Source organism: Shewanella acanthi (genome assembly GCF_019457475.1).
GTDB classification, from domain to species: domain Bacteria; phylum Pseudomonadota; class Gammaproteobacteria; order Enterobacterales; family Shewanellaceae; genus Shewanella; species Shewanella acanthi.
This window is the reverse complement of record NZ_CP080413.1, coordinates 3,517,963-3,748,648: the sequence shown is the minus strand read 5'-3', so window position 1 is coordinate 3,748,648 and position 230,686 is coordinate 3,517,963. Positions and strand designations below refer to the sequence as shown.

The 230,686-nt window shown below is 47.8% G+C and carries 196 protein-coding genes, 3 tRNA genes, 7 rRNA genes and 1 pseudogene (2 of these 207 running past the window's edge); 137 read left to right on the top strand and 70 right to left on the bottom strand.

Annotated features, from left to right (window positions below; all coding sequences use genetic code 11):
• The 4 genes in view from K0H61_RS16065 to gmk are tightly spaced (at most 58 nt apart) and all read right to left on the bottom strand, a layout consistent with a single transcriptional unit that may run on beyond the window.
• On the bottom strand, positions 1-165 hold the 5' portion of the coding sequence (locus K0H61_RS16065; protein WP_220050469.1) for a RidA family protein. It extends 219 nt beyond the left edge of the window; only the first 165 of its 384 coding nucleotides appear in the window; its start codon is at positions 163-165; the stop codon falls past the left edge of the window.
• 33 nt (positions 166-198) lie between these two features.
• Complete coding sequence (gene spoT, locus K0H61_RS16060; protein WP_220050468.1) at positions 199-2,301, bottom strand: bifunctional GTP diphosphokinase/guanosine-3',5'-bis pyrophosphate 3'-pyrophosphohydrolase; 2,103 nt, start codon at positions 2,299-2,301, stop codon at positions 199-201.
• A 46-nt stretch (positions 2,302-2,347) separates the two neighbouring features.
• On the bottom strand, positions 2,348-2,626 hold the full coding sequence (gene rpoZ, locus K0H61_RS16055) for a DNA-directed RNA polymerase subunit omega (protein ID WP_011624339.1): 279 nt from the start codon (positions 2,624-2,626) through the stop codon (positions 2,348-2,350).
• A gap of 58 nt (positions 2,627-2,684) precedes the next feature.
• Entirely contained in the window at positions 2,685-3,308 is a 624-nt protein-coding gene (gmk, locus tag K0H61_RS16050; protein ID WP_220050467.1) for a guanylate kinase, read from the bottom strand.
• 376 nt (positions 3,309-3,684) lie between these two features.
• On the opposite strand from gmk, the gene K0H61_RS16045 reads away from it, so the two are divergent.
• The 4 genes from K0H61_RS16045 (at position 3,685) to K0H61_RS16030 (ending at position 8,893) form a co-directional block, all read left to right on the top strand.
• Complete coding sequence (locus K0H61_RS16045; RefSeq protein WP_220050466.1) at positions 3,685-5,241, top strand: hypothetical protein; 1,557 nt, start codon at positions 3,685-3,687, stop codon at positions 5,239-5,241.
• A 163-nt stretch (positions 5,242-5,404) separates the two neighbouring features.
• Complete coding sequence (locus K0H61_RS16040) at positions 5,405-6,274, top strand: nucleotidyltransferase family protein (RefSeq protein WP_220050465.1); 870 nt, start codon at positions 5,405-5,407, stop codon at positions 6,272-6,274.
• Positions 6,267-7,331, top strand: a complete 1,065-nt coding sequence (locus K0H61_RS16035) for an aminoglycoside phosphotransferase family protein (RefSeq protein WP_220050464.1) — start codon at positions 6,267-6,269, stop codon at positions 7,329-7,331. Before K0H61_RS16040 ends, K0H61_RS16035 begins: the two co-directional genes overlap by 8 nt.
• A gap of 137 nt (positions 7,332-7,468) precedes the next feature.
• Positions 7,469-8,893, top strand: coding sequence for an MFS transporter (locus tag K0H61_RS16030; protein ID WP_220050463.1), 1,425 nt, complete (start codon positions 7,469-7,471; stop codon positions 8,891-8,893).
• Positions 8,894-8,913: 20 nt separating this feature from the next.
• Here K0H61_RS16030 and K0H61_RS16025 read toward each other — a convergent pair whose 3' ends face one another.
• Positions 8,914-9,570 carry a sulfotransferase gene (locus K0H61_RS16025; RefSeq protein WP_258405968.1) on the bottom strand — a complete coding sequence of 219 codons (657 nt, stop codon included), beginning with the start codon at positions 9,568-9,570 and terminating at the stop codon, positions 8,914-8,916.
• A 241-nt stretch (positions 9,571-9,811) separates the two neighbouring features.
• Here K0H61_RS16025 and yjjG point away from each other — a divergent pair, with 241 nt between their 5' ends.
• Positions 9,812-10,525: a pyrimidine 5'-nucleotidase gene (gene yjjG, locus K0H61_RS16020; RefSeq protein ID WP_220050461.1), complete on the top strand. Its 714-nt coding sequence runs from the start codon at positions 9,812-9,814 to the stop codon at positions 10,523-10,525.
• 95 nt (positions 10,526-10,620) lie between these two features.
• Here the strand turns inward: yjjG and K0H61_RS16015 are convergent, their stop codons facing one another.
• A complete protein-coding gene (locus K0H61_RS16015; RefSeq protein ID WP_220050460.1) occupies positions 10,621-11,484 on the bottom strand; it encodes a YicC/YloC family endoribonuclease in 864 nt (287 codons plus the stop codon).
• 211 nt (positions 11,485-11,695) lie between these two features.
• On the opposite strand from K0H61_RS16015, the gene rph reads away from it, so the two are divergent.
• Together rph and pyrE are read left to right on the top strand one after the other, a co-directional pair.
• The gene (gene rph, locus K0H61_RS16010; protein WP_011624329.1) at positions 11,696-12,409 is read left to right on the top strand and encodes a ribonuclease PH; all 714 of its coding nucleotides are present in this window, start codon (positions 11,696-11,698) and stop codon (positions 12,407-12,409) included.
• A gap of 89 nt (positions 12,410-12,498) precedes the next feature.
• Positions 12,499-13,146 carry an orotate phosphoribosyltransferase gene (pyrE, locus tag K0H61_RS16005; RefSeq protein WP_220050459.1) on the top strand — a complete coding sequence of 216 codons (648 nt, stop codon included), beginning with the start codon at positions 12,499-12,501 and terminating at the stop codon, positions 13,144-13,146.
• Between the two features lie 131 nt (positions 13,147-13,277).
• Here the strand turns inward: pyrE and folE are convergent, their stop codons facing one another.
• From folE to coaBC, 5 genes are all read right to left on the bottom strand, one after another.
• Positions 13,278-13,928, bottom strand: coding sequence for a GTP cyclohydrolase I FolE (gene folE, locus K0H61_RS16000; RefSeq protein WP_220050458.1), 651 nt, complete (start codon positions 13,926-13,928; stop codon positions 13,278-13,280).
• A gap of 264 nt (positions 13,929-14,192) precedes the next feature.
• Positions 14,193-16,175 carry an alpha/beta hydrolase family protein gene (locus tag K0H61_RS15995; RefSeq protein WP_220050457.1) on the bottom strand — a complete coding sequence of 661 codons (1,983 nt, stop codon included), beginning with the start codon at positions 16,173-16,175 and terminating at the stop codon, positions 14,193-14,195.
• Positions 16,176-16,299: 124 nt separating this feature from the next.
• Positions 16,300-16,893 (bottom strand): nucleoid occlusion factor SlmA, encoded by a 594-nt coding sequence (gene slmA / locus K0H61_RS15990; RefSeq protein ID WP_220050456.1) that lies wholly within the window; start codon positions 16,891-16,893, stop codon positions 16,300-16,302.
• Positions 16,894-16,924: 31 nt separating this feature from the next.
• On the bottom strand, positions 16,925-17,383 hold the full coding sequence (gene dut, locus K0H61_RS15985; RefSeq protein ID WP_220050455.1) for a dUTP diphosphatase: 459 nt from the start codon (positions 17,381-17,383) through the stop codon (positions 16,925-16,927).
• The gene (coaBC, locus tag K0H61_RS15980) at positions 17,384-18,598 is read right to left on the bottom strand and encodes a bifunctional phosphopantothenoylcysteine decarboxylase/phosphopantothenate--cysteine ligase CoaBC (protein WP_220050454.1); all 1,215 of its coding nucleotides are present in this window, start codon (positions 18,596-18,598) and stop codon (positions 17,384-17,386) included.
• A 122-nt stretch (positions 18,599-18,720) separates the two neighbouring features.
• Here coaBC and radC point away from each other — a divergent pair, with 122 nt between their 5' ends.
• The 5 genes from radC to K0H61_RS15955 all read left to right on the top strand — a co-directional run bounded on the left by radC (position 18,721) and on the right by K0H61_RS15955 (position 22,208).
• Positions 18,721-19,398, top strand: coding sequence for a RadC family protein (radC, locus tag K0H61_RS15975; protein WP_220050453.1), 678 nt, complete (start codon positions 18,721-18,723; stop codon positions 19,396-19,398).
• Positions 19,399-19,520: 122 nt separating this feature from the next.
• Positions 19,521-19,757, top strand: coding sequence for a 50S ribosomal protein L28 (gene rpmB, locus K0H61_RS15970; RefSeq protein WP_006079870.1), 237 nt, complete (start codon positions 19,521-19,523; stop codon positions 19,755-19,757).
• A 6-nt stretch (positions 19,758-19,763) separates the two neighbouring features.
• Positions 19,764-19,937: a 50S ribosomal protein L33 gene (gene rpmG / locus K0H61_RS15965; RefSeq protein ID WP_006079871.1), complete on the top strand. Its 174-nt coding sequence runs from the start codon at positions 19,764-19,766 to the stop codon at positions 19,935-19,937.
• Between the two features lie 325 nt (positions 19,938-20,262).
• Complete coding sequence (argA, locus tag K0H61_RS15960; RefSeq protein ID WP_220050452.1) at positions 20,263-21,582, top strand: amino-acid N-acetyltransferase; 1,320 nt, start codon at positions 20,263-20,265, stop codon at positions 21,580-21,582.
• 107 nt (positions 21,583-21,689) lie between these two features.
• A complete protein-coding gene (locus K0H61_RS15955; protein WP_220050451.1) occupies positions 21,690-22,208 on the top strand; it encodes a PH domain-containing protein in 519 nt (172 codons plus the stop codon).
• Between the two features lie 53 nt (positions 22,209-22,261).
• Here the strand turns inward: K0H61_RS15955 and rarD are convergent, their stop codons facing one another.
• Positions 22,262-23,146, bottom strand: coding sequence for an EamA family transporter RarD (gene rarD, locus K0H61_RS15950; protein ID WP_220050450.1), 885 nt, complete (start codon positions 23,144-23,146; stop codon positions 22,262-22,264).
• Positions 23,147-23,320: 174 nt separating this feature from the next.
• Entirely contained in the window at positions 23,321-23,785 is a 465-nt protein-coding gene (locus K0H61_RS15945) for a thioesterase family protein (RefSeq protein ID WP_220050449.1), read from the bottom strand.
• Between the two features lie 230 nt (positions 23,786-24,015).
• Here K0H61_RS15945 and recQ point away from each other — a divergent pair, with 230 nt between their 5' ends.
• Positions 24,016-25,839 (top strand): DNA helicase RecQ, encoded by a 1,824-nt coding sequence (recQ, locus tag K0H61_RS15940; RefSeq protein ID WP_220050448.1) that lies wholly within the window; start codon positions 24,016-24,018, stop codon positions 25,837-25,839.
• Here recQ and K0H61_RS15935 read toward each other — a convergent pair.
• Positions 25,821-27,599, bottom strand: a complete 1,779-nt coding sequence (locus tag K0H61_RS15935) for a diguanylate cyclase domain-containing protein (protein WP_220050447.1) — start codon at positions 27,597-27,599, stop codon at positions 25,821-25,823. The two genes, recQ and K0H61_RS15935, sit on opposite strands and share 19 nt — an antisense overlap.
• 500 nt (positions 27,600-28,099) lie before the next feature.
• Here K0H61_RS15935 and leuA point away from each other — a divergent pair, with 500 nt between their 5' ends.
• The 6 genes from leuA (at position 28,100) to glpK (ending at position 36,447) form a co-directional block, all read left to right on the top strand.
• Entirely contained in the window at positions 28,100-29,668 is a 1,569-nt protein-coding gene (gene leuA / locus K0H61_RS15930; RefSeq protein ID WP_220050446.1) for a 2-isopropylmalate synthase, read from the top strand.
• A gap of 62 nt (positions 29,669-29,730) precedes the next feature.
• A complete protein-coding gene (leuB, locus tag K0H61_RS15925; protein ID WP_220050445.1) occupies positions 29,731-30,825 on the top strand; it encodes a 3-isopropylmalate dehydrogenase in 1,095 nt (364 codons plus the stop codon).
• A gap of 20 nt (positions 30,826-30,845) precedes the next feature.
• Complete coding sequence (leuC, locus tag K0H61_RS15920) at positions 30,846-32,246, top strand: 3-isopropylmalate dehydratase large subunit (RefSeq protein WP_220052769.1); 1,401 nt, start codon at positions 30,846-30,848, stop codon at positions 32,244-32,246.
• Between the two features lie 23 nt (positions 32,247-32,269).
• On the top strand, positions 32,270-32,875 hold the full coding sequence (gene leuD, locus K0H61_RS15915) for a 3-isopropylmalate dehydratase small subunit (protein ID WP_220050444.1): 606 nt from the start codon (positions 32,270-32,272) through the stop codon (positions 32,873-32,875).
• A 524-nt stretch (positions 32,876-33,399) separates the two neighbouring features.
• A complete protein-coding gene (locus tag K0H61_RS15910) occupies positions 33,400-34,746 on the top strand; it encodes an outer membrane protein transport protein (RefSeq protein ID WP_220050443.1) in 1,347 nt (448 codons plus the stop codon).
• A gap of 207 nt (positions 34,747-34,953) precedes the next feature.
• The gene (glpK, locus tag K0H61_RS15905; protein ID WP_220050442.1) at positions 34,954-36,447 is read left to right on the top strand and encodes a glycerol kinase GlpK; all 1,494 of its coding nucleotides are present in this window, start codon (positions 34,954-34,956) and stop codon (positions 36,445-36,447) included.
• Between the two features lie 104 nt (positions 36,448-36,551).
• Here the strand turns inward: glpK and K0H61_RS15900 are convergent, their stop codons facing one another.
• The 3 genes from K0H61_RS15900 to K0H61_RS15890 all read right to left on the bottom strand — a co-directional run bounded on the left by K0H61_RS15900 (position 36,552) and on the right by K0H61_RS15890 (position 38,747).
• On the bottom strand, positions 36,552-36,872 hold the full coding sequence (locus tag K0H61_RS15900) for a hypothetical protein (protein WP_220050441.1): 321 nt from the start codon (positions 36,870-36,872) through the stop codon (positions 36,552-36,554).
• 92 nt (positions 36,873-36,964) lie between these two features.
• Positions 36,965-38,038 (bottom strand): PepSY domain-containing protein, encoded by a 1,074-nt coding sequence (locus K0H61_RS15895; RefSeq protein WP_220050440.1) that lies wholly within the window; start codon positions 38,036-38,038, stop codon positions 36,965-36,967.
• Complete coding sequence (locus K0H61_RS15890; protein WP_220050439.1) at positions 38,031-38,747, bottom strand: peptidase; 717 nt, start codon at positions 38,745-38,747, stop codon at positions 38,031-38,033. The genes K0H61_RS15895 and K0H61_RS15890 overlap by 8 nt, the downstream gene beginning before the upstream one ends.
• 507 nt (positions 38,748-39,254) lie before the next feature.
• Here K0H61_RS15890 and mraZ point away from each other — a divergent pair.
• The 15 genes from mraZ (at position 39,255) to lpxC (ending at position 56,245) form a co-directional block, all read left to right on the top strand.
• Positions 39,255-39,713 (top strand): division/cell wall cluster transcriptional repressor MraZ, encoded by a 459-nt coding sequence (gene mraZ, locus K0H61_RS15885; RefSeq protein WP_220050438.1) that lies wholly within the window; start codon positions 39,255-39,257, stop codon positions 39,711-39,713.
• A 31-nt stretch (positions 39,714-39,744) separates the two neighbouring features.
• Positions 39,745-40,686, top strand: coding sequence for a 16S rRNA (cytosine(1402)-N(4))-methyltransferase RsmH (gene rsmH, locus K0H61_RS15880; protein ID WP_220050437.1), 942 nt, complete (start codon positions 39,745-39,747; stop codon positions 40,684-40,686).
• Between the two features lie 11 nt (positions 40,687-40,697).
• Positions 40,698-41,012, top strand: a complete 315-nt coding sequence (ftsL, locus tag K0H61_RS15875; RefSeq protein WP_220050436.1) for a cell division protein FtsL — start codon at positions 40,698-40,700, stop codon at positions 41,010-41,012.
• 13 nt (positions 41,013-41,025) lie between these two features.
• On the top strand, positions 41,026-42,777 hold the full coding sequence (locus K0H61_RS15870) for a penicillin-binding transpeptidase domain-containing protein (RefSeq protein ID WP_220050435.1): 1,752 nt from the start codon (positions 41,026-41,028) through the stop codon (positions 42,775-42,777).
• Positions 42,774-44,267 carry a UDP-N-acetylmuramoyl-L-alanyl-D-glutamate--2,6-diaminopimelate ligase gene (murE, locus tag K0H61_RS15865; protein ID WP_220050434.1) on the top strand — a complete coding sequence of 498 codons (1,494 nt, stop codon included), beginning with the start codon at positions 42,774-42,776 and terminating at the stop codon, positions 44,265-44,267. Before K0H61_RS15870 ends, murE begins: the two co-directional genes overlap by 4 nt.
• On the top strand, positions 44,264-45,646 hold the full coding sequence (locus K0H61_RS15860; protein WP_220050433.1) for a UDP-N-acetylmuramoyl-tripeptide--D-alanyl-D-alanine ligase: 1,383 nt from the start codon (positions 44,264-44,266) through the stop codon (positions 45,644-45,646). The genes murE and K0H61_RS15860 overlap by 4 nt, the downstream gene beginning before the upstream one ends.
• Positions 45,647-46,729, top strand: coding sequence for a phospho-N-acetylmuramoyl-pentapeptide-transferase (mraY, locus tag K0H61_RS15855; protein WP_220050432.1), 1,083 nt, complete (start codon positions 45,647-45,649; stop codon positions 46,727-46,729).
• Between the two features lie 6 nt (positions 46,730-46,735).
• Positions 46,736-48,055 (top strand): UDP-N-acetylmuramoyl-L-alanine--D-glutamate ligase, encoded by a 1,320-nt coding sequence (murD, locus tag K0H61_RS15850; RefSeq protein WP_220050431.1) that lies wholly within the window; start codon positions 46,736-46,738, stop codon positions 48,053-48,055.
• On the top strand, positions 48,045-49,256 hold the full coding sequence (ftsW, locus tag K0H61_RS15845; RefSeq protein WP_220050430.1) for a cell division protein FtsW: 1,212 nt from the start codon (positions 48,045-48,047) through the stop codon (positions 49,254-49,256). The genes murD and ftsW overlap by 11 nt, the downstream gene beginning before the upstream one ends.
• Positions 49,256-50,344: an undecaprenyldiphospho-muramoylpentapeptide beta-N-acetylglucosaminyltransferase gene (gene murG / locus K0H61_RS15840; RefSeq protein WP_220050429.1), complete on the top strand. Its 1,089-nt coding sequence runs from the start codon at positions 49,256-49,258 to the stop codon at positions 50,342-50,344. Before ftsW ends, murG begins: the two co-directional genes overlap by 1 nt.
• A 2-nt stretch (positions 50,345-50,346) precedes the next feature.
• Positions 50,347-51,813 carry a UDP-N-acetylmuramate--L-alanine ligase gene (gene murC / locus K0H61_RS15835; protein ID WP_220050428.1) on the top strand — a complete coding sequence of 489 codons (1,467 nt, stop codon included), beginning with the start codon at positions 50,347-50,349 and terminating at the stop codon, positions 51,811-51,813.
• Positions 51,814-51,924: 111 nt separating this feature from the next.
• Positions 51,925-52,713 carry a cell division protein FtsQ/DivIB gene (locus K0H61_RS15830; RefSeq protein ID WP_220052768.1) on the top strand — a complete coding sequence of 263 codons (789 nt, stop codon included), beginning with the start codon at positions 51,925-51,927 and terminating at the stop codon, positions 52,711-52,713.
• Entirely contained in the window at positions 52,694-53,929 is a 1,236-nt protein-coding gene (gene ftsA / locus K0H61_RS15825) for a cell division protein FtsA (RefSeq protein WP_011718494.1), read from the top strand. The genes K0H61_RS15830 and ftsA overlap by 20 nt, the downstream gene beginning before the upstream one ends.
• Positions 53,930-53,956: 27 nt before the next feature.
• Positions 53,957-55,144 carry a cell division protein FtsZ gene (gene ftsZ, locus K0H61_RS15820; protein ID WP_220050427.1) on the top strand — a complete coding sequence of 396 codons (1,188 nt, stop codon included), beginning with the start codon at positions 53,957-53,959 and terminating at the stop codon, positions 55,142-55,144.
• 180 nt (positions 55,145-55,324) lie between these two features.
• A complete protein-coding gene (gene lpxC, locus K0H61_RS15815; protein ID WP_220050426.1) occupies positions 55,325-56,245 on the top strand; it encodes a UDP-3-O-acyl-N-acetylglucosamine deacetylase in 921 nt (306 codons plus the stop codon).
• 24 nt (positions 56,246-56,269) lie between these two features.
• On the opposite strand, the gene K0H61_RS15810 is transcribed toward lpxC, so the two are convergent.
• Positions 56,270-56,716, bottom strand: coding sequence for a DUF721 domain-containing protein (locus K0H61_RS15810; RefSeq protein WP_220050425.1), 447 nt, complete (start codon positions 56,714-56,716; stop codon positions 56,270-56,272).
• Positions 56,717-56,743: 27 nt separating this feature from the next.
• Here K0H61_RS15810 and K0H61_RS15805 point away from each other — a divergent pair, with 27 nt between their 5' ends.
• The 13 genes from K0H61_RS15805 (at position 56,744) to rrf (K0H61_RS15745) (ending at position 72,752) form a co-directional block, all read left to right on the top strand.
• Positions 56,744-57,643 (top strand): M23 family metallopeptidase, encoded by a 900-nt coding sequence (locus tag K0H61_RS15805; RefSeq protein WP_220050424.1) that lies wholly within the window; start codon positions 56,744-56,746, stop codon positions 57,641-57,643.
• Positions 57,644-57,702: 59 nt separating this feature from the next.
• The gene (gene secA / locus K0H61_RS15800; protein WP_220050423.1) at positions 57,703-60,429 is read left to right on the top strand and encodes a preprotein translocase subunit SecA; all 2,727 of its coding nucleotides are present in this window, start codon (positions 57,703-57,705) and stop codon (positions 60,427-60,429) included.
• A 703-nt stretch (positions 60,430-61,132) separates the two neighbouring features.
• Positions 61,133-62,675: ribosomal RNA gene (locus tag K0H61_RS15795) — 16S ribosomal RNA — on the top strand.
• A gap of 70 nt (positions 62,676-62,745) precedes the next feature.
• Positions 62,746-62,822 (top strand) — tRNA-Ile (locus K0H61_RS15790).
• Between the two features lie 43 nt (positions 62,823-62,865).
• Positions 62,866-62,941: transfer RNA gene (locus K0H61_RS15785), tRNA-Ala, on the top strand.
• Positions 62,942-63,213: 272 nt separating this feature from the next.
• Positions 63,214-66,106: ribosomal RNA gene (locus tag K0H61_RS15780) — 23S ribosomal RNA — on the top strand.
• Between the two features lie 173 nt (positions 66,107-66,279).
• Positions 66,280-66,395: ribosomal RNA gene (gene rrf / locus K0H61_RS15775) — 5S ribosomal RNA — on the top strand.
• A 33-nt stretch (positions 66,396-66,428) separates the two neighbouring features.
• Positions 66,429-66,504, top strand: a tRNA-Thr gene (locus K0H61_RS15770).
• Positions 66,505-66,539: 35 nt separating this feature from the next.
• Positions 66,540-66,655: ribosomal RNA gene (gene rrf, locus K0H61_RS15765) — 5S ribosomal RNA — on the top strand.
• A gap of 772 nt (positions 66,656-67,427) precedes the next feature.
• Positions 67,428-67,601 carry a hypothetical protein gene (locus K0H61_RS15760; protein ID WP_220050422.1) on the top strand — a complete coding sequence of 58 codons (174 nt, stop codon included), beginning with the start codon at positions 67,428-67,430 and terminating at the stop codon, positions 67,599-67,601.
• A gap of 118 nt (positions 67,602-67,719) precedes the next feature.
• Positions 67,720-69,262, top strand: a 16S ribosomal RNA gene (locus K0H61_RS15755).
• A 308-nt stretch (positions 69,263-69,570) separates the two neighbouring features.
• A 23S ribosomal RNA gene (locus K0H61_RS15750) occupies positions 69,571-72,463 on the top strand.
• A gap of 173 nt (positions 72,464-72,636) precedes the next feature.
• A 5S ribosomal RNA gene (gene rrf, locus K0H61_RS15745) occupies positions 72,637-72,752 on the top strand.
• Together the 16S, 23S and 5S rRNA genes with 3 tRNA genes alongside form the textbook arrangement of a ribosomal RNA operon.
• Positions 72,753-72,979: 227 nt before the next feature.
• Here the strand turns inward: rrf (K0H61_RS15745) and hemB are convergent.
• From hemB to rraA, 12 genes are all read right to left on the bottom strand, one after another.
• Positions 72,980-73,990, bottom strand: coding sequence for a porphobilinogen synthase (hemB, locus tag K0H61_RS15740; RefSeq protein WP_220050421.1), 1,011 nt, complete (start codon positions 73,988-73,990; stop codon positions 72,980-72,982).
• A gap of 9 nt (positions 73,991-73,999) precedes the next feature.
• Positions 74,000-75,877: a sensor domain-containing diguanylate cyclase gene (locus tag K0H61_RS15735; RefSeq protein WP_220050420.1), complete on the bottom strand. Its 1,878-nt coding sequence runs from the start codon at positions 75,875-75,877 to the stop codon at positions 74,000-74,002.
• The gene (locus tag K0H61_RS15730; RefSeq protein ID WP_220050419.1) at positions 75,870-76,679 is read right to left on the bottom strand and encodes a TatD family hydrolase; all 810 of its coding nucleotides are present in this window, start codon (positions 76,677-76,679) and stop codon (positions 75,870-75,872) included. The genes K0H61_RS15735 and K0H61_RS15730 overlap by 8 nt, the downstream gene beginning before the upstream one ends.
• On the bottom strand, positions 76,679-77,233 hold the full coding sequence (locus K0H61_RS15725; protein WP_220050418.1) for a hypothetical protein: 555 nt from the start codon (positions 77,231-77,233) through the stop codon (positions 76,679-76,681). The genes K0H61_RS15730 and K0H61_RS15725 overlap by 1 nt, the downstream gene beginning before the upstream one ends.
• A gap of 39 nt (positions 77,234-77,272) precedes the next feature.
• Positions 77,273-78,028, bottom strand: coding sequence for a twin-arginine translocase subunit TatC (gene tatC, locus K0H61_RS15720; RefSeq protein ID WP_220050417.1), 756 nt, complete (start codon positions 78,026-78,028; stop codon positions 77,273-77,275).
• A 3-nt stretch (positions 78,029-78,031) separates the two neighbouring features.
• A complete protein-coding gene (tatB, locus tag K0H61_RS15715) occupies positions 78,032-78,442 on the bottom strand; it encodes a Sec-independent protein translocase protein TatB (protein ID WP_220050416.1) in 411 nt (136 codons plus the stop codon).
• Between the two features lie 5 nt (positions 78,443-78,447).
• The gene (tatA, locus tag K0H61_RS15710) at positions 78,448-78,696 is read right to left on the bottom strand and encodes a Sec-independent protein translocase subunit TatA (protein WP_220050415.1); all 249 of its coding nucleotides are present in this window, start codon (positions 78,694-78,696) and stop codon (positions 78,448-78,450) included.
• A gap of 59 nt (positions 78,697-78,755) precedes the next feature.
• A complete protein-coding gene (gene ubiB, locus K0H61_RS15705; protein ID WP_220050414.1) occupies positions 78,756-80,405 on the bottom strand; it encodes a ubiquinone biosynthesis regulatory protein kinase UbiB in 1,650 nt (549 codons plus the stop codon).
• On the bottom strand, positions 80,402-81,022 hold the full coding sequence (locus K0H61_RS15700; protein WP_220050413.1) for a ubiquinone biosynthesis accessory factor UbiJ: 621 nt from the start codon (positions 81,020-81,022) through the stop codon (positions 80,402-80,404). Before K0H61_RS15700 ends, ubiB begins: the two co-directional genes overlap by 4 nt.
• Positions 81,022-81,777, bottom strand: coding sequence for a bifunctional demethylmenaquinone methyltransferase/2-methoxy-6-polyprenyl-1,4-benzoquinol methylase UbiE (ubiE, locus tag K0H61_RS15695; protein ID WP_220050412.1), 756 nt, complete (start codon positions 81,775-81,777; stop codon positions 81,022-81,024). The genes K0H61_RS15700 and ubiE overlap by 1 nt, the downstream gene beginning before the upstream one ends.
• Before the next feature lie 258 nt (positions 81,778-82,035).
• Complete coding sequence (locus tag K0H61_RS15690; protein WP_220050411.1) at positions 82,036-83,076, bottom strand: formimidoylglutamase; 1,041 nt, start codon at positions 83,074-83,076, stop codon at positions 82,036-82,038.
• 132 nt (positions 83,077-83,208) lie between these two features.
• On the bottom strand, positions 83,209-83,694 hold the full coding sequence (gene rraA, locus K0H61_RS15685; protein ID WP_220050410.1) for a ribonuclease E activity regulator RraA: 486 nt from the start codon (positions 83,692-83,694) through the stop codon (positions 83,209-83,211).
• A gap of 322 nt (positions 83,695-84,016) precedes the next feature.
• Between rraA and K0H61_RS15680 the strand changes: the two genes are divergently transcribed.
• The 4 genes from K0H61_RS15680 to K0H61_RS15665 all read left to right on the top strand — a co-directional run bounded on the left by K0H61_RS15680 (position 84,017) and on the right by K0H61_RS15665 (position 87,783).
• On the top strand, positions 84,017-84,265 hold the full coding sequence (locus K0H61_RS15680; protein WP_220050409.1) for a uroporphyrinogen decarboxylase: 249 nt from the start codon (positions 84,017-84,019) through the stop codon (positions 84,263-84,265).
• Positions 84,266-84,586: 321 nt separating this feature from the next.
• Positions 84,587-85,099 (top strand): phosphatase PAP2 family protein, encoded by a 513-nt coding sequence (locus K0H61_RS15675; protein WP_220050408.1) that lies wholly within the window; start codon positions 84,587-84,589, stop codon positions 85,097-85,099.
• A gap of 66 nt (positions 85,100-85,165) precedes the next feature.
• A complete protein-coding gene (locus K0H61_RS15670) occupies positions 85,166-86,206 on the top strand; it encodes an MJ1255/VC2487 family glycosyltransferase (RefSeq protein WP_220050407.1) in 1,041 nt (346 codons plus the stop codon).
• 140 nt (positions 86,207-86,346) lie between these two features.
• Positions 86,347-87,783, top strand: a complete 1,437-nt coding sequence (locus K0H61_RS15665) for a thioesterase (RefSeq protein ID WP_258405967.1) — start codon at positions 86,347-86,349, stop codon at positions 87,781-87,783.
• 134 nt (positions 87,784-87,917) lie between these two features.
• Here K0H61_RS15665 and K0H61_RS17875 read toward each other — a convergent pair.
• The 5 genes and pseudogenes from K0H61_RS17875 to K0H61_RS15645 all read right to left on the bottom strand — a co-directional run.
• A pseudogene (locus K0H61_RS17875) lies at positions 87,918-88,154 on the bottom strand (energy transducer TonB); the annotation flags it as partial.
• Between the two features lie 15 nt (positions 88,155-88,169).
• A complete protein-coding gene (locus K0H61_RS17870; RefSeq protein WP_258405966.1) occupies positions 88,170-88,361 on the bottom strand; it encodes a hypothetical protein in 192 nt (63 codons plus the stop codon).
• Between the two features lie 105 nt (positions 88,362-88,466).
• Entirely contained in the window at positions 88,467-89,075 is a 609-nt protein-coding gene (locus tag K0H61_RS15655) for a DedA family protein (protein WP_220050406.1), read from the bottom strand.
• 249 nt (positions 89,076-89,324) lie between these two features.
• Complete coding sequence (locus tag K0H61_RS15650; protein WP_220050405.1) at positions 89,325-90,245, bottom strand: manganese-dependent inorganic pyrophosphatase; 921 nt, start codon at positions 90,243-90,245, stop codon at positions 89,325-89,327.
• Positions 90,246-90,415: 170 nt separating this feature from the next.
• Positions 90,416-90,883, bottom strand: coding sequence for a NanQ anomerase/TabA/YiaL family protein (locus tag K0H61_RS15645; protein ID WP_220050404.1), 468 nt, complete (start codon positions 90,881-90,883; stop codon positions 90,416-90,418).
• A gap of 180 nt (positions 90,884-91,063) precedes the next feature.
• On the opposite strand from K0H61_RS15645, the gene K0H61_RS15640 reads away from it, so the two are divergent.
• From K0H61_RS15640 to K0H61_RS15620, 5 genes are all read left to right on the top strand, one after another.
• The gene (locus tag K0H61_RS15640) at positions 91,064-92,119 is read left to right on the top strand and encodes a patatin-like phospholipase domain-containing protein (RefSeq protein ID WP_220050403.1); all 1,056 of its coding nucleotides are present in this window, start codon (positions 91,064-91,066) and stop codon (positions 92,117-92,119) included.
• Positions 92,120-92,262: 143 nt separating this feature from the next.
• A complete protein-coding gene (locus K0H61_RS15635; RefSeq protein WP_220050402.1) occupies positions 92,263-92,838 on the top strand; it encodes an LON peptidase substrate-binding domain-containing protein in 576 nt (191 codons plus the stop codon).
• A gap of 84 nt (positions 92,839-92,922) precedes the next feature.
• Positions 92,923-93,858 (top strand): pseudouridine synthase, encoded by a 936-nt coding sequence (locus tag K0H61_RS15630; protein ID WP_220050401.1) that lies wholly within the window; start codon positions 92,923-92,925, stop codon positions 93,856-93,858.
• An 88-nt stretch (positions 93,859-93,946) separates the two neighbouring features.
• Positions 93,947-95,233 carry a sensor histidine kinase gene (locus K0H61_RS15625; protein ID WP_220050400.1) on the top strand — a complete coding sequence of 429 codons (1,287 nt, stop codon included), beginning with the start codon at positions 93,947-93,949 and terminating at the stop codon, positions 95,231-95,233.
• Positions 95,230-95,778 (top strand): response regulator transcription factor, encoded by a 549-nt coding sequence (locus K0H61_RS15620; protein WP_220050399.1) that lies wholly within the window; start codon positions 95,230-95,232, stop codon positions 95,776-95,778. Before K0H61_RS15625 ends, K0H61_RS15620 begins: the two co-directional genes overlap by 4 nt.
• Positions 95,779-95,901: 123 nt before the next feature.
• Here K0H61_RS15620 and K0H61_RS15615 read toward each other — a convergent pair whose 3' ends face one another.
• The 8 genes from K0H61_RS15615 to K0H61_RS15580 form a co-directional block, all read right to left on the bottom strand.
• Positions 95,902-96,288, bottom strand: a complete 387-nt coding sequence (locus tag K0H61_RS15615; RefSeq protein WP_220050398.1) for a gamma-butyrobetaine hydroxylase family protein — start codon at positions 96,286-96,288, stop codon at positions 95,902-95,904.
• Positions 96,289-96,465: 177 nt separating this feature from the next.
• Positions 96,466-97,794 (bottom strand): ATP-dependent protease ATPase subunit HslU, encoded by a 1,329-nt coding sequence (hslU, locus tag K0H61_RS15610; RefSeq protein WP_220050397.1) that lies wholly within the window; start codon positions 97,792-97,794, stop codon positions 96,466-96,468.
• A gap of 18 nt (positions 97,795-97,812) precedes the next feature.
• Entirely contained in the window at positions 97,813-98,337 is a 525-nt protein-coding gene (hslV, locus tag K0H61_RS15605) for an ATP-dependent protease subunit HslV (protein ID WP_220050396.1), read from the bottom strand.
• Positions 98,338-98,583: 246 nt separating this feature from the next.
• The gene (locus K0H61_RS15600; RefSeq protein WP_220050395.1) at positions 98,584-99,750 is read right to left on the bottom strand and encodes a putative sulfate/molybdate transporter; all 1,167 of its coding nucleotides are present in this window, start codon (positions 99,748-99,750) and stop codon (positions 98,584-98,586) included.
• A 262-nt stretch (positions 99,751-100,012) separates the two neighbouring features.
• Positions 100,013-101,401, bottom strand: a complete 1,389-nt coding sequence (locus tag K0H61_RS15595; protein WP_220050394.1) for a tetrathionate reductase family octaheme c-type cytochrome — start codon at positions 101,399-101,401, stop codon at positions 100,013-100,015.
• A gap of 53 nt (positions 101,402-101,454) precedes the next feature.
• Positions 101,455-103,176 (bottom strand): DUF3373 domain-containing protein, encoded by a 1,722-nt coding sequence (locus tag K0H61_RS15590; protein WP_220050393.1) that lies wholly within the window; start codon positions 103,174-103,176, stop codon positions 101,455-101,457.
• A gap of 174 nt (positions 103,177-103,350) precedes the next feature.
• A complete protein-coding gene (locus K0H61_RS15585; protein WP_220050392.1) occupies positions 103,351-103,680 on the bottom strand; it encodes a c-type cytochrome in 330 nt (109 codons plus the stop codon).
• Between the two features lie 538 nt (positions 103,681-104,218).
• A complete protein-coding gene (locus K0H61_RS15580) occupies positions 104,219-105,052 on the bottom strand; it encodes a mechanosensitive ion channel family protein (protein ID WP_220050391.1) in 834 nt (277 codons plus the stop codon).
• A 165-nt stretch (positions 105,053-105,217) separates the two neighbouring features.
• Between K0H61_RS15580 and K0H61_RS15575 the strand changes: the two genes are divergently transcribed.
• Complete coding sequence (locus tag K0H61_RS15575) at positions 105,218-105,697, top strand: hypothetical protein (protein WP_220050390.1); 480 nt, start codon at positions 105,218-105,220, stop codon at positions 105,695-105,697.
• A gap of 367 nt (positions 105,698-106,064) precedes the next feature.
• The gene (locus K0H61_RS15570; RefSeq protein WP_220050389.1) at positions 106,065-107,240 is read left to right on the top strand and encodes a type III PLP-dependent enzyme; all 1,176 of its coding nucleotides are present in this window, start codon (positions 106,065-106,067) and stop codon (positions 107,238-107,240) included.
• A gap of 57 nt (positions 107,241-107,297) precedes the next feature.
• Here K0H61_RS15570 and K0H61_RS15565 read toward each other — a convergent pair whose 3' ends face one another.
• Complete coding sequence (locus tag K0H61_RS15565; protein WP_220050388.1) at positions 107,298-107,510, bottom strand: HP1242/YdcH family protein; 213 nt, start codon at positions 107,508-107,510, stop codon at positions 107,298-107,300.
• Positions 107,511-107,917: 407 nt separating this feature from the next.
• Here K0H61_RS15565 and udp point away from each other — a divergent pair, with 407 nt between their 5' ends.
• A complete protein-coding gene (udp, locus tag K0H61_RS15560; protein ID WP_220050387.1) occupies positions 107,918-108,676 on the top strand; it encodes a uridine phosphorylase in 759 nt (252 codons plus the stop codon).
• A gap of 78 nt (positions 108,677-108,754) precedes the next feature.
• On the opposite strand, the gene K0H61_RS15555 is transcribed toward udp, so the two are convergent.
• Positions 108,755-109,510 carry an outer membrane protein OmpK gene (locus tag K0H61_RS15555; protein ID WP_220050386.1) on the bottom strand — a complete coding sequence of 252 codons (756 nt, stop codon included), beginning with the start codon at positions 109,508-109,510 and terminating at the stop codon, positions 108,755-108,757.
• A gap of 477 nt (positions 109,511-109,987) precedes the next feature.
• On the opposite strand from K0H61_RS15555, the gene K0H61_RS15550 reads away from it, so the two are divergent.
• From K0H61_RS15550 to K0H61_RS15540, 3 genes are read left to right on the top strand one after another with little or no spacing between them, the layout of a single operon-like run.
• Positions 109,988-110,458, top strand: a complete 471-nt coding sequence (locus K0H61_RS15550) for an NfeD family protein (RefSeq protein WP_220050385.1) — start codon at positions 109,988-109,990, stop codon at positions 110,456-110,458.
• 11 nt (positions 110,459-110,469) lie between these two features.
• A complete protein-coding gene (locus K0H61_RS15545; protein ID WP_220050384.1) occupies positions 110,470-111,405 on the top strand; it encodes an SPFH domain-containing protein in 936 nt (311 codons plus the stop codon).
• On the top strand, positions 111,405-112,337 hold the full coding sequence (locus K0H61_RS15540) for an SPFH domain-containing protein (RefSeq protein WP_220050383.1): 933 nt from the start codon (positions 111,405-111,407) through the stop codon (positions 112,335-112,337). The genes K0H61_RS15545 and K0H61_RS15540 overlap by 1 nt, the downstream gene beginning before the upstream one ends.
• A 183-nt stretch (positions 112,338-112,520) precedes the next feature.
• Here K0H61_RS15540 and K0H61_RS15535 read toward each other — a convergent pair whose 3' ends face one another.
• From K0H61_RS15535 to priA, 4 genes are all read right to left on the bottom strand, one after another.
• Positions 112,521-112,745 carry a hypothetical protein gene (locus tag K0H61_RS15535; RefSeq protein WP_220050382.1) on the bottom strand — a complete coding sequence of 75 codons (225 nt, stop codon included), beginning with the start codon at positions 112,743-112,745 and terminating at the stop codon, positions 112,521-112,523.
• A 309-nt stretch (positions 112,746-113,054) separates the two neighbouring features.
• Positions 113,055-113,765 carry an SPOR domain-containing protein gene (locus tag K0H61_RS15530; protein ID WP_220050381.1) on the bottom strand — a complete coding sequence of 237 codons (711 nt, stop codon included), beginning with the start codon at positions 113,763-113,765 and terminating at the stop codon, positions 113,055-113,057.
• A gap of 3 nt (positions 113,766-113,768) precedes the next feature.
• A complete protein-coding gene (gene argS / locus K0H61_RS15525; RefSeq protein WP_220050380.1) occupies positions 113,769-115,514 on the bottom strand; it encodes an arginine--tRNA ligase in 1,746 nt (581 codons plus the stop codon).
• A gap of 112 nt (positions 115,515-115,626) precedes the next feature.
• A complete protein-coding gene (gene priA, locus K0H61_RS15520) occupies positions 115,627-117,834 on the bottom strand; it encodes a primosomal protein N' (RefSeq protein WP_220050379.1) in 2,208 nt (735 codons plus the stop codon).
• Between the two features lie 104 nt (positions 117,835-117,938).
• On the opposite strand from priA, the gene K0H61_RS15515 reads away from it, so the two are divergent.
• From K0H61_RS15515 to K0H61_RS15350, 34 genes are all read left to right on the top strand, one after another.
• Complete coding sequence (locus K0H61_RS15515) at positions 117,939-118,835, top strand: FimV/HubP family polar landmark protein (RefSeq protein ID WP_220050378.1); 897 nt, start codon at positions 117,939-117,941, stop codon at positions 118,833-118,835.
• A gap of 166 nt (positions 118,836-119,001) precedes the next feature.
• A complete protein-coding gene (gene rpmE, locus K0H61_RS15510) occupies positions 119,002-119,214 on the top strand; it encodes a 50S ribosomal protein L31 (protein WP_220050377.1) in 213 nt (70 codons plus the stop codon).
• A gap of 510 nt (positions 119,215-119,724) precedes the next feature.
• Positions 119,725-120,969 (top strand): malic enzyme-like NAD(P)-binding protein, encoded by a 1,245-nt coding sequence (locus K0H61_RS15505; protein WP_220050376.1) that lies wholly within the window; start codon positions 119,725-119,727, stop codon positions 120,967-120,969.
• 201 nt (positions 120,970-121,170) lie between these two features.
• Entirely contained in the window at positions 121,171-123,081 is a 1,911-nt protein-coding gene (gene csrD / locus K0H61_RS15500) for an RNase E specificity factor CsrD (RefSeq protein ID WP_220050375.1), read from the top strand.
• Between the two features lie 223 nt (positions 123,082-123,304).
• Positions 123,305-124,183 (top strand): type IV pilus biogenesis protein PilM, encoded by an 879-nt coding sequence (locus K0H61_RS15495; RefSeq protein ID WP_220050374.1) that lies wholly within the window; start codon positions 123,305-123,307, stop codon positions 124,181-124,183.
• Complete coding sequence (locus tag K0H61_RS15490; RefSeq protein WP_220050373.1) at positions 124,180-124,788, top strand: PilN domain-containing protein; 609 nt, start codon at positions 124,180-124,182, stop codon at positions 124,786-124,788. Before K0H61_RS15495 ends, K0H61_RS15490 begins: the two co-directional genes overlap by 4 nt.
• On the top strand, positions 124,785-125,435 hold the full coding sequence (locus K0H61_RS15485) for an MSHA biogenesis protein MshJ (protein ID WP_220050372.1): 651 nt from the start codon (positions 124,785-124,787) through the stop codon (positions 125,433-125,435). Before K0H61_RS15490 ends, K0H61_RS15485 begins: the two co-directional genes overlap by 4 nt.
• Positions 125,422-125,736: an MSHA biogenesis protein MshK gene (locus tag K0H61_RS15480; RefSeq protein WP_220050371.1), complete on the top strand. Its 315-nt coding sequence runs from the start codon at positions 125,422-125,424 to the stop codon at positions 125,734-125,736. The genes K0H61_RS15485 and K0H61_RS15480 overlap by 14 nt, the downstream gene beginning before the upstream one ends.
• Positions 125,737-125,753: 17 nt before the next feature.
• Entirely contained in the window at positions 125,754-127,436 is a 1,683-nt protein-coding gene (gene mshL / locus K0H61_RS15475; protein WP_220050370.1) for a pilus (MSHA type) biogenesis protein MshL, read from the top strand.
• A 6-nt stretch (positions 127,437-127,442) separates the two neighbouring features.
• Entirely contained in the window at positions 127,443-128,375 is a 933-nt protein-coding gene (locus K0H61_RS15470; RefSeq protein ID WP_220050369.1) for an ExeA family protein, read from the top strand.
• Complete coding sequence (locus tag K0H61_RS15465) at positions 128,372-129,619, top strand: tetratricopeptide repeat protein (protein ID WP_220050368.1); 1,248 nt, start codon at positions 128,372-128,374, stop codon at positions 129,617-129,619. The genes K0H61_RS15470 and K0H61_RS15465 overlap by 4 nt, the downstream gene beginning before the upstream one ends.
• Entirely contained in the window at positions 129,616-131,376 is a 1,761-nt protein-coding gene (locus K0H61_RS15460; RefSeq protein WP_220050367.1) for a GspE/PulE family protein, read from the top strand. Before K0H61_RS15465 ends, K0H61_RS15460 begins: the two co-directional genes overlap by 4 nt.
• Before the next feature lie 2 nt (positions 131,377-131,378).
• Entirely contained in the window at positions 131,379-132,599 is a 1,221-nt protein-coding gene (locus tag K0H61_RS15455; RefSeq protein ID WP_220050366.1) for a type II secretion system F family protein, read from the top strand.
• 45 nt (positions 132,600-132,644) lie between these two features.
• Complete coding sequence (locus tag K0H61_RS15450; protein ID WP_220050365.1) at positions 132,645-133,151, top strand: MSHA biogenesis protein MshF; 507 nt, start codon at positions 132,645-132,647, stop codon at positions 133,149-133,151.
• Positions 133,152-133,210: 59 nt separating this feature from the next.
• Positions 133,211-133,828 carry a pilus assembly FimT family protein gene (locus tag K0H61_RS15445; protein WP_220050364.1) on the top strand — a complete coding sequence of 206 codons (618 nt, stop codon included), beginning with the start codon at positions 133,211-133,213 and terminating at the stop codon, positions 133,826-133,828.
• A gap of 92 nt (positions 133,829-133,920) precedes the next feature.
• Complete coding sequence (locus K0H61_RS15440) at positions 133,921-134,436, top strand: type II secretion system protein (RefSeq protein ID WP_220050363.1); 516 nt, start codon at positions 133,921-133,923, stop codon at positions 134,434-134,436.
• Between the two features lie 308 nt (positions 134,437-134,744).
• Positions 134,745-135,224: a pilus assembly FimT family protein gene (locus K0H61_RS15435; RefSeq protein ID WP_220050362.1), complete on the top strand. Its 480-nt coding sequence runs from the start codon at positions 134,745-134,747 to the stop codon at positions 135,222-135,224.
• The gene (locus K0H61_RS15430; RefSeq protein WP_220050361.1) at positions 135,214-135,750 is read left to right on the top strand and encodes a type II secretion system protein; all 537 of its coding nucleotides are present in this window, start codon (positions 135,214-135,216) and stop codon (positions 135,748-135,750) included. Before K0H61_RS15435 ends, K0H61_RS15430 begins: the two co-directional genes overlap by 11 nt.
• Positions 135,750-136,589 carry a PilW family protein gene (locus tag K0H61_RS15425; RefSeq protein ID WP_220050360.1) on the top strand — a complete coding sequence of 280 codons (840 nt, stop codon included), beginning with the start codon at positions 135,750-135,752 and terminating at the stop codon, positions 136,587-136,589. Before K0H61_RS15430 ends, K0H61_RS15425 begins: the two co-directional genes overlap by 1 nt.
• Positions 136,579-137,049 carry an MSHA biogenesis protein MshP gene (locus K0H61_RS15420; RefSeq protein ID WP_258405964.1) on the top strand — a complete coding sequence of 157 codons (471 nt, stop codon included), beginning with the start codon at positions 136,579-136,581 and terminating at the stop codon, positions 137,047-137,049. The genes K0H61_RS15425 and K0H61_RS15420 overlap by 11 nt, the downstream gene beginning before the upstream one ends.
• Position 137,050: 1 nt before the next feature.
• Positions 137,051-140,011: a DUF6701 domain-containing protein gene (locus K0H61_RS15415; RefSeq protein ID WP_258405963.1), complete on the top strand. Its 2,961-nt coding sequence runs from the start codon at positions 137,051-137,053 to the stop codon at positions 140,009-140,011.
• Between the two features lie 342 nt (positions 140,012-140,353).
• Positions 140,354-141,403 carry a rod shape-determining protein gene (locus K0H61_RS15410; protein WP_220050358.1) on the top strand — a complete coding sequence of 350 codons (1,050 nt, stop codon included), beginning with the start codon at positions 140,354-140,356 and terminating at the stop codon, positions 141,401-141,403.
• Between the two features lie 44 nt (positions 141,404-141,447).
• Positions 141,448-142,578, top strand: coding sequence for a rod shape-determining protein MreC (gene mreC, locus K0H61_RS15405; protein WP_434086593.1), 1,131 nt, complete (start codon positions 141,448-141,450; stop codon positions 142,576-142,578).
• The gene (gene mreD, locus K0H61_RS15400) at positions 142,575-143,063 is read left to right on the top strand and encodes a rod shape-determining protein MreD (RefSeq protein ID WP_220050357.1); all 489 of its coding nucleotides are present in this window, start codon (positions 142,575-142,577) and stop codon (positions 143,061-143,063) included. Before mreC ends, mreD begins: the two co-directional genes overlap by 4 nt.
• Positions 143,064-143,065: 2 nt before the next feature.
• Entirely contained in the window at positions 143,066-143,650 is a 585-nt protein-coding gene (locus tag K0H61_RS15395) for a Maf family protein (RefSeq protein WP_286670283.1), read from the top strand.
• A 128-nt stretch (positions 143,651-143,778) separates the two neighbouring features.
• A complete protein-coding gene (gene rng / locus K0H61_RS15390) occupies positions 143,779-145,245 on the top strand; it encodes a ribonuclease G (protein ID WP_220052762.1) in 1,467 nt (488 codons plus the stop codon).
• The gene (locus K0H61_RS15385) at positions 145,245-149,888 is read left to right on the top strand and encodes a YhdP family protein (RefSeq protein ID WP_220050356.1); all 4,644 of its coding nucleotides are present in this window, start codon (positions 145,245-145,247) and stop codon (positions 149,886-149,888) included. The genes rng and K0H61_RS15385 overlap by 1 nt, the downstream gene beginning before the upstream one ends.
• Positions 149,812-150,669: a carbon-nitrogen hydrolase family protein gene (locus K0H61_RS15380; protein ID WP_220050355.1), complete on the top strand. Its 858-nt coding sequence runs from the start codon at positions 149,812-149,814 to the stop codon at positions 150,667-150,669. Before K0H61_RS15385 ends, K0H61_RS15380 begins: the two co-directional genes overlap by 77 nt.
• Before the next feature lie 84 nt (positions 150,670-150,753).
• Positions 150,754-152,202 carry a metalloprotease TldD gene (gene tldD / locus K0H61_RS15375; protein ID WP_220050354.1) on the top strand — a complete coding sequence of 483 codons (1,449 nt, stop codon included), beginning with the start codon at positions 150,754-150,756 and terminating at the stop codon, positions 152,200-152,202.
• Between the two features lie 305 nt (positions 152,203-152,507).
• Positions 152,508-153,929 (top strand): TolC family protein, encoded by a 1,422-nt coding sequence (locus K0H61_RS15370; protein WP_220050353.1) that lies wholly within the window; start codon positions 152,508-152,510, stop codon positions 153,927-153,929.
• Entirely contained in the window at positions 153,919-154,893 is a 975-nt protein-coding gene (locus K0H61_RS15365) for an HlyD family secretion protein (protein ID WP_220050352.1), read from the top strand. The genes K0H61_RS15370 and K0H61_RS15365 overlap by 11 nt, the downstream gene beginning before the upstream one ends.
• A gap of 3 nt (positions 154,894-154,896) precedes the next feature.
• A complete protein-coding gene (locus K0H61_RS15360; RefSeq protein WP_220050351.1) occupies positions 154,897-156,138 on the top strand; it encodes an ABC transporter permease in 1,242 nt (413 codons plus the stop codon).
• Position 156,139: 1 nt separating this feature from the next.
• Entirely contained in the window at positions 156,140-157,372 is a 1,233-nt protein-coding gene (locus tag K0H61_RS15355) for an ABC transporter permease (RefSeq protein ID WP_220050350.1), read from the top strand.
• Positions 157,373-157,781: 409 nt separating this feature from the next.
• Complete coding sequence (locus K0H61_RS15350; protein WP_220050349.1) at positions 157,782-159,119, top strand: APC family permease; 1,338 nt, start codon at positions 157,782-157,784, stop codon at positions 159,117-159,119.
• A 119-nt stretch (positions 159,120-159,238) separates the two neighbouring features.
• Here K0H61_RS15350 and yjgA read toward each other — a convergent pair whose 3' ends face one another.
• Positions 159,239-159,772 carry a ribosome biogenesis factor YjgA gene (gene yjgA / locus K0H61_RS15345; protein WP_220050348.1) on the bottom strand — a complete coding sequence of 178 codons (534 nt, stop codon included), beginning with the start codon at positions 159,770-159,772 and terminating at the stop codon, positions 159,239-159,241.
• A gap of 214 nt (positions 159,773-159,986) precedes the next feature.
• On the opposite strand from yjgA, the gene pmbA reads away from it, so the two are divergent.
• Both pmbA and K0H61_RS15335 read left to right on the top strand, forming a co-directional pair.
• On the top strand, positions 159,987-161,330 hold the full coding sequence (gene pmbA, locus K0H61_RS15340) for a metalloprotease PmbA (protein WP_220050347.1): 1,344 nt from the start codon (positions 159,987-159,989) through the stop codon (positions 161,328-161,330).
• Between the two features lie 241 nt (positions 161,331-161,571).
• Complete coding sequence (locus tag K0H61_RS15335) at positions 161,572-161,862, top strand: ribosome alternative rescue factor ArfA (protein ID WP_220050346.1); 291 nt, start codon at positions 161,572-161,574, stop codon at positions 161,860-161,862.
• 293 nt (positions 161,863-162,155) lie between these two features.
• On the opposite strand, the gene rimO is transcribed toward K0H61_RS15335, so the two are convergent.
• A complete protein-coding gene (gene rimO, locus K0H61_RS15330; protein ID WP_220050345.1) occupies positions 162,156-163,586 on the bottom strand; it encodes a 30S ribosomal protein S12 methylthiotransferase RimO in 1,431 nt (476 codons plus the stop codon).
• A gap of 340 nt (positions 163,587-163,926) precedes the next feature.
• Here rimO and K0H61_RS15325 point away from each other — a divergent pair, with 340 nt between their 5' ends.
• Both K0H61_RS15325 and K0H61_RS15320 read left to right on the top strand, forming a co-directional pair.
• Positions 163,927-164,622 carry an oxidative stress defense protein gene (locus tag K0H61_RS15325; RefSeq protein WP_434086622.1) on the top strand — a complete coding sequence of 232 codons (696 nt, stop codon included), beginning with the start codon at positions 163,927-163,929 and terminating at the stop codon, positions 164,620-164,622.
• Between the two features lie 592 nt (positions 164,623-165,214).
• A complete protein-coding gene (locus K0H61_RS15320; RefSeq protein ID WP_220050343.1) occupies positions 165,215-165,994 on the top strand; it encodes a class I SAM-dependent DNA methyltransferase in 780 nt (259 codons plus the stop codon).
• A gap of 427 nt (positions 165,995-166,421) precedes the next feature.
• On the opposite strand, the gene K0H61_RS15315 is transcribed toward K0H61_RS15320, so the two are convergent.
• Both K0H61_RS15315 and K0H61_RS15310 read right to left on the bottom strand, forming a co-directional pair.
• A complete protein-coding gene (locus K0H61_RS15315; RefSeq protein ID WP_220050342.1) occupies positions 166,422-167,504 on the bottom strand; it encodes a hypothetical protein in 1,083 nt (360 codons plus the stop codon).
• Between the two features lie 733 nt (positions 167,505-168,237).
• A complete protein-coding gene (locus tag K0H61_RS15310) occupies positions 168,238-169,341 on the bottom strand; it encodes a phosphoribosylaminoimidazolesuccinocarboxamide synthase (protein WP_220050341.1) in 1,104 nt (367 codons plus the stop codon).
• 74 nt (positions 169,342-169,415) lie between these two features.
• Between K0H61_RS15310 and K0H61_RS15305 the strand changes: the two genes are divergently transcribed.
• On the top strand, positions 169,416-169,595 hold the full coding sequence (locus K0H61_RS15305) for a hypothetical protein (RefSeq protein ID WP_220050340.1): 180 nt from the start codon (positions 169,416-169,418) through the stop codon (positions 169,593-169,595).
• Positions 169,596-169,973: 378 nt separating this feature from the next.
• A complete protein-coding gene (locus K0H61_RS15300) occupies positions 169,974-170,588 on the top strand; it encodes a pentapeptide repeat-containing protein (protein WP_220052761.1) in 615 nt (204 codons plus the stop codon).
• A gap of 27 nt (positions 170,589-170,615) precedes the next feature.
• On the opposite strand, the gene K0H61_RS15295 is transcribed toward K0H61_RS15300, so the two are convergent.
• Both K0H61_RS15295 and metJ read right to left on the bottom strand, forming a co-directional pair.
• Positions 170,616-171,353 (bottom strand): sulfite exporter TauE/SafE family protein, encoded by a 738-nt coding sequence (locus K0H61_RS15295; RefSeq protein ID WP_220050339.1) that lies wholly within the window; start codon positions 171,351-171,353, stop codon positions 170,616-170,618.
• 150 nt (positions 171,354-171,503) lie between these two features.
• Positions 171,504-171,818, bottom strand: coding sequence for a met regulon transcriptional regulator MetJ (gene metJ / locus K0H61_RS15290; protein ID WP_011718393.1), 315 nt, complete (start codon positions 171,816-171,818; stop codon positions 171,504-171,506).
• Between the two features lie 202 nt (positions 171,819-172,020).
• On the opposite strand from metJ, the gene metB reads away from it, so the two are divergent.
• The 9 genes from metB (at position 172,021) to K0H61_RS15245 (ending at position 181,993) form a co-directional block, all read left to right on the top strand.
• On the top strand, positions 172,021-173,181 hold the full coding sequence (gene metB / locus K0H61_RS15285) for a cystathionine gamma-synthase (RefSeq protein ID WP_220050338.1): 1,161 nt from the start codon (positions 172,021-172,023) through the stop codon (positions 173,179-173,181).
• A 14-nt stretch (positions 173,182-173,195) separates the two neighbouring features.
• A complete protein-coding gene (locus tag K0H61_RS15280) occupies positions 173,196-175,595 on the top strand; it encodes a bifunctional aspartate kinase/homoserine dehydrogenase II (protein WP_220050337.1) in 2,400 nt (799 codons plus the stop codon).
• Positions 175,596-175,885: 290 nt separating this feature from the next.
• Positions 175,886-176,773, top strand: a complete 888-nt coding sequence (gene metF, locus K0H61_RS15275; RefSeq protein ID WP_220050336.1) for a methylenetetrahydrofolate reductase — start codon at positions 175,886-175,888, stop codon at positions 176,771-176,773.
• Positions 176,774-177,009: 236 nt separating this feature from the next.
• On the top strand, positions 177,010-177,483 hold the full coding sequence (gene slyA / locus K0H61_RS15270; protein WP_220050335.1) for a transcriptional regulator SlyA: 474 nt from the start codon (positions 177,010-177,012) through the stop codon (positions 177,481-177,483).
• Between the two features lie 7 nt (positions 177,484-177,490).
• Positions 177,491-178,549 (top strand): HlyD family secretion protein, encoded by a 1,059-nt coding sequence (locus K0H61_RS15265; protein WP_220050334.1) that lies wholly within the window; start codon positions 177,491-177,493, stop codon positions 178,547-178,549.
• A gap of 51 nt (positions 178,550-178,600) precedes the next feature.
• Entirely contained in the window at positions 178,601-179,629 is a 1,029-nt protein-coding gene (locus tag K0H61_RS15260; RefSeq protein ID WP_220050333.1) for a DUF2955 domain-containing protein, read from the top strand.
• A 157-nt stretch (positions 179,630-179,786) separates the two neighbouring features.
• Complete coding sequence (locus K0H61_RS15255) at positions 179,787-180,410, top strand: c-type cytochrome (protein WP_220050332.1); 624 nt, start codon at positions 179,787-179,789, stop codon at positions 180,408-180,410.
• A gap of 10 nt (positions 180,411-180,420) precedes the next feature.
• A complete protein-coding gene (locus K0H61_RS15250; protein ID WP_220050331.1) occupies positions 180,421-181,494 on the top strand; it encodes a c-type cytochrome in 1,074 nt (357 codons plus the stop codon).
• Between the two features lie 175 nt (positions 181,495-181,669).
• Positions 181,670-181,993: a cysteine-rich CWC family protein gene (locus K0H61_RS15245; protein WP_220050330.1), complete on the top strand. Its 324-nt coding sequence runs from the start codon at positions 181,670-181,672 to the stop codon at positions 181,991-181,993.
• 11 nt (positions 181,994-182,004) lie between these two features.
• Here K0H61_RS15245 and K0H61_RS15240 read toward each other — a convergent pair whose 3' ends face one another.
• Entirely contained in the window at positions 182,005-182,820 is an 816-nt protein-coding gene (locus K0H61_RS15240; RefSeq protein ID WP_220050329.1) for a hydratase, read from the bottom strand.
• A gap of 274 nt (positions 182,821-183,094) precedes the next feature.
• Here K0H61_RS15240 and K0H61_RS15235 point away from each other — a divergent pair, with 274 nt between their 5' ends.
• Positions 183,095-184,015 (top strand): DMT family transporter, encoded by a 921-nt coding sequence (locus K0H61_RS15235; RefSeq protein ID WP_220052760.1) that lies wholly within the window; start codon positions 183,095-183,097, stop codon positions 184,013-184,015.
• A gap of 26 nt (positions 184,016-184,041) precedes the next feature.
• A complete protein-coding gene (locus tag K0H61_RS15230) occupies positions 184,042-184,656 on the top strand; it encodes an HAD family hydrolase (RefSeq protein ID WP_220050328.1) in 615 nt (204 codons plus the stop codon).
• Positions 184,657-184,682: 26 nt separating this feature from the next.
• Here K0H61_RS15230 and K0H61_RS15225 read toward each other — a convergent pair whose 3' ends face one another.
• The 4 genes from K0H61_RS15225 to uvrA form a co-directional block, all read right to left on the bottom strand.
• On the bottom strand, positions 184,683-185,042 hold the full coding sequence (locus K0H61_RS15225) for a hypothetical protein (RefSeq protein WP_220050327.1): 360 nt from the start codon (positions 185,040-185,042) through the stop codon (positions 184,683-184,685).
• Positions 185,043-185,255: 213 nt separating this feature from the next.
• The gene (locus K0H61_RS15220) at positions 185,256-187,112 is read right to left on the bottom strand and encodes a DEAD/DEAH box helicase (RefSeq protein WP_220050326.1); all 1,857 of its coding nucleotides are present in this window, start codon (positions 187,110-187,112) and stop codon (positions 185,256-185,258) included.
• Between the two features lie 196 nt (positions 187,113-187,308).
• Entirely contained in the window at positions 187,309-188,361 is a 1,053-nt protein-coding gene (locus K0H61_RS15215) for a M28 family peptidase (protein WP_434086592.1), read from the bottom strand.
• Between the two features lie 230 nt (positions 188,362-188,591).
• Positions 188,592-191,444: an excinuclease ABC subunit UvrA gene (gene uvrA, locus K0H61_RS15210; RefSeq protein WP_220050325.1), complete on the bottom strand. Its 2,853-nt coding sequence runs from the start codon at positions 191,442-191,444 to the stop codon at positions 188,592-188,594.
• A gap of 419 nt (positions 191,445-191,863) precedes the next feature.
• Between uvrA and K0H61_RS15205 the strand changes: the two genes are divergently transcribed.
• Together K0H61_RS15205 and ssb are read left to right on the top strand one after the other, a co-directional pair.
• The gene (locus K0H61_RS15205) at positions 191,864-193,231 is read left to right on the top strand and encodes an MFS transporter (RefSeq protein ID WP_220050324.1); all 1,368 of its coding nucleotides are present in this window, start codon (positions 191,864-191,866) and stop codon (positions 193,229-193,231) included.
• 107 nt (positions 193,232-193,338) lie between these two features.
• Positions 193,339-194,043: a single-stranded DNA-binding protein gene (ssb, locus tag K0H61_RS15200; RefSeq protein ID WP_220050323.1), complete on the top strand. Its 705-nt coding sequence runs from the start codon at positions 193,339-193,341 to the stop codon at positions 194,041-194,043.
• Between the two features lie 211 nt (positions 194,044-194,254).
• Here ssb and K0H61_RS15195 read toward each other — a convergent pair whose 3' ends face one another.
• Entirely contained in the window at positions 194,255-195,676 is a 1,422-nt protein-coding gene (locus K0H61_RS15195; RefSeq protein WP_220050322.1) for a LysM peptidoglycan-binding domain-containing protein, read from the bottom strand.
• A gap of 167 nt (positions 195,677-195,843) precedes the next feature.
• Between K0H61_RS15195 and K0H61_RS15190 the strand changes: the two genes are divergently transcribed.
• The 3 genes from K0H61_RS15190 (at position 195,844) to K0H61_RS15180 (ending at position 198,944) form a co-directional block, all read left to right on the top strand.
• Positions 195,844-197,214, top strand: coding sequence for a leucine-rich repeat-containing protein kinase family protein (locus tag K0H61_RS15190; RefSeq protein WP_220050321.1), 1,371 nt, complete (start codon positions 195,844-195,846; stop codon positions 197,212-197,214).
• A gap of 9 nt (positions 197,215-197,223) precedes the next feature.
• Positions 197,224-198,222: an NAD(P)H-quinone oxidoreductase gene (locus K0H61_RS15185; protein WP_220050320.1), complete on the top strand. Its 999-nt coding sequence runs from the start codon at positions 197,224-197,226 to the stop codon at positions 198,220-198,222.
• Positions 198,223-198,539: 317 nt separating this feature from the next.
• Positions 198,540-198,944, top strand: a complete 405-nt coding sequence (locus tag K0H61_RS15180; protein ID WP_220050319.1) for a hypothetical protein — start codon at positions 198,540-198,542, stop codon at positions 198,942-198,944.
• Positions 198,945-199,067: 123 nt separating this feature from the next.
• On the opposite strand, the gene K0H61_RS15175 is transcribed toward K0H61_RS15180, so the two are convergent.
• From K0H61_RS15175 to cutA, 5 genes are all read right to left on the bottom strand, one after another.
• Positions 199,068-200,102, bottom strand: a complete 1,035-nt coding sequence (locus tag K0H61_RS15175; protein ID WP_220050318.1) for an aldose epimerase family protein — start codon at positions 200,100-200,102, stop codon at positions 199,068-199,070.
• Positions 200,103-200,251: 149 nt separating this feature from the next.
• The gene (galK, locus tag K0H61_RS15170) at positions 200,252-201,397 is read right to left on the bottom strand and encodes a galactokinase (RefSeq protein ID WP_220050317.1); all 1,146 of its coding nucleotides are present in this window, start codon (positions 201,395-201,397) and stop codon (positions 200,252-200,254) included.
• Positions 201,398-201,738: 341 nt separating this feature from the next.
• Positions 201,739-203,370 (bottom strand): cation:proton antiporter family protein, encoded by a 1,632-nt coding sequence (locus K0H61_RS15165; protein WP_220050316.1) that lies wholly within the window; start codon positions 203,368-203,370, stop codon positions 201,739-201,741.
• 151 nt (positions 203,371-203,521) lie between these two features.
• Positions 203,522-205,393 carry a protein-disulfide reductase DsbD gene (locus tag K0H61_RS15160; protein ID WP_220050315.1) on the bottom strand — a complete coding sequence of 624 codons (1,872 nt, stop codon included), beginning with the start codon at positions 205,391-205,393 and terminating at the stop codon, positions 203,522-203,524.
• Positions 205,390-205,713, bottom strand: a complete 324-nt coding sequence (cutA, locus tag K0H61_RS15155; protein ID WP_220050314.1) for a divalent-cation tolerance protein CutA — start codon at positions 205,711-205,713, stop codon at positions 205,390-205,392. Before cutA ends, K0H61_RS15160 begins: the two co-directional genes overlap by 4 nt.
• A 222-nt stretch (positions 205,714-205,935) precedes the next feature.
• Between cutA and K0H61_RS15150 the strand changes: the two genes are divergently transcribed.
• The 3 genes from K0H61_RS15150 to K0H61_RS15140 all read left to right on the top strand — a co-directional run bounded on the left by K0H61_RS15150 (position 205,936) and on the right by K0H61_RS15140 (position 208,405).
• Positions 205,936-206,547 carry an FxsA family protein gene (locus K0H61_RS15150; RefSeq protein WP_220050313.1) on the top strand — a complete coding sequence of 204 codons (612 nt, stop codon included), beginning with the start codon at positions 205,936-205,938 and terminating at the stop codon, positions 206,545-206,547.
• Positions 206,548-206,702: 155 nt separating this feature from the next.
• Complete coding sequence (locus tag K0H61_RS15145; protein WP_220050312.1) at positions 206,703-207,062, top strand: hypothetical protein; 360 nt, start codon at positions 206,703-206,705, stop codon at positions 207,060-207,062.
• Positions 207,063-207,433: 371 nt separating this feature from the next.
• A complete protein-coding gene (locus K0H61_RS15140; protein ID WP_220050311.1) occupies positions 207,434-208,405 on the top strand; it encodes a LysR family transcriptional regulator in 972 nt (323 codons plus the stop codon).
• Positions 208,406-208,501: 96 nt separating this feature from the next.
• Here the strand turns inward: K0H61_RS15140 and K0H61_RS15135 are convergent, their stop codons facing one another.
• Positions 208,502-209,860, bottom strand: coding sequence for an MATE family efflux transporter (locus K0H61_RS15135; protein WP_220050310.1), 1,359 nt, complete (start codon positions 209,858-209,860; stop codon positions 208,502-208,504).
• 224 nt (positions 209,861-210,084) lie between these two features.
• Here K0H61_RS15135 and K0H61_RS15130 point away from each other — a divergent pair, with 224 nt between their 5' ends.
• The 5 genes from K0H61_RS15130 (at position 210,085) to K0H61_RS15110 (ending at position 215,827) form a co-directional block, all read left to right on the top strand.
• The gene (locus K0H61_RS15130; RefSeq protein WP_220050309.1) at positions 210,085-210,375 is read left to right on the top strand and encodes a co-chaperone GroES; all 291 of its coding nucleotides are present in this window, start codon (positions 210,085-210,087) and stop codon (positions 210,373-210,375) included.
• A 47-nt stretch (positions 210,376-210,422) separates the two neighbouring features.
• The gene (gene groL / locus K0H61_RS15125; RefSeq protein ID WP_220050308.1) at positions 210,423-212,060 is read left to right on the top strand and encodes a chaperonin GroEL; all 1,638 of its coding nucleotides are present in this window, start codon (positions 210,423-210,425) and stop codon (positions 212,058-212,060) included.
• Positions 212,061-212,712: 652 nt separating this feature from the next.
• Positions 212,713-213,681, top strand: coding sequence for a nuclease-related domain-containing protein (locus K0H61_RS15120; RefSeq protein ID WP_220050307.1), 969 nt, complete (start codon positions 212,713-212,715; stop codon positions 213,679-213,681).
• A 604-nt stretch (positions 213,682-214,285) separates the two neighbouring features.
• A complete protein-coding gene (locus K0H61_RS15115) occupies positions 214,286-214,522 on the top strand; it encodes a helix-turn-helix transcriptional regulator (protein WP_220050306.1) in 237 nt (78 codons plus the stop codon).
• Between the two features lie 3 nt (positions 214,523-214,525).
• On the top strand, positions 214,526-215,827 hold the full coding sequence (locus tag K0H61_RS15110; RefSeq protein WP_258405961.1) for a HipA domain-containing protein: 1,302 nt from the start codon (positions 214,526-214,528) through the stop codon (positions 215,825-215,827).
• A 115-nt stretch (positions 215,828-215,942) separates the two neighbouring features.
• Here the strand turns inward: K0H61_RS15110 and K0H61_RS15105 are convergent, their stop codons facing one another.
• Entirely contained in the window at positions 215,943-216,791 is an 849-nt protein-coding gene (locus tag K0H61_RS15105) for a LysR family transcriptional regulator (RefSeq protein WP_220050305.1), read from the bottom strand.
• Between the two features lie 142 nt (positions 216,792-216,933).
• On the opposite strand from K0H61_RS15105, the gene K0H61_RS15100 reads away from it, so the two are divergent.
• The 10 genes from K0H61_RS15100 (at position 216,934) to K0H61_RS15055 (ending at position 228,536) form a co-directional block, all read left to right on the top strand.
• A complete protein-coding gene (locus tag K0H61_RS15100; protein ID WP_220050304.1) occupies positions 216,934-218,451 on the top strand; it encodes an arylsulfatase in 1,518 nt (505 codons plus the stop codon).
• Positions 218,452-218,723: 272 nt separating this feature from the next.
• Positions 218,724-220,241, top strand: coding sequence for an arylsulfatase (locus K0H61_RS15095; RefSeq protein WP_220050303.1), 1,518 nt, complete (start codon positions 218,724-218,726; stop codon positions 220,239-220,241).
• A 59-nt stretch (positions 220,242-220,300) separates the two neighbouring features.
• Positions 220,301-221,611, top strand: a complete 1,311-nt coding sequence (locus K0H61_RS15090; protein WP_220050302.1) for an anaerobic sulfatase maturase — start codon at positions 220,301-220,303, stop codon at positions 221,609-221,611.
• Positions 221,595-222,596 (top strand): AAA family ATPase, encoded by a 1,002-nt coding sequence (locus K0H61_RS15085; protein WP_220050301.1) that lies wholly within the window; start codon positions 221,595-221,597, stop codon positions 222,594-222,596. The genes K0H61_RS15090 and K0H61_RS15085 overlap by 17 nt, the downstream gene beginning before the upstream one ends.
• Before the next feature lie 5 nt (positions 222,597-222,601).
• Positions 222,602-223,552 (top strand): DUF58 domain-containing protein, encoded by a 951-nt coding sequence (locus tag K0H61_RS15080; RefSeq protein WP_220050300.1) that lies wholly within the window; start codon positions 222,602-222,604, stop codon positions 223,550-223,552.
• Positions 223,549-224,043, top strand: coding sequence for a DUF4381 domain-containing protein (locus K0H61_RS15075; RefSeq protein ID WP_220050299.1), 495 nt, complete (start codon positions 223,549-223,551; stop codon positions 224,041-224,043). The genes K0H61_RS15080 and K0H61_RS15075 overlap by 4 nt, the downstream gene beginning before the upstream one ends.
• Positions 224,030-225,052, top strand: coding sequence for a VWA domain-containing protein (locus K0H61_RS15070; protein WP_220050298.1), 1,023 nt, complete (start codon positions 224,030-224,032; stop codon positions 225,050-225,052). Before K0H61_RS15075 ends, K0H61_RS15070 begins: the two co-directional genes overlap by 14 nt.
• Positions 225,045-226,748 (top strand): vWA domain-containing protein, encoded by a 1,704-nt coding sequence (locus K0H61_RS15065; protein WP_220050297.1) that lies wholly within the window; start codon positions 225,045-225,047, stop codon positions 226,746-226,748. The genes K0H61_RS15070 and K0H61_RS15065 overlap by 8 nt, the downstream gene beginning before the upstream one ends.
• A 35-nt stretch (positions 226,749-226,783) precedes the next feature.
• Positions 226,784-228,040 (top strand): BatD family protein, encoded by a 1,257-nt coding sequence (locus tag K0H61_RS15060; protein WP_220050296.1) that lies wholly within the window; start codon positions 226,784-226,786, stop codon positions 228,038-228,040.
• 106 nt (positions 228,041-228,146) lie between these two features.
• Positions 228,147-228,536, top strand: coding sequence for a carboxymuconolactone decarboxylase family protein (locus K0H61_RS15055; protein ID WP_220050295.1), 390 nt, complete (start codon positions 228,147-228,149; stop codon positions 228,534-228,536).
• 163 nt (positions 228,537-228,699) lie between these two features.
• On the opposite strand, the gene K0H61_RS15050 is transcribed toward K0H61_RS15055, so the two are convergent.
• Both K0H61_RS15050 and K0H61_RS15045 read right to left on the bottom strand, forming a co-directional pair.
• On the bottom strand, positions 228,700-229,209 hold the full coding sequence (locus K0H61_RS15050; RefSeq protein WP_220050294.1) for a hypothetical protein: 510 nt from the start codon (positions 229,207-229,209) through the stop codon (positions 228,700-228,702).
• A gap of 214 nt (positions 229,210-229,423) precedes the next feature.
• Complete coding sequence (locus tag K0H61_RS15045; RefSeq protein WP_220050293.1) at positions 229,424-229,675, bottom strand: DUF2999 family protein; 252 nt, start codon at positions 229,673-229,675, stop codon at positions 229,424-229,426.
• 466 nt (positions 229,676-230,141) lie between these two features.
• On the opposite strand from K0H61_RS15045, the gene katG reads away from it, so the two are divergent.
• Positions 230,142-230,686, top strand: partial view of a catalase/peroxidase HPI gene (gene katG / locus K0H61_RS15040; protein ID WP_220052755.1) — the beginning only. It continues 1,678 nt past the right edge of the window; 545 of the gene's 2,223 nt are visible here — the first part of the coding sequence; its start codon is at positions 230,142-230,144; its stop codon lies beyond the right edge, outside the window.

Sequence of the window (230,686 nt, the reverse complement as noted above, 5' to 3'; positions counted from 1 at the left end):
TTGCACCACTTGGGCTTCAAAATCATCGCTAACGATTTGCATTGTGCTTGGCACTAGCGGAATTTGACCCGATAAATACACAGTATTACCCACTTTTACAGCCTGTGAGTAAGTGCCAATTGCCGCAGGGGCCTTTTCCGTCGCGATAATGATTTTTTCTGCCATGAAACTCTCTCTACTGAATACGTTATTAATAAATTAACGGTTACGGGATGTGCGTAACACTTCGGGCAGTACCCTAATGCGCCGCATCACGTTAGCTAAATGGATCCTGTCCTTCACCGAAATACGCAGGTTGATTAGGTAAACCCTGCCATCGCGTTCCTCGGTGCTGAGGTTATGAATGTTTGAGCCTTCGGCGGCAATGATCGAGGTAATCTTAGCGAGTGCGCCCTGATGGTTAACAATCTCAACCCGTAAATTAGCTTGATACTCGACGCCTTCAACATTGTCCCACTGTACGGGAATATACTTGTCCGGCTCGCCTTGATAGCCACGGATGTTAGCACAGTTTTCCATGTGCACCACAAGGCCCTTGCCTTGGCTCACGTGGGCTATCACCGCATCGCCAGGGATGGGACGACAGCAGTTAGCGAAGGTCACTAGCATACCTTCGGCGCCACGGATTGGCATAAGGTGAGAATCACGGCTCTCTTGGTTTTCGATATTATCGCCGATTAAACGCTGGGCGATAACGATGCTCATGGCATTACCAAGGCCAATATCCGTGAGCAGCGAGTTAAAGGTCGTATGTTTGGTATCGCGCACAACCTTATCGATTTGTTCCTGCGCAATACTATCGAGTTTGGTCTTGCCTAATGCATGGTTAAGTAGGCGGCGACCTAGTGCAATGGCATCGTCTGCCTTTAAGCTCTTGAGTACTTGGCGGATTTTGGAGCGCGCCTTACCTGTTACTACAAAGTTGAGCCAAGCCGCATTGGGGCGTGCGCCTTTTGCGGTAATAATTTCAACGGTTTGGCCCGAAATTAATGGCTGACTTAAGGGGTAAGCTTGGCGGTTAACGCGGGCACCGACACAGGTATTGCCGACGTCGGTATGCACTTCGTAGGCAAAGTCGACTGCGGTGGCGTTAACCGGTAATTCTAAAATGCGGCCTTCGGGGGTGAATACATAAATCTCCTCTGGGAAGAGTTCTGTCTTCACGTTTTCCACGAATTCGAAGGAGGTGCTGGCGCTTTGTTGTAGCTCCAATAGGCTTTGCATCCACTTGCGGGCACGGACTTGCGTTGTTGTGCCTTGACCATCGGCGCCGCCTTTGTATGCCCAGTGGGCTGCAACCCCTTTGTCGGCCATTTGATCCATATCTTCAGTACGAATTTGGATCTCAACGGGAACGCCGTGGGGGCCGAATAGCGAAGTATGTAGCGACTGATAGCCGTTGGCCTTGGGGATAGCAATGTAATCTTTGAAGCGGCCAGGGCGCGGTTTATATAAACCATGCATAGCGCCGAGTACGCGGTAGCAAGTGTCGATGGAGTCAACGATGACGCGAAAGGCGTAGATATCCATTACCTCTTGGAACTGAAGTTCCTTACTCTGCATCTTGTTGTAAATGGAGTAGAGGTTTTTCTCGCGGCCTTTGACCTTCCCCTTAATGCCTGCATCGTTTAAGCGGGTGAGGACTGCCCCCTCAATGCCCTGGATGAGTTCCTTACGATTACCTCGTGCAGCTTTTACGACTTCCTTTAACACGCGATAACGCATCGGATAATAGGCTTGAAAGCCTAAATCCTCTAATTCAGTCTTGATGTTATGAATACCAAGACGGTTAGCAATTGGAGCGTAAATATCGAGAGTTTCACGGGCAATGCGGCGACGTTTGTCGGGGCGTAATGCACCTAAGGTGCGCATGTTGTGGGTACGATCGGCAAGCTTGATGAGAATAACGCGGATATCCTGCGTCATCGCCATCATCATTTTACGGAAGTTTTCTGCTTGGGCTTCTTTCTTATCGCGAAATTTGAGCTTGTCGAGCTTAGACACACCTTCGACCAACTCTGCCACGGATTCGCCAAATTGCTCGGCCAAATCTTCTTTGGTGACATAGGTATCTTCGATGGTGTCGTGCAACAGCGCCGCCATCAGCGTCTCATGGTCGAGACGCATCTCGGCGAGGATGCGGGCAACCGCAACCGGATGGGTAATATAAGGTTCGCCGCTGGTGCGCATTTGCCCTTCGTGGGCATCACGCGCAACGAGGTAAGCCTGCTTGAGCAATTCTACCTGTTCAGGCTCTAAATAACCGGAAGCAGACTCCTTTAGACCTTCAAACAGATACAAGTGGCTGCTCTCCTTAGTTACCCGAACTGGTGTGACTCAATATGACTTAGAGTGAACGGCCTTCAGCAATGGCTGCAACCGCTGCGATTTCAGCAGCTTCGCGCTCACGTACTGATTGACGCTCGTCGGCATCTAGCGTGTGAGCGTTGACTAAACCCAGTTCGATTTCACGCAGAGCGATAACCGTTGGCTTATCGTTCATCTCTTCAACCATTGGGTCTTTACCTTGGACGGCGATTTGGCGAGCACGACGCGCTGCAACCAGGATCATATCAAAACGGTTGCCGATTTGTTCTACGGCGTCTTCTACAGTTACGCGAGCCATGTGTTAAAACTCCAGTTTATCTAGGGAAAAAATGACGCAAAATTGTACACTAAGGCAGTTATCCTGCCAACAGATCGTTAAGCATATCATTTTGCGCGTGGATCTGACTAGCACCCGTTAAGCGTTGGCTGCGAATGATCGCGCGCAGATCGCTAAGTGCCTTTTCAAAATCGTCATTGACGATAATAAAATCATATTCTTTATAGTGTGACATTTCTGACACCGCCTGTGCCATACGGCTGGCGATCACATCAACACTGTCTTGACCTCGGCCGGTGAGACGGCGCTCTAACTCTTCTTTTGAAGGCGGCAGAATAAACACGCCTACGGCTTCAGGCATCACAGCTTTGACTTGCTGGGCTCCTTGCCAGTCGATATCCAGAAATACATCGATACCTTGGGTTAATGTATGCTCAATCACATGGCGCGAAGTGCCATAGTAGTTACCGAACACTTCGGCCCATTCGAAAAAGGCATTTTGCTCGATCAGCGCTTTAAATTCTTCAACATTAACAAAATGGTAGTGCTGACCATTCACTTCGCCAGGGCGAGGCGCACGGGTAGTGTGCGACACTGAAACCTGCATATCGGCAGGTTTGTCTTTTAGCAGCGCCGAAATGAGTGATGATTTACCAGCACCACTTGGGGCTGAAACGATAAATAAATTTCCGCGTGCGGTCATGAGCTAGATATCCAGATTGTTAACGCAAGAAGGGCCCAGAAAGCCGTGCATTATACAGATTTTGACCTTAAAAACGCTAGGGATAGTTGTTTGGCAATTGTAGCTTATTTATTTTTTGTTGAAGTCGAATGTCCTTAATCGAATATTTCTGGTTTGAGTACTGGGCTCGTGGTTTATTGAAGTTCGAACAACGAGTCATTTCATCACCACGACACAAGATTTAAGCCTGATTTAGTTTTCAATGAATATTATCGGCATTTTTATTTGTCTGATGCCTTACGGCACTGACAATTGCGCTCAAATTCGTTACGCTCGTCTGCAGACGACATAGAGAGTCGTCATTGCGCTAAGATTACTCAACTATAAAGGAAGGGTCGTGCTGTTAAAATCTCTTTTCTGCCTTCATGGGCGTGATTCCCGTTCCCGTTTTATCGCCATCAGTGTTGGCGTGTATCTGTCCATTGGCCTAGCTGCAGCTGCATTCGGGGCTAATTTCTTGCTGTTTTTATGCGCCTTGTTAGGTGCGCCCTTGCTCACGTTATCGGCATTGCGCCGTCTCAGCGATGCTAATAAACCTAAAGTCTTGGTTGCAGCTCTCGTGTTGCCATTGGTATTGATACTTGCCTTGCTTGTGGTGGGTGCGCCGCCAATTATTTCAGCTCTTGGATTTATTCTTGCAATGGGAGCGACCTTTTGGGGCTGGCGCTTTGCCTCGCCAACGCTCGTAGATTATCAGTTTGGTTACTATGGCCCAGCACTAAATGCACCAGTGTCGCAGACGGTTCCTCGCCGTCGTGTTGAACCCGTAATTGCTTCTAAAATGGCTGCAAAGGATGATGCAAGCACTGTGGTTGCCGTACCTAGCCAAGATGCCGAAGTTCTTCCTGTAATGGGTTCCTTTGAGCCAGAAAAGGCAGCAGAACTTACGGCTGAATTAAGCCCTGCTGACAAAAAGAATGAGGCTCGTGCTGAGCCGGTATTTGCTTCAGCCAATGACGCAAAATTAGCTGCGCTGCGTGAAGATGAATTACGGTTCGATGAACTGACACGTCTTACCCAAAATCCAGCCGCTTTTGTGGTCGAGGATGCTTTACTTGAGCCCCAAGCCGATTTTCGTCAGGCGCACATAAGTCGTGTCGAAGAGACTCGGATTGAAATTGCCGAAGTAGATCTGGATAAGGTCGACCTCGAAGCTGCCAATTTCAGACGTGCACCTTTAGACCCCGCCGAACAGAGTGACGAGCCCGTTTGGCGTATCGATGCCGAAGTAGAGCCGAGCGAATTTACTGCTGGTGAGCAAGCTGAAGATATGCGTCGCCGCCGTGAAGTGGCCAAGGAATCGGGTTCAATGACTGAACTTTTCCGTGGTCTATTGGAGTTTATCGCACCTTACCGTCGTTACTTCAAATTGCCCAAAATCCCTGCATTACCCAAGCGTCTGTGGCGCCCTGTTAGTGCGGCTTTTGGCGCGATGCTGGTTGTGGTTTTGGTATGGGGGCTATGGCCTGAAGGCAGTGACGATGTTGCGCCAACCATTGCGGCTGTGCCTGTAGCACCAGAGAGCAGTGGTAACCGCGTTACCATAGAGATGCCTGATGGTTTCTCGGTGGCGCTAGAGCAGGATGTCTTAATCCTGCGTTGGTTAGGAGAGCGCGGTAAGGTAAAAAATCTTTGGTCTATTGCTACCGCAAAGGGTGATAGCAGCTGTGGCGCCTTAGTCTTTAATAATGGAACAACATATCGCACTGTTACTGTGGATTTACACTCGGATTCTGCAACTGAGGCGCGTTTTTCGCCGTTGGATACTGCCGATATTATCACCGACCTTGCCCGCCGTGGCAGCATAGGTTTGTGTGGCTACAAATTCAGTCTCAAGGGCAGTCAGGCAGTGTTGGAGCCTAATCGTGCCTTTGGTCGTTACTTGGCGCGTTAGTTGATGCTAAGTAATGTAAGTTAAAGTAACTAGGCTAATTAAAGTAACTACGCTAGTCAGGTTAAGAGGAGTAGATTACACTTTTGCTCCTCTTTTTTATTACCGAATGCCGACTTATTTTTGCATTCGTTGTGGAAGACAACCGTCACAACATAAACCCCAGATGAATACAGATTTGACTTTAGTCATCATGGCAGCAGGCCTAGGTCGTCGTTTCGGTGGCGATAAGCAACTTGCACCGCTTGGCCCTGCGGGTGAGCCTATGTTGGTGTTATCCATTCGCTCTGCTATCGCCTGTGGCTTTACGCGGACGGTTATTGTCATTCGTCCCGAATTAGAGATGCAGTTCTCAGTTGTATTAGCGTATTTTATCCCAAATGCGAAGGTGCACTTTTGCTATCAGTCGATGATGGATGTACCAGAAGGTTGCGGTGGCTTGGTTGGCTTACAACGCACTAAACCTTGGGGAACGGCCCACGCCCTATGGAGTGCAAGGCACTTAGTGTCGGGGCCTATGGCGGTGATCAATGCCGATGATTTTTATGGAGAAGGGGCTTTTGCACGTTTAGCTGCTGGACTTAAGACAAGCCCGAATGAGTGGATGATGGTTGCCTACCCAATAGCTTTAACTTTGAGTGAGCATGGTGGGGTGAATCGCGGAGTCTGCCAAGTTGCCGATAATCGTCTGCAGTCCGTACAAGAGTGGCTAAATATCCATTGGCGAAATAATGAATTAGTGGGTGAAGGACCGAAGGAAATGACGCGACTCGATGCGCACTCTTTGGTGTCTATGACCTGTTGGGGCTTCTCCCCAAGCATATTTGATGTTATTAAACGTGAATTAGCGGCATTTATCGGACAACAGGGGCCGCAATCCCAAGCCGAATGTTATTTACCTGCAGTGGTGCAGGCGGCAATAGAGCAGGGCGAGCCCGTATCTGTTAGTGTGGCCAGCGAGCCTTGGCTCGGTGTGACCTATCCAAAGGATACTGTCTGGGTAAAACAGCAATTATTGGAGTTATTGGGTGATTAACCTCATCAGGCAGTCGGTGTTGCCGCACTTTGGAATTGAGGCTGAGGAGGCAAAAATCTCCGCCTTAGGTAATGGACATATCAATGACACCCTTTTGGTGCGTTGGCCCGCGGGTGAGCTGGTATTACAGCGTATTAACACCCAAGTGTTTAAGACTCCGCAGGCATTGGTCAGTAATGCCGACAAAATCAGTCATCACCTTTGCACCAAGGCGCTGGCGCAACAATATGGTTTGCAGGTGATAAGCCCATGCCTAACCCAAGAGGGTGAGCTGGCAATCGATTTAGGTGACAAAGGATTTTGGAGGGCGATTAGTTACTTGCCCCATAGTCTGAGTATCGAGGTTGTAAAATCTGAAGCCGAGGCCGAAATGGCTGCCAAGGCGTTTGGGCATTTCGCCTGCGCCTTAAGTGATTTTGATGCGACTCAGCTTGAGGATGTAATCCCTCAGTTCCATCATCTTCCAGGTCGTATGGCCATGTTAAAGGAGGCTGTTGCTAAGGACCGTGCCAATCGCCTCGCGAGTTGTCGTGAGTGGGTTGATTTTGCGTTTTCCCAGCAAAGTCTGCTCGATGAGCTGGCCGAAGTATCGCCCCAGTTACCACTACGCATTTGCCATAACGACACTAAAATCAATAATATGCTTTTCGATAAGCGGGATATGTCTAGCATGGCGGTGATCGACCTCGATACCTGCATGAAGGGTCATTTAATGTATGACTTTGGCGATATGGTCAGAACTTTCTGCTCGCCAGAGGCTGAAGACTCAACTGCGCTGGATAACGTGAAGGTGCGCCAGTCCATCTTTGCGGCCATTTGCCGCGGTTATTTGAGTGAATTAGGTGACACTCTAACGGCGATTGAAAAGGACAGTTTGTGGTTAGGTGCACGGGTGATTTGCCTGATGATTGGAGTGCGTTTTTTAACGGATTACCTTAACGGCGATGTGTATTTCCATGTTCATCGTGAAGGCCATAATCTGGACCGCGCAGCCAATCAATTTACCCTATATCAGAGCCTGCTCGATCAGCAAGTACAGCTTAAAGCCTGTTTTTAATTTATCGCACTTAACTTGCTTGGTTAATGCCTTCGATTTAATGCCCCAACTCAGTTTGGGGCGTTTTGTTTTTAGCAAATTTCCACCATAATCAGTGCCTCAATCACCCCGAAACCTAATATGGAATTGTGTTTGGCATGGGCTCCCTTGTTGTACCTACGGACTTAACTTATTCGCGTCGCAGCGCGCGTAATCTATGGCTAAGATGCACGCTTCGCCGTTCGCAGCAGGAAGCGGTTGCCTCATCAATGATGACGGCGACCAGCGATAACTTCTTCAATGCCTATGCTATTTTCCTCGGCGCGAGTCTCGCGCAAATGGGCTTTGTGACTGGATTACCACAACTTTTCGGCGCATTTTCGCAGTTAATCTCCGTCTGGTTAGCCAGCCATTTTGCCCGCCGCACTTTTATCGTGCTCTGCGCCGCCCTGCAGGCGGTGGTAGTACTCGCCATGGGGGCATTAGCCGCCTTTAAACCCGAACAAGTCGTCTGGTACTTTATTGCCTTAGCCGTCGGTTACCATGGATTTTTGAATCTGATCCAACCCCATTGGCGGGCTTGGATGGGCTCGATTGTCCCTGAGCGCCGCCGCGGTGCTTTTTTTGCTGCGCGTACCCGACTGACAATGGGCGCATCGCTTAGCGTGTTCTTTATCGGCGGCGGTATTCTGACCTATACCGACTCGCTACAAATGGCTTGGCTGGGTTTTACCTTGCTCTTTTCAATTGCGGCCATGGGGCGGTTTGTCTCAGCATGGCTATTACTGCAAATGCACGACCCCGATCCAAGGGAGCCGAAACAGCGGGGTGTTTTTGTTCAATCCATCAGTCACTTTCGCGAAGCATGGAAGGATAAAACCTTTCGCCAGTACAGCTTATTCGTCGCCGGTATGCAGGCCATGGTGGCGATTTCGGCGCCGTTTTTTGCAGTGTATATGTTGGAAGATTTAAAATTTACTTACATCGAATTTGTCGTGGCGAGTGTCGCATCGATTGCGACTCAGTTTGTTACCCTGAGATTCTGGGGGCGCTTTAGCGATCAATTCGGTAATCGCTTAGTCATGATCATTACCAGTTGTATGATCCCAAGCTTGCCGCTGCTGTGGCTGTTTTCGGATAACTATCTGTATATATTGCTGATCCAAGCTTTTTCAGGCCTTGCGTGGAGTGGCTTTACCCTAAGCACGGCTAACTATTTATACGATATTCGTCCTTTTCGCAGTGACTTTGCGACCTATGCGGCACTGCAGGCGGCGTTGAGCGCGGGATTGGTGTTTTGTGGTGCTATGTTGGGTGGCGCTATTGCCTCCCATGCGGCGGCGTTTTTGCTATGGTCAGGTTGGAATACTTGGTTAAGCAGCCCGATTTTTGTGGTGTTTTTGGTATCGACCTTTCTGCGGGCCTTGGTCACCCTGTGGTTTATTCCACGTTCGGTCGAACCCAAAGTGCGCCCTAGGCCGCAGCTACTGCAGCTTATCTTCCGTATTCGCGGATTTAATGCGATATCAGGTGTGAGCCTCGATTGGTTAACTGTGGTGAAGCGTCGAAATAACCCTGATTAGCTTTACTATCCGTTAGGCTTTTAAAGCTTATAATCGAAGAACTTACGTTTATCTATGCCTGCGACATTCGCACTGATTTTGTTGGGATGTTTATATTCATCCCAACTTGCTACGTTACGGCCAATATTTAGATGCGGAAAATCATCACGTTGCTTAGCTGGCGCCAACCCCATAAAGCTTAATAACTCACCGAGTGCGCCAGGTTTGCTCACATCGATACTTAAAAAGTTAGTTTGTCCAGCAAAGAACGCAAACACCTCGGTTTTATGGCGCTGATAGCACTCGATTAAATGCATCTCCTCCTGCACATGCTCCATTTTTCCAACGCCGAAGGTATGGCGAAAACTGCGCTTCATAATCGGATGAAAGCGACCGTTTTTTTCATCGAGGTGTGGCAGCATACGACTCAGTAACATCTGCATCGATGGTACCCAAGTGGTTAATTCGCGGTCCAAGTATACAAATTGCGCGGTTGGGAAGATATTGGCTAATTGCCGATAATCACTAAAGCAGGGCGCATCGGATATCGCATCCGCAAGGTAAAACGCTTCCTTGGTAAAGGCCATGTGCGCCACTTTTAAGCCTTGCTCTAATAACGCAACGCTCACGCTTGTGGTACCCGTACGAGGCAGGCCTATGATGATGACTTTAGTCTGGTTGTTTTGGGGGGATGACATAGGGATGCAAAACCTAAATGAAGTCGAGCGTGAGCCAAGCCCGATGATATATGAAGATAAATACCCGCGCAGTATATCGCACAGTGCCTTGGGTTTCTCTATCATCTTAAAGTGCAGAGTAAAATTCGCGCTCTATCTCCATTTGGCTTAGTATCTCACCCTTGATTATTTATTTTCGTACATTCAGGTTGCTTGGCTTACTAACTTTAGCGCAAAGAAAGTCGGTCTTTTGGGGATAATTATGTCGTACTCAAATCAAACACAGCCATCAGCTACACCTTATGCGTGGGTGTTATTTGATGCTGATGAAACCCTGTTTCACTTTGATGCCTTTGCAGGTCTTAAGTTAATGTTCGAGGGCTTTGGTATCGATTTTACCCAAGCGGATTTCGACGAGTTTCAACTGGTGAATAAACCCCTGTGGGTCGATTACCAAGACGGCAAAATTACTGCTGCAGAGTTACAGACCATTCGATTTACCGCTTGGTCTGTAAAGTTAGGTGTGACGCCACAATCGCTAAATAGCGCTTATTTAGCTGCGATGGCACAGATTTGTGTGCCGCTACCTGGCGTGCCTGATCTGCTAGCCGCACTTCAAGGTAAGGCCAAATTAGGCATTATCACCAATGGCTTTACTGAATTACAGCAAGTGCGATTAGAGCGAACTGGCCTCAAGCATCATTTTGATATCTTAGTGATTTCGGAATTAGTTGGCGTAGCTAAACCCGATGTGGGGATCTTTGAACATGCCCTTGAGCTAATGGGAAATCCCTCGAGGGAGAAAGTGTTAATGGTCGGCGATAACCTACACTCAGATATCCAAGGTGGACTCAATGCGGGATTCCACACCTGTTGGTACAATGTGCAAGGCCACGCTGCCCCTGTCGGTATTCGCCCACACTTTCAAGTTGGCTCCCATCAAGAGTTACAACAGAAATTGTTTTCTATGCTGTAGTCTCGTTGTTGGAATCGCTCTGTTGAATTAGCTGGATAGGCATATATAGCGAATAGAAAATAGCCCTTTTAACAAGGGCTATTTTGTTGAGAAGATTACTCTACGTTTTGGATCTGTTCACGCATCTGCTCGATTAACACCTTAAGCTCTACTGCGGCGGCGGTAATTTCGGTGCTAATAGATTTAGAGGCGAGGGTGTTAGATTCGCGGTTAAATTCCTGCATCATAAAGTCGAGACGGCGACCTTCGCTGCCCCCTTTTTTGAGGATGCGACGGGCTTCGGCCACATGGGCTTCGAGTCTGTCCATCTCTTCGGCAACATCTTGTTTTTGTGCCAGTAACACCATCTCTTGCTCGATACGGGCTGGGTCGAGTTCACCTTGGATTTCGGCAAGACGTGAGGTGAGTTTCTCGCGCTGATACTCCATTACCTTAGGCATGTGCTCACGGACGATGGCAATTTGCTCACCCACGCCATCTAGGCGGCTTTGTAGCATGTCTTTGATTGCAGCGCCTTCGCGGCCGCGGGCCTCGATAAATTGGTCTACAGCGGCATCAAAAGCGGCCATCAATTCGGCGCCAATAGCATCCATATCCTGCTCTGAGCTTGCGAGCACACCTGGCCAACGAAGAATGTCGGTGAGGTTCACTTCGCCCTGTCCGACTTCCTGTTTGAGCCAGCTGGCGGCGTCGAGCAGTTGCTTGGCAAGATTCTGATTTAATTTTAGTTCGCTGTTGCTGTTGTCGGCTAATTCGTAACGCAGGTTAACTTCAACCTTGCCGCGACTGAGACGTTTACGCAGGCGGTCACGTAGAACGGGTTCGAAGCTACGAAATTGCTCGGGTAGACGTAGGTAGGTTTCGAGGTAACGCTGGTTAACTGAGCGAATTTCCCAAGAGGCAGTGCCCCATTGTGCTTTGTGCTCGATACGAGCGTAGGCTGTCATGCTTTGGATCATGGGTTGTCCTAATGGATTAATCGTCATAATAAGAAGCGATTATAGAGTCAATAGCTTAAGGATTAAAGGCATACGGTATCGCCTTGCCCGTTTTGGTCAGTTTGTTTGCGCTTATTAACCTGAGAATGACCCTAGGCATGGCATCCGCAGGCACAAATCCCTATAATATGTGGCTAAAATAGCTCAATGACTCAGAATACAGGAATCTCGCATGCGTCCAAGTAACAGAACGCCAGCACAAACCCGTCCAATCACTATTACCCGCCAGTTTACTGCTCATGCCGAAGGCTCTGTATTGGTTGAATTTGGCGAAACCAAAGTGCTTTGTACCGCCAGTTTTACTGAAGGTGTGCCGCGTTTCCTCAAAGGTCAAGGTCAGGGCTGGGTAACGGCAGAATACGGTATGTTACCGCGTTCAACCCACAGCCGTATGGACAGGGAGGCAGCCCGTGGTAAGCAATCTGGCCGTACCCAAGAAATTCAACGTCTTATCGGCCGTGCGCTCCGTGCTTGCGTTGATATGAAGGCGTTAGGTGAGAACACTATCGTTATCGATTGTGATGTCATCCAAGCCGATGGCGGTACGCGTACCGCGTCTATCACTGGTGCTTGTGTAGCATTAGTGGATGCGCTGAATTGGGCGCGTGGCAAGGGCATTATCAAGTCTAACCCACTGAAATTCCTCATCGCTGCTGTCAGCGTGGGTATCTACAACGGTGAGGCTATCAGCGACTTAGAATATGTTGAAGACAGTGCTGCTGAAACCGACATGAACGTGGTCATGACTGAAACCGGTAAGATTATCGAGATCCAAGGCACTGCTGAAGGTGAGCCTTTCAGCCACGAAGAATTAATTGAGCTACTTGGTTTAGCCAAGAACAGCATTCGTGAAATCGTCGATGTACAGAAAGCTGCATTGAATTAATTTTCTTTAAAAGCCCCGTAATGGGGCTTTTTATTGCTATCTAATTACCCTGTATAAAAAAGAAAACGTTAAAGTCGTAAGGAGAGATTGTGAAAGCCTATCAACGTGAGTTTATTGAATTTGCCCTAGAGCGTCAGGTATTGCGATTCGGCGAGTTTACCCTTAAATCGGGCCGTATCAGTCCTTATTTCTTCAATGCGGGTCTCTTCAATACGGGTCGTGATTTAGCACGTTTAGGTCGTTTTTATGCTGCTGCGTTAGTGGACTCAGGCATCGAGTATGACCTGTTATTTGGCCCAGCCTACAAAGGTATTCCAATTGCAACTACCACTGCTGTAGCACTGTGCGAGCACCACGATATTGATATTCCATACTGTTTTAACCGTAAAGAGAAAAAAGATCACGGTGAAGGCGGCAGTTTAGTGGGTAGTGAGCTTAAAGGCCGCGTGATGCTGGTGGACGATGTGATCACCGCAGGGACCGCCATTCGTGAATCGATGGAAATCATCGAAGCGAACAATGCCCAACTAGCAGGCGTGTTAATCGCGCTGGATAGACAGGAAAAGGGCAAGGGTGAACTGTCTGCGATTCAAGAAGTTGAGCGCGATTTTGGTTGTGGCATAGCCGCGATTATCAAACTTGCTGATTTGATCAGCTACTTATCAGAAAAGCCTGGTATGGAAGTGCAATTGGCGGCCGTTAGCCAGTATCGCGAGCAATATGGTATTGAGGCTTAATCGCCTCACTTTACTGTAGAGTTGCCAAGTCAACTAATTAATGTTTGATTTAATTAGATAAACGCTGCGATTCATCAGAATGGCAGCGTTTTTTTATGCTTGACTGAAATCTCAGAACAAAAGCTCAAATTTTATTTGGACTGGTGTAAAAACTCGGCGCGGGTAGCTGGGTTGGATTTGAAAACTCCGCCTAATGCCGTTGTAGTGGTGGAGCTAGTGGAGTCCATCACGCCGCGGGATTTCACGCAGTAATGCACCGCATCCATTTTAACGGCCACGTCTTTGGTTTCGAGCAGGGTTTGCAGCGCAACCAATACTTGCTGAGTTAACCGTTCCTGCACCTGCGGGCGCTGGGCAAAGAATCGCACGATACGATTAATCTTCGACAGGCCGATGATTTTGGTGCGAGGCAAATAGGCGATAGTTGCGGTGCCATCGATAGTGACGAGGTGATGCTCACAGGTGCTCGTCAGGCTGATATCTTGGACACGCACCATTTCATCGAAGCCCATTTTATTATCGATAACGGTGATTTTAGGGAAGTTTTCGTAGTCTAAGCCTGAGAAAATCTCATCAACATACATTTTGGCGATGCGGCGCGGCGTGTCGACAAGACTGTCGTCCGAAAGATCCAATGACATTAACGTCAGAATTTCTTTCATATGGTGCTCAATCTTGACCTTGCGTTCCTCTGGGGTATACACGCTAGGTAGCATTGGGGTTTCCAGTCCGCGCTCTAAAAGGGCGGCTTGTACTTTTACTGCTGCTTCACTTAATGCCATCTTTATCCTCCACTACTCGAGTAGCGGTTATCACCGAAACCTAGCACCTAAAACCAAGGAAAGCCAGGGTATACCTCATGCCATTTCTGCCTAGGACAGGCCAAGGCAAGAATAAGGTCGGGGAGGATAGCGCGAATTGCGGATAATTCATACCAAAAATCGCTTGTTAACCCGATGAAAAAGCCGATAGTCCTTATCGGATATCGGCTTAATGAAATTAAAAAATAGCGTTATCTCTAATGGATAACGCTATCTAAGTTGAAACTAAAGTTTGAGATTCGTTTTTAAGAAACTTAGCATTTGATCGTAATACTCTGCTCTATGGTTATCGTTGTAGAAACCATGACCCTCGTTATCCATCACCATTTTTTGATAAGGGTAGTTATGGGCTTTTAGGGCTTTTTCGAGTGATTCGAGTTGTGAAATAGGAACGCGTTTATCATCTCCTCCATGAATTAACAATAATTTTGCCTTGAGTTTACTCACATTGTAACTAGGTGACATTGATTTGAGTAAATCTAGATTATTGCTTAAAGCATCAGTTTGATAGTGTCGCCCTGAGAAAGATTCTGATACATCACTGTCTTTTTTCCAAAGTGGCAAATCATAGACACCTGCAGTGCCTATCGCGCACTTGAATAAGTCTGGCGCAAGTATTGAACTTTGTAGTGCGCTGTAGCCGCCAAAACTACCGCCAGAGATACAAATACGGTCTTTATCGACAAAACCTTGCTCAATGACATATTTGGTTGCATCAATAATGTCATATTGAATGTCTGAGCCCCATTTTTGATAACCTAATTCTTTAAAGTTATCTCCATAGCCTCCAGAGCCTCGGAAGTTAACTTGTAAAACTGCGATACCATGTTGAGCGAGTAATTGATTTTCTGGGTCAAACCCCCACCAATCTCGAACGCCGTGCGGTCCACCATGGGGATTAACGACTAATGGTAGATTTTTTGCCTCTTTACCGTTGGGAAGTGTTAAATAGCCATAAATAGTCTGGCCATCACGATTGGTAAAGCTTATCGGTTTTACTTCAGCCATTTTTTCAGGGTCCAACCAAGCTCGGGTAGATGCAAGGTATGCAAGTTTTAGCTTCTTTGTATCAAAGGTGTAGTAATCGCCTGGATTACGGTCATTGAATGCAACAACTACAAAGGTACTACCATCGCGTGTTTCGCTTACAATTCGAACTTGGTGACCGGGGAGAGCTGCAATAAGGCTTTTTAGCAATTTAGCATGTGAGTCATCATTATCGACAAAGGCATAACTCGGGTGGCCATTTTCAAACTCAACCGCATAGAGTTGCTTATTCGTACCATTAAACCAAAAGCCACTTGGATCGACTACCTTGTCTTGGATAATTTTAGTTTTTTCACCTGTTTCGAGATTTAAACGATAGACAGCTGAGAGAGCAGTACCTTCTCGTCCCTGGGCGAAGATAATGTTTTTGTTATCTGTAAAGGAAATTGGTGTTAGGTCGCTCAAACCGAAATTGAGTTTATCGGTATTAACCCAGTCGCTTCCTTGTCGGTAAAAAAGCTTAGAATTGTTTTTTATATCAGTGCCAGACACAAAGCGAACTTCACCTTCGTGATCAGTCATGAATTGTGCTTGGCCAATCGGTGCAGTTGTAATTCGCTTACGAGTGCCTTTAAAAAGGTCGACGCGATATACATCCTGAAGCAAATCATGATCTAGTTTAGTAGATTCGCTCCAAGGTAAAGCATTAACTAAGATATATTGCTCATCATCAGGTAAGGGATCGAGAATAAATGCAGTAGCTCTTATCGCGGTATTTTTCTTGATGTTTGATCCTGTTTGCTGCCCGGAACTGTCATAACCGAAAAGATAGGTCTGACGCGACCCATCGGCATTCACTGCCATCAACTCACCATAGTATTGAGGAACATCAGTCCAACCTTCAAGGTACACTTTTTCAAAGACCAAGCGCTCGCTACTTGCCCACTGATAATCTCCAACTTGCTCGTTGCCTGCAAAGTAAACGGTATTGATGAGTTTTTTGTTCTGAGCGTTTAACACTACAAGTACATCTTTGCCATCAGCACTTGTAATAGCACTTAAATATTTGCCTGTCGGTGATATTTTAACATTTGAGTATTCACTACCTCGACTAAATAATTGTGCTAGCGACTGATCTTCTGTTGGTGTATTAGCTGCTAATGTAGTTGTAGTAAAAGGTAAGCAAAGCAGAGCTAAAGCAGTCAGTGGAAAACGCTTCATCTGACATCCTTGTATAATTATTGTTAATAAAATGGCGCGAATGTTAATTCAAACAAATCATCTATACAAGATGCAAGCACAATAAAAAAGGACGGTAATTACCGTCCTTTTTTATTAAAAATCATTAGCTTTGCAAAAGCTGGATTTGGATAAAGCGCCACTGCTCATCGAAGTGTTGTGTTGGCTTGAGTTTAAACTCGCTGCGAACAAACTGGGCGATGCGGCCTTCGGCAAAGGCGAGCAGTAGGTTGGCGAGAATCGCTTCTTCGAGGTTGAAGCCTTTGCCCTCGCGCAGGGTTTTTTCCCGCAGAATTTGCTTTAACTGGGTTTCAATTTTGGCAAATAGGGTGCTGATACGACTGCGTAGACGCTCGTTTTCACCTAATAGGGCATCACCGTTTAAGACGCGGGAAATGCCGGGGTTGCGCTCGGCGAAAATCAGCAGCAGTTGCAGCACGAGCTGGCAACGCTTCATAGTGTCTTTTTCATCATCCATGATGATGTTAATGCGTGAGAGTAAAGACTCTTCGATAAATTCGATCAAACCTTCAAACATCCGCGCCTTACTTGGAAAGTGACGATAAAGTGCCGCTTCCGACACGCCAACTTCTGAGGCAAGTTTAGCTGTGGTGATGCGTTGTCCTGGGCTGGTTTCTAGCATTTGCGCGAGGCATTGCAGAATGTGTTCACGACGATTAATTTTTGGGCTTACAGCCATTACAGTATCCTTCGCTCAATAGGGATGGGGCTTATTTGGTACCAGAATGGCCAAATCCACCTTCACCACGGTCTGAGCTGTCGAACTCATCAACGAGTTTGAATTGCGCTTGAATTACAGGAACAAACACCAGTTGTGCCAGACGATCGCCAATTTCTAAGGTAAATGGCGTGTCACCACGGTTCCAACACGACACCATCAATGGGCCTTGATAATCAGAATCAATCAGCCCAACGAGATTACCGAGTACGATGCCATGTTTATGGCCGAGTCCCGAGCGTGGCAGAATAACGGCTGCTAAGCCTGAGTCTGCAACATGGATAGCGATACCCGTTGGGATAAGTTGGGTTTCGCCCGGGGCAATCGTCATGGTGGTATCTATCATGGCACGAAGATCCATACCCGCGCTGCCAGGTGTGGCGTAGGTGGGCAATGGGAACTCGGAGCCGATGCGAGAATCGAGGATCTTTAATTCAATGGGTGTTTTCATCTAGTTATATTTTTCTTTCACTATCAACGAAAGTAGCTGCTGCGCGAGCGTGAGTTTATCGGTTGCAGGGAAGTCTTGATTGCCCTGTGGCCAAAATACCCGTAACGCATTGGCATCGGCGTTAAAGCCAAGGCCGGCAACGGAGACATCGTTTGCGGCGATCATATCCAAATTTTTACGTTTGAGCTTATCGCGGGCATAGGTTTCAACATCATTGGTTTCGGCTGCAAATCCAACCACAAATGGGCGATTCGGCAGGCTCGCAACCGTGGCTAAGATATCAGGATTCCGTACTAGCGCAAGTTGCATTTCTTCACTGGATTTTTTGATCTTACTGCTGGCAACATCGCTAACACGATAATCGGCTACAGCGGCGCAGCCAATAAAAATATCTTTTTTATCAATGATATCCATAACAGCGTTAAGCATGTCTTGGGCGGATTCTACATCGATTCGGTTTACACCCTCTGGGGTGGCTAAATTTACTGGACCTGAGACCAAGGTCACGTCAGCCCCCATATCGGCGGCGGCTTTCGCCAGCGCAAAGCCCATTTTGCCTGAGCTGTGATTAGAGATATAACGCACAGGATCGATAGGTTCGCGGGTCGGGCCTGCAGTAATCAGTACCGACTGGCCTGCTAACGGTTGTATTTCTGTGTCTTTTGCAAAAAATTGAACGGCAAGATCAGCAATATCCAGTGGTTCTAACATACGACCTAGGCCGACTTCACCGCAGGCCTGACTGCCACTGGCTGGCCCCCAAATGGTGTAATCACGGCTAGCAAGGCTAGCTAAATTGGCCTGCGTCGCCACGTTGCGGTACATCTGTTGGTTCATTGCTGGGCAAAGCGCAATCGGTGCTTCGGTGGCAAGGCAAGTCGTGGTAATGAGTTCATCAGCCATTCCCGCATTGATGCGGGCAAGCAAATTCGCCGTGGCAGGGGCGATAATGACTAAGTCTGCCCAGCGTGCGAGCTCAATATGGCCCATGGCGGCTTCTGCGGCTGGGTCGAGCAAGCTTGACGCTACTGGATGGCCAGAGAGGGCTTGCAGGGTCAATGGGGTGATAAATTCCATCGCACTTTGGCTCATGACCACGCGCACATCGAAGCCGCGATCCTTAAGGCGACGCACTAAATCCGCACTTTTATAGGCCGCAATACCGCCACCAATGCCTAATAGGATGTTTTTGGTTATCAGACTCACAGACTTCATCCGAAATTGAATAATTGCTGACTACAATACCATAAAGCCGTAAAAATTCGTGATTATCCCAGTTCAAAAATCTCGACCATACTCTGTAAAGCCAAAATTCAACATACTGACAGGGAGGTGGTATGGCGATTAAGGATTGGCCCGACGGCGAAGGGCCTAGGGATAAGCTATTGCTAAAGGGTGCTGCCCAGCTCACCGATGCTGAATTATTAGCCGTTTTACTCCGTAATGGTCTTTCTGGGCTCAATGCAGTGGATTTAGCTCGCTCGTTAATCCTTGAATTTGGTGGTTTAAGGGGCTTACTTTGCGCATCAAAGCATCAGGTGTGTCGACTTCCGGGCGTTGGACCTGTAAAATACGCGCAGCTTCAGGCCGCGGCTGAATTAGCGAGGCGTGTGGCACAGGAAAACCTGCAGAGAGGTCAGGTTTTGACTAATCCTGATTTAACTCGGGATTATTTAATGAGACAATTAGCTGACCGCTCCTATGAAGTGTTCGCAATTTTGCTGCTGGATAGCCAGCATAGAGTGATTCAATTCGTCGAATTATTCCGCGGAACAATAGATTCAGCCTCAGTGTATCCACGCGAAGTGGTGAGCTTAGTGTTGGAGAAAAAAGCAGCAGCCGTCATAGTGTGTCACAATCATCCGTCTGGTATCGCCGAGCCCAGTCAGGCTGACAGACGAATCACTGAGCGATTAAAAAATGCGTTAGCAACCATAGACGTATCCCTATTGGACCATATGGTTGTTGGTGATCGAGAGATAGTTTCCTTTGCGGAACGAGGCTGGATTAATTAATCTAACGCTTGATCTTACCTCTATGATCGTGTATAAAATGCGCCCTCTTTGTGCCTCGGGCGACGGCCATACGAGGTACATTAATGCTCGAGCGTTAAAATTGTTTTTTGGAGAAGACTGACATGTCAAGAGTATGCCAAGTTACTGGCAAGAAGCCGATGGTTGGTAACAACCGTTCGCACGCAAAAAACGCGACCCGTCGTCGTTTTTTACCTAACCTGCAAAACCACCGTTTCTGGTTAGAAGAAGAAAAACGTTTCGTACAGTTACGTGTATCTACTAAAGGTATCCGTCTGATCGATAAAAAAGGTATCGAAGTTGTTGTTGCTGAACTTCGTGCCCGTGGCGAGAAGGTGTAATAGATCATGGCTAAAGCTAAAGGTAATCGTGAGAAGATCAAATTAGTTTCTACAGCTAAAACTGGTCACTTCTACACAACTGAAAAAAACAAGCGTAACATGCCTGAGAAAATGGAAATCAAAAAATTTGATCCAGTAATTCGTCAGCACGTTATCTACAAAGAAGCTAAAATCAAGTAATTCTTGTTTTCAAGTTTCGAGAAAAGCCCCTTCTAAAGGGGCTTTTTTTTGGCCTTTTTTTAGGTTTTTGATCTTCGTCATCGAGCTGAGATAAATCTGCGCTAACCTCAAATTATCTTCACGCTGCTCTACCGCTAAAAATCTCTGTCATTCCACCTATGAATATTTTGCAAAAATACGCAATTTTAGAGAATAAAACCGCATTTTATTGAGAATAAATTCTTTTAACGTGAATTAAAATGCAATACTATACGCGAGTTTTCGATAATCATTCTTGGCATGCCATTGTGGTATAGCCAACTTAAATATGAGGTGTAAACAACGCGTGCGTACCACTGAACTGGTTGATGGATTTCGCCACTCTGCGCCCTATGTAAACGCCCACAGGGGAAAAACCTTTGTGGTGATGTTGGGTGGAGAGGCTTTAGCTCAAAATCAATTCCGCAGCATTTTGAATGATGTTGCCCTGTTGCACAGTTTAGGCATTAAGGTGGTGTTAGTTTACGGCGCAAGGCCGCAGATAGATGCCGCGTTGGCCGCCAACGGTATTGAACCCGCCTACCACGAAGGTGTACGTATCACGGATGAAGACTCGCTTAAGGTGATTAAGCAGGTCGCTGGCGCATTGCAGTTTGATATTACCGCGCGTTTATCTATGAGTTTAAGCAATACCCCAATGCAGGGCGCGCAAATCAACTTAGTCAGTGGCAACTTTGTGATTGCTCAGCCACTCGGGGTAGATAATGGCGTCGATTTTTGTCTCAGTGGTAGAGTGCGTCGTATCGATGTGCAGGGGTTAAAACGTCAGCTCGATAATCATTGTATTGTGTTGATGGGGCCGATTGCGGCTTCGGTAACGGGTGAGAGCTTTAACCTTACCGCGGAAGAGATTGCGACCCAAGTTGCGATAAAGCTTAAGGCCGATAAGATGATCGGTTTTAGTTCGCAGAACGGAATTCTTGACCGTAATGGCGATGCGATTGCCGAGTTAATGCCAAATGACGCACAATGCATTTTAAATAAGCTCGCCGAGCAGGGGTCAGCCTGCATTGGGACCATGGCGTTTCTTAAGGCCAGTATTGATGCATGCCGTAACGGAGTACCCCGTTGCCATTTGGTTAGTTATTTAGACGATGGTGCGCTGCTACAGGAACTCTTCTCCCGTGAAGGTATTGGTACCCAAATCGTTACCGAAAGCGCTGAGCGTTTGCGCCGCGCATCGATCAGCGATATTGGCGGTATTCTCAATCTTATCCGTCCACTCGAGGAACAAGGCATTCTCGTTCGTCGTAGCCGCGAACAATTGGAGATTGAAATCGAGCAGTTTATGCTAATTGAACGTGACGGCTTGGTGATAGGTTGTGCGGCCTTGTATCCCTTCGAGGAGGATAATGCCGGTGAGTTTGCTTGCCTTGTAGTGCATCCCGATTATCGTGATGCTGACCGTGGTAGCTTACTGCTAAAAAACATCATTGGTCAGGCGCGTAGTCGTGGTTATTCGCGCTTATTTGCGCTGACGACTCGCAGCATTCACTGGTTCCTTGAGCATGGTTTTGTGATTGAAGATGTTGAGGCGCTGCCACAGAAGAAAAAGCAGCTGTATAACTATCAGCGCCGCTCTAAGATCCTCGCCCTCGATCTTTAATTTATTGTTTTAATATTTCTGAATGCCAGCACTTAGCTGGCATTTTTGTTGACATAATATGTCTTTGTTGGCAAATTTATTCTACGCCTCACAAAAGACAGCCAACCATGGTGACTCAATTTTTCGCTCTTGCGCCACTTACGCAAACCTCAATCCTCAGTTTTGTTGTTTTACTCTTAGGCTTAGTCGGCATTCTTTGGATGGTGTGGGCAAAACCTATGCCTAAGGTCGCAAAATCGGCCAGTCTGGGGATTTTGTTGGTGATGCTTTCTGGTTTTGCTTGGGTGTTTTACCAATCCAGCCGCGCTGAAATAGAACTTACTGAAAACGAACTAAAGCTCGATATTCCCTTTTACAAAGTGCAACTAGCACGAACTGATTTGCTTATTGATCAGGCTCGAATTGTTGATTTGAAACAGGATGCTGGGCTAAAACCAAGCTTTAAGACTAACGGTATTGGTATGCCGGGATTTAAATTAGGTTGGTTTAATTTGCACAATAAGGGCAAAGCATTTGTGGCATTGACGGATAGAGCAGAATTGGTGCTGTTGCCAACCACTAAGGGGTATAGCTTGTTGTTATCGGTACCAGAGGGAAAGCGTTTTATTGAGCAACTCCAAAAGTAGTGCCAGAGGCACTGACCTTTGGAGTCACAATTCCAACGGAAACGTCACTCGGCTCAAGCCGATTTACGTTTGTAAGCCATATCAAAGGTGAACACCAGTAGCGCACACCAGATAAAGCCGAAGGTGATGCTTTTCTCGATATCGAAGGGCTCATTAAAGAGTGTAATAGCGAGGATAAACATAATACTTGGGCCGATATATTGGAAAAACCCCAGTATCGACAGCGGAATACGCACCGCAGCTCCGGCGAAACACAACAATGGAATCGTGGTCACAATCCCTGCGGCAATTAACATTAGGTTTAACTGCCAATCGTTGGTCGCCATATTGGCACTCGCGGTATCTAAGGTGCTCAGTAGATAAATTAATGCTACTGGCATAAGGATCGCCGTTTCGATTAATAGCCCCGATTTGGCATCCACATTGACCTTTTTGCGCATTAACGCATAGGCCCCAAAAGTGCCGGCTAGCGCGAGAGAAACGATTGGGATTGAGCCAAACGAAATTAATTGGATCACAACGCCAGCACTTGCCAGCGCGACTGCAAACCATTGCAGCTTACGCAATCTTTCCCCTAAAAACACCATCCCAAGTAATACGTTTAATAATGGATTGATAAAGTAACCAAGACTAGCATCGAGCAGATGATCGTTATTCACTGCCCAGATAAAAATCAACCAGTTAGCGGCGATGATGATGGACGTTAGGCATAACACTAGCAGTTGTTTTGGTTGCTTTAATACTTGGCGAACTTTTTCGAATCCTCCAATAAACAGCATGATGATCACCATAAACACGAATGACCAAATCACGCGGTGCAGTAGTATTTCGGTGGGGGAAACTTGATGGATCAGTTTGAAATATAAGGGTGCGACTCCCCACATACAGTAGGCACTGATGGCGAGGAGTATTCCCTTACGGTATTCATTCTCTGGCATGGGCTTCTTCAAAGGACAACAAAACGGCGATTGTAGGTGTGTCCGATGGTTGACTCAAGCGTTGAACTAATGAGATTTCGTTACAGGATATCTCAGAGTGTGATTGATAGGGTTAGTCTCTTGCTAACATGCTCATTACCCATGTGTTTTATCTTTATGGATTAAACAAAGAATTTAACCGACCATGTAAGTGCCCGTGCCGAAGGCGATGTGTGTTCCCTGCTCGTTATGTAATTCCATCCGGCAAACTGAAACTCGGTTACCGGCACGGATGACGCTTCCTGTCCCCGTAAATACTAAACCGCGACCAGGGCGAAGATAATCGACCCGCATATCGATAGTGCCTAGGGTCTGTAGTCGTTGTTGTAACTCTTCTGTCGTCCAGTCTTCGCGACTGGCCACCAATCCAGCAAAGGCGGTGAGGCCGCCGACCACATCGAGCACTGTTGCTGTGACACCACCATGGAGGATCTGCTGATGTATATTGCCAATGAGTTCAGGTTTCATTTCGACCACCACTTCCACACCGTCGATGTCATAGCGTTTAATGCGTAATCCCATTAAGTTATGGAAGGGAACGTGTTGGTCAAAGATTTCGGCGACACGTTGGATTACGTCGGTTTGAATGCTTGTGGTCATGTTCATCTTCTCTGTTTTTATTATTTTGGACTGCGCGTTAAATAAGGTCTATCGGCGCCTGTAGAGTATTTAATCTACAGTGAAGCGAAGTGCGAATGCAACCAAAGGCATTTGTTCACATTTCGGATGCAACATTAGAGGGATGACATTTTGGCGCAAGACAGGAGCTGCTTAGTCCTTTAGAATAAGCCGCTCACGATAGGCGCCTTCACTTTTTGAATAGAAGATCCATGGACTCCCAGGTACCCGACATATACGATGATCCACTCGCCCAATGCCTTGCACAGGTATTTGGCTACCGTGAATTTAGAGACGGTCAGCGTGAGGTGATTGAGCGTGTTTGTCAGGGGCAGGATTGTCTCGTGATCATGCCAACGGGTGGTGGTAAGAGTCTGTGTTATCAATTGCCTGCGCTGCTGATGAATGGCGTGACTATTGTCGTGTCGCCATTGATTTCATTGATGAAAGATCAGGTCGACAGTCTACTGCAAACCGGTGTCGCTGCGGCCTATCTCAATTCTTCTTTGCCCCGCGAGCAGAGCCTAGAAGTACTAAGGCAACTCCATCGCGGCGAGCTTAAATTGCTCTACGTTTCGCCTGAGCGATTGTTAACCCCAGATTTTATCGAGCGGATGCGCTCGTTGCCCTTAGCGATGTTTGCCATCGATGAAGCCCACTGTATCAGTCAATGGGGCCATGATTTTCGCCCTGAATATGCCGCCCTTGGTCAATTAAAACAACTGTTTCCCCATGTGCCTATGATGGCGCTTACGGCAACTGCAGATCAGGCAACGAGACAGAATATTTGCGAGCGTTTGCAGATTGAACCCTATCGGCTGTTATCGAGTTTTGATAGGCCTAACATTCGCTATACGGTTGCCGAAAAACTCAATGCAGCGAATCAATTACGCCAGTTTTTACTGCAGCAGAAGGGCAGTAGTGGGGTGATTTATTGCAGTAGTCGCCGCCGTGTCGATGAGGTGGCTGAGCGTTTAACCCTGCAAGGATTTTATGCCAAGGCCTATCATGCAGGTATGACGCCAGAAGAGCGCGGCGACGTGCAGGATAGTTTTCTTAAGGATCAAATCGATATTGTGGTCGCTACCGTTGCCTTTGGCATGGGGATCAACAAATCTAACGTTCGCTTTGTGGTGCATTACGATATTCCTAAGAGTATTGAAGCTTACTATCAAGAAACGGGGCGTGCAGGGCGTGATGGACTCGATGCCGAAGCCTTTATGTTGTTTGACCCCGCCGATATCGGCAGGGTGCGACATCTAATTGAACAATCTGAACCTGGGCCACAACAGCAAGTGGAATTCCATAAGCTCAATACCATGGCGGCCTTTGCAGAGGCGCAAACTTGTCGCCGTCAGGTTTTACTGCATTATTTTGATGAAAGTGCGCTTGAGCCCTGTGGTAACTGTGATATCTGCCTCGACCCACCAAAGCGTTATAACGGTACTGAGGATGCGCAAAAGGTGCTGTCCTGTATTTATCGTTTGGGGCAACGATTTGGTATTAATCATTTGATTGAAGTGCTTAGGGGGTCAAAGGCGGCATCCGTCGTTGACCGAGGCCACGATAAACTCAGTACTTGGGGCATAGGTAAAGAAAAAAGTCACGAGCATTGGCTGAGTGTGATTCGCCAACTGATCCATTTGGGGCTAGCGAGTCAGGATGTGACACGGGGCTCATCGATAGTCTTGAATCCGTCCGCACGTCCTATTTTAAAGGGCGAGGTTGCACTCATGCTGGCCGAACCGCGGATCCAATTGACTGAAATTAAGCGTAAGCCTACCACGGCAAGGGCGCCGCTAAATTACGACCGTAAGTTGTTTGCCCGCTTAAAAACATTGAGACGCACTATTGCTGAGGAGCAGGACGTTCCACCCTATTTGGTGTTTAACGATGCGACATTAGCCGAAATGGCGGCCATGATGCCTACCAGTGCTGGGGAGATGCTCGCCGTTAACGGCGTCGGCGAGCGTAAGCTGAGTCGTTTTGGTAATGATTTTCTGGATGAGATCGAGGCCTATTTGGCAGGTGAATAGTGATTATGTGGTTCACTGTCCTTAAGCTTGGCTAACTGATTAACGCTGGCTCGCTTGATTAAGGATTCCAAAGTATCAAACTGCTGCATGACCGCGATGCCAAAACTGACCTTATCCCCACTTTGCCACGCTTTAACAATAGGACTTAGTTGTTCGACAACTTTTTGCGCTCCTTGGCCTGAAGTGTATGGCAGCACAATCACAATTTCATCCATGGAATAACGCAGTAATCTATCCTGTTCTCGTAACTTGTGTTGTAAGTCATCGAGCAACGGTGACACATCCACTTGCCGTACTTGCGCGGCATTTAATAGTAAAATGGCCAGCGGATAAAACCCCTGTTTGGCGCTATGCAGGGTGAGTTCTAACTGTTGCAACGGTGGTAAAGATTGTACGTTAAGATCATCAGTACTTGTCCGGTAATTCTGTCTATCAATAAAGTACCAAATCGCACCACCAAGTAAGAATAAGCCAACTAAAAACAAGCTGCTGTAAGCCCAGTCAAAGCCAAATTCTTTGCGCTCAGTATTGTGTGGCGCCATATTTTCATTCGTTGTTTGCTGTATTCCCTGTTGATGTAGACGAGCCTTAAATTGTAACAGCCTTGTATTATTAATGGCCTCATTGGCCAGCTCTGTTGCATGGTAGCGTTTGTCTAAAAATGTATAGGCTTGCTTAAAGTCATCATGAGTCACGTAATAATCACTCATAATCTTATAAAACCATTTCAAATCAGTGTATTGTTTAAGGTCTTCCCCTTGCTCAATAGCCGAGTTCATTAGACTTAAGGCTTCTTGGTCTCTGTGCTGTGCGAAACGAATTTGTGCAAGCAACCGTGTCGAACGCATCATCGCCGCTCTTTGATTTTGCATTTTAAAGGTATTGATACTTATAGAGATATACTCCTCTGCTGTATCAATATTACCTTTATCTAATGCGATTGAGGCAAGAATGGCATAGCTATAGGCAAGTTCTAAAGGAGAGCCAATTTCAGGCAATAATTCTTTCGATTTTTTCTCGAGTTGGTCGCTGTATTCTCGCTCATTATTGTCAAATGCTATTCGAGCGGCGTTACGTAACAATACATGCATTACTTTACCCTTGGCATCCGGAGCGCGTAGGGCCAGATTGGTGTAATACATGGCTTGGGGCATGTCATTGGTCGCATAGAGTAAATTACCCATGGCGGCATAAATATAGGCCTGAGAAGGGGCAAACCAGTTTTGTGTTTGGTTTTTAATTTCAGGATACAGATCGATGGCAATGCGCAAATCTTCGATTGAAGAAGAGAAGTTTTCGGTATCGGTATCGAGTTGACCACGCAGTCTGAGCGCGTCAATTAACGCCTGTGGTTGTTGATATCTTCTGGAGAGATTTATCGCTGAATCGAGCAGGGGCAATGCGTTTCGAATGTTATCATAATTGATATTAGCATCGGCCTGACAATTTAAAAAATAGGGTCTAGCCTGATCCAGTTTAAGCTGTTTGGCGCTAGCGTCACCTAATTGAGCTAGGTTAATGGCGGCTTCATTTTCACCGAGCTGCAGCAGGTTTTGACACTTTAAAATTTTAAGGCGTAATTTATCAATATCACTCGTATTTTCAGATTGTTGCTGCTTTTCTAAAAGTGCAATCTGTTCCTGAGCTTTGCTGGGATATTGGTAGATGAGTTCGGATAGGGCATCTAATCGATCATTAGCACTCGCCACTGCGGGGATAAGCCACAACATCAGACTCAGCGCCAAGACGCGAAGATCCATTTCTTACTCCATATATGACTAATATAAATCCATAAAAGCGGGCAAGGATTATAACTTGTCCAAATCCATTTTGCATAAATCACGACTCATTTCTTAATAACTTATCTTAGTTCATGTCGTGCAGATCACAGTAACAATTGCGGACAATTGATGAACTTATCATCGGCTGTACGATTTTAAGGCGAAATATTCCGTCATTTTGCTAGGTGATATCGCTGATCATGAAAAAAATTTGGGTTGACAGTCTGAGTTAATCAAGTTAATTATTGAACATCACATTACCGATGCATTGAATAAATATTTACTAGAAATGAATATGAATGGCCGCAAACTCGACCTCCTTCTCCTCACTCTCGCGCCAAAAACGCGGAGGTCTTAGTGTTGCACGCTCGGTAAACCAGCAAAACACTCATAAACCCCGCACCAATGTTGCGGGGTTTTTTGTATCTGAATACGGCAAAAGTTACTAAATGAACGGCGACGTTCCACGGAGATGCGAAATGTCAAACAGAGTCATTATATTTGATACCACCTTACGCGATGGCGAGCAGGCCTTAGCGGCCAGTTTGTCGGTCAAAGAAAAGTTACAAATTGCCATGGCGCTGGAACGTCTGGGCGTGGATGTGATGGAGGTGGGTTTCCCGGTATCGTCACCTGGCGATTTCGAGTCAGTGCAGACCATCGCCCGCACTATCAAAAATAGCCGTGTCTGCGCCCTGTCCCGCGCACTAGAAAAGGACATCGATGCTGCCGCACAGGCATTGTCGGTCGCCGAACAGTTCCGTATTCACACTTTTATTTCGACTTCGACCATTCACGTCGAAAGCAAGTTAAAACGCTCCTTCGATCAAGTGTTGGAGATGGCGGTTGGTGCTGTGAAGTATGCTCGTCGCTTTACCGATGATGTTGAATTCTCCTGCGAAGATGCGGGTCGCACACCGATTGATAACCTGTGCCGCATGGTTGAGGCTGCGATTAAGGCAGGTGCCCGTACCATTAATATCCCTGACACTGTGGGTTACACAGTACCAAGCGAATTTGGCGGCATTATTCAAACCCTGTTTAACCGTGTTCCCAATATCGACCAAGCCATTATCTCGGTTCACTGCCATGATGACTTGGGTCTGTCGGTCGCCAACTCCATTACTGCTTTGCAACATGGAGCCCGTCAAATCGAATGTACTATGAACGGTATCGGCGAGCGTGCTGGTAACTGTTCATTAGAAGAGATCGCCATGATTTTAGCGACTCGCAAAAACATGTTGGGTCTGGAAACAGGCATCAACGCTAAGGAAATCCATCGCACTTCTAATCTGGTTAGCCAGTTATGCAATATGCCAATTCAGTCGAATAAGGCGATTGTGGGCGCGAATGCCTTTACCCATTCATCGGGCATCCATCAGGATGGCATGTTAAAGGCGCAAAACACCTACGAAATCATGACCCCGGAAAGCATTGGCTTGAATCGTAATAATCTGAATATGACCTCCCGTTCTGGCCGCCATGTGATTAAGCACCGCATGGAAGAAATGGGCTACAGCGAGCAAAATTACAACTTAGATGCCCTGTATGAGCAGTTTTTAAAACTGGCCGATAAAAAAGGTCAAGTATTCGACTATGACCTAGAAGCCTTAGCTTTTATGGAAGCACAGGCGGCGGAAGATAACTTCTATCAATTACAGCAGTTAGTCGTGCAGTCCGATTCGACCGAAGGTGTCGCGACGGCAACTGTGCGCATCGATGTGGGCGGTGTCATTAAAACCGAAGCAGCGACTGGTAATGGTCCCGTAGATGCCGCCTATAACGCGATTGCCCGAGCAACTGACCGTCGAATCGACATCATCAGCTACAAGTTAGGTGCCAAAGGTGTGGGTCAAGACGCATTAGGTCAAGTGGATATTACCGCAGTATACCACGACACAAATTTTCATGGTGTTGGCCTCGCCACCGACGTGGTCGAGGCATCGGCCCGTGCATTAGTGCACGTGATGAACTTAACCTGCCGCGCTGACAAGGTGGCAGATTACAAACAGAGCATGCAAAAGAGTAAAGAACTTGGCGGCGTTTAGTCCAAGGACGAGCAAACACAACAGAATCGAGCAGGGTATTCATTAAAGGAGTTAGCTGTCGTATGAGTTATCAAATTGCAGTATTAGCAGGGGATGGTATTGGGCCAGAGGTGATGGCTGAGGCGCGTAAGGTATTGCGTGCAGTTGAGACCCGTTTTGGGTTGAGTATTGAATACACTGAATACGATGTGGGTGGTATCGCCATCGATAATCACGGTTGTCCTTTACCTGAAGCAACCCTCAAGGGTTGTGAAGCGGCCGATGCGATTCTCTTTGGCTCTGTTGGCGGCCCTAAATGGGAAAAGCTGCCGCCAAATGAGCAGCCAGAGCGTGGTGCCTTACTGCCATTGCGTGGGCACTTCGAACTGTTCTGTAACCTACGCCCTGCTAAATTGCATGATGGTTTAGAGCATATGTCGCCACTGCGTAGCGATATTTCTGCTCGCGGTTTCGATGTGCTATGTGTCCGTGAGTTAACCGGCGGTATTTACTTTGGTAAGCCAAAGGGGCGCCAAGGCGAAGGCGAAAATGAAGAAGCCTTCGATACCATGCGCTATAGCCGTCGTGAAATTGCCCGCATCGCTCGCATCGCCTTTGAAGCCGCTCGTGGTCGCCGTAAAAAAGTCACCTCAGTCGATAAGGCAAACGTGTTGGCCTGTTCAGTTCTGTGGCGTCAAGTCGTCGAAGAAGTGGCGGTTGATTTCCCCGATGTTGAGCTGGAGCATATCTATATCGACAACGCAACCATGCAGTTACTGCGTCGCCCCGATGAATTCGACGTGATGCTGTGCTCTAACCTGTTTGGAGACATCATCTCCGATGAACTTGCCATGTTAACGGGTTCTATGGGCCTATTGTCTTCTGCAAGTATGAATAGCACGGGGTTTGGTTTGTTTGAACCCGCTGGCGGCAGTGCGCCGGATATTGCGGGTAAAGGGATTGCCAACCCAGTTGCACAAATTTTGTCAGCGGCACTGATGTTGCGCTATAGCCTAAAGCAAGAAGACGCGGCGAGTGCAATAGAGCGAGCTGTCAGTAAGGCGCTTACTTCGGGCTATTTAACTGGTGAGCTATTAAGTAGCGATCAGCGCCATTTAGCGAAAACGACAGCTCAAATGGGCGACTTTATCGCCGACGCAGTTAAGGCAGGTGTGTAATGACTTCTTCAAAAACGAATATCCCTAGAACCCTGTATCAAAAAGTGTGGGATGCCCATGTGGTCGCCGTACCCGATGGTGAAGCGCCAATCATTTATGTTGATAGACACTTAGTCCATGAGGTGACATCGCCTCAAGCCTTTAGTGGCTTAAAGGTGGCCGGCCGTCAATTACGCGCGCCGGAAAAAACATTTGCCACTATGGATCACAACACCTCGACCCGCAGCGCCAGTTTAGATGCCCTAAGCCCAATGGCACGAACGCAAGTCGAAACGCTTGCGCAAAATTGCAAAGACTTTGGTATACGTTTATATGACATTCATCATCCTAATCAAGGGATTGTGCATGTTATGGGGCCCGAACTTGGCATTACTCTGCCCGGTACTGTTATTGTTTGTGGTGACTCACACACGGCGACACATGGGGCTTTTGGTGCTCTGGCCTTTGGTATTGGCACCTCAGAAGTTGAGCATGTGCTGGCGACCCAAACCCTGCGCCAATTAAAAGCTAAAACCATGAAAATTGAAGTGCGTGGCCATGTCACCGATGGCGTAACCGCCAAAGATATCGTATTAGCGATTATCGGTAAGATTGGGATGGATGGTGGTACGGGGTATGTCGTTGAATTTGCCGGTGAAGCGATTGAAGCGCTGTCGATGGAAGGTCGAATGACCGTCTGCAACATGGCGATTGAAATGGGCGCTAAGGCGGGCATGGTGGCTCCAGATCAAACTACCTTCGATTATTTAGAAGGGCGTGAATTTGCACCTAAGGGAGCGGATTGGGCAGAAGCCGTCGACGCTTGGAAGGCTCTGAAAACTGACGATGGCGCTGAGTTTGATGCGGTTGTGGTGTTAGATGCTGCCGATATTGCGCCGCAGCTGACTTGGGGCACTAACCCTGGACAAGTAGTGGCTATCGATGCCCCTGTGCCAAACCCCGCCGACGAAACCAATCCAACGGTGCGCGCCAGTATGGAAAAGGCATTGGAATATATTGGCTTAAATGCAGGCACGCCGATGACCGATGTATCTATTAACAAAGTCTTTATCGGCTCTTGCACTAACTCGCGTATTGAAGATTTACGCAGCGCCGCGAAACAGGCAAAAGGTCGCAAGGTGGCTTCGGGCGTCACGGCTATCGTTGTGCCAGGTTCTGGCTTGGTGAAGGCGCAGGCTGAGGCAGAAGGTTTAGATAAAATCTTTATCGATGCGGGATTTGAGTGGCGTTTACCTGGCTGTTCTATGTGTTTGGCGATGAACGATGACAGATTAGAAGCTGGCGATCGCTGTGCCTCGACCAGTAACCGTAACTTCGAAGGTCGCCAAGGGCGCGGTAGTCGCACTCACTTGGTGAGTCCTGCGATGGCCGCAGCAGCGGCAATTGCCGGTCATTTTGTCGATATCCGTAAACCTTACTAACCGTTATCCCAGGAGAAAAGTTAATGCAACCTTTTACTAGCCATACCGGGCTTGCGGTCATGATCGACAGCGCCAACATCGATACCGATCAAATTATTCCAAAGCAGTTTTTATCTAAGGTCACCCGCGATGGATTTGGCGTGCACCTATTCCACGACTGGCGTTATTTAGATGAAGCAGGTGACGTGCCAAACCCTGAGTTTACACTAAATAAACCTCGCTTTAGTGGTGCTACCATTCTGCTGGCACAGGAAAATTTTGGTTGCGGATCGAGCCGTGAGCACGCCCCTTGGGCGCTGGCAGATTTTGGTCTGCGTGCCATCATTGCCCCAAGCTTTGCGGATATTTTTTACGGTAACTCAATTAATAACGGCCTTTTACCTGTAAAGCTTAAAGCCCATGAGGTACGTCAGTTAATTAATGAAGTTGAGGTGCAGGAAGGGGCGCGGATTACCGTCGATTTAACCGCTTGCAAGGTGACGTCCCCAACGGGCGCCGAGTTCAGTTTTACACTGGCTGAATCGGCACGCCATAAGCTGCTTAACGGCTTAGATGCGATTGGATTGACCCTGTCGCACGATGCCAAGATAAGCGCTTACGAGTCGCAGATCCCGAGTTGGCGCAGTTAAACATTCAGCGAACAGTTGTACCTAAACTTTAATTAATCTTTAACGCCTAGTGTAAAAAGCTAGGCTTTTTTGTTATTAAATAATGTTTGAGTATGTATAAGTTTCTGTATTTACTCAATATTGTTTTTGTGCTCCGAGGAAATCACTGCATCTTGAAATGTAATAGTGATTTATGCTGCACTTTTTATTCTTTTATAGCTTACGGTTGTTTTTAGAGTAAACAATCTATAATGACTTGTATTTTCAATGGTTTTACTGTGTTTGCATGGTTTGTAAAATGCGAATTAGTCACAGCAAATTCGAATTTTTTGCTAATAAGGCATGGTTATCAACCTTCTTAATTAATTTAAATGTAAGTATTTTTGCTATTTTTAGTGTTTTATTCTGTTTTTTGTCGTGCTGTTGCAAACCTCTATTGTCTGAGTAAACTGCGCCGCTGGTTAATTGGGTAATACCCAAGTTACTGGCTACCCTAGTATTTGGGCAGGGTGGACGAAATAACAACAAAATATTTGAGAATAACAATGCAAAAACGTCTTCTGACTTTAGCCGTATCGGCTGCTTTACTCGCAACAACGACTCAGGTTCAAGCTGCAGGCTTTCAATTAGCCGAATACTCGGCGACAGGGCTTGGTCGTGCCTTTGCCGGTGAAGCGGCTATCGCCGACAATGCGTCGGCACAGGGGCGTAATCCTGCTATGTTGACGTATCTCGAAGGGCGCCAAATTTCTACAGGCGGTATTTATATTATGCCAAATGTGAATGTTGAAGGTGATGTAGGTATCAGCTCTGCATTACTCGGTGCCGAACCTGTCACTATCAATGGTGATGGTCTCGATATGGCAGGTGACGCTTTAGTCCCTAACTTCTATTATTCGAATCAGTTAAATGATTTCTGGACATGGGGTCTGGCGCTCAATTCAAACTATGGTTTAGCAACCGATCTACCGAGCACCCATCCAGCAGCCATTTTTGGTAATAAAACTTCAGTCACCACGGTGGAGCTTAATCCAAGTATTGCTTATCGTGTGAATGACCAGATTAGTGTTGGCGGTGGTTTCCGTTTTGTTTATGGCGAGGGTGAGGTTGCTGCCTCATTACCGGGTTGGATTGAAGCCGTGCGCCCTGGTCTGCCTGCACAGGTTGCGGGTATTTTACCGCCTGCGGGTACAGAGCTGAAAAGCATGGAAGGTGATGATTTTGGTTATGGCTGGCAGTTTGGTACTAGCTGGCAAATCAACCCTAGTCACCGTCTCGGTTTTGCCTACCACAGTAGCGTAAAACTGGAATTGGATGGTCATGTATCGGGTGTGGTTTACGATGGCGGCGCAGATACCCACATTAAAGGTTACATCCCGCTAGAATTACCTGCCTTTGCTGAATTAGCTTCGCATCATCAACTGACCGACAACTGGTCTATGCACGCAAGTGTTAACTGGACCGATTGGAGTGTATTTGACCAATTGGTGGCTTACTTCCCTGGCGATGTTAAACCTACCGGAGACATTGAGTCGGATCTGGTTAAAGAAGAACACTTTAAGGATAACTGGCGTTTTGCCTTAGGCACGACTTATCAGTTAAATAACGCACTGAGCATGCGGGCAGGTGTTGCCTTAGATAAAACGGCCGCGACAGATGAGTGGCGCTCGACGACTATTCCTGATTCAGACCGTCTGTGGTTATCAATTGGGGCGGGTTATCAAGCCTCTGAAAACTTAACTATTGATCTCGCTTTGACCTATATTAGAGCAACTGGTGATGCGCCAATCAATGAAAAGCAAAATCTGTTGAATCTAGCGACCATCAGCTTCGATGGTGAAGCGACAGGCGATGTATGGATGACAGGTCTGCAGCTAAGCTACAAAATGTAATTTGCATTTAGGCCTCTTCTTTGTCGATAAAAAAGCCCTGTATCCTCAGGGCTTTTTATTGTCTTTCAGTCAGTGTTTTTGATCTGCTACAGACCTCAATTTTACCATTTGCTATTTTGCGTAATGGGCATTTACTAATATATTCAAAGCATAATCAGGGTTGTATTAGCTAAAAAACTAAGTGACTCCAGCGGTGAGGGAAAAGATGTGCAGACAAAATACGTTGTTGCCTTAGATCAAGGCACCACTAGCTCAAGGGCAATCGTGTTCGACCATGATGCCAATATCGTCAGTGTATCCCAACGCGAATTTCGCCAAATCTATCCTAATCCTGGCTGGGTTGAACACGATCCTATGGAGATTTGGGCTAGCCAAAGTTCGGTATTGATTGAGTCTTTAGCTAGAGCGGGGATCCGCAGTGATGAGGTGGCAGCTATTGGCATTACCAATCAGCGTGAAACGACCATCATTTGGGAGAAAACCACCGGAAGACCCATTTACAATGCCATCGTTTGGCAGTGTCGTCGCAGCGCCGAAATATGCGAGCAGTTAAAAGCGCAGGGACTAGAGGATTACGTGCGCGACAATACTGGGCTGTTACTCGACCCTTATTTTTCAGGCACTAAGATTAAATGGATTTTGGATAATGTGCCTAATGCGCGCGTGCAAGCTGAACGTGGAGAACTGCTGTTTGGCACGGTAGATACTTGGCTATTATGGAAGCTTACCGAAGGTAAAGTGCACGTCACCGACCCCACCAATGCGGCTCGCACACTGCTGTTTAATATTCACAGCTTGAATTGGGATAAACATCTGCTTAAGGCTCTTGGCATTCCCGAGGTTATGCTGCCTGAGGTCAAGCCTTCTTGCAGTATCTACGGTACTACACGGATTGCGGGTGAGGGCAGCGAGATTAACGTCGCGGGGATTGCTGGCGATCAACAGGCAGCATTATTTGGTCAGCTCTGTGTCGAGCCCGGCATGGCTAAAAACACCTATGGCACTGGCTGCTTCCTGTTAATGAACACAGGTGACAAAGCTGTCCGTTCCTCCAATGGTTTATTGACGACAATCGCAGTTGGCCCGAAGGGGGAAGTCAATTACGCCCTCGAGGGCGCGGTGTTTATGGGTGGAGCAACCATTCAGTGGTTAAGGGACGAATTAGGCCTTATTCGCGATGCCAGCGATACAGAATACTTTGCTGCGAAGGTGGCCGATACCAATGGCGTGTATTTAGTCCCTGCCTTTGTTGGATTAGGGGCTCCCTATTGGGATCCCAATGCCAGAGGGGCAATCTTTGGTTTAACTCGCGGCGCCAATCGTAACCATATTATTCGCGCGGCTTTAGAATCCATTGCCTATCAAAGCAAAGATTTACTCGATGCGATGATCCAAGATAGTAGAGTGAGTCTTAAACGCTTAAAGGTGGATGGCGGCGCTGTTGCCAATGATTTTTTAATGCAATTTCAGGCCGATATTACCGATGTCGAAGTGCTTCGTCCCAATGTATGCGAAACCACGGCCTTAGGAGCCGCATTTTTGGCTGGGCTTGCCGTGGGATTTTGGACCTCGGTAACTGACCTTGAGCATAGGGCAAGTATTGATAAGCATTTTATGCCAAACATTGATGCTAAGAGGCGAGAGCACCTCTATAGCGGTTGGCTGGATGCTGTGTCCCGCTCGCGTTCAAGGGAGTCATGACGCTAACATTCATCCAAGGCGAATTGTTCAAATATCAGGCTTGAATTGGTTTAATCGTTCAACTGCGTAGGACGACTCGCTTCAATTGAAGCCGCAGCCTAATCTTAAACTTCAATATCGATAATTTGACCTTTCGCAGGCTTGCCAAATTGTGCGCTGTCGTCAGTGACGTCTAATGCCGTATTGGATTTTTTAGCGTTTTTTCTATCGCTGGCACGACGGCGTCTATTACGACTGGCATCCTGCGTTTTACGTCTTTCTCTGACTTTACCATCGAGTTTAGGGGGAAGTTGTGACTGAGGAGTTTCGTGGCTGTCCGAGCCATTAGACGTCGTACCGCTGACCTGGTCAACGATGCGTTTAGGTTGGAACACAGCCCTTGCAGGCTGAGCAATCATTGCATAATAACTATCAAGTCCACTCATAAGCCCCCCTGTGCATTTATATCCCTAACGCTATATCGGCAGAGGTTGGTTAATATTTAGACTATACCCTGAATTTTTTACTGGGGCGACCCCTAGATATTGTGGTTACGTTGCCAATAGCGTTGCTGTGCGGCCGAAATCAGCATGACTTCGCAGGCAGTGCTTGGATGTTGGCAACTGAGACGAATGCCTAAATCAAGCTCTTGTTGGCTAAGTTTATCGAGATCATAGTCGTTGGGTGCGGGAGGATTATCCTTAAAACGTAATTTACACAAACCGCAGCGACCACCCCCTCCACAATGACTCATCACCCAAGGCTTATCGTCATTAATGGCCTCTAAAAGGGAGGTGTTTCCAACGGGAAATTGCCCTATTAGTAGTTTGGATTCAAGCGCATACACTTTGATTATTCCTCCGTGTTTACGGGTAAATAACGAGCGTATTGAGAGCTGGCCTTGACGATATTTATGCCACAGACTAAGGCTGCCACTCATCCCCAATAGCAAGGCTATAATGGCGACAAGCTGAACTAGCAGATGGTTAAATGTGATGCCGTTGCTGGGCCTATAATCCATAAAATGAAGCATAAACAGAAAGTCGCTGACATCGGAAAAGTTATTTTTATGTCCAAGCACCTTGCCCGACGTGGGATCGATGTAAATGCGAGTTCTTATTTCATCATCCGTAGCGATGACTGCAATGTTTCCCTCAACCTCAAATGCGCTGCCATCATTGAGTATTTGAACCTGACCAAGATGGCCATGGCCTGAATAACTCTGCTTTGCAATGGTCGCTATCTGTTCTAGCCCTAAGCTAAAGGGCTCAAGGGTATCGGCCCAATATCGATGAATTTGTTGATTCATAATTGAGAGTTCATACACGGGGCGGCCGAGAACGGAGGTCAGTCTTAACTGCTGCACATTCTTACCAAATGTGCCCTCCAATAATGGCTCGAGGGACGCAAGGGGCGTTGTTATCACCTCAGGTACGGATTTGATGCGGTAATGATTTGCATCAAGATACCGCCCATCAATTGAATTAAAGGCAAGACCTGTGGCGAGCCAAATCAGCAGTTGTAGTCCGACAAGTAACCCAAGCCACTTGTGTAGGCTCTGGATCCTTTGCCAAAGGTTTTTGTTATTAGCCGCCCCTTCACTGTTAGTCATCTTGTTTATCCAAGCGGCGTCTAAAGCTGATATAGGTAAGTGCAATGCCAAACATTGCCGTTAATAGCGAAAGACTGCTCACAAGCCCGAGTAAATTGTTATTCACATCCTCGCGTTCTTCATAATCCATGATGTGCAGCATCCACAGGAAATCGAATGCTCGCCAGTAATTGTGTCGGGTACTAACCAGCTGCCCCGTTACAGCTGAAATATAGAGGGTGGGCGTCATTGGCGATGCAAACTCAACCGCCCAAACTGGGAGGAACCGAGCGGAGATCTCCCTTGGCGGGTGTTGCTGATAGAGCACAGTGTTATTGACCTTAGTGTCGCCTCGATAAAGTTGACTCGCGATTTCAATGGCTTGTTGCTCAGACAATATGGGGAGTAAATGCCCCGTTGTTGCATCTAAGCGCTGAAGCTTTCCAGCCATTCTGGCGCTGTAAACGGCATTGCCACCTAAGGTATAGAGGTTGATTTCGGTTGCATCGGGATAGTCCTTAAGTAGGTCATTAAAGGAATATTCGTACAGATTTGCCTGTAGAGGTTTTGATGTTGGTGTGTTGGTGAGTGTCTTACCGCGAATAAACTCTATGTCCATTAACACCATATAGGCGCCTGAACCAAGCCAAATCAAAAGCTGAAGACCTGTGATAAGTGCGAGCCATTTGTGGCTCTTGCGGATCCAGAAAGCGGTGAAAATGTTATGCATTATCGAGTCCTGAATGCGAGATTTGATCTTCTTCGCATTCGTGAAATAAATATTTCGCCACTGCCTTAGAACAAATTTGTTGTTAGATGCGAAAAAATGGTTATTTATTTGGTGTTATTACGGTACACGTAGTAACAAGGTGGTGAGTTTCCAGTTTTTATTGTTGCAATCGATGAGTCTAACGTGAATTAATGCCTGATTAAATCCCACATTTAGGCAATTATTTGAGTCAATTTTATGACGCAACTGACTGAAACCTAAGGGTTGATGTTTTTTTGCTCATTTTGTATTCCAGAATCCTTCAAAAATTCGTCTAACTCAGACAATTCATTTTGTTAAATCCCACTACAGCGCGTATTGCGTAAACATGCTGCTAACCCGCTTGCCAACTGGATTTATAAAAGGATTCCATCCCTTGACAATGTTTATCTACTGTCCCTAAACTTAGCAATTGTGGGAAATAGTGGATATTTGTGGATCAAAGACCAAAGGATAGGATGAATTAGCGTGTTTCGTGGGGCGAGTGCCATAAACTTGGATACGAAGGGACGGATCGCGATACCAGTGCGATACCGCGAACCTTTGCAGCTCGAACACGAGGGACGAATCGTCATTACAGTTGATATCCAATCCGCCTGTTTACTCTTGTATCCAATCCACGAGTGGGAACTGATCGAAGCTAAGTTACTTAAGCTGTCGGACACAGATAATACCCAAAGATCCTTGAAGCGTCTGTTGTTAGGCTATGCCCACGAAGTGGAGTTGGATAACAATGGTCGTATTTTACTGCCACCACCGCTGAGGCAATATGCCAACTTGGATAAGCGTATTATGTTGGTTGGGCAGTTGAACAAGTTTGAGCTGTGGGATGAACAAGCTTGGCTACAGCAAATAGATGAGTGTCAGTCGACAATCCGAAGTGAAGAACTTGCGAGAAACGAGCGTCTGGCGGATTTTTCACTCTAACGAGTCGCATCAATTAAATAAGAAGAGAGCAATGAGTCAAGAATTTGCCCATTTATCCGTTCTACTTGAAGAGACGGTTGGCGGTTTAAATATTAAGGACGATGGCATCTATATCGATGGCACGTTTGGCCGCGGTGGTCATTCAAGACAAGTGTTACAACGCTTAGGCGCAAATGGTCGCCTTATTGCCATCGACCGCGATCCTCAAGCCATTGAAGCCTCGAAGCAATTTGCCGATGATCCTCGTTTTCAAATCGTTCACGGTGGTTTTGGTCAACTCGCCGATTACGTTGAAGATTTAGGCCTTGTTGGCAAAATCGACGGCGTGCTGTTAGACCTTGGCGTATCATCACCCCAGCTTGATGATGCCGAGCGCGGCTTTAGCTTTTTGCGCGATGGCCCACTCGATATGCGTATGGACAACAGTCAAGGCGAAACCGCTGCCCAGTGGTTAGCCCGCGCCGAAATTGAAGATATGGCTTGGGTATTTAAAACCTATGGCGAAGAGAAAAACGCCCGCCATATTGCTCGCTGCATTGCCGCGGATCGCGATAAAACGCCATTTTTACGTACCAAGGATCTGGCTGATCTCATCGCGCGCATCACCAAAAACAAAGAGCGCAACAAGCATCCGGCCACCCGCGTGTTCCAAGCCATTCGTATCTATATCAACAGCGAATTAGAGCAAATCGATCAGGCGCTTGAAGGCGCATTAAAGGTATTGGCTCCGCAAGGTCGCCTGTCGATCATCAGCTTCCATTCGCTAGAGGATCGCATCGTAAAACGCTTTATCCGTCGTCACAGTCAAGGTGAAAGCGTGCCACATGGTTTGCCTATCACCGAAGATCAGATTAATAAATCGCGCACACTGCGTGCTATCGGTAAGGCGATTATGCCCTCCGATGAAGAGATTGAACGCAATGCTAGAGCCCGTAGCTCAGTGTTACGCATTGCCGAGCGGTTAGATTACTAGAGGGCGCTGGCGTGAGTAAGCCCTCATTAGATTTGCCACGAATTGTATTAAACGACCTCTGGCAACATAAATGGATTTTGTTACTTGCATTGTTGGTACTCAGTAATGCAGTGGCGGTGGTTTACACCAGCCACGTGAGCCGTAAGCTCACCACCGAATGGGATCAACTACTGCAGGAGCGCGACAGATTAGATATCGAGTGGCGCAATTTATTATTGGAAGAGCAATCGCAGACCGAGCATAGCCGTATTACGCGGATTGCATCAAAGGATCTCAACATGAGTCGCCCCTTACCCAGCGAAGAAGTTGTGGTAAAGGTGCAGTGAGCATAGGGAAGATATGATTAGGCAAGTTAAAGCCAAGCAGGCAAGAAAATCGCAAAAACCACAGCTGATACATTGGCGTTTATACGTCGTGGTCGGTTTTGTGTTTTTGATGTTTTCAAGTTTGGTTGGCCGCGCTGCTTATATTCAAATTATCGAGCCCGATAAACTGCGCCACGAGAGCGATATGCGCACCCTTCGTACCACCAGTCGCGAGGTGCAAAGAGGGCTGATTACCGACCGTAATGGCGACATGCTGGCGGTGAGTGTGCCCGTACGCGCAGTCTGGGCCGATCCTAAGCAAGTGAACGATAGCAATGCGTTTTCTGATATGCGTCGTTGGCAGGCTCTGGCCGATGTGCTCCATGAGCCCATTGAAGACGTACTCGACCGTGTACGCAGTAATCCGACTAAACGTTTTACTTACCTTAAGCGTCAAGTGACGCCTGCAGTTGCCGAATACATCACCCAGCTGAAAATCCCTGGGGTGTTTTTAAAATCCGAATCCCGCCGTTATTACCCTGGTGGCGAAATTACCGCGCAGTTAATTGGTATCACTAATATCGACGATGTGGGTATTGAAGGCGTCGAGAGTGCTTATAACAGCTGGCTCACAGGTACGCCATCTAAGCAAAAAGTACGTAAGTCCCGCGATGGCCATGTGGTTGAGCGCCTTGATATCGTTCAGGAAGGCGAAAGCCCCAATGATTTAGTCTTAAGTATCGATCATCGTATTCAACAGCTCGCATATCGGGAGCTGAAGCGCACGACTGAAATGAACCAGGCAACCTCTGGCTCGATTGTGGTATTGGATATTCATACAGGCGAAGTGTTGGCTATGGCTAACACACCATCCTACAACCCTAATTCCCGCGATAATCTGCAGACCTTTAAGATGCGTAACCGCGCGATGACCGACACCTTCGAGCCGGGGTCGACGATAAAACCTTTCGTGGTGGCGGCAGCACTTGAGGCGGGTACGGTAAAGTACACCGACATTATTCCAACCTCACCTGGCTGGATGCGCTTAGGTGGCCGTCAGGTTCGTGATGCAAACAATTACGGCGATATGTCTCTGGCAAAAATTCTTGCCAAGTCCAGTAACGTCGGTATCAGTAAATTAGCGCTCTCGATTCCAGTGCAGCAATTACTCGGCACTTACCAATCGATGGGATTAGGCAGTTTTTCGGGGATTAACTTAGCAGGTGAAAGCGCGGGCGTGATTCAGGACAGACACCGTTGGTCTGACTTTGAGCGCGCGACGCTGTCATTTGGTTACGGTTTAACAGCGACCACGCTGCAGCTCGCGCGTATGTACGCGACCCTAGGTAACGGCGGCGTTATCCACCCAGTATCGATTTTAAAGCTGAAGCAACCACCTGAAGGTGAGCGGGTGATTTCAGAGGATGTGGCGAAGAATGTACTGCAGATGATGGTCAGTGTGACCGAAAAAGGCGGTACAGGTACGCTAGCGCATATCGATGGTTATCCGGTTGCCGGTAAATCGGGTACCAGCCGAAAGGCGGTTGCTGGTGGTTATGGTGATGATTACGTTGCGTTATTTGCGGGTGTTGCCCCTGTAAATAATCCAAAGCTGGCGGTGGTGGTCGTAGTTAACGAGCCTAAGGGCGATCTCTACTATGGGGGCTCAGTTGCGGGGCCGGCATTCGCGAAAGTAATGTCTGGCGCACTGCAAATGCTGAATGTGGAGCCCATTTCCGATAAAGAACAGGTGCAATTGGCGGGACTCGCCGGGAGAACAGAATGATGTTGTTAAAGGAGCTACTGGCCCCTTGGTTCCCCTATGCGGGCGAACAGTGTTTCTCAGATTTAACCTTAGATAGCCGCGCAGTGAGTCGCGGCGATGTGTTTTTAGCCCTACCAGGTCACAAAGTTGATGGTCGACAATTTATTGAAAAAGCCTTCGCCCAAGGTGCGGTAGCGGTATTAGTACACACGGATAATGCCGATGAACAGGGTGAGGTCGTCGCATCCGGTAACTGCGATGCAGTACAGATTTATTTTTATAGACTTAGCCAACAGGTTTCAAAACTGGCTGCAGTTCGCTATCCCGTGGTTAAGGCCGCAGAGCAAGCTATGGGTATCATCGGCATTACTGGCACCAACGGTAAAACCTCGACCAGTCAGCTTTGCGCTCAGCTTGTGACCTTGCTGTCGGGCAAAGCTGCCGTGATGGGCACCCTAGGCAATGGTCTTTGGGGGGAGCTGGTGGATAGCGGTAATACTACGGCCGATGCCATCACCCTGATGCACCAGTTACACGATTTTGCCGCAAAGGGTGTGACTAGCTGTGCGATGGAGGTCTCTAGCCACGGTTTAGTGCAAGGACGTGTCGAGGCTGTTCCCTTCGATGTGGCGGTATTTACTAATTTGACGCGCGATCATTTGGATTACCATGGCGATATGCAAAGCTACGCCGCGGCAAAACAAAGGTTGTTTCGCTTCGAAGCACTGCGCCATGGGCTGTTAAATCTTGATGATCCGGTAGGAGCTGCTTGGGTTTGCGAGCTTAACGATGTTGCTGCGAAAATGTGGGGCTTTAGCATCGAAGGTCATCCAAATGCGGCCTTTTACACTAAAGATGCCAAGTTTAACGACCAAGGCGTGCAGGCGACATTAGTATGGCCTGAGGGCGAAGTCGAGATTCGCTCACCCCTACTCGGTGCCTTTAACCTGTCGAATTTGCTTGCGGCCTTATCCGCCCTCTATTTACAGGGTTTGGATATGCATGCTCTCGCAGCAGAGGTGCCGAAGCTGGTTCCTGTCGCGGGCCGCATGGAGCGCTTTACCACTGCAAATAATATTACCCTCGTGGTCGATTATGCCCATACCCCAGATGCGATTGAGCAGGCGCTCAATGCATTGCGCCGCCACTGCGCTGGTGAATTGTGGTGTGTATTTGGCTGCGGTGGCGATCGTGATAGGGGAAAACGTCCATTAATGGGACAGGCGGCTGAGCAATTTGCCGACCGTATTATGGTCACTAGCGATAACAGTCGCAGTGAAGATCCAAATCAAATTATTGCCGATATTATCCACGGACTGAGCCATCCATCCCAAGCGCTAAGCGAAGTTGACCGCGTCAGCGCTATTAAGCAGGTAGTGTCAGTTGCCAAACCTGGGGATGTGATTTTACTCGCCGGTAAAGGCCATGAAACCTATCAAGAAGCTGCGGGAGTGCGTCATGACTATGACGAGCGCGCACTGGCACGCCAATTAGCGGAGCAAACACTATGATCCCTATTTCCCTCGAAACGCTTTGCCAACATTTAGGTGCTCGCCTCGTCGGTAAGGATGTTGTTATCGAAGCCTTAAGCAGTGATAGCCGCAAAATGGGACCGGATACGCTATTTGTTGCCCTGAAGGGTGAACGATTCGACGGCCATGATTTTGCCGAGACTGCGCTTGAAAATGGCGCTGTTGCATTAATGGTAGAGCGTGAGCTGAATTTCGATATCCCTCAACTAATTGTTGATAATTGCCAAAAAGCCATGGGGATGATTGGTGCCTATGTGCGCGACCAAGTTAATCCTATCTGCGTGGCATTAACAGGCTCAAACGGTAAAACCAGCGTAAAGGAAATGATCGCCACTATCCTGTCGGCAAAGTATCAAGTCCTCTACACCGCGGGTAACTTCAATAACGAAATTGGTGTGCCGTTAACCCTGCTGCGTTTAACGCCAGAGGATGAATACGGCGTATTCGAGCTTGGCGCTAACCACAAGGGTGAAATCGATTACACCTCAGGTTTAGTGCGCCCAAATGTGGCACTGGTGAATAACGTTGGCAGCGCGCATTTAGAAGGTTTTGGCTCGCAAGCGGGTGTCGCTCAAGCGAAGTCTGAAATCTTCAATCATCTGCAACAAGGTGGCACCGCAATCATCAATGCTGATGATGCCTTTGCCGATGTGATGCGTGTTAAGGCAAAACAATACAAGCAGCTCAGCTTCTCTCAACAGGAAGGCGCAGCTAAACGACATATCGATGTGATTGCCACAGGCCATAAGGCGGATAGCGATGGTTGCTACCGTTTTATGCTCAATTATGCAGGGCAGAGCTGTGAGGTATCACTGCCGTTAGCGGGACGTCACCAAGTGAGTAATGCGCTAGCTGCTGCAAGTGTTTGTATCGCAATGGGATTAAGCCTTGAAGATATCGCTAAAGGTTTGCAAAAACTCATTCCTGTTAAGGGGCGGATGCAGCCAAGCCAATTAGGACGAATTCGCTTAATCGATGACAGCTATAACGCCAATCCAGTGTCCGTTGGGGCGGCGATCGCATGGTTAAAGGAAATTTCTGAAAATCGCTGTTTGGTACTGGGAGATTTGGGCGAATTAGGCGACAATGCGCCCCTTTTACATGCTGAACTTGGGCAACTGGCGAAGCAACAGGGCATCGATGCGCTGTTCTGCACGGGTCCTTTGAGTCAGCACGCGAGTCAAGCTTTCGGATCTGAACATTACGACAGCGTGGATGCGTTAGTAGAAAAATTAATAAAACACATTAACCAGTTGCCGGGACAGGTGACGGTTTTAGTAAAAGGTTCACGAAGCGCCGCAATGGAGCGGGTCGTGGACGGCCTAACAGTAGCCTTCGGGCGTGGGGAGTTAGTGTAGATGCTGGTGTATCTGGCCGAGTATTTAACCCGTTTTCATACCGGGTTTAACGTATTTTCCTATGTAACGTTTCGAGCCATCTTAGGCTTGTTAACCGCATTAATTTTTAGCCTGTGGTGGGGTCCAAAACTGATTGAGCGTTTGCAACTAATGCAAATCGGTCAAGTGGTGCGTAACGATGGTCCTGAATCCCATTTCAGCAAGCGTGGTACGCCAACCATGGGTGGCTTGATGATCCTAGGCGCCATCTTTATCAGCGTATTGCTGTGGAGCGACTTAGGTAGCCGCTATGTGTGGGTCATGCTGTTTGTACTAGGCAGTTATGGCTTGATTGGCTTTATTGACGATTACCGTAAAGTGGTGCGCAAGGATACCAAGGGCTTGATTGCCCGTTGGAAATATATCCTGCAATCCCTAGCGGCGCTGCTGATTGCCTTTTTCCTATATGCTACGGCATCAACGCCGGGCGAAACCCAACTCGTGGTGCCCTTCTTTAAGGATGTGATGCCACAACTAGGTGCTGTTTTCATCCTACTTGCGTATTTCACTATAGTCGGGTCGAGCAACGCGGTGAACTTAACCGACGGCCTCGATGGTCTGGCGATTATGCCAACCGTGATGGTTGCAGCGGCATTCGCGCTGATTGCTTATCTTTCAGGTCATGCGCAATTTGCGAACTACCTGCATATTCCACATCTGCCGGGTTCGGCCGAGCTGGTGATTGTGTGTACCGCCATCGTGGGTGCGGGTTTAGGCTTCCTGTGGTTTAACACCTACCCAGCGCAAGTGTTTATGGGGGATGTGGGCTCGCTGTCTTTAGGTGCCGCCTTAGGTGCCATCGCCGTATTGGTTCGTCAGGAAATCCTGCTAGTGATCATGGGCGGCGTGTTTGTGATGGAAACTGTGTCTGTGATCCTGCAGGTAGGTTCCTACAAGTTACGTGGTCAGCGCATTTTCCGCATGGCGCCAATTCACCACCACTACGAATTAAAGGGTTGGCCTGAACCTCGAGTGATCGTTCGCTTTTGGATTATCTCGATTTTCCTCGTGCTCCTCGGCTTAGCCACATTGAAGTTAAGGTAACAGCTCATGCAAAGTCAGTATTCACACATAGTGTTAGGTTTGGGCGCCACAGGGCTCTCCGTCGTACGCTATTTGTGTGGAAAGGGCATTACGCCACTAGTCATGGATAGCCGCAGACAAGCACCGGGCGCCGATAAATTGGCTGCGCAGTTTCCTGATGTGCCTTTGATTGCTGGCGGGTTTGATTGCCGCTACTTAGTGCAGGCGACGCAAATCATTATTAGCCCAGGCATTGCGATGGACACCCCTGAGGTGCGCGCGGCGCTTGATATGGGCATCGAAGTGATTGGTGATGTTGAGCTGTTTGCCCGCGAAATTAGCGATCGCAAGCCCTGCGTTATCGGCATTACCGGTTCTAACGGCAAAACGACGGTCACGACAGTGGTCGGGGAAATGCTCCGTGAAGCGGGTATCGCGGTTGCCGTTGGCGGCAATATTGGTGTTCCTGCACTCGATTTACTGACAGAAAAAGCAGACATCTATGTTCTAGAGCTTTCAAGCTTTCAGTTAGAAACCACCCATAGCCTGAACTGTATCATTTCAACCTGCTTGAACGTGACTGAAGATCATATGGACAGATACAGCGATATGGATGCTTACCGTAAAGCCAAACTGCGTCTGTACGATCAAAGCCGCGCGATTGTCTACAACCGTGATGATGCTCTGACCATTCCAACCGAACCTATGAACCAAAACAGCTTTGGTTTAGCGCCGCCCGAGGGTGATGAGTGGGGACTGTGTGATGGCAAGCTTTACCACGGTGATACCGAAATTATGCCTATCAGCGATGTAGCCCTAATTGGCAGCCATAACCATGCTAACTTACTGGCCTCTATGGCGCTGGTTTATGCCGTTGGGGTGGATAAACAGGTGATGGCAAAAGTAGCCAATACCTTCCATGGTTTGTCGCATCGCTGTGAACTGGTTGGGGTAAAAAACGGCGTTAGCTATGTCAACGACTCTAAGGCAACCAACGTAGGCGCAACGGTTGCGGCGCTGCAGGGCTTAAGTGAACACCTAGGCGATATCATTCTGATTGCCGGTGGTGACGGCAAAGGCGCTGATTTTGAGCCACTGAAAGAGCCGTTAGAAAAGGTGACACATTTAATCACCTTAGGTCGTGATGGTAATAAGATTGCGGCCTTAAAAGAGGGCGCAATCAAGGTTGATTCTATGGCGGCGGCTGTGGCTAAGGCGGCTGAGATCGCGACATCGGGGGATATCGTGTTGTTATCCCCAGCCTGTGCGAGCCTCGATATGTACAGCAACTTTATGGCCCGTGGTGACGATTTTAGAAACCAAGTGGAGCAGCTCGATGGCGAGTGATGCAAAGCAACTTAGCTTCTTTGGCCGCATGTTAGGTGCGCTGCCAAATTGGCAAAGCGATAACGAAGTACCGGGTTCACAACTCTACGACCGGGCTTTGCTTACTGCTGTGTTGTCTTTGATTGCCTTTGGCTTTGTGATGGTGATGTCAGCATCCATGCCAGAAGCGCAAACGCTGACGGGAAACCCGTTCCACTTTATGACCCGCCATGTGGGTTATTTACTGGGTTGTTTAGCGATTGCAGCCATTGTATTACGCATTGATATGCAAACCTGGCAGCGCATCAGTCCCATCATGTTATTGGTTGTGTTCTTAATGTTGCTAGCGGTCTTGTTGGTGGGCACCACAGTCAATGGTGCAACCCGCTGGTTATCTGTAGGTCCAATCCGTATTCAGGTCGCAGAGCTTGCGAAGTTTGCGTTTTCTGTATACATGGCGGGTTACTTGGTGCGTCGTCATCAAGAGGTGCGTGAAAATGCCAAGGGCTTCTATAAGCCGATTGCGGTGTTTGCTATATATGCGCTGTTAATTCTATGTCAGCCAGATTTAGGGACAGTAGTGGTACTGTTCGTTGGGACTGTAGGTTTGTTATTCCTAGCAGGTGCGCGGTTATTCGACTTCTTTGCGCTGATTTTTGCGGGCCTATTAGCGTTTGTGGCACTGGTGTTACTCGAACCTTACCGTATGCGCCGAGTGACTTCTTTTATGGACCCTTGGCAAGATCCGTTTGGAAGTGGTTACCAGTTAACCCAGTCATTGATGGCCTATGGCCGCGGTGATTGGTTAGGCCAGGGTCTGGGCAACAGTATTCAAAAGCTTGAGTATTTACCCGAGGCGCACACCGACTTTATTTTCGCCGTGATTGGTGAGGAGCTTGGCTTTATCGGCATCATTGCGGTGTTAAGCGTGCTGCTTTTTGTGACCCTAAGGGCAATTCGTTTAGGTAATCTGTGTTTGGCGATGGATAAATCCTTCGAGGGTTACTTAGCCTACGCCATCGGGATTTGGATTTGTTTTCAGACCGTCGTTAATGTCGGAGCAAGTATTGGTATGTTACCTACTAAAGGGTTAACGCTGCCCTTTGTGAGTTACGGCGGTAGTAGTCTGTGGGTCATGACGGCGGCGGCAATGACGTTGCTCCGTATCGATTATGAGCGGCGCATGAGTTTAGTTCAGGCCGTGCAGAGGAGTGTTAGGTAATGGCCCAAGCGGGTAAACGTATTTTAGTCATGGCGGGTGGTACAGGTGGACATGTGTTCCCCGCATTAGCCGTGGCCAAATATTTAGCACAGCAGGGTTGGCAGGTGCGTTGGTTAGGTACTGCCGATCGAATGGAGGCGCGTTTAGTGCCCCAATACGGTTTTGATATCGACTTTATCGATATCAAAGGCGTACGTGGTAATGGTTTGGTTCGTAAGCTGGCTGCGCCATTTAAGGTGATTCGCTCGATTTTACAGGCTAAATCCGTCATCAGTGAGTTTAAACCCGATGTGGTGTTAGGCATGGGGGGATTTGCCAGTGGTCCGGGTGGCGTTGCCGCTAGATTGGCGGGTGTGCCCTTAGTGCTACACGAGCAAAATGCGATTCCAGGCATGACCAATAAGTTACTGTCGCGCATTGCGAGCCAAGTGTTATGTGCCTTTAACAATACTTTCACTCAGGTTAAAGCCAACGTGGTTGGGAATCCGATTCGTCGTGAGTTAATCGCGTTGGGCGAACAGCAAAAGACAAACAGTGACGATGCCCTCAAGGTGTTGGTCGTGGGTGGCAGTTTAGGCGCCAAGATATTTAACGATTTAATGCCAGAAGTGGTGGCTGCCTTAAGTAAGCAGCAGTCGATCACAGTATGGCATCAGGTGGGTAAGGATAATCTCGCTGGCGTAAAAGCTGCCTATCAGCAGCAGGGCCAGGATGGCGGCGTAAACGTTGCCGAGTTTATCGATGATATGGAAGCCGCATACCGCTGGGCCGATGTGGTGCTCTGCCGCTCGGGCGCGTTGACGGTATCTGAGCTTGCCGCTGTGGGCTTGCCAAGTATTCTGGTGCCCTATCCCCATGCGGTAGATGACCATCAAACCCGTAATGCCCAGGTATTGGTCGAGGCGGGCGCAGCCTTTTTATTGCCGCAGACCATTCTGGATGTGAACAAGCTGGTGAGCAAATTACAACTGCTTGCCAATGATAGAGCCGAATTAGCCCAAATGGGCCAAAGGGCGAGGGAAGTTGCCGTACTGGATGCGACCGAACAGGTTGCCCAAGTGTGTATAACTCTCGCCAATAAAGGATAAGTATGACTAAGACAGAAAGATACTTACAGTTAAGAACTATGATCCCCGAGATGCGCCGCATTAAGCGTATCCACTTCGTCGGTATTGGCGGCGCGGGCATGGGCGGTATCGCTGAAGTATTAGTAAACGAAGGTTATGTGGTTAGTGGTTCGGACATCGCCCAAAACGCGGTAACCGACAGACTGTGTTTGCTGGGGGCCAAAATTCATATCGGCCACGTTGCCGACAACGTGCAGCAGGCTGACGTAGTGGTGGTATCGACTGCGATCAATCCACTGAACCCCGAAATTATTGCCGCCAAGGAATTACGTATTCCGATTGTGCGCCGCGCCGAGATGTTGGCCGAACTGATGCGTTACCGCCACGGTGTGGCGATTGCGGGTACCCATGGTAAAACCACGACAACCAGTTTAATTGCCAGTGTTTATGGTCAAGCTGAGCGCGACCCGACCTTCGTGATCGGTGGCCTGCTAAACAGCGCTGGCACGAATGCTCGACTTGGCACTAGCCGTTACCTGATCGCCGAAGCAGATGAGAGTGATGCGAGCTTCCTGCATCTGCAGCCTATGGTCAGTGTGGTGACTAACATTGAAGCCGATCATATGGACACCTACGGCGGTGACTTTGAAAAGCTGAAATCGACCTTCGTTGACTTCCTGCATAATTTGCCGTTTTACGGTGTGGCTGTGGTGTGTATCGATGATGCTGTCGTGCGTGAAATCATGCCGCGCATCGGTCGCCATATGATCACCTATGGCTTTAGTGATGATGCCGACGTGCAGGCGCTGAACTTCAGTCAGCAAGGGCATCAATGCCGTTTCACCGTAAGACGTAAAGGTAAGCAAGATTTAGATCTGCTGCTGAACCTACCGGGTCAACACAATGTGCTTAACGCTTTAGCGGCGATTGCCGTTGCCACTGAAGATGACATTGAAGACAGCGCAATTATCCAGGCTCTGGCGGAGTTCCAAGGTATTGGTCGCCGCTTCCAACACTTAGGCAAATTTGCGACCAGCAAAGGCGAAGTGATGCTAGTGGACGATTACGGTCATCACCCAAGTGAAGTGGCGGCGACCATTAAAGCGGCTCGTGCGGGGTGGCCTGATAAACGTTTAGTCATGGCATACCAGCCACACCGTTATACCCGTACTCGCGACCTCTATGAGGATTTCGTAGAAGTACTATCTCAGGTCGATTGTCTGTTGCTGCTCGACGTTTACAGTGCGGGTGAAACCCCAATACCTGGCGCCGATGGCCGTGCTTTATGTCGTTCAATTCGCCTGCGTGGTCAGTTAGATCCGATTTTCGTCGCAAGTCCCGATCATTTGGTTGAAGTTTTACCGGATGTCCTACAGGAAGGGGATTTATTGTTGACACAAGGAGCAGGTAATATAGGCGCCCTTTCACGTCAATTAGCAGCCACTGAATTGGGCTTTGCTATTGCGGCAGTCGAAGAGGGTAAATGTTAATCTATGGCGCTGAATTTTTAGGCAAAACTAAATTTTGACCAAAGAATTTACTGCTATATACTGGCCCATTTTCTGTGGTTTTAGGTAGTGTCGTTGAAAGGTAAAAAAAACGTGTCTTGGAGTGATAAGAGGCGGCACTTGCAAACAAGGACATCAGGGGTCAATTGGTACCTGTGGAGTGGGATTGGCTTCTTAGGTTTAGTAATAGGCAGCTTTGTTTTTGGTGGCTACCAATTACATAAAATTTTAAATGATGCCAGTACCTTACCTATTGAGGCAGTGGCCATCAAAGGTGAGCGAACTTACACCACGGATAAAGATATACAAGTTGCACTGCAGGATCTGATGCAGCGGAGTTTTTTTAGCGCTGATATCGGTTTAGTGCAGCAGGCTCTAGAAGCCTTGCCTTGGGTATACCGAGCCTCGGTAAGACGCGAGTGGCCCGCGAAACTTAGGGTGTACTTACAGGAGCAGCAGGTCGCTGCCCATTGGAATGGTACAGCGTGGCTGAATGTGCATGGTGAAGTGTTTGAAGCACCAACGCATCCAGAACTTGATCATCTGCCGTACCTGTCTGGGCCAGACGACATGGGAACCGAGGTCTTGACTGCCTATGCGCAGGTGAGTTCCCTGCTAAAGATTAATGGTTTTAATTTAGCCAGTTTAAGTTTGACGCCACGTCATGCGTGGCATGCGACCCTAGATAACGGCATAGTGCTGGATCTAGGTCGAGAAGATAAAATGGCAAGGATACAAAGGTTTATCACTGTTTACCCGCTGTTAGCGAAACAGGATAAATCAATTGCCAGAGTGGATTTGCGCTACGACACAGGGTTGGCCGTAGGCTGGGGCGATGCACAAACAAGAGAGCCGATAATTAATGACGAAAAACCAAGATAGAAATCTGATCGTCGGATTGGACATAGGAACCTCTAAAGTCGCAGTGATCATAGGCGAAGTTCTGCCCGATGGCGAAATCAGCATAGTCGGCCTTGGTAATCATCCTTCTCGGGGGATGGATAAAGGTGGCGTTAACGATTTGGACTCCATCGTACGCAGTGTGCAACGCGCGCTTGATCAAGCGGAATTAATGGCGGATTGCCAAGTGTCGTCTGTTTACCTGAGCATTTCGGGTAAGCATATTGCCTGCCAAAACGAAAATGGCATGGTGTCGATTAACGATGAAGAAGTGACACAGGAAGATGTGGATAATGTGATCCACACGGCGCGCTCGGTGAAGATCCCGACAGAACGTCGTATTTTGCATGTGCTGCCACAGGAATATGCCATTGACGTGCAAGACGGTATCCGGAGTCCAATCGGCATGTCAGGTATGCGTATGGAAGCCAAGGTGCATATAGTGACCTGCGCTAACGATATGGCCAAGAACATCACTAAGAGTGTTGAGCGCTGTGGCTTGAAGGTGGATGACTTAGTGTTCTCTGGTATTGCTTCTGCCGATGCGGTGCTGACCTTCGATGAAAAAGACTTAGGCGTATGTATCGTCGATATCGGCGGGGGGACTACGGATATCGCTGTGTATACCAACGGTGCACTGCGTCATTGTGCAGTCGTGCCAGTAGCAGGTAACCAAGTGACGAATGACATTGCGAAGATTTTCCGCACACCTTCGTCACACGCAGAGCAAATTAAAGTGCAGTTCGCCTGTGCACGTAGCTCCATGGTGAGCCGCGAAGACAGTATCGAAGTGCCTTCGGTGGGTGGTCGCCCATCGCGCAGCATGTCGCGTCATACACTGGCCGAAGTAGTAGAGCCAAGATACCAAGAGTTGTTTGAGTTAGTACTCAAGGAACTCAAAGACAGCGGTCTAGAAGATCAAATCGCCGCAGGGATTGTACTCACTGGGGGTACAGCGTCGATTCAAGGCGTGGTGGATATTGCGGAGGCAACCTTTGGTATGCCAGTTCGCGTAGCCTCTCCATTGCCAATCAAGGGATTATACGAATACGTGGATCAGTCTATTTACTCCACCGGAGTTGGGCTGCTTCATTACGGTGCAAGACGGGTACTTGAGCGTCAGTTCGAGCGTCCTGAGCGTCAAGGGGTTACCAGTGCATGGAATCGGGTCCAGAGCTGGTTTAAGGGTGAATTTTAATAACGCAGGCAACACGGAGATCAGACAATGTTTGAGATCATGGACACTCATTCAGACGAAGCGGTGATTAAAGTCATCGGCGTTGGTGGCGGCGGCGGTAACGCTGTTGAACATATGGTCAAGCACAACATCGAAGGTGTTGAGTTTGTTGTAACAAACACGGACGCCCAGGCGTTACGTAAATCAGGCGCTGGCTCAACAATTCAGTTAGGCCGCGACGTAACTAAAGGTCTAGGAGCAGGTGCAAACCCAGAAGTGGGTCGCGCCGCTGCTGAAGAAGACCGCGAAAACATCCGTTCAGCGCTAAGAGGCTCTGACATGATCTTTATCGCCGCCGGTATGGGTGGTGGTACTGGTACTGGTGCGGCTCCTGTGGTTGCGCAAATTGCTCGCGAAGAAGGTATCTTAACCGTTGCGGTTGTGACTAAGCCTTTCCCATTCGAAGGCAAAAAGCGTATGGCTTATGCTGAGCAAGGTATCGCCGAGCTTGCTAAGCACGTGGATTCGTTAATCACGATTCCAAACGAAAAATTATTAAAAGTATTGGGCCGTGGCACCACTTTACTCGATGCGTTTGCCGCAGCGAATAACGTATTATTAGGCGCGGTACAAGGTATTGCCGAGCTTATCACTCGTCCAGGTCTGATTAACGTCGACTTCGCGGACGTGAAGACTGTGATGTCAGAAATGGGTAATGCCATGATGGGTACGGGTGTTGCTCGTGGTGACGACCGTGCTGAAGAAGCGGCAGAAGCTGCCATCGCCAGCCCATTATTAGAAGACATCGATTTAGCCGGTGCCCGTGGTGTGTTAGTTAACATTACCGCAGGTATGGACATGAGTATCGAAGAATTCGAAACCGTGGGTAACCACGTTAAGGCTTATGCTTCTGACAACGCGACCGTGGTTGTGGGTGCGGTAATCGACCCAGAAATGAGCGACGAGCTGCGTGTTACGGTTGTTGCAACCGGTATCGGTGGTGAGAAGCGCCCTGACATCCAATTGGTGTCTAAGCCTGCGCCTCGTCCAGAGCCAGTTGTTGTTGAACCAAAGGTTGAAGCCTATGTCGAAGAAGCTGCTCATGTAAGCTATGCCGCGCCAAAGGGTAACGTAGTCCCTGCTGCCGCACAGCCTGCTCCAGCGCCAGCGCCTTCAACAAAGCATGAATTGGACTACTTAGATATTCCAGCGTTTTTGCGTAAGCAAGCTGACTAACCTTTCAAAGTAGAGTCCAGCGTTTCGGGTAGGTGTTGCCCCTTGTGGGTAATACCACCGAATGACTGCATTTGTGTGACATAGTGAAATTATGTTACTATGGGGCACTTATCTGGTCGTTTTGTCGCCGCTGCATGGGCAAATTACAGACTTAATTTAGAGATTTTTACGGGTAACTGAATGATTTTTCAAAGAACTGTTCAAAAAATGGTGAAGGCTACTGGAGTCGGTTTGCACTCTGGCAATAAGGTCACCTTGAGCATCATGCCCGCACCAGTCAATACAGGGATCGTACTCGTGCGTACCGACTTGAATCCTGCCGTCACTATTCCGGCGAAGGCAGATCAAGTTCGTGAAACCACTATGTGCACGGCTCTCGTCAATGACGAAGGTATTCGAATTTCGACAATTGAGCATCTGTTTGCTGCATTAGCGGGCTTAGGCATCGATAACGCTGTGATCGAAGTGGACGCGCCTGAAATCCCAATTATGGATGGCAGTGCGAGCCCATTCGTCTTCTTATTGCAGTCTGCAGGTATTAAAGAACAGGCGGCACCTAAGAAGTACTTAAAGGTTAAACGCACCATTCGTGTTGAAGATGGCGATAAATGGGCTGAGTTAAAGCCATTTAAGGGTTTTAGAGTGAATTTCAAAATTGATTTCGCTCACCCAGAGATCGCTCGCAGTCAGCAACACGTGGTGATGGACTTTTCTACATCGGCTTTCGTAAAAGAAATCAGCCGTGCTCGTACTTTCGGTTTTATGCGTGATATTGAGTATCTGCGTGCAAACAACCTAGCATTAGGTGGCAGCATGGAAAACGCAGTTGTACTTGACGAATATCGCGTCCTCAACCCCGATGGCCTGCGTTATGAGGATGAGTTCGTTAAGCACAAAATTTTAGATGCGTTTGGTGATCTCTATGTAGCAGGACATGCCATTCTTGGTGAGTTCACTGCCTACAAAACCGGTCATGCACTGAATAACCAATTAGTGCGCGCGTTATTGGCACAGCAAGATGCGTGGGAATTAGTGAGCTTCGAGAAAGAAGCCGACGTTCCCGTCAGCTTTACCGTGCCAGGTGGTGCTGTTTTCGCTTAATGCTCGATTGAGTTCTGTTTAAGCTTATTTATTACGGCTGGCCAATGAGGCCAGCCGTTTTAGTTTTTCACCCAGTGACCCACTGACATTATCTGCAAGTGCAGCAATATGTTCTGCCGCTGCTGGACTCAGTTCTTTACTGGTCTGTTTTGGCTTTGCATCATACATTGCTAATCTCGGGTTGACTTTAACTTCAATTGCGGTAAGGATTGGGAGCGTTTCTGCTTGAAGCTGGGATAACAGTTTCTGCTTCTGGAAATTGATTCGCGCAGCCCAGGCTGCCGAAGTGGTTTCAACCACAAGAACACCCTGACGGAAATTAGCGACTTTCAGCTGCTCCGCAACAGGACCTGCAATAATCTGCTTCACGTGCTGATCCAGATATAAAAGTAGTTCCGCTTTCTCAGCAATATCGGGAAGCTTTCCCGATTGATGTAATAACTGGCTGAGATCTTGAGGGGGCTTTTTCATATGATAATAAGATGGCTGAATTAGGCTATGAGTGTAACAGTATTTATTCAAGGTCGGAACGGCGTCACACGCTGGCAACCCAGCAAGCGCTGGTTGCTCCTTCCCATGCTGTTGTTAGCGACGGGTACCGGTATTTATCAACACAACTCTGCTAAATTCGAAAATCAGCAAGCCAGTGTCGATAACGATCGCATCCAACGTGAACAACAAAAGAAGCAAGTCTTAGAACTTAAAAGTGCAACCGAGTCACAGCTAGCCATGCTGGCGACCCATGTTGCGCGCATGCAAGCCAAGATCACTCGTCTCGAGGCGCTAGGCCAACAAGTCGCAAAACAAAATAAATTGGATGAGGATTTTGATTTCTCGTCCGAAGTTGGCGTGGGTGGTATGAGCGAACTCGGCAGCAGTGTTGAGCTTGGTCAATTGATCGATGATATGAATAAGCTGGCGTCACGAATTGACAACAATCATGTTCAATTATCGCTACTTGAAACCGTGTCATCTAATCACCATATAGATGCAGAGCGCTTTGTATCAGGGGTTCCACTCGATAAAGGTTGGTTGTCTTCACCCTACGGATTACGCAATGACCCTTTTAATGGCCGTAGAACGATGCATAAAGGTATCGATTTTACGGGTCGTGAAGGGGCCAAAGTTGTCTCCACCGCCGCAGGCGTGGTGACTTGGGCTGGAAATATGTTCGGTTATGGTGAGTTGGTCGAAATCGACCATGGTAACGGGTTACGTACTCGCTATGGCCATAATAAAGCTTTGTCAGTGGCTGTAGGTGATGTGGTCGCTAAGGGCGAGGTTATCGCCACAATGGGAAGCACAGGGCGCTCTACCGGAGCTCATGTGCATTATGAAGTGTTGCGTGGCGGACAGCAGATAGATCCACAGAAGTTTGTCTACCGCAAAGCTGGTTAATTGAAACATTGGCTTCTAGTTTCCACAAGGACTTGGCCTACAGAGAATAAGTGATTCAGATGTTTGGTAAATTACTGACAAAAGTATTTGGTAGTCGTAACGACCGTACCCTTAAAGGTTTACAAAAAGTAGTTAATAAGATTAATGCGCTTGAAGCCGATTATGAAAAATTAACCGACGAACAACTCAAAGCTAAAACCGCGGAATTTAGAAGCCGTATCGAAGCGGGCGAAACCCTAGACGCCATCATGGCCGAAGCATTCGCAACCGTGCGCGAAGCCTCAAAGCGTGTTTTTGAAATGCGTCACTTCGACGTCCAGTTACTCGGTGGTATGGTGCTTGATAGTAATCGTATTGCCGAAATGCGTACCGGTGAAGGTAAAACCTTAACTGCAACTTTGCCAGCATATCTAAATGCCTTAACGGGTAAAGGTGTTCACGTGATTACCGTGAACGACTACTTAGCCCGTCGTGACGCTGAAAATAACCGCCCACTGTTTGAATTCTTAGGTTTGTCCGTCGGTATCAACGTAGCAGGTCTGGGCCAACAGGCGAAGAAAGACGCCTACAACGCAGATATCACCTACGGTACCAACAACGAATTTGGCTTTGATTACCTACGTGACAACATGGCGTTCTCGCCACAGGAACGGGTTCAGCGTCCATTGCACTATGCGCTGATTGACGAAGTGGACTCAATCCTGATTGACGAAGCCCGTACTCCGCTGATTATTTCAGGTGCAGCTGAAGATAGCTCTGAGCTCTACATCAAGATTAATACCCTGATCCCAAGTCTTATCCGTCAGGATAAAGAAGACTCCGAAGAATTTGTGGGTGAAGGTGACTACAGCATCGATGAAAAAGCCAAACAAGTGCATTTCACCGAGCGTGGTCAGGAGAAGGTTGAAAACCTGCTGATTGAGCGCGGCATGTTAGCCGAAGGCGATTCACTCTACTCCGCGGCGAATATTTCGCTGCTGCATCACGTTAACGCTGCCTTACGCGCGCACACTCTATTCGAGCGTGACGTTGACTACATCGTTCAAGACGGTGAAGTGATCATCGTTGACGAGCACACAGGTCGTACTATGCCAGGCCGTCGTTGGTCTGAAGGTTTACACCAAGCCGTAGAAGCCAAAGAAGGCGTTCACATTCAGAACGAGAACCAAACACTGGCATCGATCACCTTCCAAAACTATTTCCGTCAATACGAAAAACTGGCAGGTATGACGGGTACTGCGGATACCGAAGCATTCGAATTCCAACACATCTATGGTTTAGATACTGTTGTGGTGCCAACTAACCGTCCAATGGTACGTAAAGATTTAGCAGACTTAGTTTACCTGACTGCCAATGAAAAATACCAAGCCATCATCAACGACATCAAAGATTGTCGTGAGCGTGGTCAGCCAGTATTAGTGGGTACAGTATCTATCGAACAATCAGAACTGTTAGCGCGCCTAATGGTAAAAGAGAAGATCCCACACCAAGTACTTAACGCCAAATTCCACGAGAAAGAAGCGGAAATCGTTGCTCAAGCGGGTCGCTCTGGCGCGGTGACTATCGCGACTAACATGGCCGGTCGTGGTACCGACATCGTGTTAGGTGGTAACTGGAATATGGAGCTCGATGCCATCGAGAATCCAACCGCTGAACAAAAGGCAAAAATCAAAGCCGATTGGCAAGTACGCCATGATGCCGTGATTGCAGCCGGTGGCCTACATATTTTAGGTACTGAGCGTCACGAGTCTCGCCGTATCGATAACCAGCTGCGTGGTCGTGCGGGTCGTCAAGGTGACGCGGGTTCTTCACGCTTTTATCTGTCGATGGAAGACAGCTTGATGCGCATTTTCGCATCAGAGCGAGTTGCCGGCATGATGAAAAAGTTAGGCATGGAAGAAGGTGAAGCGATTGAGCATCCTTGGGTATCCCGTGCTATCGAAAACGCGCAACGTAAAGTAGAAGCCCGTAACTTCGATATCCGTAAGCAATTGCTCGAGTTCGACGATGTGGCTAACGACCAACGCCAAGTGGTTTACGCCCAACGTAACGAGTTGATGGATGCGCAAAGTATTGAAGATACCATCAAGAACATCCAAGATGATGTTATCGCTGCGGTGATTGACCAATACATTCCACCACAATCGGTTGAAGAGTTATGGGATGTACCAGGTCTTGAGCAACGTCTACAGCAAGAGTTCATGCTGAAGCTGCCAGTTCAAGAATGGTTAGATAAAGAAGACGACTTACACGAAGAAACGTTACGTGAGCGTATCATCACCTCTTGGTCTGATGCTTATAAAGCAAAAGAAGAAATGGTTGGTGCGCCAGTACTGCGTCAATTCGAAAAAGCAGTCATGCTGCAAACGTTAGACGGTCTGTGGAAAGAGCACTTAGCGGCAATGGATCATTTGCGCCAAGGTATCCACCTGCGTGGTTATGCACAAAAGAATCCTAAGCAAGAATATAAGCGTGAATCATTCGAGCTATTCCAGCAATTACTCGAAACCTTAAAGCATGATGTGATAAGTGTACTGTCTAAGGTTCAAGTACAAGCGCAATCGGATGTTGAAGAAATGGAAGCGCGTCGTCGTGAAGAAGATGCCAAGATCCAACGCGACTATCAACATGCAGCGGCTGAAGCCTTAGTTGGTGGTGATGATGGTGCCGATGAGTTGATGGCTCATACCCCAATGATCCGTGATGGCGAAAAGGTTGGTCGAAACGATCCATGTCCTTGTGGTTCTGGCCGCAAATATAAGCAGTGCCACGGCAAACTGAGTTAATAGTGTTGAGTTAATGTCTGTAGATAAGCAAATAGGCTTATTTATATAGATGAGCGAAAAGGCGACTTAATATAGTCGCCTTTTTTGTACCTGTTCGATGTCAATGATAAAGCAGCAAATCCGTACTTATATATAAAGAATCAATTCGACTCTCTGATATTCCTAATCCAACAAATAATCCTTCGTTCAAAAATGGACCAGCAAAAGGGCTATTTGTGGATAACTTTGGGGGTAATTGGTGGGTACTTTGTGACTAACTGAAACCATTGAAAAAAGATCGAAAAAACGCAAAAAAGCCCTTGCACAAAAAGTTCAGCTCCCTATAATGCGCATCCACTGACACGGCAGACAGCGATACGCAGTTTCAAGTGCCAGTTCATCAAGCAGTTCACTGATTGATGAGCGTAAGAAAGTTGAAAAAACTGCTTGACGCAAAAACGGGAATGCGTAAAATACGCAGCCCTGACCAGATGAACAAAAGGTTCGCTGAGTCAACGCTCTTTAACAATTTATCAAGTAAATCTGTGTGGACACTCACAGGTGTTGAGTTAATCGAAATTACTCTGCCGTTTGGCGAGTAATCAAAGAATTAAATCAATGAATGAGTGTTCATAGCAATATGTACAGTTTGTTTTGACTTTCGAGTCGAAGCAGCAAATCAGAAATCATTGAGTCGTTTAACGCGAGTTAAACAAAAAACTTTTAATTGAAGAGTTTGATCATGGCTCAGATTGAACGCTGGCGGCAGGCCTAACACATGCAAGTCGAGCGGCAGCACAAGGGAACTTGTTCCTGAGGTGGCGAGCGGCGGACGGGTGAGTAATGCCTAGGGATCTGCCCAGTCGTGGGGGATAACAGTTGGAAACGACTGCTAATACCGCATACGCCCTACGGGGGAAAGGAGGGGACCTTCGGGCCTTCCGCGATTGGATGAACCTAGGTGGGATTAGCTAGTTGGTGAGGTAATGGCTCACCAAGGCGACGATCCCTAGCTGTTCTGAGAGGATGATCAGCCACACTGGGACTGAGACACGGCCCAGACTCCTACGGGAGGCAGCAGTGGGGAATATTGCACAATGGGGGAAACCCTGATGCAGCCATGCCGCGTGTGTGAAGAAGGCCTTCGGGTTGTAAAGCACTTTCAGTAGGGAGGAAAGGTTGTAAGTTAATACCTTGCAGCTGTGACGTTACCTACAGAAGAAGGACCGGCTAACTCCGTGCCAGCAGCCGCGGTAATACGGAGGGTCCAAGCGTTAATCGGAATTACTGGGCGTAAAGCGTGCGCAGGCGGTTGATTAAGCGAGATGTGAAAGCCCCGGGCTCAACCTGGGAATTGCATTTCGAACTGGTCGACTAGAGTCTTGTAGAGGGGGGTAGAATTCCAGGTGTAGCGGTGAAATGCGTAGAGATCTGGAGGAATACCGGTGGCGAAGGCGGCCCCCTGGACAAAGACTGACGCTCAGGCACGAAAGCGTGGGGAGCAAACAGGATTAGATACCCTGGTAGTCCACGCCGTAAACGATGTCTACTCGGAGTTTGGTGTCTTGAACACTGGGCTCTCAAGCTAACGCATTAAGTAGACCGCCTGGGGAGTACGGCCGCAAGGTTAAAACTCAAATGAATTGACGGGGGCCCGCACAAGCGGTGGAGCATGTGGTTTAATTCGATGCAACGCGAAGAACCTTACCTACTCTTGACATCCAGAGAATTCGCTAGAGATAGCTTAGTGCCTTCGGGAACTCTGAGACAGGTGCTGCATGGCTGTCGTCAGCTCGTGTTGTGAAATGTTGGGTTAAGTCCCGCAACGAGCGCAACCCCTATCCTTATTTGCCAGCGCGTAATGGCGGGAACTCTAGGGAGACTGCCGGTGATAAACCGGAGGAAGGTGGGGACGACGTCAAGTCATCATGGCCCTTACGAGTAGGGCTACACACGTGCTACAATGGCGAGTACAGAGGGTTGCAAAGCCGCGAGGTGGAGCTAATCTCACAAAGCTCGTCGTAGTCCGGATTGGAGTCTGCAACTCGACTCCATGAAGTCGGAATCGCTAGTAATCGTGAATCAGAATGTCACGGTGAATACGTTCCCGGGCCTTGTACACACCGCCCGTCACACCATGGGAGTGGGCTGCAAAAGAAGTGGGTAGCTTAACCTTCGGGAGGGCGCTCACCACTTTGTGGTTCATGACTGGGGTGAAGTCGTAACAAGGTAGCCCTAGGGGAACCTGGGGCTGGATCACCTCCTTACCTATACGACTAACTCGATGTTTGTTGAGTGTTCACACAGATTTACTTGATAGAAGATAGAGTAAACGATGGGTCTGTAGCTCAGCTGGTTAGAGCGCACCCCTGATAAGGGTGAGGTCGGTGGTTCAAGTCCACTCTGACCCACCAATCCTTAAGGGTTGGACATCTGATACTCGCACTGCATGTAAATGGGGCTATAGCTCAGCTGGGAGAGCGCCTGCCTTGCACGCAGGAGGTCTGCGGTTCGATCCCGCATAGCTCCACCATTTACTGCAATCTGGTTAGAGATGCCAAAGATAAACTGAAAAATTATCTTTGGCTTTTTTAAGCCCGCTCTTTAACAATTTGGAAAGCTGATAGTAATTAATACAATGATGTCTGTCGTTGTGTTAATACGAAAAAATTGAGTTCTTAAAACACTTTTTAAGTGTCTTGAATATTCAAGTCTAAGGCGAGTCCATCTTCTTGGTCGAAGATGAGACAAGTAAAACCAGCTGGTCGCAACGACCTAGGTGAGTGAAACTCATTTGGGTTGTATGGTTAAGCGACTAAGCGTATACGGTGGATGCCTTGGCAGTCAGAGGCGATGAAGGACGTAGTAACTTGCGAAAAGCGTTGGCGAGCTAGTAACAAGCATTTGAGCTAACGATGTCCGAATGGGGGAACCCAGCAGCATAAGCTGTTATCACTACATGAATACATAGTGTAGTGAGGCGAACGAGGGGAACTGAAACATCTAAGTACCCTTAGGAAAAGAAATCAACCGAGATTCCCCTAGTAGCGGCGAGCGAACGGGGATTAGCCCTTAAGTCAGAGGGGTGTTAGTGGAATGGTCTGGAAAGTCCAGCGGCACAGGGTGATAGCCCCGTACACGAAAACTAACCTTTGATGAAATCGAGTAAGGCGGGACACGTGATATCCTGTTTGAATATGGGGGGACCATCCTCCAAGGCTAAATACTCCTGACTGACCGATAGTGAACCAGTACCGTGAGGGAAAGGCGAAAAGAACCCCTGTGAGGGGAGTGAAATAGAACCTGAAACCGTATACGTACAAGCAGTGGGAGCGGTTCTTGAGACCGTGACTGCGTACCTTTTGTATAATGGGTCAGCGACTTACGTTTTGTAGCGAGGTTAAGCGAATAGCGGAGCCGTAGGGAAACCGAGTGTTAACTGCGCGTTTAGTTGCAAGGCGTAGACCCGAAACCCGGTGATCTAGCCATGGGCAGGTTGAAGGTTGAGTAACATCAACTGGAGGACCGAACCGACTAATGTTGAAAAATTAGCGGATGACTTGTGGCTGGGGGTGAAAGGCCAATCAAACCGGGAGATATCTGGTTCTCCTCGAAAGCTATTTAGGTAGCGCCTCGGACGAACACCTTTGGGGGTAGAGCACTGTTAAGGCTAGGGGGTCATCCCGACTTACCAACCCTTTGCAAACTCCGAATACCAAAGAGTGCTATCCGGGAGACAGACGGCGGGTGCTAACGTCCGTCGTCAAAAGGGAAACAACCCAGACCGTCAGCTAAGGTCCCAAAGTGTATGTTAAGTGGGAAACGATGTGGGAAGGCTTAGACAGCTAGGATGTTGGCTTAGAAGCAGCCATCATTTAAAGAAAGCGTAATAGCTCACTAGTCGAGTCGGCCTGCGCGGAAGATGTAACGGGGCTAAACATACCACCGAAGCTACGGGTGCAATCCATTAGGGTTGCGCGGTAGAGGAGCGTTCTGTAAGCCGTTGAAGGTGAAGGGGTAACCCACGCTGGAGGTATCAGAAGTGCGAATGCTGACATGAGTAACGATAAAGGGGGTGAAAAACCCCCTCGCCGAAAGACCAAGGGTTCCTGTCCAACGTTAATCGGGGCAGGGTGAGTCGACCCCTAAGGCGAGGCCGAAAGGCGTAGTCGATGGGAAACAGATTAATATTTCTGTACTTCCGCTAACTGCGATGGAGAGACGGAGAAGGCTAGGCTAGCGCGGCGTTGGTAGTCCGCGTTTAAGGTGGTAGGTGGGTGACTTAGGCAAATCCGGGTCACTATACACTGAGAGCTGATGACGAGGTCCTACGGGACTGAAGTAGTTGATGCCATGCTTCCAGGAAAATCTTCTAAGCTTCAGGTTAGCGGGAATCGTACCCCAAACCGACACAGGTGGTCGGGTAGAGAATACCAAGGCGCTTGAGAGAACTCGGCTGAAGGAACTAGGCAAAATGGTACCGTAACTTCGGGAGAAGGTACGCTGCTGTTGGTGATGGGACTTGCTCCCTAAGCTGACGGCAGTCGCAGATACCAGGTGGCTGCAACTGTTTATCAAAAACACAGCACTGTGCAAAATCGCAAGATGACGTATACGGTGTGACGCCTGCCCGGTGCCGGAAGGTTAATTGATTGGGTTATCGCAAGAGAAGCTCATGATCGAAGCCCCGGTAAACGGCGGCCGTAACTATAACGGTCCTAAGGTAGCGAAATTCCTTGTCGGGTAAGTTCCGACCTGCACGAATGGCGTAATGATGGCCACGCTGTCTCCAGCCGAGACTCAGTGAAGTTGAAATTGCGGTGAAGATGCCGTATACCCGCGGCTAGACGGAAAGACCCCGTGAACCTTTACTATAGCTTGGCACTGAACATTGACCCTACATGTGTAGGATAGGTGGGAGACTTTGAAGCGGGAACGCTAGTTCTCGTGGAGTCGTCCTTGAAATACCACCCTTGTAGTGTTGATGTTCTAACTCTGGCCCCTTATCGGGGTTGAGGACAGTGCCTGGTGGGTAGTTTGACTGGGGCGGTCTCCTCCCAAAGAGTAACGGAGGAGCACGAAGGTTGGCTAAGTACGGTCGGACATCGTACGGTTAGTGCAATGGCATAAGCCAGCTTAACTGCGAGACAGACACGTCGAGCAGGTACGAAAGTAGGTCATAGTGATCCGGTGGTTCTGAATGGAAGGGCCATCGCTCAACGGATAAAAGGTACTCCGGGGATAACAGGCTGATACCGCCCAAGAGTTCATATCGACGGCGGTGTTTGGCACCTCGATGTCGGCTCATCACATCCTGGGGCTGAAGTCGGTCCCAAGGGTATGGCTGTTCGCCATTTAAAGTGGTACGCGAGCTGGGTTCAGAACGTCGTGAGACAGTTCGGTCCCTATCTGCCGTGGGCGTTGGATGATTGAGGGGAGTTGCTCCTAGTACGAGAGGACCGGAGTGAACGAACCGCTGGTGTTCGGGTTGTCATGCCAATGGCATTGCCCGGTAGCTATGTTCGGAATCGATAACCGCTGAAAGCATCTAAGCGGGAAGCGAGCCCCAAGATGAGTCATCCCTTGGACTTTAAGTCCACTAAAGAGCCGTTCGAGACTAGGACGTTGATAGGTCAGGTGTGTAAGCGTTGTGAGGCGTTGAGCTAACTGATACTAATGACTCGAGAGGCTTAACCATACAACCCAGATGGGTTTTACTAAGCGTGCTTAGATAGAATACAAACACTTAAGAAGTGACTCAAAACAGCTTTCCGAATTTAACTGGAATAAAAATTTATCAACTACATCCATGTAGTTGACCCTAACGGGCCGCGCTAAAGCGCGTTAAAAATTGTTCCAGACAATTTTTTGCTTGGTGACAATAGCATTGTGGTCCCACCTGATCCCATCCCGAACTCAGAAGTGAAACGCAATCGCGCCGATGGTAGTGTGGGGTCTCCCCATGTGAGAGTAGGTCATCGCCAAGCGCCTAATTTAATCATCATTGATGATAAAGAATTGCTGATATGGCTCAGTCGGTAGAGCGCATCCTTGGTAAGGATGAGGTCCCCAGTTCGATTCTGGGTATCAGCACCATATAATCTAGTGTTTCGTCCTAGAGTAAAAATTTGTTTGGTGACAATAGCATTGTGGTCCCACCTGATCCCATCCCGAACTCAGAAGTGAAACGCAATCGCGCCGATGGTAGTGTGGGGTCTCCCCATGTGAGAGTAGGTCATTGCCAAACATCAAATTGATGAAAAGGCCACCTGAATAGGTGGCCTTTTTACTTTTCATTCGTTTTATCTCTCACAACTCCCTCAAACTCTTTCCTTTAGATTTGTTTGAATTACTAGACTTCTAGTAATGCAAAGCGACTAATAAAGCTTTACTCTTTCCTTTGCTTATTGAACCTATGAATTATGACTTCCCCTAATAACGCCTTGGAGAAGTTTCATAAATGAGCAGAAATTTGAATAGTGCTAAATCTGATTACAAATTCGTAGTCTTACTAATTTAATTTGAGCAACCAATCGCGCATATCGTTTATGTAGGGCTGCCATTTATCATTATTCAGCGTGCCTATTAAGAGTTCTTTATAGATTTCTATTTAATTATTTTGGATTTACATTGAATCAATGGAATGAACTTGCTTCATTTCTGTGAATCTCTTCCAGGAAATAGCATTTACAACGCGCTTAATATGAATCCATTGGTAATACAGAGCAGCCTTCTCGCATTAACAAAATAGGCAATATGTGGATAACTTTGGGGGTAACTCGTGGGTAGCTTGTGCCTACTCTGGGTGTAAAAAGGTAATTGAAAAATAATCCAAAAAACTTCAAAAAAGCGCTTGCACAAAAGTTTTCGCTGCCTATAATGCGCATCCACTGACACGGCAGAGCGCGAAAGCAGATGCTGATAGTAAATAAATCCTGAGGTTAACTTAGGTAATAAAATTCACTCAGTCAGTTTGAGTTGTTTAATTATTAATCAAGCGATTCAAGTGCGAAAAGAAGTTGAAAAAACTCCTTGACGCGAAATGGGAAATGCGTAGAATACGCAGCCCTGACCCGATGAGCGGTAACGCGAAAGCTGAAGGTCAAATGCTCTTTAACAATCTAAACAAGAAATCTGTGTGGACACTCACAGGTGTTGAGTTAATCGAAACTACTCTGCCGTTTGGCGAGTAATCAAAGAATTAAATCAATGAATGAGTGTTCATAGCAATATGTACAGTTTGTTTTGACTTTAGAGTCGAAGCAGCAAATCAGAATTCATTGAGTCGAACCTTCGGGTTCAAAAAACTTTTAATTGAAGAGTTTGATCATGGCTCAGATTGAACGCTGGCGGCAGGCCTAACACATGCAAGTCGAGCGGCAGCACAAGGGAACTTGTTCCTGAGGTGGCGAGCGGCGGACGGGTGAGTAATGCCTAGGGATCTGCCCAGTCGTGGGGGATAACAGTTGGAAACGACTGCTAATACCGCATACGCCCTATGGGGGAAAGGAGGGGACCTTCGGGCCTTCCGCGATTGGATGAACCTAGGTGGGATTAGCTAGTTGGTGAGGTAATGGCTCACCAAGGCGACGATCCCTAGCTGTTCTGAGAGGATGATCAGCCACACTGGGACTGAGACACGGCCCAGACTCCTACGGGAGGCAGCAGTGGGGAATATTGCACAATGGGGGAAACCCTGATGCAGCCATGCCGCGTGTGTGAAGAAGGCCTTCGGGTTGTAAAGCACTTTCAGTAGGGAGGAAAGGTTGTAAGTTAATACCTTGCAGCTGTGACGTTACCTACAGAAGAAGGACCGGCTAACTCCGTGCCAGCAGCCGCGGTAATACGGAGGGTCCAAGCGTTAATCGGAATTACTGGGCGTAAAGCGTGCGCAGGCGGTTGATTAAGCGAGATGTGAAAGCCCCGGGCTCAACCTGGGAATTGCATTTCGAACTGGTCGACTAGAGTCTTGTAGAGGGGGGTAGAATTCCAGGTGTAGCGGTGAAATGCGTAGAGATCTGGAGGAATACCGGTGGCGAAGGCGGCCCCCTGGACAAAGACTGACGCTCAGGCACGAAAGCGTGGGGAGCAAACAGGATTAGATACCCTGGTAGTCCACGCCGTAAACGATGTCTACTCGGAGTTTGGTGTCTTGAACACTGGGCTCTCAAGCTAACGCATTAAGTAGACCGCCTGGGGAGTACGGCCGCAAGGTTAAAACTCAAATGAATTGACGGGGGCCCGCACAAGCGGTGGAGCATGTGGTTTAATTCGATGCAACGCGAAGAACCTTACCTACTCTTGACATCCAGAGAATTCGCTAGAGATAGCTTAGTGCCTTCGGGAACTCTGAGACAGGTGCTGCATGGCTGTCGTCAGCTCGTGTTGTGAAATGTTGGGTTAAGTCCCGCAACGAGCGCAACCCCTATCCTTATTTGCCAGCGCGTAATGGCGGGAACTCTAGGGAGACTGCCGGTGATAAACCGGAGGAAGGTGGGGACGACGTCAAGTCATCATGGCCCTTACGAGTAGGGCTACACACGTGCTACAATGGCGAGTACAGAGGGTTGCAAAGCCGCGAGGTGGAGCTAATCTCACAAAGCTCGTCGTAGTCCGGATTGGAGTCTGCAACTCGACTCCATGAAGTCGGAATCGCTAGTAATCGTGAATCAGAATGTCACGGTGAATACGTTCCCGGGCCTTGTACACACCGCCCGTCACACCATGGGAGTGGGCTGCAAAAGAAGTGGGTAGCTTAACCTTCGGGAGGGCGCTCACCACTTTGTGGTTCATGACTGGGGTGAAGTCGTAACAAGGTAGCCCTAGGGGAACCTGGGGCTGGATCACCTCCTTACCTATACGACTAACTCGATGTTTGTTGAGTGTTCACACAGATGGCTTGTTGAACTTCTCGAAAGAGAAGGGAGAGCGAAATGCACCGCGAGCCGGTAAGCATTGTTCTTTAACAATTTGGAAAGCTGATAGTAATTAATGCAGCAAAGTCTGTTGCTGTGTTAATACAAAAAATTGAGTTCTTAAAACACTTTTTAAGTGTCTTGAATATTCAAGTCTAAGGCGAGTCCATCTTCTTGGTCGAAGATGAGACAAGTAAAACCAGCTGGTCGCAACGACCTAGGTGAGTGAAACTCATTTGGGTTGTATGGTTAAGCGACTAAGCGTATACGGTGGATGCCTTGGCAGTCAGAGGCGATGAAGGACGTAGTAACTTGCGAAAAGCGTTGGCGAGCTAGTAACAAGCATTTGAGCTAACGATGTCCGAATGGGGGAACCCAGCAGCATAAGCTGTTATCACTACATGAATACATAGTGTAGTGAGGCGAACGAGGGGAACTGAAACATCTAAGTACCCTTAGGAAAAGAAATCAACCGAGATTCCCCTAGTAGCGGCGAGCGAACGGGGATTAGCCCTTAAGTCAGAGGGGTGTTAGTGGAATGGTCTGGAAAGTCCAGCGGCACAGGGTGATAGCCCCGTACACGAAAACTAACCTTTGATGAAATCGAGTAAGGCGGGACACGTGATATCCTGTTTGAATATGGGGGGACCATCCTCCAAGGCTAAATACTCCTGACTGACCGATAGTGAACCAGTACCGTGAGGGAAAGGCGAAAAGAACCCCTGTGAGGGGAGTGAAATAGAACCTGAAACCGTATACGTACAAGCAGTGGGAGCGGTTCTTGAGACCGTGACTGCGTACCTTTTGTATAATGGGTCAGCGACTTACGTTTTGTAGCGAGGTTAAGCGAATAGCGGAGCCGTAGGGAAACCGAGTGTTAACTGCGCGTTTAGTTGCAAGGCGTAGACCCGAAACCCGGTGATCTAGCCATGGGCAGGTTGAAGGTTGAGTAACATCAACTGGAGGACCGAACCGACTAATGTTGAAAAATTAGCGGATGACTTGTGGCTGGGGGTGAAAGGCCAATCAAACCGGGAGATATCTGGTTCTCCTCGAAAGCTATTTAGGTAGCGCCTCGGACGAACACCTTTGGGGGTAGAGCACTGTTAAGGCTAGGGGGTCATCCCGACTTACCAACCCTTTGCAAACTCCGAATACCAAAGAGTGCTATCCGGGAGACAGACGGCGGGTGCTAACGTCCGTCGTCAAAAGGGAAACAACCCAGACCGTCAGCTAAGGTCCCAAAGTGTATGTTAAGTGGGAAACGATGTGGGAAGGCTTAGACAGCTAGGATGTTGGCTTAGAAGCAGCCATCATTTAAAGAAAGCGTAATAGCTCACTAGTCGAGTCGGCCTGCGCGGAAGATGTAACGGGGCTAAACATACCACCGAAGCTACGGGTGCAATCCATTAGGGTTGCGCGGTAGAGGAGCGTTCTGTAAGCCGTTGAAGGTGAAGGGGTAACCCACGCTGGAGGTATCAGAAGTGCGAATGCTGACATGAGTAACGATAAAGGGGGTGAAAAACCCCCTCGCCGAAAGACCAAGGGTTCCTGTCCAACGTTAATCGGGGCAGGGTGAGTCGACCCCTAAGGCGAGGCCGAAAGGCGTAGTCGATGGGAAACAGATTAATATTTCTGTACTTCCGCTAACTGCGATGGAGAGACGGAGAAGGCTAGGCTAGCGCGGCGTTGGTAGTCCGCGTTTAAGGTGGTAGGTGGGTGACTTAGGCAAATCCGGGTCACTATACACTGAGAGCTGATGACGAGGTCCTACGGGACTGAAGTAGTTGATGCCATGCTTCCAGGAAAATCTTCTAAGCTTCAGGTTAGCGGGAATCGTACCCCAAACCGACACAGGTGGTCGGGTAGAGAATACCAAGGCGCTTGAGAGAACTCGGCTGAAGGAACTAGGCAAAATGGTACCGTAACTTCGGGAGAAGGTACGCTGCTGTTGGTGATGGGACTTGCTCCCTAAGCTGACGGCAGTCGCAGATACCAGGTGGCTGCAACTGTTTATCAAAAACACAGCACTGTGCAAAATCGCAAGATGACGTATACGGTGTGACGCCTGCCCGGTGCCGGAAGGTTAATTGATTGGGTTATCGCAAGAGAAGCTCATGATCGAAGCCCCGGTAAACGGCGGCCGTAACTATAACGGTCCTAAGGTAGCGAAATTCCTTGTCGGGTAAGTTCCGACCTGCACGAATGGCGTAATGATGGCCACGCTGTCTCCAGCCGAGACTCAGTGAAGTTGAAATTGCGGTGAAGATGCCGTATACCCGCGGCTAGACGGAAAGACCCCGTGAACCTTTACTATAGCTTGGCACTGAACATTGACCCTACATGTGTAGGATAGGTGGGAGACTTTGAAGCGGGAACGCTAGTTCTCGTGGAGTCGTCCTTGAAATACCACCCTTGTAGTGTTGATGTTCTAACTCTGGCCCCTTATCGGGGTTGAGGACAGTGCCTGGTGGGTAGTTTGACTGGGGCGGTCTCCTCCCAAAGAGTAACGGAGGAGCACGAAGGTTGGCTAAGTACGGTCGGACATCGTACGGTTAGTGCAATGGCATAAGCCAGCTTAACTGCGAGACAGACACGTCGAGCAGGTACGAAAGTAGGTCATAGTGATCCGGTGGTTCTGAATGGAAGGGCCATCGCTCAACGGATAAAAGGTACTCCGGGGATAACAGGCTGATACCGCCCAAGAGTTCATATCGACGGCGGTGTTTGGCACCTCGATGTCGGCTCATCACATCCTGGGGCTGAAGTCGGTCCCAAGGGTATGGCTGTTCGCCATTTAAAGTGGTACGCGAGCTGGGTTCAGAACGTCGTGAGACAGTTCGGTCCCTATCTGCCGTGGGCGTTGGATGATTGAGGGGAGTTGCTCCTAGTACGAGAGGACCGGAGTGAACGAACCGCTGGTGTTCGGGTTGTCATGCCAATGGCATTGCCCGGTAGCTATGTTCGGAATCGATAACCGCTGAAAGCATCTAAGCGGGAAGCGAGCCCCAAGATGAGTCATCCCTTGGACTTTAAGTCCACTAAAGAGCCGTTCGAGACTAGGACGTTGATAGGTCAGGTGTGTAAGCGTTGTGAGGCGTTGAGCTAACTGATACTAATGACTCGAGAGGCTTAACCATACAACCCAGATGGGTTTTACTAAGCGTGCTTAGATAGAATACAAACACTTAAGAAGTGACTCAAAACAGCTTTCCGAATTTAACTGGAATAAAAATTTATCAACTACATCCATGTAGTTGACCCTAACGGGCCGCGCTAAAGCGCGTTAAAAATTGTTCCAGACAATTTTTTGCTTGGTGACAATAGCATTGTGGTCCCACCTGATCCCATCCCGAACTCAGAAGTGAAACGCAATCGCGCCGATGGTAGTGTGGGGTCTCCCCATGTGAGAGTAGGTCATCGCCAAGCGCCTAATTATCTCTATGAGATGTAACGAAGCCAGCTGAATAAGCTGGCTTTTTTGCATTTGTGTTTTAGTAAATTATTCCTATTTATTTCCCCTTTATTTCCACTTTCTATCTCTATTTCAGTCTTATCGGAGCTTGAAAATTTCTGTGTGTTGACTATGAATCTAGGCCAAAAAAAGAGCAACCTAGGCTGCTCTTAAATGTTCTTTTACGATTTGATAAAGTGGGTTATTTCGCTTCTTTAAGCCACTGAGCTGCACGTTTAGCGAAGTAGGTAAGGATGCCATCGGCACCAGCGCGTTTAAAGCACAGCAGAGATTCCATCACGATGGCCTTTTCGGCTAACCAATCGTTTTGAATGGCTGCCATATGCATGGCGTATTCGCCACTGACTTGGTAGGCGAAGGTGGGGACGGCTAATTCGGTTTTAACGCGGTGCACGATGTCCAGATACGGCATACCCGGTTTTACCATCACCATATCGGCGCCTTCTTGGATATCTAACGCGACTTCATGCAGTGCCTCATCACTGTTGGCAGGATCCATTTGATAGCTGTGCTTGTTGCCCCCTTTTAGGTTGCCTGCAGAGCCAACCGCATCGCGAAACGGTCCATAGTAATTAGATGAGTATTTGGCTGAATAGGCCATGATCTGCGTGTTTACATGACCAGCGGCTTCTAGCGCTTCACGAATTGCACCGATGCGGCCATCCATCATATCTGATGGTGCGACAATGTCTGCGCCCGCTTCGGCGTGGGACAGTGCTTGTTTGACCAAAATCTCGGTAGTGATGTCATTGAGGATATAGCCAGTATCATCGATGATGCCGTCTTGACCATGGGTGGTGAAAGGATCTAAGGCAACGTCGGTCATCACGCCTAGTTGTGGGAAGGCTTTTTTGAGTTCACGTACTGCGCGTTGCACTAATGCGTCTGGGTTATAGGCTTCTTCGGCCATCAGGGTTTTCTTTTCCGCGGGTGTTACTGGGAATAGTGCAATCAGAGGAATGCCTAATTCGACTAATTCCGCGGCTTCTTTTAGCAGTAGATCGATTGAGTAGCGTTCGATACCTGGCATTGAGGCGACTTTTTCAGTGCGGTTAGTGCCTTCTAACACAAACATGGGGTAGATAAGGTCATTTACCGTGAGGGCATTTTCGGCCATCAGGCGACGGCTGAAATCATGTTTACGCATGCGGCGCATTCTACGCTGAGGAAAAGCACTGGTAATGATATTCACATTAGACTCCTAAGTAGGTTCTGTTTGTGCTGGCGCATACCCTTTGACTTGGTTGCGTCCGCTATTTTTGGCCTGATAGAGCGCCTTATCAGCTTGCTCTAATAATTCGATACAGTGTTGGTCATCACGCATAACGTCGGCGCTGACCCCGACACTCACTGTGAGCGGGATAGTATTACCTTCCCATTCTAGTGCTATTTCAGTTACTGCAACTCTTATGCTTTCAGCAACTTGGATAGCACCATCCGTAGTGGTATTAGGGAGAATAATAGCAAACTCTTCACCACCAAAACGTGATACTAGATCGGTTGGCCGCTTTAAATGTTGCTGTAATGTATTGGCGATGGTGGTTAATGCGAGGTCGCCTGCCAAGTGACCAAAACGATCGTTGATCGATTTGAAGAGATCGATGTCTAGCATCAGTATCGCCATTGGAGTGTCTTGGCGACGACTGATTCGGCTCTCGGCTAATAAGCGTTTATTAAAGGTGCTGCGGTTTTTAACGCCGGTAAGACCGTCGATGGTACTTTGCTCGGTGAGTTTTTGGTTTACGTCATTTAGTTCTCTTAAGGTGATCTCAAGTTCTAAGGTGCGTTCCTGCACCATGCGCTCAAGTCTTTCATTAGTTTGAGCTTCTATCCTGAGTGCTTCTTCACGGGCGCTACGAATTTTTTGAGCTTGCTTAAGTGCCTCCTGCTGGATGCGTTGTTTAGCTTTGCGTTCATCGTTATAGCGGATGGCAAGCACTAAGGACATAAAGAGGATTTCGAAGGTTAAGCCAAACATGACAGGGGTTTGGGCTCTGATGTTGAGGTCAAGGACTCCTAGGTAGAGTGCGCAACTTAAGCAAGCACCAATAAGCATGCTTACCCAACCAACGGTATAGAGTTTTGCTAATTTTTGTCCTTTAAATGCTTGAATAGTAGCAAACAGCATCAGCAGGATGCTTATGACCATGCCAGAGATGATTTCGATATAGAGTGCCATACCATAGTTTAGGAAATTGGCGACAATTCCCATCAGAAGCATATATGCGGCCATGTAGCGACAAAGGACTAACATGCGGCGATTGTAATGTTTGAGTTGTAATATTTTTTCTGTAAACATCACCGCAAATATTGTGGTTAAGGGTAAGAGTAGTGGCACCATCAACTGCTGTAATGCTGGCCAATCTGGCCAGATAAATCGGAAGGCAAAACCATTAATGGTTGCTACCAGAAATGTCATACTGAGAACGTATCCCGAGTAATAGCTATAACTAAAGGAGCCAGATGCCAACGCTATAAACAGGCTGCATATCCCAATCGCTGCTAACACCCCAAGCTGAAAACCATTACTCACGGCGAAAGATTCCGTCATTGGCGATAAGTCATTAGCCGACCATAAATTTAATGATACGGCTGCGCTACCTTCGGTTTGAATGTGCAGAAAGAAATTGTGCTGCTCGTTAGCATTAATCTTAAATGGATATAAAAAGATGGTGCTGAGCAATGGGCGAGCGTTAAAGGGCAGCTTATCTCCTATAGTGATGGTTTCAATCAGTGTGTCATCAATAAAGTGGTAAATGGTAACGCTATCGAGCAGTGGATTATCTAAGGCAAGAATGCGGGAGAGGTTATGGCCATTGCTGGTTAAACTGAAATTTAACCAAAAGTCGTGTCGCTTTAGGTTTTGAATATCGTCATTGGTTAATTTATGCCACTGTTCTTTTGGCACTTTGAGAATATCGTTTATATGGCGTTTGTCATCTTGATGGGTAACGACTAACCAAGGTGTGAGGTTAAGTGGCGTTGGCGTACCGTCATCAATACTCATCATGCCTGCGGTCGCTGAGCCCGAGGCTAATATCAGTATCCAACTGAACAACAAACCGAGGAGTTTAGCCATGGTGTTGGCTCAAGTTGAAAAAGGCTAAGCTATTTTGGTAACACTGAGCCGCAAACTCGTCGGGGGCTTCACCCCGTAAATTGGCAATGTATTGTGCGATATAGGGCAAGTATTCAGGTTTATTTTTACTGGACTTGGGCTTAGGCCTCATACTCCTTGGTAGAAGATAGGGGCTATCGGTTTCTATCAATAGTCTCTCTTTAGGAATAAAAGGGACTAATTCGGCAAGTTCTTGACCGCGCCGCTCATCACACACCCAGCCTGTAATGCCCAAATGTAGCCCCAAATCGATGTAGGCTTCCATTTGTACTTTGCTACCCGTAAAGCAATGTAAAAGAGCGCCCGTTAACTCGGAGCGATATTCACTTAGTATTGCTAAGAAGTCGTCATGGGCATCACGCTCATGCATGAGTACTGGCATCTGAAGCGCAATCGCCAGCTCGAGTTGTTCCCTAAAGGCTTGGCGCTGGATTGGGCGAGGGGAAAAGTCGCGATTATAGTCGAGACCACATTCTCCCACTGCAACTACTTGTGGCATTTTACAAAGCTCGGCTTGAATCGTCACCGAGCCTGAATGCCACTCACTGGCATGGTGCGGGTGAACGCCTGCGGTGCAATAAAGCTTATCTGGGTATTGCTTGCATACGTCAATCGCGTTTGCGCTCTCGACCAAATTACTGCCAATGACAATGAGCGGCGAGACCCCGTGGGTTGCTGCTGCTTGAACGATTTCTTCGATATCAGGTTCGAGGGCGCTGCCGAGTAAGTTAACCGCTATATCTATATAGGTATAGGCTGACATTATTTTAGGCGCGTTACTCTAATCTTGGCGTTGCGGGACTCTGTACCTAAGTAGAATGAGCCTAATACGCCACGTTCAATGTAGACTTTTTCACCAGCTTTTAGGCTGTACTTACGACTTTCGGTTTGTTTCCAAATTTGGCCATTAGTGAAGGTTATCTTGAGCGCGCCATAGGCATCAGCTTTCACGCTTTGCACATCGAGAAAAATCTTATCGGTGAGCTCTTCACGAACCTGCTTGGCTTCCATACCAAAGCTTGCTTCAGCTTGTGCAGTCGAAGGCGCCGGCACAGGTGTTCCCGCTACAGGCAATGTGGCTGGAGCTACCGATGACACGGGGGCTGCTGGTGCAATAGGGGCAATTGGTGCAACAGGAGTAATAGGTTGGGTTGGCGTTACTGCGTTAATCGAATGAATATTCGCTGCCAAAGTGTCGTAACAGGCTAAACGCTGTGGTTCTTTAGTAATTGCCGAACACTGAATGACTTGCTGCTCAATGCTGGCATTCGCCTGCAGTGACACTAGCATCACTGCAGCAATAAGGTGTAAACGCATTCGAATTTTCCTTTTTATTATTATCCGCGAACGCTTAGGTTAGTCGTTCGTTTGTTCCGTATCGTTTTCAGCGTCACTTTCGTCGGGTTTACTGTAAAAACGTGCCGCAAAAAGACCACCTTCAAACAATAACAGCATAGGCACGGCTAGCATAGTCTGAGAAATCACATCGGGTGGTGTGAGTAGCATGCCCACTACAAAGGCGCCAACCACGATATAAGGACGCTTTTTTCTCAAATCTTCTGGGGTGGTAACGCCAGCCCAGCAGAGTAGTACTACCGCTACAGGAATTTCGAAGGATAAGCCAAAGGCAAAAAACAGTTTAAGGATGAAATTCAGATAGCTGCTTATGTCCGTCGCAACTAATACGCCTTCGGGTGCGGTATTGGCAAAAAATCCAAATACGACAGGGAAAACCACGAAGTAAGCAAAAGCGATCCCTAAATAAAACAACATGGTACTGCTAATCAGTAATGGGACAACTAAACGTTTTTCATGCTTGTATAACCCTGGCGCCACAAATGACCAAATTTGATAAAGTACATAGGGCACTGCCACAAAAAAAGACAGAACTAGGGTCAATTTGAATGGTGCGAAGAAAGGCGCTGCAACGTCCGTCGCAATCATACTGCCACCCATAGGCAATGACTGCATCAAGGGTATTGCCATGTAGTGGTAAATGTCATTTGCCCAATAAACACTGCAAATAAATACAAGTAAAACGCTGGCAATGGCTTTGAGCAGCTTGGACCTGAGTTCAAGCAAATGGCTTATAAGTGGCTGCTGTTGCGACATGAATTATCCGTTAGCTTTTGAATTTGAACGGGTGTCCTCACCCTGAGGTGTCACTTCGGTAATAGGTTCTTGAGATGTGTTTGTCGATGAAGCGTCCTTGACTGAAGGTATATCTTCAACCTGATAGGGTCTATTTACAGAATCTGCTGCTTGCTTCAATTGATCGATGGATTGTTGCAGCTCAGGCGACAGATTTTTTAAGCCTTGGCTTTCAGCTTTTTTGAGGTCGGCATGTAGCTGCTCAATCTTAAGCTCTTGCTCAAGCTCTTCTTTTACTGAGTTGGCCATGCGTTTCATTGCGCGGATCCAACCCGATATTGAACGTACTGCAACCGGTAGACGTTCGGGGCCAAGAACCACTAGCCCCAGAACACCGATCAGCAGCAGCTCCATAAAGCCGATACCGTCAAACATAAAAATTACGCCTGTTCTTTTTGAGACTCAGGTTTCTTTTCAGTCGCCTGCTGGGTTGTTTGTGCGGTTTTGTTTACTTCTGTTGTATCTTCTATAGCTTTTTTAGTCTCGTCGGATTCAGAAGACATAGCGTTTTTGAAGCCTTTGACTGCACCACCTAAGTCACCGCCCAATGAGCGCAATTTCTTAGTGCCAAACAATAAGATCACGATTAACGCTATGATAAGAAGTTGCCAAATACTAATGCCACCCATGAAGGTATCCTCTTAATTGATATCGGTTCTATTATGAACCTCTGATTAATTAGTGCTAGCTAAAATTTACGATTCTTTGGCCTAGATCGCCATCCGACAATCCATAACACTGCGCCCGAAATCAGGCAAACGTAAGGGCTCCACAGTGTATCGTTTTGGTTAAACAATAACGTGCCACAGATCAATAAAATGGCAGCGGTAATCAGTAAGTAATTACTTTTATGCGCCTGTTGTTGATATTTAAGGTACATGTCCAGCATTTGTTGCTGGGAACTCAACAGTTTTCTGCCTAATTTGAGATTGTCGTAAATCAGCTCTGGGAATTCGGGTAGCTTATCAGACCAATAGGGAAGTTTGGTAGATACCTTTTTTAACAATGCCTTAGGGCCGACTTGCTCCGCCATCCATTGCTCTAAAAACGGTTTGGCCGTTTGCCATAAATCGAGCTGTGGATACAGTTGGCGTCCTAGACCTTCGATATACAGCAGGGTTTTTTCGAGTAGAACCAGTTGTGGCTGCACCACAATATCGAAGTGTCGCGCGGTGCGGAACAGTTCTAGCAGTACATGGCCGAAGGAGATTTCATCGAGCGGTTTATTAAACATCGGCTCGCAGACCATTTTAATCGCTTGCTCAAAAGCCTGCAGATCGGTTTTCTCCGATACCCAGCCCGATTCGACGTATAGCTGGGCGATGCGGTGATAGTCTCGATTGAAAAACGCGAGGAAGTTTTCCGCCAGATAACGTTTATCCACTTCGCTCAGGGTGCCCATAATGCCGCAGTCTAGGCCAATGTAGTAAGGGTTTTCGGGATGGTCGCGGGAGATAAAAATATTGCCGGGATGCATATCGGCATGGAAAAAGTTATCCCGAAAAACTTGGGTGAAAAATAGCTCAACACCGCGCTCCGCCAATAACTTAAAGTTAGTACCCTGCGCCTTAAGGGCCTCGATATCCGCAACCGGAATACCGTAAATACGCTCCATCACCATCAGACGAGGGTAGCAAAGCTCTTCATACACATAGGGCACGTAGAGTGCATCCGAGTCGATAAAGTTGTTACGTAGCTTCACCGCATTGAGGGTCTCAAGCTTAAGATTGAGTTCACCCAGAATCGTCACTCGATAATCTTCAATCACCTCAGCGGGTCGTAGACGATTGCCATCTCCCAACAGATAATCGATAAGCTTTGCGGTTTGCGACATCAACAGCAGATCGGCTTTGATTTTGACTTCCACATTGGGGCGCAGCACCTTTAGCACGACTTCTTTACCATTGGATTTGAGGGTGGCGGTATGCACTTGGGAAATTGATGCTGAGGCTAATGGGGTTTCATTGAAATTGTCGAACAGCGACTCAATGGGAGCCTTGAGTTCAGCCTCTATCGCTTGGCGCGCCAAGGCGCCATCAAAGGGCGGCACTTTATCCTGCAACATGGCGAGCTCATTCGCCCATTCATCGCTTAACAGGTCACGACGGGTCGATAACATTTGCCCAAGTTTAATATAAACCGGACCGAGCTCCTGCATTGCCAGTTTTAAACGCTCGCCACCGGGTTTGCCTTTGTGCTTATTGCGGATCCAAAACAGGCTATTGCGGGCAAGTTTAAAATACCAAGGGGTCATCTTTGGCGGTAAAACGTCATCTAACCCGTATTGCAACAGGGTTTTGATTACATGGTAGCCGCGGCGGATACTGGCAATGGTCATGGGGCAATTTGGTCTCTTAATTTGGCAATCCGTTGTTCAAGCTTGCAGGTGTCGGCAATTAGCTCGTCTATTTGATCGCGAAAATGCAGAATTTCGATGGGGTGTGGCGCGAGGCGATATTCTTCAACGGCCAATTGGCCTAAGTGGGAGCGCGTCTTACGCAGTACCTCTAAGGCAAAATTTTTCGCCTCAAGTCCACCACTGATGAGTTTATGGGTTGGTCCATCACCGAGATAACGTGATAGCGGCTCGGCAAAATCGAACTCAATGCCACGCAGGTACTGACTAAAGCTTTGCAGTAGATTGAGGTCACCTTCGAGGATCAACTTATCTTGCTTTATCAGTTCGGTGAGGTTGGCGCCTTCGGTCACGCGGTAAAGGGTAGTCGCATCGGCATGCAGGCTGACATCGACATCGCCTTCATAGCGACTCATCACTTGGATTTCTTTAGCGAATATGAGGTAAATTGGCCAGCTCAATTGGGATAATTGAATTTTAAACACTTTACCGTGCAATTGGCGCGCTCGAGCATATTCGTCGCCAGCCTGGGCCTGAAGTTTTTTCAGACCCATTTCAATGGCAGCACAGATGAGTAATACCACTTCTTGGGGCATCATTAGAATTTATAACCGCGATGCAGGGCAACAATACCATCGGTCATGTTGGTGTAATCGACCTGTTCAAAGCCTGCGTCCACCATCATTTGCTTGAGGGTGTCTTGATCTGGGTGCATACGGATAGATTCTGCTAGATACTCGTAGCTGCCCGCATCCTGAGTGATGATGTCACCCATCTTAGGCAGTACTTTAAAGCTATATAAATCATAAACTTTACGCATGATTTCGTGTTGAGGTTTAGAAAATTCTAACACTAATAGCTTACCGCCTGGCTTGAGTACACGTTGCATTGAACGCAGCGCTGCATCTTTGTCGGTCACATTACGCAGACCAAAGGCGATGGTTATGATATCGAAATAGTTGTCTGGGAAGGGCAGTGCTTCGGCGTTGGCCTGTACATAATTGACATTATTCACAATGCCACGATCACGCAGTTTAGTGCGGCCCACTTTTAACATCGAATCGTTAATATCAGCTAATACGACTTCACCCTTATCGCCTACTAAGTGTGAGAATTTAGCAGTTAAGTCACCGGTACCGCCCGCAAGATCGAGTACCTTCATGCCTGGACGAGCGCCAGAGACTTCAATGGTGTAACGTTTCCAATAACGGTGAATACCGAAGGACATAACGTCATTCATGATATCGTATTTGGCCGCGACCGAATGAAATACATCGGCGACTAAATCCGCTTTTTTCTCGGCTTCTACGGTTTTGTAACCAAAGTGGGTATTTTTAGAATCGCCCTCAGACATCAATGTATTCCTATTGTTTTGCAAAGTATTGGTTGCGAGTGTAAGCCATCGCCTACATTTGCTGAATCTTTGATCTATCACTCTGTGATCGAGCTCTGCGATTGAGTGCGCAATTGCTTATCAATCTTTATGCTGCTCTGCACGCTTTAAGTCTTTGAGTTGCTGCCAGACGACCACATAAAACGGACTGGCATTAGACCACAATATCAGGTTTTGGTGAATAGCCTTGCGCCCAGCATGGGCGCAAGCTTCAATCAATTATCCTAAATACTGACGACGACCCTGCACATAGGCGTAGATCAGCTCGCTGATACTCTGGCCTACTTCTTTAAGACCAGCCTCCATTCCCACCTCATGACAGCTTGGTGCTGCTTCGGCTAAGTGTAAATAGGCGCATGGGCAGTTGCGAGCTATGTAACTAACATAATGGGCTGCATCAAGAAGTGGAATCCCTGCCGCAGTCGATGCGCTACTAGGCATTTTGGCAATGGCATCAACATCGAGTTCTAGCCCCACTGGCAAGCTGGTGCTATTCAACTTATCGGCAATCTCATGCAGCGCTTGGGTTAAGGTCATTTCACGGCGAACCCAAATTTGTTGCAGACTATGCCAAGTGCCACCAAATTCGGTCAGCTGCTGCAGATTCGCTTCACTGTTTTTTAATTCGTGAAGACCTAATACATGGTAGCTACCTAATGCGCCGTGGCTGGCGGCATAACTGAATCCATTGCCGCTGTGGCGACCTTCGAGCAGGCGAAAATCGCTGTGGGGATCAAGGTTTACCGCTGCCACTTGGCGCTGGTAATGGGCGTAAGTTGCCATGAGTAAGCCATAGGCATTGTTATGGCCGCCACCAATGAGGATGGGCTCGAGTCCTGCCGCCATAATGGCCGTGACTATCCTGATCACGCGCTCATCTAAACGCTCGACCGCTTGGCGCAGGCTTTCAACACTGGCCTCAGTACTTTGCAGTTGTAAATCCTCCGTGTGGACTTGGCCTAAAATCAGACATTCAGCCCCCGACAGAAATCGATTCGATTGCAAATTGAGCCATTGGCGCATGCTAGTGGTGAAGGCATCGGTTGCACCTCCACGACCAAGGTTTGCCCGTGGGCCTATGTCCTCGCCAACGCCCAAAATGGCAAACTGAGCCCCATGTGCTTTAGCGATAGCAAGAATGGTATCAAGAGAGTGTTCGTGATTAGCTAAATGTACACACTGGCCAATTTTAGTTTCGCCTGCTCTAGGGCTAACGAGACTGGTCACATCGGCTTGAGTAAAGGGGATAAATTCGAGCATGGGTGAGAGATTTCTTATCGGGCCAAAGACAGCTCATTGTGGCGCAGCCAAGGGCCAATATTCAATGGTGCTAAGCTAAAAATAGGCAATAAAAAAGCCAGCTTAGCTGGCTTTCTTGTCGACAAATTTGTGTTACTCGATATCGAGTGGCTCAGGTGAAAGAATAATGCCAGTGTTATCGGCATAGATATGATCACCAGGTAGGAAGGTCACGCCACCGAAGTTAACGGGAATTTCCACTTCGCCAACTGAGTTACCATCGGCACCAACAGGAATAGAAGCTAGGGCTTGGATACCAATATCAAGTTCCTCAAGGGCATCCACATCACGCACAGAACCGTAAACGATAATACCTTCCCAGTTATTGCTAACGGCAATTTCAGCGATAGCTGCATCGATAAGTGCTCGGCGCAGTGAACCACCACCATCGACCAGTAAGACTTTACCTTGGCCATCTTCTTGTAAGACTTCGGCGATTAAGCCGTTATCTTCAAAACACTTGATTGTGCTGATGGAACCACCGAAAGAGCTACAACCACCATAATTACTGAACATGGGCTCAACAACATCGACGACATCTAAGTACATGTCACATAGTTCTGAGGTGTTGTATTCCATATTTACACTCCTATTGATCTGCTTTGCGTACAGTTTAGCGAGTTTACGTCAGTATAAAAGGGATTGATGAAAAGAAAAGTGTTATCAATCACGGTATTGATGCACTTTTGAACTTAGCACCCCTGTAGTAAAATTTCTATATCTGGCGATTTATTATCCTTTGAGCTTGATTTAAGTCATCTAATAACGGTTTTTTATTACAACTCTTATTCTGGATTTGTTATTATATACGAACACTGAGTTTTATTATTTAACTAAATTGCTTTGGGGCACGGATCCCCCGTTATGCCTATGGACGGTATAGGGTCTTTGAGAGGTGCCTGTGGAAGCTTTAAACACTGTTGAAATTATTGGTTATATGGCTTCTGTCATGGTTGCGATTTCGCTCATGATGAAGAACATCGTTTGGTTGAGATGGTTAAACTTCGTTGGTTGTTCGCTGTTTGTCATCTATGGCGTATTTATTTCAGCTTGGCCAGTAGCTGGTATGAACGCTTTTGTAGCTTGTATTAACATCTACCACCTGACTAAAATTTACCGTGCAAAAGGTGTCGAAGCGGCTACCGCTTAAGCCCTAATAAACAGTCCGATAGGTGTCGCCTTTATAGAGCGTTAGGGCGACACGCTGTTTTAACCCCATTGTTTACCTTCTTTCTTGATTTTCCCGCCACACATTTATTTTATTGGCTGTCATAAAACTTTAGGTTCTATGTCACTTGCCTGTCATCGGCGCTTTTTAGTCTCTATTTATCTCTCGTTTTTGGCCGTCGACGGCACCATTCTATCGTGGACTGCGTTGGTAAAATTTGCCTGAGTGCTGAGCGCTGTCGAAAGAATGTATCGATAAACATCACAGTAATACTCGCAGGGAAACCTGCAAGGAGTCTGTTTTATGTTGAGCTACATTAATGATTTAGATAAGAGGCTGTTTTTTCTTGTAGTCGATTTGAGTCAAAAACACCGTTGTAACAATCTCGCTAAACGTATTTCTGCCACAGGAGACGGCCCACTTTACTTGTATTTCTCGGTGGGATTGTTATTAACCCATGGACAGGGACAGGCCTTTTTTAACTTGATGTTGGCCAGTTTTTTAATCGAGTTACCGCTGTATTTACTCCTCAAAAATAGTATTCGCCGCATGCGTCCATGCTATGCCTTGGCTGGGGTTGAGGTTGGCTTTAAACCTTCTGATCGCTTTAGTCTTCCTTCTGGACATACGGCCGCTGCTTTTGTGACGGCGACTTGTATGCTCCAGGTTTACCCAGTTGCAGCGCCTTTGGCTTACCTATGGGCACTTTGTATTGGTGGTTCACGTATCGCCCTTGGGGTGCATTATCCCTTGGACATAGTGGCGGGTGCAGTATTGGGAATGGGCGCGGTGTGGTTAGTAAACCCAGTGATATAGTCGCAATAAAAATGGATGAGCACTCTTTACTGGTGGCATTGATGCTAATGAATTAAAGGACAATTAATGCGAATTCTTTATGGGGTGCAAGGCACTGGCAATGGTCATTTGAGCCGAGCAAGAGTCATGGCTAAGGCGCTGCTTAAGCAAAACATCCATGTGGATTTTTTATTTTCAGGGCGAAGGCCAGAGCAATTTTTCGATATGGACTGTTTTGGCGAATATCGGGTGCAGCAGGGAATGACCTTTGCGACTCAATCGGGCAGGATAAATCTTTCGCAAACCGTTAAACAAAATTTGTCGTTATCACTGTTAAGGGATATTCAAGCTCTTGATTTGCATTGCTACGATCTCGTACTGAATGACTTTGAGCCTGTCTCAGCCTGGGCGGCTAAAAACCAAGGAATACCGTCAATCGGTATTAGTCATCAAGCTGCTTTGACTCACCCAGTGCCTAAGCTTGGCAGTTCTTGGTTTAATGAATTGTTACTTAATTACTTCGCGCCAGTGGATGTGGCTTTGGGTTGTCATTGGCATCATTTTGGTTTCCCTATTTTGCCGCCATTTGTTGAAGTCGAATCCTGTAGCATCGAGCACAGTCATCAGATTTTGGTGTATTTACCCTTCGAAGATCCTGATGTCATCGCCGAATTTTTTCAATCCTTCAGCAATTATCAATTTCTGGTTTATCACGCCGAGCTGCCCACAAAAGCGCTTGCCGACAATATTCAGTGGTACGGTTTTAGCCGTGATGGTTTTAAGCTCCACCTTGCTGGTTGCGGCGGTGTTATTGCCAATGCAGGATTTGAATTGTCGAGTGAAGCCTTAACCCTAGGGAAAAAACTCTTAGTTAAGCCCTTGATTGGTCAGTTCGAGCAGTTATCGAATGTGGCGGCATTGCAGTTACTTGGAGCGGGAGACAGTATGATGAGTTTAGATAGCGCTACCGTGAAACGTTGGCTCAAGGCCGCATCTCCCGAGCCTATTGCTTACCCGCAGGTGGGGCATGCGTTAGTGAACTGGATTAAAGGTGGTCAGTGGCAAAATGTTCAACCTTTGTGTCAGGAACTTTGGAGTCAGGTTAAACTGCCTGACACTTGGCGTTAAGCATGATAAATCAGAACCTGAAAAGCGCCTGAGACACTAGCTGGGCGTATGGGCTTAGCGTATAATTTCGCCAACTTTGCTGTTAGCCCTTTCAGCACACCTTTGTAGGCCTAGCCTGGCCGTTGATTATGTTGTTATAAATGAGCCTGAAGAAGTTTACTCAGTACAAGCTACTGTTCTTAATGTTATTGGCCCTCGGCATTTTACTTCCATTTATTCCCGATAGACCCTACCACTTACCTGGGGCGGACATTGCTACTCAGAATATGCATGTCATTGAATTTAATGATCATGGAAAACCCCATATCGAAGCACAATGGCAGGGTTTACAGGCGCGTATTGAGCAACCAAACAATGGTGTTGCACCTGAACTACTGATTTTTGTCCATGGCTGGCACCATAGCGCTAATCCTAAGGATGATAATTTCATTGCTTTTGAGCAGTTTTATCAACAAATGGCGGCTATGGACTCGCAGCGTAATTTGCTTGGTCTTTATGTTGGCTGGCGTGGGGACAAATTGGATCCTTTTTGGCTCGATGGTTCCGATGACCCGACGAGTTGGATTGAACCCTTAGATTTTCCAACCATTTTGCAACGTAAAGCGGTGGCAAAACACATAGGCCAAACTGGCTTATCCGAACTGTTAGATAGACTTGATGGACTGGTGAAAGAACAGAAATTATCTCGTTACACTGTGATTGGTCATAGCCTGGGTGGCTTAATGGTGCTGCATGCTAGCAAAGACAGAATTAAGCACGCCATCGATACTGAACAGGATAATCCTAATCTATTCTTGCTGTTAAATCCTGCCGCTCCCGCGAAGGATTTTAAACCGCTCGATACCTTATCAAGTGTCGATAGGCAAAAACCGAGTATGGTGGTACTGCAATCTAAGGGCGACTTTGCGGTCAAAGAGGCGTTTAATTACATCAAAGATGGCGAGCGTGCACTCGGCAATTCCTGGGCAATAACCCATGATATCGATAGATGTTCGGGCGGGAATTGTAATAAGACCATCAAAATCCCCACTGCATTGCAGGCCCACGACAACATGCCTGGTTGTATGATGACTTTGCCCAATACAGGTTGGAAAATTCGTGCTCGTCTGCAAGCACGCCGTAGCGTGCAAACATGCCAAGATGCCAATATGCAGGCCGTGTGGGTGCTGGCCGTGTCCGATGAAATTGTCTCCGGCCACAATGGAATCCTCACTCCAGATCACGCTAAAGCGCTATCTGAAGTGATGGAGATGATCGATTTATATCGCAACGAACTACCGCAGCATGCTGTTGAGGCTAGTGAAGATGCAGTTGATATAATGCAGCCATCAGACATGAATGAAATAGATGCAGAAACGGTTACCGCCACCGAGCTAGATAAGGCATCAGAGACTCCCTTACTTGAAGGTGCGTCTCTTATGGGGGTTAACGACACTGGTACAGACCGAAAGCTGTCAACTCCAGAAGATATTAAGTTTCATAACATTGATATACCGGCAACGGATGAGCAAAAACACGCTCAAGAAGCCCCTCAAGCTGACCAAACGTTGTCTGATGCAAAAAACTCACAAGAGTAAGGTGATCAGATAAAGTAATTCAGTTATTCAAATAAATGAGTCTCAACTAAAAAAGTTGAGACTCATTAAGATATCGAAATGGCCATAGACCAATAGCGGCAGGGTTGTAAGAGATCTTAAAAAACACAAAGAGTTTATTCGCCGCAGATTGCTTGTGTCTGCTGTTGACATTGTTGCTCAGTATCTTCTTCCGAATTCGCTCCTAAACAAAAATCGAGTCTCAGCGTCCTTTTTTCCGCAGCTTGGTTTGTCGAAGATCTCGGTGTCCATTTCCATTCTTTCACCATTTTTTTGGCATACTTTCCTAGATCTCTGTGGGGAATAGAGTTGATGACTTCGACATTTTCAGTGTGTCCAGACTCAGAAATATCGAAAGATAGTACAGTTTAACCTCTGATTTTCGCCTTCGCTAATTCTATAGGGTATAAAGGGGTCTCTTTATTCGAACGTTCCCAGATGAATGCCTCTGTTGGTTTAACATTAGTTACTTGAACATCCCCGAAGATTTTGAGAGTTTTTGCTGAAACGGTGCTTGTGGCCGTTAAAAAGGTAAGAGCAATAAAAGCTAAATATTTCATCAAACACTCCTTGTGATTCTAGTCAATATCCATTTTGCATAAGTAAGTGCTTAGCAAGCATGTTGTTATAACTTATCAGATATTAAGAGTTTTTTTGATATGTTTTTATCGATTTTTTCGTCGCATGTGCAAGCAGTATAGAAGCAGCAAAGAGAGCTGTAGACTGACAATCATCCAAGTTGAATATTCATGTTGATGGTAAAAGGCGAGTGCTGGGGCGATTTCATTGCGAATCAATACAGGTCCTAAACCAAACAAGCAGACCCAGAGGCTGGTGGCGAGGATATTGCCGATGATAAAGGGTTTTAATGGCATCTCGGCTAGGCCGCAGCCAATAAACATAAATTGCTTGAGTCCTTCGATAAAGCGGCTAATAACTAGAGCGGTAATGCCATAGCGGTCGATGCTGTTATGAAGCTTTGCTTCAAGATTAGGTTTTATCCAACCCTTATCACGTAATAGATGGCCAAAACGCCTACCCAAAAAGTATCCCACGCTGTTTCCCGTGAGTGCGGCTAAGGCGGCAACGGTTATTACTAAGGCTAGTGACATATCTCCCGTTGTAGAGTTAAGGCTGGCGACAATTAACAGCGATTGGCCTGGCGCTGGAATACCAAAACCCTCTACCGCGATGGCAATAAATAGCAGCAGATAACCGTACTGGCTTAGCCAAGGGGTCATTTCATTGATGATATGTTGTAGGGCTTCAGGCATTAAGCTGTGTGGTAGCGATTGTCAGATTTGGACTTAGCTTAGCCGTGTTTTGAGATGGAGGACGAGTTTTTACATAAGGATTCATCTGCAGTTTAATCTGGCTTTAGCTCGCGATGAAACTCGAACATAGGAAGAATGGTGGCTTAGATAAGACGTGTAGCATGCAGTACGATTCTAGTTAAGCGATAGGCAATAAAAAGCCGAACTGTGTTCGGCTTTTTATCAGACAGTTAGCTAAGCGCTTTTTGATTAAGCGAATGCAGCTTGTAGTTGTGGCACAACTTGTTTCTTACGGCTTAATACGCCATCTAACCATACTTTGCCATCGACAGGTGTTTTTCCGTAGGCGCGGTTAACCAGATCGGCATCGTCAGAAATCACTAACAGTTCAGAGCCTTCTTTCATGATGTCGGTCAGCAGTAACAATACGCTGTGACGGTTGCCCTCAGCCTTCAGTGCTTTGATATCGGCTTCAAGTTCAGCTTTGATGCTGTCAAATACAGACAGATCAATCACTTCTAACTGACCGATACCCACTAAGTTACCGTTCATGTTGAAGTCTTTAAAATCGCGCATCACGAGGTCACGGGCTGGAGTGCCTTCAACGGCAGACTTCACTTTGAACATTTCCATGCCCAGCGCTTTGAAGTCTTCAACGCCCGCGATTTCGGCTAAGGCTTCAACGCAGCGGATATCAGCAGTGGTGCAGGTAGGTGATTTGAAGATCACTGTGTCGCTCAGGATGGCGCACATCATGATGCCAGCGATGTTTTTAGGGATGGCAACTTGATGGAAGTCGTACATCATTTTGATCACAGTGTTGCTGCAACCTACTGGGCGGATCCAGCATTCTAACGGTGTATCTGTCGTTAGATCGCCTAATTTGTGGTGATCAACGATACCAACGATAGTCGCTTGAGCGATATCGTCCGGCGCTTGAGTCAGTTCAGAGTGGTCAACAATGTAAACTTGCTCGCCAGCATAGCTGGTTTTGTATTCTGGGGCTTCGAAGCCAAAACGCTCCAGAATAAAGGCGGTTTCTGGTGATAATTCACCTAAACGTGCGGCAACGGCTTCTTCACCGATTTGGTTTTTTAAATAAGCTAACGCGATAGCACCGCAGATTGAATCAGAATCGGGAATTTTGTGACCGACAACGTACATAGGCATTTGGGGAACTCTCCTTTAAATTTGTGGCAATTTTAACAATATTTCGCCAGATTCGGAAATAGCCAAAGCGCATATGGGGCGGCTTTGACAAGCTATTGTGCTCAAAATGTGTGCTTAAAATGCCCTGTCACTTTCGCAAATGGGCGAGGTCACTTAAACAAGTGCAGGTTTTAGTCTTCAACCTTTACCTTGATCACGACTTTACGCACCTGTGTGGCATTGTCGCCAGCGCCCGGCATATGGATATCGCCAGGGAAGAATAGCGCGAACATACCCGCTTTGAGTTTTACAAAAGAAGCGTCGGCTTGGTTCGAGTCATAATCGAAGTTGGCGTAGTCGTGTTTATCAAAATAAGGCTTAGATGGTATTTGATCGGCTAATGGCAGATAACCGAATTCTTCTTCACCGCTGTAAACGTATTGCACATCGATATATTTTCTATGAACTTCAAATGGTTGTGTTTCTTTTGGCTTAGTTTGATAGTCATTGACGATAACAAAGATATTGTCACCATCAAGGGGATAGTTACCCACGGGAAGCTGACTGAAATCGGTCGCAGCTAAGTGCTCTAACGCCATGGTAATACGTGGATTTAACGACTGATAAATCTGGCGATTTGCTAAGGTATCGACAATCATGGGGTACTCGATATTAATAAGCGGAAACAGTTGCCGCGATTATAAACTCTTCACACCCCATAAGGCATCCAATATCAGTTTTTTCGATTTAGCGTCTTGCGGGATTTATCGGTCAGTTGTTTATTGCAGACCGCATGCATGCTTTAATTTGGCTATCAAAGGCTAATTTAGGGTGTGCACTTGTCTGCTTTACGTTTTCTCGCGGGTTCCAGCGCTTTTAACATTTTGACTGAGCAGGGGCTTAAGGCCGAACATTTTAGCCAATTACTGGCCGCATCCGGCGGGCCTAAATGGCTGGGGATTGCAGGTCTCGATAAATACCTTTTCAGTGAGTTTTTTAAGGATAGAAAAACGCCCTTATACACCCTAGGAGCATCATCGGGCGCTTGGCGTTTGGCCTGTCTTGCGCAAAATGATCCACTCAAAGCCTATGCTCGGTTAGAGGCGTTTTATATTGGCCAGCGTTATGAAACCCTCCCGACGCCTGCAGAGGTCAGTGAGCAGGTATCAGGCATTGTTGAAAATATTTTAGGTGATAGTGGTGCAGCCGAAATTGCGAATAATCCGCATATTCACAGCCACTTAGTGGTTTGCCGCGCTAAGCATTTAAACAAGTTCAAACATAAATTGCCCTTAGTGGCGGGGCTGGCAATCACAGCTGCAACGAATCTTTTGAGTCGTAAAACCCTTAACTGGCATTTTGAGCGACTTATTTTTAGTCAGCAGCAGAGTGCTTCGCCCTTTATGCAGCTAACTGATCTTAAAAGTCAGCAGGCAAAACTTACCGAAAGTAATATGAAATCAGTGATGTTAGCGACGGGCTCGATTCCCTTAGTGCTGGCACCTGTCGAGCGCATTGAAGGCGTTGAAGATAGTAAATACTATGATGGCGGGATCACCGACTATCATTTCGACTTTCCGCTTTCGCATGCACCGGGTTTAACCCTGTATCCGCATTTTTATCCCCATATCAGTCCCGGCTGGTTCGATAAATCCTTATCTTGGCGCCGTACCCACCGCAATTATCATAATGCGCTCGTGCTGGCACCATCTGCCGAGTTTGTGGCTTCATTGCCCTATGGGAAAATCCCCGATCGTGAAGATTTTAAAAAGCTCGATACGACCGCAAGGATGAAATACTGGCGCGCTTCGGTGGCCCTAAGCGAGCGCCTTGCCGATGAGTTCGCCGAGGTAGTTGCTAAGGGGAATGTGGCTTCGATACTTGAGCGTTTCTAAGCAATACATTGCCTAAAGATTAAAGATCTTTTTTGCACTCAGCAGCTTTAGGAAGGAAATTATTTCACCTGCTACACTCTAACGTATTAAGGAATTCGGATGTTTTTTGACCGTTTCCTTCTAAGAGTGGGCAGGAGGTTGCTATGCAAACACGAGAAATGGCGTTAATCATACGCGATGCCTTGTTGCTGCCACAGGGAAGGATTGAGGTACGCATCATTGAGCCTGGACAACTTCGTATGGTCGCAGATGTGCTTAAAGGTAAATATGAATTGGCCTTTGCCGCGATGAAACCGAGCGGCACGCCGCCCTGTTATTCCCATGCGACCCAATGTGAAATTATCGATTTTAATCAGCTGGATGACGATACCCTGAGCATAGTGCTCGAAGGCAAGCAACGGGTGAGCATTCTGTCTGCGGCGCAGACCAAGGATAAACTTTGGATGTCGCGCACCTTGCCCTGCCAGAACTGGCAGGAAGAACCCATAAGGGGCGAGTTTGAACTGATTAGCGCCGCACTCGAGCAGTTCTATGAGGTCAACCCCGAACTGCTGGAGCTCTATACCCAAGTGCACCTTGAAGATGCCGCTTGGGTAAGTCAGCGCTGGCTCGAAGTGCTGCCCATGTACAATCGCGACAAGTTGGTACTGGTCAATCAGCCTGATTGTCACAAAACCATGGACTTTGTGCTGCAGCTGATTAAGTCCCATGTGGACTGAAAAAGCGCACAAAGGATAAAATAGCGGCTCATCATACTTGCTACTATTTTAGTGGCCATTATATTAGTAGCCGTTATTTTTGATATGACACAATCTGCCCGCGCCGCCCAACCTTCATTCGTCGTGCTTCCACTGGACGTCGTCGACAAGCCTACTGTCTTTTCCTACCTGATAAGCCACTATGATCACATAGGTGAGGCGGTATGGCGCCAACGAATTCTCGATGGCAAAGTGCATTGGCAGGACGGCAGTCTTATCGATTTAGAGACGCCCTATCGCCCAACCGCGAGGGCATATTATTACCGTGAAGTGCCGATTGAGGCCAAAATTCCCTTTAGCGAGAAAATTCTCTACCAAGATGACAATATCATCTTGGCCTATAAGCCTCATTTTTTGCCTGTGACTCCAAGCGGCGATTTTGTGAATGAATGCCTTATCCATAGATTAAGGCTCAGTACGGGCATTGATACTATCGCTCCTGCCCATAGGTTAGATAGAGAAACCGCAGGGGTTATCCTGCTAACCACTCGCCCAGAGACTCGCCACGTATATCATCAGTTATTTATCGATGATGCGATTCGTAAACACTATCAAGCGATTGCTAAGCTGACGCCCGAATTAATAGCGCAGCTTCAGCGCGGTGACTTAACCCTGCCGCTTCATTGGACGGTTAAAAATCGCATGCAGCGCAGTGAGCCGAGTTTTACCATGAAGGTGGTCGATGGCGAAGCCAATACCCATTCGGAAATCAGTCTGGTTGAGCTTAACGGGGAGATGGGGCTATTTCATTTAAGCCCGATTACCGGTAAGACCCATCAATTGAGAGTGCATATGCAAAGCTTAGGCATGCCACTGCTAAATGACAGGTTTTATCCTCTGCTATTACCCAAGGGGCCAGATAATTTTGCCGAGCCGCTAAAACTGTTAGCTAAGCGGCTACGTTTCACCGATCCATTATCGGGAATTGAGCACGATATGCAGTGCGACGGTTTTAGCTTCAAACAATCACAAGTGAAGTAAGGGTTAAGTCGCCTTATGTTTAATGCGAATCTAAATATGCAAAACGAGTCTTTGGGTTGAAACCCAATCAAGGCTGTGGGGATAAGTGATGGTCAAAATATTAGGGACAAGCCTGCAGGCGCCAAATCAAGTGGCGCTGCTGAGGATCCTTGGGCTTATGTTGCAAATAGGTTTAACCCTCTTCGCCGCCGACACCTTTGGCCTGAGTCTGCAGATGCAGCCGCTAATGTGGGTTTTTGTGCTTGAGTCGCTGTTTTTAGCACTCACACTCGTTTGGCGTCACTCTTTGTTTGCCAATGAAAGCGGCCTGTTTGTTGCCCTGACTATCGATAGTCTACTTTGGATTTCTTGGCTGTATTTTTCAGGTGGCGCGACTAATGCCTTTATCTCTCTGCTTTTAGTGCCAATAGCACTTAGTGCATTAACGCTGCCAGCTTGGGCGCCATGGCTATTAACCGTCATTTCGACCAGTGCTTATACGGGGATGATAGTGCAGGTGGTGCAAGCGCATATACACCACCAAGGGATGGAGATGAGTTCCCATTATTTTGGGATGTGGTTTAACTTTGTGATTTCATCGTTAGTGCTTACTACCAGTGTGTCATTGATTAATAAAAAGATCCGTAAGCGCGATACCCAAATCGCTTTTATGCGTGAAGGGCAATTAAGGCAGGAGCAACTTTTAGCCTTAGGCACTGTCTCGGCGCAGATGGCGCACCAGTTGGCTACACCACTCTCTACTCTTCGATTATTGCTCGACGAGCTAAAAGAAGAGCAAAATCAAGCCGTAATCACCTTAGATGAAATGGACGTCGCACTTGGCCGATGTGAGCACACACTCACGGAATTGCGCTTAGCGACAGAATCCATTCGAGACCGCCGCCAGCATCCGATAAGGTTGAATGAGCTGGTGGACGGCTTAAAGCTTAAGACGCAACTTTTGATGCCGCAGGCAGAGCTTCATTGGCAGCAAGTTCATCATGAGTTACTTAAGCAACACGTGGTGATGGCGGATATGAGTTTGATGCCTGCGATTATGGCCTTAATTGAAAATGCGGCCCGTGCAAGTTCAGAATCCATAGGTACAGCGAAGGTTGACTTAAATTTTGAGATAGTGGCAAATGAAAGCCACTGTTATCTGCAAGTGCGTGATTATGGCGTGGGCATAGCACCTGAATTATTACCCCAGCTCGGGTCGCTATTGATTGAAAACCCAAAGGGATTGGGAATGGCATTGTTGTTAAGTCATTCCAGCTTTGAGCGCCTAGGGGTGGAGTTAATCCTTGCTAATCATCCACAGGGTGGAACGCTGGCGCAGATCCGCTTTTCACTGCTCTCGACTGAGGCGATTAATCACGACGGTGAGACAGCATGAAACGCCTATTAATCATCGAAGACGACCAAGCCCTAGCGGCCATTTTAGCAAGACGGCTCACTCGCCATGGATTTGAATGTCGCCTTTGCCACGATGCTAGCCAAGCCGTCGCTCAGGCAGAGGTATTTTCCCCAAGCCATATTCTGCTGGATATGAAACTTGCGCAGGCCAATGGTTTAAGCCTAATCGCGCCGCTGCGTAAATTATTACCCAAGGTGGTGATGGTGCTGCTCACGGGCTTTGCCAGTATTGCGACTGCGGTAGAGGCCATTCGCCTTGGCGCCGATAATTATCTTGCAAAGCCTGTGGATACTCAGACCCTGCTCAATGCGCTGGAGATGGAAATTCAATCTAGCGTGTCAGAGGATGAAATCGATGATTCGCCACTGAATCCTAAACGCTTAGAGTGGGAGCATATTCAGCAGGTATTGAACGCCAATCAGGGCAATGTGTCGGCTACAGCAAGGCAGCTTGGCATGCACCGCCGAACCTTACAACGCAAGCTGCTTAAGAAACCCGTGGGTGAAACGGGTGGAACTAAGTAGGTGCAATTAAATAGCTACTGTTAGATAAGCACTATTAAATCGAAAGTCAGAAATAAACAGACGCTAGAAAGAATGAAGCACTGGCTAGCCAGTGCTTAGTTTATATGATGAGTCGAACTTCAGTTAGTTGTACTTAATGTTCATCGAAATCAATGGCTCACGCGAGGCTTTTTCGGCGCGTAGGCGTGCTAAATATTTTTCCCAAAGGTCAACCTGATGGGTGGCGAGATCGTAAAGCACCTTCCACGAAAACAGTCCGGTATCGTGGCCATCGTCGAAGACAATCTTCACCGCGTAATTCCCTACCTGCTCAATCGCATTGATATTGACGTCTTTCTTATGGGTCACCAGTTTTGGGTTGCCATGACCGTGCACTTCCGCCGATGGCGAGTACACCCGTAACATTTCACAGCTGAGTTGATGCTGCTCACCGTTATCGAAGGTGATTTCGAGAATACGCGATTTACGTTTGAGCTTAAGATCGATGACGTTAGGAGTCGAAGTTGTCATAGCGGGTCGCCTGAAATGCTAGAACTATAAATACTAAAACTGAAAAACTCAGTGTTGTCGCTAACTAATATAACAGTCAATAATGAAAAGCGGCTAGGGATACTGAGTATTCTCCCTAGCCGCAGTCACATTTTGGCAATCGAGTCGGTATTTAAGATACTGAATCTATCGCTTCAGTTAGAGGATGAAGCGGCTTAAATCTTCGTCCTGTACCAAGATATCTAAGTGAGCACTCACATAGTCGGCATCAATCACGAATGAGCTGCCAGACTTGTCAGAAGCGTCATAGGAGATATCTTCCATGAGCTTTTCCATCACAGTGTGCAGGCGGCGTGCGCCAATATTTTCGGTGCGCTCGTTGACCTGCCATGCTGCTTTTGCAATGCTTTCAATGCCCGACTCGGTAAACTCAACGGTCACGCCTTCGGTCGCCATCAGCGCCACATATTGCTCGGTGAGTGAAGCGTGTGGCTCGGTTAATATGCGTTTGAAGTCATCGGCTGACAGTGCATCTAACTCAACACGAATTGGCAGACGGCCCTGTAGCTCTGGGATCAAGTCCGAGGGTTTTGCCATCTGGAATGCGCCAGAGGCGATAAACAGAATATGGTCGGTTTTCACCATGCCGTGTTTCGTGCTTACAGTACAGCCTTCAACTAAAGGCAGTAAGTCGCGCTGCACGCCTTCACGGGATACGTCGGGGCCTGAGGTTTCGCCGCGCTTACAGATTTTGTCGATTTCATCGAGGAACACAATGCCGTGTTGCTCAACTAATTCAATGGCTTGCTCTTTTAAGTCTTCCTGATTAACTAGCTTTGCCGCTTCTTCTTCGATCAATTGCTTAAAGGCTTCTTTGATCTTCATCTTGCGACGTTTTGCAGGTGCTTGTCCCATGTTTTGGAACAGACTTTGGAGCTGATTGGTCATCTCTTCCATGCCGGGAGGCGACATAATTTCGATACCGACCTGCGGCTGAGCCACTTCGATTTCGATTTCTTTATCGTCTAATTGGCCTTCACGCAGTTTTTTACGGAAGATTTGACGGGTGTTTGAATTAGAGTCGTTCTCAGAGCTGTCCCACTCGTTTTTCGGTTTTGGCAGCAGGGCATCGAGAATGCGCTCTTCGGCGTGCTCTTCGGCGCGCTGACGGCATTTGCTCATTTGCTGTTCGCGAGTAAGTTTGATGGCGATATCGGTTAAATCACGGATGATTTGCTCGACTTCCTTACCCACATAACCCACTTCGGTAAACTTGGTGGCTTCAACTTTGATAAAAGGCGCGTTAGCAAGCTTTGCTAAACGGCGGGCAATTTCAGTTTTACCAACACCGGTTGGGCCAATCATCAGAATGTTTTTTGGGGTGACTTCCTGACGGAAATCCGCATCTAGCTGCATGCGACGCCAGCGGTTACGCAGGGCAACGGCAACGGAGCGTTTCGCCTTTTTCTGGCCAATAATGTGTGCATCCAGCTCGTGGACAATCTCACGTGGGGTCATTTCAGACATAATCTTCCTCGCGCCCTGTTAGTAATTAAGTTCTTCAATGGTTTTGAATTGGTTGGTAAATACGCAAATATCACCTGCGATAGTCAGTGACTTTTCCGCGATTTCCAGGGCAGATAATTCGGTATTTTGCAGCAGGGCTAGTGCGGCTGCCTGGGCATAGTTACCGCCCGAGCCAATCGCAACTAAGTCATGTTCTGGCTGAACCACATCACCGTTACCTGTGATGATAAGTGATGCTTCAGCATCGGCAACCACCAACATAGCTTCAAGCTTGCGTAGCATACGATCGGTACGCCAATCTTTAGCCAGTTCTACCGCCGAACGTAACAGGTGGCCTTGGTGCATCTCAAGTTTGGCCTCGAAACGCTCGAATAAGGTAAAGGCATCAGCGGTGCCGCCTGCAAAACCGGCCAACACTTTGTTGTGATATAAGCGACGCACTTTTTTGGCGTTACCTTTCATCACGGTATTGCCTAGGGAGACTTGGCCATCGCCGGCGATGACAACTTGATTATTACGGCGTACAGAAACGATAGTGGTCACAATGAATCCTCTTCTCTTGCCCGCGCTGACTTAAGCGAGCGCTGGATGATGCATTAAATATGGGGATGGAAGTTAGGAATTCAAGGCATTTGCCTAAACAAGCGTAGGAGTGGATAGGCAATTGATTGCTTTATTAGCAGAGCAATCAAATCGATACACATAGTAAATATTCAATAGAGCAGCATTGGTTAATTCCAAGACTGCGCTACGGCATCCGCTAGCGGTAGGGTGTCACAGAAAGCGTTATCAGCTGCGCATGGCGAGCATAGCCCAAGCGCGGCGGCCTTGTTCTAGCACTAGTCCAGCGGCGAGTCCTGCGGCGGCATTGATGGCGATGCTTGTAATCGCGGTGACTAGGATGACGGCAATACAGAAGGGTTTGCCATCGACTAGGCGTTTAGACCAAGCTAATTGCATGCCGCCAATGGTGAGTAAACTCCCCAGAATCGCCAATGGAATGAGGCTTAATAGCCAGGCAATTTGATTATTCCAGAGGAGCGATAATAAAAGGCAACCGCTGCCAAAAATAAGCGGCGCGATATACGTGCGGGCACCAAAGTGATATTGCACCGCGAGGCCGCCAGCCCCATGGCACATGGCCGTCGCGCCAAAGGGGGAAAGCAGCAAATTGGCAAGACCTGAGGTGATCGCAAAGTTTTTTGGGGTGAGCTTGGCGTTATCCTCGGGGAATTTTTCCCGCGCCATTACGGAAGTGGCAATCACGGCATTCGTGAGGGTCAACGCGAGTTGCGGTAACACTAAAAGTAACGCCGCAGCACTCCACTCCTCCGTTGTCGGCCAACTGAAATGTAAAGGTGCGCTGATGGCTTGTATTTCGAAACTGGCCACTCCTGCATGTTCACCTGTAGTGGCCTGCCATATCATGCCTGCGGCAATAACCAGCGGCATAGCAAGGTAGCGCAGCGGCAGGAATTTACTGAAAAACAGTACTGCAAAAGCGCTGAGGCCCAAGGGCCAAAATTCCCCCATCATCTTGGCGCCCATCCACATCAGTTGCAGACCTATCGCTAATTGAATTCCCACACTGACGGCTTGGGAGAGTTGCCTCGCAAGCCAGGCAATCGCGCCACTAAAAGCTAAGACGAGTAAGATAATCCCCATCAGCATGGCGCTGGCCTGAAGCATTCCCGGCGTTAAGCCTTGGGCAATCACTATAGCCGCAATCACTTTCATCGGCTGAACGGGTATGGGGCGGCGATAAAACAAGGCGCTAAGAATGGCAAATAGACCAAAACCTAGGAATATTCCTTGGGGAGAAAACTGGTTAAGGGCAATTAACCCCAGCACTAGGGGGAGAAAGGTGCCTAGATCGGCGAAGGCGCCGCTGGTTTCACCAAGAATACGATTAATAGGTTGTGAAAGGCTGTTATTGGAGGTTTTGCCCGAATTCATAAAGGTTGCCGCAATTTTACTTAACAGGCATAACGCAAAATAAATGCCATGAAAAATAGCTTATTTTTCGGGTAAACCGAGTCAAACTACCGAATTCTAAAATGGTGTTGGACAAATTGGGGCGTTTACCCAATGAGGGATGGGCGATTTGTCTTTATTTTTTGAGATAAAAAAAGAGAGCTTAGTTTTAAGCTAAGCTCTTAATGTTTGCAGGGGGCGATGCTCGTCTATTGATGGGATAGTCGAGTGCTAGTTGTTATTGTTATTGTTGTTTGTGTTTTGGGCCTTGCTTGTTTTTCATCGGATCGCCTTGATATCCCAAGGCTTGCCAATCGAGGCGAGTGCCCTTGTTATGGCAGTCATTACAGTTAAGCGCCTGCTCCTTGGGTGATACCATATGGTTTATCCGCCACCACATTTCAGTGGCTGCAAAGCCATACTCGCCGCTGTACTTGAGTCCTTTTTCGAGCATGGTAGAGTTGGCTTCCATTCCTAACTTAGCCGCGAGATCCCAGTCAAAATCACTCCAATATCCGCCCTTGCCATAGGTTTTAGCGGTAATAAACACCTTAAGATTCTTATCGTAAATCTGTTTACCGGTATGAACCTTAAAGGGATAGATTTTGGCTTTAGGATCCTCAATATCGCCCATCGGATAAGTCAGCTTTGTGACGGCATTGGGATCCATCTTATCACCTGCCATGTAAGCATTAGCGGTGCCGTTGTACCAGGCGTACTGGGGCTTAACCATTTTTTCCCAGACAAAGTTCCCTTTTTTCTTCTGGTAGGTATGTTTGCCATATTGGTCAACCGACTCGGGCTTATCTTCACCCGCAGTAGACCAGTCCCAGTGCATTTTGGTGGGCTCGTTTTTGGCGAAGAATGGAATATGACAGGTTTGGCAGGCAATGGTCGCTGTGTGGGTATTTAGCTTTTTGTTGCTATGCGGCTCGCTGTCATGGCAGTTCTCACAGCCGATATGATCAATTCCGCCGGGGGAAACTCCCATGGCATTACCGGAAATTTGATGTTTTTCCGTGGTATGGCAGTTTTGGCATTGGAAGTTATTGCCATCGCTATCCATGTGCACATCGGTTGCTCTATCGGGGTAGGCCATGGAGGAGTCGAGATCCCCATGTTTTACGGCATCACCACCGCCGCCATAGAAATGGCAACTACCGCAATTATCCCGCACAGGTTCACCTACATTTTGGGCGATTTTAGCCAAATTAAGTTTGGCCATAGGTTCACCCGCACCCGCGGGATCTTTGACATAGGTGCCTGTGGTGTCGTGGCAGACTAAACAATCGACCTTGGTTTTGTCTGTAAAATCGAAGTTATTGTCCTTCCAGCCGAAGCCCGCATGGCAACTGGTGCAGCGTGGCTCGTTGCCCGATATGGAGGTACAGAAGTTATTGATGCTGTTTTTCTTGCCCCGAACGACGGCCCTATCGGGCAGCTTTTGCTCTAGCTCCCAGGTCCAGTGGGAGGTTTTCATCATGTCTGTGGCTTGTTCCTCATGGCATTTCAAGCACTCGATCGTGACTTGGGTGCCCGTAGTGAAGGGGCCTTGCAGCGCCTCTTTATGGGGATTGGCGGCCTGAGCCTGTAATGCCATGCCCACTAAGGCAAATAATATGAGTTGTTTCATGTTTATCTCCCGCCCTCGGTTAGGCCGAGGGCTGAATCGCATTAACACTGGGGTTAGAAGTTAACTGTGAGTGACGCATTGAGGTCGAATGCGGTATCGACCACTGGCAGCATTGAGTAGACGCTGCCCGCTAGCACATCATCAATTTTTTGCGGCGCACCAACGGGAGTGCCACTGCCTGTGTACTCGTAGTCGTAGTAAAGCCCCGCGAGTTTGATAAACATTTTTGGATTGATATCAAAGATGTAATACGCCTCTGCAACATGGCCACGGGTAGCGAGTTTGCTGCCTATTGGGTCATCCTGAGCTTGGGTGAAGGGCGTCCAGTATTTCGAACCATAGTTATATTCAAGGCCAAATTTACCTAAGGGGGCGGGCATTTGCATGCCGACATAAATACCGTAGCCATCCTTAGTGTCGGTATCATCACTGGTTTTAGGCACCATAATGATTTCTGTCCCTGTGTTATTTAACTCTGCTTCAAATACGGCATCGGATAACATGCCGCCGAACATGCCTGCGTTGTTATTCGGTTCGGCACGAGTCCAGCCGAGCGATGCAAACCATTTAAAATCGCTTTCTTCTTCCCGAGCAAAGCCAATTCCACCTAGGTACATATCACCAATCACGCCGCTAGGTTGCACCCGAGTGACAAAGTTAAAGTTGTCGAACTTTTGCATATCTTGGTACATGGTGGGGGCGAAGATCCCTGCCAACTGGGTTGGGAAGGCCATAGTGCCCTTAAAGCCATCGTTGATGTCTTTGGCGCCAAAGAGGGTAAATTGCAGGAAATTGGTTCCGTCATTAATGGCGTCGATATTGAAACCGCCAAGGTGGGTATCCTTAGTGATGATATCGCCAAACATCTCGCCATTGCCCCATTGGGATTCAAACCCTTGGCCATAGCAAAAACGCACGACTTGACCATCGACACCAGTGATTTCACCCAAGTTGTAACCTAGGGTTGCGCCGTCGAAGTTAAAGTTAACTAAATGGCCCGATGGAGTGCCGCCGCGAAGCTCGTTTTCACGGTAGTGACTTGGTGGGCCATAGGTTGAGGGGCGACGGCCTATGGAGAGGTAAAGTTCTGAACCGTTGATCTTTTTCCAGTCGAAGTAGGCGCGTTCGACCCTCAGCCAATCGCCGCTAGTATTACCGCTACTGGTGCCGTCCATTGTGAAGGAGCGCCACGAATCGAAGACTTGCACCCCAGTCGAGTCGCCCCAGTTTTTATACATGCTCAGGCGACCTGCAAAGCCGACGTTATCCCAAACCTTTGCCTTGAGGTTTAAGCGTAGTCGAGTGGTATAAAAAATATCGTTATCAATATCTTGAATGGTTTTTTGCGCGAGAACATAAGGCATTACGCCTTGGAGCATGCCGCTTTGGAAGGCGCCCGCAAGCTCGGGATTCGCCAGCATCATTTGCCCGAGTGGTGAGCTAGGATCGTTTGGCATCCCAAAGGCGCCTGACATGGCTTTTGCTGCAAAGTCATCGAAGTTGACTTTGATTGCGGGATTCCAGACCACATCTTGGTAATGCAGGGAGTGAGCTTTGGTTCTAAAGTCGCCTGTGATTTCGAGGCGGTCTAGTGAGGTGTGGCGCTCTGTTTTATCGACCCGGCTATTCAGTTCGTCGAGCTGCTCGGTGATATCGGCAAGCTGTTGTTTAAGCTCGGTGATTTTTTGAGTTTCAGTTTGGTCATTATTGGCAGCATAGGCTTGCGCTGACATTAACAGGGCATTGGCTACCAGTATCGAAATTAGTGTTCGCATAGGATCTCTCCTTGAGTGTTCCCTTGGCACCCGCGTGGCGTAGTGCCAAATTTACCCAATAGCAGTCCCTGAGGTGTGATCCCCATTTTCTTCGATTGGGCTTTATTATTTAGATCAGTTGGTTAGCGTAAGTATGTGTGCTGCTAGCCTTTGACCTTGGTTTGAGCTTGGGAATTAACCGCAGGTTTGCGGTTGCTCCGAGTCGGCAGCGTGGTCATACAGAAATTGCTGTATGTCTTTGATGTCTTGTTCGGAAAGGTTGTTGAACACCTCGGGCTTGAATTTGTGTTTGTCTTTGTCGAAAAAGCGATCCCATTGGGACATGGTTTTGCTCATTGGGGTGAGTTCGCCGCCTTCACTCCCTTGGCTATGGCAGGCTTTACATTCTTTTTTGTAGAGGTGTTTTCCCTTTTTGGGATTACCGCCCTCTGCGGCGTAGCAGTTGATGCCTAGGCTACCAATCAATGCGACGGCAATAGCCATCTTAGTTGCAGTTTTCATCATCTCATTCCTTAGCTTTATGGTTTTTCACTCGCCTTGTTGATGGAATGTTTTCAATGCATCCATCTTGTAAATAACCTTAATAAAGATATGGAAATGTTTATTTGAGGTGTGTCACTTTCATTAAAAAAATCTAATTGATAAAAAATTCATTGATAAAAATCTAATGAATTGCTTTATAAGTAAAAGCTAAAAGGTTTTAATTATTTAAAAACAATAGATTAAAAAAATAGTATCAGCTCGTTTTGGCCGTTAAGGGGTTACAAAGAGCAAAAATGGAAAAAATGAGGCCAAAATGAGGGGTGATTTAGCTCACGATTCTGTAATTTTTGAATGACTAAAGTAGCTGCTTTGAAAGTGATTTGGTGGGGTAGGTCGCTTTATTAAGACAGCCACAAGTTTACAGGGACGACTTGAATAGTCGTCCTAGCCGTCTACTGGTGGAGGGGTAAACCAGTGGGCATTGTGCAGTAATTGCGCAGTAGTCGAACCCATAAAAATAAGATAGCGACTACTGCAGTGAGATAGGGTTGAGGCAGCATTATTGCTGTACGTGGATTTCCCTTACCGGACAGGCCATTTCGATACCCGCCGCTTTTAGGGCGTTATAAATCGAGAGATTGATTTTGTATTTATGCTGGTAGTAGCTCTGGGTCGGTACCCAGTAACGCACGCCAATTTCGATTCCCATGGTATTAAAGCCATTGATACCGATATTGGGGGCTGTGCCCTGTTGGACATCGGGATTTTGGCTGAGTAATTCACTGATAATATTGATTGCTGCTTCTGGGTTAGTGTCGTAACTCAGGTTAAATTGGGTCTCGACCAGTTTATTGGCAAAGGAATTATGCAGAATTTCCCCAACGATATGTTTATTGGGAATACTGATTTGCTCGCCTTCTTCGTTTGTCAGTATGGTCATACCTAAGTGAATGCGGCTAACGACCCCACTTTCGCCTTTGATTTCGATGGTATTTCCGACCACAAAGGGGCGGGTAACTATAATAGTCACACCCGCGGCATAGTTAGAAAGCATTCCTTGAAGTGCAAGCCCAGCGCCTAGGGAAGCGGCACCAATAGCGGCCACCATTGGTGTTACGCTAATGCCTATCTTGCCAAGGGCAATGATACCAACCATGGCAATAATCGTGAGGCGAATCAAGTTACTGACAAAATTGCTGAGGGTGATATCGATATTGTGTTTTTCGAATTGCTTTGCGACGATCCGTGAAACTTTGCTGGCAACCCAAAGACCTAATAGGAAGATCAGCATCGCACCTACTAACTGAAAACTATAATTCACTAAAAATTCAGCAATAAGTTGGTAGACGTTCTGGATCTGCTGTAATTCCTGATCGAGTCCAGGTGTTATCATGATGATATCCTTTATTATGAGTGTTCAAACGACTATAACCCTCAATGGGTTAATCTTGTTTACGCCATGCATGTGAACCCTATCATGTAATCCTCCACGATTTAATGAGTAATCTTGGGGAGTCAGGTATGCTGGCGAAGAGTTCCAAAATGGAGTTGAGTACCGATGAAAAAGCTGTTTTTGTGTTTGTCTTTAGTGTTTATGCCCATCTTTGCTATGGCGGCCAGTTATGTGGCGGGGGATCAGATTAGCCCGATTTCTTTGCTCGATCAGAACGATAAACCATTGAATGTGACCGATGATACTAAAGTAGTGCTTTTTAGTCGAAGTATGAAGGGTGGGGAGATTATCAAAGAAACACTTGCGCCGTTAACTCCCGAGCAGTTCCCAAAAAACTTAGTCTATATTGCCGATATTAGTGACATGCCTTCGTTAATCGCTAAGTTTGTGGCGATTCCAAAGATGAAGGAATTCTCGTTTGCGATTGGATTAGATAGGGAAGGGGATATTAGCCGTCTGCTACCCGATACTAAAGATATGGCGACAATGATTGTGCTTAAACAGCTTAGTATTCAAGATATTGCCTATTTCGATTCGAGTGAAGCCTTAGCCCAAGCCTTGGCCAAATTACCGCAATCGGAATAGTGAATTTGCCTCTGGGATAATTGTTAAGACATAACAGTTATCCCAGTTATTCTCTCTAAGCTCCCGCGTCAATTTTATCTTCAGTTAGCTTTACCACGACTCTGGTGTAGCTAGCAGCAAAGCTTGCAATATTCCCCAAAATAAACATGCTTTTTAGTATGAATAATCATTGCTAAAATCGTGCATAATTATCTGTTTTTTCAATGCTTTTTCAACTGTTGCATATTTTTGACATTTTAAAGCATAAAAAGTTAGTTATTCAGCATAAAAATTCGTTGCGTTGAAATAAAAAATAGCGTTTACTTCGCACGTTTTTAATCCACCAACACAATTTTTATCAATTTGACCCCAAGGAGATCCTGGCCCAATGAGCCAATTCCAATCTATTGATGTTGCTGATTATTATGATGCAGAAACCTTCAAACGAATTGAAGAGTTTGCCAAAGATAAAGCGACCCCTTTCGTTGTGATCGACACGAGTATCATTTCGAAGCAATACGATGACATGGTTAATAGTTTCCCTTACGCCAATGTATATTATGCAGTTAAGGCAAACCCCGCGGCCGAGATCCTGACCCTATTAAAAGATAAAGGGTCAAATTTCGATATCGCTTCTATTTATGAATTAGATATGGTGATGAATGTTGGTGTAACGGCGGACCGCGTCAGCTACGGCAACACCATTAAAAAGCGTCAAGATGTGCGAGCTTTTTATGAGCGTGGTGTGCGTATGTATGCATCAGACTCTGAAGCTGATTTACGCATGATTGCGGAAGAAGCGCCAGGATCGCGTATTTATGTTCGTATTTTGACTGAAGGTACTGACACGGCAGACTGGCCGCTGTCACGCAAGTTTGGTTGCCAAAACGAAATGGCCTATGAGTTGTTAGTTTTAGCTAAAGAACTTGGTTTAGAACCCTACGGTATTTCATTCCACGTAGGTTCTCAGCAACGTGACATCGGTGCTTGGGATTCTGCTATCGGTAAAGTGAAATTCATTTTCGATCGTTTGCGTGATGAGCATGATATTTGTCTAAAAATGATCAACATGGGCGGTGGCTTCCCTGCCAACTATATCGATAAAACCAACCAACTTGGCGTGTATGCAGAGCAAATCACCCACTTCTTGAAGGAAGATTTTGGTGATGATTTACCGCAAATCATTCTCGAGCCTGGTCGTTCGTTAATTTCTAACGCGGGTATCTTAGTCTCTGAAGTGGTGCTTATCAGCAAGAAGTCGCACACGGCCCTAGAGCGCTGGGTATTTACCGATGTGGGTAAATTCTCAGGTCTCATCGAAACCATGGATGAAGCGATTAAATTCCCCATCTTTACCCATAAGCAGGGCGAACTGGATAAATGTGTGATTGCAGGCCCAACTTGCGATAGCGCGGATATTATGTATGAACACTACAGCTATGGTCTGCCAAATGATTTAGCAATCGGCGACCGTATGTTCTGGTTAACCGCTGGTGCTTACACTACGACATATTCTGCGGTGTGCTTTAACGGTTTCCCACCGCTTAAGGATTACTACCTGTAATCTTTTAACGCAATACAAAAGGGCGCCTCGGCGCCCTTTGTTTTTCAGCAACTCCAGTTAGCCGTGGGATTTTAAGATCTGATAAATTTCTTCTTTAAGGTGAAGTTTACGGCTCTTGAGTTCTTTAACTGCGGGATTGAAATCGCTGCCGACGCGTTTCTCCATTTGTTTTATATCTTCATCTAATTGATTGTGTTCAATACATTTTCTTTCAAAATCGGCATCTTGGGCTTTTAAACTGGAAATAAGGTCGCTGTATTCTGGAAACATGGGTGTTCTCCTTGTCATCATTTACTACAGGTGTACCGCAGTTTTAATCCCTCTACGGCACAATGCTAAAACATGAGTTAGCTTTTTCTTTATCCTTATTCAGATTAATACCAAAGCTCGATTTCAGCAAATTTTAATTAAATCAATTATTTAAATATTTGCTCTTAGCTTTGTTGCCCATGGGGTAATTCGAGACCACAATTTGAGTTACGCTGAGATCGGCTCCTTTTTAGGCATAGAAGAGTATGCTTTGTGAACAGCGGGTAATCACTTTGGTAATTTGATTACGGAGGTTGAATTACTTCTTGCCGATTATTCTGTGATCAAGTTAACCTTCGTCGCTTCGATACTAGGTTAAAGTCGATCTTATAAGAATTTTATTATCAAAAATGAAAGGGGTTTTCACAATGGCTGATGTATTTCATTTAGGTTTGACCAAAGCAATGCTCGATGGTGCGACGCTGGCAATTGTACCGGGCGATCCAGAGCGTGTTAAACGTATTGCAGAATTGATGGATAACCCGACCTTTTTAGCGAGTCATCGTGAATACACGAGTTATTTAGCTTACGCAGATGGCAAACCTGTCGTCATTTGCTCTACGGGTATTGGCGGTCCATCAACTTCGATTGCGGTTGAAGAATTAGCTCAGCTAGGCGTAAGCACCTTCCTACGTGTAGGTACTACTGGCGCTATTCAGCCACATGTTAACGTGGGTGATGTGATTGTTACTCAAGCTTCTGTGCGTTTAGACGGCGCAAGCCTGCATTTTGCCCCGATGGAGTTCCCTGCTGTGGCCAACTTTGAGTGTACCACGGCTATGGTTGCTGCTTGCCGTGATGCGGGTGTTGAGCCCCATATTGGTGTTACGGCATCTTCTGATACCTTCTACCCAGGCCAAGAGCGTTACGATACCGTGACTGGCCGCGTGACGCGTCGTTTTGCTGGCTCGATGAAAGAGTGGCAGGAAATGGGCGTACTGAACTACGAGATGGAATCGGCAACTCTATTTACTATGTGTGCGACCCAAGGTTGGCGTGCGGCCTGTGTGGCCGGTGTGATTGTAAACCGTACCCAGCAAGAAATTCCTGATGAAGCGACTATGAAGAAAACCGAAGTTAGCGCGGTGTCGATTGTCGTTGCTGCTGCGAAGAAGTTATTGGCTTAAGTCCGTCGCTTATCGAGTTTGAACAGAAAAAAAGGTGCCTAGGGCACCTTTTTTATGGCTAATTCGCTACCGCTGCGATTAGAAGTGGTACTGGGCGATCACTGAGTAAGTATCTTGATCTACGCCTTTAACACCGTATTTGTTGGTCCACAGATCGTACTCGATACCCACAAGTAATTTGTTTGCTTGGTGGTCACCGAATAAGGTTTTACCCAAATCGTATTTGATTTGCGGATTGAAGTGGAAGTTCTCTTGATAGCCGTCTTGATTCTTATCTGTTGCGAATACCCAGTCAATAAAGCCATCGAATACGATATTAGCGTTACCTACAGGGATGTCGATGCGGTAAACCGGAGTGAACTGCCAACCGTCAGTCTCGGTACCATAGCTAGTACCATTACGGCGGTAGGTGTTGAAGTTCAGGTAAGTAAAATAAGGCACAGCGACGTCAACGCCAACACCGTATAGGAAGCTCTTAATTGGGCCTTCACCTTTTTCGTAGGTCAGGGCTAATGAAACGTCGGTAACTGGACCGAAAGCAATTTTTTCACCGAGAATTTTACTCGCGCTGAAGCGAGGTGAGAGTTCGCCGTAGGCAGTGCTATCCTTGCCAGTGTGGTTGCCCTTGAAGTAGATAAAATCTTGGAAGGCAAACCAATCACCGTATTTCCATGCACCAGCGGTTTCGAGTGTGACCGTGGCTTGTGTACCTGGATCTAAGTCGTAGTCTTCGCCGTAAAGAGTCGTTGCACTGAAATCCCACCACTGTACTAAGTCACCAGCAAATGCTTGAGGAGTAAGCATTAATGCTAGACATAGGCATGATTTTTTCATTGTTTTTTCCTGTTGTAGGGTAAAAGCTTCATCGTTTTTATCTCTATGATTACCCCAATCTGAGCCCAAAATGCGGGCAGTGCCGCGGGCTAAGTTAGACGTTTGTCTTGGGGTAAGCAAAAAGTGCGGGCAATATATGCAAAATCTCACATTTATTCAAAGTTTTTATCTAGTGTTGCTGTGAAAATCACATAAACCCTAAAACTTGCTAACATTTTTAATTTGTTGATTTGTAGTAAGTTATATCGATATTGACGATGTACTTCTCTCTATCCTAGTTAAGATATTGAATTGTCGTTGGTTAATTTTTCATCTATGACGAAAATGCTGGCTTCAGCTCTGCAAATATTGTTGCCGCTGTCATTGGCTGGAGGATAGGCCAAAAATCACCACGGTTTTATTTTGACATATTATGTCGCATCTAATTTAGACTGCTGCTATAGTGCTGTACAAGATACGTTCATTTCAGGGGGAAATATGACGTTTTCGAATCCAATCTTTGTCTGGTCAGTCATAGGGATAATCTTAATGCTGGCCGAGCTGGTGGTGCCCGGTGGCATCGTTGTGCTCCTCGGGGCTGCTTGCATGATTGTCGCCGCTGCACTCGGCATTGGGCTAGTCGAAGGCATAGTACAAAGCCTCACGCTGTGGTTTATCTCGGCCATAGTGCTTTTACTCACATTCCGCCAAGTCACCCAGCGTTTGGTCGGTGGCGACTCCCATGTCGATAATACTGACGAAGAGCTTGACCTCTACAATCAAATTGCCCGTGTTAAACAAACTATAGGTCCTGGCCAAACGGCGGGAAGGGTCGAATTTCAGGGCAGTGAATGGCCTGCGTTAGGAGACGGCAGCATTATTGCCGCGGGCAGTGTCGTTAGAATTATTTGCCGTGAAAACATTGCCCTAGTGGTAGAACCTATCACAGAGGCGCAAGCCCACAACTAAAGGATGAGTCTATGTTTGTATTTACCTTAGCCATTTTGGCGCTGCTATTTCTTCTTTATAAGCTGATGCTGATTGTGCCGATGCGAGAGGTTCATGTGATTGAACGCCTTGGCAAATTTCGCGCAGTGTTGCAACCTGGATTCCATTTTTTGGTGCCTTTTATCGATAGGGTTGCCTACCGTCATGATACTCGTGAACAAGTGCTCGATGTGCCGCCCCAGAGCTGTATTTCTAAAGACAATACTCAGCTCGAGGTCGACGGCTTGGTCTACTTAAAGGTGATGGATGGCAAGCTCGCAAGTTATGGTATTGAAAACTATCGTAAAGCAGCTGTGAATCTAGCCCAGACGACCATGCGCTCTGAAATTGGTAAGCTCACTTTGAGTGAAACCTTTTCTGAGCGTGACAGGCTGAACGAGTCCATCGTGCGCGAGATAGATAAGGCTTCAGAACCTTGGGGCATTAAGGTATTGCGTTATGAAATACGTAACATTACCCCATCGCGTCATGTGATCCACACGCTCGAGAAGCAGATGGAAGCCGAGCGTCGTAAAAGGGCTGAAATTACGCTCGCCAATGCCGAAAAGGCGGCGATGATTAACTTGTCCGAAGGGGAGCGCCAGGAGGCGATTAATATCTCTGAAGGTCAAAAACAGAAGCGGATCAACGAAGCTAAAGGTACGGGCCAAGAGATTGCCATTATCGCTAAGGCAAAATCCGAGGGGATGGCGATGATCTCCCAAGCTTTAGCCGTAAATGGCGGCAACGATGCCATGAATATGCTGCTAAAAGAGCAGTTTATTGCCCAAGTTGGTAAAATTTTAGCGGATGCGCAGGTTTCAGTCGTGCCGGCGGAAATGGCAAAACTAGAAGGTTTCTTTGAGGGAATGGAGCAAGTCACCCACAGCGTGAGTGGCCATTCGTCAGTGACTAAGGGAGCAAAATAATGAGTATTGCATTAGATACCGACGTGGCGGTGATGCTGATTTGGGGCATTATCTTCGCGGTCTTTGTGATTAAGTTATTCCAATCCATCCGCCTAGTACCCACAAAATCGGCTTATATAGTGGAGCGCTTAGGTAAGTACCACAGTACCTTAGATGCAGGTTTCCATGCGCTGATACCTTTCTTCGATAGAGTGGCCTATATTCACGATTTAAAAGAAGAAACAATCGATGTGCCGCCACAGGAATGTTTTTCTAGCGATGAGGTCAATGTCGAAGTTGATGGCGTGATTTATATCTCGGTTATCGACCCGGTCAAGGCCAGTTATGGGATCACCGATTATCGCTATGCAGCGATTCAATTAGCACAAACCACGACCCGATCTGTGATTGGTACCTTAGATCTTGACCGCACCTTCGAGGAGCGGGATGTGATTTCTGCCAAAGTCGTTGAAGTGTTAGATCAAGCTGGCGCGACTTGGGGGATTCGAGTCCATCGATATGAGATTAAAAACATTACCCCGCCAGAAACAGTAAAAAATGCGATGGAAATGCAGGTGAATGCTGAGCGTGAACGCCGCGCTCTGCTCGCTAAGAGTGAGGGTGATAAGCAGAGTAAAATTAACCGCTCTGAGGGGATTAAGGCCGAAACGGTTAACCGCTCTGAGGGCGAGATGCAGCGCCGTATTAACGAAGCTGAAGGTAAGGCGGAGGAGATCCTCACCTTATCCCGCGCAACTGCGGAATCCATCGAGCGTTTAGCTTCTGTAATTGCTGCGCCGGGGGGACATAATGCACTGCGAATGCAACTCGGTGAGCAGTATTTTAAGCAGCTTGATGGCTTAAGTCAGAAGAATAGTAAAGTGGTACTGCCAGGCAATATGGTTAACTTTGACTATTGGATGGATAGCATCGGCCTGCAGGAAAAGTCATAACCCAAGTTAAGCTTATGTTCGTTGCGATAAGAGGATTATAAATGAGGGCCAGATACTGCGTATTTGGCCTTATTTTATGGCTCATTTACGTGTTTTGCTTTTGGTATATTAAATCAAAAATCGTGGCTGATATTCCGCTGTTACTGTTAGAAAGATGTCTTGAAAGCAAGCTTAATAACTCAGTTAGTAGGCTAATCGTTCGGAAATCTCGGAGTGTGAGTGTGTTTCAATTAAGCGAGCAATCGTTTCTTGTTCAAGCTTAGTTAATGCTGATATCTCATCAATAATCTTATCTTGCACGTCTAATGGCATGTGCACATGCTCCATAAACATCCGAATTTTGAGTGCGTCTCCGCGTTTGAATAATTGACTGAATTCCGTGGCTTCTATTTCAATTAATGCATTCATAATATTTCGCCCTAGGTTTGTTTTGAGGAATCAGCAACAGGATTTGCTGTTAATTAAGAGATACGCCTAAGTTTGATCTAGGTCAATTAAACAGCATATTAATCTTAGTTAATAAAGAATTTTGTCATTAATAAACATTGACTTAGACGTTTTTTGGGGGTGGTGTATTTAATCTTCCTCTGTTTGAAACGCAGCTTTTAGTCGTAGAAATCAAGCATAAAAAAGTGGCAGGCGATTACTCACCTGCCACTTTAAAAATTTGCTTTAGATAATTGAGCGGGCAGTAAACACCGCTAAATGACACCTAATTTACTTGGTAATAGGTAAAATTTGGCAGCCGTTGATCCCTGCGTTTTGCAGCGTATGGCGCTTACGCTCGGCATCACGTTTGCGCTCGTAGGGACCAAGGATGACTTTATACCAAGTGCCTGAAGAGCCCTCAATTTGCCTTACTTGGGCTTCTAAACCCTGAAAGGCAATAACCGCTTTCATTTGATTGGCTTGGGACTCCTGGCGGAAAGAGGCGCATTGCATCTGATATTGCTGCGGTGCACGCGTCGCTACAACCTCTGGCAAGTCCACCTCAACATGCTTGTTTTCAAGCTCGTCGAGATAGGTCCATTCTTCTTTTGGTTTGGGCGGCAAGGCGTTCGGGTCTTTCTTAGGCTCAGGCGCCTCTTCGACCACCACTTTCTCTTCCACTGGCGCTTCTACTGGCGTTGTTACCGCTTGTCGCTGAACTTCCTTTACCTTCGGTATCAGCGTTGCAGCGGGTTCCTTAGGCTTAGTGCGAGTTTCGGATGTTGCCTCGACGACAGGCTCTTGTTTCGCGGTGTCCTTAATGCTCCACAGAAAATACACGAAACAACCTACAGCAAAGATGACAAAGAGTATCAAAGCGATGGGTTGTTTTTGGCTTGGGGCTGGCTTTTTCTGCGCCGGACGGCGGGTCGCACGAACAGGGCGCTGTTTAGCGCCCGCCTGCGGTCTGCTGCGGTTAGCGTAGTCGCGATTGCTCATGGCTTACATCCGTTCTAGGGTGTCGATACCTAGTAAATTCAAGCCTTTTTGCAACGTATTAGCAGTCAATTGTGACAGCAGTAAACGGCTAGTCTTCTGCTCATCGGTATCGGCGGCTAATACTGGGCAGGCCTCATAGAAGCTTGAGAAAGCGCCCGCTAATTCATAGAGGTAGCCACACAGTACGTGTGGTTGGCCTTTGTCGATAACGCGGCTTAAGATTTCACCGAATTGCGCCAGTTTGTTACCTAGGTCTTTCTCTTTCTCGTGGTCGAGCACGATTTTAGCTTGGCTTAAATCAATATCGCTCGCGCGTTTGAAGATACCAGCGACGCGGGTGTAGGCGTAAAGCAAGTATGGCGCTGTGTTACCTTCAAAGCTCAGCATTTGCTCGAAGCTGAAGATGTAATCGCTAGTACGGTTTTTAGAAAGGTCGGCGTATTTCACCGCGCTGATCCCCACTACGCGGGCGATTTCAGCCAGTGTTGCTTCATCCATATCTGGGTTCTTGCTGCGCACCAGTTCGAGTGCACGGGTATTGGCTTCGTCGAGCAGGTCTACCAGCTTAACCACGCCGCCACTACGGGTTTTAAACGGGCGGCCATCTTCACCGTTCATGGTGCCAAAGCCTAAGTGTTCTAGCGACATATCTTCACGAACAAATTTCGCCAGTTTCGCCAGGCTAAATACCTGTTGGAAGTGCAGTGCTTGGCGTAGGTCTACAAAGTACAGTACGCGGTCAGCGTTCAGTACATTAGAGCGGTAACGCATTGCGGCTAAGTCGGTAGTGGCATAGAGATATCCGCCATCGGCTTTTTGGATAATCACTGGCAGCGCTTCGCCTTCTTTATTGCGGAATTCTTCTTGGAACACCACTTTGGCGCCATTGCTTTCGGTCAGTAAACCTTGGGCATCTAGATCTTTTACGACTTGAGCAAGGTCTGCGTTGTAGGCACTTTCGCCGTAAACATCGGCGCGGGTTAAACTCACGCCTAAACGTTCGTAAACTTCATGGCAGTGGCTTAAGGAAATATCGTTAAATTCGCGCCACAGTTTATTGCAGTATTCATCGCCAGATTGCAGTTCAACCACTAATTGACGGGCACGGGTAGCGAACTCGGCAGACTCATCAAAACGCAGTTTTGCCGCGCGGTAGAAGGTTTCGAGATCCGATAATTCTAATTGTGCTTGTTCGCCGTTGGCTGCGCGCAGTTCTTCCATATAGGCCAGCAGCATACCAAATTGCGTGCCCCAGTCGCCTACGTGGTTTTGACGGATTACCTTATGGCCTAAAAACTCGAGGGTGCGTACTACGCTGTCACCGATGATGGTGGAGCGCAGGTGACCCACGTGCATTTCTTTGGCGAGGTTAGGTGATGAGTAGTCAACAACAATGGTTTGTGGCTCAGGTAATTTAACCCCTAGGTGTGCATCGTTAATTGCCGCCTGTAATTGGTTTGCTAAGGCGTTGTCATCGATAAAGAAGTTGATAAAGCCAGGCCCTGCAATTTCGACTTTAGCGACGTAGTTAGAGGTTGGCAGGTTGTCGATGATGAGCTGTGCCAGTTCGCGTGGATTTTTGCCTGCCGCTTTGGTCAGCATCATAGCTAGGTTGGTTGCTAAGTCGCCATGACTCTTATCCTTGGTTCGGTCTACTTGAATGCGAGCCTCAAAATCAGCAGGCAAAATACCTTGTTGTTTAAAGGATTCGATAGTTTGTTCAAGCAATGATTGGATATGTGATTTCATGGGTTATTTAGCTACTAACTTTAAGAATGAATACAGGGAATAACCGCGTATTTTAGCCGTTTGTGTTGGGAAATTGCTATCATTGGCGGCGATTTTTTATCAATTAATTGACTTATAACAGATCCTGCGGATCCCTGTCTAAACTCCAGCGGCAGCGTTTGGCCTCGGGGAGTTGTTCGACTAAGGGATAAATACGTTCAAATTCCTGTTGCAGTCGATTTCGGTGCTTGGCCTGAAACATTAATTGGCGCCTAAACTTTCCTGCTTTTCTATCGAGCGGCGCAGGCATGGGGCCAATGACTTCAAATTCTTTATCTTGGGGTAAAAGCGCAGCAAAGGCATTTAAGAAGTTATCTGCATCGAGCGCCGAATGCGCCTCCGCGCGAACCAAGACCATATGCCAAGCGGGGGGCAAGAGCGCCATTTGTCGCTCCTGCAATTGGCTGCGGGCGAATTCACCGTAACCGCGGTGGAGCAAATCCCGCAAAATAGGATTATCACTTTGGTGAGTCTGCAGTAGCACAGTCCCCGGCTTGTTAGCACGGCCGGCTCGACCCGCAACTTGGGTATAGAGCTGACCGAAGCGTTCGGGCGCACGAAAGTCAGCGCTAAAGAGTGCGCCGTCGACATCCAATAACCCCACCAAGGTCACATCGGGAAAATGGTGTCCCTTCGCCAACATCTGAGTGCCAACCAAAATACGGTATTCCCCCTTGTGAATAGCGCTCAAATGGTTTTCAAGTGAGCCCTTAAGGCGAGTAGTGTCTCTATCGATACGAACCACAGGATACTCGGGGAATTCCTGCTGCAGCGCTTCTGCCAGTTGCTCGGTTCCAATTCCTTGCCCCATCAACATGGTACTTCCGCAGTTATGGCATTGCCGAGGGATGGCATATTGGTTACCGCAGTGGTGGCAGCGGATCTCTCCAAGGGATTGATGTACAGTGAAAAAAGCATCGCAGCGGTCGCATTCGTGAAGATGACCACATTCGTGGCACAGCAGCGCGGGTGCAAAACCGCGGCGGTTTAGGAACAGCAATACCTGATTGCCCGCCTGTAGGTGGGTGCGAATTTCATTGATTAACGGCGCCGACATGCCCGCCTTTAACGGCAGGTTTTTAATGTCGATAATCCCCTGACGTACTTTTTTGGCGTTACCCGCTCGTTCTCCCAATTGCAGATGCTGGTAGCGGCCGTTGAGGGCGTTTTGCAGGGTTTCTAAGGACGGGGTTGCCGAACCTAAAATCACCGGAATGGATTCTAAATGGCCGCGCATGACCGCTAAATCGCGGGCGTGATAACCAATGCCCTCTTGCTGTTTAAAGCTGCTGTCGTGTTCTTCATCTAAGATAATCACACCGGGAAAGGCCATGGGCGTAAAGAGCGCCGAGCGGGTACCGATGATAATCGCCGCCTGCCCACATCTTGCCTGTCGCCAAGCCTCCAAACGCTGATTATCGGTAAGGCCCGAATGCAGTACGGCGACACTGACCTTAAAGCGGCGCTTAAAGCGGTTAATCGTTTGCGGCGTGAGGCCAATCTCTGGCACTAAAATCAGCGCCTGTTTGCCCTGTTTGAGGATATGTTCAAGCACGGCTAAATAGACTTCGGTTTTGCCCGAACCTGTTACACCCTCAAGCAGGGTGCAATGGTAACCCTGCTGCTGGGTTAGAATCGTCACCGCAACCGCTTGTTCTTTATTGAGGCGATGGGGTGTTTCATCAAGTTCAAGTGCCGTGCGCCAGCTAAGATCCAACTCAGCCAGTTTTTCACGCTTTTCAATCCAGCCCTTTTCCTCGAGGGTTTTGAGGGCGGTTTTATTGAGCTCTAAACTGATTACATCATCTTGGGTGATGGGCGCTTTTTGTATTTGTTCGAGTAATTTGCGCTGCGCTGGAGCGCGTTTTAAGCTGTCGAGGGCAATATTCTCGCCACTTTCAGTGACTTGCCAGTATTGCAGTTTTTGTGGCGCAGCATCTAGGCCCTTACGCAGTGCGACGGGGAGCGCTTGGGTAAGCATTTGCCCTTGGCTGCAAAAATAATATCGTGCAGCCCAGAGGGTTAATTTATAAAGAGAATCTGGCAATAACGGCGCATCATCAATAAACTCAATGACGGATTTGATTTGTTTGGGCGTTAAATCACATTGATCCGTAATGGCGGTAACCAAGCCGATAAGCTGCTGGCGTCCGAAGGGGACTTTGACCCGAGTGCCAATCGCTGGGCATGGCAACGTCTGCGAGCCTTGGTTGGGAGTAACCTGATAGGTAAAGTTTTGCCGCATAGGCACAGGTAAGGCAACTTCAACAAAAAGTGACATATGCAGGGCAAGTCTTTAGTGGGATTAGGGTTTAGTGTACCCAGCGCGACTTGCAAGGGCTAGTCCTAATGACGGTATAGCAAAGGATTGTTGAGAATAAATAGATGACTAACATGACGAAATCATTAGGACTATTTGCTTTAGTCTGCACAGTCTTAAGCTGTAGTGCGGCCGTACAGGCAAAGGTGTCACACGTTAGCATTAACACGCTGATGTTTGAGTTGGGCAAGTATCCAAAAATGCGTTTAAACGTGATTACCGATAATCAGGATATTACTCGGCTAGAGTTTGTTGTGCAGCAATCCAGTGGCGAAGAAAAGCTGATGGCTGAACAGTTAAACCGGTTTCTGGTGCTTTTGACTGGCGTGGATGATGTCACCGACCCCAATGCAAGACTCTCAGTTCGTGAATATCGTGTCGACCATTGGTTAGAGGTTAAGAGTTTGCCATTATTCGAATTGGCGCGCTCAACTGCCGACAAAGCCGCAGGTGCTAATGCTAAAGTGAGTTCGCATGCTACCCATAGCGGCAAAGTATCATCTCAAGCAGCTGTCAAAAGGGAGCCTGACATTTTAGTCACTGAGGCTATGATAACCCAGTCAAGTTCAGCTACCACAGCAGGCTTTAGTTTCCCTTCTGAGAAAACGGCTGTGGCTTCTGATGATGCAGCAAAATCAATTGCGCTTGAGAATGAAGCAAAGCAGGCTTTAGCGACTCAGGCGAGCAACACTGTAAACAATGACGGGCAGTGCAGGCTAAATTTTAAGGCTGAAGAAACGCTTTGGCGAATCGCTAACCGCTATGCGGACGATTGGCAGCTTAATGTTTATGGCGCCATGCTGGCGATTTATGATGCGAACCCAAAAGCCTTTTTTAAACATAAAATTAGTGCGTTGAAGAAAGATGCCACCCTCGTATGCCCTAGCGCCAGTATCCTTAAACGCTATCCAAATGCGGATAAAGCGAAGGCCGAATTCTACGCTAGAGACGCAAGGGGATAGAGGCATAGGTAAGGGAAACTAATTATTGCCGCTGTTCAGATAATCTACTTGTATCCACTGGGTTGTTGCTGTACCATTCTGCGCCCTAACATATCGTTATTAACTGCATGTGGTGTCCGACTTCGGGTTGGAAGAGCGACATGGCCTTAAATTTGAGGTAAACCCAATGAAACCAGGTATCCACCCAGAATACGCACTGATTACTGCAAACTGTACTTGTGGTAACGTGATTAAAGTTAACTCTAGTGCTGGTAAAGATCTGCACTTAGACGTTTGTGGTGCATGTCACCCATTCTACACTGGCACTCAAAAAGTTGTTGACACTGGCGGTCGTATCGACAAGTTCAACAAGCGTTTTGGTATGCTGGGCAAGAAGTAATTGCCATTGCAATGCTTCTAAAAAAGGCGCCTTTGGCGCCTTTTTGCTTTCTGGTGTTTAAGAAATCATTTAACGCCTTTTGTACTTCTGGTACGACTTCAATCAAAAATTCATCAATATAACCAAATTGATGTTTAACCTGTGATATTTCGACTTATTTATAGCAATTAACTATAAGATAGCTTGTGTCTATGTCTCTTATTGTAATTTAGTCAATATTCTCTCTTTTAATTGGCTGAAACTCCTGCGTTTTAGGGCTTTTTTTCGTTTTTTTTCAACAAAAATGCTCTGCAATTTCGGCGATGTTGGGATAGATAAGTTTATAAAATTTGCCTTTAAGAGCGAAAACTGTGGCAAAGTCGAAATTTCTCAATATCTTATTTGAAATATCCCCTAATTGGCGTATCTTACCTCGACCAGCCACACTATAAAATCATCCGTTCACGAGGTGATATTCGGCTGGCAGACCTCACTTTTAAATGTATCAATCTCGCATTTCAGGATGTAAAAATGTCAGATATTCGTCAACAAGCACTCGATTATCATGAATTCCCCATTCCAGGCAAAACCGCCGTATGCCTCACCAAGCCAGCGGAAACCAGCCATGATCTTGCTTTAGCTTACAGCCCCGGCGTAGCAGAGCCCGTGCGTGAAATTGCGGCGAATCCTGACAATGCATATCGTTACACTAATAAAGGTAATACAGTTGCTGTGATTACAAATGGCACTGCCATTCTAGGTTTAGGCAATTTAGGCCCCTTGGCTTCAAAACCTGTAATGGAAGGTAAGGCGCTGTTGTTCAAGCACTTTGCTAACATCGACTCTACCGATATCGAAGTAACCCATAATACAACTGAAGAGTTTATTAATACGGTTGCAGCGATTGCTGGCACCTTTGGTGGTATTAACCTTGAAGATATTAAAGCACCTGAGTGTTTTGAGATTGAACGTGAACTGATTGCCCGTTGCAATGTGCCAGTGTTCCACGATGACCAACATGGCACCGCCATTGTGACAGCTGCAGGCATGATCAATGCCCTTGAGATTCAAGGTAAATTGATTAGCGATGCCACTTTTGTATGTATGGGCGCTGGCGCGGCAGCCATTGCCTGTATGTCGATGCTGGTAAAATGTGGCGCTACCCGCTCTAACATTTACATGTTAGATACTAAGGGGGTTATTCATACTGGCCGTACCGATCTTAATGAATATAAAGCCTTATTTGCTAATGATACCGATAAGCGCACCCTACAGGACGTGATTAAGGGGGCCGATGTGTTCCTCGGTCTGTCCGGCCCTAATGTGATTAGCGCCGAGGAAGTCGCCATGATGGCCGAAAAACCAGTGATTTTTGCCTGTTCAAATCCAGACCCTGAAATCAGACCCGAGCTTGCTCATGCTACCCGCAGCGATTTAATTATGGGTACGGGTCGCAGCGACTATCCAAACCAAGTGAATAACGTGCTGTGCTTCCCATTCATCTTCCGTGGCGCGCTAGACGTAAGAGCATCAAGCATTAACGATGAAATGAAAGTCGCTGCAGTGCATGCGATTGCGGCATTAGCCAAAGATGAAGTGCCAATGAGTGTGCTCAAGGCCTATCCAAAGGTGAGTGCCTTAAGTTTTGGGCCAGACTACGTGTTGCCAAAACCGATGGATCCCCGTTTATTGCCTCGCGTTGCGCGCGCTGTTGCGCAGGCCGCTATCGATTCTGGCGTCGCAGCCATTACGACCTTGCCGCAATACGCCGAATAATCGACAATATCGCGTTTAAAAGAGGCCATAGGCCTCTTTTTTGTTTTATAGGGCAATGATATTTCTGAATATTGGGACTTTAAGCCAATTACGCCTTGGTTGCCTTTTGCTTTAGGCTACTGAATAATCTAGAGCAGCATTTATGCAGCTCACACACACTGCGCGCCAATAATTATAATAATCCAGCAGGATAGCGGAACGATGAAATTCACTCGCATGTTAACTACAAAATTGACCAGTTTTTGGTTGATGTCGTTGGCCGCAATCGCCTTCGTGTTTTTGCTCAGCGCTATAATGGGCTTTGTGCAACTCACTTATAAATTTCAGCAGCAAAAAGTCACCGAACTCGAGTCTATGCTCATTGAGCAGTATGAGATGCAGGCCGATTGGGAACTCGAATCCTGGTTACCCCCTATGTTGCTGGCTTACAATGCCGTGGAATTTCATTTAACTAAGCAGGGTGAAACCCTGTTCGTCTATCAGGGTAACGTCTCGACCCGTAATGCCATGGTCTATAGCCATCTGCTCGATGCTAAAACCGGCCTCAGCATGGTGTTGGTGTTGCCTCAACCCTTTGAGCATTACAGTATTAGCTGGTATGAGATGTTAATTCTGGTGATTGGTCTAGCGGCTGTGTTGGCGCTGGTGCGCTTTGGTCATATCTGGTTTTCACAGCAATTAGAAGGCATTGAGGAACTCGCGCAGCGCAGCCGGCTCATCCTACAGGGAAAACATGAACAGGCTTTGGCAACGCCAGGAACTGGTAAACCCCGACTCATCAATAGAGCGCTGACTAAACTGTTAGAAGAGTTGCAGGATGCTCACAAGGAGCGGGGGCGCTTCGATAAGTTTATTCGTTCCAATACTTTTCTCGATGCGCAAACACGGATTGGCAATCGTCTCTTTTTAAATAATCGCCTCAGTGCCTTAAGCCTTGATCAGGGTATGTTATCCCACGGGGTGATTTATCTGTTGGAGCTTGACGATCTCGACTTACTGCAGCAAACAAAGGGTGAGCAGGCGGTTGATGTTCTGCTTAATTCTACCGTCGAAGCCATTAATCAGATACTGCAGAGTTTTAGTAACCATATTTTTGCTCGCCGCTCCCATAACCAATTTGCGATTGTGGTTCCCCATGTTTCGCTGATTGAGGCCGATCAACTTGCGAGTAAACTTTTGAAGGTCTGTTTAAGTCAGCCATTGGCGGATGATGTTGAAAATAAGCATAATTTTTATCATTTAGGCGGCGCTTACTTTACCGCAGGCGATAATGCCAACCAATTGCTCGAAGAGGCTGATATGGCACTTCGCGCCGCCCAGCTGCAGGGAACCAGCAATTGGTTTATGTACGACAAGGGCTCAATCGATGAGGAATTTTCCAAGGGCTCGGTTCGTTGGCGTAGTTTCCTTGAAAATGCATTAGTGCAGCGACGCTTTTTCCCTTTTAGTCAACCGATTATCGACTCAGATGGGGTGGAGCATCATAAGGAAATTTTTACTCGTGCGCGGGACAATCAGGGCGCGTTGATTCGTGCGACTCAGTTTATTCCCATGGCCAACAAATGCGGTCTTATGCCGCAGGTTGAGCGGCAGATGATCGAGCGTGTTTTGCAATTACTTGGGCGTGAACAAGCCACAAATCAGGTCTATAGTGTTAACTTGAGTCTCGACACTTTATTAAGTCGCGCTTTTATTCAATGGCTTAAAACCACCTTGCTCGAATATCGCCATTTGACACCCAAGCTGATTTTTGAGGTGTCTGAAGACATAGTGATCCAGCATCAGGATAAACTGCGACCTAAGCTCGATATGATCCGCAAAATGGGCGCGCGTCTGTGTGTCGACCATGTGGGTCAGCAAGTCGTCGGAACCTATTACATCCGCGAATGCCATTTTGACATGATCAAACTACATCGTTCCATCGTGAGGCAGATTCATCTGCGGCCAGCGAACCAATTATTTATTCGCAGTTTGATTGGTGGTTTGTACCGCACAGAGGTGAAAGTGTGTGCCGAAGGGGTCGAATTATTTGAAGAATGGCAGACGCTGAAAATTTTAGGTGTAGGAATGGCTCAAGGGCGTTTCTTCAGCGATCCTATCGAAACCACCTAATACAAAAAATGAGTGACACTCTGTGATCACTGTGGGAGATTGGACATAATCGCCTTATTTTTCTATAAAATTCACATGTTAGTGGCTAAACTAGCCAGTGCCAAAATTATGACAGGTGCAATGGCAGGAGTGTAATTCTGATACTTTCGTTGCGTAGTTTAAGGCAAACACTGCGCGCGGGCTTATGACGCAAGTGTTTACTTCATCGGATTATAGGCATTTTATGGATAATGAATTGATAGCTAAGTTAGCCTTTTGGCGCCCTAAAGCCTCGTCGGCCACCTTAGGCGTCTATCTCTGTGCCGATAAGCTTTGGGTCTATATCCCTGAAACTCCCGCCCAACGTGAACAGTGGCAGTCATTTGAACTGGCTCAAGACAATTGGCATGACGCCTTCGCGCCACTTGCACGTCATTTTCCCCAAGCGAAGCTACAACTCCTTTTGGCCCATGGCCGTTATCAACTGCTGGTCGCCGATAAACCCAGTGTCGACGAGGCTGAACTTGCTCAGGCATTAATTTGGTCGATCAAGGACATGGTTACTATTCCGGTGCCGCAAATCCATTTGGATTACTTCGAATCACCATTGCCTAGCAATAAGGTGAATGTGGTAGTTGTCGAAAAAGACAAGTTAATGAAGCTGGTTCAAGCCATTAATGAGCTTGGGCTCAGTATTCTTGGGATTAGCATCGAAGAGTTAGCCATGACTAACCTGTTTATCGATGATGCTCAGGCACGATTGGTGGTCAGCCATAATCCTGGCAGCGAACTCATGCTGACAGTAGTAAAAGAAGGGCAGCTCTATATGCAGCGCCGAGTGCGTGGCTTCACCGAATTGAATAAGGCCGAAGTTGATGAGCTTAATTATGGTTTAGCCGATAATTTAAGCTTAGAAATTCAGCGCTCTATGGACTATTTTGAGAGTCAACTACGCCAGCCTCCCGTGGCTTCCATTGAGCTATTGACTGACGGCGCAACCGAGGCCTTAGCTAAGCTAGTATCGGCTAACTTTAATCAGTCCGTTAACGTGATTGAGAAAAACTCCGTGGGTGCGCGGATGGCAGGCCTAGCCTTTAGTGAACTTTCACGAGGTGCCCAGTGATTAAATCGAGAGTTAATTTATATTCTGCCGCGTTACTCCCTCCTAAGCAGAGCTTAACTTTCGCTAAACTCGGCAGTTATGCTGCGGCTTTAGTGGTGTTATCCCTAGCATTGGGCGCGTTTAGCTATTGGGAACTCCTGCAATCGCAACAGGCACTGCAAAGCGCAAATCAAACCAAACAACAACTCGAAAAAGAAAAGGCCGATTTAGTTGCTCAGATTAGCGCCCGTAAACCCGATGCAGAATTGGTGTCTAGGGTAGAGCTTGAGGCACAGCAGCTAGAACTAAAACAATTGTTAATGGGTGAACTTGCGGTGCGGGCCAAGCTCACTAGTCGCGGTTTTGCGCCGGTTCTCAAAGATTTAGCCAAAGTTTCCGATGCTTCGGTTTGGCTAAATCATATTATGATTAACGAGCAGCATTTTATGTTCGAGGGTTTTGCTGAGCATCCACAGTATATCCCCCAATGGGTGGGCAAATTAAAAACCACCACAACCCTCAAGGGGCAGGCATTTTCCTCAATGACCATGGACCGTGGTGACGATAAGCCCTTGGCCTTCACGCTGACCAGCGAGACCCCTAAGAGTAAGGAGCCTGCTCGATGAAGGAACGATGGAAACTCCTAGGGCAGAAATTTGATGCCTTAAGCCAGCGCGAACGGTTAATGATAAGCATAGCCACCATAGGTGTTTTGGCGACCTTAGCCTATCTTCCGATGGAGTCGTTATGGAAGTCGCACACCCAAGCTGCGCAGCAGCTTAAAACCGTGACAATGGAAAACGGCATTTCGCAGCAGCAGATTGAAATGTATCAACAGCGTCTGGCGATGGATCCTAACCATGACTATCAACAGCGGCTGACTAAGTTACTCAAGCAAAATCAGGATATTGATGCCAAGCTTAACGAGCTGATGGTTGATATGGTACCTGCGGACTATATGCCTGAATTATTGAGTCATTTACTCTCGCAGACCCAAGGCATTAAGTTAGTTAAATTCACGTCTATTGCCCCTGTGCCCCTGCTCGAAGTGGGTGAGGATAAAAAACTTAATCTCTACAGCCATGGGATCAGTATGGCTTTAGAGGGGGATTATTTCTCCGTGCTGCGCTTTGTCGAGGCGATCGAAGCCATGCCCGACAAACTTTATTGGAAAAAACTCGACTATAAAGTGGCCGACTATCCAAAGGGTAAGATAGATATCGAGCTTTATACCTTGAGCATCAATAGGGACTTTATCAGTGTTGCTAAATAAGTCTTATCTTTTCATCGCATTGCTAGGGCTGAGCACTCAGGTTGCGGCAGAGAGCTTACGTGACCCAACGTTGCCGGGGAAGGGCGTTGCGGGCGCTGGAGCTTCATCTTCAAATCGTCAGCAGGCCTTAGTGCTGCAAAGTATTGTCAATTCCGGTAGCTCAGCCTATGCGGTTATCAACAATAAGATTTTGTCCGTGGGCGACAGTATTCAAGGGGTAAAAGTGGTGCGCATTACCTCTACAGCAGTGTCGCTTTCAGACGGTCGAAAATTAGCTTTATTTAAAGCAATTACAGAGTGATAGGGAAAACAACTCAAATGACAGCCTTCAAATACATCACGCCTTTGCTCTCGATTTGCTTGGTTGCTTGTCAGACGTCAGATAGGCCCCAGCCAGAAGCATCAAAGGAAGCCTTAACCGCTTCGATGCAAACGACTGCGCCTGCTATGGTGCCACCGCCACCGACTATGCCTGCCGATGTTCAGCGCGAACTCAATGCCAATGCGTTAACGTCAGGATTAAGCCCATCAATGGAGACTGAGCGTCGTTTCGATGTGTCAGCCCGCGATGTGGATGCTAAAGTGTTTTTCCCAAGCCTAGTGCAAGGCACGCCATTCAGTGTGGCGATGCACCCAGAGGTGCAGGGTAAGATTTCACTGTCACTTAAAGGGGTGACCCTAAGCGAAGCCATTCAAGTGGTTGAAGATATTTACGGCTATGAAGTGAGCCGTGAAGGACGTGTGTTGCGCGTTTTCCCAGCAGGGCTGCGTACCGAGACATTTCCGCTGAATTACCTCTATATGGAGCGCGACGGACTGTCGTTAACCTCTGTCAGTTCGGGCCGGATCTCGGACAACAATAACAACTCGAATAACAGCAATTCGAATAGCAATTCCAATAACAGTAACTTTGGCAATAACAGCTCGAATAATGGCAGTAACGGCAACAATAACAGTAATGACAGTACCAATGGCACCTTTATTCGTTCACGCACCAAAACCGATTTTTGGGGTGATTTAAAAGAGACGCTCGCCGCTATTATTGGTGATTCTGGCGATGGACGTCAGGTGGTGGTGACGCCGCAGGCAGGCTTAGTGACAGTCCGTGCCTATCCTAATGAACTGCGTCAGGTTCGCAGTTTCTTAAACTCAGCCGAAACCCATCTACAGCGGCAGGTGATTTTGGAAGCCAAGATCCTCGAAGTCACCTTATCCGACGGTTATCAGCAGGGAATTCAGTGGGATAACGTATTAGGTAGTGCCTTTGCCAATGGCAATACTAAGGTTAATTTTGGTACAGCTGCAGGCCCAGGTCTGAGCGATACCATCACCACTGCAATCGGTGGAGTAACGTCTTTAAGCATCACAGGTTCTGACTTTGCTACCATGATTAATCTGCTCGATACTCAGGGCGATGTGGATGTGCTATCGAGCCCAAGGGTGACGGCATCGAATAACCAAAAGGCAGTGATTAAGGTGGGTACCGATGAGTACTTCGTGACCGATGTGTCTTCAACTACAGTTGCGGCAACTACCACAGTGACGACGCCTCAGGTGGAGTTAACGCCTTTCTTCTCGGGCATTGCGCTCGATGTTACCCCGCAAATCGATGAGGACGGCAATGTGTTACTGCACGTGCATCCTTCTGTTATTGATGTAAAAGAGCAAACCAAAGACATCAAGGTCAGTAGCGAAACCTTAGAACTGCCACTGGCACAGAGTGAGATCCGTGAGTCGGATACCGTAATCCGTGCCGCTTCGGGCGATGTGGTGGTGATAGGCGGTCTAATGAAGAGTGAAAGCACAGAAGTGATTTCACAGGTGCCACTGTTAGGTTCTATTCCGCTGGTGGGTGAACTGTTTAAGAATCGCAGTCAGGCAATGAAAAAAACCGAACTGGTGATTTTGCTCAAGCCCACTGTTGTCGGTAATGATACTTGGCGCAATGAGTTAGAGCGTTCAAAGGCTTTACTCGACCGTTGGTACCCAGAGAATAAGTAAACGTTCATGTACTTAAATCATTTTGGTTTAAGCCAAGCCCCGTTTTCATTAACGCCGAATACCGGATTTTTTTTCGGGTTATGGCCACATGTCGAGGCTTTGCAGGTACTGCAAACAGCGTTGCAGACTGGGGAAGGCTTTATCAAGGTCACAGGTGAAGTTGGCACGGGTAAAACCTTGATTTGTCGTAAGCTGATTAATGAGCTGCCCCCAGGGTTTAATTGTGCGTATTTACCCAATCCCTATTTAAGTCCAACAGAATTACGTTGGGCGGTCGCAAACGAATTAGGACTTAAGTATTCCTCTGACATCGACCAGCAGCAGTTAACTGGGCTGATTCAGCAACAGCTATTGGCCTTAAGTGCCCATGGACATTCTATTGTATTAGTGCTCGATGAAGCGCAGGCTTTGCCCGATGAGAGCCTAGAGGCGTTAAGGTTATTCACAAATCTTGAAACCGAAAATCGTAAGTTGCTCCAAGTAGTGCTATTTGGTCAGCCCGAGCTTGATGAAAGGTTAAAACTCCCATCTTTTCGCCAGCTAAGGCAACGCATCACCTTTAGTTATAACTTAAGACCCCTTACTTGGGATGAAACCGACGCCTATATCTGTTACCGCCTAGCGGTTGCTGGCTGTGCTGGTGCACCGCTGTTTAGCCCAAAGCTAACCCGTAAAATAGCCGATGCATCAAGGGGGATCCCAAGATTAATCAATATCTTGTCCCACAAAGCATTAATGCTCAGTTTTGGCGAAGGGTCAAGCCATGTTAATGCTGCCCATGTCAAAGGTGCCATCCTAGATACTGAAGATGCCTGCAATCAAACGCCGTTTAGATGGTCAACCTATGTGGCTATTGCACTGATGACCCTGACAGCCATGTTTGTCGCCTTGGCGATGTGGGGCGAAGATTTACGCTTGCTGTGGGGTAATAGCGTATGAGTGTTATCAATAAGATGCTGCAGGATCTAGATAAACGTCAGCATGAACATGCCGTCGCTAATATTTCCCCTCAGCAGGTGCAGTATTTTGGTCGCACCACAAGTTCGCGTAAATGGTTACCTATGAGTTTGGCATCTCTGTTTCTTGGTGGTTTATCTGTTTATGCTTTTCAAAATGCAAACATGGAACGAGTAGAGAGTGCATCGGCTGTGGCCGTAGATGCTCTTAAAATCGCGAAAGAGACTGAAGTCGTTATAGAAAATAGCCTTAATGGTGACGCTGACATAACGGTTCAAACTCAGGAGCGCGTTTCTTCAAATTATCCGCAAGCAGTCCCAGACAATACCGTAGCGCAGCAAGTCACTCCTCAAGCTGAATCTAAGGTTGCGGTCAGCGCTGCCACTGAGAACAACGCGCCAGAAAGCACTGCAAATGAAGCTTATGCATCTGTACCCAATGCAAATGATGTAAAAGTCGCCCAAGTGACATCGAGTCAGCCTTCTGTGATTGATTCGGTCAACGTCGAACTCAAGCCAGCTGCAGTGCCTAAGCAAGACGCTAAGTTAGCAGCTAACACAGAAGTTAACACAGAAGCTAAGTCTGAGACTAAGAGTGAACCTATCAAAGCGGCCACCCAAATGGCGGTTACCGAGGTCAAACTTTCGCCTAGCCAGTTAGCCCAAAAGCAAGTAACGCTTGCCATAAATGCTCAAAATTCGGGGAAAGCAAAAAAAGCCATCGACCATTTCAATAAAGCGTTAAGCCTTGATGCCAGTTTGCACGAAACGAGAAAACAACTGGCTGCGCTTTACTATGGCGAGGGACAGTTAACTGAGGCGCAAAGGGTGCTGGAGCAGGGGCGATTACTTTATCCGCAGGAATATGAATTTGCGTTGTTATTGGCTCGCACTCAGCAGGAGAGTGGACAGACAGAGCTAGCCTTGGCGAGCCTTTCGCAAATTCCCGATAGCCATGAACTTGCGCGCCAAAAATGGCTTGCCCAGAGCGACTTAGCCCAAAAGCAGGGGCAATTTTCACTGGTGGAGCGGGCCTATCGTAATTTATTACAGCAGGAACCAAGACAGGGAAAATGGTGGATGGGGTTAGCCTATGCGCTAGATTCCCAGCAGCAGTACGCCAAGGCGAGTCAAGCTTATCGCAGTGCGCTTAGCCATGAAGGGCTTTCTGCCCAAGCCACGGCCTTCATTGAACAAAGATTACACCAACTAGGGGATAGCCAATGAAACCCAGATTAAAAATGCGTTTAGGCGATCTGTTAGTTCAAGAAGCGATCATCACTGAAGAACAGCTACAGCAGGCGTTAACCGATCAGCGTAGGACGGGACATAAGCTTGGGCGGACGCTCATCGATTTACAGTCGATTACCGAACATCAACTACTGCAATTTTTGTCGCAACAGCTAAACCTGCCACTGTTGGATATTAGTAAAAGACCGATTTCCGCCGAAGTAGTGCAATTAATTCCCGAGGTGCAGGCGCGGCGTTTTCGCGCCCTGGCGGTTGAAGTCAATGGCGACAGTATTCTGGTGGCCATGAGCGACCCTGCAGACTTGCAGGCGCTCGATAATCTCGAAGTGCTGGTGGCGCCGAAAAAACTCACCCTAGCAGTTGCGCCCGAGCAGCAATTGATGCAGGCCTTCGATAACCTGTATCGTCGCACCGATCAAATCGCCCAAATTGCGGGTAAGCTGGAAGAAGAGTACGCCGCCGATCAGATGTTCGATTTGGCAAGCCTTACCTCGGCCGACAGCGATAACGAAACCACGGTCGTTAAGTTACTGCAATCTATTTTCGAGGATGCGGTGCAAATGCGCGCCTCGGATATTCATATTGAGCCTGGCGAGAAAGTGCTGCGCATTCGTCAGCGTATCGACGGTCAGCTACACGAGACCACGCTCAATGAGGTCAATATTGCCGCTGCTTTGGTACTGCGCCTTAAGTTAATGGCGGGGCTCGATATTTCTGAGAAACGTTTGCCGCAGGATGGTCGTTTCCATATGGAAATTAAAGGCCATAAGATCGATGTGCGGATCTCGACCATGCCGATTTACCACGGTGAATCCGTGGTAATGCGTCTGTTGGATCAATCGGCGGGCCTACTTACACTTAATGAAACAGGGATGCCGCCACATATCCTTGAGCGCATTCGCAAACAGATTAAACGACCCCACGGCATGCTGTTAGTCACTGGGCCAACGGGTAGCGGTAAAACCACCACGCTTTACGGAATCCTCAGTGAGTTAAATACCGCCGATCGCAAGATTATTACCGTAGAAGATCCGGTGGAATACCAATTACCGCGGATCAACCAAGTACAAGTTAACCATAAGATTGGCCTAGATTTTTCAAATGTATTGCGTACCACTTTACGTCAAGACCCCGACATCATCATGGTGGGGGAGATGCGGGACCAAGAAACCGTCGAGATTGGTTTAAGGGGCGCATTAACGGGTCACTTTGTTCTTTCGACCCTGCATACCAACGATGCGGTGACCAGTGCACTGCGTCTACTCGATATGGGGGCGGCGAGCTACTTAGTGGCGAGTGCCTTGAGGGTGATTATTGCCCAGCGACTGGTACGTCGGGTATGCCATAACTGCGGCGCGGATTATCAACCAACGCCTTCAGAAATGGCTTGGCTTAGCAGCGTGAGTCGCATCGATTTCTCGACGGCTAAATTTCGTAAGGGTTATGGCTGTCAGAGCTGCAACGGCAGTGGTTACCGTGGCCGAGTGGGGATATTCGAAATTCTCGAGCTTGATGAGAAAATGATTGATGCGATGCGCACCGGCAACCCACAGGATTTTGCTCGCGCAGCAATCCAAAGCCCTAATTTTACCCCACTTGCTGCATCTGCCCTGCAATATTTAGCTGAGGGTATGACGACCATTGAAGAGGTGGCTAAGCTTGTTGAAGATGTGAGTGAATCGCAGGTGCCGTTATCTAAGGATATCCTAAGCCTACAGGACAATGAGGCGTAATTATGCCGGTTTATCAGTACCGAGGACGTAGTGGACAAGGTCAGGCCGTAACGGGGCAGCTCGATGCGGCCTCCGAGAGTGCGGCCGCCGATACTCTGCTTTCCCGTGGCATTATTCCCCTTGAGGTTAAGGTTGCCAAGGAAACCCAATCCTTTTCATTGTCACAGTTGTTCGTCCGTAAAGTCGCCCTCGATGAGCTGCAAATCTTTACGCGGCAAATGTATTCTTTAACTCGCTCTGGTATTCCTATCCTGAGAGCGATTGCGGGGCTGTCGGAAACCTCTCATTCCCAGCGGATGAAGGATGCGCTTGACGATATTTCCGAGCAATTAACCGCAGGTAGACCCTTGTCATCGGCCATGAACCAACATCCCGATGTATTCGATTCATTGTTTGTCTCTATGGTGCATGTGGGGGAGAACACCGGTCGATTGGAGGACGCCTTTATCCAGCTATCGGGTTATATCGAGCGAGAGCAGGAAACCCGTCGCAGGATTAAGGCGGCGATGCGTTACCCTATCTTTGTGTTAATTGCGATAGCCATTGCGATGGTGATTTTGAACATTATGGTTATCCCTAAATTTGCGGATATGTTCTCTCGGTTTGGTGCTGATTTGCCTTGGGCAACGAAGATCTTGATTGGTACCTCGAGTCTGTTTGTGAACTACTGGCCGCTGATGCTTGTGGTATTAATAGGTTCGATTATAGGAGTGCGTGCTTGGCATCAAACCGAGAAAGGCGAAAAACAGTGGGATAAGTGGAAGCTGCATATCCCCGCGGTGGGCTCCATTATCGAGCGTTCGACGTTATCGCGATATTGCCGCAGTTTTTCGATGATGTTAGGTGCGGGTGTGCCTATGACACAGGCGCTGAGTCTAGTCGCCGATGCAGTAGATAATGCCTACATGCACGACAAGATTGTCGGTATGCGCCGCGGGATTGAGTCGGGCGAATCCATGCTTCGGGTATCGAATCAAAGCCAGCTATTTACCCCCTTAGTGTTGCAAATGGTGGCTGTAGGTGAAGAGACTGGCCAGATTGATCAATTATTGAATGATGCTGCGGATTTTTATGAGGGAGAAGTGGACTATGACCTCAAAAACCTCACCGCCAAATTAGAGCCTATTCTTATTGGGATTGTCGCCGTGGTGGTATTAATCCTCGCATTGGGCATTTATCTGCCTATGTGGGATATGCTGAATGTGGTCAAGGGCGGCAAATAACGTAGCGTTAAGTGGGCGTCGATGACCCAAAAGGAAAGTCAGTAGATGCAGAGCCAGCAAAAGGCCGATAGTGATCTCTTAAGAATATTTGGGCGTATGGTGACAATCACTGTGCTGCTGTTAATGTTGGCGTTTATTGGCGTGAAGTATTTCTCGGCGGTGCCACAAATGGCGGCTAGAAATATGGAACTTGAACATACGCGTCTGCTTAATGTGCTGACGATGGTGCGTTCGCAATGGTTATCCTTAGGTAAGCCACAGCAAATGGCGCTGGATTGGGAACAGTTTGCTGAGTCAAGTGTTGAGGCGCCATCTTTAGTCCCTTTTAATCGTTTAGGCTGGCCACAGCCTAAATCGATGGATTCAGAGGGGTGCCAGGTACTTTGGCAGCAACTTATGGGTGGCGAAATGAAGCGTGGCGCGCCAATCGCAGAGTATTATTCGAATGAAAACAGCTGTGTATTTCGGGTTGAGTCCAAGGATAAGATCAGCTATCAACTGGATACAGGTAGGGCAATTTTGCTTAAATATTCCTTAAATAGTGTTAACTAGTAGACGTTTTTATAATCAATTTGCTGTTAGAATAAATCGGGTTGGATAGGGAGAAGCTGATGAAAAGTAAGATAAAAGGATTTTCATTGATCGAGCTCGTTATCGTGATCGTCATATTGGGTCTCTTAGCGGCGACAGCGATTCCACGGTTTTTAAATGTCACTGACGATGCCGAAGATGCGAGTGTAGACGGCGTTGCTGGGGGCTTATCGACTGCTGTTAGCTTTGTTCGTTCACAGTGGGAAGTCGATGGTCGTCAAAATAGCACTGTGATTTTAGATGGAAGCTCGGTTTCCCTTGACCCCCGCTTTGGTTTTCCAACGGGAATCGGTGCAACCGATGCGACGGCAATGTCAGATGCGAGTTGTCAGCAAGTATTCAGTACTATCCTACAAAATGCCCCGCGAAATGTACTCTATACTGAGGATGCGCGTAATCAACGTTATACCGTAAGGGTAATTGATGGTGCGGGCGGAAGTGCCATTGCTATTTCAGGGGCCACAGTAGCAGGTTTAGATTTGTGTGTTTACCATCAGGTTGCTTCACTGGTGATAGACCAAACATCAGGGGTACCAACACCGGCGCCGGATCTGTCGACTTCGGGGGCTAAAGGGGTGATTTATAATCCTGGTACAGGCAGAGTGTTAAGCTTTACCCAAACACCATTTACCCCATAATAGTTTAAAAAATTTTATTTTATTTTTGCAATTAGTCACTTATTTTATAAACAGCTAAAATGATTTAGTTCTCACGTAAAAGGTAATTTTTTATGAAAAGACAACAGGGCTTTACCTTAATTGAGTTAGTCGTAGTGATCATTATCCTAGGTATTCTTGCTGTCACAGCGGCACCTAAGTTTATTAACCTGCAAAGCGATGCTCGGGCATCGACATTGCAAGGATTAAAAGCTTCTATCCAAGGTGCAAACTCTCTAGTGTATTCAAAGGCTGCATTAGCAGGCGTAGAAAAAACTGCTGTAACAACAGTAGATATTGCCGGTACAACGGATACTGGGGATGATGTTGGGATCCGTTATGGTTATATGGATGCAACTCTTGCTGCGTTAGAAGCTGGTATGGATATTCAATTTGATGCTGGAAATAGTCCAACTGCATCAGGAACTAATGAATGGATTATTCTCGCCGATGGCGCAAATAATACAGCAACAATTTGGCAACGTGGTGCGCCTGCAGATACATCTTCCACAGTAAGTTGTAAATTAGTTTACGAACCTGCTGAAGACGGGGTATTGCCAACGATTACAGTAACAGACACTGGTTGCTAGAAATTACTTACTAAAAGGCCTGCCTAGCAGGCCTTTTTTTTAACTGAGGATAATAAATACAATAGCTTGAATTAAACGCGACTATGCGAATAAGCATTTGCCTTCATCGCGACTATGGCAGACACTGAACCTAGAACCTAGAACCTAGAACCTAGAACCTAGAACCTAGAACCTAGAACCTAGAACCTAGAACCTAGAACCTAGAACCTAGAACCTAGAACCTAGAACCTAGAACCTAGAACCTAGAACCTAGAACCTAGAACCTAGAACCTAGAACCTAGAACCTACATCTACGGCGAAAGCGGACGATGCTGAGAAATCCCCAACAAAGACAGCTTGGTTTTACCTTGGTCGAGTTAGTCACCACCATCATACTGATTTCGATATTGTCGGTGACCGTGCTGCCGCGCTTTTTTTCCCCTTCATCCTACAGTGCCTATAGTCTGAGAAATGAATTTATGGCCGAGATGCGCAAGGTGCAGCAGAAGGCGATGAATAATACGGATAGATGCTATCGCATTGCGGTATCTGCAAATGGTTTTGAAACAATTCAATTCGATGGCCGTGATAATACGGGGTGTATTGGAACTCAAAGCCCTCTCGATTCACAGGTCTTTCAAGGCGGTGCCAATTTGACGTTAATCTCTAACCATGCAAACAGCTTTAATCTGGATTTTGATAGTTATGGCAGAACATCCTTAGCTTGCAATGGTAACTGCATTGAGGTGATGGCCGATGAAACCTTGCTAATCAATATTTCCAGCGAGGGTTACATTTATGCCAACTAAGTTGCCCCGTAAATCTGAACTAAAAAATCACCTGCAACAGGGTTTTACCCTCATTGAACTGGTTATTGGCATGTTGGTGATTGCAATCGCTGTCGTGATGCTAACGAGTATGCTTTTTCCTCAAGGTGATAGAGCAGTGAAGACCTTACAGCGGGTGCGCAGCGCCGAACTTGCCCATTCGGTAATGAATGAGATTTGGGGTAAGCGATACGATGAAAATACCGGAGCAAGCGGTGGCGTTCCCGCCTGCGACAGCCCATTAGGGGTTCCTTGCTCGGCAGTATTAGGGCCTGAGTCGAGTGAGGGAAGAAACGACTATGACGATATTGATGATTACAATGGCCTCGATGAAAGCTTCACAATGCTCGATTCGAGTCAGACTTATGCAGAGGCTTATCCCAACTATAGGTTGAATGTATCTGTGGCCTATAACCCAGATGTTACCAATACCAAACTGGTGACCATTAGCGTGACGACGCCCGATGCCGAAGTGATTACCTATAATATGGTAAGGAGCAATTATTGATGCCTCTGCCAACTAAGCGATTGATTCAACATTCCCAATTTGGGTTTACCCTAGTTGAGATGGTCACAGTGATGCTGATTTTGGGGATTTTGGTCGTGGGCGTCAGTAGCTTTATTATTTTTGGCACGCGAATATTCGTTGAGTCCAGCTCTGTCGATCAGGTATTGAGTCAAAGTCGCTTTGCCGTTGAGCGCATGACCCGAGATTTACGAGAAGCCTTACCAAGTAGCTTGCGGCTGTCAACGGGGGCTGGATATCAATGTATCGAATTTGTGCCGATTGAGGCGAGTACTACCTATTTCGTTATGCCCATTGCACCAGAGGCTGCCTCCACCTCTGGGCGTGTGATAAGCGATGGTTCGCTTACGATTAGTGCAGGTCAATATACTTGGATATACCCGCTAATTACTGCTGATGTCTATAACGATGCGAGGCAAAAACGCGCATTAATCTCTGGGGTAACGACTATCGCGAATGAGTCAACCATCACCTTTACCAGTATGCGTTTTGCCGAAGCCTCGCCTCGGAGACGGATCTATTTTGGTTCAACTGCGGTAAGCTATTGTTTTGAAGAGGAGGGTGTGAGCAATGGCTTGGCGCTAAAGCGTTATGTAGGTTATGGGTTAATGGTGGATCAGCCCGCACCTGCGGAGATGGGGACGGGAGTGTTGATGGCGCAGAACATTGCCAACAATCTTGTTGATAATGCTGATTTACCGATGATTTTAACCCCATCTACACTGGTTAATAATTCGATGGTGCATTTACAACCTAGATTTAATGTCAATGGCGAGACATTCCAGTATCGACATCAAGTGCAGGTGGCCAATGTTCCTTAAACAAATGCTCAACAGAAAAGCCCGCAAAATCTGCCACAATTCTCCAGCACCTGCGTTGAGGCAAAAACGCTATCAGCAGGGCAGTACCTTAGTGATTGGGATATTCGTCATTACTGTGATGTTTTTACTGGCATCGGCACTAATCAATATCGTCAAGGATGCCGATGAAGGATTAACCCAAGAGGTCTGGGGTACAAGAGCGTTAGCCGCTGCTAATAGTGGTGCCGATGCGGCGTTAGCCCAGCTATTTCCTTTAAATGGTGGAGCGCCCTCCTGCGTAGCCTCCAGCTCGTGGACGCCTCCAGATGTGGTGGGATTTCATGCCTGCATTGTGGATATCAATTGCAACGCTTATTTGGTTGGAACCCTTACCCAGTATCGAATTAACAGTCTAGCGGTATGCGAAAGTGGCGAAATCCGTGTTAGCCGTCAAGTTGAGGTCGAAGCCCGTGGGAATTAGATTGGCATTACGTATTGTTTCATTTTTGCTGGCGGGACTGCTGGTATTGCCTGTTTATGCGGTGTCGATTCAACCTTTTGATCTCAATGTTTTCTTTCCTAAGGTCGCTCAAGGGCATCACGATAATAACAATGATAATTGCCATAAAATCACGGCACCTCAACTTGAAATATATGGGGATGGGATCATCAATGGCACTGGTGGACAGGCGCTAAATTACTGCTCCACTAACAGTGGAAGTCTTTCTACGTCAAGTTGTGATGACGGCTCAGGGGGGAAACGTCGTTGTACTATTACCGGATTCGATCTGCGTGGTTATGATGAACCGAATTTCCTTAACAGTAGTAAAGCAGGGGGAAGCATTACGACCTGTATCCCTAGCGTCATTGGTGCCGATGGAAAAAATCAATTTGATACCCTTGAGTTGTATATAACCTGTACGCTGTCGATGTCACCGACACAAACCGAATATCGTTTTAGTAAGATAAATATTGGTAGTGGAGTGACACTGGTATTAACTGCTGGGGATTATTGGGTCGATTCCTTTACCCTGAATTCTGGTGGCAATATTGTATTACTTGGGAATGTGAGAATATTTACTAAGCAAACCGCCCTTTTTAATGGCGGTAAACTCAATGAAGCACTCACAAATAATGCGCTCATCGTTGCATATGGCAATGTCGAGCTAGATAGTGGGGCATTACTCAATGGTTATGTTTATAGTAATGAAAGGATTAGTATTAATAACGGTTCGACAATAAATGGTCGTGTGACCAGTCGTTACTTATTTATCAGTAGTGGTAGTGTTAATGATCAGCAGCCGGCCGCGCCACTACTCGATCATTTTGAAATTGATTACTCTTCTTCACCATTGACCTGCAAGGCCGAAAGCATGCAGCTACGCGCCTGCACCGATGCTAACTGTAGTTCGCTATATACTGATACCTTTAGTGCTAATTTATCCCCCAATCCGGTGACTAACGGTGGTTGGTATTTGCCTGGCACTACGACATCAACAAGCACAGTGACTTTTGTGAATGGTACTGCGAGTGTCGACCTTCGCCACAATGTGGTGACACCTATTACTGTCAATGTATCGAGCGCAAGTCCTGCCGCAACCTCAGCAACCTTGTGCCGTAGTGGTTCGGGTGCATTGTCGACTGCAGCCTGTACCTTAGCCTTTGCCGAGAGTGGCTTTATTTTCGATGTGCCAGATAAAAGGGCGAATAAATCGACCACAGTGTCAGTGTCTGCGGTGCGAAAATCTGACTCGACGCTAGAATGCGTTCCCGCATTTGCCGATGCGACCAAAAATGTGGGGTTTTGGAGTAGCTATATCTCGCCATCTTCAATACCAAGTGCTTGGCAACAATCACTCACCGTCAGGGATGCGACCGGCACGGCAACAGGGACGAGGATTGGAAAAGACATAGCCGCTAGAACCTTAATTCCACTGAAGTTTACTAATGGCGTGGCATCGATTGAGGTGAATTATCCCGATGCGGGCAAGGTTCAACTCGATGCTCGGTACGATGGCACGGCTGAGGATGCCGGGCTTGTGATGACAGGTTCTGATCAATTTGTCAGCGTACCAGCCGGGCTGTGCGTTAAACCATCTGACATTACTGCTTATTGTCTCAGTGCTGATATGAGTTGCAAGGTATTCCGACAAGCAGGACAACTCTTTGATATGACAGTGCAGGCCGTTGCTTGGCAGTCGGATACCGACAATGATTTCTGCACTGGTAATCTTATCACGCCAAATTTTATTGATACCAATGTGACCCTCGCAAGCCATGTCATTGCGCCAACTACCGCCAATGGCGGTGTTGATGGCGTGCTTGGCAGGACGAGTTACAGTCATGCCTCGGCCAGTGATAATCTCAATACCATCACCAATCAATCCATTAGTGAAGTCGGCGTGTTTCAAATCTCGGCTCTGGCGAGTGCCAATTACTTAGGTGCGCCCAGTAGTTTAGATATTCCGTTAAGTTATTCGGCCAATATCGGCCGTTTTGTTCCTGCGAGTTTTGGGTTAACAGATGCAGCGATAACGCCGGCCTGCAGCAGTGTATTTAGCTACATGGACCAACCTTTTCCTGTGATGATGACACTGAGTGCCTTAAATCTCTTTGGGAATGTGACCCAAAATTACTTTGGGGATTTTGCCCTCGGCACAGCGGTGCTTGTGGCGGAGAATAATGACAATGGGGTCGAACTTTCCTCTCGCCTCAGCGCGTTGTCAATGACCAACGACAGTTGGGTTAAGGGAATTGCTGACATAGATACAACAGTGACCTTCAGTCGAGTGGCACCGGTTGCTGCGACCACTCTCTTTAAAGATGGTCCCTTCGAGGCCCTCGATATTGGTGTGCAATTAGCGGATAACGATCCTTTGCCTAATGGTATTAACTCCACTATCAATTCGCCCGATATGGATGCCGCCACTGCGGGCGCCTGTAGTAGTTGTAATGCTAAGCGGATAAGTACCCAAAAATTGCGCCATGGCCGAGTGGTGATGGATAACACCTATGGCCCAGAGACAGAGCTATTGACCATGCCGAGCCGAGCCGAGTACTGGAATGGTAGCATCTGGACATTAAGCAGCGATGATAGTTGTACCATCGCGGATTATCCTCTGGGATCTCAAGTGGATAATGCTTTACTCGGCTATGCCTTCGATCCAGATCTTATAACAGGTCAGAGTGTTAGTCGCGCTGTTGGGGCTGGCGTCACTCGCTATATCGGCGGTGAACTCACTTTACTTTGGCGTACGAACGCAACATCGGGAACCCTCTATCGTGGTCAGGTGACTGCGCCCTTGGATGTGCCAGAATGGCTGGAATGGTACTGGAATTGGACAGGTACAGAGCCAATCCAGTTATTCGATCCAAGAGCAAGTGCGTTTTTTGGCCGTTACCGCGGTCACGACCGAATTATATATTGGCGTGAGGTCAATTAATCAGCATGATTTTTATGGTCTGAACATCACTTTTTACAGTTAGGTTTTGTCTTTGGATTGAGACTAATTTGTTGTGGAATTGTCGCCATAAATCCCCGTTGTTAGGGCGAACAAATTGTTGTTTAGATGTTATTTATTTGTATGCGGTTCAAAATTTAACTGTTGGAATTTTCATCGATATTGCGGAGATTTCGATTAAATACTGTTTTTTTGAGTTACATTTGAAAAAAAAACACTCCATTAGCGAATGTTAACCTCTATGGTCTTGTGGAATCAGGGTGGCATTGATAAAGTTAGCTGATTTTTCATATCTTCTGATTCCACAGAATACAGGCTAGTTACATGTTCAAAAAGCTACGCGGCGTTTTTTCTAATGATCTATCGATCGACTTAGGTACGGCTAACACATTAATTTATGTTCGTGACGAAGGGATCGTCCTAAATGAGCCCTCGGTCGTTGCAATACGTGGCGAGCGTAGTAGCAACGGTCAGAAGTCTGTAGCTGCGGTTGGTACTGAAGCTAAACAAATGCTGGGGCGTACGCCAGGCAATATCCAAGCCATTCGTCCGATGAAGGACGGTGTGATTGCAGACTTCTATGTGACTGAAAAAATGTTACAGCACTTTATTAAGCAAGTGCATAACAACAGTTTCTTCCGTCCAAGCCCACGCGTATTGGTTTGTGTGCCAGTTGGGGCGACTCAAGTTGAACGTCGTGCTATTCGTGAATCAGCCATGGGCGCTGGCGCCCGTGAAGTGTATTTAATTGAAGAGCCAATGGCGGCTGCAATCGGTGCTGGCTTACCCGTATCTGAAGCAACGGGTTCTATGGTTGTCGACATCGGTGGTGGTACCACTGAAGTGGCAATTATCTCTTTGAATGGTGTGGTTTATTCATCTTCTGTTCGTATTGGTGGCGATAAGTTTGACGACGCTATCATCAACTACGTTCGCCGTAACTACGGCAGCTTGATTGGTGAAGCCACCGCTGAGCGTATCAAGCACACAATCGGTACGGCTTACCCAGGTGATGAAGTGCTCGAAATTGAAGTTCGTGGCCGCAATTTAGCAGAAGGTGTACCACGCAGCTTCACTCTGAACAGCAACGAAATTTTAGAAGCTCTGCAAGAGCCGTTATCGGGCATTGTCAGCGCAGTGATGGTGGCGCTTGAGCAGTCTCCACCAGAGTTAGCCTCAGATATTTCTGAGCGCGGTATGGTGTTAACCGGTGGTGGCGCATTGCTGCGTGATTTAGACCGTCTGTTAATGCAAGAAACGGGTATTCCTGTGATGGTTGCAGACGATCCGCTGACCTGCGTAGCACGCGGCGGTGGTAAAGCCCTTGAAATGATTGATATGCACGGTGGCGATCTGTTCTCCGAAGAAAACTAATCTCACTTCGGTAAAGGGCGGTTAATCGCCGCCCGAGCTTTCCTATGAAGCCAATTTTTGTTCGCGGTATTTCGAACCAATTTCGTTTAACACTGGCAATTATTTTGTCGGTGATTTTGCTCGTGGCTAATCACCGCCTCGAACCTGCCCGTGAATCCCTTGCCTCTGCCCTAAGTCCTGTTCAATACCTCGCGAGTGTGCCGAGTATTATTCTCGATTGGTCCTCTGAGAGTCTGGCAACCCGCAATATGCTTGCGTTGCAAAACAAGGAACTGCTAAGACAACAACTGTTAATGAGTGAGCGTCTACAACGCTTCGAACATCTGCGTCAGGAAAACGAGCGTCTGCGAGCCCTGTTGGGATCGCCCGCCTATCAAGATTCTCGCAAGATGGTGGCCGAAGTCTTAGAGGTGGCGAGCGAGCCTTCCCATCACTATGTGGTGCTGAACCATGGTAGTCGCAGTGGTGTATTTGTTGGTCAACCTGTGGTGGATGCCCAAGGCGTAGTTGGGCAAGTCGTGCAGGTGAGTGAAGTCACCAGCCGAGTGCTATTGCTTTCGGATGTGTCCCACGGTTTACCCGTGCGGATCACCCGTAACGATGTGCGTTTAGTCGCCAATGGCACTGGTGAGCTGGACCAAATTGAGCTGCGCTATGTGGCCAAGAGCACCGATATCAAAGTCGGAGACCTATTGGTGACTTCGGGATTAGGCAACCGCTTTCCCGAAGGTTATCCCGTTGCCCGTGTGATTGAAGTGCAGACCGAAGATGGTCAAAGCTATGCGCGTGTTACGGCGCAGCCTCTAGCTGCTTTGGATCGTATCCGCTATTTATTGTTAATTTGGCCTGCACCTGATTCTGGTGTCACTTTGCCAAATCAAATTCCGGTGCCAGCGGCGGACCATCCTGCCGAATCGAATGAGCTTGAATCGATGGCAACGGAGCCTGCAAATGGAACCGCTAAGCCAAATACCACCGGAAATAACGCACAGGGCACAACTAGCAGTTCTCAAGTGGGTAATGCTCAATCAGGCAGCAGTGCTCAGGGTAATAACCCCGTCAAACCTACTAATACGACAAAACCTGTGAATGCATCAAATGCCGCTAATGCAACTGAAACATCCTCAGCGCCAACCACTCAAAAACCGCCAGTACCAGTAGAGGTGCATCAATGAGTATCCAAGCGGCCAATGGTAGACTTTTAGTGTGGCTGACTCTGTTTGTTGGTTTGATAAGCCAAATCATGCCATTACCGAGTGTTATTGAGGCTTGGCGCCCCGATTGGTTATTGATGATTTTGATTTATTGGTCGATTGCCTTACCGCACCGATATAACATCCTTACCGCGTGGTTGATGGGGTTGGCGCTGGATATCCTACTTGGTTCGACCTTAGGTATTCGCTCTCTGGCCATGTCATTAGTGATTTACATGGCGGTGTTACATTGCCAGCGCCTGCGTAACTTTCCACAATGGCAACAGGCCCTTGTCGTGATGTCATTAATATGTACTTACCATCTAATTGTATATTGGGTGCAATTTGTGATGGAAGGCAGCAAGTTCGATCTGGACCTGTTTTTACCCGCTGTGTCTGGCTTGGTATTCTGGCCTTGGATTTTTTGGATATTACGTCGGCTTCGACGCCATTATAAGGTGCGTTAATCGTGAGTTTAGTTTTAGCCTCTACTTCTCCACGCCGTAAAGAATTGTTGGGTAATATCGGCTTTGGTCGGAGCGATTTTCAGTTTGAAATCGTGGCTCCCGATATCGATGAAACGCCATATATCGATGAACAGCCGAGGGATTATGTCCAGCGTTTAGCGGCGCAAAAGGCACAGGCGGGGCTTGCAATATGCACTCAGATAGCCGAGCCTTCGGTACTAGGTTCAGATACTATTGTTGTGCTTGAAAATCACATATTGGGTAAACCCGCAGATGAAGCGGACGCAAAACGCATATTAACAGCGCTTTCTGGCAAGACGCATACCGTGATGACTGCGGTAGCACTGGCAAATCGAGACCACACCGAAGTGCGTTTGGTCGAAACTCAGGTGCGCTTTTGTGCACTAACCGATACCGATATCGATGCTTATATCGCGACAAAGGAGCCTATGGATAAGGCGGGCGGATATGGTATCCAAGGACTGGGTGGCTGTTTTGTTAAGGCGATTGATGGTAGTTATTCCAGCGTGGTCGGCCTGCCTTTGGTCGAGACCCGAGAGTTACTCGTGGCGGCTGGTATACTCTAACGAGGCAAAAATTTAGCAGCGTTTGTTGTCGGTTTCAGGCTTAAACAGGTTTTGAGATTAATTTAATTTCCCGAATGGGGTGAGTCGTGAATACCGGTCGCTTAAATCCAAATAAAGTACAGCGCAAGATGGGATCAGAGTTACTGATCAACGTCACCCCATCGGAGGCGCGCGTGGCCTTGGTAGAACACGGCGTGCTGCAGGAAGTTCATATCGAGCGACGAATGAAGCGTGGCTTAGTCGGCAATATTTACAAGGGCAAAATCAGCCGTGTTCTCCCCGGCATGCAGGCGGCCTTCGTGGATATTGGTCTCGATAAAGCTGCATTTCTCCATGCATCCGATATAGTGCCCCACACCGAATGTGTGGCCGAGGTCGAAAAGGGTAATTTCGTCGTCCGTGATATCGCCGAGCTGGTGCGTCAGGGGCAGGATATTATGGTTCAAGTGGTTAAGGATCCCTTAGGCACAAAGGGTGCCCGCTTAACTACGGATATCACCTTACCTTCCCGCTATTTAGTCTTTATGCCTGGTTCAGGCCATGTTGGGGTGTCCCAGCGGATTGAGCTTGAGGAAGAGCGCAATCGCCTGAAGAAAATTACCCTTCCTTATGTTGATGACGACGGTGGTTTTATTATTCGCACCGCCGCCGAAGGTGTGGGTGAAGATGAGCTATCCCAAGATGCGGCCTTTCTGCGCCGTGTTTGGTCTAAGGTCTGCGAGCGCCGCCAACGCAAGGGTGTTGCGCTGTTATATCAAGATCTTGCCTTGCCAGTCCGAATAGTGCGTGACTTTGTTGGTACCGAATTAGACTGTATCCAGGTCGATTCGCGCCGCACCTTCGATGAGTTGCAATCCTTCGCGCAGGAATTTATGCCCGAAATTGCTGAGAAGATTGAACACTATAGTGGCCCCTCGCCAATTTTTGACCTCTACGATGTTGAGAATGAAATCCAACGTGCTCTTGGGCGTAAGGTGGAACTTAAGTCTGGTGGTTATCTGATCATCGATCAGACCGAAGCCATGACCACCATTGACATCAATACTGGCGCCTTTGTGGGACACCGTAATCTCGAAGAGACCATATTCAATACCAACCTTGAGGCGACCCAGGCGATTGCCCGTCAGCTCAGATTGCGTAATTTGGGCGGGATCATCATTATCGACTTTATCGATATGCTCTCCGCCGACCATAAAACCCGTGTGCTCAATAGCTTAAACAGTGCCCTCTCGAAGGATAGGGTCAAGACTAATGTCAGTGGCTTCTCAGGCCTTGGTTTAGTGGAAATGACTCGTAAGCGTACTCGCGAGAGTCTAGAGCATGTGGTTTGCAGTGAATGCCCTGCTTGCCAAGGTACTGGAAGTATGAAAACCGTTGAGACGGTTTCCTACGAAATCTTTAGGGAAATCATTCGTCTTAACCGTACCTACGCTGCCGATGAATTCTTACTTTATTGCTCGCCAGCGGTGTATACCAGCCTAAGCGGTGATGAAAGCCATTTGGTTGCCGAGCTTGAGGTTTACATTGGTAAGCGTATTCGCCTGCAAAATGAGCCCATGTACACACAGCACAAATACGACGTGGTGATGATGTAGTGGCAACGCCTTTTACAGCCCGAAAACTGAGTCGTGTCTGCTGGCAATTGCTGGCCGTGGTTCTGGTATTATTTGCCCTAACGGTCAGCCTGATCCGTGGCCTGCTGCCGCAGGTCGATGAGATCCGGCATCAGGTTGTCGAGTATGTTAAAAGCGAATACCACATCGAGGTGAAAGTCGGTGGATTGTCTGCCCAATGGCAGGCCTTTGGTCCCGCACTCAGCATTGATAATCTGATTATCCCGCCCCAGGAAAAAATCCCTGTCACAGTGCTCGTGAAGCGAGTTCAAATCAAATTGGACTTCTGGCAATCACTGCTTACGACCAGTGCCCGCATCGAGAATGTCAACTTCGACGGTGTCCGTATGGCGCTGGATATAGATAAGCTCTCAGCCGTTGAATCGACGGCGCCCGACACCACTCAGGCGAGTGCCAAGCCTTCCCAAACCGATTGGTTATACCGTTTGCTGCTCAAGCAGCTGGCGCAGTTCTCCCTGACCAATGCCTCGCTACAGTTACTGAGTCAGCAGCATGACTATCCGCCCATCCTTATTCGCCACCTCAATTGGCGTAATAGTGGTGATAGCCATAGGGGCGCGGGGGAGCTGTTCCTCGATGATAAGGCGTCTGAGCATGAATCCTTAGGATTACAGCTCGATATTAAAGGTGATGGTGCTAACCCTGATAGTTTGACGGGGCAAATCTATTTAGTCGCCCAATCCCTCGATTTAGGCGAATGGTCTTCGCGCCAACCTAATCCCTACGATCCCACCCAAAAACTGCCGCTTGAAGGAGTCGTAAATCTTAAGGCGTGGTTTGATGTTGCTCACCGTAGTTTAAGTGCGGGTTTAGTGCAATTTGAGCCCAGCTGGTTGCAGTGGGCGATGGAAGGGGAGCCGCAAACGTTCGAAGTGAATGCTGGTAGCATTGCTTGGTCGCCGAGCGCTAAGGGCTGGCAAGTCACAAGCACGGGACTGGATTTTAAGACCAATGGTGTGCCTTGGCCGCAACTGAACCTTGCCGTTAAGCAGCAAGATAAAGCGCTATTTGGTTATTTAAGTCAGCTCGATTTACAGCTGCTTTCTCCGCTGTTGCCGCTTTTCCCTGGCGTGGATTTGGCCGTGCTTAAGCAGTGGTTTCTCCATGACCCTCAAGGGTTAGTCGGGCCTATACGAGTCTATCAAACTGCGGATAAGCCACTGATTGCCAATACTTCTGTGAAACAATTGCGTTGGCAGGCAGGGAATAGTTTGCCGACCACTAATCCTCTGGATGTATCACTGCAGTGGCAGGATAGGAGCTTAGTATTTTCCCTGCCTGCACAGGATTACATTATGGATTTTCATGGTCAATTTTCGGCGCCATTGACGCTGCAAGGCGAGCCAATGAAGGGGGAGTTTAACACGCTGACGCAATCGTTATTTGTGCCGCGCATCCAATTAGAAAATGAGGATGTGGCATTGGATGCAGGCTTAAAACTGGATTTCAGTGGCGAAGCGGCAATGTCACTTAGCGCCGATGTGATAGTGAAAAATGCCGCCAACGCTGACCGATATTTCCCGACTAAAGCCATGGGACAAGATCTCGTTGATTATCTCGATGGCGCAATTAAGGCGGGTAATAGCCAAAACGCCAAAGTCTTATGGCAAGGCCCTTTTAGTCATTTTCCCTTTCACGATAACAGCGGCGTGTTTCAGGCAGCCTTCAGCCTAGAAAATGCCGAATACCAGTTCCAACCGGATTGGCCCGCCATTACTGACCTGTCGCTCGATGCCCTATTTGAAAATGCCCGTATGGATATTTGGGTCGATAAGGGTATGTTGATGGATGTGGTTGCCGATGGCGCCCATGTATTTATTCCCGAATTAAGTGAAAAATCTCTGTTAAAAGTAGAGGCCGAATTAGCCACCACAGGTCCTGCGGCAACTAAGGTGCTACAAGCCTCTCCTCTGGCGGATACCGTAGGTGAAACCCTCAAGGTTGTTGAGGTGCAAGGCGCGGTGACCGGACGCTTGGATTTAAGCATTCCACTCTATGAAGGGGCGGCTGAGGATATCCGCGGCCAAGTCAATTTTGATAAAACCCCGGTTGCCATCACTAAACCAGGATTACAACTCGATGCTGTCACAGGCTCAGTGACCTTTGCAAATCAACTGATTGAAGGCAAAGGCATTAAGGCCAGATTGTTCAATCAGCCGTTGGATTTTAGCTTCAATACTAAGCCATCAAATCAAGGGCTTGGGCTTAACGTCAAGATGAAGAGTCGCTGGGATCTCAGTCGTTTACCAGAAGAGCTTAACAACCCACTTCAGGATTTCTATCAGGGCAAGCTCGCCTGGGCGGGGGATTTGGCCATGTTATTCAACGAACAGGGTTACCAAATTCAGGCCAAGGCCGGCTCCGATCTCGTGGGTACTCAGCTGATGCTACCGGGGGCTTTTGCGAAACCCTTGGATGAGCCGCGTCCCTTAAATGCCGAGTTTACGGGTGATCAGGCAAGCTCGCAGCTTAAGGTAAAATTAGATAATCTGGGAGAATTTATTGCCGGTATTGATGCCGAAAAGGGCGGCCATTTCGACTATTACGATCTACTTTTAGGCCGACTCTTTACAGAGAGCGATGTGCCTAATACAACGCTAGGTCATATTCAGCTCGAGATGACTAGCGCCAAATTAGCCAACTGGTTACCTGTGATTAATGCCTTTATCGACAGTGCTGCTAGCGAGGTGCCAAGTGGCATTCTTATTTATGAGGAAGATGTTCATGGGGCAGAGGCCAATGAGCCTAGCTTAAATGCTGCTCCATCTGTTGACGGCAATGCAACGACTGTGATGTCTGATATCCCTAATCCAAATGTTGCAATCCCCGATAACAGCATCACGCAAAAGGGTGCCGGAAACGCTGAATCTTCAGAAAATATCACTGCTGGCGATGAAGCCACAGCCATCGCTGCCAGTCAGAATCCTGCCGAGGTGTTAAAGCAAGCCCAAGTCACGCAGCAGGGGTTCTTTCCCAAACTTTCGTCTATCGATGCCACAATTGGCAAGTTTGATTTGTTGAGTCAGGGACTCACCGAATTAACCCTCAAGGGGATGCCAACCGAGCAAGGGTGGCGCTTTAATGCCACAGCGAGTGAGTTTGAAGGCACGGTCGATTTCTTCCCCGATTGGATGACGCAAGGGCTTAAAGTCACGGCCAGCAGATTTTATTTCTCTCCCGAGGTGAAAGATGAGGGCAAGGCCGAATTCGGTGCAGATCAAGTGCTAACTAATCTGCCACCGGTGGCGGTGAATGTGGATGATTTTCGCTTCTTCGATAAGCCCTTTGGTAGTCTTGTCTTACAGGCGAGCCCTCAGGCGGCAGGATATCGTATTCAAACACTGTCTTTGACCACGCCAGATGTGTCCTTGCAGGGTAATGGAATTTGGCACCAGCAAGATGGCCAAAACCAAACTGAGCTCAGTGTGAGTATGACTGCGACACAGTTTAATCATCTGAGCGAGCAACTTGGTATCGATCCAGGCGTAAATGAAGCGCCACTGAAGATCAATGCCGAATTGGCTTGGGCTGGCGCACCCTATGCGTTTGCGCTTGAAAGCTTAAACGGCAAAGTAAAATTTGAAATGGGTAAGGGGCATCTCTCCCAAGTGAGCGATAAAGGCGCGCGGATTTTCTCCTTGTTCAGCCTCGACTCCCTCGTGCGTAAGTTGTCTCTCGATTTTAGCGATGTGTTTGGTCAGGGGATGTACTTCAACTCCTTTAACGGTAATCTGCAGGTTGATAACGGGGTTGTTAAAACCACAGATACCGAAATGGATGCCATTGCTGGCAATATGAAGGTGCGCGGATTCACAGATTTAACCAGCGAGAGCCTCAATTACGATATTCGCTTTGTTCCCCAGTTGGCGTCCAGCGTGCCAACCGTAGTGCTTATCAGTACCAGCGCTTGGACATTGGGTATCGGCGCCTTTGCCCTGACTAAAGTACTCGAGCCTGTGATTGAGGTCATCTCCGAAATTCGCTTTAGGGTGACGGGCACTATGTCCGATCCTGTGGTTGAGGAGCTTGAACGTAAGAGCAAAGAGATTGAAATCCCTGAATCAATTTTACCGATTGTCAAAGGTACAGATTTAGTCGTGCCGACCGAAGAGGTGGCGCCGAATACTGATCCCAAGGCAAAATCAGGTAAACCACAGTCACAAGTAAGTGGTCAATCGAAACTTAAGCCTGACGCAAAGTTGGACGTTAAACCAAATCCGATTCAAAGTGATTCACCAACAGCTACGCCAGTAACGGATGTAGTTTCTGATGCACCTGTTCCCGAGATAATAGACTCTACCATTGAAGAAGAGCGGGGGAATGTGGAAACTCAAGACAAGGCTGACCAAGGGGAGAAGTCATTCTTCACTGAGTCGATAACAGCAGAAGAGTCGTCTACGACGCAGGGGCTGGAGTCCACCACGCCAGAAATTGAAACACGTACACCCCAAGTTGAGCGCGAGCCGAGCCAAATCCTAATCAAGCCTGCTAACGATGAGTCGATTAACCCATCTCAGGGAGAGAGCAATGAACATCAGCCTACTGCAATGTCAGAGCAGTCGCGACGTCAGCGCGAATCTGCTGTTTATCGAATCGCAGCTTGAAGAGCTCAACCTGCTTCGGAGTAGCTGGGGTGAGTTAAGGCCGCATTTGGTGGTGCTTCCCGAGTGCAGTTTGCTCTTCGGTGGGCATGAGAGTGCGCAACTTGCCTATGCGGGGGATGTGAATCAAAGCCCGCTGAAAACCGCATTAAGCGCGCTCGCCGCCAAATTTAACGTTTATTTGCTTGCTGGGACGATTCCCGCGCTTGCTGACGATGGACGGGTTTACAGCCGCAGTTATCTGTTTAATGATAGGGGCGAGACGTTAGGTTATTACGATAAACTGCATCTGTTTGATGTGGATGTGAGTGATGGCACTAAGCAGTACCGTGAGAGTGAAACCTTCTGTCCTGGGGATCATATCAGTGTTATCGACACACCCTTTGGCAAGATAGGTTTAACCGTTTGTTATGACTTGCGCTTTCCCGATTTATTTCGAGCGCTGCGCCTTGCGGGAGCTGAGATCATTGCGGTGCCTGCGGCCTTTACTAAGGTCACGGGTGAAGCGCACTGGCAGATATTATTGCAGGCCAGAGCGATTGAAACCCAATGCGTGATTGTCGCTGCTGCCCAGTGGGGCGCCCACAATGAGGGTTGCCGTGAAACTTGGGGGCAGAGTCTGGTTATTGGCCCTTGGGGCGATATTATCGCCGAACGTAAGACAGGCACAGGCTGGGTACATGCGGACATTGATTTGGCCAAGTTACAGAGCATTCGCCTCCAAATGCCAGTAGTGCAGCATAACCGTTTTACTGAGCCGAGTCTTAGGCTTGGTAATAAGTAACCCGAGCCTTAAGCTTGGCTAATGAGTAAGCCGAGCAACCGAATTTTAGCAAAGTAGGATCCTGTGGGATCAGAGAGAACATCGATGCCATTTTTAGCACAAGTAGAGCAAAGTTTATTAAAGGGTAATCTCGCCCTAGACGGGTTACAAAGCTATCTAAACACCATACATCAGCACAAAATCGATTATTCCGATCTCTACTTTCAAGGTAGTCGCCACGAGTCTTGGGTACTGGAAGATGGCATTATCAAGGACGGCAGTTTCCATATCGAGCGCGGTGTGGGAGTGCGCGCTATTAGCGGCGAAAAAACCGGTTTTGCCTACGCCGATGATATTACCCCTGCGGCGTTAAGTTCAGCGGCGCAGGCGGCTCGCGGTATCGCAGCCGCTGGCGAGCATGCTAAAGTGCAGGCCTTTAAGCGTCAACAGGCGATTGCCCTGTACGACAGCGCCGATCCTATTGCGGCAATGGAAGAAGTTAAAAAGATTAATTTACTCAAAGAAGCCGATGCCTATGTGCGCAGCCTCGATAGCCGCATTATCCAAGTGGTGATAAGCCTTGCGGGCGTGCACGAAGAAATCCTCGTTGCTGCCAGCGATGGCACTTTGGCGGCGGATATTCGTCCACTGGTGCGTTTTAACTGCAGCGTGATTTTAGAAGAAGGTAGCAAGCGTGAGCGCGGCAGCGCAGGTGGCGGTGGTCGTCACGATTACAGCGTGTTTATGGAAAACGATGACCTAGGTCTACCTATGTGTTTCGCCTTTGCCCGCGAAGCCGTGCGTCAGGCACAGGTAAACCTGCATGCCATCGATGCGCCAGCGGGTGAGATGCCCGTGGTACTCGGTAATGGCTGGCCTGGCGTGTTACTGCACGAGGCCGTTGGCCATGGTTTAGAAGGCGACTTTAACCGTAAGGGTAGCAGTGCATTTAGTGGCATGGTGGGTCAACAGGTGGCGTCAAGCTTAGTGACAGTGGTGGACGATGGCACGATCGCCAATCGCCGCGGCTCACTCAGCATCGACGATGAAGGTGTGCCGACCCAGCGCACTGTGCTGATTGAAGACGGTATCCTCAAGGGTTATATGCAGGATAAATTAAATGCTCGGTTGATGGGTGTTGCACCAACGGGTAACGGTCGCCGTGAATCCTACGCACACTTGCCCATGCCACGTATGACCAACACTTATATGACAGCCGGTGAGTCCGACCCAAGCGATATCATCAAGTCGGTGAAGAAGGGCATTTACGCGCCTAACTTCGGTGGTGGTCAGGTGGATATCACCTCGGGCAAGTTCGTGTTCTCTGCATCCGAAGCTTATCTGATTGAAGACGGTGAAGTGACTCAGGCAATTAAGGGCGCGACCCTTATCGGTAACGGTCCTGAGGCCATGAGCCAGATCTCTATGGTCGGTAACGACATGGCGCTCGATAAGGGCGTGGGTGTCTGCGGTAAGGATGGCCAGAGCGTGCCTGTGGGCGTTGGTCAACCCACCTTGAAACTCGACCGTTTAACCGTGGGCGGCACGGCTTAAGCGCTTCCCATTTTACTGACTGGTGCTGTTAACATGTGTTCTGCATTCAGTCTGTCATTCAGATCAGCCCAAAAGGCTGATCTGAAAATCCCATTTGTACCCGCTTTTAAATTCAATCCTCACGCCGTTATAAGCTTGCTACACTTCAAATAGTCAAAAGTTCAACTGTCTGTATTACATGGTTTTTGCAGGGAACTGTGCTACGCTGCCCAGAATAATTGCGTTAAGGTGGCCACGTATAGCCGCCTTCTCAGATGAGTGTTATCATTGCAATGGAAGTTAGAGTTATTGCTCTAGAGGTGTGAATGAAACGATCGCCAATGGCATGGATTTGTCTGCTCTCCTTAAGTAGTGCCTTGCCTATTTCGGGCTTTGCCCAACCCCTAACGTTTACCCAAGCCTGGCAACAATTGCTCAAGGTGAGCGATAAGCTGCAGGCGCAAACCCAAGAGGTAAATCGCGCTCAGGGCGAAAAAGATGCTGGCGACAGTTTGCATTTGCCGTCCTTAAGCCTAAATGGCAGTTATACCCGCCTCGAAAAACCAATTGAATTAGACCTAAGGGACTTAAATCCCCTGGCGTCCCTCGATGCCGCCTCCTTGCCGCCAGCGCTCGGTAGCGCACTGGCATCTATTCCAGGCTCAATGTTTGTCACCCCCTTTACCGAGCAGGATATCTTTCGCGCTAGCCTGCAGGCGATGTGGCCGATTTATACCGGCGGACAAATTACCGCCGCCGAGGGCATACACGCTGCGCTCCTTGCTGAAAAACAGCAGCAATTACAACTGGCGACCCGTGACCTCTTTACCCTATTAGTCGACCGTTATTACGCCGTGGATGTGACTCAGGCCTTAGTCGACACCCAAGCCGAGCTGGTGGTTTCGTTAACCGAGCATGTCGAGCATGCCCAAGCGATGGAGCGTGAAGGGCAAATTGCTAAGGTCGAGCGCCTTAATGCTCAGGTTGCGCTTGAAAATGCCAAGGTCAATTTAGGTAGTGCGCGCCGCCAACACGAGATGGCTGTCATCGCTCTGTCGCGTATGTTGCAGCAAACTCAGGTCGGGACTACCTCTGGCCTTTTTGTATTGCAAAATGCGCCTTCTATTAGCGAGCTCACTCAATTGACCCTAAGTCAGCATCCCGCGTTAAAGCTGTTAGAAGCCAAGGAAGCCCAAGCCAATGGCCTAGTGTCATTGGAGAAGGGGAAATACCAGCCGACGGTATTCCTCTTTGGTAATTACACCCTGTACGAAGACGACAGTTTATTTTCTAAGGTCGAGCCCGATTGGATGGTGGGCGTTGGAGTACAAATGCCACTCTTAAGCCGCGATGGTCGCAGTGGTAAGGTCGAAGCCGCTAAGAGTGCATTGCTGCAGGCGCGCTATACCAAGGCGCAGACGCGGCAGGATTTAAGCCTGCTGCTCGATCAGAGTTATCGCCAACTGCTGCAGGCTGAGGAAGAAGTGAGTGCGCTTAATACCTCGCTCGAACTGGCAACAGAAAACCTACGCCTAAGGGAAATCGCCTTTAATCAGGGCCTATCCACCTCTATCGACAGGGTCGATGCCGAATTAAAGCTCAGCGCAGTCAAGACTCAGCAGCTAGGTGCCCGCTATCGTTACGTGCAAGCCTACGCCAGACTTATGGCCATCAGCGGCCAACTCGATGAATTTATCGGCCAAAGTGCCCAAATCGCCCAATCCCAGGAGACAAACAATGCGCGCTAACAGAATCCTTGCCATTTTGGCGTTGGTCGCATTAGGCCTTATTCTCGCCTACGGTGTAAAGCTGGCCTATGGGCCGCAGCCTAGCCTGTTACAGGGGCAGATTGAGGCCCGCGAGTACAATATTTCCTCTAAGGTGCCGGGGCGCGTCGAGCAAGTACTTGTTCGCCGAGGCGATACCGTCAGTGAAGGGGATTTGCTGTTTGCGATTCACAGCCCAGAGCTTGATGCCAAGTTAATTCAAGCAGAAGGCGGCCGCGATGCGGCACAGGCGATGTCGGAGCAGGCCAAAAACGGCGCTCGCACTCAGGAGGTGATGGCGGCGAAGGAGCAATGGCTAAAGGCGCAGGCGGCGGCAACACTTGCCAAAACTACCTACACCCGAGTCGAGAACCTGTTTAACGAGGGTGTGGTTGCGCGGCAAAAACGCGACGAAGCCTTCACCCAATGGCAGGCCGCTAAGTATACGGAGCAAGCGGCCCTTGCCATGTATCAAATGGCACAGGAAGGGGCGCGGGTCGAGACCAAAGCCGCGGCAGCAGGGCAGGCGCGTATGGCTGAGGGGGCGGTAAAGGAGGTCAATGCGGTGATGGCCGACAGCCAAATGCGCTCACCAAAGGCGGGGGAAATCAGCGAAGTATTACTGCAACCGGGTGAGCTGGCACCGAGTGGTTTTCCCGTGGTGAGTCTAATTGATATGCAGGATGCCTGGGCGGTATTCCAAGTGCGTGAAGATCAACTAAAGACCTTTAAAAAGGGCGATAAAATTCAGCTACAAATCCCAGCGCTTGAGAAGGATGCCGAATTTGTGGTGTCCCATATCAGCGTGATGGGGGAATTTGCCACTTGGCGATCTACTGAGAGTGGTCATGATTTCGATATGCGTACCTTCGAGGTTGAGCTAAAACCCACAGCGCCCATCGCAGATCTTAGGGTTGGCATGTCAGTGTTACTTCGCGGCCGCTAATCCATGACCTTTGATGCGGCTAGTCAAAAAGCGGATGTTGATAAAGCGGTGGTAGAAGACGCAGGCCTTTTGGCTTTGCTGCGCCGCGAGTGGGCTGCGCTCTGGCAAGACCCGTGGCAGTTGGCGCTAATCAGTTATATTCCGTTGCTTGGTGTACTGTGCTTGTGGTGGTTATTTAGCGCGGGGCTGCCAAGGCAATTGCCCGTCGCCATAGTGGATCAAGACAATAGCCAGCTTAGCCGAATGTTGGGGCGTCAGCTTAAGGCCAATCCCGTGACTGAGCCGCAGAGTTTTAGCAGCTTACCTGCGGCGGTTGAGGCGATGCAGCAGGCTAAGGTGTATGCATTAGTGGTATTTCCAAAGGATCTTAAACATGATTTGTTAAGGGGGCAGAAACCCACTATCGATGTTCGCTATAACAGTCAGTTTTTATTGGTGGGTAAGTTATTGTCGAGTCAAATTCAGCTGAGTCTCGCCGATGGGTTAAAGCAAGTTGCAGGGATAAAACAGCTCGCCAGTGGTACACCTAAATCTCAAGTGGAGGTGAATCTTACTCCCGTTAAAAGCCAGGCAACGGCGCTATTTAATCGTAATAACAACTACATCGGCTTTTTGGTGCCGCCTGTGCTGGTGGCGCTGTGGCAACTGCTCGCCATGTTAGTGATGGCCAACAGTCTAAATCGCGAATTACAGTTCACTTCGGTTAATAGTATCGACAGCTTAACCAGTCATTTTATCCCTAAGGTACTGGCGAAGATGCTGTTATTCACGCCGCTATTTATGCTGCAGGGCGGCTTTATATTAACTTGGCTCTATCACTACCTTGCGCTGCCTCAGGCGGGTAATCTCACTTATTTGCTGTTAGCACAAGCGTTTATGTTAATGGCGGTGTGGAGCTTAGTGCTGCTAGTGTTTGTGCTGATGCGCGACAGCGCTAGGGTGATTAGCTTTTGCACTGCGCTATTTGCCCCCGCGTTTGCCTTTATGGGGGTGACCTTTCCAACCCATGAAATGCCGCAATTGGCGCAGTGGTGGCGCCTGATTATGCCATCGAGCCATTATATGGAGTCCCATGTGGGTGTGGTGAGTTATGGCGAGAGCGCATCCTCGCTTGCGAGTCAGCTTATCGGTTATTGGCCTTTTTTCTGTTTGATCCCCTTAAGTTTGCTACTGGCAAGAAGGCTATTTTCTCAGGGAGCGCAGCCTTTGAATGAGCCTAAGAACGCTACAGAGAAGGCGTACTAAGATGGCGAACCTTACTGCTCAGCATCAAGCGTCTTTCCCCAACAGCTCCCCTAAAAGTGCCCCTCAAAGCGCGGCCTTAAGTCTATGGCAATTGGTACTGCTCGAACTCAGCGCCATTGTGCGTGATAAGGCCATCGCCGTGACCCTATTCGGTGGCGTGCTGTTTTACTCGATTCTTTACCCTTTGCCCTACCAGCACCAAGTGCCAACGGAGCAGCAGCTCATTGTGGTGGATTTAGACCATTCTTCCTTAAGCCGCAGGCTTATTCGCCATGCTGACGCCAGCGCGAAAATTGAAGTGATAGGTCAGGTGGGATCTATCAGTGAAGCGCAGACATTTATCGAAACCGGCAAAGCGCACGGGCTGTTAGTGATCCCCGAGGGCTTTCGTCGCGATTTAATGCTCGGCAAAGGTGTAACCCTAAGTTATGGCGGCGATGCCAGTTACTTTTTGATTTACTCCGCGGTTGCTGAGGGGTTGGTGAGTGCGGGACTCGATGCGGGCAAGCAAGTGCAAATGATTGGCATGCTCACTCAGGGCAAAGCTGCTAAACAGGCGCAGATGAGCGTCAACTCCATCGCCCTTAACAGTGTGCCAGCATTTAACCCAAGCCTAGGTTATACGCCCTATGTGGTGCCTGGACTGTTTTTACTGATATTGCATCAAACCCTGCTGATTGGTACTGGGATATTAGGTGCGGGGCAGTGGCGACAACGGGGTTATTGGTTAGATGTCTCTCCCCTACAATTAGTTTGTGGCCGTATGTTGGCGTTTTTGCTTATCTATATCGTCTTTACCAGTTTCTACATAGGTTATTGCTATCACTGGTATCAGGTGAGTGTGCAGGCAAGTTTTGGCTTGGTGGCACTTTGGCTATTGCCGTTTCTGCTTGCTACTGCCGCCGCTGGCGTTGCCATGAGCAGCCTGTTTGTAAGGCGCGATTTACCGACCCAAGTGTTACTGCTGCTGTCGATGCCGATTCTATTTGTGTCGGGATTCGTCTGGCCGATAGCCCTTATCCCGGAGCCCCTAGTGCTCGCCTCCCAATGGATACCCGCAGTGCCTGCGATTATGGGGATGCTTGAGCTTAACCAAATGGGTGCGAGTTGGGGGAGCGTGCTACCAAAGTGGCTGCAACTTTGGGCATTATTCGGATTGTTTTTGGGGTTAGCAGTCTTGGGCGTAAAACGTCGCGCCGCAGCCTATGTAAAAGCGCTAGAGCAGCACTCTTAACCGTGCGGTGACCCTAAGGTTCTGTCTCATTTCATCCATCTGGCATCAAGGCGTTGGCTCTTTTGAGCTTATATTCTAATAATTGCATCCATTGGGTTGTCATCTCCCTCATTTTGGGGCAGAATGCGCGCCGCAAAAAATAACCGAGGTTAAACATACCTCGGTTATTTTCTTTTAAGCGTATGCGTTCAAACAAAAGAGGCCGGTAAAAATCCGGAAATGATACGAGGTTCGCCTGAACCTACTTTACTGAGGAAAAATCGATGGGGCTGTTGTCTACCGTTGTTTCGGTAATTGCCGTAGATCAAGAGATAAGATTAGCGATGCTAACTCAAATGGGCATGGTTAATCGAGAGCAAACACCAAGCGCAAATCATTCTGTTCAACCTTTTGCGATGGGAGCTTGCTAATGAGTCAACAACAGCCGAGTTTGAGACAGAGCTTAAGTTTATGGCAAGTAGTGGTAATGGGCTTGGCCTATCTGACCCCTATGGCCGTTTTCGATACCTTTGGTATCGTTGCCGATATTACCTCTGGTCTCGTTGCGACCTCTTATTTACTCGCGTTAGCGGGTATCCTCTTTACCGCGTTAAGTTACGGCCACCTGGTACGTAAATTCCCCTACGCAGGTTCTGCCTATACCTATGCCCAAAAAACCTTTAGCCCAAATGTCGGCTTTATGGTGGGGTGGTCGTCATTGCTCGATTATATGTTTATGCCGATGATCAACATGTTACTGGCAAAAATCTATTTAACGGCGATGTTCCCAAGTGTGGCGCCATGGATTTTCATCGTCGGTTTAGTGCTGGTGATGACCGCACTTAACCTTAAGGGTGTGGATCTGGTTGCTAACTTCAACAGTGTGATTGTCTTCGCCCAAATCGCCATTATTGTGGTGTTTATTGGTCTGATGGCCCACGGTTTGTCACTGGGTGACGGTGAAGCCGTGGTTGCCAGCGTGCGTCCATTCTATTCTGAGGACATGAGCCTTGCGCCATTATTTACTGGCGCGACGATTCTGTGTTTCTCCTTCTTAGGCTTTGATGGCCTAAGTTCGCTGACCGAAGAAACCAAAGATGCTAAACGCGTTATTCCACGCGCTATGGTGCTGACTGCGCTTATCGGTGGAATTATTTTCGTGAGCGTGTCTTACTTCCTGCAGCTGTATTTCCCAGATTTATCACGTTTCCAAAACATCGACGAAATGCTGCCAGAAATCGCTCTTTATGTCGGCGGTAACTTCTTCCAATCTGTTGTGTTAGTCATGACCACCATTGCGGTATTAGCGTCTGGTATGGCTGCTCATGCTGGTGTTGCCCGTATTCTTTATGTAATGGGTCGCGATAACATGCTGCCACGTAAAGGCTTTGGTTATGTTCACCCTAAATGGCGTACCCCAGCATTTAACGTCGTATTGGTGGGTTTACTGGCCTTATCAGCGGTGTCATTTGACCTAGATATGGCATTAGCTTTAGTTAACTTTGGTGCGCTGGTGGCCTTTACCTTTGTAAACCTGTCGGTGATTGTGCAGTTCTATATCAAAGAGAAACGCAACAAGTCTTTTAAAGAGCACCTGCAATACTTTATCCTGCCGCTGTGTGGCGCCTTAACCATTGGCGTACTGTGGCTAAACCTAGAGCAAGAGTCGTTAGAGTTAGGCTTAATCTGGGGCGCGATTGGTATTCTGTATTTAGGTCTGCGTAGCCTGCGTTTACGCAGTAAAGCTGCACTGCAAAGCGAAGCTTAATATCAGCTGTGAATAGATAGAAAAATACCCGCAGTAGCGGGTATTTTTTTGCGTGTACTAAGGGCTTTATTTTAGCGCTGATGATTAGCGCCAAGGTTTAAATACTCTAGCCCAAGTGATTACTCTTGGATCTCGCTACGCAGGTACTTGAACAGTTCTTTAGAAGACTTAGATTCGCCACCCTTGGCGATTTCTTTGGTCGCCTGACGCACTAGGGTGCGCAGCTTCTGACGGTCAAGTTGTGGATAGTGTTCCACTAAGGTTTGAATTTCGCTGTCGCCTTGGCTGAGTAAACGCTCACGCATTTTTTCAAAAATCTGCAGCTTGGCGGTTTCGTTACTGTTTTTGTTCAGTACGACGGCGAGGCCTGCTTTAATTGGCTCAATATCGACATTGCGCATCAGTTTGCCGATATATTGCATATGGCGGCGATAGGCTTCTGTTTTTGGCTTAATTTTGTGGGACTGCATGATGCTGTCGTACAAATGCTCATCCAGCTCGATTTTATCTAGCTGGGTTTTGCTGAGCGAAACCAGTTCCATACCGACTTTCTGTGCAGCTTCACAGTCACGCTTATCCTCTGTTTTGCTGACATACTCTTCGTCACTGTCATAGGGCTGTTTAAAATGCTCTGAATCACCAACAATCTTCATATAGATAAAACCTCAGTTAAATTACGCGCTAATAATAACATCTCCGGCCAAAATTCGCCTAGGTGAAAGTGGTTAAAGCGCGCGCTTGAGCGCTTAAGTCTAGGTTGTTCTCAATGCGGCGGGTAAGTTGCCGAGGATTTGGCGCAATATTTAATGAGAATGGGATTTGTGTTTGTTATGCTAACGCCATTGCCGACAACGAAAGAGTAACTTTGTGTCTTTGAACAGAATCGATAGTGAACTGACCGCGCTGAAAGATGCGGTTGCCGTGGCGCTGGAATATGCCAATAAATTAGGGACAAACGCCGCCGAAGTCGCGATCAGTAAGCAGCAGGGCTTGTCGGTTTCAACCCGTTTAAAAGAGGTTGAAACCGTTGAGTTTAATAAGGATGGGGCGCTGGGGATTACGGTTTATCGTGACGGTTGCAAGGGCAGTTCGTCGACCTCGGATTTAAGTCCAGAAGCCATCGCCCAAGCGGTCAAAGCGGCGGACGATATCGCCCGCTTTACTTCGCCGGACCCTTTCAGTGGCTTAGCCGATAAAGCGCTGATGGCAAAAGAGTTACGCGATCTTAAGCTTTACTATCCTGAAGATATTTCCCCAGAGGAGCTCGCCCAGCTTGCGATCCGCGCCGAAACCGCAGCCATGGATGCAGACCCTAGAATCAATAACTCCGACGGCGCCAGCGCAAATGCTCATACCTCGGTTAAAGTCTATGGTAACAGCCATGGCTTTTTGAACGGTTATTGCAGTTCACGTTACAGCTTAAGCTGCAGCGTGATTGGGCAGGACAGCGACGGCAATATGCAGCGGGATTACGATTACACTATCGCCCGTAAATTCAGTGAGATGTTATCGCCCGAGGCTGTAGGTCTTAAGTCCGCCGAGAAAACAGTGAGCCGCTTAGGCGCGCGCAAGATTGCCACTTCTCGTCTGCCGATTCTGCTATCGCCTGAAATCGCAACCGGATTAATGGGCCATCTTGTTGGCGCGATCAGCGGTGGTAGTTTGTACCGTAAATCGAGCTTCCTGCTCGATGCGATTAACACTCAAGTCTTCCCCGATTGGTTCAGCATCGAAGAGCAGCCGCATCTCTTAGGCGCGCTTGCCAGTGCCAACTATGATAGCGAAGGCGTGGCGACAACTGAGCGCCGCATTATCGATCGCGGTATGCTCGAAACCTATTTATTAACCAGTTACTCGGCACGCAAATTGGGCCTCGCTAATACGGGCCATGCGGGCGGTATTTACAACTGGACGCTGTCCCACACGGGGCAAAGCTTCGATGAATTAGTCAAAGGCATGGGCACTGGCCTGATTGTCACTGAAGTGATGGGTCAGGGCGTTAACATGGTGACCGGTGACTATTCCCGCGGCGCGGCTGGTTTCTATGTTGAGAACGGTGAAATCCAATTCCCAGTTGAAGAGATCACCATCGCAGGCAATCTAAAGGATATGTTCAGCGGGATCCAAGCCGTGAGTAAGGATTTTGACCTGCGCTCCTCTATCCGCACCGGCGCGATTTTGCTGTCGGATATGAAGGTCGCGGGTAACTAACGCTAACGCGCGACCAGTAGAATTTGCTGTAACTCGAGTTGAATATAAAAGCAGATGCAGAGACATCTGCTTTTTTTTTGCTTTGGCGAGTAACGTTACCTTGTCTCCATCCCGCGAGTTGAGTTGAACAAATACTGTACATATTGAGTGATTACGCTATAGTGTCGCCGCTGGGCTAAGACCTAAGACCTAAGACCTAAGGCGTCAGCTTAAGCATTTCATTTAATCAATTGGAGGCGTTATGGGTAAATCCAATACACGAAAAGATAAGCTTCGCGGTGAACACACTGGTAAGCAGCCAAGCGAGCTTAACAAAATAACCACGGCCCACGACAGTGGTCGCGGCTCTATCATAGACAATGCACTTAAGGCGGTGGTGACAAGTCCACTGTTTAGAATGCGAACCGAGAAACCGAAGAAAGGCAAAGGGTCTTATTCTCGTAAAGACAAGGCATTTAACATGAGCAGCAAAAAGGGGTATCAGCAAAAAGGCGATGCCCCTTTTGATTTTATGGGGCTTTGTTTTGCCTGATACTTGGCTGTTTTTCGCGTAGAATCGTTAACTTCATTCACCTTCGCCTCCTCATCCGTCTTTGACCGTTTCTGCCCGTTCCAAACCCTTCAAGCCGTCTAAACCAACACTCCTAGAGTGATTCCTAATTCAATAACTCATCATTAGTGCTTGGCTGGCAATTCCCGCTGATGCCTATAGCTACACCAGTTACAAACGCCCATAAAAAAACGAGCCCCTTGGTATCAGGGGCTCGCTAACGGATATTATTGAATTTTTGCCTTATGGCTTTTTTCGTGAAGAGCGTCGAATGCTTACGCCTCGAGGTCTTCCTCTGCATCGGCGTCTACTAACTCGGCCCACAGATCGTGCTCGTCCGAGTGGGTTATCACGGCGCGAACTAACATGCCGGGTTCGAGTTCGGTTTCTCCGTTGATAAATACCATGCCGTCGATTTCTGGTGCGTCGGCAAAGCTTCGGCCAATGGCGCCTTCTTCGTCAACGTCATCGATCAGAATGTCCATCGTGCGGCCAATGAAACGCGCTAAACGCTCGGCGCTGATCTCTGCTTGGACTTCCATAAATCTGTGGTATCTGTCTTCCTTCACTTCTTCGCTGATAAGCTCGGCGATGGTGTTGGCCACTGCGCCTTCCACTTCTGAGTACTTGAAGCAGCCAACGCGGTCGAGGCGGGCTTCACGTAGAAAATCGAGTAGCATTTCGAAGTCTTCTTCGGTTTCCCCCGGGAAGCCAACGATAAAGGTTGAGCGGATAACTAAATCTGGGCAGATTTCGCGCCAGCGTTGAATCGCTTCTAACTGACGGTCAACGCGGCCTGGACGCTTCATCATCTTCAGGATGCGAGGGCTCGCGTGCTGCATTGGAATGTCTAAGTATGGCAGGATTAAACCTTCGGCCATCAATGGGATCAGATCGTCAACCCATGGGTATGGGTAGATGTAGTGTAAACGTACCCAAGCACCCATCTTGCCTAATTGGCGGGCAAGGCTGGTGATGTCTTGCTTAACTGGCATACCGTTCCAGAAATCGGTGCGCCCGCCCTTGTCTTTACCGTAGGCAGAGGTGTCTTGGCTGACGACTAAAATTTCTTGCACGCCTGATTCAACTAAGCGTTTGGCTTCGTCTAATACGCTACCCGCAGGGCGGCTGTCTAAATCGCCACGCAGTGCAGGGATGATGCAGAAGGTACAACGGTTGTCGCAACCCTCTGAAATCTTTAAGTAAGCGTAATGTTTAGGCGTTAATTTAACCCCAGTTTGTGGGATTAACGAGGTAAATGGGTTGTGCTCGGGTTTTGGCACGTACTTGTGCACATGCTTTAACACGGCTTCGTAGCTGTGCGGACCGGTGATTTCGAGCACGTCTGGGTGCACTTCACGGATTTGGTTTTCTTTCGCGCCTAAACAGCCAGTGACGATCACTTTGCCGTTTTCTTCTAGGGCTTCACGCACCGCATCTAAGGATTCTTCAACCGCAGCGTCGATAAAACCACAGGTATTCACAATCACCAGATCGGCATTGTCGTAGCTGTTGGTGACTTCATAGCCGTCGATTCGCAGCTGGGTCAGAATGCGCTCTGAGTCCACTAGGTTTTTTGGGCAACCCAAAGACACGAAACCGATGCGATTCCCGGTAGCAGTAGAATCAGTACTTGCTGCTTCTAAGGTTTTGGCTGGGGTCTCAAGCGTGGTTGTTTGCTTAGGATTAAAAGATTCAACTGTCATGGTGTCTCGCTGATGCTGATAAAAGAGCGCCGTAAAAAGAGCGCGGATTATACCTGAAGTGATAAAAAGGTACAGTGTCTTTGGCTGAAAATTGTACAGCTAGGCCGCGCTTTGTGCCAGTTGTCACAGGAGTCTGGTACTTTGTCGAGATGCCAAAGCTGGCGGCACGAATTGGCCTATTTACTGTGTGGATAAAAATTTTTAGAAAAATTAACCCTTTTTATCAACAGTCCCGTTAATAAAGGCAAACAGCCTTAAGCACATCGCCCAAGGCATTTTTTATCGAGTGAGGAACCACATGAAGCATTCTCGTTTTGGACAAGGTTTTAAATTATCTGTGATGGGTGCGTTACTCTCGGGCGCTATGCTAGCGCCTTTGTTTGCCAGCGAAACGCAGGCCGCTGAGGTGAGCTTTCCCCATATCGAAACCATAGGGGTGAGTAAGATTAAGCTTGAGCCCGATATGGCCGAACTCAATGTCGAAGTGAGCGTCACCCAGACCACGGCCAAGGCCGCTAAGGATGACTCTGATAATGCAGTGGCAAACTTTATCGCCAGACTCACGGCCGCAGGCGTTACTAAAGCGAAAATCCAAAGCGCTAACCTTCATCTGCAGCCGCAATATGTATACGCTCAAGATAAAGCGCCAGAACTCACGGGTTACACCGCCAGTCGTCAAGTCACAGTGACTATTAGCGAGTTAACTCGTCTTAATGCCATTCTCGATTCTGCGTTAGAGGAAGGCATTAATCGAGTAAACAATATTGCCCTTAAATCCAGTAAAGAAGCGGAATATGTCGCTAAGGCGCGTCAGTCGGCGATTATCGATGCTAAGCAAAAGGCACAGTCGCTGGCACAAGGCTTTGGTGAGAAGTTAGGCAAGGTGTGGCAAATCCGTTATTACGATCAAAGACCCGTGCAACCTGTGATGATGCGCCTTAGTGCCAAGGCCGATGCCATGGCTGTTAATGAGAGTTATCAATATGGGGAGATTACGGTGGAGGACAGAGTTGAGGTGGTGTATCAACTTGAATAGTCCAAGTTGGGATCCTTTATCTTTTGTTCAGCTTACTCTGTGGCGATGGCATCTATTCCCACATATTGAATTAAATTCGATTTGAATCTAAAGCTTAAAGTCGTGGGGCTTCACCCCCTTATTCTAAAATCGAGAGCCGACCAAGGAGGACTGTTCGTCCTATCCTCCTTGCTTACTGTTTTCACATCAGCCAAGACGCCCCTAGCGGAGTTGAAACCCCCTTGGTCTCATCGCCAAATTTGCTATCGCTTCCGAAGGATGCGTTTTACATCCATGTAAAACACTCCAGTTTGGCAATCCATGCCTCTCGCTTATAAGCCCGAAAATCATCGATTTTCATTCGCCCCTGCCCCTGCGAAAGCTAGCTCGCCATCCATGGCGAGACTCACGCACTCTTATTAAATCAAGAGCGCTATTCGCCCTGCGGCAACTCCGAGGGGATGGTGTATTCCTTTGACTCGGACGTTATTGTCCTACTTTGCTCTAATCGTCTATTTGGTCACATATCTTGGCACCTTGAGCATTGTTTGTTCCCCACAGTGGTTAACTGAGATATGATGCGCGGCCTTTATCCTACTGCCCTTGGGTCGCTATGACTTCTAACGCGCTTTATACCGATTTATCTGGCTACTACGATTTGATGTGTGCCGATATCAACTACCAACAACAGAGTGCGAGTATTCATAGGCTGCATCAGTTTTTGGGCAATAACGGTAAACACCATTTAGATTTAGCCTGCGGCACTGGGCCCCATGTTAGGCATTTTATCGATCTCGGTTATCAATGCAGTGGTTTAGATATTAATCAGCCCATGCTCGATTTAGCCATGCGCCGTTGCCCTGAGGCACATTTTAATCTTCAGGATATGACGGCGTTCTACCTCGAACAGCCCGTCGATTTAATCACTTGTTTTCTTTATTCCATACATTACAGCGCGGGCATTGAACGCCTGAAGGCTTGTATTGCCAGCGTGCACAAAGCGCTCAACGAGGGCGGGGTTTTTTGTTTTAACTCAGTGGATAAACACTGCATCGATAACCGTCTATCGGTCAAACATACTGCCGAGTTTGAGGGCAGCCATTTCACCTTCGAATCCGGCTGGCATTATAGCGGCGAAGGCGAGCAGCAATCGTTAAATCTGAGTATTGCCAAACGTGCGCAGCCTTCGGCTTCGATGGGCGAGACTGCTATGCACGCGTCTGCGAGCGAGTTATGGCAAGATGCCCATACTATGGTTGCCGTCAGTTTTGCGGAATTACGTGAATTGTTAGCACCGTATTTTGAGGTGCATATTTTCGAGCACGATTATGAGCGTATCGTCCCTTGGGATGGGGAGTCTGGGAATGCGATTTTTGTCTGTGTGAAGATTTGACCTTCTGTTGAAGGTGGAGCAACTTTTTCTTAGATTGCGAATTCTGAAAGTTTGAAGTTTTAATCTGTTTAGTTCGAAAGCCAAACCAAATCAAAGTCAAAATCAAGGTCGTGGGGCTTCACCCCACACCCGACCAAGGAGGACTGCTCGTCCTATCCTCCTTGGATTCTCCATGACGCCCCTTCGGAGTTGAAAGCCCCTTGTGCTCATAGTCAAATTTGCTATCGCTTCCGAAGGATGCGTCCCTGCACCTGCGAAAGCTAGCTCGCCATCCATGGCGAGACTCACGCAATTTGCCAATTCGCCCCGCGGCAACTCCGAGGGTGGGTGTACTCCGACTATATCCATCTAAATTGAGGGCTAGGTAAGGGTTGCAGTCTTCTTTAAAGCAAACTTATTCCAAGTACAATAATGACAGAGGCAGTTTTTACATATTTTGGTTGGTGGCGACAACAGCTAGTCTATCGAATATTATTTTTTGGTAGAGTCCCTCTGAAAAGGCTATAGCATTTGATGCAGTTGCCGTTCCTTGCACGTCTTCGACAAAAAGTTTGCATTGTACACTTTGCCCCCAGTAAGTATTTATTAGTTTTCTATCTTCCTCTGGTAGTTGAGAAATATCAGCAGATGAGAGAGTCCCTACTACTGTAGAATTTGGTGAAATTTCAGATTTTATTTCGAAATCATTCAAGGTTAACTTTAAGTCAATGTAATTTTCTTTACCGGTATACACCCTAAAGAGCGCTGGCTTTTTAATCGAAGTGTTAAGTCTACCTGAATTAATAAGAGTTGCTGATATTTCAAAATAAGAGTTGTTTGAAATCAAATCACTTTTTATTTGATAGACTTTTCTCTCTATTTCGGGGAGAGAGGATTGAAGCTCATCATACTTCTCTTTGACATTTGCCAACCTTTCTTCAAAGTGCTGCTTAAATTGCTCTAAAGTTTCCTCCACATTTGCTTGGTTGAAGTCTATCTCGGGATGAAGAGTTCTATTAAGTTTGTTGCACTCATGTCTAGTAAAGCTAGTTGTATTAAATGAATTGATCTTCTCTAATTCGGTTTTTCTATCGGCAATTTTTTCTGGGAAATCTTTTAAATCTTGTTTCGCTCTTTGAAGAAGTTCTTCAAGTTCATCAAGAGTAACTGAGCGTTCTTTCAAAGATCTTTTAGGCTCACCATCGATTATCATAAATCTTGGCTTATCGTCTTCTTTCATCTTTCTTAAATATGAAAGTTCCGAATGTTCATCCAGTGATACTTTTGCTTTATCAGACACTTTTCTGCTGATTCCATTAACTTCCAATGCTAGTTTAGATATTTGTATTACGTAAGTCTGCCAAAATGGAACAATCAACGCGACTGTAGCACCTATCGTAGCTGCAATTAAATTCGAATAATCACTACTTTCACCTAACAAATACAAAGTAAGCATCCCGATTACTAAGCCCAAAAATAGAGCAAGAGCTATCTTCACACCTTCAACATTTCCACTATTTTGAACTTTCATTTATTTTCCTTACACAGCATATCATGTCAGTTATAGAAATTAGGCTTAATATTCTTTGCAGTAACACCAGCTACTTTTGACTCTAAGTGCCTGATATATAAGAAGTAAAATTTGTAAATCATGTTGTGAGAAATTGAGATTTTTTGGTAGCAGTATTTAGTACGGTTTTACTCTAATTTATTGTTCTGAATAATGTTGCTAGTTTTGGAGTTTGCTTTTTGAGCATTGCCTTTGCTTTGTCATTGGTTATCTGGATTGCATTAATAGACTTGATAGCATTTAAACTTTCAAACAACATTGTAGGAAAGGAATACACCCACCCTCGGAGTTGCCGCAGGGGATTGGTGTCCGTTGCGTGGTCGAGGCATGGATGCCGAGACAGCGTCAGTCGAATCAGGGACGAGCGTCTGACGCGATAGCATAAGGGCGCCTAATACCCAAGGGGCTTTCAACTCCGTAGGGGCGTCTTGGAGCATCCAAGGAGGATAGGACGAGCAGTCCTCCTTGGTCGGGTGTGGGGTGAAGCCCCACGACTTTGACTTTGATTTTAAAAACAGCAAACGAAGTTTGGATTATTTATTGCTTTGCTTGCTCAGCTCTAATGCAAAGTATTCTTGTATGACTAATATGAATACAATTTTGTGCAAACAAAAAAGGCGCCTAAGCGCCTTTTCTACCTTCTGGGGTTAAGGGGAAACTCCCCAGCCCATCCAAACCTGATTCTAACTCTTGGTTAGAGAATCAGATCATACTCATCGCGTAGGATCTTAATAATATCTGCCTTAGGATTCGCTGGTAGCGGAATTGCCGCGCCAGTCACCTTCTCGGCGATGCCAGTGTAAGTGCGTGACACATCCATCATGGCTTCTAATGGCAGGTCATTGTCACGGGCTAGGGCTTCGCGCTCAGGCATTCTGTCTTTGTTCAGCAGAATGTCGGCGTCATGGAAGTGATTAAGCAGGAACTGACGGAAACCTTCCTTAGAGTTTTCAAGGATTTTACCGTCGCGGTAGGCAGCGCCATCCCAAATACGTGATGAATCTGGGGTGCCGACTTCATCCATGTAGATAAGCTTAGAGTTGCCGTTCTTATCGGTCACATAACCGAACTCGAACTTGGTATCAACGAACACTTGGTCAAGGTCGCTAAGCGCCTTTGAAATCACCTTAAAGCCGTCTTTTAACAGCTTCTCGTAGAGATCGATATCTTCAAGCTTTTCAAAGCCAAAGGCTTGGTAGTTGGCTTCGATATCGGCTCGGCTGATGTTCACATCGTCCTGCTCAGGCACGCCGGGTATACCGGTTAAGATACCCTTGGTCGATGGGGTGATTAGCAGCTCAGGCAGCTTTTGATCTTTCTCTAACCCCTCTGGCAGGGTGATACCGCAGAATACACGCTCGCCCTTAGAGTAGGCGCGCCACATAGAACCTGTAATGTATTGGCGGCAAATGGCTTCAACCTTGATTGGACGGGCTTTTTGCACGATCCAAACGAAGGGATGCGGGATATCTAAAATGTGGCTGTCGGCTAAACCGTTTTCGGCAAATAGCTTAAACCAATGATTAGAAATGGCATTGAGTGCCGCGCCTTTGCCTGGAATGCCCTTGAGTCCGCCTTCACCGTGGAAGATACAATCGAAGGCTGAAATACGATCGCTGATCACCATGATCGCAAGCGGCGTATCTTCTGGCACGTTGTAGCCCTTAGTTTGGATTAAGCGGCGGCTGTCGGCATCGGTTAGCCAGTAAACGCTACGCACTTTACCGCTGTGAACAGGGCTGTTAGTGCGGATGGGTAAGTCGTTGTTTACGGCTAATACGGAATCAGCAAGACTCATGACGAGTATTCCTTTGGATTAAATGTGTAGGGATAAGGTTGTTATAAGTACAAGTGTGCGATAAGGCCATTCTTATGTTGAATGTTTGCGTTATTGCCACTTTTTTATTATTTGCCAATAGCTTGGATGATATTGATAAAAAGGTATTGGTGAATGATGTTTTATCGAAAGCGGGTGGAGCAAAAGCGGTTTTCTCGGGCGAGCCTGATAGCAAAAAGTGGAGCAAAGAACGGGGGGATGAAGCTTGGGAATAAAACGCAGAACAAGGTAGGCACCACAATAGAAGTGGTCTAATAAAACGGGAGTGTCCCGTACCATATTGCTCGAAAATACTAACCATTATTCCGAGAGAACCTTGTTCTAGCCTGCCGCGAAAAAGTAGCGACATTCTACCTAGATTGACAAAATTTACCACGGCTATTTGTATGCTTATTTGCACTCTGTGGAGCTTAGCTAAGATTGCGGGATAAAATCCCGGCAAAGAGGGAGGGTACTGTTCAGGCAAATATAGGCAATGTTACCCTTTGGGTATTAACACTGATGCCTTCGATAGCAGGCATTGAGATTAGCTCAGTCAAATGGGGCTTCAAGGGTTCTCAAATAAGGAGTTATGGGTGCAACAATCGTCAACCATGCAGCCGTCCATCATGCAAATGGCCGCCAAACAGGGCAGCCATTTTTATGCCCAGCAATTTAGCAACCTTAACGAAACCGATATGCAGTGGCATGGATTGGAGTTCGAAGAGTGCGAATTTCACGACTGTAACTTCAGCGCGGCGCAGTGGCGTAAATGTAAGTTCAGCGATTGTCGTTTTATCGGTTGCAACCTGAGCCTGCTCGAGCTGTCCTTAAGTCAGTTCAGCGGGGTGGAATTTGATGAATGTAAGCTGGTGGGCATAGATTGGACTCGCGCCAGTTGGCCACCATTAACCTTTGCTTCGCCGCTGATTTTCAGGGCGAGTATTGTGAGCGACAGTTCCTTTATGGGGCTTAAACTCGATGAAATGGTGATGCAAAGCTGCCGCGCCCAAGATGTGGATTTTCGCGACGGCCGCTTTCACCGCGCCGATTTCAGTGGCACCGATTTTGGCCACAGCCTGTTTGGCCGCACTGAGTTAATTGATGCGGATTTTACCGACGCGACCGACTACGATATCGATATTTTCAGCAATAAAATCAAAGGCGCTAAGTTTAGCCGTGAAGAAGCCATCCGCTTACTGAATGGTCTCGATATAGAATTGGTTTAAGCTTGAGTGCGGGTCTGATTCTAGACCCTAAATCAGTGCGAAAATTGACTTAACCGTTAATACTATGGCGCTGATGGAGCAAAGGATCAGCGTTCCTATCTTGGTCTTTTGCTTATCGACGCGGTTAACCAGTTTACCCGCGACCACATAACCAAATAACACTGAAGGCAGCAGCATGAGCGATAGCCAAAGGTGTTTAAGTTCCAGTAACCCCGTTACCCCCAGAATCGCCAGCGCGATAGCCGAGCTGAAAATAAAGAAGGCCGACAACGCCGCACGAAATTTAGAGGCATCTTTACCCGCTAAGAGAATCGCCATCGGCGGTCCACCAATGGCGGCAATATTACCGAAAATCCCCGAGACCACACCAGCACCGAAGAGCGTCGCCTTATTCACTGGAAGAGTAAATTTATACAGGCTAAATACCACGGCAATGGCCACAATCAGGGCGATGGCAAGGCCAAGAATCGGCTGCGGTGCAAACAACAGCAGGCTGGCGCCAATTAAGCCGCCGGGCACACGGCCAAGCAGTGCATATTGCAAACCGTTGAATTCTAGATGACCACGCTCACGCAGCAGGGTGAGTAGCGCGATTGAAAACCCCATGGCAATCACAGGCGCTGGAACCAGTTCGGGGTCGACAATATACAGCAGTGGACTTGCGACCACGGCGAGGCCAAACCCGATTAGGCTTTGGGTCAGGGCGCCAAAAAAGACGATAACAGAAGCAAGTACAAGCGTCTGGGGATCAATCACGGCAAACATTAGGGATCCAAGTCAAGAAAAAGGGACCGTTACTTCAGCCAGTTTCAACACTGGCAAACGATCCCTATGATATCCAACCAATCCAGACGCGTAGCGTTGAGCTAATCCGTTGGATAAATGTGAAAACAGCAGGATTAAGGCTACACGCCGTTATTCCATGTCTTCCCATTCAATACCCATCTCATCCATTAAGCGCTTGGCTTCGGCAGGAATGCTATCGGGGCTGTCCTTAGATAGATCGGCGTCATTAGGCAGAGGCTGACCAGTGTAGGCATGTAAAAACGCTTCACACAGTAGCTCGCTGTTCGTCGCGTGGCGTAAATTGTTCACCTGACGACGGGTACGCTCATCCGTTAGTACTTTCAGTACCTTAAGCGGAATAGACACAGTAATTTTTTTTACTTGTTCATTCTTCTTGCCGTGTTCAGCATAGGGGCTGATGTATTCCCCATTCCATTCAGTCATTGACTCACCTGTTATAACGCTAAATTCGGGGCAGATTTTAACCCCTTACAGTTAACAGTCAAATTATTGCTACTATTTCTGGATGATTGCAATCAGATTTCTTTATGTTTAGACGTCTAAACGTCTTAACGCCTATTGACGCTGGGGTTGGCCTTAGGTACATTTAGACGTCCAGACATCTCTTTGAACTTAGGAGTTCCCTATGACCGAGCGTCAATTAGCCACAGTGGCCGTGCGTCAGGGTATCGAAAGCGATACGCAATATGGTGCCGTTGTTCCGCCAATCTATCTGTCGACTAATTACTCCTTCGACGGTCATAAAAATCCCCGCGAATTCGATTACAGCCGTTCGGGTAACCCAACGCGTAATATTTTAGGGGAAGCCTTAGCTAAGTTAGAGAAGGGCGCCACCGGTGTGGTGACTTGCACTGGCATGGCGGCGATTACCTTAGTGACGAGCTTATTAGGCCCGAACGATTTATTAGTTGTGCCCCACGATTGTTACGGCGGTTCCTACCGTTTATTTACTAACCTTGCCAAGAAAGGTCAGTTCAAATTACTGGTGGTTGATCAAACCGACAGCAAAGCGCTAGAGCAAGCCATTGCGGCGCAACCTAAGATGGTGTGGATTGAAACCCCATCGAACCCACTGCTGCGGGTGGTCGATATTGAAGCCATCGCTAAGGCGAGCCATGCCATTGGCGCATTAGTGGTGGTCGATAACACATTCCTGTCGCCGATTTTGCAGCAACCGCTATTGCTCGGTGCCGATATCGTTATTCACTCGACCACGAAATACATTAATGGTCACAGCGATGTGGTTGGCGGCGCTGTGATTGCAAAGGATCCCCAGATTGGCGAGACCCTGCACTGGTGGTCAAATACCCTAGGTTTAACAGGCTCGGCATTCGATAGTTATCAAACCCTGCGCGGCCTTCGCACTTTGGCTGTGCGTATCCGTGAACATCAAGCTAACGCCCAGCGAATCGTTGAGGTGTTAAGCAACAGTCCAGTAGTGAGCAAAGTATACTACCCCGGCCTTGCCGACCATCCAGGTCATGCCATTGCCGCTAAGCAGCAGAAGGGCTTTGGCGCTATGCTGAGTTTCGAGTTAAAGGGCGGTGAAGCCGAAGTGGTTGCCTTCTTAGATGCCTTAAGTTTGTTTTGCGTGGCAGAGAGTTTAGGGGGCGTTGAAAGCTTGGTGGCGGTGCCTGCAACTATGACCCATAGAGCGATGGAACCACAGGCGCGTTTTGAGGCAGGCATCAAAGACACCTTATTGCGTCTGTCGGTTGGGATTGAAGATGCCGACGACCTAGTTGCAGATATTCAAGCAGGATTGGCCGCCGTAGCGGCATGTTAGTAGAGGATTACAAGATGGTACGTTGTCACTTACATAAATTTGGTGGTTCCAGCTTAGCCGATGCCGATTGTTATCGCCGCGTCGCCCATATCCTATTGACCCACGGCCACAGCGACGACTTAGTGGTGGTGTCGGCTGCGGGTAAGACGACCAATTTCCTCTATAAATTACTGTCACTGCGTGATACTAACCAGCTATGGCAGGAAGAATTGCAGGTTCTCATTAGCTACCAACAGGGGCTGATTGAACAGTTATTATCGAACGACCAGGCACGCCTGTTACGTGAGCGCTTAGCGACCGACAAGGCGCAGTTAATTAGCCTGTTATCCTTAGATAGTCGCAACGATTATCAAGTTAACCACGTCGTGAGCTTTGGTGAGCGTTGGTCTGCACGTCTCATGGCAGCGCTGCTGCGTGAATCGGGCGTGGCCGCAAGCCATGTGGATGCCTGCTCGATTCTCGTAGCCGATGAAGCCTCTGTGCCGCAAATCCGCATCGAAGAATCCCGCGCTAAGGTGCAAGCGTTATTAGCCGCTCACCCTAATGAGCGTTTAGTGATCACAGGTTTTATTTGCGCCAACGATCGTGGTGATACTCTGCTACTCGGCCGTAACGGTTCTGACTTTAGCGCGAGTCTCATTGCTAGCCTTGCCGATATCGAGCGCGTGACCATTTGGACCGACGTAGAAGGCGTATTTAACGCCGACCCGAATAAAATCCCCGATGCCAAACTGCTTAAGAGTATGTCATTAGCCGAGGCTGACCGTTTAGCACGTTTAGGCTCGCCCGTGCTGCATTCGCGCACCTTACAACCATTATTTAATACCGAGGTGAGTCTGGCGGTGCGTTCAAGCTACGCCTCACACACAGATTTTACCCTGATTGCGCCGCACAGCTCATCGGCTAGTGCGCCGGTTGTGACCAACCTAAATGAAGTGGTGGTCTTTGGCTTTAAGCTTGAGACGACGGAGAACCTAGCCAGCCTACTTGAGCAATTAAGCGCTGTGGGGTTAACACCGCTGGCCCATTGGGTATCGGCCCATCAACGCGTTGAGCTTGCCTATACCCGCGAGAATCAAAAACAAGTGCAAATTCTGCTGGATGCCGAGGCCAAAGCTTTAGGCATTAGCGAGCAACAAATTAATACTGAGCTTGGCCTCGTTGCTTTGGTAAGCGCCGATGCCGAGCACTACCGCCGTAGTTTCGCCCGCCTATTAAGCCGCGATGCTAAGCCATTATTCAGCGGTGATTTGAGTCTGGTGACCTTAGTGCCACAGTCACAGGTTAATCTGCTGACCCAAAAGGTACACCGACGCTGCGCCGGTCCTCGCAAACGCATTGGCGTATTGCTGCTGGGCGTAGGGAATATTGGTGAAGCTTGGGTGAATTTGTTTAAATCGGTTTCGCCATCCCTTAATCAAGAGTTAGAGGCGCGTGTCGAACTGTTAGGATTAGTGAGTTCGAGCAAGGCGCTGATCAAAACCTCGGGCATCGATTTAGATAACTGGCAGAGTGAGTTTGAAACCGAAGCGACCCCTTGGCAATACGAGCACCTATTCGAGCAATTAGAGCAGCTTAACTGTGATGAGCTGATTGCATTGGATATCAGCGCCAGCGCCAGTTTAACTCTGCAATATCCTGAGCTATTTGAGCGCGGTATCCATGTGGTGAGTGCCAACAAGTTGGCGGGTTCGGGTCCGCTGCCATTCTACCGTGAGCTTAAGGAACAATTAGGCTATCGCCGTTTGTTCTGGCGCTATAACGCTAGCTGCGGTGCGGGTTTACCTATCCAACATGCGCTTAACGATCTGCGTAACAGTGGCGACACGGTTGAAGCTGTGGGCGGGATTTTCTCCGGCACCCTGTGTTGGTTATTCGAGAAATACGATACCAGTAAGCCATTCTCTGAATTAGTTATCGAAGCCCGTGGCCTTGGCATTACCGAACCTGATCCACGCGATGACCTCTCTGGCCGTGATATGCAGCGTAAGTTACTCATTCTTGCCCGTGAAATCGGTCTGGAATTAGAGCTTGAGGATATTGAGCTGCGCTCATTAGTGCCAGCGCACTTGGCCGATATTCCGCTGGAGCAGTTCTTGGCGCGCATTCAAGAAATGGATGAGGACTTACTGCAACAATTCGGCGCCGCTGCCGAGCAAAATAAGGTGTTACGTTATGTGGCGGCCTTAGATAACAGCAATGGCGAGCTTAAGGCCGAGGTGGGTTTACAGTGGATTGATGTCAGCCACCCTTACGCAAATTTAACCCCAGGGGATAACGTGTTTGTGATCCGCTCTGCTTTTTATCAGGGCAATCCGCTGATCATCCGTGGCCCAGGTGCGGGACGTGAAGTAACGGCCGCGGCGGTGCAATCTGACTTGACCCATATCTGCCGCGATCTGCTGCAGGAGTAAGCACAGCAATCAGTGTAGTTATCAGAGCAGAAATCAGCGCTGTAATTCCCCACGAGAAGGACTCAATTGAGTCCTTTTTTGTTGGTTAAAATTAACGACACAACATGGATCCAAGAAATTGCGCCAAATGGGCATTTTTTGGCTTGACTTAAGTCTCAGTTTCTCTAGTATATGGACATATAGACGTCCAAACGTCCATTTGAGAAATCATCACAGCAATACCACTGTCATAATTTACGTCGTACCCAGGGCGAATTGGTCTCGCACTCGGGCGGTTGAGGAAAATACCCATGGCTTTTCATCACGCACAACATTCACATTCGCTGAACCAGAGTCTGTCTGAGCTTAATGGCGATATTAATGTTTCCTTTGAGTTTTTTCCGCCATCAACCCCTGAAATGGAACAGATCCTCTGGAACTCGATTCGCCGTTTAGAGCCGCTGAACCCTAAGTTCGTGTCGGTCACCTATGGTGCCAACTCGGGCGTACGTGACCGTACCCACGGCGTGATTGAGCGCATTCAGCAAGAAACTAATCTAGTGGCTGCGCCGCACCTGACCTTAGTCGATGCCAGTGATGAAGAATTACTAGAATTAGCCAAACACTATTGGAATTCAGGTATTCGCGACATTGTTGCCCTGCGCGGTGACTTACCTGCAGGTAGCCCAAGACCAACACGTTTCGCCGCCGACTTAGTGCGCCTGTTACGCTCGGTTGCCGATTTTGATATTTCGGTTGCCGCATACCCTGAAGTTCACCCTGAGGCGGCCAATGCCCAGGCGGATTTGATTAACCTTAAGCGTAAGATTGATGCGGGTGCCAGCCGTGCGATTACGCAGTTCTTCTTCGATGTGGAATCTTACCTGCGTTTCCGTGACCGCTGTGTGGCAGCGGGTATCGATGTTGAAATCGTACCAGGTATTTTGCCTGTGACTAACTTTACCCAACTTAAGCGCTTTGCGGGTATGACTAACGTGAGTCTGCCAAGCTGGTTACATAAGCAGTTTGAAGGCTTAGAAAACGATGCGGGTACTCGCCAGTTGGTGGGTGCTAATGTGGCAATTGATATGGTGAAAGTGTTATCACGTGAAGGGGTGAAGGACTTCCACTTCTATACCTTAAACCGCGCCGAACTGACCTACGCGATTTGCCACACCTTAGGTGTAAGACCAAAATAATCACAGCTTAATCCTCTCAAAGCGCCCATCGGGCGCTTTTTGTTTTTCTGCTGTCCACTCCTCGCTTGTGCCAACTCTTGGCTTTCATTAATAGGTTAAAAGGTTATTAACTGCATGTTTATCAGTTTCTTAATCTGAATTTTTTCTTTATTGCAGCCAATTCGACTTTATCGGGTATTTACTTAGCGTGCTAACTAAGTATAATGGTTAGCACGCTAAGTAAATGAGTGCCCAAGATGAACAACGAATTAGAGCGGTTAAAGGAATTATCCCTTGCTGAACAGCTTGGGCGATTGCATCGATTGTGGCGCACGGTTGCCGATATGGAATTAATCCCCCTCGGCCTGACTCATCCTCGCTGGACAGCGCTGTGGAAACTATTACGCCTTGGCGATAACGTCAGCCAAAAGGTGCTGGCGGACGCGCTTGAGATTGAGCTTGCGTCTCTTATGCGCACGTTAGGGCAGTTAGAGGAGCAAGGCTTGGTCGAGCGCCATTGCTGCCAAACCGATAAACGCGCTCGAATCGTGTCGTTAACCCCAGCGGGAAAAGAAGTATTGAAGTTAATGGAGACGCGGATCATCAAAGTTCGTGGCGAACTCCTCAATGGAGTAAGCGCCGATGAACTCAGTGAGTTCGAACGTCTCATTAGCCTGATTAGTGACAATGCCTTAGCCAAGTTGGCTAAAACAACAGATATGCTTGAGTGAGAAAAAGATGACACCGGATCAACAGTTTGCCCGCCTTGTTAAAATCGCCATGGTCGGTTTTGCACTGGTTTTTGGCTATTTTATTTTTGCGGATGCGTTGATGCCTTTAACACCACAGGCCATGGTAACGCGTGTGGTGACTAAGGTTACCCCACAAATAAGCGGTAAGATCCAAACCATCGCTGTGACCAATAACCAAGTGGTGGGTAAGGGCGATCTTTTGTTTCAAGTGGATCCTGCACCTTACGAATTAGCGGTATCCCAGGCCAAACTGGCGCTGGAGCAGGTACGTCAGGATAACGCTGAGCTCGATGCTTCAATCATTGCAGCCCAAGCCGATGTAAATGGCAGTGCAACCACAGCAAAGCAAAAACAGCGTGAAGCGAAACGATTGGATGCGCTCTATGCCACTAATGGCGTATCCCAGCAGCAAAAGGATCAAGCTGATAGTGATGCAGCAGCTGCCGAGGCTAACTTATTAGCTGCAAATGCACGCCTTGAAAAGTTGCGGGTCAGTCGTGGTCATTTTGGTGAAAGTAACCTCAGGGTACGCCAAGCTAAAAATGCTTTAGAGCAAGCTGAGTTAAATCTTTCCTATACCCAAATACGTGCCGATCAGGACGGTGTGGTGACTAACCTGCAATTAGAAGTGGGTAGCTTTGCTGCAGTAGGTCAGCCGTTACTGGCACTGGTATCTGAAAAGCTCGATGTGATTGCTGATTTCCGTGAAAAATCCCTGCGTGGGGTTGAGTCAGCCGCTCCTGCACTGGTTGCCTTCGATGGTGAACCAGGGCGCTTGTATCGCGCCCAAGTGAGCAGTGTCGATGCGGGGGTGAGTGCTGGTCAGTTTGACGCTAATGGTCGTCTTGCTGCACCGCAGGAATCTGACCGTTGGGTGCGTGATGCCCAACGCTTAAGATTGCACTTAAGTTTGGATGATAGTGAACTATCTGGCCTACCCGCGGGTGCCCGCGCCACAGTGCAGCTGCTGCCTGAAAATGGCCTGTTGAGCATGCTGGCGAAGGTGCAGATCAAATTCATTAGTCTGCTGCACTATATTTATTAATGTCTTCAATTTATTAACGCTTTAAATTGATTTATTGAAACAGGCCATCGCATGTTATTACGCCATAGTCCCTTAACTCACAACGATGTTCGCCAATGCCTGCGTATCGCCACTGGCGGTACCTTAGGATTTACCCTGTGTAAAGTTTTTGGCTGGAACTACGGGGTGTTTTTCACTGTGATGCCCATGTTATTGCTGGGCTTAGTGCCTGTAATGAGCGCCCATGCTGCGCGGCAACTGGTGGCGTCAGCTGTGATGGCAGGATTGGAAGTCGGCCTGTTGGGCGGTTTTTTTGGCAGCCATCCGGGCTTAATGACGCCGTTAGTGTTTGTGTTGTTTTTGTATCGTTTTGCGGCCATGTCCCGTGGCAGTTTGTTTCTGTTTGGCGCAACTGGCGTGCTTAGCTTAAGTATTATGCTGCATTTTGCTAGCTACCCAAGTACTGACCTCAATGAACTGATTGTTAGCAATATTTGGGCAATGTTTGTCTCAGTGTGTATTGCCTACCTGATGACGTTTATGTGGCCGGATGTAGAACCTAGGGTTCCGCCTAAACCGGGCCCAAAGGCTCCCAACAGAATGCGCCATGAAGCGCTGCTCGGTGCCAGTATTGCCACTGTGTCTTTCTTAGTTTTCCAGATATTCGACCTGCAGGACTCGATGTCGGCCCAGGCAACAACATTGTTGCTGCTGTTTCCCATGCATTGGAATGGCGCCCTCGACTATGCCCGAAAACGAGCCATAGGAACCCTACTTGGGGTGGCATTTGGCGTATTAGTGCAGTTATTGCTCTACGATTGGTCGACGCTTTTAGTATTAGTTGTGCCCTTGTTGTGGATTGGCTTGATGTTATTTGCCCAAGCGCATGTGAAGGAAGCAACGGGGTCTGGGGTTGGCTTTGGCGCTATGACGACCCTAGGTATTCTCTTCGGCCAATACCTTACCCCAACGAACGATTTGATATACAGCGCGCTTTACCGTGTCACTAGTGTCTTGGTCGCGATTGTTGGCACGCTCGCACTGTGTTATTTCATCCATAAATTACTCAATCGATTTGAATCTACGAGATTTGGTTATTAGAAGTTTCTTTATTAGATTTATTTAATGCTTGTCGAATTTGCTCTCTGGGAGTAAGTTACGCGCTATACGGTTTAGCGTGGGCTAAACCTTTGGCCGTATAACTAACAACCTATCTTGCAACTACTCATTTAGAGTAAATTCCGTTCAAGGATAGATAATGAATAATAAACTCAATTTATTGGTCACATGCATAACGCTAATCAGCGGTTGTGCGATGATATCTGAAGCCATTGCCAATCCAGAACTTCCCCAAGCCGCTCAACTTTGTGTGGCCTGCCATGGTACGCAAGGAGAGGGCATTGAGCCTCTCGGCCCCCGCTTGGCTGGACTTTCCAAGGATTATATTTCAAGCCAACTGAAGCATTTTCAAACAGGTATTCGCCAAAATGCGACCATGATGCCGATGGCGATGACCCTGCAAGGGGATGCTATCGAAACTGTCGCCAGCTATTTTTCAAGCCAATCACTCAAGAACGATGTTAAGCCAGTTATCCGTGGCGAGCAGGTTAGTTTTGATAATGAAACGGCGCGATTGGCCTATCAGGGCGATTGGTCCCGAGATATTCCGGCCTGTGTGACTTGCCATGGACCTTCGGGGATCGGTGGCGGACAATTCCCTCGTCTAGCAGGGCAACAAGCCAGTTATCTCAAGACACAGTTATTAGCTTGGCAGGCGGGTACCCGTAAGGGCGATGTGGATGGCATGATGGCCAATGTTGCCAATAAGCTAACCACAGCCGAAATCGATGCCTTAGCTCACTACTTTGCCAATTTAAAATAAGGGGCCAGCCATGAAATCTTCTGCAATATTTATCTTGGCGGCCTTGGGAGCTTTTACTGTCCCAGCGCTTGCGACAACGGCAAGTGAAACCAATAAAGACTTACCCGATAGACAGGCTGCGTTAGTCTCGTCGCCTAAAAGTGATGCTCAAACTTACCTGACACCAAGGCCTTTAAGCGCGATCCCCGAAGGCGCCTTCGGCGATAAGGTGCGACTGGGTTATCAGTTATTTGTAAATACCCAGCAGCTCAGGGATAAGTACGTAGGTAACGAGCTTAACTGTGCTAATTGCCATATGGATGCCGGCCGTAAAGCCAATGCATCGCCACTTTGGGGCGCCTACTTCGCCTATCCTGCCTATCGCAAAAAAGACGATAAGGTGAATACCTTTGAAGAAAGGGTGCAGGGCTGCTTTAACTATTCGATGAACGGCAAGGCGCCTGCTGCGGGCAGTCCAGAGTTAGTGGCGCTTTCTGCCTATGCCTATTGGTTAGGGATGGGGGGGCTAATGGATGCAACTAACATGCATGATCCCGTTCCAGAACTAAGTGATGCAGAATTGGTGAAGGGAGCTAAAAGGGAAGACTTCCCGCTGCCACAGGCATTAGCTAGTGCTTTGACCGTTGAGCAACGGGCTAAATTGCCGGGCCGTGGTTATCCTGAAATACCTAAGCCGGAATTGGCTTATTCCCCCGAGCGTGGAAAGGCTGTGTATACAGCCCATTGCCAAGCATGCCATGGCGCCGATGGTCAGGGGCAGGCGATAGCGGGAGTGTATTCGTTGCCGCCGCTTTGGGGGCCGATGAGCTATAACTGGGGCGCAGGTATGCACCGTATTAACACTGCGGCATATTTTATCTATGAAAACATGCCCTTCGCTAAGAGTATTCAGCTCAGTAATCAGCAAGCCTGGGATGTGGCTGCATATATTAACTCCCATGAGCGACCACAGGATCCCCGCAATAAGGGGGATGTGAAACAGGCACAGGACAAATACCATAATGACAATGACTACTACGGCGTCGAGGTCGATGGAAAAGTGCTAGGTACAGCGGCCTATCCAGTGTTCCCTAAAAAATCCTAATGGGTAATGTAAGAGGGTGATAGGTTCGTTAATACCTGCTCACAGGATAAAAGGCTAGCAAGGTGATCTCCTTCCTAGCCTTTTTGTTTACATGTGAAATTTCAACGATATAAGACAAACTTATCATCACGGTAGCATCTGCTCTCGTTAAGCGTAAAAAGTTAAAGGTGGGGATATGTCCCAAGCGTTCGAGAATGCCAATCTAAACCAAGCACAAACCTGCCCACTGTGCCAAGGCTTAAATCAATGCGCGGTCATCTTGGGCGGTGAGATTAGCGACTGTTGGTGTGCGACAAAGGCATTTCCTCCCTTATCTGAGCTACAAACAAAGTTACAGGCACTCAAGCTAAGACAGATCCTGCCCATGGAATATAGCGCCTGTATCTGCCAGAACTGCCTAGCGCGATTGCAAAAAGTGTGGGCTGAACAGGTTGATAAAGAGACAGAAAAACAAAGCCCATCACTTAATGAGGATGGGCTGTTTTATGAGGTTAAATAGCGTTAGATGGCTTATTTACGGGTAAAGCTCAGGCTAAATTGCCCCAATTCACCGTATTGCAACTGACATGGTGTATCGAAGGGTAAATCGATAACGCCTGCGTAGGAGCCGGTTATAACAAATTGCTCCGGCATCAGGGCAATGCCCTGTGAAGATAGAAAGTTAACCAGCCAGTAAAGCCCAGCCTTTGGGGAGCCGTTAGGGTGTACGCCTTGCTTTATTAGCGGTCCTGCACCTGCTATTTCGACTTTAAGCTCAAAATTGTCCAAGCTTGTGCCTTTTGGCGCCGCTAAAACGGGGCCAATCCACAGACCCTGATTGACTAAGCCATCGGCGAGGGCATCGAAATGGTTGGCCTCACTTGGGTTTTCGTAGCGGCTTTTAATCAGTTCGAGTGCGAGATGGGTATTGCCCAAGGCGGCATCAATTTCAGCTTCGCTATAGGCTTGTTGGCGAGGAAGGAGTGGCTCTGCGATAGCAAAGGCAAGTTCAGGTTCTACCCGAGCGAGCCCCTTATCCGATGCATACAGCGGGCAACTGCTCTCGCTATTCATACCTTGCTGGTAAATATCCTTTCGATAAATAGGTGCAACAACCTTTTTTTCCGCCGTTTGGATAAGGCACTTCCAGCCCTGAATAGGATTGTTTTGCTCAGTCTTAAACTGTTCTGCAATGGCTTGTTGAATGACAAAGGCTTGCTCAAAATTCTGCGGTCTTAGTGTTTCATCTAATAATGGCCCTGTGATACCAAAGCTCCGTCTATGGGCGAGTTCTGTGGCGGCTTGCAAAATCTGGGGAGTTTGTTGGTGATTCTCTACAACTGACATGAGTCATCCTAAATTGGGCAATAGGGAAGTTTGAACTTGCGATGGCATAATATAGCGTTTTCCACTGGCTTAATCATATTTTAGGGGCAGACATTTTTGAACCTTATAAGTGTCAGCTAAAGTATCCGTGGTCACAGCATTATTAATCTATCGAAGTCTGGATCTTGGCTCGACTGAGTGCCAGAATGACGCTCCTTTTGCAGTATCAGTGGACGTTTTTGTGGAACACAATCAGCCAAGCGCCTCGGCGTTTAATCCTGCCCAACTGGGATTGATGTTTATTTCAGTCGCGGTGGTGTTTTGGGGTATCCTCCCCATCGCGCTCAAATTATCGGGCAGTTTTATCGACCCTGTGACCCTGACTTGGTTTCGATTCCTCGTCGCCTTTGTGGTGAGCCTTATTGTGCAGTGGAGTGCGGGCAGTCTTAAGCAATTTGCAGGTCTTAATGCTAAGGCTTGGTTGAGATTGGGCCTCGCGGGTCTCTTTTTGATGCTTAACTATGTGTCCTTCGTCTATTCCCTCGATTATTTAGCCCCTGGGGCGGCGCAGCTCAATTTTCAGACCTCGCCGTTCTTTTTAGCCTTTGGCGGTGTGCTGTTTTTTAAGGAGCGCTTGAATGCGGTGCAGCTCACTTGTTTTGCGACCCTTGCCTTAGGCATGTTGATGTTTTTCCATCCCTATTTAGATTTATCGGCGTCCAACCATCAGCAAATTTGGCTTGGCGTGATGATAGTGCAGTTCTCCGCTCTGTCTTGGACAACCTATGCCTTATTACAAAAGTCACTGATAAACCGCCTATCACCCGCCAATGTGTTGCTGGTCATCTATGGGCTTGGCATCGCGGCAATGGCGCCCTTTAGCGACTTTAGTCACTTTGCCAAGATGAATTCGAGCGATTGGCAGGTGGCTATCTTTTGTGCCGCCAATACCCTAATTGCCTATGGCTGTTTCGGTCAGGCTGTGAAATATTGGCCGACGGCACAGGTGAGTGCCATGTTAGCCTTAACGCCGGTATTTAGCTTTACCGCCACTGCGCTAGTGATTGCTATCGGTTGGTGGCCAGGCGTGTTCCATGCCGATGCCTTAGATGCTCTATCCTTAACCGGAATTGGCATCATTATCGCCTCGGTAATGGTGGTACAGTTACTGCCTATGTACCGCTTAAGGCGCGAAAAGCGCTTACAACCCGCGTAGGTTTTAGTGCCTTAAAGGAGCTTTCAGTGGTTAGTCGTTTAACCGATATCAAACTAAGTGGTATTCGCGGGGTGATATTTGACCTCGACGGTACGCTTGCCCACTCTAATCCCGATTTTAAGGGATTAAGAGCCGCCCTTGGTATTGCCTCGGGTGTGGACATTTTGGAGCATATTCATAGTTTAGAGACCACTATGGCCAAGATGCAGGCGCTGGAAATTGTCCACGACTATGAAATTGAAAGCTCAAGGCAAGCAAGTTGGATTGAAGGAGCACAGGCACTTATCGCCTTTTTAAAGGCAAAAGATATGCCGCTGGCGATTTTGACCCGCAACATGCCCGAAGCGGCAAAGATCACTATCGATAAACTTGGGATTGATATTCCCCTCGTACTCACCCGTTACGATGCCGAGCCTAAGCCCCATCCGCAGGGCATTCATCTTATTTGCGAGCAGTGGCAGCTTACGCCTGCGGAAATTCTCTATGTCGGGGATTATCTGTTTGATCTGCAAACGGCGCAGAATGCTGGCAGTCGCTGCGCCCTCTATTGCCCTGAGACAGTCCCTGATTATGCCAAGGACGCCGATATGTTGATTGCAAATTATCTAAGCTTTATTGAGGTTTGGAGCGAAGAGGGTTAACTCCCAAAATGCTTTTTTGAGGCGGTTTATTTTGCCGCCTTCGCATCCTGTTTGTCCTGCTTGAACCCTAATCTAAAGCTGTCTAGTACAGCGACGAGCCAACAGAGAATAAAGCCATACATACTGCCCTTGGAATTGATCATGCTCGAATGGGTTTGCGCTGTTACCTCATTCATAATGGCATTGGTATCCATTGGAATGGTGCCGTTTTGAATATCTATGGCAATACGCTGCGCAACTTCATGTACATCCGCTAATAACATCCCAAGGCTTAAAATGGCTAAAACGAAAAACACTAACGCGGTGCGTTTGTGCTTAAGGTAATAATGGCCGCAACCGGGTGCGACAAGGGCGGAGAGCAGGGCGGCGCTAAGGGCTTTTTTCATCGACAAACTTCAACGTTTTAAAAGGCATAAGGGCGACACTAATCTAGGTTTTAGTCCTATCGCAAGTGAAATCATATTTAGCTGTCAGGAATGAGCGGCAGGATTTTAGTTGATTGATGCTTTAAACAGGTTGATTGAGGCATTAATTTTAGGTAACAAATTTCACTAACAAAAAAGGAGCACTAGGCTCCTTTTTGCTGTTAAACCGAGCGATTACTCTTCGCGTGGTTTACGTGGCTTGCGCTCACCCGCAGGTCTGTCACTGCGAGGCTTACGATCGCCCATTGGACGGTCACCGCGTGGTTTACGGTCGCCCATTGGACGATCGCCACGTGGGCGACGGTCGCTGCGTGCGCCGCGGCCAGAGTCTACGAATACCTGATCGCCCGCTTCACGGATGTTCAGTGGCTTGCCGCAAACGCGAACTTTCTTCAGGTGTTGCAGTACTTCTTTTGGCATGCCGTCTGGCAGGTCAACTGTGGTTACTGCGTCGTATAACTGGATAGCACCGATGTAACGGCTGTCGATGTTAGCTTCGTTTGCGATAGCGCCGACGATATTGCCTACACCTACGCCATTGTCACGACCCACGTCGATAACGTAACGGCACATCTTCAGATCTGGGTTGTCTTTTAATGCTTCTGCGCTGCCAAGGCTGGCTGGCATTGGGCGTGATTCACGACCACGACGTTCACCACGCTCAGTGCGATCGCCACGGTCTGCACGCTCGCTGCGCTCATCACGGGTACGCTCTTGGATTGCAGGTAACTGCAGTGGACGCTCTTGTTGTACTTGGTGCAGCAGGGCAGCAGCCAACAGATCAGTATCGACTTCGAGTTGTTGGCATAACTGGGCAACCGCCTCACGCATGAACTCTAAATCTTGAGTCATGGTTTGCGCTAATTGCTCGCCTAGACGTGACAGACGACGTTCTGCAACTGTCTCTGGGCTTGGTACTTTCATTGGCGAAATACGACTGTTAGTCGCGCGCTCGATGGTGCGCAGCATACGCATTTCACGGCTAGTCACGAACAGAATTGCCATACCGGTACGGCCAGCACGGCCTGTACGACCGATACGGTGAACGTATGCTTCAGTATCGTAAGGGATATCGTAGTTCACTACGTGGCCGATACGCTCAACGTCTAGACCACGGGCCGCAACGTCGGTTGCGATCAGAATGTCTAACTTGCCGCTTTTCAGCTGTTCAACCGCACGCTCACGGGCTTGTTGGTTCATATCACCGTGTAGTGGTGATGAGGCATAGCCACGGGCTTCGAGTTTTTCAGCCAATTCAACACATGAGTTACGGGTACGAACGAAGATGATGATACCTTCGGTATTTTCAACTTCTAATACGCGAACTAAGGCTTCTAATTTGTTGTGCTGAGACACTTGCACGAAACGTTGCTCGATAGAGTCAACGGTAGTGTGGCTCGCAGCGATGCTGATGTTAGTCGCATCTTTTAAATGCTTGTTGGCAACGCGCTTAATTTGCTCTGGCATAGTGGCCGAGAACAGGGCAAGTTGACGTTGTTCAGGTGTGTGTTCCAGAATCCACTCGATATCGTCGATAAAGCCCATCTTTAACATTTCGTCGGCTTCGTCTAGAACGAGGGCTTGCAGGGTTTCCAGCTTTAAGGTGCCACGGCGCATATGGTCCATAACACGGCCTGGTGTCCCCACGATAACCTGTGGACCACGCTTGAGGGCGTTTAATTGCTGGTGCATGCTTTGACCGCCATAGATTGGCAGTACATGGAAACCTTTCATAAATTTCGCGTAGCTGCTGAATGCTTCAGCAACTTGCACCGCTAATTCGCGGGTTGGCGCTAATACGAGGATTTGTGGAACAGCTTGGCTGGTCACTTTGTTGAGTAGGGGCAGAGCGAAGGCGCCAGTTTTACCTGTACCTGTTTGTGCCTGACCTAAAATATCTTTGCCAGCCATTAATGGATCAATACTGGCTGATTGGATTGGCGTTGGGTTTTCGTAACCTAGCTCGTCAAGAGCACGCAACAAATTCTCGGACAAGCCGAGTTCACGGAAAGTTCTTTCACTGGATGACATTGGGTTGTAGCCTTGTGGATGCGCCCGAATTGACGCTTAAGTTTCACAGACAGAAAATCAACCCCGTGTCGATTTCCCGCACCGAAAACGCCAGATTATAGCAGCATGTCAGCCACTTTACCATGTGAAGACAAGTATAAATGCACTGTTTATGGTGCTTTTTTCAATAAAACTGAGCAAGAAACGCGCCAGTTAATCAATTTTTGAGTAATTCACTATTTAGTTTGAGTAGTTCGAGGGCCGATTCGGCCACTGCTGCTAGGAAGCGATAATCTAGGGTATCGGCCGTATCTTCAGGGGTGTGGTATTGAGCATGGGTTGGCACACCAAAATACAACCAAGGGATCTGTGCTTTGTGGAAGGGATAATGATCCGATGCCCTTAACCAGTCGATATTTTGAATACTTCTTCCGACCGGTCTAGGATGACTTAACTTAATACACAGATGATTATTGGCGCTCAGTTGATTGCGAAACTCGCCGTAGTGGGAAAATTTTTTACTGCCCTCAAGATACACTACATATGGGAAGCTTGGGTGCCCCACCATATCTAAATTGAGCATCAGTTGAATTTGCGCCTGCGGCATCCTTTGCTGCAGCTGCTCAACTAACGCGCTGCTGCCGTAGAGTCCGGTTTCCTCGGCATCGGTGGCGACAAACATCATATTCACCTTAGGCAAGCTATCAGGTGATCTAGAAAGCAGTTGTTGCCACTGCGTTGCAATGGCGATCATGGCTGATACGCCAGAGGCATTGTCATCGGCGCCGTGGAAAATCCTGCGTCCACTTTGGCCCAAATGATCGTAGTGGGCGACGACTATACGCCACGCATTGGTTGGCTCTTTGGCTTTCGCAATCCCAACGACATTTGCACCGACCGCCTTGTTAAATCCGGTTTGATACTCAAAGGGAACAATAAAAGAATCGCCCCAAGGAGTCAGTCCAATATCGGTAAAGCGATGATTTAAATAGTCGCGGGTTAATGCAGCGCCTGGGGTTTCAGTTTGACGGCCAGCAAATTCATCCGAGCTTAACCGCCTTACCGTTTGCTCTAGTTCGGCTGGGGAGGCCCAATTAAGTTGTAGGTTACTTGGAGCACAGCTAAAGGTGGTGTCTGTGGCGCAGCCGTTTATCATCAGGCTGAGCAAAATCAGTGTTAGCCATTGGCATCGGGGCTGTGTTTGTTTCCCCCGCCATGATAAGCCATTGTTTGCCTTAACCCACTTTTGCATCATATGCCTGATTGCCATAACGGTTTGAAAAGCTCATCTGCTTATTTGTTTTTTTGCAGCTGTCGATATTCAAAGCCTAACAGGGAATGCGAAATCTGCTCGGTAGTCATTTAGGTCAAGGTCATATTTCCTGTTTGTTTAAATACACTTTAAACCTGACCGTACTTAAAAGACTAAACATTAAGGTTAAAAAAAGCGCCAAGTTGTTCAACTTGGCGCTTTTAGGTTTGTTTATTCCGGCGTTTGGGTTATTTCTTTGCCGCTAAAAGGGCATCCCGTTCGAGCAGCGGCTTTAGGAAGCGCGCCGTGTGTGAGGTTGGATGCTGCGCTACTTCATCCGGCGTACCCGTTGCTAGGATAGTGCCGCCGCCAGCGCCGCCCTCAGGGCCTAGGTCGATAATCCAGTCTGCGGTTTTAATCACGTCTAAGTTATGCTCAATCACCACGATAGTATTGCCGTGGGATTTGAGGCGATGGAGTACATCGAGCAGTAATTGGATATCGGCAAAGTGCAGACCCGTTGTCGGCTCATCTAAGATATACAAGGTCTTACCCGTGTCGCGCTTGGAGAGTTCCTTCGCGAGCTTCACCCTTTGCGCTTCACCACCCGAGAGTGTGGTCGCGCTTTGACCTAAGCGAACGTAGGATAAACCCACGTCCATCAGGGTTTGGAGTTTACGGGCAATCGCTGGCACAGCGTCGAAAAACTCCCGCGCATCTTCAACCGTCATCTGCAGTACTTCGTGGATGTTCTTGCCCTTATAGCGCACCTCTAAGGTCTCGCGGTTGTAGCGTTTGCCCTTACAGGCATCGCAGGGCACATAGACATCGGGCAGGAAGTGCATTTCTACTTTAATTAATCCATCGCCCTGACAGGCTTCGCAGCGACCGCCCTTAACGTTAAAGGAGAAGCGACCAACCTGATAGCCGCGGGTGCGGGATTCCTGCGTTCCGGCAAAGATTTCGCGGATGGGGGTAAAGATACCCGTGTAGGTTGCAGGGTTTGAGCGCGGTGTGCGGCCAATCGGACTCTGGTCGATATCGACCACTTTATCGCATTGCTCCATGCCAACAATCTTATCGTAGGGCGCAGGCTCATCGACGGTGGCGCCGTTCAATAGCTTATGGGCAATCTTGAAGAAAGTGTCGTTAATCAGCGTCGATTTACCCGAGCCAGACACGCCTGTCACACAGGTAAATAAGCCTACGGGTACGGTTAAGTCTACATTGCGCAGGTTATTGCCACGGGCACCAAAGAGTTCAATCACTTGCTTAGGATCGAAGGGTGTACGCGGCGTACTGATATGGATATTGCGTCTACCCGAAATATATTGCCCTGTAACCGACTCGTCGCAGGCAACGATTTTCTCTAGCGGGCCGTCGCATATTACTTCACCGCCGTGGACGCCAGCGCCAGGGCCAATATCCACAATATGGTCGGCGATACGAATCGCATCTTCGTCGTGCTCAACCACAATCACGGTATTTCCTAAATCCCGCAGGTGGATAAGGGTTTGCAATAATCGCTCGTTATCCCGCTGGTGCAAACCAATGGACGGCTCATCCAGTACGTACATTACCCCAACCAGTCCCGCGCCGATTTGGCTGGCGAGGCGAATACGCTGCGCTTCTCCGCCCGACAGGGTTTCGGCGGAGCGTGACAGACTTAAATAGTTAAGGCCGACATTCACGAGGAACCCTAAGCGATCGCGAACTTCTTTGAGTACCTTCTCGGCGATCTGCGCCCTTTGGCCGCTAAACTCGAGTTTCTCGAAGTACGCTAATGCTTCGCCAATCGACCACATCGTGAGTTTTGGCAGGTTGAGATCGCCAATAAATACGTTACGGGCCTCTTCGCGCAGACGTGAACCGCCGCAGCTTTGGCAGGCCTGGGTGTTGATAAATTTGGCCAGCTCTTCGCGCACCGAGTTACTCTCGGTTTCGCGGTAGCGTCTGTCCATATTATTTAAAATGCCTTCGAAGGGGTGATTACGCACCACCACATCGCCACGGTCATTAATGTATTTAAAGGCAATGCTGTCGTTGCCTGAGCCGTAGAGGACAATCTTTCTGACTTTATCGGTCAGTTGTTCGAAAGGTACTTCGACATCGAACTTATAATGCTCGGCCAGCGAAGTGAGCATTTGGAAGTAATAGAAGTTGCGTCTATCCCAGCCGCGGATCGCGCCGCCTGCTAAGGACAATTCGGGGTTAGTGATGACGCGCTCTGGGTCGAAAAATTGCTGTACCCCTAAACCATCACAGGTCGGGCAGGCGCCGGCCGGGTTGTTAAAGGAGAAAATCCGTGGCTCGAGCTCTGCCATCGAATAGCCGCAGTGTGGACAGGCAAAGTTTGCGGAGAACACCAGTTCTTCGGTTGCACCTTCATCCATACTGGCGACAACCGCAATCCCGCCCGAGAGTTCGAGCGCGGTTTCAAAGGATTCGGCCAGACGCTGCTGGATATCGCTGCGCACTTTAAAACGGTCGACGACCACTTCGATGGTGTGCTTAACGTGTAGGTCTAACGTTGGTGGATCGCTTAGGTCGCACACTTCGCCATCGATACGGGCGCGGATATAGCCCTGCGCCGATAAGCCCTCTAGTAATTTAACGTGTTCACCCTTTCGACCATTAACGACTGGCGCTAGCAGCATCAGGCGGCTGTCTTCTGGCATCTCAAGCACTTTATCTACCATCTGACTGATGGTTTGCGCGGCGAGTGGCTGGCCGTGGGTTGGGCAGCGCGGCTCACCGACACGGGCAAACAGTAGGCGCAGGTAGTCGTAAATTTCGGTAATGGTGCCCACGGTTGAACGCGGGTTATGGGAAGTCGATTTCTGCTCGATGGAAATCGCTGGGCTTAAGCCCTCGATATGGTCGACATCGGGCTTTTCCATCAGGCTTAAGAATTGGCGCGCATAGGCGGAAAGGGATTCGACGTAACGTCGTTGGCCTTCGGCATATAAGGTATCAAATGCTAAGGAGGATTTACCCGAACCCGATAACCCTGTGATAACAATCAACTTATCCCTTGGGATAGTCAGGTTGATATTTTTGAGATTGTGGGTCCGTGCGCCGCGTATTTCAATCTTATCCATCTATCGCTCAAGTCTTATGCGTTTAAGAAAATGGCTTTAAGTATCGCACAGATCCTTGGCTGAGTTTAGTGCTTATATAAATGCAAATAAGCGATTTGGGTAGTGCACTCATGCGGTTAGATTATCAGAAGCTATTGATGTACTTTGGCAAGCGATAAGAATTAAGAAAGATTAATATAGTAGACAGCATCTTTTCCTTAAATGAACGGTTAACCCACTGAGTATTTCGCGCTGATAGAGCTTAAATATCACTTAAAAATAAATAGCTTTTCATTAGGTTATAAAGATGTGAGCGACTGTATTTGTTGAAAATAATCCTAAAAATTCGAGCCGCTTCCAAGCGGCATTTCCTTTTGAGCAAACGCTTTAGGGTGTGATAACATCGCCCCCCTAAAAAGAATTCAATCCAAGGCAGAAACATGGGAAGCAACGGTCTTTCGGGGACTGAGAAAAAAGTCGCGTTTTCTTTAGCCAGCGTATTTGGTTTACGTATGATGGGCCTGTTTATGATCATGCCCGTCTTTGCTCTTTACGGTCAGCATCTTCAGGGCTTTTCTCCCCTATGGGTCGGTATTGCCATTGGCGCCTACGGCCTAACACAAGCCGTTTTACAGATCCCTATGGGGATTTTATCCGATAAATACGGCCGTAAACCCGTTATCCTCGGTGGTTTAGTCCTGTTCGCAATCGGTAGTTTAATTGCGGCTAGTGCTGACAGTATTTATGGTGTGGTACTTGGCCGTGCCATTCAGGGCATGGGCGCAATTGCCGCAGCGGTGCTTGCCTTAGCTGCGGATCTCACCCGTGATGAGCAGCGCACTAAAGTGATGGCGATTATTGGCATGTGCATTGGTGCATCCTTTGCGTTGTCGTTGCTGGTGGGGCCGATTGTGGCTCAGCATTTAGGGTTGTCAGGATTATTTTTAATGACGGCGGGCTTAGCAATTCTTGGTATGCTGATTGTGCATTTTTTAGTGCCAAATCCCATCTCCCACGCGCCCAAGGGCGATACCTTAGCTGCGCCAGCCAAACTTAAGCGTATGTTGATGGATCCGCAGTTATTTAGACTTGATGCGGGAATTTTTATTCTACATTTGGTGCTGACAGCCGTATTTGTTGCGATGCCACTCGATTTAGTCGATGCAGGGCTTGTGAAAGAAAAACACTGGATGCTGTATTTCCCAGCCTTTGTGGGGGCGTTCTTTTTGATGGTGCCGCTTATCATCATTGGTGTTAAGCGTAAAAATACTAAGGGAATGTTCCAAATCGCCCTGATGATCATGATGGTGGCGCTGGCCACTATGGCTGCTTTTTCCCAAAACCTTTGGGTCTTGAGTATTGCGGTGGTGCTGTTTTTTACTGGGTTTAACTACCTAGAAGCATCCCTACCGAGTTTGATTGCTAAGTTTTGCCCCGTGGGTGAAAAGGGTTCAGCTATGGGCGTGTATTCGACCAGCCAATTTTTAGGGGCATTTTGTGGTGGTATGCTCGGTGGCGGTGCCTACCAATTACTCGGCGCGGTAGGGGTGTTTATGGTGGCATTTGGATTAATGTTGGTGTGGTTGATGCTAACCATCGGCATGAAAAACCCTGTGCTGCTTAAGAGTTACACCCTAGAGGCGGCGGTGAAAGATAAAACCCATGCGCGGGATATGGCAGCACAGCTATCACAGCTGATGGGCGTGGTCGAAGCCATAGTGGTACTCGATGAGAAAGTGGCCTACTTAAAAGTTGACGAGCATTTCGATTTAAGAGAAGCACGAGCTGTGTTAGGCTCTGCTCATTAATAGGTGAAATTGCCGAGCTGTAATGGGGATATGGATTTCCGTTAAGGCATCATTTATAAACAACATACTGAATTTATAAAATATTTAAAGAATCGCAGGAGATTTCAATGGCCAGTCGTGGTGTTAACAAGGTAATTTTGGTTGGCAATTTGGGACAAGATCCAGAAGTGCGTTACATGCCAAACGGTAACGCTGTTGCGAACATCACAGTTGCAACCAGCGAATCGTGGAAAGACCAACAGGGTCAACAGCAGGAGCGTACAGAGTGGCACCGTGTGGTTCTATTCGGTAAGTTGGCGGAAATTACTGGCGAATATTTACGTAAAGGTTCGCAAGTTTACTTAGAAGGCAAACTGCAAACCCGTAAATGGAAGGATCAAAGCGGTCAAGATCGTTACACCACTGAAATCGTGGTAGATCAAGGTGGTAGCATGCAAATGCTCGGCGGCCGTGCTCAAGGCCAAGGCCAAGGTGCTCCAATGGGTGGCATGCCACAAAACTCTGGCTATCAGTCTGCTCCTGCTCAGACTGCGCCAGCGCAAAACCAATACGCGCCAGCTCAGCAGCAAGCGCCTGCATATCAAGCGCCAGCGCAAAACCAGTATGCACCAGCTCAGCAAAGCTATGGTCAACAGCAACAGGCTGCGCAGTCTCATGCTCAGCCACAGCAAGGTGGTTATGCGCCTAAACCTCAGGCAGCAGCACCTGCTTACCAAGCGCCAGCAGCTCCTGCGCAGCGTCCTGCCCCGCAGCCACAGCAAAACTTCACTCCAGATTTAGATGACGGTTGGGATGACGATATCCCGTTCTAGAACCTGCAAGTCTTAAATATGTCAATTTAAGCACTGTTAAGGCACAAAACATCGATGAACCCAGCAGTAATGCTGGGTTTTTTATTGGTTCAATACTGGATTTTTGTTGGCTGTATTTTAAATCATGGGCTAAGTGGTGAAGCCATTGGAATGAATCATTACCAATAAAAAAGCACTGCCTTGGCAGTGCTTTTTGTTAATCAACATTAGATTATTCAGACAGTTTTAACTCTTGGCCCGGCTTGATAACGCTCTTAGCGTTCAGGTTATTCCACTTCATTAAGTCAGCCAGTTTGACTTTATTTTTACGGGCGATTTTATCCAGCGAGTCGCCGGATTTCACCTTATAGGTACTCGCTTTAACCGTAAAATTCTCAGTCTGCTTAACCGTCGGTTCCTTGGTATTCTTAGAGCTGCTGGCGTTCGTGTTAGATTTTGCCGATGCGCTGTGCTGCTCCGCCTCTGTTCCCATTGGCATTAATAGGGTCAGTTCCTGACCAATTTTAATCCTATCCGAGGTGAGGTTGTTTGCCTGCTTGAGTTCCTTAACCGAAATATCAAATTTCGCCGCAATCGAGCCTAGGCTGTCACCGGATTTTACGATGTAGCTTTGACTATCGTAGTGCTTGGCTTTCGCTAGTTGATGCTGATTTTCTTGATATTGGCCAATATTCTCAATGGGTAAAGCAATCTTGTATTTCCCTTTACCTGGAATGATGTTTTGCCGGAATCCTGGGTTATAGGTTTTAAATTCCGCCTTACTGAGTCCAGCAGCACTTGCAATCTGGCCTATTTCAACCCCGTTAGGAGCTGGTAGGCGCTCGAGGAAGGGGCGGTTGGCAATAGGCATGACTTTAAGGTTGTAATGATTTGGCGAGCGAATAATTTGGATAAATGCTAGCCATTTAGGTACGGTTTGAACTTGGCGCGCTGGGATATTTAATGACCAAAAATCTGTTGGTTTACCCTTGGCTTTGTTGCGATCGATTGCGGCTTTAATCACTAGTTCGCCACTGTTATAGCCGGCAACCGCATTAATCCAATCCTTGCCTAAAGTGTTGTAGAGATGCTGTAGGTAGTCGAGCACTGCGTCCGTCGAAGCTAAAGCATCTTTGCGGCCATCGTAGGCAGCATTGATGGTGAGGCCAAAATTACGACCAGTGCTTGGGATCATTTGCCACAATCCAGCAGGGCCATTAGCCTGTGCTAGCGGGTTATAACCGCTTTCGACGATGGGGAGTAATGCCAGTTCCAGCGGCATATTTCGCGCTTCTAACTGGCTGACAATATAGTATAAAAATGGCTCGGCACGTTGCGCTACTTGAGTCATAAATTTTTGTTTATCATCGAAAAAGTTACGCTGTTTACGAACTTCGGCGTCATCGTGCACATCTATTGTATTGGCGTGCTGGATTTTTTCCCACACATCGCTGTATTGCTCGTGCACAACTTCCTCTAACGGGGAATTATGCTCCTGTGCTGAGTTATGGTCGGTGTCGATTGCAGGTGTCACGGCATCAAACTCTGCCTGTGATGGTTGTGCTGCAGAAGTTGCACAGCCGCCCAAATGGGCCGCCAGCAGTGTCAGCAAAAGCGCAGCAAAAGCATGGGGATGGCGAAAGGTTTTCCGCATGATTGTCCTGTAAAAAAAGTAACTTAGCCGTCGATAATTTCGCACATGCTAATCTGTTTTCTGTTTTAAGGATAGCTCCAAGACTGATTTGGCAGCCTAGGTCACATTTGGAAATTATGGCGGATCGGCTACCATAGCGCTGATTTTTCTTCGTTACGGATTATAGAGTGCAGACATTAGCGCAGTTAAAGGCCGGTGAGTTATTAGGGGTCACTAGCCTACAATTAGTTGAAAATTTAGTGGAATTTCCTCGGGAGATTTTTGAGTTAGCGGATACCTTGGAGATCCTCGATCTCTCCAATAACCAATTAGATTCGCTTCCCGATGACTTTGCGCGATTGAAGCGTTTAAAGATTCTGTTTGCTTCAAATAACCGCTTCGACACCCTACCAGCGGTACTTGGGCAATGCCCTGCACTTGAAATGATTGGCTTTAAAGCGAATCAAATCAGCCGAGTGCCAGCATCTTCATTACCGCAACAAACCCGCTGGTTGATACTCACCGATAATTGCATTAGTGAACTGCCCGACACCTTGGGGCAACTGCACCGACTTCAGAAACTCGCCTTGGCGGGAAATCGGTTAACTTCGTTGCCCGAGACGATGGCGAACTGTCGCAATTTAGAGCTGGTTCGCCTTTCGGCCAATGCCCTCGATGCATTGCCAAACTGGTTGTTGCAACTACCAAAACTGAGCTGGTTGGCCTTTGCCGGTAATCCCTTCAGTCATACCTTAAATGATCTCCATGCTGATGTGAAAGGCGTACTAAACGTTACCCTTAGTGACATTTCCCTAGGTGAAAAGCTGGGCGAAGGCGCATCGGGCATTATCTATCGAGGTGATTGGATTAACCATCAGTTGATTCAAAACACGAAGACAACCGCGATTGCGGTCAAACTCTTTAAGGGGGAGGTGACCAGTGATGGCTATCCCGCCGATGAATTAGATTGCTGTCTCACTACTGGCATGCACCCTAATTTAATTAAGGTATTAGCCCATATCAGTGAGCCCGAGCAGTTGGGGTTAGTGATGGAGTTGATCCCCAACGGATTTAGTAACTTAGGTTTGCCTCCATCCCTTGTTAGCTGTACCCGCGATACCTTCAAAGAAGGTAGCCATTTTAGCTTCGATGCGGTGATTAAGATTGCCCTGCAACTCGCCGATGCTATGGCGCATATGCACGCAAAGCACATTAGCCATGGTGATGTCTATGCCCACAATATGATGATTGATAAAGATAACAGATTGTTATTTGGGGATTTTGGCGCTGCTTCTAATTTGGCAAAACTCTCAGATAGCGAGCGATTGGCAATGGAGTCTATTGAAGTCAGGGCATTAGGTTGCTTGATTGACGATCTCCTCGCTTTTGTTGATAGGGCTGCAGATCCCGAATGTTTTGAAAAGCTCAGCGGGCTGGCGGCACAAACCATGCAGGCAAATTTATCTTGTCGACCACGTTTTACTGGGATAAAACACGCATTAGCACTTATGAGTGAATCTAACCTATGGTTCGATTCGGATAAGATTTCAGGGATTTGAGGAGCATGTATGTCAGCGTTACCCCATGATTATGCCCATATCGCAGTTGAACAGCCCGGCGGGCCTGAGGTGATGCAGTTATCGCGCTCACCCTTACCTGAGGTTGGTGCTGGCCAAGTGTTGATTCGGGTCGCGGCAGCGGGGGTGAATGGCCCCGATCTTAAGCAGCGAGCCGGCGCCTATCCACCGCCAGCTGGCGCATCACCGATTATTGGCCTTGAGGTTGCAGGTGAGATTTGTGCCATAGGCGAAGGTGTGACCCAGTGGCAATTGGGCGATAAGGTCTGTGCGCTAACACCAGGCGGTGGCTATGGCGAATACACTCTTACCTACGCGGCCCACTGTTTACCTATCCCACAGGGTTTTAGTGCGACTCAAGCGGCCGCCTTACCCGAAACCTTCTTTACCGTTTGGGGTAACCTTTTTATGCGTGCGGGGCTCAAAGCGGGCGAGACAGTGTTAATTCACGGTGGCTCTGGTGGCATTGGTAGTACGGCAATTGCCCTGGCGAATCGTTTAGGTGCCAAGGTGATAACCACCACGGGACAAGATGAAAAGCGGGAGTACTGCCAAAGCTTAGGTGCCGATTTAGTGGTGAATTACAACACCCAAAATTTTGTCGAAGAGGTGATGAATTTTACTCAAGGCAAGGGGGTGGAGGTGGTATTCGATATTGCTGGTGGTGATTTTATCAACCAGAACTTGAAAGCACTTGCCGTTGATGGTCGTATGGTATCGGTGTCGACCCAACGCAGTCCAAAGGCTGAACTGAATATCCTATTGTTGATGGCAAAACGCATAGTGTGGACTGGCTCAACCTTAAGACCCCAGAGCGTTGAAGCTAAAGCGGCAATCGCTCAGCAATTAAAAGAGACCGTATGGCCACTGCTTGATAGCCAACAAATTGTGCCCCATATTTTTGCAACCTATCCCTTATGCGACGCCCCTAAGGCGCATGCGCTTTTAGCTTCGGGTGAACATAGGGGTAAAGTGGTATTGACCTTGTAGTACAAAAGAATGAGCTAAATTAGCGTAGCCACGGGCTTAGACCTTAGGTTTGCACGGAATTAAAACTTGCTGTGATGCTTTTTTCGACTAAAGTCCTTAGGGACAAAACTTTTTGGCGAATTTGGCCGAAATTAATGCGTAATAAGTGAAAATTTCCTCCTATGAGGCATTGATTATCGGAAATATTCTGTAAAAATACCCAGTTGAAAACGTCAGAGACTTTCCGGCGCTATTCGTAGATCAAAACAAGCGACGCTTCGCTTATTCAGACTAGAAAACTCATAGTGTATGTGTTGATTTGAAGGGTATTGGCATATATGTATAACACAGCAAAGAAACAGGTTTGGTATGGTGAGCTGAGAACATCGAAAGGCACCGCGGTTGTTGTTCATGACAACCAGTTGCCAGAAGCTTCTCCTGGACGAATTTACCTCTACAATACCGAGCGTGATGCCATTGTTGAGTATGTGGAAGATATCGTTAAAGTGAATCTACATGAATTGGATGAAGCTGGTTTAAAAGCCGCAGAATCTAAATTTGGTGGCGCATGGAAAGCGGCTCGGGCTCAATTTATGAGTAAGCATCAAGCCCGTGTTGACCTCAACAACGTTAAAGATACTGCTCCAGCTCGTAAGGCTAAAGTGGAAGCAGAGCCAGAGATGGAAAGTGATTCCATTGGTGGCGATTTCGATGATGATTGGGGCGATGACTTCGACGATTAACACAATGTCGGCCTAATGCCTGCCTTGTGGAGCGTAAGGAATAAAGTCACTTTATTCCTTACCACTATTTCAAAACTACTTAGTATTTCTCGTTTTAATCCTCTCAATCACCTATCTAACCAGCTAGCCATCAATTTCAAATTGATAACGGCTGATATGATGATAAACCTGACCTGGTAACAACCACACCTCTTCCCCATAGGTTTGTGTTTGATTTGGTGAATCAGGGATCATTTGTGGCTCCAGACAGACGCCTTGATATTGATTCATTGGTTGCCCATTACGGCCAATCGTGCCCTCTAAGAAGTTTGCGCAGTAAACCTGAACCCCAGGTTGATTGGTAAACAGGGTCAGTGTTCGGCCGCTCTTGGCGCTGCTTAAACAACCAAAGCGTTTTAGCGAGTCCTCAGCATTATCCATTAAGTAACAATGGTCATAACCTCGGGTACTGGCAATAGCGCTGTCATGCATTTTCCCTTCTAGCATTGCCCCTTGGCGCAGATCGAAGACACTGCCTTCTACATCGCAAATGCCCATCGGTACGCCGACATCATCCATGTTGAGATAGCGCTTGGGATCGACTTGCATTGCATGCTGTAACACATTATCGCTGCCATCAAGATTAAAGTAGGAATGTTGAGTTAGGCTCACGGGGCAGGGCTTATCGACGGAGGCCAAAAATTCCACGTAAAGATTATTGCCAGCTAAACGGTAATCGAGCTGCACAGTACAATTGCCAGGAAAGCCCATGTCGCCATCGGGGCTGACTAAGGTCAAGCGTACACCATCGGGCAGGGTGCCTAATTGCCAACGTTTACGGCTAAAACCTTCACGGCCGCCGTGCAGGCAATTGGATGCTTGATTGACATCGAGCTGAAATGTTTGCCCATCATACTCAAGCCTTCCATTCGCGATACGATTGGCAAAGCGGCCGGCAATTGCGCCTAAATGGGCGGTTTGGGCTAAATAATCCTCGGCACTGTCGCAACCTAAAACGATATTGGCGCGCTCGCCCTGGTTATCAGGCGCCCAGAGGGAGCGGATAATTCCACCTAAACTGAGGACTTCTAATGCGACTATGCCATTGTCTATCCGCACGCGTTCGATTTCGCCGCCGCGGGGATCTGTCCATGGTTCTAATACACTGATACGTACCATCAAGTTGCCCTCTCAACTGAATATGCTCACAGCAGATTAATTTAACCCGTTGATCTTGCATTTCAAATACGACAAATACCATAGAACCCGTGACTGAATTCGTATGCTATTGGGCTAATTGTGATAGCGCTCGGTTTATTGGTTCGCTGTCAGTTGTCGATCCGACCTGCGCCTGCGCTGGCGGAGCAAAGATACACTGTGGCATCGATGCCCGTTTGTTTGAAGAAATCATTCTCCACCGCTGAGACTACGGCATCGGTGAGCTCATGGTCGACAAGGGCGACCACGCAACCGTCGGTCATACGAATGCCGCCGCGTTCGCCAATCACTTTACTGACTAATTCAACAAGGGTGTCGAATTCGGGCAAGGTTGCCTCAAAATCATCCCTTAGGGAAAGGTGGGACTGCGCCATTAACTGGCTAAATTTAGCGATATTGTTTTGCTCCAGTGCCCGTGCTGCACTCTGGGTGCGTTTATTCTCTGTAACTACGTGTCTTGCGCGGAGATACAGTGTCTTATCTAGGCTGTCCTTGGCGCTTTCAAGTTGGCGTAGGTCTAGGTCCCGTAGGGCATTAAGGCCAAAGAATTCGGCGGCCTGATCGCATTCTTCTCTGCGCTGTTGGTTAGTGGCTTTGAGCCGCTCTTTCTCTATATGGGCATCGATGATAATAAGGCTAAGTTCATCTGGGATCGCAATGGCTTCACTGTCGAGATCGAGGCAGTCAATCAGCAGCGCATGGTCGGCTTCGCCCATGGCGCTAATCATATGATCCATAATGCTCCAAGCAGATGACACATAGCGATGCTCACCGCGCTGGGCTAACTGTGCCACGGCCATAGGGGATAAATGCAGTTGACTGCTATCGCTAATTGCGGTGCCAAAGGCAACGACTAGGGCGCCAGAGGATGACAGGCCTGCAGATAAGGGCACATCGCCTACCACAGCTAAATCTAGCCCCTTAGCGATAAGGCCTGACTGCGCCATGGCAGTGGTGAGCCCCTTAAGATAATTTACCCAGCCATCTTCAGGGTTCATCTCAGTCTCTTTGCCGAAACTCCATTCTTTAAGCTGCCCTGGGAAGGCATCGGAAACGGCGCGGAATTTATTATCCTCACGGCGTTTTACCGCGATAACTGTATGAAAATTTATCGCAGCCGGAAGTACAAAACCGTCGTTGTAATCCGTGTATTCACCGATGAGATTGACTCGTCCGGGTGCCTGATATAAATCGTCGGCCTTAGTGCCAAAGGTTTGGACAAATAACTTAGTGGCGCGCTGCGCAGGGTTTGACATGCTAGAAAGACTTCCAAAAAAGCTTAAGCTAATTGCGTTCTTATTTTCGAGTTATATCACGACTCATATGGCGATGTAACTGGGAATTTGTAGGACAAGACCGATAGGCTGAAATGGAAAAATCGATAGAAATTAAAAGCCTAACGAGATAAGTATGTGTCAACGCATTAACTTGTTGATTTTTAGGTGTAATACTGGGTTGGTGAGGGTGGAGGTCGACGCCATCAATGCGGTCATTTCATCGACCATTGGCAGGAAAATAATCGCACACTCATCTAATTGAGGGGGATGGTGATAAGTCACTCCCCCTTAATCGAGTGAAAAGGCTTAAGACTGTTTGCCTAGGCGGACATTTCAGTCTGATTTTCTCCCTTATTTTCCGCTTTAGTGTCACCACCTTGCAGCAGTTCAAATACCACATGGTCGACAAAACCCGCACCCGCGGCTTCATAGAGGTTATACACGCTGTGTACCCCAGACTCTCTCAGTGACGCACCATCGTCACCATATTGCACAATCGCGCTCATTTTACCTTGGTAATCGAGTTTTTTAAGCTGCTCAACAGCAAACAGATTACCCGCGTGGTGCGGCATAGCCAGCAGTACAAGCTCCAGATTCGGCGCCCTATCGAGCTTTTCCCAAAAGTCGGTATCAGAGGCATCACCCTGCACAACATTGCGGCCTTTAGCACGGTGCATATCGACCAGTTCTTGTTTATGTTCAATGCCGAGAATTTCACCGTCATAACGTGCACGTAGCTCATCGTAGGCACCGCTACCAATTCGGCCCATACCCAAAATCAAGAAGCGCGGATTGCCGATTGCAATCGGTCTGTCCTCTGGGTGTAACGGACGTTTTTCAAGGCGTACTAGGCGCTGCTGATAACGCTGATAAATATTCCCCACGCTCGCATTGAGAGGGGCGGCGAGTAAAAAGCTAAAACTTAAGGCAACAGCAATAATCACCAACCACTCGGGTGGAAGCCAGCCCTTGGCGGTGGCTACAGCGGCGACAATTAAACCGAACTCACTGAAGTTACCTAGGTTAAATGATGCCAGCATTGAGGTACGCGAGCGCAGTTTAAAGCGGGTCAGCAGGTAGACAAACAGCAGGATTTTAATCGGAACCAGTAATACTAAAATAGCCGCGAGTAGCACATCCGACATGCTCGGCAGACCATTAAGACCAATGGTTAAAAAGAAGGCGACGAGGAATAGCTCTTTAAAATAGAACAAAGATTTTGCCAGTTCCGAAGCCTTTTTATGCCCCGCAAGCAGGATACCGATGATCAGTGCCCCAAGGTCGGGTTTTAATCCGACGGATTCAAAGAGCCAAGCGCCGACAACCAGCGCCATCACCAGCCCAAAGAGCACTAACAGCTCGCCATGGCCAACGCGGTCAAAGGCCTTATAGATAAGTGGTTTGGCTAAGGGTAATAACAGTAACGCTAGCGCCCAAATAGAAGGAATATTCCCCTTAGAGATAGTGAGGAACACGACGGCAAAGATATCCTGCATAATCAGAATACCGACAGCGACACGGCCATAGAGGGACTGCACATCGCCCTTATCTTCGAGCACTTTAATGGCAAATACTGTGCTCGAAAAACTTAAGGCAAAGGCGATCAAGCTCAGCTGAACTGCATCTAGCCCTTCTAATTGGCTTAGGCCAACAAACCCTAGAATTTTTAAGATAGGAATAAATATCAGCATTGACAGCACGAGATGAATGCTTGAGCCCGCCCATACTTCGGCCTTAAACAGGCTGCGAATATCGAGTTTTAGCCCGATGGCGAACAGTAGTAAGGTCACGCCAAGATTTGCCAATTCCTGCAACAGTGGCAGGCTTTCTTTCTCAATCCCAAACACAAACAGCACAAAGCCTGCGACCAGATAGCCGATCAGGGGCGGGAGGCCAATTCGGCTGACGAGCATGCCGCAGATAAGGGTGATAATCAGGATAGCGGGTTCCATATTGCTCCAATCCAAAATCCAAGTTAAACAACAATGGTATAAAAATTCACAGCTTGTGTAATAAAAAAGCGGACAGGTTAACCTAAGTCCGCTTTGCGCTAAAGGTGTTTTCCTTGGGCGCTAATGACCCAAGGATGAGTGTTACCTTAGGTTATTTCACTAAATGGTCTAAATGGGCTGCAAAATCCTTCGGTCCCATAAAGCCAGTAACGCGCAGGTCTTCACGTTGCTCGCCTTGCTCGTTAAACATCAACAATGTAGGCAGGCCGAGCACATTATATTTTTCCAGTAGCGCGATATCGGTGGCATCGCTCTTAGTGACATCGGCCTGCAAAAGCACCATCTTATTCATTCGTGATAACACTTCAGCATCCTTAAAAGTGATAGCCTCAAATTCCTTACAGGCCACACACCAGTCGGCGTAAAGGTCGAGCATCACAGGCTTACCTTGGGCAGTCGCAGCCATGATTTCGGCCTCTAAATCTTCAACGGATTTAATCCGTTTAAAGCCATGGGATTCAGTCGATGCCGATTGTGGTGTAGCCACATTATGACTATAACCAAAGTGACCCATCACGGCTTGGAAACCGTAGGAGAAACTAGCGAGCAGAGTTAATGTTAGCAGCACCGAACGCACGGTTTGCTTCCAGTTAAAGGTGCTGAGTTTGTTCTGGTGCATCAAGTAACCAGTAAAACAAATGCCCCACAGTGACCACAGCACATCGGACACCACGCCAGTCCAAATACGGTCAAGCATCACAATGGATACTGCAATCAGCAGGAAGCCAAACACGGTTTTGATGATGTTCATCCAAGCGCCTGCGCGTGGCAGCAGTTTACCGCCCGAGGTGCCAATAATCAGTAATGGCACACCCATGCCCATACTAAGCACATAGAGCGCGAGGAAGCCCTGTAGCAGGTCTCCGGTTTGCGCCACATACACTAATGCCCCCGAAAGTGGCGCTGTAGTGCAAGGCGAAGCCACTAGGCCTGAAATCACCCCCATCAAGAACACGCCAATGAGGTTGCCACCCTTCTGATTGTTGGAAAGGTTGTTCATCTTCTCCTGCCAGCTTGATGGCAGTTTGAGGTCATACAGACCAAACATCGATAAGCTCAGCACGAAGAATAGAATCGCTAATACCACTAACACCGCGGGGTGTTGCAGTGCTGCTTGGTATTTCATCCCCGCCGATGCGACCACTAAACCTAGGATGGAGTAGGTGATCGCCATACCCTGTACATAGGCCATCGACAGGGTAAAGGCTTTGGCGGTTGAGAGTTTTTGCCCTTGGCCAACGATAATGCCCGACAGAATGGGATACATAGGGAAAACGCAGGGCGTTAACGCTAAGCCAATCCCGAGGCCAAAGAAGATTACTAAGGTCCAAATTAGGTTATCGCTTGAGAGCATTTGGCTCAGGCTGTCCTGCTGGGTAATCGGTTGAGGCGATTTTTCTGCCGATCCACTGGATGAAGTGTTAGCTTCGCCCATCAAAAGGCTAGTGGGGTCTTGGCCATCATCCTCTGACGGGTTCTTGGAGGTAGCGCCCGCTAGGGTGCCATCGTTCGCGGCAACTGCGGTTAAGGTGACTTCGCGGGTAGTTGGCGGATAACAGAGTTTGCCCTCGGCACACCCCATAAAGGTGACACTTAAGGTGCCATTATCATCGGCCTGCTTGAGTCCTACAGGAATGTCGATATAGGTGTAATACACTTGCTGCTCACCGAAGTAGTCATCGGTATGGGGTTTACCCTGCGGCAGCTCGATAGTGCCAAGTTCTGCGCCATTAACGCTGAACTTAAGCTTGTCGCGGTACATATAGTAACCGTCGGCAATCACCCAATTGAGGGTGACTCTATTGCCTTCTTGCTTAAAGTCAAAGACAAAAGCCTGCTCGACGGGCATCAGCTCGGGTTCGCTTTTTAAAAAGCTAAAACTGTTGGCTGTCGCAGTGCCGCTAACGGTCAGCGGGGCGAGCAGTAGTAACGAGGTAAAGATAAGGCTGAATAATTTTTTCATGGCTGAGTGTTATCTTTTATCCAATCTAAATAGGCGGGTAATCCGTGGGTCACTGGTAAGGCAATAATTTCAGGCACTTGATAAGGGTGAAGCTTGACTATCAGTTGTTCAACTTCAGCATAACGACTCTGTAGACATTTAATCTGCAAACTCATTTCATCTTCCTCGCAGATTTTTCCCTCCCAGGCATAAATCGAGCGGATCGGGGCTGAAATATGCACACAGGCCGCGAGTCTGGCTTCGACTAAGGCCTTGGCGATGCGTCTTGCCTGCACTTCATCTGGGCTGCTAGTAATGACCAATAGATATTGCTGTTGCATGTTAGTCGTTATCGTCCCTTAACAATCTTAAATTTGGCTTAAGCCTATTAGGCTAAGCTACTTTACGTGTTTTTATGGTCTCATACATTAAGGACTTTACCAAAGGGTGAGCTAACTATCAGAAGTATCTAAGTTATGCCTTAGGTGTAGTGAGACTACGCTTGAATAAAGACCGGCAAGACCCCATATAAATAACAAGCACCAAAGATAACTGAGGTTGGTATGTTTTTAATTCTGTTTTTAATATTTGTGCTGATCCCAGTCGTGGAGCTGTCGGTATTAATTCGCGTTGGCGAAATGTTCGGTGCTTGGACCACGGTTGGGCTAGTGCTGTTTACCGCCATAGTCGGTGTTTCCCTTGTGCGAAGCCAAGGTTTAAGCACCCTGATGCAGGTACAACAAAAAATGGCCCGTGGTGAAGCGCCAGGGCAGGAAATTGTCGAAGGCATGATGCTAGCCATGGCGGGTGTATTGCTTGTTATCCCTGGCTTTGTGACCGACTTTATTGGCCTGTTGTTACTGACCCCGTTGACTCGCCGCCCGATTGCGGCTGTAGTATTTAAGCGGATGCAGCTTAAGGTGGTCTCCGGTTTTAATGGTGGATTCAACGGTGGCATGCACGGTGGTTTTGGCCAGTCACCATTCAATCAGGATCCCTTCAATAAAAGACCGTTTGATCAGCAGGGTAACGGCAATGTGTTTGAGGGGGACTTTGAACATAAGTCAGACCCGAGTGATAAACGTCCTGAAAGTCATCAGCTGGAAGGGAGCCAACAGCTAGATAACAGCCGTCAGCAAGAAGAAAGCCATTCTACAAAGGATAAAAAGGACTAAGCCCATACGTTTTGTCCTTAACTCATCTCACAGGCTCCCACGGGAGCCTGTGTTTTTTCAGTCGTCCTTAGGATAGCCTCCCCCTATCAACTATGCTTAGCATAAGGGGCTTGCTTAAAGTCATTCCCGTATCTGTTATTCCGCTGGAGGTGGATATGAATCGTACTCAGTTAAAGTTGATGTCAGGTCTGTGCTCAATCCTATGTTGCTCGCTCGTGTCATTTCAGTTGCAGGCGGGGCCTTTAGATCCCAATTGCGATCCCGAAAAAATTGCTAAAAATGCGGCGGTAAAAGCCACCGTTGGCGTTAGCGGTCGCTGCACCCCAGAGAAAGCCGCCGAGCGTAAGGTCGATGATGCTAAAGATGCAGTCGGCGATGCCAAGGACAATGTGGGTGATAAAGTCGACTCCCTAAAGCCCGAGGAAAGCTTAAAGGATAAGGCCGTCGATTCGGTAAAACCTGAGAAAAAAGAAGTGAAGGACGCCACCAAAGTGGTGAAAAAAGTCATTAACTGATGGACTAGGATTGGCGAGCAAAACAACCAAGTTTGGGTAGTAAGTGACAGTTCCTGTTAAGATAAATGGCATTCAATTCGTGTAGAGTTGGATGCTTTTTTATTGGCACAAGCGAGTGCTCCCTAACAGCTTCTAACAGGCGGAAGCATTGTGGTTCTTAGGCTTAAAAATAATAAGAGGGGAGAATTAGACCGATCAATAGCAAAGCTATCGATCGGCCGCGCCGGGAAGCGTTTTCTATGAGATAGGAAGGTGAACCTTGAGGCACACCGCTATCATTCATGGCGGTTAAGATAACAGCTAAATTGGTTGCACTAAACGGGATACTTTGGGATTATCAGTCCCAAATTTCGAGATACTAACAGGGTAAAATGAAAACCGAAGATTTAGCCTTATTTCACCGAATCGCCGAAACCGGAAGTTTGATTGAAGCTGCGGATCTGCTCAATTTACCAAAGTCGACTGTGAGTCGCCGTTTACAGGCGCTGGAGGATGAGCTCAATATAAAGCTATTCCACCGTCAGAGCCGTTCGATGACGCTCACCTCGGCTGGCAGTCATTTTTACCAACGTTCGCAAAATATTCTCGCTCAGCTCGACGAAACCCTGTTCGAGATGACTAACGATGATGCCGAGATCAGTGGCCATCTTCGTATTCAAATGTTCCCCATCCACAGCATGCATGTGTTGATGCAGTCGATTTTTCGCTTTATGGACTTGCATCCAAAGTTGACGGTCGAAGTCATTACTAGCGCTGAATCCTTGGATATGGTGAAGAACAATATCGACGTCGCCTTTGTGGTGGAGCCCGCGTTAGATACCTTGGACTTAGTTGTCCGCCCCATCTTTAGAACCGATCTGCGCTTTTACGCAAGTCCCGCTTATTTGAGTGAACATGGCACACCGCAAACGCCAAAGGAGATTGAGGCACACAATGTGTCGCTGTTTCGGCTTGCTAATGGTCGTATTTTTAACGAGTTGTGGATTGGTGATGAAGAACAGGTGCATGTGAGGGGCAACTTCTGTACTAACAGTGTGGCTGTCGCGGTTGAATTTGCCCTTCAAGGCCGCGGGATTGTCTATTCTCCCGCAGAAGTGGTTGAAGACTTTGTGAAAACCGGCGAGCTAGTGACACTTTTGCCTGACACTAAATCCCATCAGGGGGATTGCTATCTGGCCTATCCTTCTCGCCGCTATGTCAGTCTGGCGAGCCGCCGCTTTATCGACTTTATTATGGAAGAACTCGCCCCTAATGGTTTGCCAATCAATATGGCAGGCCTTGGCACATCGAAGGTCTGTAAGGCCGCTCGGGATGCCTTTGTGCAGGAAAATAAGCGCGACTGAGATTAATAAGCATGTTGCCCTTAGGGGATTCATTTAATCCTCCTTGCTTCACGCCTTCTCACCAGCTCTTACTTACTTGTCTTTTGCAAAAGCTTTTCAAATCGATTCAGCGGTAGTGACCTTTGCGGGCTCGCAAATTCGCTGGGCTAAGATATAACAGGCAATTCCCATCAAGATATTGGTCAGCGGCAGTGCCAACAGCAAGCCCCTGACCCCATCGATATAAGAGCCTAACGCCGCTAACGGCAGCATTAATAGCACTAAGCGGCAGAGGTTAATCACGAGTGAGCTCATGGGTCTGTGATAGGCATTGAGCGCCGTGGCAAAGATAATCACTATCCCAAGGGGGCCATAGGCAAAGGGCAATACCAGAATATAAAAGCTTAACCACTGAAGTACCTCTGGGTCGGTACTGAATAATTGGGCGATGGGTTGGGCAAAAAATGCCAACGGAATATACAGCAAGGTTTGGAATAAAAAGACAAATTTCAGCGACAACAGCAGTGCTTGCTTGGCCCTTTGATGCTGACCTGCGCCAAGGTTTTGGGCGATAAAGGGCATCAGGCTAGAGGACAGTGCCATGACCGCAATCAGTAACACCGACTCTAAACGAGTACCTGCACCAAAGGCCGCGACTGCGCTATGGTCGATGCGAGCAAGCATCGCCATAATCACCCCATTGGCTAGCGGATTGATTAAATTCATTAGGGCGGCAGGCTGGGCAATATGGGCAAGTCTCCCCCAGTTGCTCATCATGCGGTCGATATCCAGCGCCGCCCATTCGAGCATTTTGCGCTTAATGATCAAAAGGTAACCCGATAGTGACAGGGCAACTACCCAAGAAATCAGGGTCGCAATTGCCGCCCCTTGGATCTCGAGCCGTGGGAAAGGACCAATGCCAAAGATCAGCAACGGGTCGAGGATAAGGTTAATGATCGCCGCCAGCGCCATGATCATTGCAGGGGATCGCGTATCGCCGGTCGAGCGCAATCCTTGGTTACCCACCAAAATCAGCACCAGAAAGGGCACTCCAAAATACCAATAATGCATGTAGTCATGGATCAGTGGCAAACTGACCTCATTTGCGCCCAGTAGACTAAAAATCGGCTTAATAAAGATACTGCCAAGCACTGCAAGGCTTGCCGTTAACAAAAAAGTCAGCAGCAGGGCGTCGAACAAAAATACCTTTGCCAAATGGGGATTCCCTGAGCCAATCAGCCTGCCAAGGTTAGTCGACACTCCAGCGCCAATCCCAATGGCAATGCTGGAAATAATTAAGGTAATCGGAAACGTAAAACTGATTGCCGCTAAGGCTTCAGTACCTAACTGACTGATAAAAAAAGTGTCAGCAAGGCTAAACCCCAGAATGGTCATAATGCCAATCAGGTTGGGGAGGCTCATGTTGAGCAGTACACGACCAATCGGTTCGCTAAGCAGCCCGTGTCTGTCTTGCATGGAGAAATGGTGCCTTGTGTGCGAGCGGAGGCGGAATTCTAACAGGATTGCGCACGCTTGAAAAAATTGACATCAAAAAAATGAATTTTTTTTTGTTAATGCACTTGGAACTGCATTTGGCCAACCCCATATCACAGTCATCCAAGGGGAAGCGCACAGCACTTCCTCTTTATCATCATAATCGCCTCGATTTTGGGCATTTAAATCATTAGGAGAGTTCATAGATGAATATTCGTCCATTACATGACCGCGTAATCGTTAAGCGTTTAGAAGTGGAATCCACTTCTGCAGGCGGCATCGTGCTGACTGGCAGCGCGGCTGAAAAATCGACCCGTGGTGAAGTGCTTGCCGTTGGCAATGGCCGCATTTTAGAAAACGGCTCAGTGCGTCCACTGGATGTGAAAGTGGGTGATGTGGTGATCTTCAGCGAAGGTTACGGCGTGAAGAAAGAAAAAATTGACGGTCAAGAAGTCTTGATCCTGTCAGAAGCTGACCTGATGGCAATCGTAGGTTAATCCTGCGCATCATTCCAAATTAGAATCAGATATTAAGGATAAAGAAGATGGCAGCTAAAGAAGTATTATTTGGCAATGACGTTCGCGTAAAAATGCTAGCAGGCGTAAACGTTCTGGCTAACGCGGTTAAAGTGACCTTAGGTCCTAAGGGCCGTAACGTAGTATTAGATAAGAGCTTTGGTGCACCGCTTATCACCAAAGACGGTGTATCTGTCGCGAAAGAAATCGAATTAGAAGACAAATTCGAAAACATGGGCGCGCAAATGGTGAAAGAAGTTGCTTCTAAAGCCAACGACGCGGCCGGTGACGGTACCACTACTGCAACCGTTCTGGCGCAAGCCATTGTAACTGAAGGCTTAAAAGCCGTTGCAGCGGGTATGAACCCAATGGATCTGAAGCGCGGTATAGACAAAGCCGTTGCTGCTGCCGTTATCGAGCTGAAAAGCCTGTCACAGGAATGTGCCGACTCTAAAGCTATCGCTCAAGTAGGTACCATTTCAGCTAACTCTGACGAATCTATCGGTGAAATCATCGCAACTGCGATGGAGCGCGTAGGTAAAGAAGGCGTTATCACCGTTGAAGAAGGTCAAGCGCTGGAAAACGAACTGGACGTGGTTGAAGGTATGCAGTTCGACCGTGGTTACCTGTCGCCATACTTCATCAACAAGCCAGAAACTGGCAGCGTTGAGTTAGATCACCCATTCGTGCTGTTAGTTGATAAGAAAATCTCTAACATTCGCGAACTGTTACCAATCCTCGAAGGTCTGGCAAAAACCGGTAAGCCACTGCTTATCGTTGCCGAAGACGTTGAAGGCGAAGCATTAGCCACTCTAGTTGTGAACAACATGCGCGGTATCGTGAAAGTGGCTGCGGTTAAAGCACCAGGTTTCGGTGACCGTCGTAAAGCTATGCTGCAAGATATGGCGATTCTGACTGGCGGTACTGTTATCGCTGAAGAAATCGGCCTAGAGCTTGAAAAAGCGACTTTAGAAGATCTAGGTACTGCTAAGCGTGTTGTGATCACGAAAGATAACACTACCATCATCGACGGTAGCGGCGAGCAAGTACAAATCGAAGCCCGCGTTGCGCAAATCAAGCAACAAATCGAAGAATCAACGTCAGACTACGACAAAGAGAAACTGCAAGAGCGTATGGCGAAACTCGCTGGCGGTGTTGCGGTAATCAAAGTCGGTGCTGCGACTGAAGTTGAAATGAAAGAGAAAAAAGCCCGTGTAGACGACGCCCTGCATGCAACTCGCGCTGCGGTTGAAGAAGGCGTAGTTGCGGGTGGTGGTGTAGCTCTGGTTCGTGTAGCGTCTAAGATTGCTAACGTTGAAGTGGCTAACGAAGATCAAAAACACGGTGTGGTTATCGCCCTGCGCGCAATGGAAGCTCCACTGCGTCAAATCGCGACCAACGCCGGTGAAGAAGCGTCAGTTGTGGCTAACAACGTTAAAAACGGCACAGGTAACTACGGTTACAACGCCGGTAACGACACTTACGGTGACATGTTAGAAATGGGTATCCTTGACCCAACTAAAGTGACCCGTAGCGCGCTGCAATTCGCGGCTTCTATCGCAGGTCTGATGATTACTACCGAAGCTATGGTAGCTGAGCTGCCAAAGGCTGATGCGCCAGATATGGGCGGTATGGGTGGTATGGGTGGCATGGGCGGTATGATGTAATTTTTGCTGGTTTAAATCGGTGATTACGGCGTTGCTGCTCGCTCACATACAAACAACGTATGCTACGCTCACAGCGCCTTGTACTAACACGATTTATCCTGCGCAAGATTACCTCGCCGCAGATTGACCAAGGCGGTTGTCTTGGTCTCTCTGAGACCACAACAAAACCCCAACTCGGGTAACTGAGTTGGGGTTTTGTTTTTTGGCGCATACAGCGCCAGAGTTTTTGATGTTATCTCGGCAGAGATAGAGGCTGCGAAAGGACTACTGCAGCGCTGCAAGGTACTGTATTCCCTAATTGCCTGCCACAGGTTCTTGCACGCTCTTGTATTAGTTATACCAGTGACACGCCGTGCTTATATCTAAATAAAGCGTCCCTGTAGGCTCTACTAAAACATCCATGTTTTAGAAGGTCACTGGTGCAACAATGCGATATCTGGTGCAACGGTTTAGATGCACGGGAATGGCTATGCCTCGTCTATGCAACGTTCGCTAATGCCTGCGGCAACTCCGAGGTTCCTTTAGTTGATTCGTTGTTTTCACGTCTCTCAAGCATTGCGAGGATACGACTTTTTAGCTGTTTATTTTTCAGCACTAAACTGAGTATTATGAGTCTGATTCTTATCAAGTAATGAATGGATGCTGTTGATAAATGATTTTAAAGACCAAATCGCTTCAAAATACCCAAACACCACAAACGATTGCTGGGCAGAAACAAGAACAAGATGTTGCTTTCTATCTACGCAGAGCCTTCAAAGATCATCCTGATGTGTTAGTCATCAATGATTTCCGTTTCAGTTTTAATGGTGAAACTGCGCAAATCGATCACCTAATTATTTATACCTATGGTTTTGTATTAATTGAGTCTAAGAGCATCAAGGGTCATGTTGATGTTAATCACCAAGGGGAGTGGACTCGCAGTCATGGGCATAAGTGGTTTGGTATGCCATCTCCGATTAAGCAAGTCGAGCTTCAGCAAGCTCTGCTAAAAGAACTGTTGAAAGAACATCGAAGTGAAATTCTCGGTAAATTACTTGGTATAAAACAGCAAGGATTTGGAATGCGTTGCTGGGATCATTTATGTGCCGTTTCTAGTGATGCCGTCATAAACAGAGATACGATGCCATCAGCGATTTCTGAGCAGTTAGTTAAAACAGAATTTTTAGTCGAAAAGCTTGAAAAGATTATGAATCTTAAAAGTAAGCTCATGCGCATTGTAAATGTTATCGAAACTCGCCCTGACTTTAATCAAGAAGAGCTGAATTCAATTGCTAACTTTCTAATAAATCAGCATATAGAGATAAATCAGTTATCTGCAGAACACCAGCTAGAAGAAGCTAGAAAGCACTTTGTAAATAATGCAGTAGATGAGGCTAAGTACCTGCATGAGCAATCAGCGAACCAAAACATACTCAGTTGTAAGTATTGTGGTGAATCTACAAATTACACACCAATGTATGGAAAGTTTGGTTACTACATAAAATGCAATGTATGCACTAAAAACACGCCAATGAAGCAAGCTTGCCCTCAGTGTCAAAGCAAAAACATCAAAATTCAGAAACGTAATCAACACTATACTCTTACCTGCCAAGACTGCAGTCATAGCGCGTTGATCATCTAGTCACTCGTCTTTCTCTTTCATAAAGCTGTGAATCACACCTGAAGTGCAGATGTACACCATCGCCTCGGAGTTGCCGCAGGGCATTGGTGTTCGTTGCGTGGACGAGGCATGGCCGTTACCGTGCATCCATGCACTTCACGGCATTCAGGCATCCAGCCTATCAGATGCCGAGACAGCGTCAGTCGAATCAGGGACGAGCGTCTGACGCGATAGCATAAGGACAGTAAATGCCCAAGGGGCTTTCAACTCCGAATGCAATCGGCAGGGCCATGCATTCAAATAAGCAAAGAGGGGATTGCTGTTGATCCCCTCTTGGTCGACTTTTGATTAAACATCTGGGGTGGAGTACCCACGACGTTGACTTTGATTTTATCTGTAATCAAATACCAATTATCAATCAGCGATAACTGTTGAAGCCCATTTAGTGTACTTAGCTACACTTTTTACGGTTATTGCTCCATTTTACCGCTTAAAGTGTATCATCATACACTTTAAGCGGTTTTTGAATGGATTAAGTATCAAAAGTGTATTTAAGTACACTTTTGAGTTGTGTGAAGCACATTTAAGCTCTAAAGTGTATATAAGTACACTTTGGGAAATGATTATGTCCTCACCGTTAAATCAGCAATCTTTAGGTTTGTTAATCAAAGAGCGCAGAAAACAAGCTTCTCTTACTCAAGATGTGGCGGCGATGCTCTGCGGCGTGACGAAAAAGACCTTAATTCGTGTAGAGAAAGGTGAAGACGTTTACATCTCAACCGTCTTTAAAATCATCAATGGTCTGGGTATTAACATCATTTCAGAACAGACCAGCGCTTTAGATGCTAATGGTTGGTATTAAGCCATGAATAACCCGACCATGCTCACGCTGGAAATGTACCTCGGTGATCTACTTATCGGGGAATTATCATTTGATTCAGCGACAGACACATTCGCCGTGCAGTACACCGATAAGTGGCAGCAGATAGGTTTCCCAATATCTCCGATGCTCCCCTTAGACGGCAGTGGTTCAAGTAATCAGATATCGATGTTTTTGGTTAACCTATTACCAGAAAATAGAGGCTTAGATTATTTAATCGAATCGCTTGGAGTATCGAGGGGGAATACTTTTGCCTTAATACGAGCTATCGGCTTAGATACCGCGGGTGCTGTGGCTTTTGTGCCTAAGGGAACCCAGCTTCCTGCAACACATTTACGGCCAATAGCCGAGAGTGAAATTATCCAGCGAATTGAAGATCCTGATATCTGGCCGATGGAGGTGTGGGATGGTAAACCAAGGTTGTCGGTTGCAGGCGTTCAACCTAAGTTGAATCTATTTGATGACGGTAAAGTATTTGCATTTGCCGAAGGGGGGCTTTCCTCTACCCATATTTTAAAATTCGAAAAATTTCGCCACTTAGTCATCAATGAATTTATGACGATGCGCTTAGCTAAAGCGATTGGGATGAATGTGGCTCATGTTGATATCGTCCAGTTTGGTCATCACAAAGTACTCAGTGTTACACGTTTCGATCGAGTTTATCGCCAAGATGAAGGGCGAGTGCTGAGAAGGCACATTGTGGATTGTTGCCAAGCGCTTGGTTTTAGCGTCAGTAAAAAATATGAGCGTAATTTTGGTTCGGGGCGTGATGTTAAGAATATTCGCGAAGGGGTTAGCTTTAACAGGCTGTTTAGTTTAGCGGGGCAATGTAGCAATCCCGTCGCCGCAAAACAGGATATGTTGCAATGGGCTTTGTTCAACTTACTCAGTGGCAACGCCGATGCCCATGGTAAAAACTACTCATTCTTTATGCTGCCCAAAGGGATGGAGCCGACGCCTTGGTATGATTTAGTCAATGTGGCCATGTATCCAGAATTCGAGCAGGAACTGGCTATGGCTATTGATGACGAATTTGATCCCAATAAGATTTTTGCCTATCAACTCGGGGCATTTGCTGAGGATCTTGGCTTACCAAGGAACCTATTAATCAGTAATTTAACTAAGTTAGCGAGTAAAATTCCTCAAGTTTTGGATGAAGTGATCTCTATGCTGCCTGCACTTGATGATGCTGAAACGGCATTTGTGGCTCAATACAAGGAATCACTACTTGCAAGGTGCGACTATTACCTCGGTATTGTTAAAGAGGTAAAAGACATAGAAGTATGACCCCGTAGAACTGAGTGGCTTAAAACACCCACGACGTTGATTCTGCTTTTTAAAAGAATTCAAAATTAGTGTTAGGCAGAATTAAGCCAAACACTGAACTTGATTGAGTACGTTATTAACTTAAATGATGTAAGGCCCTGATAGCCCTTTTAATCTCATCTCTAATTTGTTGATGAATCGGATTCTTAAGCTCCCGCTTATGGTAAACCAAATGGTAAGGGATACCCTCAGTCTTAATCGGACATTCGAGTACTTGAAGGCCGAGCTTCTCTGCCCAGCGATTGGCGAAGGAGCGGGAGATGACGGCGATGGAATCACTCTGGGATACATTCATCGCGATACTGGCGATAGAACTGCAAGTGAGCGCCATTTTGCGCTCTTCAATCGGTTCGCTGGCGAAGAGTTCAAAGCCGCGTACCCTTTCCCATGTGCCGTTATAGAACACATGGTCTTCGGCGTAAAACTGCTCTTTGGTCAAGGTATTGGCGATACGAGGATGACCCTTGCGGCAAATTACAGTGAGCGGATCTTGAAGGATTTCTTCAACAATAAAGGAGTTGTCCTTGGTGAGTATGATATCGACAATCAGGTCGGTCTTTTGCGCTCGTAGGTGATCGAAAAGCTGGCTCTTCTCGGCTGGGGATTCCTGTAGACTGATGTTATCTATATCGACCAGCACATTGATTAACGATTCATTGCAGTACACGTTGAAGTGCTTACGGGTATGCATCGCATTTTCGATGATGCTTAGGGCCTCACGGAAGGCGGGCTGCAATTGATGTCCTTTTGTCGTTAGCTCAATACCACGTCCTTGTTTTACAAATAGATTTTGTCCGTATTGAGCTTCTAGGCGTTTAATGGCCGAACTGATGGCGGGCTGAGTGAGACTTAAGCGTTCGGCGGCCTTGGTATAGGACTGACACTCGGCCACAACTAAAAATGTACGTACTAGATTTAGGTCCATAATGGCTTATCTATAAATTTGATTTATGTATCATAAAACATCCCCTCGATTGTTTCTCCTGCTTTTTAACCTTAGGCTGGATTCCTTTTACCCATTTATAACAATAAATTAACTGAATTGCTTTGGGGGCGATGGAGTTTATATGAGTACAGACAAATACTTACGGCCAAATCAGTTTGCGCTGAATGCATGTACCTTAGCGCTGGGGATGGCATCGACATCGGTTTTTGCGGCGGATAAGCCTAATATTCTGGTGATCTTTGGTGACGATGTGGGTTACTGGAACTTAAGTAGCTACAACCAGGGGATGATGGCCTATAGCACGCCAAACATTGATACCATCGCCGCCGAAGGCGCTAAGTTTACCAACTTCTATGCCCAGCAAAGCTCAACCGCGGGGCGCAGTGCCTTTATCACCGGCCAAATGCCAAAGCGTACTGGCCTGACTAAGGTTGGTATGCCGGGGGCGAAGGAAGGGATTAATGATAAAGACCCGACCATTGCCACTATTCTTAAGGAACTGGGCTACGCCACAGGCCAATTTGGTAAGAACCACTTAGGCGATCGCGATGAGCATTTGCCGACTAACCATGGATTCGATGAGTTCTTCGGTAACCTCTATCACTTAAATGCCGAGGAAGAGCCTGAGCACGTTGATTATCCTAAGGATCCAGCGTTTCGTAAGCGCTTTGGCCCCCGCGGTGTTATTCACTCCTACGCCGACGGCAAGATTGAAGATACCGGCGCCTTAACCCGTAAGCGGATGGAAACCGTGGATGGTGAGTTTCTCGATGCCGCCGAAGGCTTTATTGAGAAGCAAGTAAAGGCGAAAAAGCCTTTCTTCACTTGGTTTAATACCACTCGCATGCACAACATGACCCATGTTCCACCTGAGTATCTGGGTAAGACGGGGGCGGGTTTCTACGCCGATGGCGTGAAGCAACACGACGATCAAATTGGTCATTTACTGAAGAAAATTAAAGAGCTGGGTATCGCCGATAACACTATTATCCTCTACACCACGGATAATGGCCCGATGATCAATACCTGGCCCGATGCGGGGATGACACCGTTCCGCAGTGAGAAGAATACCGGCTGGGAAGGCGGCTTCCGTGTGCCTGCGCTGATCAAATGGCCGGGGCATATCCAGCCTAACACGACTTTTAACGGCATTGTATCGTTGGAGGATTTCTTCCCAACTTTAGTGGCGGCTGCAGGTAATACCCAAGTTAAAGATGAACTGCTCAAGGGTAAAAATGTCAATGGCATTACCTATAAAGTGCACCTAGACGGTTATAACCAACTGCCTTATTTCACGGGTAAAGTGCAGGAATCGCCACGCCGTGAATTTGCCTATTGGAGTGACGATGGTGACTTGATGGCATTGCGTTACGACAAGTTTAAGTATCACTTCAATGTGCAGGAAAATGAAACCGGATTGGATATCTGGCGTAAACCCCTGACTAAGCTGCGTGTCCCTTTTATGTATGATCTGAGTATCGACCCGTTCGAGCGCGGTGATACTGGCATTGGTTACGGCCAGTGGATGTACGAACGTTCCTACATGATGGTACCTGCGATGACTAAGGTTGGCGAAATGATGGCGACCTTTAAAGAATTCCCGCCACGTATGGCATCGGGTTCCTTCGTTCCTAAGTAACGCGGTGTAAATCACGCAGGCTGAAAACCTTGGCGTCCATTGGACGCCAAGTTTGTTTAAGCGTAAGGAAAAACCAGTGGCTGACCATCGGGGTTGGCATGTTACAAAAAGGTAAATTTAAACATGAGTTCATAGAGTTATTTAATTTCTTTACGGCTTTTAATTCCTTTTGATGATTGTTTATTGAGCTAATCAGAACTAGCTTTAGTGAGATGCTCTAAATGGTAATAGCTCAGCTAGTGGATTAATCCGTATAAGTAAATGGAGTCTTTATGAATACAGGAAAGCAAAATCGCTCTAATAAGTTTGTGCTCAATGCGTGCACGCTTGCGATGGGCGCCGCGTCACTCTCTGCGTACGCAGCAGATAAACCCAATATCCTAGTGATATTTGGTGATGATGTGGGTTACTGGAACTTAAGCACCTACAACAATGGTATGTTGGCCTACAGTACGCCTAACATCGATAGCATTGCGGCAGAGGGGGCCAAGTTTACAAACTTTTATGCTCAGCAAAGCTCAACCGCGGGCCGCAGTGCCTTTATTACTGGCCAAATGCCAAAGCGTACAGGCTTGAGTAAAGTCGGTATGCCCGGCGCACCTGAAGGGATTACTGAGAAGGATCCCACCATTGCCACCATGCTAAAAGACTTAGGTTATGCCACGGGGCAATTTGGTAAAAACCATTTGGGGGATCGTGACGAGCATCTACCCACTAACCATGGTTTCGATGAGTTCTTCGGTAACTTGTATCACTTAAATGCCGAAGAAGAACCTGAGAACGTGGATTATCCAAAGGATCCGGCGTTCCGTAAAAAATTTGGTCCCCGCGGTGTGATCCATTCCTATGCCGACGGCAAAATTGAAGATACGGGTCCATTGACTCGCAAGCGTATGGAAACCGTGGATGGCGAGTTCCTCGATGCCGCTGAAGGTTTTATCGAGAAACAAGTGAAAGCGGGTAAACCTTTCTTCACTTGGTTTAACACCACCCGTATGCACAACTACACCCATGTACCAGACTCCTATGCAGGTAAAACGGGAGCCGGTTTCTATGCCGATGGGATGAAGCAGCACGATGACGAGGTCGGGAAATTACTTAAAAAAATTAAAGATCTGGGTATCGATGATAACACTATCATTATTTATACCTCGGACAACGGACCCATGGTCGATATGTGGCCTGATGCGGGTGTAACTCCGTTCCGCAGTGAGAAAAACACTGGCTGGGAAGGGGCATTCCGAGTGCCTGCCATGATGAAATGGCCGGGACAAATCAAACCTGGGACGACTAAAAATGGCATTGCTTCCCTAGAAGACTTTTTCCCAACATTGCTTGCGGCCGCCGGTAATGACAAAGTGAAAGATGAGTTGTTAAAGGGTAAGAAGGCCAATGGCATGTCATATAAAGTGCACTTGGACGGTTATAACCAACTGCCTTATGTAACCGATAAAGCGCAAGAGTCTGCTCGTAAAGAGTTTGTTTATTGGAGCGATGATGGTGACTTGCTTGCTATACGATATAACCAATTCAAATTCCATTTCATGATCCAAGAACATGAAACGGGCTTTGATGTTTGGCGTCAGCCTTTTACTAAGTTGCGTGTACCTTTGATTTTCGATCTCAGCGTCGATCCGTTTGAGAGAGGCGATAAGGGGATGGGATACGACACTTGGATGTACGAGCGAGCGTTCTTGTTAGGGCCTGCTATAGCTAAGGTGGCTGAAATAAATGAGACCTTTAAAGAGTTCCCACCGCGTATGGAAGCTGGTAGCTTTGTACCTAAGTAGTCGTTGCTAGCTGTATGATGGCGCCTTACGGGGCGCCATATTAAATAAAGGAGTATGAATTGGCTAAAAGTTCGATGCAGGCATCAACCCATTTAGGTGTTGTGCCACTCAAAACCGCCTATAAAGATCTCACCAATGATTCCCCGGCCAATCAGCGCCGCTTCCATGTGATGGCAAAGCCCGGAGGGGCTAAGTGCAACATCGACTGCCAATACTGTTTCTATTTGCATAAAGAAGGCCTATTGCATCAACCTAAGCAGCCCGAGATGGACGAGGAAACATTAGAGGCGTTTGTTAAGGGTTATATCGAAAGCCAAGACGGTGATGAGATTGTGTTTTCCTGGCAGGGCGGTGAGCCTACGCTGCTAGGGCTCGATTACTTCCGTAACGTGGTTAAGCTACAAAAAAAATACCAACCACTGGGCAGAAAAATCGAAAATGACCTGCAAACCAATGGCATTTTGTTAAATGATGAATGGTGTGAGTTCCTCGCCGAGCATGATTTTTTAGTGGGACTGTCTATCGATGGCCCTGAAGAAATTCATAACAAATACCGCGTGACCCGTAGCGGAAAACCAACTTTCCATCTAGTGATGGAGGCGGTCGAAAAGATGAAAGCCCACGGGGTGCGTTTCAATGCCCTAGTGACGGTCAATCGCCACAATGTGAAATATCCCCTTGAAGTTTATCGCTTTATCACCCAAGAGCTTGGTGCGACTTATATTCAATTTAACCCTGTCGTGGAGCCGAGCGATTTTAAGACCACGGCGCCGCAGTTTTGGAATAGCAGCATGATCCCGACTGTTGGCAGTGAGCTGGCAAAACCGGGTCATCCCATGTCGGTGGTCACCGATTGGTCGGTGGATGCCGATGACTGGGGCCGATTTTTAATTGTCACCTTCGAAGAGTGGATCAATAACGATCTTGGCCGCGTACTGGTGAATCTGTTTGAAACCGCGGTCGCGCAGGTGATGGGTAAACCCGCTCAGCTTTGTATTACCTCGGAATTTTGCGGTAAGGGATTGGCAATCGAACATAATGGCGATGTTTTTAGCTGCGATCATTATGTTTACCCAGAATACAAGATTGCCAATATTAAGGAACATCCTTTAAATGAAATGGCGTTCTCGACCCGTCAGCTCACCTTTGGTATGGCCAAGCGCGACTCCCTGCCCGAGTATTGTAAAAAGTGTCCGTACCTCAAACTCTGTTGGGGCGAATGCCCTAAAAACCGTCTGTTAAAAACCCCTGACGGTGAAGAAGGGCTCAACTATTTATGCCCAGGTATTAAGGCGTTTTTCGATTACTCATTACCCATCTTGACGGGATTAGCCGTCGTATTAGGACAACCCCATGGAACCAATGGATAACGCATCTAATCGTGCCCACGATGATATTCTAAGGTTAATTGAGCAGGTTGAAACTCAGGTTGTTGGACAGCGTGGCGTGATCCGCAGCCTGATTTTAGGTTTGCTTTGCAGTGGTCATGTGCTGCTCGAAGGATTGCCGGGCACAGCCAAAACCCGCTCGGTTAAAGCTCTGGCTAATGCGCTGGCGATTTCCTTTGGTCGCATTCAGTTTACCCCGGATTTATTGCCCTCCGATGTGACGGGCACTGAGGTGCTACACGAATCCGAAGGTAAATCGACCCTGCGTTTTCAGCCTGGGCCCGTGTTTAATCAAATCGTGCTCGCCGATGAAATCAACCGTGCACCCGCCAAGGTGCAGGCCGCATTGCTTGAGGCCATGGGCGAAGGTACGATTACGGTGGCGGGGGAAACCCATAAGCTCCCCGAACTCTTTATGGTGCTGGCGACGCAAAACCCCATCGAGCAGGAGGGGACTTACCCACTGCCCGAGGCGCAGATGGATCGCTTCCTTATCAAGACTAAGGTCGACTATCCCGATAAGCAGGCAGAGCGTGACATAGTGCGATTAGTGCGAGGGGAAGAGAATGGCATTTACAGTGCCGAAACAGCGAGTCCCATTACCATTGACCCTATGAGTGTATTGCGTGCAAGGCAGCAAATTGCCTCTGTGACCTTATCGGATATGGTCGAAAATTACATCATCGATCTGGTGATGGCGAGTCGTGAACCCGATAAGTACCCCCATTCAAAACTCGCCCAATGGTTGATGATAGGTGCAAGCCCGAGGGCATCGATTGCACTGGATAAATGTGCCCGCGCGTTAGCTTGGCTCAACGGTCGCGACCATGTGCAAGTGGATGATGTGCGTGAGGTTGCACCGCTTGTGCTTGGTCATAGACTCAGCTTGTCCTACGATGCGCTTGCCGACGGCGTGCATCAGAATGATGTCGTGCTTGAGCTACTCGATGTGGTCAGTATTGGGTAGCGACTATGTCTGCCGTATCTCCTAAAACCGATTCGAGAATCTATGCCAACCTAGTGCAGTTGTCCAAGCTGCAAAGCCAGAGCATGCAGATTAAGCTCCTTAGCCTGCGCTATTCTCGGGCGCATCTTTCAGGACGTTATCAATCCCATCAACGGGGGCGCGGGCTTAATTTTGAGGAGCTGCGCCACTACCAGCAGGGTGACGATATTCGGCAAATGGATTGGAAGGTCACCCAGCGCACGGGCCATGCCCATGTGCGTAGCTACACCGAAGAAAAAGACCGGCAAGTGATCCTCTGTGTCGACCAGCGTAGCGGGATGTTTTTTGGTTCCGTCAATTTGATGAAGTCCGTGGTGGCCGTCGAAATTGCCGCTGTCATGGGCTGGTTGGCGCTGGCGAATAACGACAGGGTGGGGCTCTTAGCCTCAGCCGCAGATCGATTCCACTGGTGCTCAGCCAAACGTGGCAGGGCGCCTTTTTTAGTGGTCTTGAATCAGATCATTAAGGCAAATCACTCCCTCGATGCCGAAAGCTCAAATGCTGGAAAGGTTAGTTTTAATCAATGGATGCAGCACTTGAGTCAGCGCAGATTAAAGGCCGCGACCTTAGTCATTATCAGCGATTTTGCCGATGCCGATAGTGAGTCGCTAAAGCAGCTCACTTACCTTCAGCAGCACAATGATGTGTTGTGCATATTTATCACAGATCCCATGGAAACTAAGGTGCCCGAGGATAGCCAAAGCCCAACATGGGTCGTGGGCGATGGTCAGTACCAATTAGCGTTGCAAAGGGGGCAGCAAACCGCAGAGGTCAATCGGGCACTGCAAAATCAATATCGTGAGAAACAAGCACAATTAAAAAAATTAATGGCCATGCAGCGAATGCCCTTTATTGAAATTGGCACTCAAGGTGATCACCTATTGCAATTGGCGCAAACCCTAAGTGATATCCAATGACACCTACACCGCCTACAAACTATATGCTGCGGGAGTTAACTGAGGTTGGGTTAACCGAGCCTGTGAGCTGGTGGCCGCAAACCTTAGGCTGGAAGCTATTGCTGGTGTTGTTCATCGGCTATCTTGGCTATCGTCTGTACCACAAATTGCGGTTTTGGTGGCGTAATCGTTATCGCCAAGAGGCGATTGTCGCCCTGCAGGGCTTGTCTGTTTCGGATCCCCGTTGGCCGTCGCAGATGATGAAGATCGTCAAGATTGTCATGGTTTACCTCGAACCCAAAAATGCTGCGCTCTATGGTGTCCCGTTAATATTGCAGATGGAAAACTACCATAGGCATTCACAATTCTTACCTGAGCAACAGTGCAAGCTTTGGATTCAGTGCCTTGAAGATCCAAGGGCGACGCTTCCCGATTTTACCCTGCTTAGCCAAGGCTTAACCCTGTGGCTGACTCAACATCAAGTGCAGGAGCATCCCGATGGCGCAGCTTGAGTTTGCCTACCCTTGGGCATTTGTATTACTCCCGCTGCCAATATTGATTTATTGGCTCGTGCCCGCCTATCGCAGTCGGGAGGATGCGATTAAAGTGCCATTTTTCAATGAGATATTGCGTGCATTAAATGAAACTCCGCAACTGGCGGCGGGACTGTTGAACCGTAAGCACTGGCAGCATGGGCTACTGATTTTCTCTTGGCTGTTGATTGTTATCGCCTTGGCTAAGCCGAGCATCTTAGGCGAAGTGCAAACGCGGGAAGCCTTTGGCCGAGATGTATTGATGGTGGTGGATTTGTCAGGTTCGATGGAGGAGGCCGATTTTGTCTCTTCAGGTTTAGGGGCACCGGACGGCGAAGCCGTTAGCCGTTTAACAGCCGCCAAAGCAGTGCTAAAGCGATTTATTGCAGACAGAGAGGGCGATCGCTTTGGATTGATTCTCTTTGGTGACGCTGCGTTTATTCAAACGCCATTTACCGCCGATCAGCAAGTATGGTTGAGTTTACTCGATGAAGCGCAAACTGGGATGGCGGGGCAGAGCACTCACCTAGGCGATGCGATTGGGCTTGGGATAAAAGTGTTTGAGCAAAATCCGCAGCCTTCGGCACAGCAGGTGATGATAGTGCTGACCGATGGCAACGATACTGGCAGCTTTGTTGAGCCCATTGATGCCGCTAAAATTGCCGCCGCGAGAGGAATTAAGATTTATACCATCGCCATGGGGGACCCGACCCATGTGGGTGAGCAACCTATGGATATGGAGGTGGTGAAGCGAATTTCGGACCTAACCCAAGCGCGCTCATTTGTGGCCATCAACCAAGGCGAGTTGGATAAGGCCTATCAACTTATCGATGAACTTGAGCCACAGCAATACAGCAGCACTAGCTATCGCCCCAAAATCAGTCTGCATCACCACGTAATCGCTTTAGTGTTAATGGTGCATCTGTTGATGTTTAGCGCTATGACAATCCGCCGCTTGCTTGAGCGTGATGGTGTGTCCAATGGCTAATTGGCAGCTTGAATTACAACTGCTGTCGCAGTTTCATTTTATTCGGCCGCTGTGGTTATTAGCGCTGATTCCCCTCTCATTAGTTTTTTATTTACGTTGGCGCCGCGATGATGTGCAGCAACAACTGGCTTTCTTTCCGCCCCATTTACGCAATGCCTTGACCCTAAACCATGGTGGTTGGCGCAGTCAGTTGCCATTGAAGATGTTGATGTTATTGCTGTTATTAGCGGTGCTTATCAGCGCTGGCCCTAGTTGGCAGCGTGAGGCGTCGCCCTTTGGTGAAGATGATGCCGCTTTGATGGTGCTCCTCGATAGCAGCGAGAGCATGAAGCAACAGGATGTTTCGCCCGACAGGCTGACCCGCGCCAAACAAAAAATTCTCGACCTTATCGACGCCCGAAAAGGCGGCAAGACTGGGCTCATGGTGTTTGCTGGCAGTGCCCACGTCGCCATGCCCGTCACCAGTGATGTGAAAGTTTTACAACCCTACCTAGAGGCTATTGCGCCTGAAGTGATGCCCGAATCGGGCAAAGCGGCACAAATGGCGCTCAGTCAGTTAAATGAGCAGCTCGCGGCAAATGCGGGCAACAGTATTTTGTTGATAACCGATGGCGTTGACCAAGGGACTATCGCAGCCTTCGAGGCGTATTTTAAGCAGAGCCCTTATCAGTTGTTGATCCTTGCGGTGGGTAACCCTGATGTCCAATCTCAGGTGCCGATGGATTTGAATTCACTCAGCACTCTTGCCGATAAAACCGGGGGAAGCCTCTATCGCCTGACAGTTGATGACAGCGACATTCAGGCGTTAGAAGGCAAAGTCGAGCGCTTTAGGATGCTAAACAGTGACTCGACTATGCCTTGGCAGGATGAGGGTTATTGGCTGTTGTGGCCGCTGGCGCTTTTGAGCTTAATGTGGTTCCGCCGTGGCTGGTTGGTCAAATGGGGCTTAGTGTTAGTGCTTAGTCTACCTATGCTCACGCCCCAGCAGGTTTATGCCGAAATCACCGCCTCTAAGGCTAAGACTGAGCAAAAGGTTGTTGAAGTGAGCCTTTGGGATAAGGCCCTTCAGGGATGGCTTAATCTGTGGTTAACGCCGGATCAGCAGGGCGCGCTGTGGTTTTATCAAGGTGAGTATCTTAAAGCGGCCGCGGCCTACCAATCTGTGCTCAACAAGGGAATTGCCTATTACTACGGCCAGGAGTTTAAGCTGGCTCAGTCAGCCTTTATGCAGTTACAGACAGATTTAGGCTCTTACTATGCGGCCAGTGCTTTGGCCCATCAGCGGGAGTATATTGCTGCCCGTAAATTACTTCGTGTATTGGCGAAGAAAGAAGGTTTAGCGCCTGAACTTAAGGCGGATATTCAGCATAATCTTAAGGTTATAGAGGGCTTGATTGACGAGATTAATCAGGCGAGTGCCTCCCAGTCCAATAGTATGGGCGATCAGGAAACCTCCATCGAGCTCCCCGATGATGAGCCGCAAACCGCAGAAGGCGCGGATGAAGAAACCACTCAGGATAAGTTACAGAAGCAAAATCTGTCGGCAGAGCAGATCCTTGGCGATCCCAAGTTAGCCGAAGTATGGCTTAAGCGGGTTGAGGCGGATCCTAAGCAATTCCTACGGGCGAAATTTCAGTTACAAAATGTACAGCCTAGCCGTCCTGAAACTGATAATAAGACAGGGGAACTGCCATGATGAGGGCACTACTTTCTCTTATTAATGGGCTCATAGTGTTACTACTTTTGGTTGTGCTCCTCCCGAAGACTCCTGTCTATGCCGCAGAAAACACAGCGTCTCCAGCCGAAGTAAAAGTCAACGCTTGGCTGGGTTCTGGCTCTGAGCCAGAGGAGAAACTTTGGGCACCAACCGAGCAGATTCTGCTGCAAATAGAGGTGTCGACAAATCGTTGGTTTACCTCGGGCACTCAGATAAAGGGCATTGAAATCGCCAATGTCCTCGTCAAACAGCGTAACGCCTTTGCGGTGAATTATACCGAACAGGAAAACGGCCAAACTTGGTCGCATCAGCGTTGGGAAATTGCGCTATATCCCCAGGCCAGCGGGGAATATGTCATTCCTGCTGCAACTGTGTTAACCCAAGTTGCCGATGAGAGTGGCCAAAAAAGGTCTGTCACGCTTATGACACCATCGATGCCTTTTCGGGTCGCCCTCCCGAGTGCAGAACTCGCAGACTCTAAGCCATGGTTTGCCGCTTCTAAAGTACAGCTGGTTCAGGATTGGAGTCTTAAGGAGGGAGATGTATTAACTGTGGGCGACAGCCTAGTCCGCACGATTAAGATTGAGGCGAATGATACTTTATCTGTGTTAATTCCCCATTTGATGCCGATGGATGTATCACCAATGTGGCGGGCGTATCCTAATTCCCCTGAGCTTGTCGATAAACAAAATCGTGATGGTTATGTCTCGACGAGGCAGGATAGCCAAACCTACGTATTGCAACAGGGGGGAGAGGTACATTGGCCTGAGTATCAACTCTGGTGGTGGAATACTCAGACTGGACAATTAGAGCAGATTCAGCTTGAGGGGAAAACGCTTAAAGTGCGTCATACCTTAAGCTCATGGCTGCATTATTATGCTTGGCATATCGTGGTTTTTTTGCTCTTAGCGACAGGTACATGGCTGATAGTGATGGGCCTAAAACGTTACTATCATAACCATCCTACGCCTCTGTGGCTGTCCTTTTATCGGTCTCTTTTGAAGGGGGAGTGGGGGCGTTGTCGACAACTTCTGTATCAAAGATTAAGGGACCGTAAGCAGGTGTTGGCACTCTCGCAGCTATCGCAGGAAGCTGAATTACAGGCTGCTGCCCTACGAGTTCAAACCGATGGGGCAAAACCCCAAGATTTTCGCAGCCTGTGGCAGGCTATTAGGCAGTCAACGTCTAAATGGAGTAAGTGGTGGCGTCTACCAAAAGCCCTGCCCGCACTCGCAAATGTTGAGGTTAGGAAATCTGACGACAGTGCCTAGCGGGTCTTTTGGTCATCATGACGCACTTTGGGAGTATAGATTTAGCTCTTGCGATTCCTTAAAGTAAAAACATTAGCATGTTCAACATATTAAAGGGGATTAGCGGATGATTGATGATCAATACCAGAAAGGGCTTGCAGTACGTTGCGAAGTGATGGGCGATGACTATGTGGCTAAAGCACTAAGAAGCGCGACCGATTTTACTAAACCATTGCAGGATCTGGTGACCGCAAACTGTTGGGGTGAAGTGTGGGTGCGTGAAGGCTTATCGAGACAGACTCGCAGTTTAATTACCATCGCAACCCTTGCAGCCTTAAAGGCGCCAGCTGAGTTAAAGGGGCACGTTCGCGGCGCGCTACGTAATGGATGCACCGTGAGTGAAATACAAGAAGTGCTTTTACATTCAACCATGTATTGCGGGATGCCATCGGGCATTGAAGCCTTTAGGGCGGCTAAGGAAGTCATTGAAGAGTGGCAAGCCGAGCATGGTGAATAAGTCAGTGGAAAGTCATTCAGCCGTTAGTTGCTAGCAATCAGCAGGGGCTTATTAATGTCGTACTCATGAGAACCAATGCTTGTTAACCGCACTCGACAAAAATAAGACCCTGTAGTTTGTTAGATTGGCAATTCTAGCAAAACGTTAATCAGGTTTAGCTGCCTTAAATTTCTGGATTAGTTGCTTTACTGTCGACTTGGCCAATCACGGTAATATCGCTCAGGCTAGATAAGGTTCCCCACTGCTGAATGGTCATCATGCCAGTGATTTCCTGGGCGGTGAAACTTAATCTTAGGCCATCTTTTTTATAATCTTGGGGAAGGTTCTTAGGCAAAATTTGCTTACCGTTGTCGGCAACGATTCCCCAAAAACCACCTTCCAAATTGATATAACGTACTGTTCCTTCAAGCATTACGCCTTCTCCTGCTGGGGTGATACTCGGTCTCATATAGCCACCATTGGCGGGCGGTTGAACACGGGTATTTCCGCCCGTTGTTGGTTGAGGGGATATGGGCTGCGTTGTAACAGGGTGCAGCGTTGCGGGATCAGATGGCGTAGGCGCACTGGCAGGTGCTGGAGTTGTGTCAGTGGTTTTCGCTTCAGTCGGCGCATTGCAACCTATCAGCATAACTGAAAGAGCAAGACTGACGGTCTGTTTGCAAAGTGGGCGCATAAAAACTTCCTTATAGCGTTTGCGTGATAACACCACTGTAACAGAACTGCCGAGGAAAGGGCGATAGGCTTTTGTAGCTCAGTGGGCTTAGGGATGTATAGGGTGAATATTGCGGATTAATAGAGAGATAAAACTTAGGGGCATGTTTGCCCCTAAGTTTTTGCTTTTAAATATAAAGATAACCAGCGATTTATCTTTATGGATATAACAGTCGTTATTTTTGCAACTGAGCCTTAGCCGCTTCAACCTTGGCAAAGTCTAAGCCTAATTCGAGAACCGCCTCTTTGATAAGGGCTGGGTTTTGCATGACTAACGCCATTAATTGCTGCAGTTTTTCAGGTGGAATACCTAACTGGCCAACGATGCCCATCGCCATTAACGGGTTATCGGTTAACGCTTGAAACAACTCGTTGATTTTAGCGTCGGTGACATTGTGTTCTTTTAAGATGGCAATAATTGGATTCATTGCGATACCTTGAGGTCATTGGGTCAATTAATGCTGCCGATGTTACCACAGATAGTGCATTTAAGGACAAATCTAGCGTAGAGGCAACAGTGATTTGCTGTGTTTTAGGCCGTAACTTACCTGCCTTAAAAGGCGCTTTATTAAGTTAAACAACGCCGATATTTAGCAAAATACCTCGTTTTATTGGCTTTGTAGGCCTTTATCAGTTATCGATGAAATGAGATTAATTATCGTTAATCTATTTTTACGATATCAGTCATCGATTTTAATCATTTCAATTAGTTATCTAGGCTCTCTACACTTAATCACATCGGTTGTGGTGACAGTGTTTATGCATTACCTGAGTTTTACACATCGATTTACACTTTGAGCAAGGCTTGCGGTTCGCGTTGAACAGCAAGCGAATGTCGGATATCAGCGGGGGCGGATATCTTAAATTTTTTGGAATGAATAATAGGTATTTATGATGAAAAAAAGATCGAGTCCTACCTTATCAGCTCTGACCCTAGCGGTTACTTTGGCATTAGGTGCTACTTCAACTATCGCTCAGGAACAACCTACGGGTAACCAATTCTGGTGGCCAGAGACGTTAAATCTGGCTCCACTGCGTCAAAATGCTGTTGAATCAAATCCATATGGCAGTGATTACAACTACGCAGAAGCATTCAAATCATTAGACTTAGAAGCCGTTAAGAAAGACATCAAAGCGGTGATGACCGAGTCTCAAGACTGGTGGCCATCAGACTACGGTCACTATGGTCCATTCTTCATCCGTATGGCGTGGCACAGTGCCGGTGTATACCGTATTTTCGACGGTCGTGGTGGCGCTAACGGTGGTCAACAACGTTTTGAACCATTAAACAGTTGGCCAGATAACGTTAACTTAGATAAAGCTCGCCGTCTGTTATGGCCAATCAAGCAAAAATATGGCAGTAAAATCTCTTGGGCTGACTTGATGGTATTAACCGGCAACGTCGCGATGGAATCGATGGGCTTTAAAACCTTCGGTTT

Coding starts and splice junctions, on each gene's coding strand:
- murD (WP_220050431.1), top strand. CDS start 46,736: ATGCAAAGTCAGTATTCACACATAGTGTTAGGTTTGGGCGCCACAGGG.
- K0H61_RS15900 (WP_220050441.1), bottom strand. CDS start 36,872: ATGAGTGGACTTGATAGTTATTATGCAATGATTGCTCAGCCTGCAAGG.
- K0H61_RS15540 (WP_220050383.1), top strand. CDS start 111,405: ATGAGTATTGCATTAGATACCGACGTGGCGGTGATGCTGATTTGGGGC.
- K0H61_RS15435 (WP_220050362.1), top strand. CDS start 134,745: ATGCTGAGAAATCCCCAACAAAGACAGCTTGGTTTTACCTTGGTCGAG.
- K0H61_RS15600 (WP_220050395.1), bottom strand. CDS start 99,750: ATGAATTCGGGCAAAACCTCCAATAACAGCCTTTCACAACCTATTAAT.
- K0H61_RS15655 (WP_220050406.1), bottom strand. CDS start 89,075: ATGCCTGAAGCCCTACAACATATCATCAATGAAATGACCCCTTGGCTA.
- K0H61_RS15430 (WP_220050361.1), top strand. CDS start 135,214: ATGCCAACTAAGTTGCCCCGTAAATCTGAACTAAAAAATCACCTGCAA.
- K0H61_RS15455 (WP_220050366.1), top strand. CDS start 131,379: ATGCCGGTTTATCAGTACCGAGGACGTAGTGGACAAGGTCAGGCCGTA.
- K0H61_RS15575 (WP_220050390.1), top strand. CDS start 105,218: ATGAAAAAGCTGTTTTTGTGTTTGTCTTTAGTGTTTATGCCCATCTTT.
- rarD (WP_220050450.1), bottom strand. CDS start 23,146: ATGCCAGAGAATGAATACCGTAAGGGAATACTCCTCGCCATCAGTGCC.
- K0H61_RS15465 (WP_220050368.1), top strand. CDS start 128,372: ATGAGTGTTATCAATAAGATGCTGCAGGATCTAGATAAACGTCAGCAT.
- tatB (WP_220050416.1), bottom strand. CDS start 78,442: ATGTTTGACGGTATCGGCTTTATGGAGCTGCTGCTGATCGGTGTTCTG.
- K0H61_RS15350 (WP_220050349.1), top strand. CDS start 157,782: ATGAGTCAACAACAGCCGAGTTTGAGACAGAGCTTAAGTTTATGGCAA.
- cutA (WP_220050314.1), bottom strand. CDS start 205,713: ATGCAACAGCAATATCTATTGGTCATTACTAGCAGCCCAGATGAAGTG.
- groL (WP_220050308.1), top strand. CDS start 210,423: ATGGCAGCTAAAGAAGTATTATTTGGCAATGACGTTCGCGTAAAAATG.
- K0H61_RS15665 (WP_258405967.1), top strand. CDS start 86,347: ATGAGCCTGAAGAAGTTTACTCAGTACAAGCTACTGTTCTTAATGTTA.
- K0H61_RS15645 (WP_220050404.1), bottom strand. CDS start 90,883: ATGATTGTCGATACCTTAGCAAATCGCCAGATTTATCAGTCGTTAAAT.
- K0H61_RS15250 (WP_220050331.1), top strand. CDS start 180,421: ATGAAATCTTCTGCAATATTTATCTTGGCGGCCTTGGGAGCTTTTACT.
- metF (WP_220050336.1), top strand. CDS start 175,886: ATGGCTTTTCATCACGCACAACATTCACATTCGCTGAACCAGAGTCTG.
- K0H61_RS15320 (WP_220050343.1), top strand. CDS start 165,215: ATGACTTCTAACGCGCTTTATACCGATTTATCTGGCTACTACGATTTG.
- slmA (WP_220050456.1), bottom strand. CDS start 16,893: ATGGCTGTAAGCCCAAAAATTAATCGTCGTGAACACATTCTGCAATGC.
- uvrA (WP_220050325.1), bottom strand. CDS start 191,444: ATGGATAAGATTGAAATACGCGGCGCACGGACCCACAATCTCAAAAAT.
- K0H61_RS15220 (WP_220050326.1), bottom strand. CDS start 187,112: ATGTCATCCAGTGAAAGAACTTTCCGTGAACTCGGCTTGTCCGAGAAT.
- K0H61_RS15305 (WP_220050340.1), top strand. CDS start 169,416: ATGTTGAATGTTTGCGTTATTGCCACTTTTTTATTATTTGCCAATAGC.
- mreD (WP_220050357.1), top strand. CDS start 142,575: ATGAGTATCCAAGCGGCCAATGGTAGACTTTTAGTGTGGCTGACTCTG.
- K0H61_RS15535 (WP_220050382.1), bottom strand. CDS start 112,745: ATGAATGCATTAATTGAAATAGAAGCCACGGAATTCAGTCAATTATTC.
- K0H61_RS15360 (WP_220050351.1), top strand. CDS start 154,897: ATGACCTTTGATGCGGCTAGTCAAAAAGCGGATGTTGATAAAGCGGTG.
- K0H61_RS15080 (WP_220050300.1), top strand. CDS start 222,602: ATGTCTGCCGTATCTCCTAAAACCGATTCGAGAATCTATGCCAACCTA.
- ftsW (WP_220050430.1), top strand. CDS start 48,045: ATGGCGAGTGATGCAAAGCAACTTAGCTTCTTTGGCCGCATGTTAGGT.
- metB (WP_220050338.1), top strand. CDS start 172,021: ATGACCGAGCGTCAATTAGCCACAGTGGCCGTGCGTCAGGGTATCGAA.
- priA (WP_220050379.1), bottom strand. CDS start 117,834: ATGTCACTTTTTGTTGAAGTTGCCTTACCTGTGCCTATGCGGCAAAAC.
- K0H61_RS15055 (WP_220050295.1), top strand. CDS start 228,147: ATGATTGATGATCAATACCAGAAAGGGCTTGCAGTACGTTGCGAAGTG.
- K0H61_RS15295 (WP_220050339.1), bottom strand. CDS start 171,353: ATGTTTGCCGTGATTGATCCCCAGACGCTTGTACTTGCTTCTGTTATC.
- K0H61_RS15185 (WP_220050320.1), top strand. CDS start 197,224: ATGTCAGCGTTACCCCATGATTATGCCCATATCGCAGTTGAACAGCCC.
- tatA (WP_220050415.1), bottom strand. CDS start 78,696: ATGGGTGGCATTAGTATTTGGCAACTTCTTATCATAGCGTTAATCGTG.
- K0H61_RS15070 (WP_220050298.1), top strand. CDS start 224,030: ATGGCGCAGCTTGAGTTTGCCTACCCTTGGGCATTTGTATTACTCCCG.
- K0H61_RS15065 (WP_220050297.1), top strand. CDS start 225,045: ATGGCTAATTGGCAGCTTGAATTACAACTGCTGTCGCAGTTTCATTTT.
- K0H61_RS15955 (WP_220050451.1), top strand. CDS start 21,690: ATGGTGACTCAATTTTTCGCTCTTGCGCCACTTACGCAAACCTCAATC.
- K0H61_RS15300 (WP_220052761.1), top strand. CDS start 169,974: ATGCAGCCGTCCATCATGCAAATGGCCGCCAAACAGGGCAGCCATTTT.
- K0H61_RS15870 (WP_220050435.1), top strand. CDS start 41,026: ATGATTAGGCAAGTTAAAGCCAAGCAGGCAAGAAAATCGCAAAAACCA.
- K0H61_RS15445 (WP_220050364.1), top strand. CDS start 133,211: ATGAAAAGTAAGATAAAAGGATTTTCATTGATCGAGCTCGTTATCGTG.
- K0H61_RS15135 (WP_220050310.1), bottom strand. CDS start 209,860: ATGCAAGACAGACACGGGCTGCTTAGCGAACCGATTGGTCGTGTACTG.
- secA (WP_220050423.1), top strand. CDS start 57,703: ATGTTTGGTAAATTACTGACAAAAGTATTTGGTAGTCGTAACGACCGT.
- K0H61_RS15910 (WP_220050443.1), top strand. CDS start 33,400: ATGCAAAAACGTCTTCTGACTTTAGCCGTATCGGCTGCTTTACTCGCA.
- leuD (WP_220050444.1), top strand. CDS start 32,270: ATGCAACCTTTTACTAGCCATACCGGGCTTGCGGTCATGATCGACAGC.
- K0H61_RS15935 (WP_220050447.1), bottom strand. CDS start 27,599: ATGGATCTTCGCGTCTTGGCGCTGAGTCTGATGTTGTGGCTTATCCCC.
- K0H61_RS15260 (WP_220050333.1), top strand. CDS start 178,601: ATGTTATTACGCCATAGTCCCTTAACTCACAACGATGTTCGCCAATGC.
- K0H61_RS15670 (WP_220050407.1), top strand. CDS start 85,166: ATGCGAATTCTTTATGGGGTGCAAGGCACTGGCAATGGTCATTTGAGC.
- rsmH (WP_220050437.1), top strand. CDS start 39,745: ATGAGTCAAGAATTTGCCCATTTATCCGTTCTACTTGAAGAGACGGTT.
- yjgA (WP_220050348.1), bottom strand. CDS start 159,772: ATGAAGATTGTTGGTGATTCAGAGCATTTTAAACAGCCCTATGACAGT.
- K0H61_RS15165 (WP_220050316.1), bottom strand. CDS start 203,370: ATGGAACCCGCTATCCTGATTATCACCCTTATCTGCGGCATGCTCGTC.
- K0H61_RS15420 (WP_258405964.1), top strand. CDS start 136,579: ATGTTCCTTAAACAAATGCTCAACAGAAAAGCCCGCAAAATCTGCCAC.
- K0H61_RS15240 (WP_220050329.1), bottom strand. CDS start 182,820: ATGTCAGTTGTAGAGAATCACCAACAAACTCCCCAGATTTTGCAAGCC.
- K0H61_RS15620 (WP_220050399.1), top strand. CDS start 95,230: ATGAAACGCCTATTAATCATCGAAGACGACCAAGCCCTAGCGGCCATT.
- K0H61_RS15700 (WP_220050413.1), bottom strand. CDS start 81,022: ATGATGCCCCAAGAAGTGGTATTACTCATCTGTGCTGCCATTGAAATG.
- K0H61_RS15280 (WP_220050337.1), top strand. CDS start 173,196: ATGGTACGTTGTCACTTACATAAATTTGGTGGTTCCAGCTTAGCCGAT.
- rimO (WP_220050345.1), bottom strand. CDS start 163,586: ATGACAGTTGAATCTTTTAATCCTAAGCAAACAACCACGCTTGAGACC.
- csrD (WP_220050375.1), top strand. CDS start 121,171: ATGAAATTCACTCGCATGTTAACTACAAAATTGACCAGTTTTTGGTTG.
- lpxC (WP_220050426.1), top strand. CDS start 55,325: ATGATTTTTCAAAGAACTGTTCAAAAAATGGTGAAGGCTACTGGAGTC.
- K0H61_RS15485 (WP_220050372.1), top strand. CDS start 124,785: ATGAAGGAACGATGGAAACTCCTAGGGCAGAAATTTGATGCCTTAAGC.
- tldD (WP_220050354.1), top strand. CDS start 150,754: ATGCCATTTTTAGCACAAGTAGAGCAAAGTTTATTAAAGGGTAATCTC.
- K0H61_RS15675 (WP_220050408.1), top strand. CDS start 84,587: ATGTTGAGCTACATTAATGATTTAGATAAGAGGCTGTTTTTTCTTGTA.
- K0H61_RS15545 (WP_220050384.1), top strand. CDS start 110,470: ATGTTTGTATTTACCTTAGCCATTTTGGCGCTGCTATTTCTTCTTTAT.
- K0H61_RS15625 (WP_220050400.1), top strand. CDS start 93,947: ATGGTCAAAATATTAGGGACAAGCCTGCAGGCGCCAAATCAAGTGGCG.
- udp (WP_220050387.1), top strand. CDS start 107,918: ATGGCTGATGTATTTCATTTAGGTTTGACCAAAGCAATGCTCGATGGT.
- K0H61_RS15945 (WP_220050449.1), bottom strand. CDS start 23,785: ATGACCACAAGCATTCAAACCGACGTAATCCAACGTGTCGCCGAAATC.
- K0H61_RS15550 (WP_220050385.1), top strand. CDS start 109,988: ATGACGTTTTCGAATCCAATCTTTGTCTGGTCAGTCATAGGGATAATC.
- dut (WP_220050455.1), bottom strand. CDS start 17,383: ATGAAAACACCCATTGAATTAAAGATCCTCGATTCTCGCATCGGCTCC.
- tatC (WP_220050417.1), bottom strand. CDS start 78,028: ATGTCGCAACAGCAGCCACTTATAAGCCATTTGCTTGAACTCAGGTCC.
- K0H61_RS15895 (WP_220050440.1), bottom strand. CDS start 38,038: ATGACTAACAGTGAAGGGGCGGCTAATAACAAAAACCTTTGGCAAAGG.
- K0H61_RS15050 (WP_220050294.1), bottom strand. CDS start 229,209: ATGCGCCCACTTTGCAAACAGACCGTCAGTCTTGCTCTTTCAGTTATG.
- K0H61_RS15150 (WP_220050313.1), top strand. CDS start 205,936: ATGTTTTTAATTCTGTTTTTAATATTTGTGCTGATCCCAGTCGTGGAG.
- K0H61_RS15565 (WP_220050388.1), bottom strand. CDS start 107,510: ATGTTTCCAGAATACAGCGACCTTATTTCCAGTTTAAAAGCCCAAGAT.
- K0H61_RS15140 (WP_220050311.1), top strand. CDS start 207,434: ATGAAAACCGAAGATTTAGCCTTATTTCACCGAATCGCCGAAACCGGA.
- K0H61_RS15110 (WP_258405961.1), top strand. CDS start 214,526: ATGAATAACCCGACCATGCTCACGCTGGAAATGTACCTCGGTGATCTA.
- K0H61_RS15860 (WP_220050433.1), top strand. CDS start 44,264: ATGATCCCTATTTCCCTCGAAACGCTTTGCCAACATTTAGGTGCTCGC.
- K0H61_RS15045 (WP_220050293.1), bottom strand. CDS start 229,675: ATGAATCCAATTATTGCCATCTTAAAAGAACACAATGTCACCGACGCT.
- K0H61_RS15335 (WP_220050346.1), top strand. CDS start 161,572: ATGGGTAAATCCAATACACGAAAAGATAAGCTTCGCGGTGAACACACT.
- K0H61_RS15365 (WP_220050352.1), top strand. CDS start 153,919: ATGCGCGCTAACAGAATCCTTGCCATTTTGGCGTTGGTCGCATTAGGC.
- rph (WP_011624329.1), top strand. CDS start 11,696: ATGCGTCCAAGTAACAGAACGCCAGCACAAACCCGTCCAATCACTATT.
- K0H61_RS15145 (WP_220050312.1), top strand. CDS start 206,703: ATGAATCGTACTCAGTTAAAGTTGATGTCAGGTCTGTGCTCAATCCTA.
- mshL (WP_220050370.1), top strand. CDS start 125,754: ATGACAGCCTTCAAATACATCACGCCTTTGCTCTCGATTTGCTTGGTT.
- recQ (WP_220050448.1), top strand. CDS start 24,016: ATGGACTCCCAGGTACCCGACATATACGATGATCCACTCGCCCAATGC.
- coaBC (WP_220050454.1), bottom strand. CDS start 18,598: ATGAAGTCTGTGAGTCTGATAACCAAAAACATCCTATTAGGCATTGGT.
- K0H61_RS15325 (WP_434086622.1), top strand. CDS start 163,927: ATGGGTGCGTTACTCTCGGGCGCTATGCTAGCGCCTTTGTTTGCCAGC.
- K0H61_RS15245 (WP_220050330.1), top strand. CDS start 181,670: ATGTCCCAAGCGTTCGAGAATGCCAATCTAAACCAAGCACAAACCTGC.
- argS (WP_220050380.1), bottom strand. CDS start 115,514: ATGAAATCACATATCCAATCATTGCTTGAACAAACTATCGAATCCTTT.
- K0H61_RS15590 (WP_220050393.1), bottom strand. CDS start 103,176: ATGCGAACACTAATTTCGATACTGGTAGCCAATGCCCTGTTAATGTCA.
- K0H61_RS15635 (WP_220050402.1), top strand. CDS start 92,263: ATGCAAACACGAGAAATGGCGTTAATCATACGCGATGCCTTGTTGCTG.
- K0H61_RS15495 (WP_220050374.1), top strand. CDS start 123,305: ATGGATAATGAATTGATAGCTAAGTTAGCCTTTTGGCGCCCTAAAGCC.
- K0H61_RS15650 (WP_220050405.1), bottom strand. CDS start 90,245: ATGCCTATGTACGTTGTCGGTCACAAAATTCCCGATTCTGATTCAATC.
- K0H61_RS15410 (WP_220050358.1), top strand. CDS start 140,354: ATGTTCAAAAAGCTACGCGGCGTTTTTTCTAATGATCTATCGATCGAC.
- mreC (WP_434086593.1), top strand. CDS start 141,448: ATGAAGCCAATTTTTGTTCGCGGTATTTCGAACCAATTTCGTTTAACA.
- K0H61_RS15805 (WP_220050424.1), top strand. CDS start 56,744: ATGAGTGTAACAGTATTTATTCAAGGTCGGAACGGCGTCACACGCTGG.
- K0H61_RS15425 (WP_220050360.1), top strand. CDS start 135,750: ATGCCTCTGCCAACTAAGCGATTGATTCAACATTCCCAATTTGGGTTT.
- K0H61_RS15580 (WP_220050391.1), bottom strand. CDS start 105,052: ATGATAACACCTGGACTCGATCAGGAATTACAGCAGATCCAGAACGTC.
- K0H61_RS17870 (WP_258405966.1), bottom strand. CDS start 88,361: ATGAAATATTTAGCTTTTATTGCTCTTACCTTTTTAACGGCCACAAGC.
- K0H61_RS15175 (WP_220050318.1), bottom strand. CDS start 200,102: ATGGTACGTATCAGTGTATTAGAACCATGGACAGATCCCCGCGGCGGC.
- K0H61_RS15615 (WP_220050398.1), bottom strand. CDS start 96,288: ATGACAACTTCGACTCCTAACGTCATCGATCTTAAGCTCAAACGTAAA.
- K0H61_RS15890 (WP_220050439.1), bottom strand. CDS start 38,747: ATGCATAACATTTTCACCGCTTTCTGGATCCGCAAGAGCCACAAATGG.
- ubiB (WP_220050414.1), bottom strand. CDS start 80,405: ATGACCATTGCCAGTATCCGCCGCGGCTACCATGTAATCAAAACCCTG.
- K0H61_RS15120 (WP_220050307.1), top strand. CDS start 212,713: ATGATTTTAAAGACCAAATCGCTTCAAAATACCCAAACACCACAAACG.
- K0H61_RS15515 (WP_220050378.1), top strand. CDS start 117,939: ATGACTAACATGACGAAATCATTAGGACTATTTGCTTTAGTCTGCACA.
- ftsA (WP_011718494.1), top strand. CDS start 52,694: ATGACGAAAAACCAAGATAGAAATCTGATCGTCGGATTGGACATAGGA.
- K0H61_RS15530 (WP_220050381.1), bottom strand. CDS start 113,765: ATGAGCAATCGCGACTACGCTAACCGCAGCAGACCGCAGGCGGGCGCT.
- K0H61_RS15085 (WP_220050301.1), top strand. CDS start 221,595: ATGGAACCAATGGATAACGCATCTAATCGTGCCCACGATGATATTCTA.
- rpmB (WP_006079870.1), top strand. CDS start 19,521: ATGTCAAGAGTATGCCAAGTTACTGGCAAGAAGCCGATGGTTGGTAAC.
- K0H61_RS15355 (WP_220050350.1), top strand. CDS start 156,140: ATGGCGAACCTTACTGCTCAGCATCAAGCGTCTTTCCCCAACAGCTCC.
- rraA (WP_220050410.1), bottom strand. CDS start 83,694: ATGGAATACAACACCTCAGAACTATGTGACATGTACTTAGATGTCGTC.
- yjjG (WP_220050461.1), top strand. CDS start 9,812: ATGTCGTACTCAAATCAAACACAGCCATCAGCTACACCTTATGCGTGG.
- K0H61_RS15570 (WP_220050389.1), top strand. CDS start 106,065: ATGAGCCAATTCCAATCTATTGATGTTGCTGATTATTATGATGCAGAA.
- rng (WP_220052762.1), top strand. CDS start 143,779: ATGGGATCAGAGTTACTGATCAACGTCACCCCATCGGAGGCGCGCGTG.
- ftsZ (WP_220050427.1), top strand. CDS start 53,957: ATGTTTGAGATCATGGACACTCATTCAGACGAAGCGGTGATTAAAGTC.
- hslU (WP_220050397.1), bottom strand. CDS start 97,794: ATGTCTGAAATGACCCCACGTGAGATTGTCCACGAGCTGGATGCACAC.
- K0H61_RS15595 (WP_220050394.1), bottom strand. CDS start 101,401: ATGAAACAACTCATATTATTTGCCTTAGTGGGCATGGCATTACAGGCT.
- K0H61_RS15215 (WP_434086592.1), bottom strand. CDS start 188,361: ATGGCAATCAGGCATATGATGCAAAAGTGGGTTAAGGCAAACAATGGC.
- K0H61_RS15440 (WP_220050363.1), top strand. CDS start 133,921: ATGAAAAGACAACAGGGCTTTACCTTAATTGAGTTAGTCGTAGTGATC.
- K0H61_RS16040 (WP_220050465.1), top strand. CDS start 5,405: ATGAATACAGATTTGACTTTAGTCATCATGGCAGCAGGCCTAGGTCGT.
- K0H61_RS15115 (WP_220050306.1), top strand. CDS start 214,286: ATGTCCTCACCGTTAAATCAGCAATCTTTAGGTTTGTTAATCAAAGAG.
- K0H61_RS15205 (WP_220050324.1), top strand. CDS start 191,864: ATGGGAAGCAACGGTCTTTCGGGGACTGAGAAAAAAGTCGCGTTTTCT.
- K0H61_RS15450 (WP_220050365.1), top strand. CDS start 132,645: ATGCAGAGCCAGCAAAAGGCCGATAGTGATCTCTTAAGAATATTTGGG.
- ubiE (WP_220050412.1), bottom strand. CDS start 81,777: ATGTCTGAGGGCGATTCTAAAAATACCCACTTTGGTTACAAAACCGTA.
- K0H61_RS15105 (WP_220050305.1), bottom strand. CDS start 216,791: ATGGACCTAAATCTAGTACGTACATTTTTAGTTGTGGCCGAGTGTCAG.
- murG (WP_220050429.1), top strand. CDS start 49,256: ATGGCCCAAGCGGGTAAACGTATTTTAGTCATGGCGGGTGGTACAGGT.
- K0H61_RS15735 (WP_220050420.1), bottom strand. CDS start 75,877: ATGGCTAAACTCCTCGGTTTGTTGTTCAGTTGGATACTGATATTAGCC.
- metJ (WP_011718393.1), bottom strand. CDS start 171,818: ATGACTGAATGGAATGGGGAATACATCAGCCCCTATGCTGAACACGGC.
- K0H61_RS15810 (WP_220050425.1), bottom strand. CDS start 56,716: ATGAAAAAGCCCCCTCAAGATCTCAGCCAGTTATTACATCAATCGGGA.
- K0H61_RS15690 (WP_220050411.1), bottom strand. CDS start 83,076: ATGCTCGAATTTATCCCCTTTACTCAAGCCGATGTGACCAGTCTCGTT.
- K0H61_RS15730 (WP_220050419.1), bottom strand. CDS start 76,679: ATGTCAGCCTATACCTATATAGATATAGCGGTTAACTTACTCGGCAGC.
- slyA (WP_220050335.1), top strand. CDS start 177,010: ATGAACAACGAATTAGAGCGGTTAAAGGAATTATCCCTTGCTGAACAG.
- rpoZ (WP_011624339.1), bottom strand. CDS start 2,626: ATGGCTCGCGTAACTGTAGAAGACGCCGTAGAACAAATCGGCAACCGT.
- radC (WP_220050453.1), top strand. CDS start 18,721: ATGGCGATTAAGGATTGGCCCGACGGCGAAGGGCCTAGGGATAAGCTA.
- leuA (WP_220050446.1), top strand. CDS start 28,100: ATGTCAAACAGAGTCATTATATTTGATACCACCTTACGCGATGGCGAG.
- K0H61_RS15725 (WP_220050418.1), bottom strand. CDS start 77,233: ATGCGTTTACACCTTATTGCTGCAGTGATGCTAGTGTCACTGCAGGCG.
- K0H61_RS15310 (WP_220050341.1), bottom strand. CDS start 169,341: ATGAGTCTTGCTGATTCCGTATTAGCCGTAAACAACGACTTACCCATC.
- gmk (WP_220050467.1), bottom strand. CDS start 3,308: ATGACCGCACGCGGAAATTTATTTATCGTTTCAGCCCCAAGTGGTGCT.
- K0H61_RS15095 (WP_220050303.1), top strand. CDS start 218,724: ATGAATACAGGAAAGCAAAATCGCTCTAATAAGTTTGTGCTCAATGCG.
- K0H61_RS15130 (WP_220050309.1), top strand. CDS start 210,085: ATGAATATTCGTCCATTACATGACCGCGTAATCGTTAAGCGTTTAGAA.
- murE (WP_220050434.1), top strand. CDS start 42,774: ATGATGTTGTTAAAGGAGCTACTGGCCCCTTGGTTCCCCTATGCGGGC.
- K0H61_RS15195 (WP_220050322.1), bottom strand. CDS start 195,676: ATGCGGAAAACCTTTCGCCATCCCCATGCTTTTGCTGCGCTTTTGCTG.
- K0H61_RS15370 (WP_220050353.1), top strand. CDS start 152,508: ATGAAACGATCGCCAATGGCATGGATTTGTCTGCTCTCCTTAAGTAGT.
- K0H61_RS15225 (WP_220050327.1), bottom strand. CDS start 185,042: ATGAAAAAAGCCCTTAGCGCCGCCCTGCTCTCCGCCCTTGTCGCACCC.
- K0H61_RS15630 (WP_220050401.1), top strand. CDS start 92,923: ATGACACAATCTGCCCGCGCCGCCCAACCTTCATTCGTCGTGCTTCCA.
- murC (WP_220050428.1), top strand. CDS start 50,347: ATGACTAAGACAGAAAGATACTTACAGTTAAGAACTATGATCCCCGAG.
- K0H61_RS15460 (WP_220050367.1), top strand. CDS start 129,616: ATGAAACCCAGATTAAAAATGCGTTTAGGCGATCTGTTAGTTCAAGAA.
- K0H61_RS15160 (WP_220050315.1), bottom strand. CDS start 205,393: ATGAAAAAATTATTCAGCCTTATCTTTACCTCGTTACTACTGCTCGCC.
- K0H61_RS15265 (WP_220050334.1), top strand. CDS start 177,491: ATGACACCGGATCAACAGTTTGCCCGCCTTGTTAAAATCGCCATGGTC.
- mraY (WP_220050432.1), top strand. CDS start 45,647: ATGCTGGTGTATCTGGCCGAGTATTTAACCCGTTTTCATACCGGGTTT.
- K0H61_RS15505 (WP_220050376.1), top strand. CDS start 119,725: ATGTCAGATATTCGTCAACAAGCACTCGATTATCATGAATTCCCCATT.
- K0H61_RS16030 (WP_220050463.1), top strand. CDS start 7,469: ATGGGCTCCCTTGTTGTACCTACGGACTTAACTTATTCGCGTCGCAGC.
- rpmG (WP_006079871.1), top strand. CDS start 19,764: ATGGCTAAAGCTAAAGGTAATCGTGAGAAGATCAAATTAGTTTCTACA.
- K0H61_RS15995 (WP_220050457.1), bottom strand. CDS start 16,175: ATGAAGCGTTTTCCACTGACTGCTTTAGCTCTGCTTTGCTTACCTTTT.
- K0H61_RS15100 (WP_220050304.1), top strand. CDS start 216,934: ATGAGTACAGACAAATACTTACGGCCAAATCAGTTTGCGCTGAATGCA.
- K0H61_RS16025 (WP_258405968.1), bottom strand. CDS start 9,570: ATGTCATCCCCCCAAAACAACCAGACTAAAGTCATCATCATAGGCCTG.
- K0H61_RS15585 (WP_220050392.1), bottom strand. CDS start 103,680: ATGATGAAAACTGCAACTAAGATGGCTATTGCCGTCGCATTGATTGGT.
- K0H61_RS15380 (WP_220050355.1), top strand. CDS start 149,812: ATGAACATCAGCCTACTGCAATGTCAGAGCAGTCGCGACGTCAGCGCG.
- rpmE (WP_220050377.1), top strand. CDS start 119,002: ATGAAACCAGGTATCCACCCAGAATACGCACTGATTACTGCAAACTGT.
- K0H61_RS15180 (WP_220050319.1), top strand. CDS start 198,540: ATGTATAACACAGCAAAGAAACAGGTTTGGTATGGTGAGCTGAGAACA.
- K0H61_RS15255 (WP_220050332.1), top strand. CDS start 179,787: ATGAATAATAAACTCAATTTATTGGTCACATGCATAACGCTAATCAGC.
- galK (WP_220050317.1), bottom strand. CDS start 201,397: ATGTCAAACCCTGCGCAGCGCGCCACTAAGTTATTTGTCCAAACCTTT.
- K0H61_RS16015 (WP_220050460.1), bottom strand. CDS start 11,484: ATGATCCAAAGCATGACAGCCTACGCTCGTATCGAGCACAAAGCACAA.
- K0H61_RS15315 (WP_220050342.1), bottom strand. CDS start 167,504: ATGAAAGTTCAAAATAGTGGAAATGTTGAAGGTGTGAAGATAGCTCTT.
- leuB (WP_220050445.1), top strand. CDS start 29,731: ATGAGTTATCAAATTGCAGTATTAGCAGGGGATGGTATTGGGCCAGAG.
- ssb (WP_220050323.1), top strand. CDS start 193,339: ATGGCCAGTCGTGGTGTTAACAAGGTAATTTTGGTTGGCAATTTGGGA.
- K0H61_RS15470 (WP_220050369.1), top strand. CDS start 127,443: ATGTACTTAAATCATTTTGGTTTAAGCCAAGCCCCGTTTTCATTAACG.
- K0H61_RS15075 (WP_220050299.1), top strand. CDS start 223,549: ATGACACCTACACCGCCTACAAACTATATGCTGCGGGAGTTAACTGAG.
- K0H61_RS15555 (WP_220050386.1), bottom strand. CDS start 109,510: ATGAAAAAATCATGCCTATGTCTAGCATTAATGCTTACTCCTCAAGCA.
- folE (WP_220050458.1), bottom strand. CDS start 13,928: ATGGCATTAAGTGAAGCAGCAGTAAAAGTACAAGCCGCCCTTTTAGAG.
- K0H61_RS15235 (WP_220052760.1), top strand. CDS start 183,095: ATGTTTATTTCAGTCGCGGTGGTGTTTTGGGGTATCCTCCCCATCGCG.